General features: G+C 71.6%; 166 protein-coding genes, 1 pseudogene and 2 riboswitches (1 of these 169 only partly in view). Of the genes and pseudogenes, 53 read left to right on the top strand and 114 right to left on the bottom strand.

Annotated elements, in window-relative coordinates:
• Positions 1 to 567 (bottom strand): methylmalonyl-CoA mutase family protein (locus ADK65_RS32935; RefSeq protein ID WP_234353026.1); only part of this gene is annotated, 567 nt, incomplete at its 3' end.
• Between the two features lie 140 nt (positions 568 to 707).
• Between ADK65_RS32935 and ADK65_RS32930 the strand changes: the two genes are divergently transcribed.
• Positions 708 to 1,553 (top strand): L,D-transpeptidase family protein, encoded by an 846-nt coding sequence (locus tag ADK65_RS32930; RefSeq protein ID WP_053674648.1) that lies wholly within the window; start codon positions 708 to 710, stop codon positions 1,551 to 1,553.
• A gap of 268 nt (positions 1,554 to 1,821) precedes the next feature.
• Here the strand turns inward: ADK65_RS32930 and ADK65_RS32925 are convergent, their stop codons facing one another.
• From ADK65_RS32925 to ADK65_RS32910, 4 genes are all read right to left on the bottom strand, one after another.
• Positions 1,822 to 2,799, bottom strand: coding sequence for a hypothetical protein (locus ADK65_RS32925; RefSeq protein WP_053674646.1), 978 nt, complete (start codon positions 2,797 to 2,799; stop codon positions 1,822 to 1,824).
• Complete coding sequence (locus ADK65_RS32920) at positions 2,799 to 3,473, bottom strand: RNA polymerase sigma factor (protein WP_053674644.1); 675 nt, start codon at positions 3,471 to 3,473, stop codon at positions 2,799 to 2,801. The genes ADK65_RS32925 and ADK65_RS32920 overlap by 1 nt, the downstream gene beginning before the upstream one ends.
• Before the next feature lie 382 nt (positions 3,474 to 3,855).
• Positions 3,856 to 4,659, bottom strand: a complete 804-nt coding sequence (locus ADK65_RS32915; protein WP_053674642.1) for a hypothetical protein — start codon at positions 4,657 to 4,659, stop codon at positions 3,856 to 3,858.
• Positions 4,660 to 4,794: 135 nt separating this feature from the next.
• Positions 4,795 to 5,412, bottom strand: coding sequence for an RNA polymerase sigma factor (locus ADK65_RS32910; protein ID WP_053674639.1), 618 nt, complete (start codon positions 5,410 to 5,412; stop codon positions 4,795 to 4,797).
• A 212-nt stretch (positions 5,413 to 5,624) separates the two neighbouring features.
• Between ADK65_RS32910 and ADK65_RS32905 the strand changes: the two genes are divergently transcribed.
• Entirely contained in the window at positions 5,625 to 6,863 is a 1,239-nt protein-coding gene (locus tag ADK65_RS32905) for a peptidoglycan recognition protein (protein WP_078956267.1), read from the top strand.
• Position 6,864: 1 nt separating this feature from the next.
• Here ADK65_RS32905 and ADK65_RS32900 read toward each other — a convergent pair whose 3' ends face one another.
• The 4 genes from ADK65_RS32900 to ADK65_RS32885 form a co-directional block, all read right to left on the bottom strand.
• Positions 6,865 to 7,260, bottom strand: coding sequence for a hypothetical protein (locus ADK65_RS32900; RefSeq protein ID WP_078956266.1), 396 nt, complete (start codon positions 7,258 to 7,260; stop codon positions 6,865 to 6,867).
• A gap of 153 nt (positions 7,261 to 7,413) precedes the next feature.
• Positions 7,414 to 7,968, bottom strand: coding sequence for a hypothetical protein (locus ADK65_RS32895; RefSeq protein WP_053674636.1), 555 nt, complete (start codon positions 7,966 to 7,968; stop codon positions 7,414 to 7,416).
• Positions 7,969 to 8,076: 108 nt separating this feature from the next.
• Positions 8,077 to 8,583, bottom strand: coding sequence for a hypothetical protein (locus ADK65_RS32890; RefSeq protein WP_053674634.1), 507 nt, complete (start codon positions 8,581 to 8,583; stop codon positions 8,077 to 8,079).
• A 94-nt stretch (positions 8,584 to 8,677) separates the two neighbouring features.
• Positions 8,678 to 10,339, bottom strand: coding sequence for a beta-N-acetylhexosaminidase (locus ADK65_RS32885; protein ID WP_199825744.1), 1,662 nt, complete (start codon positions 10,337 to 10,339; stop codon positions 8,678 to 8,680).
• A gap of 224 nt (positions 10,340 to 10,563) precedes the next feature.
• Between ADK65_RS32885 and ADK65_RS32880 the strand changes: the two genes are divergently transcribed.
• From ADK65_RS32880 to ADK65_RS32830, 12 genes and pseudogenes are all read left to right on the top strand, one after another.
• Positions 10,564 to 11,037 carry a 2-oxo-4-hydroxy-4-carboxy-5-ureidoimidazoline decarboxylase gene (locus tag ADK65_RS32880; protein ID WP_078956265.1) on the top strand — a complete coding sequence of 158 codons (474 nt, stop codon included), beginning with the start codon at positions 10,564 to 10,566 and terminating at the stop codon, positions 11,035 to 11,037.
• Between the two features lie 247 nt (positions 11,038 to 11,284).
• Positions 11,285 to 11,665, top strand: a complete 381-nt coding sequence (gene sdhC, locus ADK65_RS32875) for a succinate dehydrogenase, cytochrome b556 subunit (protein WP_010047075.1) — start codon at positions 11,285 to 11,287, stop codon at positions 11,663 to 11,665.
• Positions 11,666 to 11,670: 5 nt separating this feature from the next.
• A complete protein-coding gene (locus ADK65_RS32870; RefSeq protein WP_053674630.1) occupies positions 11,671 to 12,153 on the top strand; it encodes a succinate dehydrogenase hydrophobic membrane anchor subunit in 483 nt (160 codons plus the stop codon).
• A 19-nt stretch (positions 12,154 to 12,172) separates the two neighbouring features.
• Positions 12,173 to 13,927 carry a succinate dehydrogenase flavoprotein subunit gene (gene sdhA / locus ADK65_RS32865; RefSeq protein WP_053674629.1) on the top strand — a complete coding sequence of 585 codons (1,755 nt, stop codon included), beginning with the start codon at positions 12,173 to 12,175 and terminating at the stop codon, positions 13,925 to 13,927.
• Positions 13,927 to 14,706, top strand: coding sequence for a succinate dehydrogenase iron-sulfur subunit (locus ADK65_RS32860; protein WP_053674628.1), 780 nt, complete (start codon positions 13,927 to 13,929; stop codon positions 14,704 to 14,706). Before sdhA ends, ADK65_RS32860 begins: the two co-directional genes overlap by 1 nt.
• 154 nt (positions 14,707 to 14,860) lie before the next feature.
• Positions 14,861 to 15,481 (top strand): Uma2 family endonuclease, encoded by a 621-nt coding sequence (locus tag ADK65_RS32855; protein ID WP_053674627.1) that lies wholly within the window; start codon positions 14,861 to 14,863, stop codon positions 15,479 to 15,481.
• A 134-nt stretch (positions 15,482 to 15,615) separates the two neighbouring features.
• Positions 15,616 to 16,215, top strand: a complete 600-nt coding sequence (locus tag ADK65_RS32850; RefSeq protein WP_053674626.1) for a DUF6058 family natural product biosynthesis protein — start codon at positions 15,616 to 15,618, stop codon at positions 16,213 to 16,215.
• A 476-nt stretch (positions 16,216 to 16,691) separates the two neighbouring features.
• Positions 16,692 to 16,979, top strand: a complete 288-nt coding sequence (locus tag ADK65_RS32845) for a hypothetical protein (RefSeq protein WP_234353025.1) — start codon at positions 16,692 to 16,694, stop codon at positions 16,977 to 16,979.
• Entirely contained in the window at positions 16,976 to 17,329 is a 354-nt protein-coding gene (locus ADK65_RS32840; protein WP_053674625.1) for a hypothetical protein, read from the top strand. The genes ADK65_RS32845 and ADK65_RS32840 overlap by 4 nt, the downstream gene beginning before the upstream one ends.
• Positions 17,330 to 18,105: 776 nt before the next feature.
• Entirely contained in the window at positions 18,106 to 18,513 is a 408-nt protein-coding gene (locus ADK65_RS32835; RefSeq protein ID WP_053674624.1) for a hypothetical protein, read from the top strand.
• Positions 18,514 to 18,525: 12 nt separating this feature from the next.
• Positions 18,526 to 19,019: pseudogene (locus ADK65_RS37690) on the top strand (thiol-disulfide oxidoreductase DCC family protein).
• A gap of 32 nt (positions 19,020 to 19,051) precedes the next feature.
• A complete protein-coding gene (locus tag ADK65_RS32830; protein ID WP_053674623.1) occupies positions 19,052 to 19,798 on the top strand; it encodes a TetR/AcrR family transcriptional regulator in 747 nt (248 codons plus the stop codon).
• 15 nt (positions 19,799 to 19,813) lie between these two features.
• Here the strand turns inward: ADK65_RS32830 and ADK65_RS32825 are convergent, their stop codons facing one another.
• The 3 genes from ADK65_RS32825 to ADK65_RS32815 form a co-directional block, all read right to left on the bottom strand.
• The gene (locus ADK65_RS32825; RefSeq protein ID WP_053674622.1) at positions 19,814 to 21,367 is read right to left on the bottom strand and encodes an ABC transporter substrate-binding protein; all 1,554 of its coding nucleotides are present in this window, start codon (positions 21,365 to 21,367) and stop codon (positions 19,814 to 19,816) included.
• Positions 21,368 to 21,547: 180 nt separating this feature from the next.
• Positions 21,548 to 22,900: a metallophosphoesterase gene (locus tag ADK65_RS32820; RefSeq protein ID WP_053674621.1), complete on the bottom strand. Its 1,353-nt coding sequence runs from the start codon at positions 22,898 to 22,900 to the stop codon at positions 21,548 to 21,550.
• A 22-nt stretch (positions 22,901 to 22,922) separates the two neighbouring features.
• On the bottom strand, positions 22,923 to 23,162 hold the full coding sequence (locus tag ADK65_RS32815; RefSeq protein ID WP_003992504.1) for an SCO4848 family membrane protein: 240 nt from the start codon (positions 23,160 to 23,162) through the stop codon (positions 22,923 to 22,925).
• A 91-nt stretch (positions 23,163 to 23,253) separates the two neighbouring features.
• Here ADK65_RS32815 and ADK65_RS32810 point away from each other — a divergent pair, with 91 nt between their 5' ends.
• Positions 23,254 to 24,561 carry a D-alanyl-D-alanine carboxypeptidase family protein gene (locus tag ADK65_RS32810; RefSeq protein WP_053674620.1) on the top strand — a complete coding sequence of 436 codons (1,308 nt, stop codon included), beginning with the start codon at positions 23,254 to 23,256 and terminating at the stop codon, positions 24,559 to 24,561.
• On the opposite strand, the gene ADK65_RS32805 is transcribed toward ADK65_RS32810, so the two are convergent.
• Genes ADK65_RS32805 through ADK65_RS32790 form a run of 4 tightly spaced genes read right to left on the bottom strand, consistent with a single transcriptional unit; the run spans position 24,509 to position 27,321 of the window.
• On the bottom strand, positions 24,509 to 25,426 hold the full coding sequence (locus tag ADK65_RS32805) for a YihY/virulence factor BrkB family protein (RefSeq protein ID WP_053674619.1): 918 nt from the start codon (positions 25,424 to 25,426) through the stop codon (positions 24,509 to 24,511). The genes ADK65_RS32810 and ADK65_RS32805 overlap by 53 nt on opposite strands.
• The gene (locus ADK65_RS32800; RefSeq protein WP_053674618.1) at positions 25,414 to 25,866 is read right to left on the bottom strand and encodes a GtrA family protein; all 453 of its coding nucleotides are present in this window, start codon (positions 25,864 to 25,866) and stop codon (positions 25,414 to 25,416) included. The genes ADK65_RS32805 and ADK65_RS32800 overlap by 13 nt, the downstream gene beginning before the upstream one ends.
• The gene (locus ADK65_RS32795; RefSeq protein WP_053674617.1) at positions 25,863 to 26,807 is read right to left on the bottom strand and encodes a decaprenyl-phosphate phosphoribosyltransferase; all 945 of its coding nucleotides are present in this window, start codon (positions 26,805 to 26,807) and stop codon (positions 25,863 to 25,865) included. The genes ADK65_RS32800 and ADK65_RS32795 overlap by 4 nt, the downstream gene beginning before the upstream one ends.
• Positions 26,800 to 27,321, bottom strand: a complete 522-nt coding sequence (locus ADK65_RS32790; RefSeq protein WP_053674616.1) for a phosphatase PAP2 family protein — start codon at positions 27,319 to 27,321, stop codon at positions 26,800 to 26,802. Before ADK65_RS32790 ends, ADK65_RS32795 begins: the two co-directional genes overlap by 8 nt.
• A gap of 133 nt (positions 27,322 to 27,454) precedes the next feature.
• Here ADK65_RS32790 and ADK65_RS32785 point away from each other — a divergent pair, with 133 nt between their 5' ends.
• Both ADK65_RS32785 and ADK65_RS32780 read left to right on the top strand, forming a co-directional pair.
• Positions 27,455 to 28,837: an FAD-binding oxidoreductase gene (locus ADK65_RS32785; RefSeq protein WP_053674615.1), complete on the top strand. Its 1,383-nt coding sequence runs from the start codon at positions 27,455 to 27,457 to the stop codon at positions 28,835 to 28,837.
• Positions 28,838 to 28,859: 22 nt separating this feature from the next.
• Positions 28,860 to 29,615, top strand: a complete 756-nt coding sequence (locus tag ADK65_RS32780) for a decaprenylphospho-beta-D-erythro-pentofuranosid-2-ulose 2-reductase (protein ID WP_053674614.1) — start codon at positions 28,860 to 28,862, stop codon at positions 29,613 to 29,615.
• A 13-nt stretch (positions 29,616 to 29,628) separates the two neighbouring features.
• On the opposite strand, the gene ADK65_RS32775 is transcribed toward ADK65_RS32780, so the two are convergent.
• A complete protein-coding gene (locus ADK65_RS32775) occupies positions 29,629 to 30,207 on the bottom strand; it encodes a 2'-5' RNA ligase family protein (protein ID WP_053674613.1) in 579 nt (192 codons plus the stop codon).
• 139 nt (positions 30,208 to 30,346) lie between these two features.
• Positions 30,347 to 31,360: a tryptophan--tRNA ligase gene (trpS, locus tag ADK65_RS32770; protein ID WP_053674674.1), complete on the bottom strand. Its 1,014-nt coding sequence runs from the start codon at positions 31,358 to 31,360 to the stop codon at positions 30,347 to 30,349.
• 475 nt (positions 31,361 to 31,835) lie between these two features.
• On the opposite strand from trpS, the gene ADK65_RS32765 reads away from it, so the two are divergent.
• Positions 31,836 to 32,420 (top strand): hypothetical protein, encoded by a 585-nt coding sequence (locus ADK65_RS32765; protein WP_420709126.1) that lies wholly within the window; start codon positions 31,836 to 31,838, stop codon positions 32,418 to 32,420.
• A 13-nt stretch (positions 32,421 to 32,433) separates the two neighbouring features.
• Here ADK65_RS32765 and ADK65_RS32760 read toward each other — a convergent pair whose 3' ends face one another.
• The 3 genes from ADK65_RS32760 to ADK65_RS32750 form a co-directional block, all read right to left on the bottom strand.
• Positions 32,434 to 33,882 carry a glycine hydroxymethyltransferase gene (locus ADK65_RS32760; RefSeq protein ID WP_053674612.1) on the bottom strand — a complete coding sequence of 483 codons (1,449 nt, stop codon included), beginning with the start codon at positions 33,880 to 33,882 and terminating at the stop codon, positions 32,434 to 32,436.
• 33 nt (positions 33,883 to 33,915) lie between these two features.
• Positions 33,916 to 34,002, bottom strand: a riboswitch (ZMP/ZTP riboswitch).
• A gap of 97 nt (positions 34,003 to 34,099) precedes the next feature.
• Entirely contained in the window at positions 34,100 to 35,284 is a 1,185-nt protein-coding gene (locus tag ADK65_RS32755) for a glutathionylspermidine synthase family protein (protein WP_053674611.1), read from the bottom strand.
• A gap of 16 nt (positions 35,285 to 35,300) precedes the next feature.
• Complete coding sequence (locus ADK65_RS32750) at positions 35,301 to 35,654, bottom strand: hypothetical protein (RefSeq protein WP_053674610.1); 354 nt, start codon at positions 35,652 to 35,654, stop codon at positions 35,301 to 35,303.
• Positions 35,655 to 36,318: 664 nt separating this feature from the next.
• Between ADK65_RS32750 and ADK65_RS37685 the strand changes: the two genes are divergently transcribed.
• A complete protein-coding gene (locus tag ADK65_RS37685) occupies positions 36,319 to 38,733 on the top strand; it encodes a chorismate-binding protein (protein WP_078956261.1) in 2,415 nt (804 codons plus the stop codon).
• Positions 38,734 to 38,856: 123 nt separating this feature from the next.
• Here the strand turns inward: ADK65_RS37685 and ADK65_RS32735 are convergent, their stop codons facing one another.
• The gene (locus ADK65_RS32735; RefSeq protein ID WP_053674608.1) at positions 38,857 to 40,245 is read right to left on the bottom strand and encodes a PLP-dependent aminotransferase family protein; all 1,389 of its coding nucleotides are present in this window, start codon (positions 40,243 to 40,245) and stop codon (positions 38,857 to 38,859) included.
• 47 nt (positions 40,246 to 40,292) lie between these two features.
• Here ADK65_RS32735 and ADK65_RS32730 point away from each other — a divergent pair, with 47 nt between their 5' ends.
• Positions 40,293 to 40,811, top strand: coding sequence for a carboxymuconolactone decarboxylase family protein (locus ADK65_RS32730; protein WP_053674607.1), 519 nt, complete (start codon positions 40,293 to 40,295; stop codon positions 40,809 to 40,811).
• Positions 40,808 to 41,548: an isocitrate lyase/PEP mutase family protein gene (locus ADK65_RS32725; RefSeq protein WP_199825743.1), complete on the top strand. Its 741-nt coding sequence runs from the start codon at positions 40,808 to 40,810 to the stop codon at positions 41,546 to 41,548. The genes ADK65_RS32730 and ADK65_RS32725 overlap by 4 nt, the downstream gene beginning before the upstream one ends.
• 6 nt (positions 41,549 to 41,554) lie before the next feature.
• Here the strand turns inward: ADK65_RS32725 and ADK65_RS32720 are convergent, their stop codons facing one another.
• The 9 genes from ADK65_RS32720 to ADK65_RS32680 form a co-directional block, all read right to left on the bottom strand.
• Positions 41,555 to 42,511, bottom strand: coding sequence for an ABC transporter substrate-binding protein (locus ADK65_RS32720; protein WP_053674605.1), 957 nt, complete (start codon positions 42,509 to 42,511; stop codon positions 41,555 to 41,557).
• 1 nt (position 42,512) lies between these two features.
• Positions 42,513 to 44,462, bottom strand: coding sequence for an ABC transporter permease (locus tag ADK65_RS32715; RefSeq protein ID WP_053674604.1), 1,950 nt, complete (start codon positions 44,460 to 44,462; stop codon positions 42,513 to 42,515).
• Positions 44,462 to 45,532, bottom strand: a complete 1,071-nt coding sequence (locus ADK65_RS32710; protein WP_053674667.1) for a quaternary amine ABC transporter ATP-binding protein — start codon at positions 45,530 to 45,532, stop codon at positions 44,462 to 44,464. Before ADK65_RS32710 ends, ADK65_RS32715 begins: the two co-directional genes overlap by 1 nt.
• 32 nt (positions 45,533 to 45,564) lie before the next feature.
• Positions 45,565 to 47,097, bottom strand: a complete 1,533-nt coding sequence (locus ADK65_RS32705; protein WP_053674603.1) for a GMC family oxidoreductase — start codon at positions 47,095 to 47,097, stop codon at positions 45,565 to 45,567.
• 115 nt (positions 47,098 to 47,212) lie between these two features.
• Positions 47,213 to 48,733 carry an aldehyde dehydrogenase family protein gene (locus tag ADK65_RS32700; RefSeq protein WP_053674602.1) on the bottom strand — a complete coding sequence of 507 codons (1,521 nt, stop codon included), beginning with the start codon at positions 48,731 to 48,733 and terminating at the stop codon, positions 47,213 to 47,215.
• Between the two features lie 526 nt (positions 48,734 to 49,259).
• Positions 49,260 to 50,249: a malate dehydrogenase gene (locus ADK65_RS32695; protein ID WP_053674601.1), complete on the bottom strand. Its 990-nt coding sequence runs from the start codon at positions 50,247 to 50,249 to the stop codon at positions 49,260 to 49,262.
• A gap of 381 nt (positions 50,250 to 50,630) precedes the next feature.
• Positions 50,631 to 51,941, bottom strand: coding sequence for an XRE family transcriptional regulator (locus ADK65_RS32690; protein WP_053674600.1), 1,311 nt, complete (start codon positions 51,939 to 51,941; stop codon positions 50,631 to 50,633).
• Positions 51,942 to 52,308: 367 nt separating this feature from the next.
• Positions 52,309 to 52,977, bottom strand: a complete 669-nt coding sequence (locus tag ADK65_RS32685; protein WP_078956269.1) for a DUF3017 domain-containing protein — start codon at positions 52,975 to 52,977, stop codon at positions 52,309 to 52,311.
• Positions 52,978 to 53,092: 115 nt separating this feature from the next.
• On the bottom strand, positions 53,093 to 53,947 hold the full coding sequence (locus tag ADK65_RS32680; protein WP_053674599.1) for a bifunctional methylenetetrahydrofolate dehydrogenase/methenyltetrahydrofolate cyclohydrolase: 855 nt from the start codon (positions 53,945 to 53,947) through the stop codon (positions 53,093 to 53,095).
• A 274-nt stretch (positions 53,948 to 54,221) separates the two neighbouring features.
• Between ADK65_RS32680 and ADK65_RS32675 the strand changes: the two genes are divergently transcribed.
• Positions 54,222 to 54,800: a hypothetical protein gene (locus ADK65_RS32675; RefSeq protein WP_053674598.1), complete on the top strand. Its 579-nt coding sequence runs from the start codon at positions 54,222 to 54,224 to the stop codon at positions 54,798 to 54,800.
• Between the two features lie 515 nt (positions 54,801 to 55,315).
• On the top strand, positions 55,316 to 57,067 hold the full coding sequence (locus ADK65_RS32670; protein ID WP_078956260.1) for a serine/threonine-protein kinase: 1,752 nt from the start codon (positions 55,316 to 55,318) through the stop codon (positions 57,065 to 57,067).
• Positions 57,068 to 57,243: 176 nt separating this feature from the next.
• On the opposite strand, the gene purH is transcribed toward ADK65_RS32670, so the two are convergent.
• Together purH and purN are read right to left on the bottom strand one after the other, a co-directional pair.
• Positions 57,244 to 58,806 (bottom strand): bifunctional phosphoribosylaminoimidazolecarboxamide formyltransferase/IMP cyclohydrolase, encoded by a 1,563-nt coding sequence (gene purH, locus ADK65_RS32665; RefSeq protein WP_053674596.1) that lies wholly within the window; start codon positions 58,804 to 58,806, stop codon positions 57,244 to 57,246.
• A complete protein-coding gene (gene purN / locus ADK65_RS32660; RefSeq protein WP_053674666.1) occupies positions 58,803 to 59,441 on the bottom strand; it encodes a phosphoribosylglycinamide formyltransferase in 639 nt (212 codons plus the stop codon). Before purN ends, purH begins: the two co-directional genes overlap by 4 nt.
• Before the next feature lie 304 nt (positions 59,442 to 59,745).
• On the opposite strand from purN, the gene ADK65_RS32655 reads away from it, so the two are divergent.
• The gene (locus ADK65_RS32655) at positions 59,746 to 60,534 is read left to right on the top strand and encodes a hypothetical protein (RefSeq protein ID WP_053674595.1); all 789 of its coding nucleotides are present in this window, start codon (positions 59,746 to 59,748) and stop codon (positions 60,532 to 60,534) included.
• A 4-nt stretch (positions 60,535 to 60,538) separates the two neighbouring features.
• Here the strand turns inward: ADK65_RS32655 and ADK65_RS32650 are convergent, their stop codons facing one another.
• A complete protein-coding gene (locus ADK65_RS32650) occupies positions 60,539 to 62,290 on the bottom strand; it encodes a DUF6350 family protein (RefSeq protein ID WP_053674594.1) in 1,752 nt (583 codons plus the stop codon).
• A 96-nt stretch (positions 62,291 to 62,386) separates the two neighbouring features.
• On the opposite strand from ADK65_RS32650, the gene ADK65_RS32645 reads away from it, so the two are divergent.
• Positions 62,387 to 63,652 carry a helix-turn-helix domain-containing protein gene (locus tag ADK65_RS32645; RefSeq protein WP_053674593.1) on the top strand — a complete coding sequence of 422 codons (1,266 nt, stop codon included), beginning with the start codon at positions 62,387 to 62,389 and terminating at the stop codon, positions 63,650 to 63,652.
• 123 nt (positions 63,653 to 63,775) lie between these two features.
• Here the strand turns inward: ADK65_RS32645 and sucD are convergent, their stop codons facing one another.
• Entirely contained in the window at positions 63,776 to 64,660 is an 885-nt protein-coding gene (gene sucD, locus ADK65_RS32640) for a succinate--CoA ligase subunit alpha (RefSeq protein ID WP_053674592.1), read from the bottom strand.
• 21 nt (positions 64,661 to 64,681) lie between these two features.
• The gene (sucC, locus tag ADK65_RS32635; RefSeq protein WP_053674591.1) at positions 64,682 to 65,860 is read right to left on the bottom strand and encodes an ADP-forming succinate--CoA ligase subunit beta; all 1,179 of its coding nucleotides are present in this window, start codon (positions 65,858 to 65,860) and stop codon (positions 64,682 to 64,684) included.
• Between the two features lie 739 nt (positions 65,861 to 66,599).
• Here sucC and ADK65_RS38720 point away from each other — a divergent pair.
• Positions 66,600 to 66,749, top strand: a complete 150-nt coding sequence (locus tag ADK65_RS38720) for a hypothetical protein (RefSeq protein ID WP_159038854.1) — start codon at positions 66,600 to 66,602, stop codon at positions 66,747 to 66,749.
• A 940-nt stretch (positions 66,750 to 67,689) separates the two neighbouring features.
• Here the strand turns inward: ADK65_RS38720 and ADK65_RS32625 are convergent.
• The 3 genes from ADK65_RS32625 to ADK65_RS32615 form a co-directional block, all read right to left on the bottom strand.
• Positions 67,690 to 68,856 carry a VWA domain-containing protein gene (locus tag ADK65_RS32625; protein WP_053674589.1) on the bottom strand — a complete coding sequence of 389 codons (1,167 nt, stop codon included), beginning with the start codon at positions 68,854 to 68,856 and terminating at the stop codon, positions 67,690 to 67,692.
• 136 nt (positions 68,857 to 68,992) lie between these two features.
• Positions 68,993 to 71,383 (bottom strand): DUF5682 family protein, encoded by a 2,391-nt coding sequence (locus ADK65_RS32620; RefSeq protein WP_053674588.1) that lies wholly within the window; start codon positions 71,381 to 71,383, stop codon positions 68,993 to 68,995.
• A 248-nt stretch (positions 71,384 to 71,631) separates the two neighbouring features.
• Entirely contained in the window at positions 71,632 to 72,762 is a 1,131-nt protein-coding gene (locus tag ADK65_RS32615) for an ATP-binding protein (protein ID WP_053674587.1), read from the bottom strand.
• Between the two features lie 144 nt (positions 72,763 to 72,906).
• Between ADK65_RS32615 and ADK65_RS32610 the strand changes: the two genes are divergently transcribed.
• Together ADK65_RS32610 and ADK65_RS32605 are read left to right on the top strand one after the other, a co-directional pair.
• Entirely contained in the window at positions 72,907 to 74,262 is a 1,356-nt protein-coding gene (locus ADK65_RS32610) for an SWIM zinc finger family protein (protein WP_053674586.1), read from the top strand.
• Between the two features lie 192 nt (positions 74,263 to 74,454).
• The gene (locus ADK65_RS32605) at positions 74,455 to 76,296 is read left to right on the top strand and encodes a DUF5691 domain-containing protein (RefSeq protein ID WP_053674585.1); all 1,842 of its coding nucleotides are present in this window, start codon (positions 74,455 to 74,457) and stop codon (positions 76,294 to 76,296) included.
• A 185-nt stretch (positions 76,297 to 76,481) separates the two neighbouring features.
• Here the strand turns inward: ADK65_RS32605 and ADK65_RS32600 are convergent, their stop codons facing one another.
• Positions 76,482 to 76,898 carry a cobalamin B12-binding domain-containing protein gene (locus ADK65_RS32600; protein ID WP_053674584.1) on the bottom strand — a complete coding sequence of 139 codons (417 nt, stop codon included), beginning with the start codon at positions 76,896 to 76,898 and terminating at the stop codon, positions 76,482 to 76,484.
• Positions 76,899 to 77,419: 521 nt separating this feature from the next.
• Here ADK65_RS32600 and ADK65_RS32595 point away from each other — a divergent pair.
• Entirely contained in the window at positions 77,420 to 78,283 is an 864-nt protein-coding gene (locus tag ADK65_RS32595) for an esterase/lipase family protein (RefSeq protein ID WP_053674583.1), read from the top strand.
• 219 nt (positions 78,284 to 78,502) lie between these two features.
• Complete coding sequence (locus tag ADK65_RS32590; protein ID WP_078956259.1) at positions 78,503 to 80,035, top strand: M23 family metallopeptidase; 1,533 nt, start codon at positions 78,503 to 78,505, stop codon at positions 80,033 to 80,035.
• Between the two features lie 121 nt (positions 80,036 to 80,156).
• Here the strand turns inward: ADK65_RS32590 and pcrA are convergent, their stop codons facing one another.
• Complete coding sequence (pcrA, locus tag ADK65_RS32585; RefSeq protein ID WP_053674581.1) at positions 80,157 to 82,634, bottom strand: DNA helicase PcrA; 2,478 nt, start codon at positions 82,632 to 82,634, stop codon at positions 80,157 to 80,159.
• Positions 82,635 to 82,948: 314 nt separating this feature from the next.
• Positions 82,949 to 83,121: riboswitch (cyclic di-AMP (ydaO/yuaA leader) on the top strand.
• 8 nt (positions 83,122 to 83,129) lie between these two features.
• Here pcrA and ADK65_RS32580 point away from each other — a divergent pair.
• Together ADK65_RS32580 and ADK65_RS32575 are read left to right on the top strand one after the other, a co-directional pair.
• On the top strand, positions 83,130 to 84,317 hold the full coding sequence (locus ADK65_RS32580) for a C40 family peptidase (protein ID WP_053674580.1): 1,188 nt from the start codon (positions 83,130 to 83,132) through the stop codon (positions 84,315 to 84,317).
• Between the two features lie 94 nt (positions 84,318 to 84,411).
• Complete coding sequence (locus ADK65_RS32575) at positions 84,412 to 85,353, top strand: hypothetical protein (protein ID WP_053674579.1); 942 nt, start codon at positions 84,412 to 84,414, stop codon at positions 85,351 to 85,353.
• On the opposite strand, the gene ADK65_RS32570 is transcribed toward ADK65_RS32575, so the two are convergent.
• On the bottom strand, positions 85,331 to 85,684 hold the full coding sequence (locus tag ADK65_RS32570) for a hypothetical protein (protein WP_053674578.1): 354 nt from the start codon (positions 85,682 to 85,684) through the stop codon (positions 85,331 to 85,333). The genes ADK65_RS32575 and ADK65_RS32570 overlap by 23 nt on opposite strands.
• 421 nt (positions 85,685 to 86,105) lie before the next feature.
• Between ADK65_RS32570 and ADK65_RS32565 the strand changes: the two genes are divergently transcribed.
• A complete protein-coding gene (locus ADK65_RS32565) occupies positions 86,106 to 87,164 on the top strand; it encodes a C40 family peptidase (RefSeq protein WP_053674577.1) in 1,059 nt (352 codons plus the stop codon).
• Between the two features lie 53 nt (positions 87,165 to 87,217).
• Here the strand turns inward: ADK65_RS32565 and ADK65_RS32560 are convergent, their stop codons facing one another.
• A complete protein-coding gene (locus tag ADK65_RS32560) occupies positions 87,218 to 87,949 on the bottom strand; it encodes a LuxR C-terminal-related transcriptional regulator (RefSeq protein WP_053674576.1) in 732 nt (243 codons plus the stop codon).
• Complete coding sequence (locus ADK65_RS32555) at positions 87,946 to 89,238, bottom strand: ATP-binding protein (protein ID WP_053674664.1); 1,293 nt, start codon at positions 89,236 to 89,238, stop codon at positions 87,946 to 87,948. The genes ADK65_RS32560 and ADK65_RS32555 overlap by 4 nt, the downstream gene beginning before the upstream one ends.
• Positions 89,239 to 89,416: 178 nt before the next feature.
• Between ADK65_RS32555 and ADK65_RS32550 the strand changes: the two genes are divergently transcribed.
• Together ADK65_RS32550 and ADK65_RS32545 are read left to right on the top strand one after the other, a co-directional pair.
• Positions 89,417 to 90,877, top strand: coding sequence for a PspC domain-containing protein (locus ADK65_RS32550; protein ID WP_053674575.1), 1,461 nt, complete (start codon positions 89,417 to 89,419; stop codon positions 90,875 to 90,877).
• Positions 90,864 to 91,088 (top strand): hypothetical protein, encoded by a 225-nt coding sequence (locus ADK65_RS32545; protein WP_053674574.1) that lies wholly within the window; start codon positions 90,864 to 90,866, stop codon positions 91,086 to 91,088. The genes ADK65_RS32550 and ADK65_RS32545 overlap by 14 nt, the downstream gene beginning before the upstream one ends.
• A gap of 16 nt (positions 91,089 to 91,104) precedes the next feature.
• On the opposite strand, the gene ADK65_RS32540 is transcribed toward ADK65_RS32545, so the two are convergent.
• Entirely contained in the window at positions 91,105 to 91,635 is a 531-nt protein-coding gene (locus tag ADK65_RS32540) for a DoxX family membrane protein (RefSeq protein WP_053674573.1), read from the bottom strand.
• Between the two features lie 141 nt (positions 91,636 to 91,776).
• A complete protein-coding gene (locus ADK65_RS32535; protein WP_078956258.1) occupies positions 91,777 to 93,129 on the bottom strand; it encodes a hypothetical protein in 1,353 nt (450 codons plus the stop codon).
• Between the two features lie 287 nt (positions 93,130 to 93,416).
• Here ADK65_RS32535 and ADK65_RS32530 point away from each other — a divergent pair, with 287 nt between their 5' ends.
• Positions 93,417 to 94,166, top strand: coding sequence for a hypothetical protein (locus ADK65_RS32530; protein WP_053674571.1), 750 nt, complete (start codon positions 93,417 to 93,419; stop codon positions 94,164 to 94,166).
• Here ADK65_RS32530 and ADK65_RS32525 read toward each other — a convergent pair.
• Entirely contained in the window at positions 94,163 to 94,957 is a 795-nt protein-coding gene (locus ADK65_RS32525) for a class II aldolase/adducin family protein (protein ID WP_053674570.1), read from the bottom strand. The two genes, ADK65_RS32530 and ADK65_RS32525, sit on opposite strands and share 4 nt — an antisense overlap.
• A 189-nt stretch (positions 94,958 to 95,146) precedes the next feature.
• Here ADK65_RS32525 and ADK65_RS32520 point away from each other — a divergent pair, with 189 nt between their 5' ends.
• Positions 95,147 to 95,620, top strand: coding sequence for a pyridoxamine 5'-phosphate oxidase family protein (locus ADK65_RS32520; RefSeq protein WP_053674569.1), 474 nt, complete (start codon positions 95,147 to 95,149; stop codon positions 95,618 to 95,620).
• Between the two features lie 3 nt (positions 95,621 to 95,623).
• Here the strand turns inward: ADK65_RS32520 and guaA are convergent, their stop codons facing one another.
• A complete protein-coding gene (gene guaA, locus ADK65_RS32515; protein WP_053674568.1) occupies positions 95,624 to 97,204 on the bottom strand; it encodes a glutamine-hydrolyzing GMP synthase in 1,581 nt (526 codons plus the stop codon).
• Positions 97,205 to 97,532: 328 nt separating this feature from the next.
• Between guaA and ADK65_RS32510 the strand changes: the two genes are divergently transcribed.
• Positions 97,533 to 97,844, top strand: coding sequence for a chorismate mutase (locus ADK65_RS32510; protein WP_053674567.1), 312 nt, complete (start codon positions 97,533 to 97,535; stop codon positions 97,842 to 97,844).
• Positions 97,845 to 98,373: 529 nt separating this feature from the next.
• On the opposite strand, the gene ADK65_RS32505 is transcribed toward ADK65_RS32510, so the two are convergent.
• On the bottom strand, positions 98,374 to 99,504 hold the full coding sequence (locus tag ADK65_RS32505) for a hypothetical protein (RefSeq protein ID WP_053674566.1): 1,131 nt from the start codon (positions 99,502 to 99,504) through the stop codon (positions 98,374 to 98,376).
• A 214-nt stretch (positions 99,505 to 99,718) separates the two neighbouring features.
• Between ADK65_RS32505 and ADK65_RS32500 the strand changes: the two genes are divergently transcribed.
• Positions 99,719 to 100,705, top strand: coding sequence for an LAETG motif-containing sortase-dependent surface protein (locus ADK65_RS32500; RefSeq protein ID WP_053674565.1), 987 nt, complete (start codon positions 99,719 to 99,721; stop codon positions 100,703 to 100,705).
• A 90-nt stretch (positions 100,706 to 100,795) separates the two neighbouring features.
• On the opposite strand, the gene ADK65_RS32495 is transcribed toward ADK65_RS32500, so the two are convergent.
• From ADK65_RS32495 to ADK65_RS32465, 7 genes are all read right to left on the bottom strand, one after another.
• The gene (locus tag ADK65_RS32495) at positions 100,796 to 102,583 is read right to left on the bottom strand and encodes a GMC family oxidoreductase N-terminal domain-containing protein (protein ID WP_053674564.1); all 1,788 of its coding nucleotides are present in this window, start codon (positions 102,581 to 102,583) and stop codon (positions 100,796 to 100,798) included.
• 38 nt (positions 102,584 to 102,621) lie between these two features.
• Positions 102,622 to 104,259, bottom strand: a complete 1,638-nt coding sequence (locus ADK65_RS32490) for a succinic semialdehyde dehydrogenase (RefSeq protein ID WP_053674563.1) — start codon at positions 104,257 to 104,259, stop codon at positions 102,622 to 102,624.
• Between the two features lie 135 nt (positions 104,260 to 104,394).
• Positions 104,395 to 106,218, bottom strand: coding sequence for a serine/threonine-protein kinase (locus ADK65_RS32485; protein ID WP_053674562.1), 1,824 nt, complete (start codon positions 106,216 to 106,218; stop codon positions 104,395 to 104,397).
• Between the two features lie 183 nt (positions 106,219 to 106,401).
• Positions 106,402 to 107,574 (bottom strand): serine/threonine-protein kinase, encoded by a 1,173-nt coding sequence (locus ADK65_RS32480; RefSeq protein ID WP_053674561.1) that lies wholly within the window; start codon positions 107,572 to 107,574, stop codon positions 106,402 to 106,404.
• Between the two features lie 69 nt (positions 107,575 to 107,643).
• Positions 107,644 to 109,362 (bottom strand): serine/threonine-protein kinase, encoded by a 1,719-nt coding sequence (locus ADK65_RS32475; protein ID WP_053674560.1) that lies wholly within the window; start codon positions 109,360 to 109,362, stop codon positions 107,644 to 107,646.
• 167 nt (positions 109,363 to 109,529) lie between these two features.
• Positions 109,530 to 112,019, bottom strand: coding sequence for a protein kinase (locus ADK65_RS32470; protein WP_053674559.1), 2,490 nt, complete (start codon positions 112,017 to 112,019; stop codon positions 109,530 to 109,532).
• A gap of 154 nt (positions 112,020 to 112,173) precedes the next feature.
• Entirely contained in the window at positions 112,174 to 114,249 is a 2,076-nt protein-coding gene (locus ADK65_RS32465) for a serine/threonine-protein kinase (RefSeq protein WP_053674558.1), read from the bottom strand.
• A 171-nt stretch (positions 114,250 to 114,420) separates the two neighbouring features.
• Between ADK65_RS32465 and ADK65_RS32460 the strand changes: the two genes are divergently transcribed.
• The gene (locus tag ADK65_RS32460; protein WP_053674557.1) at positions 114,421 to 115,464 is read left to right on the top strand and encodes a serine hydrolase domain-containing protein; all 1,044 of its coding nucleotides are present in this window, start codon (positions 114,421 to 114,423) and stop codon (positions 115,462 to 115,464) included.
• Positions 115,465 to 115,671: 207 nt separating this feature from the next.
• Here the strand turns inward: ADK65_RS32460 and ADK65_RS32455 are convergent, their stop codons facing one another.
• Positions 115,672 to 117,378, bottom strand: coding sequence for a glycerol-3-phosphate dehydrogenase/oxidase (locus tag ADK65_RS32455; RefSeq protein WP_078956257.1), 1,707 nt, complete (start codon positions 117,376 to 117,378; stop codon positions 115,672 to 115,674).
• Positions 117,379 to 117,647: 269 nt separating this feature from the next.
• On the opposite strand from ADK65_RS32455, the gene ADK65_RS32450 reads away from it, so the two are divergent.
• A complete protein-coding gene (locus tag ADK65_RS32450; protein ID WP_053674555.1) occupies positions 117,648 to 118,856 on the top strand; it encodes a nucleotide sugar dehydrogenase in 1,209 nt (402 codons plus the stop codon).
• A 642-nt stretch (positions 118,857 to 119,498) separates the two neighbouring features.
• On the opposite strand, the gene ADK65_RS32445 is transcribed toward ADK65_RS32450, so the two are convergent.
• From ADK65_RS32445 to ADK65_RS32430, 4 genes are all read right to left on the bottom strand, one after another.
• Positions 119,499 to 120,623, bottom strand: coding sequence for a GuaB3 family IMP dehydrogenase-related protein (locus ADK65_RS32445; RefSeq protein ID WP_033311552.1), 1,125 nt, complete (start codon positions 120,621 to 120,623; stop codon positions 119,499 to 119,501).
• 105 nt (positions 120,624 to 120,728) lie between these two features.
• On the bottom strand, positions 120,729 to 122,234 hold the full coding sequence (gene guaB / locus ADK65_RS32440) for an IMP dehydrogenase (RefSeq protein ID WP_053674554.1): 1,506 nt from the start codon (positions 122,232 to 122,234) through the stop codon (positions 120,729 to 120,731).
• A gap of 153 nt (positions 122,235 to 122,387) precedes the next feature.
• Positions 122,388 to 122,975, bottom strand: coding sequence for a sigma-70 family RNA polymerase sigma factor (locus ADK65_RS32435; protein ID WP_030854669.1), 588 nt, complete (start codon positions 122,973 to 122,975; stop codon positions 122,388 to 122,390).
• Positions 122,976 to 123,444: 469 nt separating this feature from the next.
• The gene (locus ADK65_RS32430; protein WP_003948568.1) at positions 123,445 to 124,056 is read right to left on the bottom strand and encodes a response regulator transcription factor; all 612 of its coding nucleotides are present in this window, start codon (positions 124,054 to 124,056) and stop codon (positions 123,445 to 123,447) included.
• Positions 124,057 to 124,436: 380 nt separating this feature from the next.
• Between ADK65_RS32430 and ADK65_RS32425 the strand changes: the two genes are divergently transcribed.
• On the top strand, positions 124,437 to 124,766 hold the full coding sequence (locus ADK65_RS32425) for a WhiB family transcriptional regulator (protein WP_053674553.1): 330 nt from the start codon (positions 124,437 to 124,439) through the stop codon (positions 124,764 to 124,766).
• Between the two features lie 61 nt (positions 124,767 to 124,827).
• On the opposite strand, the gene ADK65_RS32420 is transcribed toward ADK65_RS32425, so the two are convergent.
• Entirely contained in the window at positions 124,828 to 125,727 is a 900-nt protein-coding gene (locus ADK65_RS32420) for a LysR family transcriptional regulator (RefSeq protein ID WP_053674552.1), read from the bottom strand.
• An 80-nt stretch (positions 125,728 to 125,807) separates the two neighbouring features.
• Between ADK65_RS32420 and ADK65_RS32415 the strand changes: the two genes are divergently transcribed.
• The 3 genes from ADK65_RS32415 to ADK65_RS32405 all read left to right on the top strand — a co-directional run bounded on the left by ADK65_RS32415 (position 125,808) and on the right by ADK65_RS32405 (position 128,137).
• Complete coding sequence (locus ADK65_RS32415) at positions 125,808 to 126,476, top strand: MOSC domain-containing protein (protein WP_053674662.1); 669 nt, start codon at positions 125,808 to 125,810, stop codon at positions 126,474 to 126,476.
• 94 nt (positions 126,477 to 126,570) lie between these two features.
• On the top strand, positions 126,571 to 127,344 hold the full coding sequence (locus tag ADK65_RS32410) for an SDR family NAD(P)-dependent oxidoreductase (protein WP_053674551.1): 774 nt from the start codon (positions 126,571 to 126,573) through the stop codon (positions 127,342 to 127,344).
• 85 nt (positions 127,345 to 127,429) lie between these two features.
• The gene (locus tag ADK65_RS32405; protein ID WP_053674550.1) at positions 127,430 to 128,137 is read left to right on the top strand and encodes an ester cyclase; all 708 of its coding nucleotides are present in this window, start codon (positions 127,430 to 127,432) and stop codon (positions 128,135 to 128,137) included.
• Positions 128,138 to 128,214: 77 nt separating this feature from the next.
• Here ADK65_RS32405 and ADK65_RS39025 read toward each other — a convergent pair whose 3' ends face one another.
• From ADK65_RS39025 to ADK65_RS32380, 5 genes are all read right to left on the bottom strand, one after another.
• Positions 128,215 to 129,264, bottom strand: a complete 1,050-nt coding sequence (locus ADK65_RS39025; RefSeq protein WP_053674549.1) for a hypothetical protein — start codon at positions 129,262 to 129,264, stop codon at positions 128,215 to 128,217.
• A 161-nt stretch (positions 129,265 to 129,425) separates the two neighbouring features.
• On the bottom strand, positions 129,426 to 131,051 hold the full coding sequence (gene groL / locus ADK65_RS32395; RefSeq protein ID WP_053674548.1) for a chaperonin GroEL: 1,626 nt from the start codon (positions 131,049 to 131,051) through the stop codon (positions 129,426 to 129,428).
• A 116-nt stretch (positions 131,052 to 131,167) separates the two neighbouring features.
• Complete coding sequence (gene groES / locus ADK65_RS32390; RefSeq protein ID WP_003974211.1) at positions 131,168 to 131,476, bottom strand: co-chaperone GroES; 309 nt, start codon at positions 131,474 to 131,476, stop codon at positions 131,168 to 131,170.
• A gap of 169 nt (positions 131,477 to 131,645) precedes the next feature.
• Complete coding sequence (locus tag ADK65_RS32385) at positions 131,646 to 132,431, bottom strand: polysaccharide deacetylase family protein (RefSeq protein WP_078956256.1); 786 nt, start codon at positions 132,429 to 132,431, stop codon at positions 131,646 to 131,648.
• The gene (locus tag ADK65_RS32380) at positions 132,428 to 133,363 is read right to left on the bottom strand and encodes a polysaccharide deacetylase family protein (protein ID WP_078956255.1); all 936 of its coding nucleotides are present in this window, start codon (positions 133,361 to 133,363) and stop codon (positions 132,428 to 132,430) included. Before ADK65_RS32380 ends, ADK65_RS32385 begins: the two co-directional genes overlap by 4 nt.
• 225 nt (positions 133,364 to 133,588) lie before the next feature.
• Between ADK65_RS32380 and ADK65_RS32375 the strand changes: the two genes are divergently transcribed.
• Positions 133,589 to 134,758: a THUMP-like domain-containing protein gene (locus tag ADK65_RS32375; RefSeq protein ID WP_053674660.1), complete on the top strand. Its 1,170-nt coding sequence runs from the start codon at positions 133,589 to 133,591 to the stop codon at positions 134,756 to 134,758.
• 74 nt (positions 134,759 to 134,832) lie between these two features.
• On the opposite strand, the gene ADK65_RS32370 is transcribed toward ADK65_RS32375, so the two are convergent.
• Complete coding sequence (locus tag ADK65_RS32370; protein ID WP_053674546.1) at positions 134,833 to 135,882, bottom strand: LCP family protein; 1,050 nt, start codon at positions 135,880 to 135,882, stop codon at positions 134,833 to 134,835.
• A gap of 152 nt (positions 135,883 to 136,034) precedes the next feature.
• Entirely contained in the window at positions 136,035 to 137,099 is a 1,065-nt protein-coding gene (locus tag ADK65_RS32365; protein WP_053674658.1) for a LacI family DNA-binding transcriptional regulator, read from the bottom strand.
• 137 nt (positions 137,100 to 137,236) lie between these two features.
• Here ADK65_RS32365 and ADK65_RS32360 point away from each other — a divergent pair, with 137 nt between their 5' ends.
• The gene (locus ADK65_RS32360; protein ID WP_053674545.1) at positions 137,237 to 139,567 is read left to right on the top strand and encodes a glycoside hydrolase family 3 N-terminal domain-containing protein; all 2,331 of its coding nucleotides are present in this window, start codon (positions 137,237 to 137,239) and stop codon (positions 139,565 to 139,567) included.
• Between the two features lie 9 nt (positions 139,568 to 139,576).
• Here the strand turns inward: ADK65_RS32360 and ADK65_RS32355 are convergent, their stop codons facing one another.
• From ADK65_RS32355 to tsaB, 4 genes are read right to left on the bottom strand one after another with little or no spacing between them, the layout of a single operon-like run.
• A complete protein-coding gene (locus ADK65_RS32355; protein WP_053674544.1) occupies positions 139,577 to 139,834 on the bottom strand; it encodes a hypothetical protein in 258 nt (85 codons plus the stop codon).
• Positions 139,831 to 140,919, bottom strand: coding sequence for a tRNA (adenosine(37)-N6)-threonylcarbamoyltransferase complex transferase subunit TsaD (tsaD, locus tag ADK65_RS32350; RefSeq protein ID WP_053674543.1), 1,089 nt, complete (start codon positions 140,917 to 140,919; stop codon positions 139,831 to 139,833). The genes ADK65_RS32355 and tsaD overlap by 4 nt, the downstream gene beginning before the upstream one ends.
• On the bottom strand, positions 140,912 to 141,418 hold the full coding sequence (rimI, locus tag ADK65_RS32345; protein WP_234353024.1) for a ribosomal protein S18-alanine N-acetyltransferase: 507 nt from the start codon (positions 141,416 to 141,418) through the stop codon (positions 140,912 to 140,914). The genes tsaD and rimI overlap by 8 nt, the downstream gene beginning before the upstream one ends.
• A complete protein-coding gene (tsaB, locus tag ADK65_RS32340) occupies positions 141,415 to 142,068 on the bottom strand; it encodes a tRNA (adenosine(37)-N6)-threonylcarbamoyltransferase complex dimerization subunit type 1 TsaB (protein WP_053674542.1) in 654 nt (217 codons plus the stop codon). Before tsaB ends, rimI begins: the two co-directional genes overlap by 4 nt.
• A gap of 113 nt (positions 142,069 to 142,181) precedes the next feature.
• On the opposite strand from tsaB, the gene ADK65_RS32335 reads away from it, so the two are divergent.
• Positions 142,182 to 142,748 carry a hypothetical protein gene (locus ADK65_RS32335; RefSeq protein ID WP_053674541.1) on the top strand — a complete coding sequence of 189 codons (567 nt, stop codon included), beginning with the start codon at positions 142,182 to 142,184 and terminating at the stop codon, positions 142,746 to 142,748.
• Between the two features lie 26 nt (positions 142,749 to 142,774).
• Here the strand turns inward: ADK65_RS32335 and ADK65_RS39020 are convergent, their stop codons facing one another.
• From ADK65_RS39020 to ADK65_RS32315, 5 genes are all read right to left on the bottom strand, one after another.
• Positions 142,775 to 142,942 carry a hypothetical protein gene (locus ADK65_RS39020; RefSeq protein ID WP_199825742.1) on the bottom strand — a complete coding sequence of 56 codons (168 nt, stop codon included), beginning with the start codon at positions 142,940 to 142,942 and terminating at the stop codon, positions 142,775 to 142,777.
• Positions 142,943 to 143,116: 174 nt separating this feature from the next.
• Complete coding sequence (gene tsaE / locus ADK65_RS32330; RefSeq protein ID WP_053674540.1) at positions 143,117 to 143,635, bottom strand: tRNA (adenosine(37)-N6)-threonylcarbamoyltransferase complex ATPase subunit type 1 TsaE; 519 nt, start codon at positions 143,633 to 143,635, stop codon at positions 143,117 to 143,119.
• Positions 143,604 to 144,863 (bottom strand): alpha/beta fold hydrolase, encoded by a 1,260-nt coding sequence (locus ADK65_RS32325; protein ID WP_053674539.1) that lies wholly within the window; start codon positions 144,861 to 144,863, stop codon positions 143,604 to 143,606. The genes tsaE and ADK65_RS32325 overlap by 32 nt, the downstream gene beginning before the upstream one ends.
• 108 nt (positions 144,864 to 144,971) lie before the next feature.
• Positions 144,972 to 146,138, bottom strand: a complete 1,167-nt coding sequence (gene alr / locus ADK65_RS32320) for an alanine racemase (RefSeq protein WP_053674538.1) — start codon at positions 146,136 to 146,138, stop codon at positions 144,972 to 144,974.
• 347 nt (positions 146,139 to 146,485) lie between these two features.
• Positions 146,486 to 147,916 carry a bifunctional ADP-dependent NAD(P)H-hydrate dehydratase/NAD(P)H-hydrate epimerase gene (locus tag ADK65_RS32315; RefSeq protein ID WP_053674654.1) on the bottom strand — a complete coding sequence of 477 codons (1,431 nt, stop codon included), beginning with the start codon at positions 147,914 to 147,916 and terminating at the stop codon, positions 146,486 to 146,488.
• 137 nt (positions 147,917 to 148,053) lie between these two features.
• On the opposite strand from ADK65_RS32315, the gene ADK65_RS32310 reads away from it, so the two are divergent.
• Entirely contained in the window at positions 148,054 to 148,326 is a 273-nt protein-coding gene (locus ADK65_RS32310) for a hypothetical protein (RefSeq protein ID WP_053674537.1), read from the top strand.
• A gap of 8 nt (positions 148,327 to 148,334) precedes the next feature.
• Here the strand turns inward: ADK65_RS32310 and ADK65_RS32305 are convergent, their stop codons facing one another.
• Positions 148,335 to 148,706 carry a holo-ACP synthase gene (locus ADK65_RS32305; RefSeq protein WP_053674652.1) on the bottom strand — a complete coding sequence of 124 codons (372 nt, stop codon included), beginning with the start codon at positions 148,704 to 148,706 and terminating at the stop codon, positions 148,335 to 148,337.
• Positions 148,707 to 148,861: 155 nt separating this feature from the next.
• Between ADK65_RS32305 and ADK65_RS32300 the strand changes: the two genes are divergently transcribed.
• The gene (locus tag ADK65_RS32300; protein ID WP_053674536.1) at positions 148,862 to 149,221 is read left to right on the top strand and encodes a hypothetical protein; all 360 of its coding nucleotides are present in this window, start codon (positions 148,862 to 148,864) and stop codon (positions 149,219 to 149,221) included.
• Between the two features lie 86 nt (positions 149,222 to 149,307).
• On the opposite strand, the gene glmS is transcribed toward ADK65_RS32300, so the two are convergent.
• Positions 149,308 to 151,155 carry a glutamine--fructose-6-phosphate transaminase (isomerizing) gene (gene glmS / locus ADK65_RS32295; RefSeq protein WP_053674535.1) on the bottom strand — a complete coding sequence of 616 codons (1,848 nt, stop codon included), beginning with the start codon at positions 151,153 to 151,155 and terminating at the stop codon, positions 149,308 to 149,310.
• Positions 151,156 to 151,365: 210 nt separating this feature from the next.
• Here glmS and coaA point away from each other — a divergent pair, with 210 nt between their 5' ends.
• Together coaA and ADK65_RS32285 are read left to right on the top strand one after the other, a co-directional pair.
• Positions 151,366 to 152,334, top strand: coding sequence for a type I pantothenate kinase (gene coaA, locus ADK65_RS32290; RefSeq protein ID WP_053674534.1), 969 nt, complete (start codon positions 151,366 to 151,368; stop codon positions 152,332 to 152,334).
• Positions 152,335 to 152,366: 32 nt separating this feature from the next.
• The gene (locus tag ADK65_RS32285; protein ID WP_053674650.1) at positions 152,367 to 153,305 is read left to right on the top strand and encodes a DUF389 domain-containing protein; all 939 of its coding nucleotides are present in this window, start codon (positions 152,367 to 152,369) and stop codon (positions 153,303 to 153,305) included.
• A gap of 77 nt (positions 153,306 to 153,382) precedes the next feature.
• On the opposite strand, the gene glmM is transcribed toward ADK65_RS32285, so the two are convergent.
• The 4 genes from glmM to ADK65_RS32265 form a co-directional block, all read right to left on the bottom strand.
• A complete protein-coding gene (glmM, locus tag ADK65_RS32280) occupies positions 153,383 to 154,741 on the bottom strand; it encodes a phosphoglucosamine mutase (RefSeq protein ID WP_053674533.1) in 1,359 nt (452 codons plus the stop codon).
• A 166-nt stretch (positions 154,742 to 154,907) separates the two neighbouring features.
• Complete coding sequence (gene rpsI, locus ADK65_RS32275; RefSeq protein ID WP_053674532.1) at positions 154,908 to 155,420, bottom strand: 30S ribosomal protein S9; 513 nt, start codon at positions 155,418 to 155,420, stop codon at positions 154,908 to 154,910.
• 42 nt (positions 155,421 to 155,462) lie between these two features.
• The gene (gene rplM, locus ADK65_RS32270; protein WP_033308956.1) at positions 155,463 to 155,906 is read right to left on the bottom strand and encodes a 50S ribosomal protein L13; all 444 of its coding nucleotides are present in this window, start codon (positions 155,904 to 155,906) and stop codon (positions 155,463 to 155,465) included.
• 217 nt (positions 155,907 to 156,123) lie between these two features.
• Positions 156,124 to 156,435 (bottom strand): hypothetical protein, encoded by a 312-nt coding sequence (locus tag ADK65_RS32265; protein WP_053674531.1) that lies wholly within the window; start codon positions 156,433 to 156,435, stop codon positions 156,124 to 156,126.
• 74 nt (positions 156,436 to 156,509) lie between these two features.
• On the opposite strand from ADK65_RS32265, the gene ADK65_RS32260 reads away from it, so the two are divergent.
• Complete coding sequence (locus tag ADK65_RS32260; protein ID WP_053674530.1) at positions 156,510 to 157,379, top strand: hypothetical protein; 870 nt, start codon at positions 156,510 to 156,512, stop codon at positions 157,377 to 157,379.
• A gap of 7 nt (positions 157,380 to 157,386) precedes the next feature.
• Here the strand turns inward: ADK65_RS32260 and truA are convergent, their stop codons facing one another.
• From truA to rplC, 30 genes are all read right to left on the bottom strand, one after another.
• On the bottom strand, positions 157,387 to 158,241 hold the full coding sequence (gene truA / locus ADK65_RS32255) for a tRNA pseudouridine(38-40) synthase TruA (RefSeq protein ID WP_053674529.1): 855 nt from the start codon (positions 158,239 to 158,241) through the stop codon (positions 157,387 to 157,389).
• A gap of 144 nt (positions 158,242 to 158,385) precedes the next feature.
• Positions 158,386 to 158,880 carry a 50S ribosomal protein L17 gene (gene rplQ / locus ADK65_RS32250; RefSeq protein ID WP_053674528.1) on the bottom strand — a complete coding sequence of 165 codons (495 nt, stop codon included), beginning with the start codon at positions 158,878 to 158,880 and terminating at the stop codon, positions 158,386 to 158,388.
• Between the two features lie 181 nt (positions 158,881 to 159,061).
• Positions 159,062 to 160,084, bottom strand: a complete 1,023-nt coding sequence (locus tag ADK65_RS32245; protein ID WP_003966937.1) for a DNA-directed RNA polymerase subunit alpha — start codon at positions 160,082 to 160,084, stop codon at positions 159,062 to 159,064.
• Between the two features lie 154 nt (positions 160,085 to 160,238).
• Positions 160,239 to 160,643: a 30S ribosomal protein S11 gene (rpsK, locus tag ADK65_RS32240; protein WP_003956432.1), complete on the bottom strand. Its 405-nt coding sequence runs from the start codon at positions 160,641 to 160,643 to the stop codon at positions 160,239 to 160,241.
• 64 nt (positions 160,644 to 160,707) lie between these two features.
• Entirely contained in the window at positions 160,708 to 161,088 is a 381-nt protein-coding gene (rpsM, locus tag ADK65_RS32235; RefSeq protein WP_004984507.1) for a 30S ribosomal protein S13, read from the bottom strand.
• A 194-nt stretch (positions 161,089 to 161,282) separates the two neighbouring features.
• Positions 161,283 to 161,396, bottom strand: coding sequence for a 50S ribosomal protein L36 (gene rpmJ / locus ADK65_RS32230; protein WP_003974245.1), 114 nt, complete (start codon positions 161,394 to 161,396; stop codon positions 161,283 to 161,285).
• Between the two features lie 60 nt (positions 161,397 to 161,456).
• Positions 161,457 to 161,678 carry a translation initiation factor IF-1 gene (gene infA, locus ADK65_RS32225; RefSeq protein WP_003948620.1) on the bottom strand — a complete coding sequence of 74 codons (222 nt, stop codon included), beginning with the start codon at positions 161,676 to 161,678 and terminating at the stop codon, positions 161,457 to 161,459.
• 236 nt (positions 161,679 to 161,914) lie between these two features.
• Positions 161,915 to 162,751, bottom strand: a complete 837-nt coding sequence (gene map / locus ADK65_RS32220) for a type I methionyl aminopeptidase (protein WP_053674527.1) — start codon at positions 162,749 to 162,751, stop codon at positions 161,915 to 161,917.
• 132 nt (positions 162,752 to 162,883) lie between these two features.
• Positions 162,884 to 163,546, bottom strand: coding sequence for an adenylate kinase (locus tag ADK65_RS32215; protein WP_053674526.1), 663 nt, complete (start codon positions 163,544 to 163,546; stop codon positions 162,884 to 162,886).
• On the bottom strand, positions 163,546 to 164,859 hold the full coding sequence (secY, locus tag ADK65_RS32210; RefSeq protein ID WP_053674525.1) for a preprotein translocase subunit SecY: 1,314 nt from the start codon (positions 164,857 to 164,859) through the stop codon (positions 163,546 to 163,548). Before secY ends, ADK65_RS32215 begins: the two co-directional genes overlap by 1 nt.
• A gap of 244 nt (positions 164,860 to 165,103) precedes the next feature.
• On the bottom strand, positions 165,104 to 165,559 hold the full coding sequence (gene rplO, locus ADK65_RS32205; RefSeq protein WP_030839644.1) for a 50S ribosomal protein L15: 456 nt from the start codon (positions 165,557 to 165,559) through the stop codon (positions 165,104 to 165,106).
• A 2-nt stretch (positions 165,560 to 165,561) separates the two neighbouring features.
• Entirely contained in the window at positions 165,562 to 165,744 is a 183-nt protein-coding gene (gene rpmD, locus ADK65_RS32200) for a 50S ribosomal protein L30 (protein ID WP_003974250.1), read from the bottom strand.
• Between the two features lie 2 nt (positions 165,745 to 165,746).
• The gene (gene rpsE / locus ADK65_RS32195; RefSeq protein WP_009190144.1) at positions 165,747 to 166,352 is read right to left on the bottom strand and encodes a 30S ribosomal protein S5; all 606 of its coding nucleotides are present in this window, start codon (positions 166,350 to 166,352) and stop codon (positions 165,747 to 165,749) included.
• A 41-nt stretch (positions 166,353 to 166,393) separates the two neighbouring features.
• The gene (gene rplR, locus ADK65_RS32190; protein ID WP_007494754.1) at positions 166,394 to 166,777 is read right to left on the bottom strand and encodes a 50S ribosomal protein L18; all 384 of its coding nucleotides are present in this window, start codon (positions 166,775 to 166,777) and stop codon (positions 166,394 to 166,396) included.
• Between the two features lie 3 nt (positions 166,778 to 166,780).
• Entirely contained in the window at positions 166,781 to 167,320 is a 540-nt protein-coding gene (gene rplF, locus ADK65_RS32185; RefSeq protein ID WP_053674524.1) for a 50S ribosomal protein L6, read from the bottom strand.
• Between the two features lie 24 nt (positions 167,321 to 167,344).
• Positions 167,345 to 167,743 (bottom strand): 30S ribosomal protein S8, encoded by a 399-nt coding sequence (rpsH, locus tag ADK65_RS32180; RefSeq protein WP_030839654.1) that lies wholly within the window; start codon positions 167,741 to 167,743, stop codon positions 167,345 to 167,347.
• A 239-nt stretch (positions 167,744 to 167,982) separates the two neighbouring features.
• A complete protein-coding gene (locus tag ADK65_RS32175; RefSeq protein ID WP_003948630.1) occupies positions 167,983 to 168,168 on the bottom strand; it encodes a type Z 30S ribosomal protein S14 in 186 nt (61 codons plus the stop codon).
• 5 nt (positions 168,169 to 168,173) lie between these two features.
• The gene (gene rplE, locus ADK65_RS32170) at positions 168,174 to 168,731 is read right to left on the bottom strand and encodes a 50S ribosomal protein L5 (protein WP_003992366.1); all 558 of its coding nucleotides are present in this window, start codon (positions 168,729 to 168,731) and stop codon (positions 168,174 to 168,176) included.
• Positions 168,731 to 169,054 carry a 50S ribosomal protein L24 gene (rplX, locus tag ADK65_RS32165; RefSeq protein WP_053674523.1) on the bottom strand — a complete coding sequence of 108 codons (324 nt, stop codon included), beginning with the start codon at positions 169,052 to 169,054 and terminating at the stop codon, positions 168,731 to 168,733. Before rplX ends, rplE begins: the two co-directional genes overlap by 1 nt.
• A gap of 2 nt (positions 169,055 to 169,056) precedes the next feature.
• Entirely contained in the window at positions 169,057 to 169,425 is a 369-nt protein-coding gene (gene rplN, locus ADK65_RS32160; protein WP_003998823.1) for a 50S ribosomal protein L14, read from the bottom strand.
• Positions 169,426 to 169,556: 131 nt separating this feature from the next.
• A complete protein-coding gene (gene rpsQ / locus ADK65_RS32155) occupies positions 169,557 to 169,844 on the bottom strand; it encodes a 30S ribosomal protein S17 (protein ID WP_030839660.1) in 288 nt (95 codons plus the stop codon).
• A complete protein-coding gene (rpmC, locus tag ADK65_RS32150; protein WP_003974259.1) occupies positions 169,844 to 170,068 on the bottom strand; it encodes a 50S ribosomal protein L29 in 225 nt (74 codons plus the stop codon). Before rpmC ends, rpsQ begins: the two co-directional genes overlap by 1 nt.
• Entirely contained in the window at positions 170,068 to 170,487 is a 420-nt protein-coding gene (gene rplP, locus ADK65_RS32145) for a 50S ribosomal protein L16 (protein WP_003992362.1), read from the bottom strand. The genes rpmC and rplP overlap by 1 nt, the downstream gene beginning before the upstream one ends.
• 5 nt (positions 170,488 to 170,492) lie before the next feature.
• Complete coding sequence (rpsC, locus tag ADK65_RS32140; RefSeq protein WP_053674522.1) at positions 170,493 to 171,320, bottom strand: 30S ribosomal protein S3; 828 nt, start codon at positions 171,318 to 171,320, stop codon at positions 170,493 to 170,495.
• Positions 171,320 to 171,667: a 50S ribosomal protein L22 gene (gene rplV, locus ADK65_RS32135; RefSeq protein WP_053674521.1), complete on the bottom strand. Its 348-nt coding sequence runs from the start codon at positions 171,665 to 171,667 to the stop codon at positions 171,320 to 171,322. Before rplV ends, rpsC begins: the two co-directional genes overlap by 1 nt.
• Positions 171,668 to 171,709: 42 nt before the next feature.
• The gene (gene rpsS / locus ADK65_RS32130) at positions 171,710 to 171,991 is read right to left on the bottom strand and encodes a 30S ribosomal protein S19 (RefSeq protein ID WP_003992359.1); all 282 of its coding nucleotides are present in this window, start codon (positions 171,989 to 171,991) and stop codon (positions 171,710 to 171,712) included.
• A gap of 12 nt (positions 171,992 to 172,003) precedes the next feature.
• A complete protein-coding gene (gene rplB, locus ADK65_RS32125) occupies positions 172,004 to 172,840 on the bottom strand; it encodes a 50S ribosomal protein L2 (RefSeq protein WP_053674520.1) in 837 nt (278 codons plus the stop codon).
• Positions 172,841 to 172,880: 40 nt separating this feature from the next.
• A complete protein-coding gene (gene rplW, locus ADK65_RS32120; RefSeq protein ID WP_030839674.1) occupies positions 172,881 to 173,300 on the bottom strand; it encodes a 50S ribosomal protein L23 in 420 nt (139 codons plus the stop codon).
• A complete protein-coding gene (gene rplD / locus ADK65_RS32115; RefSeq protein WP_053674519.1) occupies positions 173,300 to 173,956 on the bottom strand; it encodes a 50S ribosomal protein L4 in 657 nt (218 codons plus the stop codon). The genes rplW and rplD overlap by 1 nt, the downstream gene beginning before the upstream one ends.
• Positions 173,957 to 173,964: 8 nt before the next feature.
• On the bottom strand, positions 173,965 to 174,318 hold the 3' portion of the coding sequence (rplC, locus tag ADK65_RS32110; protein WP_033308969.1) for a 50S ribosomal protein L3. It continues 291 nt past the right edge of the window; 354 of the gene's 645 nt are visible here — the last part of the coding sequence; its start codon lies off the right edge, out of view; its stop codon occupies positions 173,965 to 173,967.

The raw sequence follows: 174,318 nt of genomic DNA, 5'->3' as shown, positions 1-174,318 counted from the left end.
CGCGGTCAGCCGCAGCGACGGCTTGGGCGGGAAGATGTACGTGCCCCGGGCGATGTACTCCTTCAGCACGTCGTTCTGGATCGTGCCCGTCAACCGGTCCGCCGGGATCCCCTGCTCCTCGGCCACCAGCTGGTACAGAAGCAGCAGCAGGGCCGCCGGGGCGTTGATCGTCATCGACGTCGAGACCTGGTCGAGCGGGATCCCGCCGAACAGCACCCGCATGTCCTCGACCGAGTCGATGGCCACGCCCACCTTGCCGACCTCGCCGTGGGCGATCGGCGCGTCGGAGTCGTGGCCCATCTGGGTGGGCAGGTCGAAGGCGACCGACAGACCCGTCGTGCCGTGGGCGATGAGCCGGCGGTAGCGGGCGTTGGACTCCGCGGCCGTGCCGAAACCGGCGTACTGCCGCATCGTCCAGGGGCGGCCCGTGTACATCGACGGATACACACCGCGGGTGTACGGGTACGCCCCCGGCTCCCCCAGCTTCTCCGCCGGGTCCCAGCCCTGAAGGTGCTGCGGACCATAGAGCGGCTCGATGGGCAGTCCGGACTCCGACTCACGCGCCATGGTGGGTTGCCTCCCGCAGAGCAGTGACCTCGCTCACCACCATGCCCCCTGGTTCGCGACCGGTCACGCCCGGGGAACATCTCAGGTGACATCCGGGCGTGCCGGTGAGACGAGCGGGGGGCTGTGTGCGTAGTACGGGCATGGGGAGAGCGTTCGTGGCGGGACTCGCCGTACTGGCCGCGCTGACCGGCTGCACGGTGCAGACGCCCGACGGCGAGGGCGAGCGCCGCTCGCCGGTGCACATCGAGCTGCCGAGCAGCACCCCGTCCCCGGGCCGCACGCCGTCCGGCGGCGGCACACCCCGTTCCGCACCGCCGTCGGACGACGACAAGCCCCGTGCTGCTCCCACCCCGCCCCGCGTGCTGTGGTCACGCGGCGACACCGGCCGCGACGTCCGCGAGCTGCAGGCCCGGCTGCGCCAGGTCGCCTGGCTCTTCGAGGGGCCGACCGGGACGTACGACGAGCCGACGCAGCGGGCGGTCAGCGGCTTTCAGGGCAAGCGCGGGCTGCCGCGCACCGGGAAGGCCGACGCCGTCACCTGGCGGCGGCTGCTGGCCATGACGCGTGAGCCGGGCCGCTGGGACCTGTACCTGATGGGCGGCCAGCCGGCCGACCCGCCGGACCCCCGCTGCCGGTCCGGCCGGGTGCTGTGCATCGACAAGACCAGCCGGACGCTGCGCTGGATGGTCGACGGGCGGACGGTGTCGACGACGGCGGTCCGCTTCGGCTCGCAGGGCACGCCGACCCGGGAGGGTGTCTTCTCCGTCTACTGGAAGTCACGCGATCACGTCTCGACGCTCTACGACTCGCCCATGCCGTACGCGATGTTCTTCAGCGGCGGCCAGGCCGTGCACTTCTCGGCGGACTTCGCCGCCCGGGGTTACGCGGGTGCCTCGCACGGCTGCGTCAACGTACGGGACGAGGCGGCGATCGCACGGCTGTACGCGCAGGTCCGCAACGGCGACAAGGTCGTCGTGTCCTGGTGACGGCGGGGAGAGAAAGTAGGGGCGCGGGCGGGACCGGGGGAACGTGTCCCGCCCGCGCTCGGTGCACGAGCCGTAGGTACGGGGGGAACCCCGGCTCTGTGCGACGGCCGATGACCAGTCGGCTCACTCATTACTGCGCCGGGGCGGCCGAAAACGTCACACCCTCGGCCGGCTCCTTTACAAAGAACACGAAACCGCAGGTCACAGCGGTGTGAGAGGTGTCCCGGCCGTCCGGCGCCGACTCACGGTCCGCGCCGTCAGCGGCGTCTCAATCCCTTCCGGCCCGCTTCTCGGACTTCGGGTCGGCCTTCCGCTCGTCCCCGTCCTGCCTCCGGTCGTCCCGCTTCCGGTCCTGCTTCCGGTGCGGCTCGTGGTGCTCCCGGTCCGGCTGCCGGCGCCGCTCCTCGCCCTTGCCCTGGCGGTGTCCCTGGTCCGCGCGGTCGTCGCTCCGGCGCTCCTTCGAGCGGGGGCCGGCCGAGGACAGGACGCCCTCGCAGTACGTCCGCACCCGCCGGTCGCCCGCCGCGTCCCGCAGGGCACGCCGGCGGTCGGGGTCCGGCCGCTTTCCGTCGCGCAGGTCGCGGCAGGCCGCGGTGATCTCGCCACCGTGTCCCACGGAGCGGTCCTTGTGCTCGTCCGGCGCCGGGGCGCCCTCGTCGCGCGGCTCGCCCCGGCCCTGGGAAGGGGCGTCGTCCGGGGCGGAACCGCCCTGAACGGCGTCGCTGGGCGACGCTGACACCAGCGGGCGTTCCGGATGAGTGACGGACGCCGAGACGGAGGCGCCGGGCCGTGGCTCGTCGCCGCCGAACGGCGCCCTCAGGACTCCGGTTCCGGCCGCGAGGGCGACCCCGCCGGCCATGCCGACGGCCAGCGCGGCGGTCAGGGCCAGGCGTGCGGGGCGGGCCCAGCGGGACCGCCGGACCGTGGCGGTGCCCCTGTCACCGGCGGTCCCGATCCGGACCAGCCCTGCGTCGGCGATCCGGTCGGCGGCCCGTCCCGCGGTGTCCGCACGGGCTGCGGCCGCGTCGGCGCGTTCCGCGCGGGCCTTGCGGAACGCGGCCACCGCGGCGGCTTCGCCGGGGAGTTCATCGCTGGTCAGAGGGGGTGTGACGGACAGCGCGCCGAGGGTCCTGGCAAGGCGTTCGGCCTGCTCCCGGCCGACGCCTTCGACAGCTCCGGGTGGCTCTCCGCTCAGCAAACGCTCCGCCGTTTCGCGGTCCAGCCACCTGTACTGCTCGTCGGCCATCACACATCCTTCTGCGTCCGCGCGACGCTGTGCGTCACACCTGCGGACGTCACCGCACCGCCGCGCGGTTCTCTCTGGGGCGGCAGGGCGTCGAGCACCCCGGCCGATTCCGGATCGGCCTGCGGGTCGTCGCCGAGCAGTTCGGCGAGCCGCTTCAGGCCCCGGTGCGCCGCCGTACGGACCGCTCCCGGGCGCTTCCCGAGCGTCTCGGCCGCGGTCTTCGCGTCGAGCCCCACCACCACGCGCAGCACGACCGCTTCGGCCTGGTCCTGCGGCAGCCGGGATATCAGGGAGAACGCGCCGTCCGTGGCGAGTGCCTCGATGGCCTCGCCGGCGGTGTCCGACTCGGCGGCCCGGCCGGTCAGCTCGGTCTCGTCGCCGCCGATCGCGGGCCGGCGCCCGCGCATGCGTATGTGGTCCAGGGCGCGGTTGCGGGCGATCCGGGCGGCCCAGCCGCGGAAGCGGTCCGCGTCGCCGGTGAACCGCTCCAGATCGCGGGCTATCTGGAGCCACGCCTCGGACGTCACGTCCTCGGCGTCGGGGTCGCCGACCAGTGTCCGTACGTACCCGAGCAGCCGCGGGTGCACGGTGCGGTACACAGTCCGGAACGCGTTCTCGTCTCCGTCCTGTGCCGCGCGCACCGCGGCGGTCAGCTCCGCGTCGTCCCCCAGCACCGCGCGCCCTTCTGCGCCTAAGCCGGCGCCGCTCTCGCGGACCGGATCCTCGCCGTCGTGGTTGCTCAATTGGTGGTTGCGGTGCCTGGACCGCAGGTGGTTGCGGTGGTCGTACCGCCTCCGCGTTGGCGCGAATGGCACGTTACGACCTGAAACCGCTCCCCGTCCATGTCCGTCCAGGATGCAACTAAGCCGTGACGCGCGGGGGTGTGACACAAAACGCACACCGGGCGCTGTAGGGAGTACGGGCCGCCGCGCGGCCCGTGCCGCGCGACGGCCGGGGCCTCTCCTGTGGGGGGTGGCGGCCTCGGCCGTTGCCATGGCGGGGAGCCGGAAGGAGCGCAGCATCGCTCGGCCGTGACGGCCCGCCCCCGCGAATCCCTTACCGGTGACGGTTGTTGGCCCGGGAGCGCTGGTCCTCGCTCCGGCTCTTGCCCGCGCCGCTGTCCGCGCTCTTGTCCGACTGGTTGCCCGACTCGTTGCCCCCGCCGTTGTCGGCGGGTGGTGTGGCGTCGACCTCGGGAGCGTTGCCGTTGGCGGAGCCACCGCCCTCGTTCCGCGGCTCGCCCAGGCGTTCGGAGCAGTACGCCGTGACCTTGCTCTCACCGCCGGCGGCGGCCACGAGACGCCGCCAAGCGGTCGCCTCCATCGCCTTGCCCCGCTGCCGGACGTCCTCGTAGGCGCGGCAGTGCGCCTCGGTGTCCTGGGCGGGGGCCGGCCGCCCGGGGTGGGCCGGGGCCGAACCGGGGCCGGTTCCCGGGCCGCGGCTGTGACGGCGGTCGGCGCCGGGAGGCTGTCCCGCCGGGTCGTGCGGGGTGCTGCTCGGGGCGGGCCGGCGCTCAGGGGCGTCCTTCGTGCCCTCCCGCTGCGATCCCGCCACTCCGATCGCCGCCACGGCGACCCCGCCCAGCGTGAGGCCGGCGAGCAGTACGGAGAGCGTCGTCTTCAGGGACCTCCCCGGGTGACGCCGCTCACCGGCACGCCAGTCGTCCCGGCGGCGGGTACGCGCGCCCAGGGCCCGGGCGTCGCGGGCGGCCCGGAAGGCGGCCACGGCCCGCCGCTCGCCCTCGGCGTCGACACCGTCCCGGACGAGGGAGGCGACGATCAGCGCCTCCACGCCGGAGTCGAGGAGGGCATGGCGGGAACCACGGCCGGAAAGCCCGCCGTCGCTCGGCCGTTCACCCATGTCCGTTTCCGTCCCTGCTCGATCGATCCCGCTGCCACTCCGGCGCCGGGCCCCAGTACGTCCCGTCGGCCCGCCCTGTTCAGGGCGCCGGGTCCGCGCGACCCGGCCGGGCCGTCAGCGAAACCACCGATTCCGCTACGTCGACTCACCCAGCGTCCGGGGAGCCTCATCCGTCACACTCTCCGCGCCCAGCTGCCCGGCGAGGCGTTTCAGACCCCGGTGGGCGGCCGTGCGTACGGCACCCGGCCGCTTGCCCAGGACCCGCGCGGCGGCGGGGCCGTCGAGACCGACCACGACCCGCAGCAGCACGGCCTCGGCCTGGTCCCGCGGCAACCCCCGGACCAGCTCCAGGGCGTGCGCGGTGGAGATGGCCTCCAGCGCCTGGTCGTGCGTGCTCTGCGGGCCGGGCAGGTCCAGGACGTCCTGCTCCAGCTCGGACGACCGCGGCCGTACCCGCTGCCGGCGCAGGTGGTCCAGCGCCCGGTGCCGGGCGATGGTCGCCGTCCAGCCGCGGAAGCCGGCGCCGTCGCCCCGGAACCGCCCGAGGTCCCGGGCGATCTGCAGCCAGGCGTCGGACGCCACGTCCTCCGCGTCGTCCCCGACCAGACCGCGCAGATAGCCGAGCAGTCCGGGCTGCACCAACCGGTAGGCGGCCGCGAAGGCCGCTTCGTCACCCTGCTGGGCCCGCAGCACGGCCTCGCCCAGCTCCCCGTCGTGCGCCTGCCCGCGCCGGGGTTCCGCTCCCTGACCCAAGTACCGTCCTCGTCCGTGCCGAGTGCGCCCTCCCACGGTGATCAGCGCCGGTCGGCGCGGAAGTGTCACATCCCGTCAGGCGCCGGGCCGGCGCCCGTTCGGGTCAACCCGGCCCGCCGTCCTCGGGAGCCTCGCCCCGCGGAGGTTTCGGCCAAGTGACGCACCGGGGACCTCTGCTCGCGATGCCACCGCCCACGAAAGGCGAGCGCCGTATGACATCCCGCCTCCTGCGCACCGCCGTCGCCACCACCCTGGCCCTCGGCGCCCTCGGCCTGGCCCAGCCCGCCCGGGCCACCCCCTCGGACGGTGTGCACACCGTCCGGGTGCCGGACGGCGACCCGCACGACCGGTCCCTCGCCCCGCGCACCACCGAGCCGTTCAGCCTGATCGGCATCACCTGGGACGACCCGGACGAGGCCCTCGACGGCGACGTCCAGGTGCGCACCCGCTCCCGGGAGAGCGGCGCGTGGACCGCGTGGCGCCCCCTGGACACCGAAGGCCGTACGCCCGAGACCGGCCCCGACCGCGAACGGACCGGCGTGCGCGGCAGCACCCAGCCGCTGTGGACCGGGCCCTCGGACGGGGTCCAGGTGCGGGTGACGGGCTCGCGCCTGCCGGAGGGTCTGCGGGTCGAACTGGTCGACCCCGAGGCCGGGTCGGACGCCGTGCACACCGCGGACATCGGGCCGGACGCGGCCGGGCCGGCCGCCGGACCGCTCTCGGCCCCGCGTCCCACCGTGACGTCGCGCTCCGCCTGGGGCGCCGACGAGTCCCTGGTGAAGGACCCGCCCACCCTGACGGGCAACACGAAGGCGATGTTCGTCCACCACACGGCGGGCACCAACGACTACAGCTGCTCCCAGTCGGCGTCGATCGTGCGCGGCGTGTTCCTCTACCACGTACAGAGCAACGGCTGGAACGACATCGGCTATCACTTCCTCGTCGACAAGTGCGGCACCGTCTTCGAGGGGCGTGCGGGCGGCATCGACAAACCCGTCCTCGGCGCACACACCTATGGGTTCAACACCGCGACCAGCAGCGTCTCGGTGCTCGGCGACTACTCCACGGCGGCCACGAACGCGGCGGTGCGCGAGTCGGTCGCGAAGGTCGCGGCGTGGAAGCTCGGCCTCTACGGCATCGACCCGACCGGGACGGTCGTACTGACCTCCGGTGCCGACAACGGCAAGTACAAGCTGGGCCAGAAGGCCACGTTCCACCGTATCTCCGGCCACCGCGACGGCTACCCGACCGAGTGCCCCGGGCAGAACCTCTACGACGACCTCCCCGGGATCCGCACCCTGGCCGCGAACGCCACGAACGCCACGAACGCCACGGACGCCGCGACGGCGGGTGCGCCCGTCGCCGAACCGCCGGGTGGCCCCGCGGGCGTGAACGAGGACGTGAACGAGGACGTGATCGAGGGTGTGATCGAGGGCGGCCGCGCCCGCTGACCTAACGCCGGGGCGCGGTGCTCATCGCGTCCCGGCACAGCAGCCGCAGCGATCCATGGCCGCCGTAGCACCGGCGGGCCTCGTCGATGGGGTCCCACAGGCGTCCGTCGGGGGTGCGGATCCAGTGGTCCCCGCCGGTCGCCCACCACTCCGCACCGGTCTGACGCGCCATCACCTCACCCGCGTACGCGCCGAAGCCGCGCAGCACCTGCTGGACCGCCGCGTCGGGCGCTCCCTCCTGCCGTATCCCCTCGATCATCCGGTCGATGCTCCACAGGCTCTGCGCCGAGTAGTCGAGGCGCAGCCGTGCTCCCTCGCGCATCGTCGCCACTGTGTCCGCCGCCCATCGCAGCGGCTTCGCAGCCGCCGATGGCCTGGTCTCCGCTTGAGTCGTCACATCCCGGAAAGCGCTGCGGCGAAGCGTTTCGTCACCCGGAATCGGCGGCTTCCCCGAAGTGGCGCAGGACCGACCCACCTCACCCAAGGGACGGTCACAGGACTTTCCCAGGAAGGGGGTTTAGGCCGGTGGGGCCGTCGGCGGCGCCGCCCGTCAGCCGCGCTGCCGGCTCCGGCGGGACACCACCGCACGCAGGACCCGCCGCCCCTCGACCGACAGCTCCAGCGCCCGGCGCAGACCGGCCGGGCCATGTCCGGCCAGCACCTCCAGGACGGTGATCTGGCGGCGCAGTTCGGCGGCGACGAGCGGCGACATGCCCTCCGTACGGCCCTCGCGCCGGGAGTCGACGGACGAGGCCTCGTCCTCGGCGGTGTCCAGGAGCCGGTGGATCTGCAGGGAGGCGACGGAGCAGCCGTCGGCCCACACCCGGACGGCGGCGGCGGACCGCTCGGCGGGAGCGGCCTCGAGCATCCGGTGGGCGAGCACCACCGCCTCGTCCCCGGCGCCGGCCGCGTCCAGCTTGCCGCGCGCCTGCTCCAGCCGTTCGCCCCACTCCTCGGCACCGGCACCGTCGCTGAGACTCGCCCAGACCGGCCTGAGGACCTCGTCGTCGCCGCCCAGCAGGGGCACGCACCGGTCCAAACAAGCCAGCCCGCTCGCGGCCAGCCCACGCTCGTCGGCCTGTGCGATCAACTCCACCAGGCTCATCCACGCCTCCCTCCGCGGGCCGTCTCCGGGGCCCTATCAGGCCGCTGCCAGCCCTCACCCCTCACGGAACCCGCACTTCCCCTTACTGCGTGCAACGGGCCCGGAGTGTCACAGGGGTACCACGCCCAACCTGTCGAGAAAGCGGAACAGCAGGTTTTCGGCCAGGGGGTCAGGGTCTGAAGTGAGTACGTCCATCAGCGCGTCGGCGTTCACATCGCATCCGGCCTCTGCGGCCCAGCGCACGGCGTGCTCGGCGGCGTCGCCCGGGTCCAGGAAGTAGTCCTCCAGCATGAGGCCCTCCCGGTCCGCCCCCAGGTACCCGGCCATCGCGGAGCGCCCCAGGCAGGTCGTCCACGCCCCGCTCTCCGGAGCCGCGGCCTCCAGCACGACGCACTCGCTGTTCATGACGTACCCGAAGAGCGCCGGCGCCCCGGTCTCCCGGGCGAGGGTGTTCATGTTCCCGATGTCGCCGTCGCTGCTCGGGTACTCCCACACCTGCCACCCGCCCGGTGTCGAGGCGCGCCGCGTCGGACCCTCCCCGGCGCCCGCCAGCGCGTCCAGCTCCGGCAGCGGCCGCTCCCCCCGGCCCACGACGAAATATCCCCAGTAGCCCATGTCCCGGTTCCCCCCGGCATGTTCGATCACGGTCGTCAGAAGACCACCACAGCCGTACGGGAGTTCGCAGCCGTATGAGCCAATTCGTGCCGGGTCAGCCGAGCCTGTCCGCCAGCGCCCGGAACTCCGCCCAGGACAGCTCCGGCTCGCCCGGGTCCCAGAGCTTCTGGACGGTCGCCCGCAACGGCATCCGGATCCCGGCCGCGACCTGGTCCTGGGTCTGGGAGTTCGCGAGGTCGCACCACACCGCGAAGGACCCGCCGAGGATCTGCCCGTCGTAACGCGCCGGCACGGCCGCGGTGCCGCGCAGCACCCGGGGCGTCCACTGCTCGTAGATCCGCTCCCCCGTCGGGTAGACGAAGGTCTGCGGTTCGCCGAGCACGTAGTACAGGAACTCGTCGTTGTAGTTGATCACCTTGCGGCCCGCCTGGAGGTACTCCAGGGGCGCCCGGGCGCCGATCTCCTTGCCGGTCCAGTAGGCGACCTGGATGTCCTTGGCGGCCTGGACGGAGGTGCCGCGGAAGAAGCCGTCGTTCCAGGCCCGCGGGACGCGCTGGTGCTTGCGGACGGTGTCGGCCCGGTGGTTCAGCCATCCGGTGGTGAGGTCGGCGACCGTCGCGCCGGAGCCGTACTTCTCCCGGGCGGCGGCGGCCAGCTGCGGGAACGACGCCTCCGGGTTCGACCGGGTCAGCGCCTGGTACTCGTCACCGCCGAGGTGCCACGGCCCGCCGGGGAAGAGGTCCGCGTACTCGTTCAGCAGGTCGTCGACGATCTCGGCGCTCTCGGCCTTGGAGATGTCGATGGCGCCCTGCACCGCCGAGCCCTGCGCGGAGCGCAGCTGCAGGTCGGGGTGGGCGTCGAGGACCGCGCCGAGGTGCCCGGGGGAGTCGATCTCGGGGACGATCGTGATGTGCCGGCTCTGCGCGAGGGCGATGATCTCGCGCACCTGCGCCTTGGTCAGATGCTGCTGCGACACGATCTCCGGATGCGAGGAGGACTCGATCCGGAACCCCTGGTCGTCGGAGAAGTGCAGCCCCAGCCGGTTGAACTTCAGATCGCCCAGCTCGCGGATCCGGTCCTCGATCCAGCCGGCCGTGAAGTTCTTGCGCGCGATGTCCAGCATGAACCCGCGCTGCGGCTTCGCCGGCTCGTCCTTCACGACCCCCTCGGGGGCCGTGCCGCCGTCGTGCGTCTCCTGCTTCAGGGTGCGGGTGCCGTAGAAGACGCCGGTGTCGGTGGGCCCGTCGATCTCCACCCGCCCGTCGCGCACGGTCATCACGTACGACTCCGGGTTCGCCCCCTTGTCGCGGTTCAGCGCCAGCCGCAGGTCCCCGGCCCGCTTGTCGCTCTTCTCGCCGGCGTACGTCATGCCCAGCTCGCCGGCGACCAGCCGCCCCTCGTCGGCCAGCGCCCCATCGTCCACGACCACCCGGTTGCCCTTCCCGGGCTTCCAGCCCGGGCCGCGCGCCGGCTCGTGGTCGCGCACGGCGGGGATGGTGCGCGGAGCCTCGGAGAGGGGGTAGGAGCGGGTCGGGCTGGGGGTCGCCTCCGGTGCTCTGTCCGGGGGCGCCGCCGCGGAGGCTCCCCTCGAGGAGCCGGCCTCCGAGGCCGTGGACCCGCCGTCGCCGCCCGAGGCCGCCCAGAGCCCGAGACTCACCCCGGCCGCGACCACGACCAGGGCTACAGCCACGGCCACGACCAGCACCTGCCGCTTGTTCTCCTGCTTCGCCGAAGTCCGGCGCCTGTGCTGACTCACCCAGCCAACCTAAAACCCGGGGCCGCCCGGCGCGCGTCCACCACGCGTGCCGTAACTCTCCCTCCCGGGTGAAATTCGTGCATCCTTCGGACACGTCACGGTCGCACTCGGTAGCGTGAGGTCACATCTCTCACACCTTGCCCTGCCGACACACGTGACGCCCACGAGGACCCACGCTGCCCGCGCACCCTGTCCCAGATCTCCCCGGCCGACTCGCCATACCGGTGGAGCACTTCAACGCCGCCTCCGAGGAGGACCTGCAGCAGGCCCTCCTCTCCTGCCTGCGCAGCCTCCGCTGGGCCCGGCGCGTCGCGGACCACCGCCCCTACCCGGACGTGGACTCCCTGCTGGCCGCGGCGGACGAGGCGGCCTACGACCTGGCCTGGCCCGACCTCACCGAGGCACTGGCCGCCGAGCCCCTGCCGACGCTCCCGCCGGACACCTACTCCGCGGCCCACACCGCCCTCAGCGCGGCCCACGCCGCCTACGAAGCCCGCTTCGGGCACGTGTTCGTCATCTGCCTGGACGGCCTGTCCCCGTCGGAGACCCTGGACCGCCTCCTCGCGGCCATCCGGTCACGATTGACCAACGATCCCGAGGAGGAGCGGGCTGTCGTGGCGGACGAGCTCCGGCGGCTCGCGAGGGGACGTCTGCTGCATGCCCTCAGGGGCGCGGGGCTGCAGTCGACCTGCGGCTAGCGCCGTGTGGGCGCGAGCGACCACTGACGACTCGCACCCGGCGTCCCGGAAACACCCCCTGCCCCCTGAGCCGCACTAGCCCACCGGTACCTCTTTGCGTGCCAGTTTGATCACACCCAGGGACCCCGGCTCAGCCCAGCGTCCGCGCCTCGCTACGATGCTGGGGGCCGGTGGACCGTACCCGGCCGGGCCCGACCGACACACCAAGCCGGCGCGGCCCCAATCCCCGCTCCCGGAGGAAACTTCCGTGCCGGCTGGAACGCTGTACCGCGGCCGGGAAGGAATGTGGTCCTGGGTGGCTCACCGAGTCACCGGCGTCCTCATCTTCTTCTTCCTGTTCGTTCACGTGCTGGACACCGCCCTCGTCCGCGTGTCCCCTGAGGCCTACGACAACGTCGTGGCCACGTACAAGACGCCGATCGTCGCGCTGCTGGAGTACGGCCTCGTCGCCGCCATCCTCTTCCACGCGCTCAACGGCCTGCGTGTCATCGCCGTCGACTTCTGGATCAAGGGCGCCCGGTACCAGAAGCAGATGCTCTGGACCGTCGTCGCCCTGTGGGTCGTGCTGATGCTCGGGGCGATCTACCCCGTCCTCGGCCACGCCGCTCGTGAACTGTTCGGGAGCTGACGCCAATGTCCACGACTGACAAGACCGCCGCCGGCGTCGGCCCCGTCGAGGGCGGCGCCGTCTACACCGTCGACAACCCGGCGCCCTTCATCGAGGCCCCGCGTCAGCGCACCAAGAAGACCCCGAAGAGCACGCGGGGCAACTTCGAGATGGCGGCCTGGCTGTTCATGCGCCTGTCCGGCGTCGTGCTGGTCGTCCTCGTCCTCGGCCACCTGCTGATCCAGCTCGTGCTGGACGGCGGCGTCTCCAAGATCGGGTTCGCCTTCGTGGCGGGCCGCTGGGCGTCCCCGTTCTGGCAGGTCTGGGACCTGCTGATGCTGTGGCTCGCCATGCTGCACGGCGCCAACGGCCTGCGCACGGTCATCAACGACTACGCGGAGCGCGCGAACACCCGGCTGTGGCTCAAGGGCCTGCTCTACACCGCCACGGTGTTCACCATCCTGCTGGGCACGCTGGTGATCTTCACCTTCGACCCGAACATCCGCTAGGCACGGGGTTGCGAGAATCATGAAGATCCACAAGTACGACACCGTCATCGTCGGCGCCGGTGGCGCGGGCATGCGCGCGGCCATCGAGTCCACGAAGCGCAGCCGCACCGCCGTGCTGACCAAGCTCTACCCCACCCGCTCCCACACGGGCGCCGCGCAGGGCGGCATGGCCGCCGCGCTGGCCAACGTGGAGGAGGACAACTGGGAGTGGCACACCTTCGACACGGTCAAGGGCGGTGACTACCTGGTCGACCAGGACGCCGCCGAGATCCTGGCGAAGGAGGCCATCGACTCGGTCCTCGACCTCGAGAAGATGGGCCTGCCGTTCAACCGCACCCCGAACGGCACGATCGACCAGCGCCGCTTCGGCGGTCACAGCCGCAACCACGGCGAGGCCCCGGTCCGCCGCTCCTGCTACGCGGCCGACCGCACCGGCCACATGATCCTCCAGACGCTGTACCAGAACTGCGTCAAGGAGGGCGTGGAGTTCTTCAACGAGTTCTACGTCCTGGACCAGCTGATCACCGAGGTCGACGGCGTCAAGAAGTCGGCCGGTGTGGTCGCCTACGAGCTGGCGACCGGCGAGATCCACGTCTTCCAGGCGAAGTCCGTGGTCTACGCGTCCGGCGGCTGCGGCAAGTTCTTCAAGGTGACGTCGAACGCCCACACGCTGACCGGTGACGGCCAGGCCGCGGTCTACCGCCGCGGGCTGCCGCTGGAGGACATGGAGTTCTTCCAGTTCCACCCGACCGGCATCTGGCGCATGGGCATCCTGCTGACGGAGGGCGCCCGCGGTGAGGGCGGCATCCTCCGCAACAAGGACGGCGAGCGCTTCATGGAGAAGTACGCGCCGGTCATGAAGGACCTCGCGTCCCGTGACGTCGTCTCGCGCTCCATCTACACGGAGATCCGTGAGGGCCGCGGCTGCGGTCCCGAGGGCGACCACGTCTACCTCGACCTCACCCACCTCCCGCCGGAGCAGCTGGACGCCAAGCTCCCGGACATCACCGAGTTCGCGCGCACCTACCTCGGCATCGAGCCCTACACGGACCCGATCCCGATCCAGCCCACCGCGCACTACGCCATGGGCGGCATCCCGACCAACGTCGAGGGTGAGGTCCTGGCGGACAACACCACCGTCGTCCCGGGCCTGTACGCGGCCGGCGAGGTCGCCTGCGTCTCCGTGCACGGCGCCAACCGCCTCGGCACGAACTCCCTGCTGGACATCAACGTCTTCGGCAAGCGCGCGGGCATCGCCGCCGCCGAGTACGCGCAGAAGGCCGAGTTCGTCGAGCTGCCGGAGAACCCGGCGGAGCTCGTGATCGAGCAGGTGGAGAAGCTGCGCGACTCCACCGGCACCGAGCGCGTGACGGTGCTGCGGCGTGAGCTGCAGGAGACCATGGACGCCAACGTCATGGTGTTCCGCACCGAGCAGACGATCAAGACGGCGGTCGAGAAGATCGCGGAGCTGCGCGAGCGGTACCGGAACGTCTCGATCCAGGACAAGGGCAAGCGGTTCAACACGGACCTGCTGGAGGCCATCGAGCTGGGCAACCTGCTCGACCTCGCCGAGGTCATGGCGGTCTCCGCGCTCGCCCGCAAGGAGTCCCGCGGCGGTCACTACCGCGAGGACTACCCGAACCGCGACGACGTCAACTTCATGCGGCACACCATGGCGTACCGCGAGGTCGGCGCCGACGGCTCCGAAACCGTCCGTCTCGACTACAAGCCGGTCGTCCAGACCCGCTACCAGCCGATGGAGCGTAAGTACTGATGGCTACCCCCGTTCTGGACAAGGAAGACGCGGCCGGCAAGCCCGAGCCCGGTTTCGCCGACTCCCCCTACATCACGGTCACCTTCCGCATCCGCCGGTTCAACCCGGAGGTCGCGGCCGAGGCGGTCTGGGAAGACTTCCAGCTGGAGATCGACCCCAAGGAGCGTGTCCTCGACGGTCTCCACAAGATCAAGTGGGACCTCGACGGCACCCTCACCTTCCGCCGCTCCTGCGCGCACGGCATCTGCGGCTCGGACGCGATGCGGATCAACGGCAAGAACCGTCTTGCCTGCAAGACGCTGATCAAGGACATCAACCCCGAGAAGCCGATCACGGTGGAGCCCATCAAGGGCCTCACGGTCCTGAAGGACCTCGTGGTCGACATGGAGCCGTTCTTCCAGGCGTACCGCGACGTCATGCCCTTCCTCATCACGAAGGACACGAACGAGCCGACGCGTGAGCGGTTCCAGACGGCCGAGGACCGCGAGCGCTTCGACGACACGACGAAGTGCATCCTCTGCGCGGCCTGCACCTCCTCGTGCCCGGTCTTCTGGAACGACGGCCAGTACTTCGGCCCGGCCGCCATCGTCAACGCGCACCGCTTCATCTTCGACTCGCGTGACGAGGCGGGCGAGCAGCGCCTGGAGATCCTGAACGACCGCGACGGCGTGTGGCGCTGCCGCACGACGTTCAACTGCACGGACGCGTGCCCGCGCGGCATCGAGGTCACGAAGGCGATCGCGGAGGTGAAGCGGGCGCTGATCACGCGCCGCTTCTGAGCGTTCTGCCGCATGCTCAAGAGGGCCCTGTCTCCGCTGGAGACGGGGCCCTCTGGCATATGCCACACCATCGGGTGAAGACGCTCGGAACGGCCCTGTAGGCCGGGCCCGGCCTACGATGATGCTCTCGACACCAGTTCCCAGGAGGCACCTGATGTCCGCAGCTTCCGTCGAGCAGCCCTTCCGCGGAGAAGAGCCGGTCACCCTGACGACCATCGCCGACGAGATCATGGAGCGCCATCCGGGCTACCGCGTCGAGATCATCGGAGGCCATCTCCTCGTGACCCCGTCCCCGGATGCACCTCATGCCCGAGCCCTCACCGGCCTCATGATCCCGTTCATCGCCGCCGGCCTGCACGGTGGAGAGACCGAGACCCTCCAGAACGTCGGACTGTGGCTTCCCACGGGCGCCGAGGACTACGCGATCCCCGACCTCGTGGTGGTGGACGCCGACATCGACGATCACCTCGTCGAGAACAACGCGTACGACCCGGCCTGTTTCCGTCTCGTCCTCGAGGTCACCTCCGGCAACTGGAAGGACGACCTCAAGACAAAGGTCGCTGCCTACGCCGAGGCCAAGGTGCCCGTCTACGTCGTCGTGGACCGCAAGCACCAGCGCCTCCACGTCCTGACCGACCCGGTGGGAAGCGGCTACGAGAAGCACCGCCCGCACGCCCCCGGCGAGCTTGTCACCCTCCCCGACTCCATCGGCGCGAAGGTGACCCTCGATGTGGCCGAGATCCTCATGGCGGGTCAGGCTCGGACGAGCGACTGAGCCGCAGGGAAACGACGAGGTGCCCTCGTTCTTCGCCGTTCCATCGATCGTTCGGTGAGTGCCGAACCGTCCGGCCCGTAGCGTGCGGAGTCCTGTGCGGGAGATGCCCGCACTGATGACGCCGGAGGCCCCCTGTGCCGGAGACGGACCTGAAGCAGCAGCTCGTCGAGCGGTTCCAGGAGATCAACGGCGACCATCCGATGACCGACGCGGATGACGTATATGTCAGCGCGCAGTTCGTTGCCCTGGAGGAACTGTGCGCAGTCCATGGCCGCGAAGCCGATGCGGTCCGCCGGCTGATGCTGGGGCAGCGTCTGCCGCTTCCGGGATATCTGCGCTCCGACGGTGCCGAGATGGTGCCGGCCGACCTGTTCGCCCTCGCCGACGAGGCCGGCGGCGTGGACCTGCTCGAAGCGTGGTTCATCGCTCACTGGGCCGACCCGATCACCGGGAAGGCGGAGTGGAATGCGTATCTCAGCGGACAGTACGTGTGTCTGCACTCCGTGAACCCGGCCACCATTCAGCGTAAGGATTACCTGACGACCGCGATCGGTGCCGCAGCGATCGAGCCGGATGCCGGTTCAGCGCAATGGTCTGAGCGGCTGCACGCTCTGGTCGACGAACTCGACACCCTGGAGCCGGCGTTCACGGCCTATGACCGCCTTCGGTTCGGCGGACCCACGTCCCGCAACACCTGCATCGACGCCACGCGGGCCCGCTTCCCGCGCCCGTGACCGGGAGCCGTGGGTGGCGTTCCGTGGGTCGGTTGCAGTCAAGGAGAATCGCATTAGTCCGACTCCGCCTCCAGCGAGACGCCATCGACACCCTCAGCACCGCTCTTGATCGTCCCGTCAACGACGAGTCGACCCGCGACAAGGGCGGCGACCCGCCGCTGTGCGGAGCCACCGTCGGGTGCGGGTTCGGCCGGGTTGTTCGTGGTTGTTGCCGTCACAACTGCCGTCAAGGATCTTGACCCCTCAGGCAGGGTTGGAGCCCCGCGGCAGCTCGGCCGTCCGCCGGTTCGGCAGTGCGGGCCGGGGCGGGGCGGGTGCGCCGCTCGGAGGGGCAGGCTTCGCTCCCCGTCAGAGGCGACGCGCCGACAGCCCGTTTCTGGTCACCTGTAGAGCAGCGTGGCCATGGCCACGCTGCGCCCGGACCGCTACCCGCTACCCGCTACCCGAGCCAGGACATCCGAGCTGCTGTGGATGTCATGACGACGGCCTACGAGGACGTACCCTTCAGCGAGCTGCTCCACCACCCCGCTGCCACCGCCCGGCGCCTGGACGCGGTCCGCGCACTACGCCTGCGCCGACGCGACGCGGGCGATTTGGCGCTCATTCGCGCCGACCAGCTGGCGCAGGACTCCACCGTGGTCAACTTCACCGCCCGCCTGCTCGCCGGGCTGGTCCGCACCGAGAACACCGCCGCACTGCGACAGGCCCTGCCTGATGCCCTGCCCTGGTCTGTCCCCGTACCCGAAGGCGGGACCGCGGAGTGAGCCCCAAGCGCGGTGACCGCGCGGCCCCACCCCCGATCGGCGACGAATTCGACCTGCGCTTCGCCAACACCGAAGCGGCCAACGGCTGGGACCACCTCTACCGCCACGCCGCAGGCAACCTCCGCCGCGCCTTCGACAAGATCCGCTCCGCCCCGCGGGCCGCCGACGACCCCGCGCGCCACCACCGCCTCAAGGGCAAACTCGGCTCCACAGTCTGGAAGGGGCAGACGCTGGAGCGCTGGCAGTACGAGGTCACCGGCGGCGGCCACATCTGGTACCTCGTCGACGACGCCAACCGCACCGCCTGGATCACCTACGCAGGCACCGGACACCCCAAAGCAACCGACTGATCGCCCTTCACCTCCTGTCCACTTGCCGCAGCCACGATCCGCGCGTGTTGGCGCGGCCTTGGGCCGGTGGCCTGCCCGATCCAGGGCCCCACCCCGGGCAAGTGGGCGATCCGGGGGCTTTCGGCAGCTCGGCGCTCGACTTCCGGGGAGGCCCTCGGTCGGCGTGCGGCGGGGCTGGTGCGTCGGTCAGTCCGGCAGCGCGGGGGTCGTGACGGAAGGCGGTCCGGCTGACGGCGAGTGGCCGGGAGCTTCACGCTCCCCTGCCAGAGGCACGTCGGCCACCGCCCTCGGTGAGCCTGGCGATGTACGCGAAGAGTCGGCCCCCTGGTCGGCCCTGTGCCTGCGATCCGGCCGTAGGACGGTCGTGGGTGACAACTTGCTCCGCCAGGAGCCCGACTACCGGTCAGCCAGCTGAGCTACTCCGTTGCCGCTTCCATAGCCCTGGATCAAGCCCCGGCTGCGGGCCGCTCGCCGCCTGCCGCGCGGCTGACCGCCCGGAGTAGAGGCGGGCTTGTCGGTGACGGCGGCCAGCCCTGGCGGGCGGGGCCCGCCTTGAACCTCGTACAGAAAATCTGGACGCAGGCCCAGGTCTACTCGAAACGTGGTCAGCGGCCGGGCTCGACGTTGCCCGCCCGGATGGGCGGGCCCAGGGACAGCGGAAGGCCGTTCCGCTCGCGGATCAGGTGATCCATGCCGACCATGTGTTGAACATGTTCAAAAGTAGGTCTACAGTCTTCCTCGACAGCGTTTTGAACGTGTTCAAGAAGGGTGGGGCAATGGACCGCACGGTCGTCGCCTACGTCATCTACCTGCTGGTCAGCATCGGTCTGACGGTCTGGGTGGCCCGCACGCTCAGCCGGAACGGCAAGGTCTTCCTCGCCGACGTGCTGCACGGCAACGAGAAGCTCGCCGACGCCGTCAACCACCTCCTGGTGGTCGGCTTCTACCTCGTCAACCTCGGGTTCGTCGCGCTGTATCTGAGCGGCGACGGGACCATCACCGACGCACGCGGCGTCTTCGAGGCCCTGTCGACCAAGCTCGGCGTGGTGCTGCTCGTGCTCGGCGTGATGCACCTGGGCAACGTCTACGTGCTCAACCGGATCCGGCGCCGGGGTGCCATGGAGCGGGAGCAGGTGCCGCCGGTCCCGCCGCAGGGCTGGGTCGCCCCGCAGGCCCGGGCCTGAGCGGAGAGCCTCGTGAACGCCACCGCCCCGGTCCGCCGGCTCACCGTCCTGTACGACGCCGAGTGCTCCCTGTGCGCGTTCCTGCGCGACTGGCTCCTGCGGCAGCCGAAGCTCGTGCCGCTGGAGCTGGTCCCGGCCGCCTCCGGGGAGGCTGGGCGGCGCTTCCCCGGCCTCGACCACGGCGCCACCCTCGACGAGATCACCGTCGTCGGCGACGCCGGGCAGGTCTACCGGGGCCCGGCCGCGTGGGTGGTCACCCTGTGGGCGCTGCGCGAGCACCGGCCGCTGGCCCACCGGCTGAGCACCCCGTCCGGTGCCCGGCTCGCCAAGGGCGCGGTACTCGCCGCCGCCAAGTGGCGCGGGGCGCAGTGGCACCGGGGCAGCGCGGCGGGGCCCCGTGGGGCGGGCAGGTGTACCGGCGCGCGGACGGCTGGTCGTACGACCCCGGCAGCGGCTGGAGCCACACCGCGCCGGGCTGCGCCGACGGCACCTGCGCCCCCCGGTAGCGGGCCCGGCGCTGACGTTAGGCTCTCTTCCCGTGTCCGCGAAGAACGACGGCCCCGACGACGGCGCCCTCCCCACCAAGTCCGAGCAGACCCGCGCCCTGATCCTGGAGACGGCCATGCGGCTGTTCCAGGAGCGCGGCTACGACAAGACGACGATGCGGGCCATCGCCAAGGAGGCCGGGGTCTCCGTCGGCAACGCGTACTACTACTTCGCAGGCAAGGAGCACCTGATCCAGGGCTTCTACGACCGGATCGCCGCCGAGCACCAGGTGGCGGTCCGGGAGATCCTGGACCGGGAGCGCGACCTGGAGGCCCGGCTCGCGGGGGTGCTGCGGGCCTGGCTCGACATCGCCGCGCCCTACCACGAGTTCGCGGTGCAGTTCTTCAAGAACGCCGCCGACCCGGACAGCCCGCTCAGCCCCTTCTCGCCCGAGTCGGAGCACGCGCGCGAGGAGGCCATCAGCGTGCACCGGGAGGTGCTCGCCGGGGCCACGAAGACCAAGGTGCCCGAGGAACTGCGGGACATCCTGCCCGAGTTGATGTGGCTGTCCCAGATGGGACTCGTCCTGTACTGGATCTTCGACCGCACCGAGGGACGCGAGCGCAGCTACCGGCTGGCCGAGCGCGGCGCCCGGCTCACCGCGCGGGGCGTGGCCCTGGCCCGCTTCCGGGTGCTGCGGCCGCTCGTGCGTGAGGTGCACGAGCTGTTCACGGAGTTCCTGCCGGGGATGACCAACGCCATCCCCGATCCGGCGGCACGGCGGCGCACCGACTCCTGACGGCGGGGCGGGCCGTCAGAGCGCGGTGAGCTTCCACAGGCGGAACACGCCCGTGCCGTCCGACAGGTACTGGCCGCCGCCGACGTCCTCGCTCGTCACGACGTACTCCTTGGCCTGCCACAGCGGCAGCACCGGGACGTCCTCGGCGACGGTGTCCTGCACCGAGCGGAAGTCCCGCTCGGTCTCGGTCCGTTCGGCGAAGCGCCGGCTGTCCTTGATGAGCCGGTCGACGGTCTTGCTGCTGTAGCCGGTGTTCATGGCGCTGCCGGTGCCGACGAGCGCGGCGCCGAAGGTGTCCGGGTCGGGGAAGTCGGCGACCCAGCCGACGGCGTACGCGTCGAGCTTGCCGGTCGCCCACTGCTTCTGGAAGGCGGTCCACTCGTAGCCCTTGAGGGTGACCTGGAACAGGCCGCTCGCCTCCAGCTCCTTCTTGATCTCGGCCGCCTCCTGCTCACCGGCGCCGCGCCCCTTGGCGTAGCCGTAGGTGAAGTGCACCGGCAGGCTGACGCCGGCCTTGGTGAGGAGCTGCCGGGCCTTGTCCGGGTCGGGCTTCGGGTAGTCGTCGAAGAACGAGGCGGTGTGCCCGGTCAGGCCTGCCGGGATCAGGGAGTACAGCGGGTCGACGGTGCCGTCGTAGACGGTGGCGGCCAGTTGCTCGCGGTCGATCAGCCAGGCCATGGCCTGCCGGACCTGCGGGTCGTGCAGCGGCTTGCCCTTGCGGGTGTCGAAGTACAGGTTCCGGGTCTCCGAGCCGTCCGCCTCGTAGACGTGCTGGCCGGGGTCGCTCGGGTTGAGTCCGGCGAGGACGGCGGGCGGCAGCTGGTCGGTCGCGACGTCGACCTGCCTGTCCTTCCAGGCGGTGTCCAGGGCCTGGGGGGTGGCGTAGTAGCGCAGGTCGACGGGCCGGCCGGTGCCGTCGGCGGCACCCCGGTAGTGCGGGTTGGGCGCGAGGACCGCCTCGTGGTCCTTCGCGTACGAGGTGAGGGTGTACGGGCCCGTCCCGTCGACACCGGCGTCGGTGCGGAGCTTGCCGGCCGGGTACGCGGTGTGGTCGACGATCGCGCCGGCGCCGGTGGCCACCTTGAAGGGGAAGGTCGCGTCCGGCGAGGTCAGGTGGAAGGTGACGGTCATGTCGGCGGCGTCCACGGACCCGAGCGTGCCGAGCAGGGACGCCGGGCCGACGGGGGCCTTGATTCTCAGGACCCGGTCGAAGGAGTACTTCACGTCCTCGGCGTCCATCGTCCGGCCGTCGGGGAAGGTGAGGCCGTCGCGCAGCTCGCAGCGGTAAGTGGTGAGGTCGCCGCGCACGAACGCGCAGCTCTTCGCCGCGTCCGGCACGGGGGCGGTGCCGCCCGGCGCGAAGGTCAGCAGTGACTGGAAGACGTTGCTGAACAGGGCCCAGGAGCCCGCGTCGTAGGCACCGGCGGGGTCGAGTGAGGTGACGCCGTCCGTCGTGCCGACCGTGATGGTCTTCCCGTCGCCCTTCGACGGCAGGAACTGCCAGGCGCCCACGCCCGCGGCGGCCAGGACCAGCAGCCCCGCGAGTATCCGTATGCGAACCGATCGCATCGGCTTTGCCCTCCCCAGACCCTCTTGGGGCCCTTGTGCGTATGCCACACCCCTTTGTGGCGGGCTCACCCAATCACAGGATTTCGAGCAGGGGGAAGGAAGATCTTATGAGTTGGGAAAGAACTTACCGATGCGCCTTTCGGTCCGGTTTCACAGCGTGTGCACAGGCGGTGTGCGCCGTCAGGCCCGCTTCGACGCGAGCTCGATCACGGTGATGTCCGAGGGTGCGCCCACGCGGGTGGGCGGGCCCCAGGCTCCGGCGCCGCGTGAGACGTAGAGCTGGGTGTCGCCGTAGCGGTCCAGGCCCGCGAGGGTGGGATTGGCGCCGGCGGCGATGAGGTTGCCCGGCCAGAGCTGGCCGCCGTGGGTGTGGCCCGAGAGCTGGAGGTCGACGCCGTGCTCGACGGCGTCGTGGATCTGGACGGGCTGGTGGGCGAGCAGGACGCACGCGCGTGCGGTGTCCCGGTCGCCGAGCGCCTTCGCGAAGTCGGGGCCCCGGCCCTCGTCCTCGCCCGCGATGTCGTTGACTCCGGCCAGGTCGAAGTAGGGCATCTCCCGGCGGGCGTTCTCCAGGGGGGTGATGCCCAGGCGGCGGACCTCCTCGACCCACTGCTCGGCGCCGGAGAAGTACTCGTGGTTGCCGGTGACGAAGTAGGACCCGTGACGGGCCCTCAGTCCGGCGAGCGGGGCCGCCGCGGGACCGAGGTCCTTCACACTGCCGTCGACCAGGTCGCCGACGACCGCGATCAGGTCGGGCTGGGTCCCGTTGATCGTGTCGACGACCTTCTGCGCGAAACCGCGTCTCAGGACCGGGCCGAGGTGCACGTCGCTGACCACCGCGATCCGGTACCCGTGTGCGGCGCGCGGCAGCTTGGCCAGGGGCACGGTGACCCGCTTGACCTTCGGCCCGCGCAGCACACCGTACGTTCCGTACCCCACGGTCCCGACGGCCGCGGCCGCGGCGGTCCCGGCGACGACCCGGGAGACGAACAGACGGCGGGAGGGGCCGACGGGGGCGGGGCGGTCCGCGGTGGCGAGCCGCTGGGGTGTGCCATCGGTGCCGGGTGCCGGGTCGGTCGGCGGGTGCGGGGGCGTCGCAGCGGCGCCGTGACCGGGCCGGGGCGCGGCTGCCGGTGCCGTCGCGGGCTCGGGCGTCGCGGCAGTGGGCGCGCCGGTGCCGGTCCCCTGTGGGCCCCGGGCCGTCCGTCTCGCCCGGTGCTCCAGGAAGCGGTGCAGGAGCGGGCGGACGATTTCGCCGGCCACCACCGCCAGCAGCAGGTATATCGACAGCGCCAGCCACAGGAAGCCCGGCCAGGCGAGCGTCTGCTGGAGCCGGAAGGGGGCGCCGGAGCGTTCGGCGATCAGGGCGGTGATCGCGAGGATCCAGCCGCCCGCGACGAGGACCGCACCCGCCCGGCGGACGAGACCCGGACCGCTGGTCGTGTCGCGGAACAGACGGCGCCACACGTACCAGTTGGCCGTCACGACGACGGCCAGGACCAGCACTGCGACGAGTACGAGAACGATGACCACGGTGCCGTGTCTCCCGATCGCCCTATGACGTCCGGCGCAGTGCGCGCAGACCACGCAACCCGATGGCCCCGATGACCGTCCCCAATACGAAGGAAACGACGGCGAGCAGCAGGTGCACCCAGAAGTAGGCCGTGGGACGGCCGTCGTCGAAGGCGAGCCCGCTGCCGTCCTTGACCAGGTTCTTGACGAAAGTGATCCAGATGACCCAGCTCCACACCCCGAAGGCGAGCAGGAACCAGGAGACGGGGCGGCTGAGCTTCATGCACCCAGTATCGCCAGACCGTGTCCGGTTCCGTTCGCGGGGTGGGGCCGGAGACGGGACTTCACCCCGTACGGCATGTACGTTTCCGACCGTGCCCGCTCCGAAGCAGACCACCAGGCGATCCCTGCTGGTCACCTCCGCCATCCTGTCGTCCCTGGCCCTGGCCGCACCCGCCGCCGTCGCCGCCCCGAAGCCCTCGGACAGCCCGTCGGCGAGCGCGAGCCCCTCGGCCACTCCCCCGGCCTCGATGTCGAGCGTGGGCGGCGCCCGGCTCGGCAGGCCGGGCACGCAGGTGAACCTGGCGAGCGGCGTGCCGGTGCTGCCCAAGGACCTGAGCGCCCGCTCCTGGATCGTCGCCGACGCCGAGTCCGGGCAGGTGCTGGCCGCGCACAACGCGCACTGGCGCCTCGCCCCGGCGAGCACGCTGAAGATGCTGTTCGCGGACACGCTGCTGCCGAAGTTCCCGAGGGACACCAAGCACAAGATCGTGCCCGCGGACCTGGCGGGCATCGGAGCGGGCTCCAGCATGGTCGGGATAAAGGAGGAGGAGACGTACACGGTCCACGACCTGTGGCTGGGCGTCTTCCTGCGCTCGGGGAACGACGCCGTGCACGTGCTGTCCGCCATGAACGGGGGCGTCGAGAACACCGTCAAGGAGATGAACGAGCACGCCGAGGAGCTCCAGGCTCTCGACACGCACGTCGTCAGCCCGGACGGCTACGACGCCGAGGGGCAGGTCTCCTCCGCGTACGACCTGACGCTGTTCGCCCGCTCCGGGATGCAGAAGAAGGACTTCCGCGAGTACGCCTCGACGGTCCGCGCCAAGTTCCCCGGGCAGACCAGGAAGGGCAAGAAGGGCAAGAAGGTCCGCGAGTCCTTCGAGATCCAGAACACCAACCGGCTGCTGTCGGGCGACTCCGACGTGCCCGTCTACGAGGGCATCGCGGGCGTCAAGAACGGCAACACCACCAACGCCGGCGCCACCTTCACCGGTGTCGCCGAGCGCGGCGGCAAGGTGCTGCTGGTGACGGTGATGAACCCGGAGAAGCCCGAGCACAACGAGGTCTACAAGGAGACGGCCCGGCTGTTCGACTGGGGCTTCAAGGCGGCCGGGAAGGTGCAGCCGGTGGGTGAACTGGTGCCGCCCAAGGGTGCCGAGCAGGCCCAGCCCGGCGCGAACCCCTCGGGCGAGGCGGGGGGTTCCGGGGACGGCGGCAGCGGCACGGCCGGGACCGGCTCGAAGCCGGTGGCCGGCGCCTCGGCCGCGGACGGCTCCAGCGGCATCGGGACCGCGCTGGGCATCACGGGTGGGGTGCTGGTGCTGCTCGCGGGCGCCGCGTTCCTCGTCAACCGCCGGTGGCCGCTGCCGGATCTGGTACGCCGCCGGACCCGGCCGTGAGGTCCGGGACCTCGTCCTCCTTGCTCTGCGTCGCCGTCCAGGCGGCGCAGAACAGCACCAGTTTCGAGGTGAAGTTGATCCACAGCAGCAGGGCGACGGGCACCCCGAACGCGCCGTACATGCTCTTCGCCGCCACACCCTGCAGATAGCCGCTGAGCAGCAGCTTCAGCAGTTCGAAACCGATCGCGCCGGTCAGTGCCGCCACGAACAGGCGGTGGCGGGTCGGCTCGACGCCGGGCAGCAGGGTCAGGACGTAGAGCAGGAGCAGGAAGTTCGCGAGGACGGCGATCAGGAACGCGGCGATGTGCAGCAGGACCCCGCCCCAGCCGCCCTCGTCGATGCCGGCTTCCCCGGTGATCCAGCCGACCATCGCGGAGGCGACGGCGGAGGCGGCGATGGTGACCAGGAGCGCGCCGCCGAGGCCGATCAGGACGCCCGCGTCCTTGCCGTAGCGCAGGACGGGGTTCTCCTCCTCGTCGGACAGCTCCCACACGGCCCGCAGGCACTCACGCATGGAGCCGGCCCAGCTGACGCCGGTGAAGAACAGCAGGGCGCCCGCGATGAGCCCGATGGTGCCGGCGTTGTCGACCAGACCGGCGATGTCGAGCTGGTCGGAGATGCCGGGGACCTGCTCGGCGAGTTTGTCCTGAAGCTGGTGTTCCTGCGCCGTGCTGAGGGTGGCGGCGGCGATGGTGGCGGACACCGTCAGCAGCGGGAACAGCGCGACGAAACTGGTGAAGGTCATCGCGGCGGCCAGCCGCGTCCACTTCACGCGGTCGAGCCGCTCGTACGACCGCCACGCGTGGGTGATCATCAGCCGTTCCGCCCACGGCCCGACCACCGGGATTCTTTTCAGCCAGTCCATGATCCGACTCTGCCCTCCGCCCGGAACACCCATGTACGGGTACCCCAGAACCGCAGGACTGTGGCCAGCGCCATACCGACGCCCGCGCCGGAGACGGTGTCCGCGCGCTGCGAGGTGAGCCCGAGGCCGTAGTGGCTGACGGCCAGGCAGAGCAGCTGGACGGCTGCTCCGGCGAGGTTCACCGCGAAGAACACGGCGTACGCCCGCAGACCCGGTGTACCTGCGGCGCGGTAGGTGCCGAGGGCGTTGCCCGCGTAGGCGACCGTACAGGCGGCCAGGAAGGACAGGGACTTGGCGGTGATCGGGTCGCATCCGGCGGGGCCGCGCAGGGCGGTGAACAGGGCGAGGTCGACGGCGTAGGCGAGGAGGCCGGTGGTGGCGAAGCCGAGCAGTTCGCGGCGGTCCGGGAGCGCGGGGCCGCGCCACGTGCGCGGGGTCACCAGTTCGCCACGGCCAGGCCGTACATCGCCGCCCAGGCGATGCCGATGAGCGCGAGGGCGCGGTCGCCCAGGACGACGTCCTCGGGTTCGCCGGCCGTGCCGCGGTCGGCGAAGACGGCGTAGCGGAGGATCGCCAGGATGAAGGCGACCATGGACAGTTGGCGCCACGGCAGCACGCTGGTGTGCGGGACACCGCCCTCCTCCATGGCCCACAGGCAGTAGCCGAGGACGGCGACGCCGGCCGCGAGCTGCCAGACGAAGCGGAGGTAGCCGGTGGTGTACTCGGTGAGCAGCGCGCGGGTGGCGCCCGCCTTCCCGGCCATCTGGACGGCTTCCGAGTAGCGCTTGGCCGACACCATGAACAGCGCGCCGAAACCGGTGGTGATCAGGAACCAGCGCGAGAGCGGGATGCCGAGGGCGAGTCCGCCGACCGCGGCCCGCATCAGGAAGCCGGTGGTGACGACGGCGAGGTCGACGACCAGGACGTGCTTGAGGCTGACGCAGTAGGCCAGTTGCATGGCGAGGTAGGCCGTCAGGAGGGTGGCGACGGCGGGGCCGCACAGCCAGGCCGCGGCGGCGGGCGCGAGGACGCCCAGGCAGCCGCCGACGGCGTAGGCGACGGGGACCGGGACCTGCCCGGCGGCGACCGGGCGGTGCCGTTTGACGGGGTGGGCGCGGTCGGCGTCGGCGTCGCGGGCGTCGTTCACGAGGTAGACGGCGGCGGCGCAGGCGGTGAAGAGGCCGAGGACGAGGGCGAGTTGCGGCAGGGCGTGCCGGGAGAAGAGCTCACCGGCGGCGGCCGGGGCGGCGACCACGAGGACGTTCTTGACCCATTGCTTGGGGCGCGCGGTCCTGAGGAGACCGGCCAGGAGACCGCCCTTGCGGGGTCCTGCGGGCCGCTCCTGGTGGGTGCGCTGGCGCAGGACGGCCGTCTCAGTCATGGCGGGCGCCTTCCCGCATCCAGCGGGCGCCGAGCCGGGCCGTGAGGGCGCCGAGGGCCGCGCCGGCGGCGATGTCCGTGGGGAAGTGGACTCCGGCGACCAGGCGTGAGACGCACACGAGCCCGGCGAGCGGTGGGACGGCGTGGGCGCCCAGGGCGCCGAAGGCGACGGCGGCGGCCGCCGCGGAGGCGGCGTGCGAGCTGGGGAAGGAGTGCCGGCCGGCGGTGCGCACCAGGGGAGGGACGTGCGCGGGGCGCGGCCTGCGCACGACCCGTTTCACCCCCATGCTGACCAGGTGCGCCCCCGCGGTCAGTGCGGTGCCGCGCAGCCAGGCGCCGCGTCGCCCGCCGTCGACGGCGGCTCCGGCGAGCCCCGCCGCGAGCCACACCGCCGCGTGCTCCCCCGCCCAGGACAGGGCACGTGCGGCGCCGGCGATGTGCGGGTCGGTGCCGCACTCCCTGAGCGCCGAAACGATCCGGTGGTCCATGTCGTGCAGGTCGTCGAGGTCGTCCATGTGGACTCACTGTTCACGCCCCTCAGGCCTGAACTCCGGCAATATTGGGCGACATCCCATTAATCACCCATTTCGGGGAGGGATGCCATGTTCGCTAACTATTCGCTCACAGTAGGGCGATACGGTCACGGACATGTCTGCCGACACCGATTCCGACCCGGACGTCATGGGCTTGGACCACACCACCGTCTCGGGCTGGGGCCGCACCGCCCCCACCGCCGCCTGGCTGATCCGGCCGCGGACGTACGAGGAGGCCGCGGCGGCCGTCCGGGACTGCGGGGCGCGCGGCGGGATCCCGCGGGGCCTGGGGCGGGCGTACGGGGACGCGGCGCAGAACGCGGGCGGGTCCGTGCTCGACATGACGGGCCTGGACCGGGTGCACGCGATCGACGCCGACGGCGGGACCGTGCTGTGCGACGCGGGCGTCTCCCTGCACCGGCTGATGGAGGTGCTGCTGCCGCTCGGCTGGTTCGTACCGGTCACCCCCGGCACCCGCTACGTCACCGTGGGCGGGGCGATCGGCGCCGACATCCACGGCAAGAACCACCACGTCTCGGGCTCCTTCGCACGGCACGTGCTCGCGCTCGAACTCCTCACCGCCGACGGCGAGATCCGCACGGTGGTCCCCGGCACGCCGCTGTTCGACGCGACGGCCGGCGGCATGGGCCTGACCGGCGTGATCCTCACCGCGACGATCCGGCTCCAGCCTGTCGAGACGTCGCTGATGTCGGTCGACACCGAGCGGGCGTCGGACCTGGACGACCTGATGGCACGGCTCGCGGCCACCGATCACCGTTACCGCTACTCGGTCGCCTGGATCGACCTGCTGGCCCGGGGCGCCGCCACCGGGCGCGCGGTCCTCACCCGCGGCGACCACGCCCCGCTGGACGCGCTCCCCGCCCGCCTGCGCCGGGACCCGCTCGCCTTCCGCACCCCCCGCCTGCCGGCGGCCCCCGCGCTCCTCCCCGAGGGTCTGCTCAGCCGGACGACGGTGGGCCTGTTCAACGAGCTCTGGTACCGCAAGGCCCCCCGCGCCCGCATCGGCCGCCTCCAGCGGATCTCCGGCTTCTTCCACCCCCTGGACGGCGTGCCCCACTGGAACCGCGTCTACGGCCGCGGGGGCTTCGTGCAGTACCAGTTCGTCGTCGGCCACGGCCGGGAGGACGCGCTGCGCCGGATCGTGCGCCGCATCTCCGAACACCGCTGCCCGTCCTTCCTGGCCGTCCTCAAACGCTTCGGGGAGGCCGACCCGGGCTGGCTGTCCTTCCCGGTGCCGGGCTGGACGCTGGCGCTGGACATCCCGGCGGGCCTGCCCGGCCTCGGCGCGTTCCTCGACGAACTGGACGAGGAGGTCGCCGCCGCGGGCGGTCGCGTCTACCTCGCCAAGGACGCGCGGCTGCGCCCGGACCTGCTCGCGGCGATGTACCCGCGTCTCGACGACTTCCGCGAGCTGCGCGCCCGGATGGATCCGCGCGGGGTGTTCGTGTCCGACCTGGCCCGCCGCCTCAGTCTCTGAGCAACCTCTAGGAGCTGCTGTCATGAAGGACGCCTTCGGCCTCCCCCAGTCCCTGCTCGTCCTCGGCGGTACGTCGGAGATCGCGCTGGCCACCGCACGCCGCCTGATCGCCCGCCGCACCCGTACGGTGTGGCTGGCCGGCCGCCCCTCCTCCGCCCTGGAGGAGGCCGCCGGGCAGTTGCGCGGGCTCGGGGCCGATGTGCACACCGTCGCCTTCGACGCCCTCGACCCGGGCTCCCACGAGGCCGTGCTCGGCAAGGTCTTCGCCGAGGGCGACGTCGACATGGTGCTGCTCGCCTTCGGGCTGCTCGGGGACCAGGCCCGCGACGAACGGGATCCGGAGGCGGCGGTGCGGGTCACGCAGACCAACTACACCGGCGCGGTCTCGGCGGGTCTGGTGTGCGCCCGCTCGCTCCAGTCCCAGGGACACGGCTCGCTGGTCGTGATGTCCTCCGTCGCGGGCGAGCGGGCCCGCCGCGCGAACTTCATCTACGGCTCCAGCAAGGCCGGGCTCGACGCCTTCGCGCAGGGACTGGGCGACGCGCTGCACGGCACGGGCGTGCACGTCATGGTCGTACGCCCCGGCTTCGTGCGGACGCGGATGACCGCCGGGCTGCCGGAGGCGCCGCTGGCGACCACGCCGGAGGCGGTCGCGACGGCCGTGGAGCTGGGACTGCGGCGCCGCACGGAGACGGTGTGGGTGCCGGGGACGCTGCGGGTGGTGATGGCGGCGCTGCGGCACCTGCCGCGCGGGGTGTTCCGGCGGCTGCCGGTCTGACGCGCGGGCCGCTTCAGCGGGTGGGGACCGAACCGCGCTCCACCCGCCCGGCCTGCGGGGGGACCACCGAGCCGCCGAAGGGGAAGTCGCGCAGCTTGCGCCAGACGCCGTCGGCGCCCTGCTCGTAGAGGGCGAAGCCGGTGCAGGGCCACTCGGCCTCGTAACCGGCCAGTTCCTCGAAGGCGCGGTCCATGGCCGCCTCGTCGATGCCGTGCGCCACGGTGACGTGCGGGTGGTACGGGAACTGCAGTTCACGTGCGGCCGGTCCCGCGGGGTCGCGGACCTGCTGCTGGAGCAGGGTGCAGGCCTCGGCGCCCGCGGCGACCCGGACGTACACCACCGGCGACAGCGGGCGGAAGGTGCCGGTGCCGGACAGCCGCATGGGGAACGCGCGGCCCGCCGCGGCGACCTCGGCCAGATGCGCCTCGACGGCCGGCAGGGCACTCTCGTCGACCTCTGTCGGCGGCAGCAGGGTGACGTGCGTGGGGATGCCGTGAGCAGAGGCGTCGCCGAAGCCCGCGCGCAGCTGCTGGAGCTCGCTGCCGTGAGGCTCCGGGACCGCGATCGAAACACCGATCGTTACGGTCCCCACGTCGTCTCCTGTCGTGTCAGTGTGGCCGCTGATACGACCACCCGGTTATCGACTGTACGGCCACGACCGGGTTACGGGCAGGCGCAACCGGAGTGATGTACAGCGCTGTTCGGCGGTACGGCTGTGTGCGGGGGCCGGTTCAGTGCTTGGCGGGCAGGAAGCCGACCCTGTCGTAGGCCTGGGCGAGGGTCTCCGCGGCGACCGCGCGGGCCTTCTCGGCGCCCTTGGCCAGGATCGAGTCGAGCGTCTCGGGGTCGTCCAGGTACTGCTGGGTGCGCTCCCGGAACGGCGTGACGAACTCGACCATCACCTCGGCGAGGTCGGTCTTGAGCGCGCCGTACATCTTGCCGGTGTACTTCTCCTCCAGCTCGGCGATGCTCTCGCCGGTGAGGGTCGAGTAGATCGTCAGGAGGTTGCTGACGCCCGGCTTGTTCTCGGCGTCGTAGCGGATCACGGTGTCCGTGTCGGTGACGGCGCTCTTGACCTTCTTGGCCGTGGCCTTCGGCTCGTCGAGGAGGTTGATGAGGCCCTTCGGCGTGGAGGCCGACTTGCTCATCTTGACCGTCGGGTCCTGCAGGTCGTAGATCTTCGCCGTCTCCTTGAGGATGTACGGCTTCGGCAGGGTGAAGGTCTCGCCGAAGCGGCCGTTGAAGCGCGTGGCGAGGTCGCGGGTGAGCTCGATGTGCTGGCGCTGGTCCTCGCCGACCGGAACCTCGTGGGCCTGGTAGAGCAGGATGTCCGCGACCTGGAGGATCGGGTACGTGAACAGCCCGACCGAGGCGCGCTCGGCGCCCTGCTTGGCGGACTTGTCCTTGAACTGGGTCATCCGGCCGGCCTCGCCGAAGCCCGTGAGGCAGTTCATGATCCAGGCGAGCTGGGCGTGCTCGGGGACGTGGCTCTGCACGAAGAGCGTGCAGCGGTCCGGGTCGAGCCCCGCCGCGAGGAGCTGGGCCGCGGCCAGGCGCGTGTTCGCGCGCAGGTCCTTCGGGTCCTGCGGGATGGTGATCGCGTGCAGGTCGACGACCATGTAGAACGCGTCGTGGGTCTCCTGCAGGGCCACCCACTGGCGGACGGCGCCGAGGTAGTTGCCGAGGTGGAACGAGCCGGCGGTGGGCTGGATCCCGGAGAGCACGCGAGGTCGGTCAGAGGCCATGCTCACCATTCTCTCAGGTCCCGGGGCCCGATCCGGAACCGGCCGGAAACAGACGGGATCCCGGTCGGCCCCGGCGGTGTGACAAGGGTGCGGGGACACGCGGCGGGTACGGAGGGGCCGGCACGGGGAGGCTGTCCCGGGGCGGTGCGGGGCCGGAGGCGGAGGCGGAGGGGGACTGATGCGGTCAGCGGGCGGGACGGGGAGAGTACGGGGCCGATGCCGGGACCGGGCACTGATCCGTGACGGCGTGGAGGTGCCGCACGGCGGTGCGACGGCAGCGACGGGGCCGGGCGGAGTGGCCGGTCCGCCGAGTCGTGCGGGTGGAGTGCTGGGCCGTCGTGCGGCCCGAGGGCTGTGTGGTCGGGTGGGGTGGTGTGTGCTGGCTGTCACGGTGGCCGGTGTTCTGGCCGAGGGCGTGGCGGTGTCGTCCGCCGTGGCCCTTCCGGTGCGGCCGCGGGACGTGCCGGACGTGGCGATGGTCGTCGAGGGCGGCACGGGGCGGACGACGGCGGTGCGCTCGGGACAGCCGTCCTTCGCCCGGCTGTGGCAGCTGCTCGAACCCATGTACGGGGGGACGGAGCGGGTTCCGGAGGAGTGGGCGGAGGGGGACTTTCCGCGGGTGCGCCTGACCGTGGTCTGGGGGCTGTCCGGGGTCGGCGGCTGGCCCACCACCAACCGGCCGCCGGGCGGCGACGTGGCCGTCGAGCGGCAGGACCAGCTGGTGGTGGCCGAGGACGGCACGCCCTGGGTGCGGTCGGATCCGACGCCCGCCGTGGAGGACGACGACATCCGCTGGCACCGGGCGCCGCGGTCGCTCTTCGACCGGCTGGACAGGGCCCGGCTGCTCGGGGATCCCAAGGGCGGGACCGCCGGGAGCGCGGCCGCCGCCGGCCTGCCCGGGCCGGTGCGGGGCGAGGTCCGCTGGGCGGTGGCGGCCGGGGCGCTGGGGCTCGCGGCCGGTGCCGGCGGCACGCTGCTGATACGCCGCGCGGCGGCCCGGCGGGAAGCCGGACCGCCGCGGGAGGAACCGCGTCAGGTGCTGATCGACCTGGACGAATGACAGACCGCGGGCGTCAGCCCAGGTCGATCTCCGGGTAGAGCGGGAAACCGGCCACGAGGTCGGTGGCGCGGCGGGAGATCTCGTCGGCGATCTTCGCGTCGAGGACGTGGGACGCCTTGGACGGGGCGCCCGACTTGGTCGTGCCCGGCTCCGTGGTGGTGAGGACACGGTCGATCAGGCCGGCGACCTCGTCCATCTCGGCGGTGCCGAGGCCCCGCGTGGTCAGGGCGGGGGTGCCGATGCGGATGCCGGAGGTGTACCAGGCGCCGTTCGGGTCGGCGGGGATGGCGTTGCGGTTGGTGACGATGCCCGAGTCGAGCAGCGCGGCCTCGGCCTGGCGGCCGGTGAGGCCGTAGGAGGAGGCGACGTCGATCAGGTTCAGGTGGTTGTCCGTGCCGCCGGTCACCAGGGTCGCGCCGCGGCGCATCAGGCCGTCGGCGAGGGCGCGGGAGTTGTCGACGATGCGCTGGGCGTAGTCGCGGAAGGACTCCTGGCGGGCCTCCGCGAGGGCGACGGCCTTGGCGGCCATGACGTGCGGGAGCGGGCCGCCGAGGACCATCGGGCAGCCGCGGTCGACCTGGTCCTTGAGGGAGTCGTCGCACAGGACCATGCCGCCGCGGGGGCCGCGCAGCGACTTGTGGGTGGTCGTCGTGACGATCTGGGCGTGCGGGACCGGGTCGAAGTCGCCGGTGAGGACCTTGCCCGCGACCAGGCCGGCGAAGTGCGCCATGTCGACCATGAGCGTCGCGCCGACCTCGTCGGCGATCTCCCGCATGATCCGGAAGTTCACCAGGCGGGGGTAGGCCGAGTAGCCCGCGACGATGATCAGCGGCTTGAACTCGCGGGCGGAGGTGCGCAGCGCCTCGTAGTCGATGAGGCCCGTGGCCGGGTCCGTGCCGTAGGAGCGCTGGTCGAACATCTTGCCGGAGATGTTCGGGCGGAAGCCGTGAGTGAGGTGGCCGCCTGCGTCCAGGGACATGCCGAGCATGCGCTGGTTGCCGAAGGCCTGGCGCAGCTCGGCCCAGTCGGCTTCGGTCAGGTCGTTGACCTGGCGGGCGCCGGCCTTCTCCAGGAACGGCACCTCGACACGGGCGCCGAGGACGGCCCAGAAGGCGACGAGGTTGGCGTCGATGCCGGAGTGCGGCTGGACGTAGGCGTGGCGGGCGCCGAAGAGTTCCTTGGCGTGCTCGGCGGCGAGGGACTCGACGGTGTCGACGTTGCGGCAGCCGGCGTAGAAGCGGCGGCCGATGGTGCCCTCGGCGTACTTGTCGCTGAACCAGTTGCCCATGGTCAGGAGCGTGGCCGGGGAGGCGTAGTTCTCGGAGGCGATCAGCTTGAGCATCTCGCGCTGGTCGGCGACCTCCTGGCCGATGGCGTCCGCCACGCGGGGTTCGACGGCGCGGATCACGTCGAGGGCGGCGCGGTAGGCGGTGGAAGCGGTGGAGAGGGGCTCGGCTGACATGTGTGGACCTCCGGACGTTGCGTTCAGCGTTCACGGTACGGCCCAGGCGCACGGCTCTCTCTGCTCGGGCCGCTCCCCGATGGTTCATCCCATCCCAGCGCGCCAGTCACGGCCCTCGGTCAGCCTACCGGGTTGCTCTTCATTGCCGAGTGCGGGTGGTACGTGGCTTGTCGCGCAGTTCCCCGCGCCCCTGAAAGGCGATCCCCCTCATGCCCCTTCAAAGGATCACGTGGGGAAGGAAACGGGCGTACTCATCCGTGATCAAGCCTGAGCTCTCCCGGATGCCCAGGCCCGCCGATTCGTTCTCCACCACCCAGGCGCCCAGGACCACCCGGTTGCCGTCGAAGTCGGGCAGGGGGGCCAGCCGCTGGTAGCAGCAGGGCTCGTCGCGGACGGTCGGGGTGGATCCGGGGTCGTGGATCGTGACGCCCGCGCCCTCGCGGCCCAGGAGGGGCTTCGCCACCCAGCCGTCGGAAGCGGGCAGGTCCCGGGGGCCGTCCAGATAGGCCGGCAGGAGGTTCGGGTGGTCCGGGTACAGCTCCCAGAGGATCGCGAGCAGCGCCTTGTTGCTGAGGAGCATCTTCCAGGCCGGTTCTATCCACAGGGTGGAGCCCGTGCCGCCGCCGTTGTCGAGGGTGTCCAGGACGTGGTCCGCGAAGCGGTCGGTGGTGAGCCACTCCCACGGGTAGAGCTTGAAGAGGCTGCGGATGAAGCGGAGGCGGTTGTCGACGAAGCGGCCGGAGAGGCGGTCCCAGCCGATCTCCTCCATGGCGATCCAGTCGGTGGCCAGGCCCGCCTGCTCGGCGGTCTCCTTGAGGTAGGCGACCGTCATCATGTCCTCGCCGAGTTCGTCGGCGGAGGAGTACGCGAAGTACAGGGGGCTGCCGGGCGGGAGGAGGGCGGCCTGTTTCCGCCACGCGTCGATGAGGCGTTCGTGGAGGGAGTTCCACTGGTCGGCGCCGGGGAAGCGGTCCTCCATCCAGAACCACTGGGGGGACGCGGCCTCGACCAGGGAGGTGGGGGTGTCGGCGTTGTACTCCAGGAGCTTGGCCGGGCCGGTGCCGTCGTAGCGGAGGTCGAAGCGGCCGTAGACCGAGGGGAGTTCGGCTCGGCGCTGCCAGGCCTCGGCGACCGCGCGGGCCACGCGGGGGTCGGTGATGCCGAGGTCGGCGAAGCGGTTCTCGGTGACGATGTGGTCCGCTGCCCTCAGGCACATCCGGTGCAGATCCTCGACGACCCCTTCGAGAGCCTCGATCTCCTCCAGCGAGAAGACGTAGTACGCGCTCTCGTCCCAGTAGGGACGCAGGGAGTCGTCCGGGTAGCGGGTCAGGGGGTAGATGAGGCCCTGTTCCTCGACGGTCTGCTGCCAGCCGGGGCGGGGTTCGAGGGTTCTGCGTTCCATCTGACGTGTCCGCCCGTCAGCCGCCGCCGCTGCCGGAGCCCGAGCAGCCGAAGCCGCCCCGGTCGACGGCCTCGCTGCGGCTGAAGGTGCCGTGGTCGGCACGGCTGCCGCTGATGTCGGCGTCGTAGTACCAGTCGGCGTCGGTGACGCCGGACTTGCCGGTCTTCTTGCGGCCCGTGCCGTAGGAGGACGTGCCGGACGAGCAGTTCCTGTCGGCGACGATCTTGTAGCCGTTGATGTAGTCGTAGCTGTCCCGGTCCACACAGCGGCGGTCCGGGTCGGAGCCGCAGGCGGACAGGGCCGCCGCGAGGACACCCATGCCGCCCAGCACCACCGTGCTGGAGCGCAGCCGTCGCCGTGTCTCGGTCATGTGCGTGTCTCCCCGTGTCTCCCCGTAGTGCACTGACAGACGGTCAGCCTAGAGACCGGTGGGAACGGGCGCGCACGGCCCCCCGTTCGCGACCGCTCCCCTACTGTCGATTTGTGATCTTTGGAATGGTGTGCGCCCTTGGTGCGGCGGTCTGCTCCGGTCGCGGCGCGGCTGCTCCGGGTGCGGCTGAGCCGCATCGAGTGGGCGGCGGTGGCTGTGGTGTGTGCGGGGCTCGCGCCGCTGGGGCCGGCCTCCGGGGCGGAGGGTGACGAGGAGGGGGCGGCCTGGCTGCGGTGGGCGGCGGGGAGGCGGAGGAGCACGCGTCGCACCGCGGTGAAGGACGACGCTTTCCGGCTGCCGAAAGTCCGCACCTTCGGGGGTGATCTCGCGAACCGCCGGAAAATGTTTGTTGCATCTTGAACACGGAGTGAGCGCTTTCCGTATGGGACGGCGTGACCGGTCATTTCACAACGGATTCGGCCCTGGCCCGGGAAAAATCAGAAACCGTGGTGCGTGAATATGAGCGCGGTTTTCCCGCCGTTGCTCCTGTTCGATCCGGCGGTTCTCCCGTATCTGTGTCACCTGGATTCGCATACCCCGGTTCCGGCACTTCTTCAGGAAATGGCTGTGCCCGGCCCGCGAACGAACAGAGGGAGGTGGGCGGGTGAAGACACTGCTCATCGACAATGACGGCTCGTACACGTACAACCTCTTCCAGCTGATCGCCGAGGTGAACGGCGAGGAGCCGGTGGTGGTCCGGAACGACGCGCCCGCCGAAGCCCTCCCCGACCTCGGGGCGTTCGACAACCTGGTGGTCTCCCCCGGACCCGGGCACCCGGGGGAGGCCCGTGACGTCGGCATCGGGAGCAGGCTGCTCGCGACCTCCCCGCTTCCGGTGCTCGGGGTGTGTCTGGGGCATCAGGGCATCGCGCTCGGGGAGGCCGGTCTGGTGGGGCCCGCCCCGGAGCCTCGGCACGGGCACCTGTCCACGGTCCGGCACGACGGACGGGACCTGTTCCACGGGCTGCCGCAGCACTTCACCGCCGTCCGCTCCCACTCCCTGGCCGTGCGCGAGCCGCTGCCTCGGACGCTGGAGGCGACCGCCTGGGCGGAGGACGGTGTCCTGATGGGGCTCCGGCACCGCAGCCGGCCGCTGTGGGGGGTGCAGTTCCATCCCGAGTCGGTCCTCACGGAGTACGGGCACCGCATGCTCGTGAACTTCCGCAACCTCACCGCCCGGCGCTCCGGGAAGCTGCGCACGAAGAACACGGCCGTGCCCTCGCACGAGGAGGTCCGGCGGCGCCCTGGCCTCGCGGAGTACGACACGGGGGTGTGGTGGGCGAGGGCGGCCCCCTCGGACACCGGGCGCCCGCGCAAGCCCGCTGCGGCGGCCGTCTTCCAGGTCGCCGCGGTCTCCCGGGCGACTGCCGTGCCCCTCGGCGCGGCGAAAGCCTCGGGCGGGGTCGTTCCGGCGCCCGGGGACGTCCCGGCCGCAGCGCAGGGCACGCCCGTCGGCGTCGGTGGGTCCGCCGACGCGCCCGCCCCCTCCGCCGGCTTCCCCCGGCCCCGGCGTCCCGAGCGGGCCGGGTACCGGCTGCACACCCGGCGGATCAACGGTGCCGTCGATGCGGAGGCGGTCTTCGGGCGGATGTTCGCGGGGTCGCCGCGGTCCTTCTGGCTGGACAGCTCGCTGGTCGAGCCTGGGCGGTCGAGGTTCTCGTTCCTCGGGGACGACCAGGGGCCGCTCGCCGAGTTCGTACGGTACGACGTCGCCGCCGGGCAGTGTGAGATCGAGCGGGCGGGCCGGCCGGTGCGGCGGGTCAAGGCGAGCGTCTTCGACTACCTCAAGCGGCAGTTGACCACACGACGGGTGGACGCGACGGGGTTGCCGTTCGACTTCACCGGCGGCTATGTCGGCTATTTCGGCTTCGAGATGAAGGCCGACTGCGGGTCGCCCAACCGGCACCGCTCCCCCGCCCCGGACGCCGCCTGGCTGTTCGCCGACCGGGTGATCGCGGTGGACCACGAGGAGGGCTCCACCTACGCCGTGTGCCTGGCGGAGGACACCCCGCAGGCCGCGCGGGAGGCCGCCGACTGGCTGGACGGTGCGCTGGCCGGCCTCTCCTGCGTGGCGACGGAGCACCCCCCGCTGCCCGAGCCTGCGGCCCCGGCCGGATCCGGCGCGGCCGAGCCGTGGCTGGTGCGCGACCGGGCGACGTACCTCGCGGACATCGAGGCCTGCCGGCAGGCGCTGCGGGCGGGCACCAGCTACGAGGTCTGCCTGACGAACGCCGCCCGGCTGCCCGCTCCGCCCGACGCGCTGGAGTTCTACCGGACGCTGCGCCGCGACGACCCGGCCCCCTACGCGGCGTTCCTCGGGTTCGGGGAGCTGGAGGTGGCCGGTTCCTCCCCCGAACGGTTCCTGCGCATCGGCCGGGACGGCACCGCCGAGGCCCGGCCCGTCAAGGGCACCGCGCCCCGGGGCGACGGACCGGAGGAGGACGCCCGGCGGCGGGACGCGCTCGCGGCGGACGCCAAGACCCGGGCCGAGAACCTGATGATCGTCGACCTGCTGCGCGACGACCTGGGGCGGGTCTGCCGCACCGGGACCGTACGGGTCTCCCGGCTGATGGAAACGGAGACGTACGCCACCGTGCACCAGCTGGTGTCGACCGTGGAGGGCAGGCTGCGGCCCGGCACGGACGCGGTGGACTGCGTGCGGGCCTGCTTCCCGGGCGGGTCGACGACCGGCGCACCGAAGCCGCGCACGTTGGAGATCATCGACTCGCTGGAGACCGAGGCCCGCGGCGTCCACTCCGGCGCCCTGGGTTACTTCGGGTGCGGCGGCGGAGCCGACCTCGCCATCGTGATCCGGACCGCCGTCTTCACCGCGGGCCGGATGCGTCTGGGGGCGGGCGGCGCGATCGGGCTCGGCTCCGATCCGGAGGCCGAGTACGAGGGGATGCTGCTGGAGACGGCGGCCGCGATGCGGGCCCTGCACCGGCAGACCGCCGACCGAACGCGTCGGCAGCCCCCGCCGGGGCAGAAGGCCGGGGCGGCCGGGGAAGCCCGGCGGTGACCGGTCCGCACGTCACCCGGAGCCCGGCCGCCACCGAAGCGCCCGGGGATCTCGCGGGGCGGCCGCTCGTGGCGGACTCCTGGCCGCTGGGCGGGGGCGGTAGCCCGCAGGGGGATGGGGCGATCAGCCGGGCAGTACCGCGCACAGCGCGTCGAGCGCCCCCGACCAGGCGTGGTCCGGCGGTGTGCCGTATCCGACGACCAGGGCGTCGACGGGCTCGGCCCGCGCGGCGAGGTGGGTGTAGCGGGCGAGTCCGTGGAGCGCGAGACCCCGCCAGTGCGCCGCCTGGACCACCGACTGCTCGGTGCCGGGCGGCAGCCGCAGCAGGACGTGCAGACCGGCCGCGATACCGCTGACGCGGGCTTCCGGGGCACGGGCCGCGACGGCGGCGACCAGGGCGTCGCGGCGGCGCCGGTAGCGCAGCCGGGCCGCCCGGACGTGCCGGTCGTAGGCGCCGGAGGTGAGGAACCCGGCCAGGGTCAGCTGGTCCAGCACCCCGCACGTGTCGACGCCGCCCTTGGCCGCCGCGACCTCCTCCGCGAGACCCGGCGGCAGCACCATCCAGGCCAGCCGCAGCCCTGGCGCGAGGGACTTGCTCGCGGTGCCCAGGTACACCACCCGGTCGGGGTCCAGGCCCTGGAGCGCGCCGACGGGCTGCCGGTCGTAGCGGAACTCGCCGTCGTAGTCGTCCTCCAGCACCAGCCCGCCGGTGCGCCGCGCCCAGTCCACGACGGCCGTGCGGCGGTCGCGGTGCAGCGGCACGCCCATGGGGAACTGGTGGGCTGGGGTGAGGAGGACCGCGTCGGCTCCGGACAGCCCGGCCGGGTCCGTGCCGAGCCGGTCGAACGGCAGCGCGGCGGTGTCCAGGCCGCAGCCGGTCAGGATCCGGGCGTGCGCGTCGAGGCCGTACGACTCGACCGCGACGGCCCGTGCCCCGCGTGCCCGCAGGACCGTGCCGAGCAGCTTCAGGCCGTGCGCGAACCCGGCGCACACCACGATCCGTTCGGGGTCGGCGCGCACGCCCCGCGCCCGGGAGAGGTACCCGGCGAGCGCGGCCCGCAGCTCGGGCCGGCCCCGCGGGTCGCCGTAGTCGAGGGCGTGGTGAGGGGCGGCGGTCAGGGCGCGGCGGGCCGCCTTGAGCCACTCCGCGCGCGGAAAGGACGTCAGATCCGGGCTGCCGGGGCGCAGATCGTAGGCCGGGCGGGCCGGAAGGCGCGGGTGGGGCGCGGTGCCGGTGGGCGGGACGACCCTCCGCCCGGCGACCCGGGTGCCCGAGCCCTGCCGGGCGGTGAGCCAGCCCTCGGCGACCAGGTCGGCGTAGGCGTCGGCGACGGTGTTGCGGGCGATCCCCAGGTCGGCGGCGAGGGCGCGGGAGGACGGCAGCCGGGTGCCGGGGGCCAGCCGCCCGGAGCGCACGGCCTCGCGCAGGGCGTCGGTCAGCCCCCGGCGCAGGCCCGGCCCCGTGGGCTCCACGTGCAGGTCGAGCCCCAGAGTGGCCCATGATTCCGCCATGGAAATGGACCATACTCCTGGGCTGCTTCCTCCCTAGGGTCGAGGGCATGACGACGCACACCGACGAAACGACGGCCCCGGACAGCATGGAGTACGCCCCCGAACAGCCCGCCCGTCTGGAGTGGGCCAAGCACGTGCCCGAGGTCTACAAGGCCATGGTCCGGCTCGACGTGGCGGCCCGGCAGGGCCTGGACCCCAAGCTGCTGGAGCTGGTGAAGATCCGCGCCTCGCAGATCAACGGCTGCGCGTTCTGCCTCGACATGCACAGCAAGGACGCCCTGGCCGCCGGGGAGAGCGTCGAGCGGATCATCCAGCTCGGGGCGTGGGAGGAGTCGCGGCACTTCTACACCGCGAAGGAGCTCGCGGCGCTGGAGCTGACGGAGGCGGTGACGGTCCTGACGCACGGTTTCGTTCCGGACGAGGTCTACGACAACGCCGCGAAGCACTTCGAGGAGGCCGAGCTGGCGCAGGTGATCGCCGCGATCACGGTGATCAACGCGTGGAACCGGTTCGGGGTGACGTGCCGCATGGCGCCGGGGCACTACGAGCCGGGGCAGCACAAGTGACGGCCGGGGCAGGGCGTACGACGGACAGGGCCGGGGTGTTCCGCGCCCTGCACCACCACCGGGCGCCCGGCGACCCGCTCGTGCTGCCCGGGCCGTGGGACGCGGCCAGTGCGCGGGTGTTCGCCGAGGCCGGGTTCCCCGCGCTCGCCACGCCCAGTGCGGGGGTCGCCGCCTCCCTCGGGTACGAGGACGGCCAGGTCCCGGCCGACGAGATGTTCGCGGCGGTCGCCCGGATCGTCCGGGCCGTGGACGTGCCGGTGTCGGCGGACGTCGAGGGCGGCTACGGGCTCGCCCCGAAGGACCTCGTGGAACGGCTGCTGGAGGTCGGGGCGGTCGGGTGCAACCTGGAGGACTCCGTGGACGGGGTGCTCAAGGAGCCGCGGGCGCACGCCGGTTGGCTGGCCGAGGTGCGGGAGGCGGCCGGTGACCGGCTGTTCGTCAACGCCCGCATCGACACCTTCATCCGCGGGGTGGCCGATCCCGGTACGGCGATCGAGCGGGCGGCGCTGTACGTCGCCGCGGGCGCCGACTGCGTGTACCCGATCGGGGCCCCGCCGGCGGTGCTGCCGCTGCTGCGGGCCGGGATCCAGGGGCCGGTCAACGCCGGGGCTTCTGCCGACGGTGGCCCCTCACCCGCCGAACTCGGCGCGCGAGGGGCCACCCGGATCACCTTCGGGCCGGGACTCCAGCGGCGGGCCGCCCGGGCCCTGCGGGAGATCGCCGACCTGCTGGCGTGAGGGACGTCAGGGCAGCCACTTCTTCCACGTGGACTTGTGGCTGTCCACCCACTTCTTCGCCGCGTCCTCCGGCGTCATCTTCTGGTCGGCGATCATCAGGGAGACCTCGTTCTGGTCCTCGGTCGTCCACTTGAACTTCTTCAGGAAGGCCGCCGCCTTGCCGCCCTTCTTCGCGAAGTCCGCGTTGAGGTACTTCTGCAGCGGGGTGTGCGGATAGGCGCAGGCGACCTTGTCCGGGTCGGCGTCACAGCCCTCCTTGTACGGCGGCAGCTTCACCTCGGTCATCGGGACCTTCTTGAAGAGCCACTGCGGGGAGTACCAGTAGGTGAGGAAGGGCTTCTTCTCCTTGGCGAACTGCCTCATCTGCGTGATCTGCGCCGCCTCGGACCCGGCGAACACCACCTGGTAGTCCAGCTTCAGGTTCTTCACCAGCGCCTTGTCGTTGGTGACGTAGGACGGCGAACCGTCCATCAGCTGGCCCTTGTCGCCGCTCTCCGGGGTGCGGAAGAGGTCGGCGTACTTGTTGAGGTTCTTCCAGTTCGTGATGTCCGGGTGCTGCTTGGCGAGGTACGTCGGGACGAACCAGCCGATGTGGCCGGTGACGCCGAGTCCGCCGCCGGGCGCGATGGTCTTCTTGTCCTTGACGTACCGCTGTTCCTGCTCGGGATGGCCCCAGTCCTCCAGGAGCGCGTCGACGCGGCCCTGGCTGAGGGCGTCCCAGGCGGGCACCTCGTCGACCTGGACGGTGTCGACGCGGTAGCCCAGCTCGTGCTCCAGGAGGTACTGGGCGACGGCCACGTTGGACTGGGCGCCCACCCAGGACTGCACGGACAGGGTCACGGTCTTGGCGCCCTGCGCGTTGGCGAAGGGCGAGGCCTGCTTGGTCATGTCGGCCGCGCCGCAGCCGGTGAGCAGCGCCAGGGAGCTCGCCGCGGCGATCACGGCAGTCTTGCGGACTCGCATGTCACGCTCCCTTCTTCGCACGGCGTTCGGTGGGCTGCGTCACCCGGTCGAGCATCAGGCCGAGGCAGACGATCGCGCCGCCCGCCACCAGACCGGTCGCCAGGTCGCCCTGGGCGAGGCCGAAGACGACGTCGTAGCCGAGTGCGCCACCGCCGACCAGGCCGCCGATGACGACGACGGCGAGGACCAGGACCAGGCCCTGGTTGACGGCGAGGAGCAGCGCCGGGCGGGCCAGCGGGAGCTGGACCTGCCGCAGCTGCTGCCAGCTGGTCGCGCCGAGCGAGCTGGAGGACTCCAGCGCGGCCGGGTCGACTTGGCGCAGGCCCTGGGTGGTGATCCGGACGACGGCCGGCAGGGCGTAGACGATCGCGGCGGCGACGGCAGGGGCGCGGCCGACGCCGAACAGGGCGACGACCGGGATCAGGTACACGAACTGTGGCATCGTCTGGAACACGTCCAGGACCGGGCGCAGGGCCCGCTCCAGGCGGTCGCTGCGGGCCGCGGCGATACCGACGGCGAAGCCGACGACCAGGGTGACGGCGACGGCGGCCAGAACCTGGGAGAGGGTGTCCAGGGACGGCTTCCAGACGCCGAGGACGCCGATCGCGGCCATGGCGAGGACGGCGGTCAGCGCGGTGCGCCAGGTGCCGATGACCCAGGCCAGGGCGGCGACGATCAGCAGGACGCCCCACCAGGGCAGCGCCTGCAGACCGCTGCGCATCGGGTCGAGGACCCAGGTGGTGAAGTGGCCCGCCCAGTCGGCGGTGCCGCCGACGACGGGGACGCCCGAGTACAGGTGCGCGGTCATCCAGTCGACGGCGCGGTTGACGGGCTCGGCGATGCCGACGACCCAGGAGTCGGGCCAGTCGAGGCGGCCCGCGAGCCGCCCGGCGACCGCCACGACGACGACGCCGGCCAGGGCGAACAGCCACCCGCGGCCGCTGTGCGGCTCGGGTTCGGCGCCGAGCTTCTCCCCCGCCGCGCCGGTGACGCGGTCCAGGACGACGGCCAGCAGCACGATCGGGATGCCGGCGGCGAGCGCGGCGCCGACGTCGACCGAGGCCAGGGCCTGGTAGACGCGGTCACCGAGACCGCCCGCGCCGATGACGGCCGCGATGACGGCCATGGACAGCGCCATCATGATCGTCTGGTTGACGCCGAGGAGGAGTTCCTTGCGGGCCAGCGGGATCCGGGCGGTCAGCAGGCGCTGGCGCGCGGTGGAGCCGAGCGACTCGACGGCCTCCAGCACTCCCTTGTCTGCGCCGCGCAGCCCGAGCGAGGTCAGGCGGGCCATGGGCGGGGCGGCGTAGATGACGGTGGCCAGGACGGCCGCCGGGACGCCGATGCCGAAGATCAGCACGACCGGCAGCAGGTAGGCGAAGGCCGGCAGCACCTGCATGGTGTCCAGGACCGGGCGCAGGACGCGGTCCATCCGGTCGGACAGACCGGCTGCGAGACCGAGCAGCACACCCACGACGACCGACGCGAGGACCGCGACGACCATCAGGGCGAGGGTCTGCATGGTCGGCACCCACATGCCGAGCAGTCCGCAGGTGAGGAACGCGGCGGCCGTGCCGAGCGCCAGTTTCACGCCCGCCACGCGCCAGGCGACCAGCGCGCCGATGGCCGTGACGCCCGCCCAGCCGACGGCCAGGAGGGTGAGGTAGACGGCCCGTACGGCGATGACGACGACGTTGCTGACGTGGCCGAAGAAGTAGAGGAACAGCGGGTGGCTGTCGCGGTTGTCGATGATCCAGTCGCTGGCCTTGGCGAGCGGCTGGGAGAAGTCGACGGTCAGGGCGGCCGGCCAGCTGCCGCTCGCCCAGCGGGCGTTGGCCAGGGGGACCAGGATCGCGGCGGCCACGGCGAGCAGCAGCAGCTTGTGCACGGCCCGGTGCTTGAGGAAGGCGGGCAGGCCGACGCGCGGCGGGGACGCGGTGATGGTCGCCATCACACCGCCTCCTTGGGCTGCCGCGTCCCGGGCGGAGCGGGCTGCTCCGTCCCGGCGACGACACCGAGGAGCGTGTCGGAGTCGACCACGCCCACGCAGCGGCCCTGGTCCACGACCCGGGCCGGAGCGCCGGCGCGGGCGACCGCCTCGATCGCCTCGGACACCGTCGCGTCGGGGCGCACGGCCGGTCCGCTGCCGTCCTGGTCCGCCGCGGGGCGGCGCATGGCCGTGCGGACGGTGAGGACCTGCTCGCGCGGGACGTCCCGGACGAACTCGCGGACGTAGTCGTCGGCGGGCGCGCCGACGATCTCCTCGGGCGTGCCGCACTGGACGACCCGGCCGTCGCGCATCAGGGCGATGCGGTCGCCCAGCTTCAGGGCCTCCTGGAGGTCGTGCGTGATGAAGACCATCGTGCGGCCCTCCTCGTGGTGCAGCCGGATGACCTCCTCCTGCATGTCCCGCCGGATCAGCGGGTCGAGCGCGCTGAACGGCTCGTCGAAGAGCAGGACCTCGGGGTCGGCGGCGAGCGCGCGGGCGAGGCCCACACGCTGCTGCTGGCCGCCGGAGAGCTGGCCGGGGCGGCGGTGCTCCATGCCTTCCAGACCGACCTTGGCGACGACCTCGGCGGCCCGCTCGCGCCGCTCGGCCTTGCCCATGCCCTGGATCTCCAGGCCGTAGGCGACGTTGTCGAGGACCGAGCGGTGCGGCAGCAGGCCGAAGTGCTGGAAGACCATCGCGGCGCGGTGGCGGCGCAGTTCGCGCAGCCGGGAGCGGTCCATGGCGCGGACGTCCTCGCCGTCGATGGCGATGGTGCCGGCCGTGGGCTCGATCAGCCGGGTCAGACAGCGCACCAGCGTGGACTTGCCGGAGCCGGACAGGCCCATGACGACGAAGACCTCGCCCTTGCGCACGTCGAAGCTGACGTCCCGGACGGCGGCGGTGCAGCCGGTGCGCGAGCGCAGCTCGGCGGGGTCGAGCGCGGTGAGCTCGGGGTCGCCGGGAACGCGGTCGGCCTTGGGGCCGAACACCTTCCACAGTCCCTCCACCGAGAAGACGGGTGCGGTGTCCATGGTCTGCTCCGTGGGGGGTTCGAGGGTGGCGGTCACTTGGAACCACCACCGATCAGCTCGGCGGCCTTCTCACCGACCATGAGGACTCCGATCATCGGGTTGACGGTGGTCATCGTGGGGAACACGGAAGCGTCGGCGATGCGGATGCCCTCCAGGCCGCGGATGCGCAGCTCCGGGTCGACGACGGCCGACGGGTCGTCGGCGGCGCCCATCCTGCAGGTGCCGGCGGGGTGGTAGACGGTGTGTGCGACCTTGCGGGCGTACTCGCTGAGCTCCTCGTCACCGGTGACGTCCGGGCCGGGGGCCACCTCGCGCTTGAGCCAGCCGGCCAGGGGCTCGGTCCTGGCGATCTCGCGGGCGATCCGGATGCCGTCGACGAGGGTCCTGCCGTCGTAGTCGTCCTCGTCGGTGAAGTAGCGGAAGTCCAGCGCGGGCTTGACCTCGGGATCGGCGCTGGTCAGGTAGAGCCGGCCGCGGCTCTTCGGCTTGGGGATGTTCGGGGTCATGGAGACGCCGAACTCCGGCCGCTGGTAGCCCAGTCGCTCCGGGTTGTCCGTGAAGGGGATCTGGTAGAAGTGGAACATCAGGTCGGGGTGCGCCAGTTCGGGGTCGCGCCGCACGAACAGGCCCGCGTCGGAGTCCATCGCGGAGTTCTCCGGGAGGGGGCCGTTGGTCTCCCACACGATGACCGACTCGGGGTGGTCGAGCAGGTTCTCGCCGACGCCCGGCAGGTCGTGGGAGACGGGGATGCCGAGCTGCTCCAGATCGGCCTTGGGGCCGATGCCGGAGTGCATCAGCAGCCGGGGCGAGTCCACGGCACCGGCACACAGCAGCACCTCGTTGCGCGCCTTGACGAGGATCTCCTCGCCGTCCTTGGTGCGCACGTGCACGCCCTCGGCGCGGTCGCCGTCCAGTTGGAGCTTGTACGCCCAGGTCTCCAGCAGGATCGTCAGGTTGGGCCGCTCGTCCATCACCGGGTGGAGGTAGGCCACCGACGCCGAGGACCGCTTGTTGTTCTCGGGGTGGTAGGCGAGGTCGAAGAAGCCGACGCCCTCGGTGAAGGGCTTCTTGTTGAAGCCCTCCACGCGCGGCACGCCGAGCGCCTCCTGGGCCGCGTCGACGAAGTCGCGGGCGATGGCGTTCCGGTCCTTCTCGTCGACCGGGACGATGTTGTTGAGCAGCCGGGCGAAGTACGCCTCCATCTGCACCGCGCCCCAGCCCTTGGCGCCGGCCTCCTCCCACTCGTCCCAGTCGGCGGGCAGCGGCTTGAAGGCGATCAGGGTGTTGTGCGAGGAGCAGCCGCCCAGCACGCGGGCCCGGCTGTGCCGGATATGTGAGTTTCCGCGTGGCTGTTCGGTGGTCGGGTAGTCGTAGTCGAGCTCGCCGCCGAGCAGGCCCATCCAGCGGCGCAGGGTCAGCACGTCATCGCGCCCGACGTCGCTGGGGCCGCCCTCGATGACGGCGACGGTGACGTCCGGGTTCTCGGTCAGGCGGGAGGCGATCACGGAACCTGCGGTTCCGCCGCCTATCACGACATAGTCGTACTCGTGACTGGTGTGGGACATGGCGTACTTGCTCCAGTGGGGATGAAGTGAACGGGCTCGGGGGACGGGGACGTTCAGCCCGGGGTGTGGGGGTCAACCCGGGATGGGATGTCGGCGGCCCGGCGGGGGACGGGGGTCAGCCCGCGAACCAGCGCACCGGCTTGGGAGCGAGGTTCTGGTAGACGTGCTTGGTCTCTCGGTACTCGGCGAGTCCGGCGGGGCCCAGCTCGCGGCCCACTCCGCTCTTGCCGAAGCCACCCCACTCCGCCTGCGGCAGGTAGGGGTGGAAGTCGTTGATCCAGATGGTGCCGTGGCGCAGCCGGCCGGCCACGCGGCGGGCGCGGCCCGGGTCGGAGGTCCAGACGCCGCCCGCGAGTCCGTACTCGGTGTCGTTGGCGAGGGCGACGGCCTCGTCCTCGGTGCGGAAGGTCTCGACGGTGAGGACCGGCCCGAAGACCTCCTCCCGCACGACGCGCATCTCGCGGTGGCAGTGGTCGAGGACGGTCGGCTCGTAGAAGTAGCCGTTCTCCGGGCGCTGCGGGGAGGGCTCGGGGCGCTTGCCGCCGGAGCGCAGCACCGCCCCCTCCTGGAGGGCGGACTCGACGTACATCTCGACCTTGGCGCGCTGCTGCTCGGAGACGAGCGGGCCGCACTCGACGCCGTCCTCGGTGCCGCGGCCGAGGCGGATCTTCTCGGCGCGCCGGGCGAGTTCGGTGACGAAGCGGTCCCGGATCGACTCCTCGATGATGAGGCGGGCACCGGCCGAGCAGACCTGGCCGCTGTGGATGAAGGCGGCGTTGAGGGCCTGGTCGACGGCGGTGTCGAAGCCCTCCTCGGTGGCGCAGGCGTCGGCGAAGACGACGTTGGGGTTCTTGCCGCCGAGTTCGAGGGCGACCTTCTTGACGCTCGGGGCCGCGGCCTGGGCGACCTTGGTGCCGCTGACGAGGCCGCCGGTGAAGGAGACCAGGTCGACATCCGGGTGCTCGGACAGGCGCGCGCCGACCGAATGCCCCGGGCCGGTGACGATGTTGGCGACGCCTTCGGGGAGTCCGGCCTCGACGAGCAGCTCGATGAGCGCGATCGTCGTCATCGGCGTGATCTCGCTGGGCTTGATGACGAAGGTGTTGCCGGCGGCGAGGGCGGGGGCGACCTTCCAGCTGGCCTGCAGCAGCGGGTAGTTCCAGGGCGTGATCATCGCGCAGACGCCGATCGGCTCGTGCACGACGACGCTGTGGATGTCGGTCGAGCCGGCGTCCACGACCCGGCCGGGGGCCTCACCGGCGACCAGGTCGGCGAAGTAGCGGAAGGCGTCGGCGACGCAGTCGATGTCGACGCGGCCCTCCTCGACGGTCTTGCCCGCGTCCTGGGCCTCCAGCCGGCCGAGCTTCTCGCGGTCACGCACGAGCAGGTCGGCGACGCGCCTCAGCAGTGCGGCCCGCTCGGTGACGGGCGTGTGCGGCCACGGGCCCTCGTCGAAGGCACGCCGGGCGGCGGCGATCGCCAGATCGGTGTCCTTCTCGTCGCCCTCCGCGATCACGGCGAAGGGCAGCGCGTCCGCGGGGTCGAGGATCTCGCGGGTGGCCCCGGAGGTGGCCGCCCGCCACTCTCCTCCCGCATGGATGGTTTCACGCGCCTGAAGTTCGGTACTTTCCGCCATGATCGCTCTTCGCCTTCCGTTCCTGATCAGCGCCCCTGTGTCACATTCGTGTCACTAAGAGACCGAGTTCGCCTGCCCTACTCCCACCGATGCATGCGCACCCATGGCTGAAAGTGCGCTGTGTCACTGGAGATGCGGGCAAACAGGAACAAAAGGGACGGAAATCCGACTGCCGGTGACGGGTTCACCAAGGCAGGAACTCATCGGGCGGGTCCTCCCCCACCGGCCGCCGACCGACTCACCCAGCAGGTCGGCGTGCCCGACGTGCCGGGCCTGCTCCTCGACGAGGCCGCCGGCCTGCGCAGGGCATGCGACGGGCGTCCGTCACGTTCGGTGAACGCGGCGATCCGGCCGACGTCCGGTCTTCCGGGCGGATGCCGGCGTCGGCGTTCCAGGGGGCCGAGGAGTGGCCGGATCCGATGAGGCGGGTGCCGGTGCGCCCGGCCGCGACGGACCCCCGAAAGCCCGCGGGCCCCGCACCGGAGAGCCGGTGCGGGGCCCGCGCGGAAGCGCGCAGAGGCTCCGGTCAGATGAGGCCGAGGCCGCGGACCGCCTCGCGCTCCTCCTCGAGCTCCTTGACGGAGGCGTCGATCCGGGCGCGGGAGAACTCGTTGATGTCCAGGCCCTGGACGATCTCGTACGTGCCGCCCTTGGTGGTGACGGGGAAGGAGGAGATCAGGCCCTCCGGGACGCCGTAGGAGCCGTCCGACGGGATACCCATGGAGGTCCAGTCGCCCTCGGCGGTGCCGTTGACCCAGGTGTGGACGTGGTCGATGGCGGCGTTGGCGGCCGACGCGGCGGAGGACGCGCCGCGGGCCTCGATGATCGCCGCACCGCGCTTGGCGACGGTCGGGATGAAGTCCTCGGCCAGCCACTTCTCGTCGTTGACGACCTCGGCGGCGTTCTTGCCGGCGACCGTGGCGTGGAAGATGTCCGGGTACTGGGTGGCGGAGTGGTTGCCCCAGATGGTCAGGCGCTTGATGTCGGCGACCGTCGAGCCCGTCTTCTTCGCGAGCTGGGTCAGCGCGCGGTTGTGGTCCAGGCGGGTCATCGCGGTGAACCGCTCGGCCGGTACGTCCGGCGCGGCGGCCTGGGCGATGAGGGCGTTGGTGTTGGCCGGGTTGCCGACGACCAGGACCTTGATGTCGTCCGCGGCGTGGTCGTTGATGGCCTTGCCCTGCGGCTTGAAGATGCCGCCGTTGGCCTCCAGCAGGTCACCGCGCTCCATGCCCTTGGTGCGCGGGCGGGCGCCGACGAGCAGACCGACGTTGGTGCCGTCGAAGGCGACGTTCGGGTCGTCGGTGATGTCGATGCCCTGCAGGAGCGGGAACGCACAGTCGTCCAGCTCCATGGCCGTGCCCTCGGCCGCCTTCAGGGCCGGCGTGATCTCCAGCAGGCGCAGCTTCACCGGCACGTCCGCGCCGAGCAGCTGACCGGAGGCGATGCGGAAGAGCAGGGCGTAACCGATCTGGCCGGCCGCGCCGGTGACGGTGACGTTCACGGGAGTGCGGGTCATGGCGTTCTCCGTATGACAGCTGGCGGTGGGGCGGGGTCCCTGCCCCGGACGTTTGATCGATCTCTTGGCGTCAAGAGATCCATCCAGCCGTCAGGCTATCGCGCATCCGGCATCCCGGACGTCCGGGTCGGTGTGGCCCAGCCCACAGCATCGACGTGGTCCAGCCCACGACGCGTCCGGCCCGAACGCACGTGCCCGTCCTCAACGCGAGAGGCGGCCGCCCGTCCGGGAGAGGAGGACGGAGGCGGCCGCCTGGGGGGGTACCGACCGTGCCGGACTCCCGTGGGGGTACGGTTCACGTGCCCCGGATCCCGGCGGGCATTCCACCTTTTCGGAATTTCTCCGCCCGACCCGGTCGGCAGGTGCGGCCCGGTCGCCCCCTCAGTCGGTGCAGCCCCGCTGCCCGGCCGCCAGCGTCGCGCAGGCCTTGGCGTCGGCGGCGCTCTTCACGGCCACCATCGGGGTGTAGGCGATGCTGTCCCCGGTCGCGGTGATGCTGCCGGTCTGCTTCGCCTTGCCCGAGCTGATCTGGACCTCGTCGCCCTGGGCGGCCTGCGTGATACGTCCCCAGGCGGCCTTGCAGGTCTTGCTGTAGCGGACCTCGACCGTGGCCGTGCCGACGGTCGCCGTCTGCGCGGTGGTCACCAGGTCACCGCTGCACCCCATGGCCTCCGCGTCCTTGCCCGTGCAGTCCGCGCCGCTGCACTTCACGCCGGGCGGCAGTTCCGGGTCGCTGCTGACGGTCGGCGAGGGCGACGGGGCGCCGCCCTTGGCCTCGTCGTCGCCACCACCGCCGGTGAGGTAGAACGCGCCGGCGATCACCACGAGCACGCCCACGACACCCGCGACGAAGGTCACCGTCCGCTTCCTGCCCGCGGTGGAGGCAGAGTCCGTGCGGCGATCACCCCGTGCGCCGGCGTTCGACGGGACGGCGTCCTGCGGTTCGCCGTACGCGCCCGCCCCGGCACCGGGAGTCCGGCCGGGGCCGCCGGGCGACCCGGCGGAGGTGCCGGGGCCCGAGCCGGGCCGGGACGCCCTGCCCGCGCCGGAACCGCCCGAGCGCCCGCTCGCCGGCGACGGGCCCTGGTATCCGGCCAGTCCCCACGAGTTGACCTCGGGCTCGGCGGACCGGCCGCTCTCCCGCAGATCCGAGCCGGTGGAGTCCTGGACCTCCGGGGCCGTCGGCTGGGACGGCACGGTCGGGGCCACACCGGCCGGTCCCGCGATACCCGGCGTGACGGCGGTGCCGCCACTTCTGCGGGCGGGCTTGCCGCCGCCCGCGGAGGCCGCCCTGCCGTCACCCGCCGAGGCCGCCTTGCCACCGGCCGAGGGGTCGCTGAAGTCCTGCCCGCCGAACTCCCCGAGCGCCGCGCGCGCCTGGGAGATGCGGATGGCCTCCATCGTCATGTCGTGCCGCATCTCCGAGCGGCTCCAGGCACGCTCGGCGAGCTCCCACATGGTGGTGAGGTGCACGGGGTTGGTGCCGGTGACCTCGGCCAGGGCCACGATCGCGCCCTTCGGGGCGAGCAGCCGGCCGTTCAGGTAACGCTCCCAGGACGTCTTGCTGTAGCCCGTGCGGTCCGCGACCGACGCGATGCTCAGTCCACCGCGGTCCACGAGCCTGCGCAGCTGACTGGTGAACTCCCTGATCTGTGGATCGAGCTCATCCGGCAAGGCCTTCCAACGAGGCATTGCTCCCCCTCTTCCCCCCGAAACGTGCTGATATTTCTCGCGCTGTTCGCCCCGCGCGTGGCGGCCTCGGCCGAGTCCCCGTTCTGGATACCCACAGGGATGCGCCCAGTCAGGATCTCAGTTCCCTGACGAGGGGCGCACAGGAGCGTGATGAAGGCGCGCGATACACCCTGGACCGTCCCGATTGTCCATGCCAACCCCGCTGTCGCACCACTTTGTGTGGTATCGGAAGCGAGACGTACCGGAACTGTCACTTCCGTGCCACAGCGTACTGACAGCCGTTGAACGGGCCGTTCGCGGTGCAGGAGGGTGGGTCCTGGACGGCGGTCCGTCCTTCCTCGGGGGAGAGGACGGGCCGCCGTCCACGTCATTCGCTGGTGACCGTGAAGTGCAGGGTGTCCTTCAGGAACGGGATCTGCAGCCACGGTTTCGGCTGCGCCATCAGCGCCAGCATGACGATCACCAGGCCCATCAGGCCGTAGGTGACGATGTCCGTGAAGCGGGAGCGGACGGCGAGCATGCCGACGTCCGGCAGCAGCCAGCGCATCGCGCCGCCGCCCAGCAGGGCGACGCCGATCAGCAGCGTCCCGAGCCGGAACTGGCCGAACGCCGTCACGAGCAGCCCGACCCCGGCCAGCCCCAGCACGGCGAGCACGGGCCACTGCCGCGCCGGCGCGGGAGCGTCCCCGGGCGCGGCCCGGCCGCCGCCCTCGGGCCGCGCGGTGTCCCTCGTGAACAGCGGGAACCGCCGGGTGACCCGCCGCGGCCGCCCCTCGGCGTCGGGCGCGCTGACGGGGTCCCGGACGGTGAGCTCCTCGGAGGCGTCGTGCCCGCCCGGGGCGTCGTGCCCGCTCGCGGTTTCGTGCGGGTCCTCCGGGACTGCGCGGCCGCCCGCTTCGTGTCCGCTCGGGGTTTCGTGCGAGCTCTCCGGGGCTGCGCGACCGCCCGCTTCGTGCCCGCTCGGGGTTTCGTGTCGGTCCGGGACTGCGCGGCCGTCGGCTTCGTGCCCGCTCGTCGGCTGGTGTCCGCCCGGCACCGTGGACGCGCCGGGGCTCGTGCGTCCACCCGGGGCCTCGTCCCCGCCCTGGGTCTTGTGCCCGCTCGTGGCCTCGTGCCCGCTCGTGGCCTCGTGCCCGCCCGGGGCCTTGTGCTCAGCCGGCACTGCGCTCCGCCGCCTCGACCACGTTGACGAGCAGCTGGGCACGGGTCATCGGGCCGACTCCGCCGGGGTTCGGGGAGATCCAGCCGGCGACCTCGGCGACGTCCGGGTGGACGTCGCCCACGATCTTGCCCTCGGCGCTGCGCGAGACGCCGACGTCGAGGACGGCCGCGCCGGGCTTCACGTCCTCGGCACGGATCAGATGGGCGGAGCCGGCCGCGGCGACGATGATGTCCGCGTGCTTGAGGTGCGCCGACAGGTCACGGGTGCCCGTGTGGCACTGCGTCACGGTGGCGTTCTCGCTGCGGCGGGTGAGCAGCAGCGGCATCGGCCGGCCGATGGTCACCCCGCGTCCGACGACCACGACCTCGGCGCCCTTGATCTCCACGCCGTAGCGGCGCAGCAGCGTCAGCACGCCGTTCGGGGTGCAGGGCAGCGGGGCGGGCTCGTTGAGGACGAGACGCCCCAGGTTCATCGGGTGCAGCCCGTCCGCGTCCTTGTCCGGATCCATCAGTTCGAGGATGCGGTTCTCGTCGATGCCCTTGGGCAGGGGCAGTTGCACGATGTACCCGGTGCAGGCCGGGTCCTCGTTCAGCTCGCGGACGGCCGCCTCGATCTCCTCCTGGGTGGCCGTGGCGGGCAGTTCGCGCTGGATGGAGGCGATGCCGACCTGTGCGCAGTCGCGGTGCTTGCCGGCGACGTACTTCTGGCTGCCGGGGTCGTCCCCGACCAGGATCGTGCCGAGGCCGGGCGTGACGCCCTTCTCCTTCAGCGCCGCCACGCGGGCGGTCAGATCGGACTTGATCGCGGCTGCGGTGGCCTTGCCATCGAGAATCTGGGCGGTCATGGCCCCATCCTCGCGGATGACCCCGCCACGGTTCCAATCCGACCGCAATCCGGGCACCGCGGGGCCCCTCGCCCCGTATCCGCCCATGATCAGCGATGTTGCACTTGCACAACACATCGGGAATGCGGCTGGACAAGCCGGTCAGTGGTGCAGAACGATGAGCCGACAAGTGCCGCGGGCAGCTCAACGGGGGGACGGTCGCAATACTGAAGATTTCCTCCGTGCGGATGTCACGCGTCGTCCCCGCACCAGGACCAACGGAGGAAAGTCCCCCATGAGCTACGGCGACCCGAACAACCCCTACGGCGCTCCCCAGGGGCAGCAGCCGCAGCAGCCGGGCTACGGTTACCCGCAGGACCAGGGGCAGGCTCCCGGATACGGCTACCCGCAGGCCCCTCCGGTGTCCCCCTACGGCGGCCCCGCCGCGCCGACCACGATGCCCGGCTCGGTGAGCGCGGCGCGCGTGATGATGTGGGTCATCGTCGGTCTCCAGGTCGTCGGCATCGCCGTCTTCGCGTTCGCCGCCGCGGCCCTGAACGCCGCGAAGGACGAGGAGTCCCTCAAGGACGACACCGCCTTCCAGGACCTGGTCGGCAACTCGACCGGCGTGATCTGGGGCTACGTGGTCTTCGGCCTGGCCTGGCTGGTGTTCGCGGCCGTCCTGGCGACGAAGTTCAAGAACGGCGGCAACGGCGCCCGGGTCACGATCCTGGTCTTCGCCATCATCACGGCGGTCCTCGGCATCTACCCCTTCATCCTCGTCGGCCTGGTGCACACCGTCCTGGCCGTCCTGGTCGCGGTGTTCGTCGGCAACGCCAACGGCAAGGCCTGGTTCAACCGCCCCCGCTACTGAGCGGGCCGGCCGGCAGGACCGGTCAACGCCGAACACTTCCAAGGGCCGTGTCCCACCCGTACGTGGGGGGCACGGCCCTGGTGCGTCGCCCCAGTCTGACGGTGGTAGCTGTTCAGGCCCGGGGAGAGCACCTTGCACAGCAGGACGCCTGCCCCGTCTGCGCCCCGCCCGTCGCCCGCCTGCGCCGCCGGTCCGTCGCGGCCGTCCTGGCCGGGGCGTTGAGGGCCCTGGCCGCCCTCGTCCACGGCAGCAGCGTCTGGGCCGGTGGCGGGAACAGCGGTGGGAGCGGCTCGGGCCCCGGCAATGGGCCGCTACCTGCGCTGGATCGCACCCCGGCCGCACGAGGACCTGCCGGGCGACCGGCCGGTCGGTTCACGGCTGACTGCGCATGTACCCCACCACACAAGTGATCTGAGGCCCATCGGACCCCCGGCGGACCGTTCGTGTGGACGGTAGCCTTCGGTCAAACTGCCGTGCGATTGCTCGTTGCTTGACCGCAGCACATCGGGGGACCCATGTCAGACCAACAGCCGATGCCACCGCACTCCCCGGCGTCCGGGAACGCCACGTTGGAGCAGGCCGGCGCGAGCCCTTTACGTTCCAGAGACCCGGAGCGGATCGGGCCCTACTTACCCCTCGGGCTGCTCGGCAGCGGCGGCATGGGCCGCGTCTACCTCGCCCGCCCCGCCGACAACACCCCCACTCTCGCCGCGGTCAAGGTCATCCGCCCCGAGTACGCCGAAGATTCCCGGTTCCGGCGTCGTTTCGAGCGGGAGGCCTCTCTGCACACGCGGCTGCGTACGCCGCACGCGCCTCACCTGCTCGGCAGCGGGTTCGAGGACGAGTTGTTGTGGATGGCGGCGCAGTACCTGCCCGGCCTCAGCGTCGCCGACGCCGTCCGCACGTGCGGCGCCCTCGAGCCGGCCGGGGTGTGGCGGCTGGTGGCAGAGCTGGGGCGGTCGCTGTCGGCGCTGGACGCCGCCGGGGTCGTGCACCGGGATCTCAAGCCGTCCAACGTGATCCTGTCGCCGCAGGGCGCGCACGTCATCGACTTCGGCATCGCGCGGGCCGTCGACAGCAGTTCGATCACCACGTCCGGCAACCGGGTCGGCACGCCTGCCTACATGGCGCCCGAGTATCTGCGCGAAGGCCGCTGCGACACCGCCTCCGACGTCTTCTCCCTCGCCTGCACGATCGTCTACGCCGCGACCGGGCGCGCCCCGTTCGGCGACGGCACGGGCGTGGACGTCATGCACCGGGTCGCCTTCGAAGAGCCCAGACGAGAGGTCATGGCCGGACTGACGGCCGCCGACCCCGCGCTGGCCGCGCTGCTGTCCGCCTGCCTCGCCAAGGACCCGTCCGGGCGGCCCACCCCCCAGCAGTTGATCGACACGGCCGCGGCGCGTGGCGACGGCGCCCCTCCTTCCTGGCAGGAACCGCTGGCCACCCGGTTGCTCACCCGGCAGCAGGCCTGTGAACTGCTGGAACGTTCCGCCGCCGAGGGGACCAGCCGCTTCCGTGCACCGACGCCGCCGGGACGGCAGGGCCGCCCTGCGACACGGCCCGCTCAGCACACGCCCTCCGCCCCGGCCGTGTCCCCCACCGGCGATCACGCCGACCGCCGTGAGCGAAAGGCGACCTGGCTCGCTGTCGCGGCCGTCCTGGCCACGGCGGCGGTGGCCGCGGGCGCCTTCTTCCTCCTTCGCCCGGAGCGCGACCACAGCGCGATCGCCTCGCCGAGGGCCTCCGGCGACGTCACCCGCCTCGACGGACCGGCATCGGTCCCGCCCAGCTCCTCCACCTCGCCCTCGGCCCTCGAAGAGAAGCAGTCAGGCACGCGGGCGGGGGCACGGGAGGAGGCCGACAGCGGTGCCTCCGGGTCGGCGGGCGGTGCCGGCGGAGCAGGGACCGCCCCCGACGGTGGCGCCACCGCGACCTCCGGCAACGGCGATACCGACAGCGACGGCGGCACACCGGCCCCCACGTCCACCAGTACCGCGACGCAGTCCGCCACCCCGCCCTGGCTCTCCGAGTGCACCTCCTACTCCGGCACCGAACTCACCCGTCGCGGCGACAGCGGCCCGCGTGTCGTGCAGGTGCAGTGCATGCTGACCCGACGCGGCTACGACCTGGGCGGCGGGGACGGGGACGGTCGGTTCGGCAAGGACACCGACGCGGCGGTGCGGGCGTTCCAGCGGGCCGGGGAACTGAACCCGAACGGCAAGGTCGGACCCGAGACGTGGGCCGCACTGCGCAGTGCGAAGTGAGCTGTGGCCGCCGCCCCCGGCAGCGGCACAGACCGAAGCCCGCCGGCCCTGGTAGTGCTTCGTCAGGTTCTGGATAGGAACCTTCGCTGGAGATCGGGCGGTACCAGGGTCGACGGCTGAGTCCCACGCGGTAGGGAGCGGGCCGGCTCCGACGCCGGCCCGCTCCGCCGCCGGGCTCAGTGGAAGAAGTGCCGCGTCCCCGTGAAGTACATGGTGACGCCGGCCTTCTGCGCGGCCTCGACGACCAGTTCGTCTCGGACGGAACCGCCGGGCTGCACCACGGCCTTCACTCCGGCCTCGGTGAGGATCTCCAGGCCGTCCGGGAAGGGGAAGAACGCGTCGGACGCGGCGTACGCACCCGCGGCCCGCTCGGCACCGGCCCGCTCCACGGCCAGCTTCGCGGAGTCCACGCGGTTGACCTGCCCCATGCCGACGCCCACCGAGGCACCGTCCTTGGCGAGCAGGATCGCGTTGGACTTCACCGCGCGGCAGGCCTTCCAGGCGAACGCCAGCTCGGCCAGCTCGTCGGCGTTCAGCGCCTCGCCGGTCGCCAGCGTCCAGTTGGCCGGGTCGTCGCCGTCGGCCTGGAGGCGGTCGGTGACCTGCAGCAGCGCACCGCCGTCGATGGGCTTGACCTCGACGGGCGCGGCGGGCGCGTCGGCGCAGCGCAGCACGCGGATGTTCTTCTTCTTGGTGAGGGCCTCCAGGGCCCCGTCCTCGTAGCCGGGCGCGACGATGACCTCGGTGAAGATCTCCGCGACCTGCTCCGCCATCTCCTTGCTGACCGGGCGGTTGACCGCGATCACGCCGCCGAACGCCGACAGCGGGTCGCACGCGTGCGCCTTGCGGTGCGCCTCGGCGACGTCCGCGCCGATCGCGATGCCGCACGGGTTGGCGTGCTTGATGATCGCGACAGCGGGCTCGGTGTGGTCGTACGCGGCACGGCGGGCGGCGTCCGTGTCCGTGTAGTTGTTGTACGACATCTCCTTGCCGTGCAGCTGCTCGGCCTGGGCGAGGCCGCCCGTCCCGGAGACGTAGAGAGCCGCGGGCTGGTGCGGGTTCTCGCCGTAGCGCAGGGTGTGTTCGCGCTCCCAGGTGGCGCCGAGGAAGTCGGGGAACTGCGACTCGTCGACCGGGGCGTAGGAGGAGGCGAACCAGGAGGCGACGGCGACGTCGTAGGCGGCCGTGTGCTGGAAGGCCTCGGCGGCCAGCCGCTTGCGGGTGGTGAGGTCGAAGCCGCCGCCCTGGACGGCCTTGAGCACGTCGGCGTAGCGGGCCGGGCTGGTGACGACCGCGACCGAGGGGTGGTTCTTGGCGGCGGCGCGGACCATCGAGGGGCCGCCGATGTCGATCTGCTCGACGCACTCGTCGGGCGTGGCACCGGAGGCGACGGTCTCGCGGAACGGGTAGAGGTTGACGACGACGAGGTCGAACGGCTCGACACCCAGCTCGGCGAGCTGCTCGCGGTGGCTGTCCAGGCGCAGGTCGGCGAGGATGCCGGCGTGCACGCGCGGATGCAGCGTCTTCACGCGGCCGTCCAGGCACTCGGGGAAGCCGGTGAGCTCCTCGACCTTGGTGACGGGGACGCCGGCAGCGGCGATCTTCGCGGCGGTGGAGCCGGTGGAGACGAGCTCGACCCCGGCCTCGTGGAGCCCGCGCGCGAGGTCCTCGAGCCCGGTCTTGTCGTAGACGCTGACGAGCGCCCGGCGAAGGGGCCGCTTGTTGCTCTCGGCGGTCACTGGATAACTACCTTTCGTCCCTCAATGCGATAGCCGTTGCGGGCGAGGCGCCCCACGACCTCGACGAGCAGCCTTCGCTCGACTTCCTTGATGCGCTCGTGCAGAGCGCCTTCGTCGTCCTCGTCCCGGATCTCCACCACGCCCTGCGCGATGATCGGCCCGGTGTCGACGCCGTCGTCGACGAAGTGGACGGTGCAGCCGGTGACCTTGGCGCCGTACGCGAGCGCGTCCCGCACACCGTGGGCTCCCGGGAAACTGGGCAGCAGGGCGGGGTGGGTGTTGACGAACCGCCCCCCGAACCGCGCGAGGAACTCCTTGCCGACGATCTTCATGAACCCGGCGGAGACGACGAGGTCCGGCTCGTGCGCGGCGACGGCCTCGGCGAGGGCGGCGTCCCACTCCTCGCGGCTGCCGTGGTCCTTGACCTTGCACACGAAGGTCGGCAGTCCCGCGCGCTCGGCACGCGCCAGTCCCTCGATGCCCTCGCGGTCCGCGCCGACGGCCACGACCTCGGCCCCGTAGGCCTGCGCGCCGACGGCGGCGATCTCGTCGAGCAGCGCCTGCAGGTTGGTGCCGGATCCGGAGACCAGCACGACGAGGCGCTTGGCGCGCGGGGCCACGGGATTGGCGGCCACGGTGAGGCCTTTCTCGGGGGAGCGTCTGTCCAGGGTGGACGGCACGCAGCGCTTTGTGCATTCATACGAATGCTTTGCCTCCCCGGATACGGGGAAGCCTACGAACCGGCCGACCGTCAGCAACGATACCGGCACACCGGACGGCCCCCACGGGACGGGGGCAGGGCCGGAAGGTAGCGTCTGGACGGAGCCGGGCCGGGAACGACGTCCGGGCGTGGTGCGTTCAGGAGGTGACGGACCCGGGTCCGACGCCGTTCCGTTCTGTCCACTCATTCCTCCTCACCAACGGGAAGACGCTCACTTGATGCCGGACCGCAGCCTGCGACTCCTCACGTTCCCCCAGCCGTCGCCGCAGGGAGGGGAGCGCGGCGCCGTACTGCTGCGGGAGCGCCCCAGCTCGCCGCCCGACGCGCCTTCGGGCGACGGCGAGGACCGCAAGGGCCGCGGGTCCCAGGAGGACAATCCCTTCGCCCCGCCGCCCGAGGGCACGCCGGACCGGCCCTGGCAGCCGCGACGCCCGTCGGGAGAGGACTCGTCGAACGGGGAGGACGGCGGCCGTTCCCCGTGGGGCAGCCGGTGGAGCGACCAGCAGCCCGGCCGCTCCCACGGCGGTTTCGGTGAGCGTCCCCACGGCGGTCCCGAGGGCCAGGGCGGCGGCCCCAAGGGCGGCGGCCCGAACCCGCGCTGGGACCCGACGGATCCCGCGCAGCGCCGGGCGCGCTATGCCCTGCTGTCGGGCATGTGGGCTTTCTTCTTCGCCCTCTTCAGCTGGCCCTACGTCGCGCTGCTGCTCGGCGCGCTCGCGCTCTACTGGGCCATCAGCTCCCTGCGCGCGGGGCCCCGCAAGCCCGCCGACCCGGACTCCCCCGCCCCCGAGCAGCAGGGCGGCGGCCGCCCGCAGACGACGGCCGCGGTGAGCGGCCTGGTCACGGCGTCCCTGGCGATCGCCCTGGTCGCCGCGTCCTTCACGGCGCAGCTGGTCTACCGCGACTACTACACCTGCACCAACGACGCCCTCACCAACGAGGCGAAGCAGTCCTGTTCCAGGCTTCTACCGGAGGAGCTCCGCGGGGTGCTGGGGACGAACGACTGACGCTTCAGGGGATCTCCGGCGGGAAGGACCGGTCGGGCGGGGAGGGGTTTTCGTACGGGGCCGGACTGTCGTACGGGGCGGGGCTTCCGTACCGGCCCGGGCCCGGATCGGGCGTCAGGAAGTCGTAGAGCGCGAAGTCCCCGTCATGGTCCTGCAGGGCGTCGTACTCCCAGGATGTGTAGGGGGCGCAGGGAGCGTAGCGGGTGTCCGGGGCGGGACCGCCTCCGCCACCGGGCGCATCGCCTCCCCGAGCACCCTCAGCGGCTTCCGTGCCCCCGGCCACCCCCGCGTTCCCCGCTGCTCCGGTGGGTGTGAACGTGCCGCGGCCGCCGCCCTTCCGGGTCCGCCCTGCGGCCGCCTTCTCGCGCTGTCCGCCGGCCATCGGCTCGTCCGGCCCGGGCGTCCGGCACCGCCAGGCCCGGCCTCCCACCGCCGTGGGGATCGCCAGCAGGCCCAGCCAGGCCAGCGTCGCGGCGGCGACCTGCCACCACACGGGGCCGAAGCGGGACAGCACGCCAGAACCGAGCGGGCCGCCCGACAGCGCGGCCAGGCCCGCGAGCACGGCCGCGCACAGGACAGACGCCAGTGCGGCGGCCCGGACGGTGCGGCCGGCCGACCACGGCACGGCCCGCGGACCACCCGGCCGCGTCCCGCCGCGCTCCCCGGACGCCGCCCCCTTCGCCACCGTCCAGCCCACCACCAGCCCGGCGGCCAGCGGTACCGCCCCGGCCGCCCAGTGCACCGGCGTCCCCTGCCCGGCCTCCGGCACCGCCGCCAGCAGCGGAAACGGCGGCAGGAGCGGAGCAGGCGCCGAGGCCAGCGGGCCGACCGCATGGCCCGCGCCGAGGGTGAAACCGGGGCCGAGGGCGTAGGCGGCGCCCCACACCGCCGCGTTCGGGACGAGGGCCGCGCACAGCAGCAGCACGGCGAACCGCCCCGACCACCCCTCGGTCAGCCGGAGCAGCCCCGCCTGGGTCGTCGCACCGTGCCAGACCAGCGACACCACCACCAGCAGCGCGCCGCCTCCGAGCAGCACCGCCGCCCCGGCCGCCGCGGCCCGGACGGCGAGGCCCGGGCGCCTGCCCGGGCCGAGCACCAGCGGGCGTACTCCCGGCGGCAGCACGCCCAGCAGGTGCCGCAGCGGCCGGCCGGGACGGCCGTACGCCGACCACACGCCCGCCCCCGCCGCCACGACGGCGACCAGCGGAACGCACACCCCCACCCACACCCACGACGGCCGCAGCACACCGCCCGCGGCGTAGAGGGCGGCGGGCGTGGCGACGGCGAGGTAGCCGAGGACCACGCCCGCCCACGCCGTGCGGGCGGAGACCAGGGACGGAACAGTGCCCTCCTCGGCGTCCCACCCGAGGTCGTCGCCCTCGCCCCCGCCCCCACCGTCCGTGGCGTCCCGAGCCGCCCGGTGCAGCAGCCACACCGGCAGTGCGAGCAGCAGCAGGGGTGACAGGCCGAGGGGGGCGGGGACGCCGGAGAGCGTGTCGGTGCGGACCAACTCGGCGCCGTGGGCCAGCAGCCAGAGCGCCGCCGCCACGTGCATGGCGCCACCGGGCCCGCTGTCCGGGTACGGCGAGCTGATCCACAACAGCGTCACGAGCACGGCGAACGACGCGAGCCCGAGGCCCGCGGCGAGCGCGCCCCCCATGAAGCCGTCGCCCAGTCCGGGGGAACGGTGGCGCATCCGGGTGAGCAGGGGTGACGGCGAACGTCGGCGAGCGGTCATCTCGTTCACGACCGCCATGCTCCCAACGACACGCGCTTTACCGGCGTAACAGGCGAACCCTCGCTGTGTCGCTAAAAATACGGTTATGTACTTGTCCGGACGGAGGCGAGCCCGGTGACGCAGAGCCCTGCCCTGCCGCTCCCGCCGCCCAAGGAACGCCGACGCCTGCGCGAGGCCGCCTCGCTGACGCGGGCTCAGCTGGCCTCCCGGGTGGGCGTGACCAGCGAGACGGTGCGCGGGTGGGAGACCGGCCGCTCCACGCCACGCGGCCGCACCGGGGAGAAGTACACGAAGCTGCTCCATGCACTGGGCGGCGAGGCGGAGGTGACGCCCCGTCGGCCGGGGGCCGCCGACTCCGAGACCCCGGATCCCTCACCCGGGGCCGCGTCGGCGCACCGCTCCCCACGGGCCCGGCGCAAGGCCGCGGCCACCGGCCGGAAACGGCCCGCCGCCAAGGACCGGGGCCGGGGCCCCGTCACCGTCCCCGACCGCAGCCACACCCCCGTCCCGCACGGACACCGCGTCCTCCCCGCCGAGCGCCCGCGCACCACGCCGCCGCGCCGGCCGGGCGACGCCGTCACCGCTCTGACACCCGATCAGGCCTTCGACGCGCTGTACACCTTCTGCGCCCCCGCGCTCGTACGGCAGACCTATCTGCTGACCGGCCGTCGCGGACCGGCCCGGGAATCGGTGGAGCGGGCCTTCCGGATCGCATGGCAGCGCTGGCCCGAGGTGGCCCGCGACCGCGACCCGGCGGGCTGGGTGCGCGCGATGGCGTACGAGTGCGCGCTCTCCCCGTGGAACCGGCTCCGGCGGCGCTTCCGGCTCCCGGAACCACCACCGTCCGACCCGTTCGACCGGGCCCTTATGGACGCCCTGCTGACGCTTCCGCCCTGCTACCGCCGCACGCTGGTGCTCTACGACGGGGTCGGACTCGGCCTGCCGGAGACGGCTGCGGAGTCGGAGGCCAGCACCCGTGCGGCCGCGAACCGGCTGGTCCACGCGCGCGAGGCACTGGCCGGGCGGCTGCCGGAGCTCGCGGACCCGGAGACGCTGCACTGGCGACTGGTCGAGCTGGCCTCCGCCGAGGGGCTGCGGGCCGCCAAACCGCCGGTCGTGCGCAGGGGCGGCGAACGCCGGGCACGCTTGTGGACCAGGGCCGCCATCGCCTTCACGGTCGCCCTGATCGGCACCACCGCCCTCACCGTCCGCACGGCCCCCACCCACTACGAGCCGCCGGTACCGCCGGGAGAGACGGTCCAGGGCGTACCACCGCCCGTCGCGCCCGGACCCCTGTCCGAGAAGGAGCAGAAACTGCGCGCCAAGCTGCGCGAGGCGCAGCAGAGAGGGCCGGACAGGCTGCTACCGCTGCCGCGGTGAGGCGACAGTGCGGTGAGGCGGCGCTGCGCTGACGCGGTGGGCACGAAACGGCGGTGGGCCCGCTCCCCGTAGGGAGCGGGCCCACCAGTGCGCTATGGCGTCGTTCAGCCCGCGGGGCGGTCCTCAGTTGCCGAGGATGGCGCGCGCCAGCTTGGCCGTCTCGGTCGGCGTCTTGCCGACCTTGACGCCGGCGGCCTCGAGGGCCTCCTTCTTCGCGGCGGCCGTGCCGGAGGAGCCGGAGACGATGGCGCCGGCGTGGCCCATGGTCTTGCCCTCGGGCGCGGTGAAGCCCGCGACGTAGCCGACGACCGGCTTCTTCACGTTCTCCTTGATGAAGGCCGCGGCCCGCTCCTCGGCGTCGCCGCCGATCTCACCGATCATGACGATCAGGTCGGTGTCGGGGTCGGCCTCGAACGCGGCGAGCGCGTCGATGTGCGTGGTGCCGATGACCGGGTCGCCACCGATGCCGACGGCCGACGAGAAGCCGATGTCCCGCAGCTCGTACATCATCTGGTACGTCAGCGTGCCCGACTTCGAGACCAGACCGATGCGGCCCGGCTTGGTGATGTCGCCCGGGATGATGCCGGCGTTGGACTGGCCCGGCGTGATGAGGCCGGGGCAGTTCGGGCCGATGATCCGGGTCTTGTTGCCCTTGGACACGGCGTACGCGTAGAACGCGGCCGAGTCGTGGACGGCGATGCCCTCGGTGATGACGACCGCGAGCGGGATCTCGGCGTCGATGGCCTCGACGACGGCGGCCTTGGCGAAGGCCGGCGGCACGAAGAGGACGGAGACGTTGGCGCCCGTCTTCTCGATCGCCTCGGCGACCGTGCCGAAGACCGGGATGTCGTTGCCGTCGATGTCGACGGACGTGCCCGCCTTGCGGGGGTTCACGCCACCGACGATGTTCGTGCCGTCGGCCAGCATGAGCTTGGTGTGCTTCATGCCCGTGGCACCGGTCATGCCCTGGACGATGACCTTGCTGTCCTTGTTGAGGAAGATAGCCATGGCTGTTTAGTCCCTCGTCCCTTACTTCGCAGCCGCGAGCTCGGCGGCCTTGTCGGCCGCGCCGTCCATGGTGTCCACACGCTGGACCAGCGGGTGGTTGGCGTCGGAGAGGATCTTGCGACCCAGCTCGGCGTTGTTGCCGTCCAGACGGACGACGAGGGGCTTGGTGACTTCCTCGCCCTTGTCGGCGAGCAGCTGCAGCGCCTGGACGATGCCGTTGGCGACCTCGTCACAGGCGGTGATGCCACCGAAGACGTTGACGAAGACGGACTTCACGTCCGGGTCGCCGAGGATGATCTCCAGGCCGTTCGCCATGACGGCGGCGGAGGCGCCACCACCGATGTCGAGGAAGTTGGCCGGCTTCACGCCGCCGTGCGCCTCACCGGCGTACGCGACGACGTCCAGGGTGCTCATGACGAGACCCGCGCCGTTGCCGATGATGCCGACCTCACCGTCGAGCTTGACGTAGTTGAGGTTCTTCTCCTTGGCGGCGGCCTCGAGCGGGTTGGCCGCGGCCTTGTCCTGGAGGGCCTCGTGCTCCGGCTGACGGAACTCGGCGTTCTCGTCCAGGGAGACCTTGCCGTCCAGGGCGATGACCTCACCGGAGGCGACCTTGGCCAGCGGGTTGACCTCGACCAGGAGGGCATCCTCCTTGATGAAGGTGTCCCACAGCTTGACCAGGACGTTCACGACCTTGTCGGCGACCTCGGCCGGGAACTTGGCGGCCGCGACGATCTCGCGGGCCTTCTCCTCGGTGACACCCTCGTTGGCGTCGATCGGCGTCTTGGCGACGGCCTCGGGGCGAGTGGCCGCCACCTCCTCGATCTCCATGCCGCCCTCGACGGAGGCGATGGAGAGGAAGGTGCGGTTGGCACGGTCCAGGAGGAAGGAGACGTAGTACTCCTCCACGATCTCCGGGGCCGTCTCGGCGATCATCACCTTGTGGACCGTGTGGCCCTTGATGTCCATGCCGAGAATGTTGGTCGCGTGCTCGACCGCCTCGTCGGCGGTGGCGGCGAGCTTCACGCCGCCGGCCTTGCCACGGCCGCCGACCTTCACCTGGGCCTTGACGACGGACTTGCCACCGAGGCGCTCGGTGGCTGCGCGGGCCGCCTCAGGCGTGTCGATGACTTCACCGGCCAGCACCGGTACATCGTGCTTGGCGAAGAGGTCCCTCGCCTGGTACTCGAACAGGTCCACGCGCTTCCGTCCCTATCAGTGATCTCGCGGTTCGTTGTCTGCGTGGGCGTGCCGCGAGGGCAACGTGACGTCCGCTGTCTGTCACAAGGGAGGCGCACACGGTGTCCGAGCGCGCGGCATGTCCGTCTCGCAGGTTATCGCTGCTTGCGGGAGGCCTCTAAATCGAGGGTCACACCTGAGCGGTGATACCTGTCACATGATGCCGCGCTCTCTGGCACGGCGTGCCGGAGGTGAGGGGCCTCACCGGGCTGGGGTTGGCCCGGTGAGGCCCGCCTGACGCCCCCGGAGCAGTACGAAAGCCCTGTTCAGGGCCTACTCTCGGGGCCGCGGGTCGGCTGGTCCCCACCCCTATGGGAACCACCCGACCATCCACGAGGTTTCGGCCTCGGACCGCCGACGGCTTTCGGCCGTCCGGACGTGACGCCTCGTGAAGCATGAGGGAGGGAGGAGGGGACCAGCGGCGCCTCGGCGCTCTGCCCCTCCCGGCACGGGCAGAGCCGCGCTAACCGGGGAAGAGGGGGATGTCCCGATGGGTGCGCCGGGTGCCCGCCGTGTCCCTGCGGGCCACGCCACCGGGCACGAGCCTGGGCGCCGTCCAGGGGCTCGGGGTCACGGCCTGCGCGTCGCCATGACGGGACGAGCCGCTGTCGGCCACGGACCGGTTCCCGAGGACGCCGTCGGGTCGCCCGCCGGGCACGTCGTCGGCCCGGCCCGGTCCGGCGTGCGAGGAGGGTCTCGGATGGCCTGGGTGGACGGGGTGGGTGACGGGGCTGCTCGTACGGGCGGCGTGGCGGGCGAGTCCGAGGTGGCCCGCATCTCGGGTCCTGTGACTCAGGTGACCGGTGTGGTCGACGTGTCCGCCGGGGTGAACGGCGATGGCAGGGGGTGACGGGCTCGCGGGCGGGGTCTGCGGCTCGGTGCCGTGGACCGGGGTGTACGACACCGGCGCCGTCGTCCCGGCCGGCTGCGGGTCGGCCGTGACCGGTGACGGGAGGGGGTAATTGGGCGGTGTCGGATGACCCGCGAGCTCGGGGAGGGGGAGAGCAGGCGTTTCCGGGAGCCCGGCATCACCGCGAACGTTGGGCAGATCTGGCAGGTCTGGGAGGTCCGGCAGGCGCTGGGGGCCCGGCAGACCCTGCGAGCCCGGGGAGCCCGGCAGGCCCTGCCGGGCCGGCAGCACGGGCGGCTTCCTGTGCGACAGCCGATGGGACGGTTCCGGCAGCTCCGGCACTGCCGCCGGCTTCAGCCGCCCCGGCCGCTCCCGGTGAGACGGCCGCTCCCGGTGAGACGGCCGCTCGGGCGATTGCGGGTGTGACGGCGTGCGTGGGGACGGCGACGGCACCTTCGCCCGGGTCCGAACCGGCCCGTCACCCGCCCGCTCCGCCGAGTCACCCCCGGACCGGACGAGCCGGTCCCCCACATCCCCGGGGGCGGGAACCCCGCTGACGACCTGCCCGGCCCGGCCCTCCGGCAACGCTCCTGCGCCGCTCTCCGCATGCGCCCGCTCCCCCCACAGCAGCCCGAGGATCAGCAACCCGCCCACCAACAGCGCCAGTTGCAGCGCACGCCACCCGGCCGCGGTGCGCGGCACGCGCGACGCGGCATCAGGCAGTGCTGCTGAGCAGGCCAAGAGGGGAAGCTTCCTCCCGTGCGACGGAAGCGGTACCGCCCGCCGGCACACGCGCCGTCAGGCAGGCGCCGATCCTCGCACGGGAGTGCGCACGTCGCGCAAGCCCTTACTGCCGATGGACCGTCATGTCCGTTTTGGTGCGGCGCGTCGGACGACGAGACATCGACAAGTCGTCATCTGTCCCCGCGTGCCGGGCTCTTCATCCCGCATCCGGTACCGGGAGCGGCCTCTTCTCGATCGCTGCCGCCATGACCTCCGGAAACAGGTCGGGCGTGCACGCGAACGCCGGTGCCCCCAACGCCGCGAGCGCGGCCGCGTGCTCCCGGTCGTACGCGGGCGCCCCCTCGTCCGAGAGCGCCAGCAGCGTCACGAACTGCACGCCCGACGCCTTCATCGCCGAGACCCGCTTGAGCATCTCGTCGCGGATGCCGCCTTCGTAGAGGTCGCTGATCAGCACGACCACCGTCTCCGCGGGCCGCGTGATCTGCGCCTGGCAGTACGCGAGCGCCCGGTTGATGTCCGTGCCCCCGCCGAGCTGCGTGCCGAACAGCACGTCGACCGGGTCGTCCAGCTGGTCCGTCAGGTCGACGACCGCCGTGTCGAAGACGACGAGTCGCGTGGAGATCGTCCGCATCGAGGCGAGCACCGCCCCGAACACCGATGCGTACACAACGGATGCCGCCATGGATCCCGACTGGTCGATACAGAGGATGACCTCCTTCTTCGTGGACCGGCTCGCCCGGCCGAATCCGATGAGCCGCTCCGGCACGATCGTGCGGTGCTCGGGCAGGTAGTGCTTGAGGTTGGCCGCGATGGTGCGGTTCCAGTCGATGTCGTGGTGGCGGGGCCGGCTGATCCGGGCGCTGCGGTCGAGGGCGCCGGTGAGGGTGGCCCGGGTGCGGGCGGCCAGCCGCCTCTCCAGGTCCTCGACGACCTTGCGCACCACGGCCCGGGCCGTCTCCTTCGTCGTCTCCGGCATCGCCTTGTTCAGGGACAGCAGGGTGCCGACGAGGTGGACGTCGGCCTCCACCGCCTCCAGCATCTCCGGCTCCAGCAGCAGCGTGGCGAGGCCGAGCCGGTCGATGGCGTCGCGCTGCATCACCTGCACGACGGAGGAGGGGAAGTACGTCCGGATGTCCCCGAGCCAGCGCGCCACGGACGGCGCGGACGCCCCGAGCCCCGCCGAACGGTCCCGGCCCCCCTGCGACCTGCCGTCCTTCTTGCCGTACAGCGCGGTGAGCGCCCCGTCCATCGCGGCGTCGCGCCCCGACAGCGCGCAGCCCGTACCGTCCGCCGCGTCGCCCCCGAGGACGAGCCGCCAGCGCCGCAGCCGCTCCTGCGCCGGGTCCGTCGATGCGGACGTCATCCCCGTCCTCCCTGGTGAGGCCGTTCCCACAGCGGGATCACCGGCACGGTCGTCGTGGGCCGCCCGTCCGTCCGGAGCCCTCCCGTCCCGGTGCTGTTCTCCCGCGCGGTCGTCCGCTCCCGCAGTGCCTCGGTCGTCATCCCGTCACCCCCGCCATGTGGTTGCCGGTGTTCTCATCCGCTTCGTCCAGTCCGAGCAGTAGCCGCACCACCGGCAGTACGGCCTCCGCACGCGCTGTGTCGAGGCCGGCCGCGAACCCGGTCGCGCCGGAGCCGGCGGCTGTCCCGCCGCGCCCGGCTCCCGGTCCGCGCCGGACCAGTTCTCCGAGGGTCCGGCGCACTCCGGGCTCGTACGCCGAGAACGTCCGCCGCAGCAGCGGCAGTACGTCCGTGAAGGCCCCGGCCGGTACGCCGGTCAGCCACGCGTCGACGAGGCCGAGCAGCCGCTCGTCATGGACCAGGAGCATCCCGCCTCCCGAACCCCCTCCGACGAATCCCTCGACCCACGCGGCCGCGTCCGCCGGCGGTGTGCCCGGTGACAGGGCGAGCCCCATCAGCGGTGCCGCCTCGTCCTGGGTCAGCTCCCCGTCGTCGAGCAGGAGCCGCACGGCCCGCCCCCGGATGACCCCGGGCACGGAGTCCCGCCCGGACAGCACGCGCAGCACCGACCGCCAGCGGTTCCTCAGGCTGCCGTCTCCCGCGGCGGGGGTGTCACCGAGGAGACCGACAGCCGTATGCACCGCGTCCACATGACGCCTCATCTCCTCGGCGGCGGCCGCGTCGAGCGCGGCGCAGCCCGGGGGGAGGCCGACGAAGACCCGCTCGGCCAGTCCCGCGGCGACTTCCGCCAGAGCAGCGGTGCCGGTGCCGCGCACGTCGCCGTAGCGCAGGGAGCGGACCAGGGCCGGGAGCGCCTGGGCGAGATGGCCGACGTCGGTGTCGAGGGCCGCCCGGTCGGCGAGGACCCGCATGACCGTCGGCAGGGCGGCGGGCAGGTCGGCCAGCAGGCAGTGCTCGGCGAGGGCGGTGACGTCGGCCAGGCCCTGGGCGGTGACGGCGTCCGCTTCGGCTTTGGCGGTCGCGGCGGACAGGACGGTCGTCCCCCACACCCCGGCCTCGGCGATCCGCACGGACAGCTCGGGTTCCCAGCGCAGCCGCCATGTCTCCCGGAACGTGCCGGTGCTGCCGCGAGAGGCGGCCGGTTCACCCCACCCGATGCCGAGCAGCCGCAGCCGGTGCAGCAGCCTGCTGCGGGCGGCGTCGTTGTCCTTGCGCAGGTCGAGCTCCGTCTCCCGCTCCAGCGCCTCCGGCTTGAGCCGCAGCCGGCGTTGCAGCCGGGTGAGATCTCGCTGCAACGGCACCGCCGGCGCCGACGAGGGCACCTCGCCCAGCACGTCCCCCACGACCAGCCGGTCCCGCACCAGTTCCAGCGGCACGTCCGAGCCCTCGCACATCACCGCCCGCACCGCGTCGGTCGTCTCGCTCAGGCCGGGCAGCGGGCGGCCCCGCATCGCGGCGAGCGTTTCGGCCAGCCGCACCGCCTCGATGACGTGCGCGGAGGACACGATCCGGTCCTCGGCACGCAGCAGCCCCGCCACTTTGGTCAGCCACCGCTCCACCGGCCGGTCCGGGGCGCTGAACAAGTGCCCGTACCAGCCCGGGGAGTCGATGCCGGCCCCGTACCCGCTCGTCCGGGACAGCCGGCGGTGGGTCCACGGCACCCAGGTCATGTCCGCCTTGACCTTGGGCAGTCCCTTCAGCAGCGCCTTGTCGGCGGCGACGGTGGTCTTCTGCCGCAGTGCGGGCACGTGCCAGGCCCCGCAGACCACGGCGACGGAGTTCTCGAACTCCCGCTGCGCGGCGCGCGTCTGGAGCCGCATGTACGCCTCGCGCACCGGGTCGCGCTCGTGTCCCCCACTGCCGTAGGTGTCGCGCAGCGCGCTCATGGCCTCCTCGAGCGCGGTGAACGGCGCGAGGGCGTCGCCCTCTCCCGCGCCCCGGTGTTCCACGACGTCCTCCCACCACCGCTCCGGGTCGTCGTAGCCGGCGGTCTCGGCGAGCACTCCGAGCGGGTCGATCCGCGGGTCCGCGGGGCCGGAAGCGGTGTCTCCGCCGGCAGCCGTCTCCGCGTCCGGAGCGCGCTCCGCTCCCGCCTCGTCCTCCTGCCTGCCCCAGGCCAGGGTGTGCGTGGCGGGCAGGTCGATGAAGCGGGCCGGGACGTCGTGTTCAAGGGCCCAGCGGAGGGCGACCCACTCCGGGGAGAACCCGGCCAGGGGCCAGAACGCCGAGCGGCCGGGCTCGTCCACGGCGTGGGCGAGCAGAGCGACCGGCGGCCGCATCTCCTCGTCGGCGGCGAGCGGGATCAGCGCGTCGGCCTCGGGCGGGCCCTCGATCAGCACGATCCGCGGCCGGATCTGCTCCAGAGCCGCCCGCACCGCCCGCGCGGACCCCGGCCCGTGGTGCCGCACCCCCAGCAGCACCGGGCTCGCTCCGGCCCCGTGGCCGGCGGCCCTTTCCACACCGGTCATCTCATCCCCCTTCCGTCCCGCATGCCCCGGCAGCGCGTCCGGTCCCGCCAGTCCGGTCCCGCACGCCTTGTTCTCGTACGTCCTGTTGTGCGCGTCCTGTTGTGCGCGTCCTGTTGCGGACCGCTCGACGTCGGCCTCCCGCTCACCGGCGCCCCGGTGGCGGCGGTCGAGGCCGCTGCGACGGTGCCCTCGCCGACGGCGCGGGCCGGGCGGCCCGAGTGCCGACGCACCTGATCCGCCCGCGTCGCTCACACGCTCACCTCGCGGCAGGCCCGGTAGAAGTCCTTCCAGCCGTCGCGCTCGCGGACCACCGTCTCCAGGTACTCCTGCCAGATGACGCGGTCCGCCGCAGGGTCGCGGACCACCGCGCCGAGGATGCCCGCGGCGACGTCGCCCGGCCGCAGCACACCGTCGCCGAAGTGGGCGGCGAGAGCGAGGCCGTTGGTGACGACGGAGATCGCCTCGGCCGTGGACAGCGTGCCGCTGGGCGACTTCAGTTTCGTCCGGCCGTCGGCCGTGACTCCGTCGCGCAGCTCGCGGAAGACCGTGACCACCCGGCGGATCTCGGCGAGCCCGTCGGGCGCGGCCGGCAGGTCGAGGGAGCGGCCGATCTGGCCGACGCGCCGCGAGACGATGTCGACCTCGGCCTCGGGGCTCTCCGGCAGCGGCAGCACCACCGTGTTGAAGCGGCGGCGCAGGGCGCTGGACAGCTCGTTGACCCCGCGGTCGCGGTCGTTGGCCGTGGCGATCAGGTTGAAGCCGCGGACCGCCTGCACCTCTTGGCCCAGTTCCGGTATCGGCAGCGTCTTCTCCGAAAGGATCGTGATGAGCGTGTCCTGCACGTCGGCCGGGATACGCGTCAGCTCCTCGACACGGGCCGTCATGCCCTCCGCCATGGCCCGCATGACGGGGCTGGGCACGAGGGCGTTCCGGCTCGGGCCGTGGGCGAGCAGCTGCGCGTAGTTCCAGCCGTAGCGGATGGCCTCCTCCGGGGTGCCGGCGGTGCCCTGCACGAGCAGCGTGGAGTCGCCGCTGACCGCCGCGGCCAGGTGTTCGGAGACCCAGGTCTTCGCGGTGCCCGGCACGCCGAGCAGGAGCAGGGCGCGGTCGGTGGCGAGCGTGGTGACGGCGACCTCGACGATCCGGCGCGGGCCGACGTACTTGGGGCTGATCACCGTGCCGTCCGGCAGCGTCCCGCCGAGCAGGTATGTGGCGACGGCCCAGGGCGACAGCTTCCAGCGGACCGGGCGCGGACGGTCGTCCTGGGCGGCCAGCGCGGCGAGTTCCGCGGCGAAGGCGTCCTCGGCGTGCGGTCGCAACGCCTGGGTCGCTTCCGTCTCCCCCGCTTCGACGGACGTCGGCTCCACGGACACAGTCATGGCAAAGTCCCCCTCCGGCTCGGCCGTTCGGATCTGGCACCAACGTTGCACCACACCACTGACAATGCGTCCCGACCTGCGAAAACGCCCCGCTGGAGGCGCTCGCGGACCCGATTGTCAGTGGCGGGATCTAACGTCGTCGGCATGACTCAGCAGGGGGTGCGCTGGACCGCGGACCAGGTGCTGGCACTGGCACCTGACGCGGCATCACGCAAAGCGGGAAGCAAACTCGGCGCGGCGGGACCGTGGTCGGAGGCGGGGTGTTCCGACGAGGGGACGGTGTGGGGGCTGTGCAAGGGCAGCGGGAGCAAGCCGTATCAGACGATCGTCGACATCGCGGACGCCGCGGGGCCCGCGTACACGTGCACGTGTCCGAGCCGCAAGTTCCCGTGCAAGCACGCGCTCGGGCTGCTGTTGCTCTGGGCTGCCGACGACGCGGTGGTACCACCCGGGCAGGCGCCGGAGTGGGCCGGGCAGTGGACGGCGGGGCGGCGCAGGCGGGCGGAGGAGAAGAAGGCCGCGGACGGCTCCGGAGCGTCGGCCGGGTCCGCTGATCCGGAGGCGGCGCGGCGCCGGGCGGAGCGCCGGGCCGAGCGGGTCACGGCGGGCGCGGTGGAGCTGGAGCAGCGTCTGGCCGACCTGCTGCGCGGCGGCCTGGCGAGCGCGGAGCAGTCGGGATACGGCCTGTGGGAGGAGACGGCGGCCCGCATGGTCGACGCCCAGGCCCAGGGGCTGGCGAGCAGGGTGCGGGAGTTGGGGTCGATTCCGGCCACGGGTCCGGGCTGGCCGGTGCGGCTGCTGGAGGAGTGCGCGCTGCTGCATCTCCTCGGTCAGGGCTGGCTGCGCCGCGAGCGGCTCCCGGACGGCCTCGCCGCCACGGTCCGCTCCCGCGTGGGCCTCCCGGCCGCCGCCGACGGCCCGCCGCTGCGCGACCGCTGGCTGGTCCTGGCCCAGTACGACACGACCGACCCGCGCCTGACGACCCGCCGGATCTGGCTGCACGGCACCGACTCGCTCCGTACCGTCCTCCTCCTCTCTTATGGCGCCGCGGGCCGCGCCCCCGAGCAGGCGCTGCCCGTGGGACTGGCCCTGGACGCCGAGGTGTCCGCCTACCCGGGCGCCGGGCAGCCGCGGGTGGCCCTGGGCGAGCAGTTCGCCCCGGCCGCGCCCTCGGCGCTACGTCCGCCGGGGACGACGACGTCACAGGCGGTGGCACGGTACGGCGACGCCCTGCGCGACGACCCGTGGCTGGAGTCCGTCCCGGTGACGCTGGACCGAGTCGTTCCGGTCCCGGACGGCGACTCCTGGCAACTGGCGGACGCCGACGGGGAGGCGGCGTTGCCGCTCACTCCGGCAGCGCGTTCCCGGCCGGGCCTGTGGCGGCTGGTCGCCTTGTCGGGCGGGGCCCCGGTCAGGGTCTTCGGCGAATGCGGCCACCTGGGCTTCACCCCGCTGACGGCCTGGCCGGAGGGCCCGGGGGACGCGGTCGCGCTCTGCTGAGCCCGCCACAGCGGCCTGGAACCCGCCGCACCTTCCCTCCACCTTGCTCCAGCCCGAGGACTCATCCGCCCTGCGGACTCACCCGCCCCGCGGACTCACCGACCCCAAGACTCACGCATCTTTCAGGCATCACGGGACAACCGGTAAGTGCGAGCCTTCAACTACCGGGCCTCCCGCGGGGAAAGGAAGCTCATGACCAGGACCTCCGCTCCTGTGGACGCGCCCGGCGCGAACGCCTGGGAGGGGCTCGTCACCACCGCGCTGCTCGGCACGGACCGCCGCACGCCGCCCGGCACGGCGCCCGGCCCGGCCGCATCCACGGCCCTGCTGGACGCGGCGGCCGCGGAAACCGTGCGACGACGGGCCGGTCTGCGCCCGGCGCGGGCGGCCGAGCGGCCACAGCCGGCTCCGCCGGACACCCGTCCGCCACTGCCGCCGGCAGCCGCCCGCAGGCTCGCGTTGCTGCTGGCCGACCGCCCCGGCCCGTCCGGCGGTGGCCGCCGGGGCACCGCACCCGACCTGACGGAACTGCTGCCGCAGTGGCTCGCGGTGGCGAACGCCCGTGGTTTTGCACCGCCCCCGCAGCTGCTTCCGGCGTTGCTGGACGCGGCCCGGGGGCGTACCGACCTGCGCCCGGCGGCACTGGAGTTCGCGGGGCCCCGGGCCCTGTGGCTGGCACGGCTCAACCCGGACTGGCGGTTCGCCCTGCGCTCGACCCCGGGCGGCGGCACAGCCCTTCCGCACCCCGAGGACGGCGACAGGGTGCGGCAACTCTGGCAGGAGGGGTTGTTCGCCGAACGCGTCGCCCTCTTGTCCGCCCTGCGCTCACGCGAACCGGCCGCCGCCCGTGACCTGCTCGCGACGACATGGGCGACGGAACGGGCCGAGGACCGGCTGATGTTCCTCGATTCGCTGCGCGCGGGCCTGGGCCCGGACGACGAGCCCTTCCTGGAGCAGGCTCTGGCCGACCGCAGCCGCAACGTCCGGGCGACGGCGGCGGAACTGCTGTCGGCCCTGCCGGGTTCGGCGCTCGCCGGCCGGATGGCGGTCAGGGCACATGCATGTGTGGCCATCGACCACGTGCGGACACCGCGGCCCCTGCGGACCATCACCGAGAACGAAGGGCACGGGGGAACGGCGCCGGCCTCGGCGTCCACCGGAGCCAGACCCACCGGACACCCTGGGCCGCCCACGGGAACCACCGAACTCACCGGACTCACGGAACTCACCGAACTCACCGGACTCACCGGACTCACCGGCCCCATGGGAGCCGTTGGGGCCACGGAAGCCAGGGAAGCAATGGAGGCCGCTCCGGCGATCGCCGTCGAAGCGCCGCACGAGTGCGATCCGGGCATGGAACGCGACGGCGTCGTGGCGAAGGCCCCCGCAGGACGGGGTGAACGGTCCTGGTGGTTCGGTCAGTTGGTGGAGGCGGCACCGCTCTCGACCTGGTCGCGGCGGCTCGGCGGCCGCACGCCCCGGGAGATCGTGGCGCTGCCGGTGGCGGACGACTGGCAGGGCGAACTGCATGCGGCGTGGTGCCGGGCGGCGGTACGCCAGCGGGACGCCGAGTGGTCACGCGCGTTGCTCGGCGATCCGTCGGCGCCGGAAGCGGGCGGCCCGGGGGCCGTGTCCCTGGCCGAACGCGCCCGGCTGCTCGGCACGCTGAACGCCGCCGAACGGACCGAATGGGTCGCCGGCTTCATCGGCACGCACGGCCTGTCCGAAGCCTTCCAGTTGCTCGGGGTGTGCGCGGTGCCCTGGGGGGCGCCGCTCGGCCGGGCCGTGGTGGACGCGCTGAACATCGCTCGGGACGCGGGGAGTTATCCATGGAGTTTCAGCGGAGTGATGGGACTGGCCGAACGCTGCCTGGACCCGTCCGAGGCCTCCCGGCTCGACGCCCTGCTGGCCGTACCCGACGAGCCGGAGAACGCCTCACCGGGAGCGGGCGGCTACTGGGCGGAGGCCTTCCAGCGCCTGGTCACGACCCTGCGTCTGCGCGCGGCGATGGCCGAGGAACTGGGAGCGGCCTGACGTCGCCGCTCGCCGACGGGCACCCCGCGGCACCCGGCGACGGTTACCCTCCCGCGACAACTCACCGCCGGGCATGCCCACGACCGGGACGGTCACCGGGGGTAACCGGTGCCGGGCTCCCGCCGAACCCGCCGCCGGGGGCGCCTCAGGCCGGGCGCGGACGTCCGGGCCGGGCCGCAGGGGGTCTACGCCTGCGCAGTCTGGTGCGCGTTCGTCCGGACCCACTCCACGATCGACGCCGTCGTCGCGCCGGGCGTGAAGATCTCCGCGACGCCCTTCTCCTTGAGCAGAGGGATGTCCGCCTCGGGGATGATCCCGCCACCGAAGACCAGGATGTCCTCCGCGTCCCGCTCCCGGAGCAGGTCGATCACCGCCGCGAAGAGCGTGTTGTGCGCTCCGGAGAGGATGGACAGACCGATCGCGTCGGCGTCCTCCTGGATCGCCGTGTCGACGATCTGCTCCGGAGTCTGGTGGAGGCCGGTGTAGATGACCTCCATACCGGCGTCGCGCAGGGCCCGCGCGATCACCTTGGCCCCGCGATCGTGGCCGTCGAGCCCCGGCTTGGCCACCACCACGCGGATCGGACCGGCTGCCACACCCATCACTGCCTCCATGAAGCGACTACATCCATCGGTACAGACAAGTACCGCACACATCGAGCAAGCCGTACACGCCGCACCGCGCGGACACCCCGCCCCGAACCGTCCGGGCAAGTGAACGAACGTTATCTCCAGGATCCCGCAACCGGCAGTTTCGCGGTGGATACCGAGGGGGAAATCACACGATGGGACAAGCGCAAGGGGAGCCGCATCGAGGCCGCCGTCCCGCCGCGTCATCCACGCACCGCGGCGGCAGGGCACCTCGGCGAGGGCAGGCAGGGCACGCACCGCACACACAGCACGCAAGGCAGACACGGCACACCGGCGGGGAGCCTCGTCACCCCGCCGATCGGGGACCCCCGTCGCACCACCGGCGTCACACACGCCACACGCCGTGTTCCGCCCCCGCAGCTCACGCGGCTCACGCCGCTCTCGCGGTCATGGCCGGCCGTCTTCGCAGCTGCTTTCCACGAGGGCACACGGGGGGCAAAGCCGTCCTGCCGCGTGCCGACAGGAGGTCGGCCATGAAGGTCACCAGGGCTGCTCTGCCCTTTCTTCCGCTCTGCGAGCGCCTGTTGCCGGGCCGGCTGGCGGGACTCTCCATGGCTCTCCTGAAGGCCACGGCCCTGGAGATCGCGATCCTGGCCGGGCACCTCCTTCTCTATCCGTCCGGGATCACCCAGGAGCGGCGCGTCCCCGTCCCGGCGCTGCCGGCGGACGGTGCCGCCCAACTGCCCACGCAGGCCAAGCCACCGGTTCTCCTGCTGCACGGCTTCATCGACAACCGCTCGGTCTTCGTCCTGTTGCGCCGCAGCCTCGCCCAGCACGGCAGGCAGCAGATCGAGTGCCTCAACTACTCGCCGCTGACCTGCGACATACGCGCCGCCGCCGAACTGCTCGGCCGACGCGTCGAGGAGCTCTGCGAGCGTACGGGCGCCCGGCAGATCGACATCGTCGGGCACAGCCTGGGCGGCCTGATAGCGCGTTACTACGTACAGCGCCTCGGCGGCGACAGGCATGTGCGGACCCTTGTCACGCTCGGCACGCCGCACTCGGGAACCCGAGTGGTGCCCTTCGCCGACGCGCACCCCATCGTGCGCCAGATGCGCCCCGGCTCACCGGTGCTCGAGGAGCTCACCGCGCCCGCCCCTGACTGCCGTACGCACTTCGTCGGTTTCTGGAGCGATATGGACCATGTGATGGACCCGCCGGAGACGGCCTGCATCGACCATCCCGATCTGATGGCGCAGAACGTGCGCGTGACGGGCATCGGCCATCTCGCTTTGCCCGTGCACCCCGCCGTCGCCGACGGCGTACGGCAGGTGCTCGACACGGCTCTCCCGGGTGAACCGTCCGCCGAACACACCGACGATCTGACAGTCGCCTGAGACTCGTCATACAGCGGTCACTCGACGCGACAGCATCGATCAACCTCGAACAAACTTCGAACACAGGGCCAAGTCCGTGCCCGTCGTCCGCCAAAACACGGCCGAATGCCCGTTTCCTGCGCGCGCGAAACCTGCCGAAGATTGTCGTGCCCGCGTACCGCCGGGTACAGTCGCCGCACTGCTCTGGCAGCCCCTGTTGTCGAGGCGAAAGAGAAGTTGGTGAACGACCGTCACCCGTCGGGGACCATGACCCCGGCTCCGGCTTCCGACGCCGCCTCCGCGCACTACGCGTCGTACCACACCCAGGAAGCCCAGTACGGCGACTTCACCACGTACGACGAGTACCCCGCCACCGGATTCGACGCCCCCGGGCACGCCACCGCGAGCTTCGCGACCGACCCCCTCTTCGGCGACATGCCGGGCAGTGGACACGACTCGGGCACCTACGACACCGGCCACTGGCCCACCGGCACGCACGAGAACGTGCACTACGACGCGTACGCGGCCCAGCACCACGCCGCCTACGACACCGGCGTCTACGACACGACCTCCTGGACGGCCGAGCAGCAGCCGATGCCGGTCATCCCGTCCCAGGCCCCGTCTCCCGACGCCACCGGACAGTGGGAGACCGGCGCCTGGCTCCAGCCCGACCAGTCCGGCAACCCGGCCGACCACACCCAGCAGTGGGACTGGGGCACGCAGGCCTTCGACACGGGCGCCTACGACGCCACGCAGTGGAACTCCGACGGCACCGCCGCACCGGCTCCCGACGCCTTCGAGCACCCTGCCGAAACCTTCGGCCGGCACGAGACCGCTGCCTTCGACCAGCACGAGACGGCCGCCTTCGACCAGGTCACGTACGACGAATCCGCCGAAGCCGGCCATCACGCCCCCGACACGGACGACGGCGAGCCGGCCACCACCGGTGAACTGCCCGTCGTCACCCCGCTCCTGGAGGGCCAGGAGGACGTCACCCCGGCCCCGTCCTCGCGGGCTGCCTCACGCGCCGGCTCCCGCTCCCGCCGCCGCACGCCCCCCAAGCGCTCGGCGCTGATGACCATCGCGGTGCCCTCGGCGTGCGTGATGGGTGTCGCCGGGATCGCCGCCGCCTCCGTCGGCACCTTCTCCGACGACAGTGCCGCAGAGGCGCAGACGACCGCGGCGGACGCGCAGCCGGTCAAGCCGGCAGCGGCCAACAACAAGCTGGACACGCAGCTGCAGAGCCTCTCCGCCGGCGCCGACGACTTCGCCGACCGGGCCAGTCGCACGCAGGAGCGCATCGACCTCAAGGCCCAGCAGGTCGCAGAGAAGAAGCGGGCGGCGGAGGAGGCGGCCCGCAAGGAGCGGCTGCGTCCCAAGTTCGCCCTGCCGGTCGCACGCCACGGACTCAGCGCCACCTACGGCCAGTCCGGCATCAACTGGATGTCCCTGCACACCGGCATCGACTTCCCCGTCTCGTACGGCACGACCGTGATGGCCGCCACCGACGGCACCGTGCGCACCCAGTGGAACAGCGCGTACGGCAACATGCTGATCCTCACCGCGAAGGACGGCACGGAGACGTGGTACTGCCACCTCTCCACGTACACGGTCCCCTCGGGTACGACCGTGAAGGCCGGCGATCCGATCGCACGCTCCGGCAACTCCGGCAACTCCACCGGTCCGCACCTGCACTTCGAGGTGCGCCCGGGCGGCGGCTCGGCGATCGACCCGCTTCCGTGGCTGCGCAGCCACGGCATCGACCCGACGTAACGTCCGGGCAGCCTCCGTCGGCGCCGGGTGACGCGCCCGCACCCTCATCCGCATCGGGTAACGCCCCGGCAGCCCCCGCCCGCGTCGATCGCGCGGGGGCGCGCCGGTTCACCTCACGGCGCTACAGCTTCTCCACCGGCGCGTACCGCAGCAGCAACCGCTTGGGCTTGGTGTCGCCGAAGTCGATCGTCGCCTCGGCGTTGCCGCCGGTGCCCTTGACCGCGACGACGGTCCCGAGTCCGAACTGGTCGTGCGTGACGCGGTCCCCGACCGCCAGGGACACCACCGGCTTCTCGGACGTGCGGCGGGTGGCGAAACCCGAGGCGCCCGACGCCGAAGAGCGCGAGCGGGACGACGACAGCGAGGCCGCCACCGTCGAGACCGGCCCGGAGGACGCGGGCGTGGTCGCACCCGTCCGCTTCCACTCCACGTGCGTCGGCGGGATCTCCTCCAGGAAGCGGGAGGGCGGGTTGTACGACGGCTGGCCCCAGGCGCTGCGCAGCGTGGACCGCGTCAGATACAGCCGCTCCCGCGCGCGCGTGATGCCGACGTAGGCCAGGCGCCGCTCCTCCTCCAGCTCCTTGGTCTGGCCGAGGGCGCGCATGTGCGGGAAGACGCCGTCCTCCATGCCGGTCAGGAAGACGACCGGGAACTCCAGGCCCTTGGCGGTGTGCAGGGTCATCAGGGTGATGACGCCGTCGCCGTCCTCCTCGTCGGGGATCTGGTCGGAGTCGGCGACCAGGGCGACCTGTTCGAGGAAGTCGGACAGGGAGGCCTGCTCGTCCTCGCCGCGCTCCTGCTCGAACTCCATGGCGACGGCGGCGAGTTCCTGGAGGTTCTCGATGCGGGTCTCGTCCTGCGGGTCGGTGGAGGCCTGGAGCTCGGCGAGGTATCCGGTGCGCTCCAGGACGGCTTCCAGCACCGTGGCCGGTCCGGCGCCGGACTCGACGATGGTGCGCAGGTCCTCCATCAGCGTGTTGAACCGCTTGACGGCGTTCGTGGAGCGCGCGGCCATGCCGTACGCCTCGTCGACGCGCTTCAGGGCCTGGGGGAAGCTGATCTTCTCCCGCTGGGACAGGGCGTCGATCATCGCCTCGGCGCGGTCGCCGATGCCCCGCTTGGGGACGTTGAGGATGCGGCGCAGCGGCACCGAGTCCTCGGGGTTGGCCAGCACGCGCAGGTAGGCCAGGACGTCCCGGACCTCCTTGCGCTCGTAGAAGCGGACGCCGCCGACGACCTTGTAGGGCAGGCCGACGCGGATGAAGATCTCTTCGAAGACACGCGACTGGGCGTTGGTGCGGTAGAAGACGGCGACGTCGCCGGCCTTGGCCTCGCCGGCGTCCGTGAGGCGGTCTATCTCCTCGGCGACGAACTGCGCTTCGTCGTGTTCGGTGTCGGCGACATAGCCGGTGATCCGGGCGCCGGTGCCCGCGTTGGTCCACAGGTTCTTGGGGCGGCGGGACTCGTTGCGCTCGATGACGGCGTTGGCGGCGCTGAGGATCGTCTGCGTGGAGCGGTAGTTCTGCTCGAGCAGGATCGTCGTGGCGTCCGGGTAGTCCTCCTCGAACTGGAGGATGTTGCGGATCGTCGCGCCGCGGAACGCGTAGATCGACTGGTCGGCGTCGCCCACCACGCACAGCTCGGCGGGCGGGATCTCGGCCTCGGGCGGCACGTCGACGGGGTGCTCCGAGGTGCCGACCAGTTCGCGGACCAGGGCGTACTGCGCGTGGTTGGTGTCCTGGTACTCGTCCACCAGGACGTGCCGGAAGCGGCGGCGGTAGTGCTCGGCGACGTCCGGGAAGGCGCGCAGGAGATTGACCGTCGTCATGATCAGGTCGTCGAAGTCGAGGGCGTTCGCCTCGCGCAGCCGCGACTGGTACATGGCGTAGGCCTGGGCGAGGGTCTTCTCGAAACCGTCGGTGGCCTGGGCGGCGAAGTCCTCCTCGTCGATCAGCTCGTTCTTCAGGTTGCTGATCTTGGCGCTGAAGGACTTGGGCGGGAACCGCTTCGGGTCGAGGTCCAGGTCGCGGCAGACCAGGGCCATCAGGCGCTTGGAGTCGGCCGCGTCGTAGATCGAGAAGGACGAGGTGAAGCCGAGCTTCTTGCTCTCCCGGCGCAGGATGCGCACGCACGCGCTGTGGAAGGTCATGACCCACATGGCGTTCGCGCGCGGGCCGACGAGCTGCTCGACGCGCTCCTTCATCTCGCCGGCGGCCTTGTTGGTGAAGGTGATCGCGAGGATCTGGCCCGGGTGCACGTCCCGCTCGGCGAGCAGGTGGGCGATGCGGTGCGTGAGCACGCGGGTCTTGCCGGAGCCGGCACCGGCCACGATGAGCAGCGGGGAGCCGGAGTGGACGACGGCGGCGCGCTGGTTGTCGTTCAGCCCCTTCAGGAGGGCGGCGGTGTCCACCACCGGGCGGGGGGCTCCGTCCCGGTAATAGGCGTCCCGGTCCGGCGGCACGTCGAACTTCCCGCCGAACAGATCGTCCGGGATCGGCTCCGGAACGTGATCGTCCTCGGGCGGCGGCGGGGGCTCGTCCGCGGGGCCCCGCTGGGCCTGGAGGTTCGCCAGGAAGCTGTCGTCAAAGAGGCTGCTCATCGCTCTCCGAGTCTAGGGCGCCCCACTGACAGCCCGCCGCCGCCCCGAGAACATCGCCGCGCGCCCGGGGTCCGGCCCACCGCCGGATGGCGCGTTGTCGCCCTCCATGACGGCGCGATCACGCCCTGCTACACGCCCGGCAAATGGGGATTTTTCCCATCCAATCCCCCTTGATCGTTCACTCTCGGCAACGCTCAGGAATAAGGTCACGAAAATGTATCGGGCATATCACCCATCAACCTTCACAGGGGCCACACGAGTTGGCTACGGTGCGACCAGGCCGCATGACCCCCACCGGCGAACGTCGCCGGGCCGCGCGGCCTCCGCCGAGTCCGGTGTGCCGCAGCGGCAGCCGGAGCCGGGGACCCAACCGTGAACCTGGGGTGAATCGGCCCGACTCCCTGTACGGAGAAGGCCGTAGGGCAAACCTTCCGAACCACCCGCCCGAACCCGACAGCTAACCCGGTAGGCGGAACATGGAAGGAGTCGCCTCCCTTGGCGTCGCACCGCAAGTCGCGTCCTACGGGTACGCGCATGGCAGGCATACGGACCCCCGCCCTCGCAACGGCGGCCCTCACCTCCGTGGCCCTGCTGTCCCAGTCGGCCAACGCCGCCCCCGAGGCCGACGACAAGCCCAGCCTCGAGGAAGTCGAGAAGAAGGTCGACGACCTGTACCGCCAGGCCGAGTCGGCGACCGACAAGTACAACGCGGCCAAGGAGAAGACCGCGAAGCAGCGCAAGCGCGTCGACACCCTCCTCGACGACGTCGCCCAGCGCACCCAGAAGCTCAACGAGGCGCGCGAGGAACTGGGTTCCTTCGCCTCCGCCCAGTACCGCACCGGTGCCGCCGCCCCGGACACGGCGACGTTCCTGCTCGCGGACACCCCGCAGGACTACTTCGACCAGACCCAGCTGATGGACCGGATGACCGGCCGCCAGAAGGTCGCGGTCGACGACTACGTCACGCAGCAGTCCGAGACGATGAAGAAGCGCCAGGAGGCCACCGAGAGCCTCGAGACGCTCACCGAGTCGCAGGGCGATCTGAAGACGGCCAAGGCCACCGTCCAGCGCAAGCTCGCCGACGCGCGCGAGCTGATGACGAAGCTGACCGCCGAGGAGAAGGCCCGGCTCGCGGCGATCGAGAAGGAGAAGCGGGCGGAGGCCGCCCGCAAGGCCGACGAGCTGGCCCGGCAGCAGGCAGCGCAGCAGAAGGCACAGCAGGAGGCCGCCCGGCAGCAGGACGGCGGGTCCTCCACGTCCGGGTCGACGGGGTCGTCGGGCTCCGGCTCGTCCGCCTCGACGGCGCCGGCCGACTCCTCGTACGCCACCAAGGCCGACAAGGCGCTCGCCTTCGCCCGTGCCCAGATCGGCAAGCCGTACGTGTGGGGCGCCGTCGGGCCCGGCTCGTACGACTGCTCGGGCCTCACCCAGGCCGCCTGGAAGGCCGCGGGCGTCACCCTGCCGCGCACGACCTACGACCAGGTCGACGCCGGCACCACGGTCCCGCTCTCCCAGGCGCAACCCGGTGACCTGGTCTTCTTCTACGACGATGTCACCCACGTCGGGATCTACATCGGCAACGGCATGATGATCCACGCGCCGAAGCCCGGCACGTACGTGCGCGAGGAGTCGATCTACTACGACGGCGAGTCGGCGATCCACAGCGTGGTGCGCCCGGCCTGAGCAGCCTGGGGGCCGGCGGATCGCGACGCGATTTCGAGGGGCACGTGCGCGTGCCCCTCTCCCCCCGCGCACGCCGCTCTCTAGCATCGGCGGTATGCCCGGTCCCTCCCTTTTTGCCACCTGGTGGGCGACGTATGCGCTGGCGACCGGCATCGTGTCGGCCGGTCTCGACTCGGCGGGGTACGCCGTCCTCTCCCGCATCACCCTGGCACTGGCCTGCGCGGCCTGGCTGGCGGCGGCCGCGGGACTCGTCCGGCGGACGCACGGCGAGGGCCGGGTGGAGACACCGGCCGCGCTCACCACGGTGGCGGCGACCGCGGTCCTGGGCACCGGCTTCTCCGCGGCCGGGCAGCAGCCCCTGGCCGAGGCGCTGCTGGCGCTCGCCATGGTGCTCTGGGCGGTGCTGCTCACCGTGGAGGCCCAAGGGCGGCGCGGAACGGTGTTCCTGCGCTGCGTGGCCACGGAGGCGGTCGCCGTCCTCGGCGCCACCCTGGCCGCGGCCGACAGGGCGGCCTGGCTCGCCCACGCGGCCCTGGTGCTGTTCTGGCTGGGGCTCGCGCTCTACTGCTTCGCCCTGTTCCGCTTCCAGCCCCGGCAGGTGGAGGAGGGGCGCGGGGACCACTGGTTCGCGGCCGGCGCCCTCGCCGTCTCCGCGCTGGCCGGGGCGGCACTCCTCGATGCCGACAGCTCGCGCCTGTACCTGTGGAACGAGGAGAACGCCGACACCCTGCGCACGACGACGGTCACGCTGCTGGTGCTCGCGCTGATCGCCTGCGTGGCCCTGCTCCTGGCCGAGCTCTTCTGGCCCCGGCACCACTACGACGTGCGGCGCTGGGCGACCGTGTTCGCCGCGGTCGTGACGGCGACGGCCACCCTCGCGGTCGCCGCCGCCCTCGACGTTCCCTGGCTCGACGTCGCCGGGGAGGTGCTGCTGTGGATCGCGGTGGCCGCCTGGCTCGGGTGCACCGCCTGGGCTCTCGCCTCCGCCCGGGCCGCCGGGGAGCGCCCCCGGGTCAGGTCCAGAGCACGGCGATGAAGATGTTCGCCGTGGTCAGCAGGCCGACCAGACCGAAGAGGCCCTTGTCCACCTTCTCGTCGTCCCGCTTCACATAGACCAGACCGAGGATCACGATCAGCAGGGCCAGCTTCACGCCGATCTTGATGTTGTTCACGGTCTGGTCGTCGGCCTGGTTGAGGCCGACCAGGATCACACCGGTGACGAGCATCGTGAGCGCGCCGTGCAGCATCGCGGGGGTGAAGCGGGCGGTACCCTCGCCCATCGCCTTCATCTGGGTCAGGAAGCCGCCCAGGAGCGAGGCGATGCCGATGATGTGGAGGCCGACGAAGAGGTGGATGAGTACGTCCATGAGGCCGGAGCCTAATCAGGGGCTCCGAAGCCACCCGACACCGGCCCGGGGGTACATCAATGCACCCCATAGCACCCGATCACGGTCACTCGCTCACGATTCGGTCCATCGGTCATCACGCTGAGTGAAGTAGGCGACGCCTGGGCGGGTTCACGGTCGCATACGGTCACCGCCGGTCCTCTCGCGACACTTCCGCACACCCGCCCCCGGCCCCCCACGGAGACGCTTAGCGTCCTCCCCCAGGTGCCCGGCTCCCCACCGCCGCCCGGGCCAGGGGCGGCAGTCGGACACCACCGCCGAAAGATCCGGCGGCGGTCCGCTCCCCCTGTGCGGGCCGTCGCCGGACGCGCAAGGCCGCACGTCCGCTCCCCCGGCGGCCGCACGCACCCCTCGGCGGCCGAGGAAAGGACGTGGCCTCCAGGTGGCAGCGCACCGCAAGCCCCGACAGCGCGCAATGGGTGGCGGCAAGGCCCGTACGGCCGCCACGATCGCACTCGCGGGCGCGGCGACGGCGACGGGCTTCGACGGGACCGGACACGCCGAACCCCAGCTCACGCCCGGCCAGGTCGAGGCCAAGGTGGACCGGCTGTACCGCGAGGCGGAGGTCGCCACCGAGAAGTACAACGGCACGAAGGAGAAGGCCGACGCGGCCCGGCAGCGGCTGAAGGGGCTGCAGGACCAGGCCGCCCGCAAGGAGGAGCGGCTCAACTCCGCCCGTGACGCCCTGGGGTCGGTCGCCGCCGCGCAGTATCGTGCCGGCGGTCTCGACCCGGCGGTGCAGCTCGCCCTGTCCGACGATCCCGACCGCTACCTCGAGAACGCCGAGTTCGTCGAGCGCGCCGGAAACCGGCAGAACGCCGCCGTCGCGGGCGTGCGCAAGCAGCTCCGGGAGATCGAGCAGCTGCGCGGCGCCGCCCACATCGAGCTGACCTCCCTGAGGTCACGTCAGACGGAGCTGAAGCGGCACAAGAAGACGATCACCGGCAAGCTGGGCTCGGCACGACGGCTGCTGTCCCGGCTCGACGCGCAGGAACGTTCCCGGCCGGGCGTATCGCAGGGCCGTGCCTCGCGCGCGGCGGACGTCCGGGACCCTCTCGCGGCCCCCGGCTCCGCCCCGTCCCAGACGCCCGGCTCCCGGGCGGCAGCCGCCGTCTCCTACGCCCACCAAAAGCTCGGCAGCCCCTACGTCTGGGGCGCCACCGGCCCGAACGCCTTCGACTGCTCGGGCCTCGTCCAGGCCGCGTACCGCGCTGCCGGCGTCGCCCTGCCCCGCACGACGTACTCCCAGATCGCCGCCGGCCGCCGCGTCTCCCGCTCCGAACTCCTCCCCGGCGACCTGGTCTTCTTCTACGCGGGCATCAGCCATGTCGGCATCTACGTGGGCAACGGCCGGATGATCCACGCCCCCAACCCGTCCGCGCCGGTCCGCATCGCGCCCTTGGACGAGATGCCGTTCGCGGGGGCGACGCGCGTGGTGTGAGCGGGCGCGTCAGCGAGGTGGGCGGAGGGCCGGGCGCGGACCCGGCCCCGGCGTCAGACCAGCCGCCGCGCCGTCGCCCAGCGGGTCAGCTCGTGCCGGTTGGAGAGCTGGAGCTTGCGCAGCACCGCCGAGACGTGCGACTCGACCGTCTTGACGGAGATGTACAACTGCTTGGCGATCTCCTTGTACGCGTAGCCCCGGGCGATGAGGCGCAGCACCTCGCGCTCGCGCTGGGTCAGGCGGTCCAGGTCCTCGTCGACCGGCGGCGCGTCCGTGGAGGCGAAGGCGTCCAGGACGAACCCGGCCAGCCGGGGCGAGAAGACCGCGTCGCCCTCCTGGACCCGGAAGATGGAGTCCACGAGGTCCGTGCCGGTGATCGTCTTGGTGACGTAGCCGCGGGCCCCGCCGCGGATCACGCCGATCACGTCCTCCGCCGCGTCCGACACGGACAGCGCGAGGAAGCGGACCGGCTGCTCGGTGTCGCCCATCAACGGGGCGCAGCGGCGCAGCACTTCGACGCCTCCCCCGCCCGGCAGGTGCACGTCGAGGAGGACCACCTCGGGGCGGGTCGCGGTGATGACCGTGACGGCCTGGTCGACGTCCGCGGCCTCACCGACGACCTCGACACCGGTCTGCGCGGTCTGTCCGATCTCGGCCTGGACCCCGGTACGGAACATGCGGTGGTCGTCCACGAGGACCACACGGACATGACGCCCCGGGCCGCCGCCCTCCTGCGCGGGCCCCGCCGCCTCCGCCGTGCCGTTCGCCTCGGTCGGGTCGCTCATGACGTCTTCTCCGCCCTCTCCATCTCCAGCTCGACCTCCGTGCCGCCGTCCGGCACCGCGCGCAGCCGCGCCGTCCCGCCGTTGCGCTCCATGCGGCCGATGATCGATTCTCTGACACCCATCCGGTCGGCGGGTATCGAATCGAGGTCGAAGCCGGGGCCCCGGTCCCGGACGGACACGAAGACCGTCTTCCCCTCCACCTCGGCGAATACCTGCACGGCGCCGCCCTCGCCACCGTACTTGGCGGCGTTGACCATTGCTTCCCGCGCGGCCTGCATCTGCGCGGCGATCCCCTCGTCGAGGGGGCAGTCGCCCACGACCACGACCTCGATGGGCACGCCGTGCTTGTCCTCCACCTCGGCCGCGTTGCGCCGGACGGCGTCGGCGAGGGTGGTGGGCTCGTCGGCCTCCTCCTTGCCGGTGCCTTCGGGCTTGTAGAGCCAGGTGCGAAGGTCGCGTTCCTGGGCGCGGGCCAGGCGGCGGACCTCCCCGGCGTTCTCCGCGTTGCGCTGTATCAGGGTCAGGGTGTGCAGCACCGAGTCGTGCACATGGGCGGCGACCTCCGCGCGCTCCTGCGCACGGATGCGCATCAGGCGTTCCTCGGAGAGGTCCTGGGTCATGCGCACCAGATACGGCCCGGCGAGCAGCGTTATCCCGACGAGGACCGCGAGGGCCGCCTGCAGGACGGAACCGAGGTGTGCCGCGGAGCCCTGCAGGACGAAGATGCCGGAGACGCCGGCCGTCACCAGCAGTACCCCGCCCACCGAGCGCAGGAGCGTGACCGTGCGCCGGCGGCGGCCGACCTCGGCCCAGCGGGCCCGGCGGGCGTTGTCCGCCTGCCGCCAGACCAGGGCGACGCCCGCGCCGACGAGCACGGTCGGCCAGAGGTAGGCCCTGGCCCCACCGCTGAGGTTCACGTTGCCCACGAAGACCATGGCCACCACGACCATGAGGAGCAGGGCCACGATCTGGCCCTTGTCGGGCCGGCGCGCCACGCGTCTGCGGCGGCCGTCGGGCGAGGTCTCCGCGGTCACCGCCGACGGCGGCTTCTGCTCCTCCACCCCGCCGACACCGAGCGGGACGAAGAACCAGAAAGCGGCGTACAGCAGCGCGCCGAGGCCGTCGGCCATGAACAGGCCGACGAAGACGAGCCGTACCCAGATCACGGGCAGCCCGAGATGCCCGGCGAGGCCCCGCGCCACGCCCCCGAGCCAGCGTCCGTCACTGCTGCGGTAGAGCTTGCGCGGCGGCCGCGGTTCGGCGAGTGGCGCTGCTGCGGCTTCCGACATGCCATTGATGGTCACACGTGCGGGAGACCGGAGCATCAGGGTCGGCCCCTGAGGCTCCCCTGATCTCCCCGGGGCGGCCCCTCGAACGCTTCCCGAGCCTCCCTTCAGGGCCGATATCAGGGTCCGGCCAGGGTCGTTCCGGCTCCCGCCGGGACGCCGCGCCCGTCACCATGGACCCATGACCGATCACGAGCACGCCGCGACGGGTCCGGGACCCGGCCCCGGCCCGCACCCCGCTCCGGGGGCAGGGCCGCAGGATGCCGCGCCCGCCGCGGGCTCCGCACCCGGGCGCGCGGGCGCGGCAGGACAGGAAGGAGCACCCGGTACGGCCGCCCCCGCCGAGGAAGCCGTCCCGGCCGGGCCGCCCCACGCGTTCCGCCGCGACCGCCGCCACAAGATCCTGGCCGGAGTCTGCGCCGGGCTCGGGCGGCAGTGCGACATGGACCCGGTGATCTTCCGCATCACCCTCGCCGTGCTCTCCGCGACGGGCGGCCTCGGTCTCGTCTTCTACGGCTTCGCCTGGCTCTTCGTCCCTTACGACGACGAGGAGAACGAGGAGAACGAGGTCCGCAAGCTGCTCACCGGCCGCGTCGACGGCCAAGCCCTGGCGGCCGTGCTGTTCGCGCTGGTCGGCTGCGGGGTGTTCCTGACCATGCTGAACAACGGCAGTGTGCTGACCTTCGCCGTCGTCCTCTCCCTCGTCCTCGCGGGCGCCGGCTACTGGTCGCGCCGGCGCGGCACCCCCAGCCCCGATCCTCTGGCAGCCCAAGCCGTCGCCGACGCCCCGCCGGAGCCCCAGGCACCGCCCGTTCTCCTCACCACCCCCTCCTGGTGGCGTGACCCGATCGTCAAGGACGGCACCCACATAGGCGGCACGGGTTACCTGTGGGGCCCGCGCGACACCCGCGACCTGGATGCCGCGGCGGCCGTCAACATCGGCCTTGGCGTCCGGCCTCGTACCCGTGAGGAGATACCCGCCGAGCACCCCCGGCCGCCCCGTCCGCGCGGCCCGCGCTGGATCGGCGGCTGGATCTTCCTGCTGGCGCTGCTCGCCGGAGCTCTGGGCACGAGCCTGACCTGGGACGGGCATCCGCTCGGCACCAGCCTGCAGACGGGCCTGTCCTGTGCGCTCGCCGTTCTCGGCCTGGGCATAGCCGTCAGCGCCTTCCTGGGCCGCACCGGCGCGGGGTCGGTCTTCCTGGCGATCATCACGGCCGGGCTGCTGGCCGGGGCGGCGGCCCTGCCCGAGAGCGTCGACACGCACTGGGTGCGCACCACCTGGCAGCCCGCCGCCGTGGCGGACGTACGCCAGCGTTACGAGCTGGGCACCGGCGTCGGCACCCTGGATCTCAGCCGGCTGGACGTGTCCGGGAAGCAGACGGTCACGACGCGGGCGGAGGTCGGCTTGGGCAAGGTCAGGTTGCTGGTGCCCGACGACGTGACCGTGCGGCTGAACGTGGAGGTGGGCATCGGTGACCTGCAACTGCCGGGCGACGACCCGAAGGACGTGGACGTGCAGCCGGGCCGGCACAAGGAGATCACCCTCTCCCCCGCCGGGGGCTCCGGGAAGTCCGGCACCATCGATGTGGACCTCCGCGTCGGTGCCGGACAGGCGGAGGTGACCCGTGCTGCGTCATGAGCTCCAGCCCGGGAAGCTGGTCGCCGGCACCGTCCTCGTGGTGGCGGGCGTCCTCTACGCCGGTGACGCGGGCGGCGCCTGGCAGACCCCGTGGTTCGTGGCGATTCCCCTCGTGACGGGCGGGTTGTGCCTGGCGGGTGCGGTGGCGCTGCTGACGGGCCTGGTACGCCGGCGCCGCCGGGGAGGCCGCACGGGCGCGGGCCCGGCCTGACGGCGGGGGGCGGCCCCTACCGGTAGTCGCCGTCGCGGTGCCGTCGTCGCGACCGCAGCGCGGCGTCGAGCGACAGCAGGGGCGCACCCGCCAGGATGAGCGGCGTCCAGGCCATGAGGTAGGCGAGGTCGTTGCCGTAGTAGTACGGGTCGGAGGACCAGCTCACGGTCAGCCACAGGCTGAGGGAGATCAGCGCACCGCCGAGTGCGGCCAGACGGGCGAGCAGGCCGAGGAGGGTGCCGATACCGACGGCGAGTTCTCCGAAGGCGATGGCGTAACCGAAACCGACCGGGCTTTTGAGGGAGAGGTCGACCAGAGCGGGGATGGCGGAGGAGTCGCGTACGGCACGCATCATGTCGCCGATCGATCCGGCACCGGAGTCCCGCATGAAGGCGCTGTCGGTAAGTTTGTCCAGGCCGGCATAGATGAAGGTGACGCCGAGGAAGAGGCGCAGGGGCAGCAGGGCGTAACGGGTGGCGTTGTCCCGCCAGCCTCCGCCGTTACCGAAGTGGGGGGTGTGCGTGTCCGTTCGCATACCGTGAGTCATCGCTGCTAGCCGCCTCTCGCCCGCCGGTGCCGAGCCCCCTCGACAGACGATACGTACGGCCGACGGACCGCGCTCAATCATGCGCGAACTGCTCGGATCGCCCTGCCGCGACGCGGGGAGCCTGAGTGCGGTGCCGGCCCCTCACTCCGTCACGTCGACCGCGTACCGATTGGTCTCCACCCCCGCCGCGGTGACCACCTGCACCTCCACCCGTCCCGGTTCCACGTCCGCCGGCACCGGGACGGTCAGCAGCGTGTCCGTGGGGTTGCGGAACCCGCCGGGCACCGGCACCAGCGGCACGTGGACGTGCACCGCACCCACGCGCACCACCATTCGGGCCAGCCGGTCGGCCCTGTGGGCCCCCGGCGGCACGAACCCCGCGCCGCGGATCTCGATGTCGTCCCCGGTGCGGATCGGCCCGTCCAGGTCACCGGCCTCCCGGGACCGGACGACGGAGAGGATGACCGGCCGGCCGCCCTCCGCGTACTTGCCCGCCAGGTACGTCCCGCCCGAGACCAGCACCGCCACCGCCGGCCCCCACGGCAGATCCGGCAACTGCTCCGGGTGCCTGGCCAGCCGTACCGCCGCGAAGACGAGGGCGACCGCGCTGATCGCGACGTACTGGATGTCGGCGAAGGTGCCCCGTCCCGCGTCGTCGGTGAGCAGGTCGGCGGCCCGGGGCCGGTCGGCACGCACTTTCTGCAGCCGCCCGCCCAGCACCCGCAGTCCGACCACCCGCCGCACGAGCACGGCGATCCCGCACACCGCGGCGAGCACGGTCACGACCCCGGCCCCGCGGGCGAGTTCCAGACCGGAGAGCAGCGCGTCCCGCTCCCGGTGCCGGGAGGCGGCGGCCAGCCGTCCCGCGAGGACGAGCACCGAGTAGGCCACGAAGAGCACCCACGCCGCGGCGACGGTACGGGACGTGGACAGCCGGTTGTCCTCACCGATCAGCGGCGCCAGCACGCCACCCTTCGCCCGGTGGAACCAGGATGCCGCGGTCAGCGACGAGGCCGTCACCAGCGCGGCGGCCAGTCCGGCCGTTCGCGCCGCCGTCCAGCCCGCACCGACCGCGGTGAGGGCCTGCCCGAGCAGCAACAACACCACGGCGGCCGCCACCGCACCCGTCGTGCGCCGCCACAGACCGGTCAGCCAGGCCCGTCCCTCGGCCCGCCCCCGCTCCGCGACCTGTTCGGCGGACTGGGCCAGTTCCTCCGAGATCCACTGGCGGGAGGCCGAGGCGGAGTGGGCCACCGCGGCCGGCAGTCCGCGCCCGGCGGCGAACTCGTCCCGTCGGCGCAGGAACGCGGCCACGGCGCGCCGGTGTCCCTCCCGCGCCCCGTGCGGGCAGTCACCGCAGGTACAGGCGCCCTGGTGCCCGTCCCCGGACCCGACCGGGCGACCAGCCGGGTAGCCCCTGTCGCGGCCGCCCGAGCAACCCTCGCCGCGGGCACCCGCGTCCGCGCCGCCCTGCCTCGCCTCCCGCACCGCCACGCCCGACGCCCGCCTTCCCGCGACCCGGCACCACCGGCCTTCCGGATGCCGGAAACACCGCTGTGCAACTCCCCTGCGACGACAGCGAATTGTCCCCTACACCAGCCGGTTCACGTCGGCTCGACCTGGTCAACACGGGTGAAGTCCGGCGCGCCTTGTTGACGCCGCCGGGAGCGTTCCGCCAGGGCCGAGATCATCCGGCGGACGGCATCCGACTGCCAGAGAGCGGGTCTGCGTGGTGAAGTGTGGGCCTCTGACAACTCCGCCGACAGGGAGCGTTTCTTCCGATGACCGCACAGCCCGCACCTCCTGAGCGCACCGGTCCCCGGACCACCTCGGTCATGAACGTCTCGCCGTTCAAGCCTTCCCTCGTGAAAGCGGTGTTCAGGGACGTGACCCCGATGCACGTCTCTCGGTCGGCCGCATTCGCCGCCGCGGCGGTGACGCGGACCGTGCTGACGGAGATCATCGGCGGTGCGAGGGCAGCGGCTGCGGACCAGGACCGGAAGAAGCTGGTTCCCGCAGACCTTCTCTCGGCGATCGGCCGGAACGTCGAGGTCGAGGTGGGGAACGAGTGGTACGGCCACAGCCCGACGTTCGACGGCAAGCGCAGCAGGTCACGCAAACCGAGTGCTGTGCTCGGCGCCCACAGGTTCGAGGCCGGCGTGAAGAAGTTGCTGCGGAGCCAGGGGGCGACGGCCGTCCCGGCGATGGTCCGCGACCTGGACGGAATCGCGAGCGCGTTCCTCACGGACCTCGCCCGTGACGCGGCCATGGTCGTCCGCGAGGGCGGGGTCAAACGATTCGGCACGGTCATCCTGGAGATACCGGGCGAACCGGCCTCACCCCCGCCCCTCGAGGATTCCCTCCTGGCCCTGTCCGTCCGCAGGGGGGACAGGCGGACCATCGGCAGGGACGACATCCTGGCCGCCACCACGATTCAGTTGTTCGGCGGCATCAGGCAGCGAGCCCTCACCGAAGCACACGAGGCGACACACGTGTCGCCTGCCACCAACCTCCCGGGACAGCACACTTAGGCCAGCAGGCCCGGCTCGCTGCGGCTGACGTCCTCCCACATCGGCTGGTAGTTGATCCACGCCACCAGATCGCCGCCCAGTTGCTCCCGCGTCGCCACCGCCATCCGGTGATCGATGCGGACCGGCCGCCCCGCCGCGTGCGCCGTCAGCTGCACCTGGCAGGAGCGCTCCATCGACACGAACCACCAGGCAGCCGCGTCCACCGAGTCGCCGACGGTCAGCAGACCGTGGTTGCGCAGCACGAGCGCCTTGCGGGAGCCGAGCACCTCGGCGATGCGCCGCCCCTCCTCGGCGTCGACGGAGACGCCGGTGTACGTGTCGTAGAGGGCGTGATCCTCGTAGAAGGCGCAGCTCTCCTGGGTGATCGGCTCCAGCAGTTCGCCGAGGGCCGCGAGCGCCCTGCCGTGCACCGAGTGGCAGTGGGCGACGGCGACCACGTCCGGCCGGGCGGCGTGGACCTGCGCGTGCACGGTGAAGGCCGCCTGGTTGATGTGGTAGCCGCCCTCGACGACCTGGCCGTCCTGGTTGGCGAGCACGAGGTCGCTCACGGTGACGTGCCGGAAGGGCATCCCGAACGGGTTCACCCAGAAGCAGTCGGTGAATTCGGGGTCTCGGGCGGTGATGTGCCCGGAGACGCCGTCCTCGTAGCCGAGCCGCCCGAAGATCCTCAGGGCGCCCGCGAGCCGTTCCTTGCGGTGCCTGCGCTCGTCCTCGACCGACTCGTGCATCGGCGGCATGGCGAACCGCAGCCGGTCGGTGGGCAGGGGCAGGGGCGGCGTGGGCCCGTGCATAGATCCTCCAGCAGTGGTTCTGCGTACGGGCGGAAATTACCGTCCGTGAGGCCGGGAAGAACAGAAGCGTTTCGTGAAGATGCCACGAGCGCCCGTGTGAGCACCTCGTGCCCATGCGTGTGCCCCCTGGCTCCCGCACCCCACGAATAGCCGACAGAGGATGTCGGATTTCGGCGCGACACTCTTCCCATGACAGCGAACTGGGCGGCTTTCGCCGCGGCCGAGCCGGGTCTGGCCGACACCGTCGAGAAGCGCTTCGGCGCCTTCACACACCACATCCTCGCCACCCTCCGTAAGGACGGTTCGCCCCGCACCAGCGGTCTTGAGGTGCGGTTCCTGAACGGCGAGCTGTGGCTCGGCATGATGGAGGGCTCTCTCAAGGCCCTCGACCTGCGCCGCGACCCGCGCTTCGCGCTCCAGGCGAACCCCGGGGAGGGCACGGGCATGGGCGGCGGTGACGTCCGGATCAGCGGCCGGGCGATCGAGGTCGACGACGTGGAGACCAAGGCCGGATACGTCGAAGAGGTGGAACCGCCGGAGCCGTTCCACCTCTTCCGCACCGAGCTGACGGAGGTCGTACGGACCTACGTCGAGGACGACACGTACCTCGTCGTCCAGGTCTGGACGCCCGGCGCGCCCCTGCGCACGATCAAGCGCACCTAGGGGTCACTCCCACTCGATCGTCCCCGGCGGCTTGGAGGTCACGTCGAGGACGACACGGTTGACGTCGCGCACCTCGTTGGTGATCCGGGTCGAGATCTTCGCCAGGACGTCGTACGGCAGGCGCGACCAGTCGGCCGTCATGGCGTCCTCGGACGAGACGGGGCGCAGCACGATGGGGTGGCCGTAGGTGCGGCCGTCGCCCTGGACGCCGACGCTGCGGACGTCGGCGAGCAGGACCACCGGGCACTGCCAGATGTCGCGGTCCAGGCCGGCCGCCGTGAGTTCCTCGCGGGCGATGGCGTCGGCCTCGCGCAGCAGGTCCAGGCGCTCCTTGGTGACCTCGCCGACGATGCGGATGCCGAGGCCGGGGCCGGGGAAGGGCTGGCGCTGGACGATCTCGTCGGGCAGGCCGAGCTCCTGGCCGACCATGCGGACCTCGTCCTTGAAGAGCTTGCGCAGCGGCTCGATCAGCTTGAACTCGAGGTCCTCGGGCAGGCCGCCCACGTTGTGGTGGGACTTGATGTTGGCGGTGCCGGTGCCGCCGCCGGACTCGACGACGTCCGGGTAGAGCGTGCCCTGCACGAGGAACTCCACGGCCGGGCCCTGGTCGGCGATGATCTCGGCCTGGGCCTGCTCGAAGACGCGGATGAACTCGCGGCCGATGATCTTCCGCTTCTCCTCGGGGTCGGAGACCCCGGCGAGTGCCTTGAGGAACCTCTCCTCGGCGTCCACGACCTTCAGCTGGACGCCGGTCGCGGCCACGAAGTCCTTCTCGACCTGCTCGGTCTCGCCCTTGCGCATCAGGCCGTGGTCGACGTACACGCAGGTCAGCTGGGATCCGATGGCCTTCTGGACGAGGGCCGCGGCGACCGCGGAGTCCACGCCGCCGGACAGGCCGCAGATGGCGCGACGGTCGCCGACCTGCTCGCGGATCGCGGCGACCTGCTCCTCGATGACGTTGCCGGTCGTCCAGTTCGGCGTGAGCCCCGCGCCGCGGTACAGGAAGTGCTCCAGCACCTGCTGGCCGTGCGTGGAGTGCATCACCTCGGGGTGGTACTGGACGCCGTAGAGCTTCTTCTCGTCGTTCTCGAAGGCGGCGACCGGCACGACGTCGGTGGAGGCCGTGACGGAGAAGCCCTCGGGGGCGGCGGAGCAGGCGTCGCCGTGCGACATCCAGACGGGCTGCTCGGCGGGGGTGCCCTCGAAGAGGGTGGAGGACACCTTGGAGACGTGCAGGTCGGTGCGGCCGTACTCGCGGGCGCCGGTGTTGTCGACGGTGCCGCCGAGGGCGCTCGCCATCAGCTGGAAGCCGTAGCACATGCCGAAGACGGGGACGCCGGCCTCGAAGATCTCGCGGTCCAGGCTGGGCGCGCCCTCCGCGTAGACCGACGAGGGGCCGCCGGAGAGGATGATCGCCGCGGGGTTCTTGGCGAGCATCTCGGCAACCGGCATGGTGCTCGGCACGATCTCGCTGTAGACCCGCGCCTCGCGGACGCGACGGGCGATGAGCTGGGCGTACTGCGCGCCGAAGTCGACGACCAGGACGGTGTCGGCGGCGTTGGCAGCGGGAGTCGCTGATGACACGGGGTGCCTTCCGGCGGTGGGGCGGGGGTCTTGTGCCACCCGATTCTACCGGGGGGCCGCAGGGCTCCTTCCGTGTACCGGACGACCACCCCGTCTCAGGATGCGAACCGGCTTGGACGGCCCTCGACGGCGGTGCATACTGGCCCCATGTTCAAGCACCAGACGTTCGTCTTTACCTATGGCATCCGGCCCGCCGGACGCCATGGTCGTGCTGCTTGAGCAACTGACAAGCGACTTCCCAGGCGCCCCGGGCCGACAAGGCCCGGGGCGCCTGTCGTCGTCCGGGCCGTGCCGCCCCGGGGCAGCCCCCGACGACGAGGAGCCCCCCATGACCGCCATCGACACGACCGCCATCGGCACGACCGCCACCGACGTGACCGGCGCACGCACCCCCGAGGCCGCCGACGTGATCACCGGCGCGCGCGAGCGGATCGACGCGCTCGACGACCGGATCATCGGCCTGATCCAGGAACGGGTGGCCGTCTCCGCCGTCATCCAGGAGGCACGGATCGCCTCCGGTGGCCGGCGGGTGAACCTCTCCCGCGAGATGGACGTCCTCGGCCACTACAGGGATGCGCTGGGCAAGCCGGGCACCGCGCTCGCGATGACCCTGCTGGAACTGTGCCGCGGCAAGATCTGAAGCCCCTGAGGACCGGGCCCCTGTTCCCGGGACGGACGTACGCCTCCCTCTCACCCGTACGGCGCGTGACCGCCCCCGCACCGCGTCGTTGGTCCCGGTGTCCGTGCCAGCCAGGGGCGGGCGCGAAAGAACCACGCGTGGCTCACTGGGGCGATGAGACGCACGGATCGTGCGTCGTGGGACCTCGCTCCAGGGAAGTGACCGGACGGCAGGGGACAGCAGCCCGGTCACCCATGAGAACGGTCGGCTCCGGGGACGCCCGGGGCCGACCGGCGGACCTTGCATAAATGCACAAGTCCGGGTCGAACGGTTGCGGGCGCCGCGTTCATCCAGCACGATGCGTACACAGTCCAAGTCCCCCCGCGGACACCCGCATTGCACCACTGCCAGAGGTACGGACCAGCGGCGCAACCCCCCGGCGCCGCTTCCAGGCACCGGCGCTGCCCTGACGCCGGTGCTGACGAGAAGAAGGGCCCCGCGGCTCCACCCCGCGGGGCCCTTCGCCCTGCTTGCGCCTTCGGCACTCCGCTCAGGAGCGGGTCAGCGTCCCGCAGTGGCCACCGTCGCCCTGCTCGATGTCCTTGCTCCGGTCGTACGGGTCCACCGTCGGGCCGCTCGGGTCCGGGCCCTCGGACCGGCTCGACGGGAACCCCGGGTGCAGGTAGCCGTCGTAGACGTCGCAGGAGGAATTGCCTATCTCCTGGTCGTACTTCACGAGCAGCAGCCTGCCCGGCGTGACCCGGTACCGGGACGGGTCGGCGAGTTCGACGTCGAGGACCCTGCGCACGATGGTGCGGGCGACCTCGGGAGGGCCGTCGGCCCGCACGAGGGGGTAGACGAAGGTGTAGTCGGCGCGCACGGCCACGCCTCCCTGCGAGCCCTTCTCGAACGTCATGCGCCCGCGGACCTTGATCACGTCACCGGCCGGCCGGACCTCGTCGGGGTCGAAGCGGCTGAACACCGTCACCGGGTCGTGTTCCCTGCTCGGGGAGCGCAGCATGCTGTTCAGTTCGCCGAAGAGCTCGGGCTGCTTGGGGTCGAGCAGGGAGAACACGGCCGCGGGACGCGCCCCGCGCACCGTCTTCGGGTCGAGGTTGGTCGCCACCAGCAGTTGTTTCGTCAGCTTCAGCGCCTGTTGCACCCGGTCCTCGGACACCGGGCCGACGGCTTTCGCCTCGGGCAGGACGATGCCGGCTGCGCCGTCGGCCCAGCGCAGAGCCGGGGAACCGGCGAACGGCCGGTCCAGGGTGGGTTTTTCCGGATCCGACGCACCGGGCGCGGCGGTCGGCGCCGCCGTCTCCGCGGGCAGCGGCGAGGCCCCGGCGGCCTCGGACTCCGCGGTGCCTAACGGATCACCCGGCAGCAACGACGGCTTCAGCGCCACCAGCGCCACGGCGGCCGCGACGGTCACTCCGAGCACGGTCCACAGCTTGCGGCGCGGGGCCGCTCGGTCGCTCGTCGGGCCGGTACGCCATCCGGGAGGCGACTCACCCCGGGCGTCCTGTTCACGCAGCCGCTCGGTCACCATGCGGGCCCGCGCGGACGGTTCCTTCGGCGCGGAGGAGCGGATGTCCCGTTCGGTGTCGCGGGTGAACCGCTCCCAGACGTCATCGGGGATCTCAGAGGCCGACGGCTGGTCGTCGGACGGCTTTTCAGACATGAAGTGAAGATCTAAGCGTGCGGGAGGCGCCTTCACAAGAAGGTCGCGGATGTGACTCAGCCCACATAAAAATCCTGTGAATGCCAGCACAACCATTCACAGGTTTCACGGATCAAACCTGCCGAACCAAGGGCCACTCCCGCGCCCCACACGCGGAGGCCTCCCCCAACGTTCGTACCGCATCGCGCGGTACGCCGGACTCTCCGAGGTCTTCATGAAGCTTCGCCGCGCCATGGCAGCAGCGGCCGCTACGGCGGTCATAGCCCCGGTGGCACTGCTCGCGGCACCGGCCGCGTACGCGACCGACGACACCACGCCTACGCCGAGCGCGTCCGTGAGCGAGTCCGCTCCCGAGACCTCGGCCTCGCCTTCCGCTTCCGAGTCCACGCCCGCCGAGAGCACCACGCCGGCTCCGAGCGCGTCCGCGAGCGAGTCCGCTCCCGAGACGTCCAGCTCGCCGAGCGCCTCCGCGAGCGAGTCCTCCCCCGCCCCCAGCGCCTCCGAGCCGGAGGAGTCGGAGTCCCCCGACCCCGAGCCCTCCGTGTGTGAGGACACCAAGGTCGACGTCGGCATCTCCGGCCTGCCCGGCAAGATCGCGGCGGGCAGCGGCTGGCACAAGTTCTCGCTGAACGTGCTCAACAACTCCGACTCCACCCTGAACGACCTCGACTTCTTCGCCGGGGCCTCCCCCGACAAGAACGGCGAGGAGCTGTTCACCAGCAAGCAGGTCAGGCTCCAGGCCTATGACCCCGACAGCAAGACCTGGGCCGACCTCGACGAGGGCGGCTACGCGGTCGGTTACGTCGGCTACACCGACGAGCTGAAGCCCGGCTACGAGGTCGACATCCCGCTGCGCCTCAACGTCAGCAAGTCCGCCCCGGTGGGCGCCGGCTTCTCGCTCGGCGCGACGATCTACGGCGACAACGACGCCGAGTGCACCGGCTTCGGCGACGTGTCGTACAAGTTCCAGATCGTCTCCGCCGGTACGGACACCGACGGCACCAAGCCGCAGGAAGGCGGCAAGGCGCCCGTCACCGACGAGAAGCCGAGCGGCAACACGCCGGAGGTCACCGGCAGCCTCGCCGAGACCGGCTCCAGCTCCGCCCTGCCGATGATCAGCCTCGTCGGCGGTGCCGCGGTCGTCGCCGGTGCCGGCACGATCTTCGTGGTCCGTCGCCGCAAGGCCGGCGCCGAGGCGTAAGCCACGGCGGCCGACAGGCCGCGGCACCAAGCAGAAGAGGGACCTGCGCTCGGAGGGGGGTGCAGGTCCCTCTTCTGTTGTCCGAGGGCCTCAGCTCTTCGGCGGGACCGTCGGCATGCCGAGGAACGGCAGCCGCAGCGCGCCGAACGCCTCCGCCGGGACCGCCGGGGACTTCGGCTCGACCGGCTGGAGCCGCTCGTAGGCCGTGCCCTGCTTCGGGCGCGGGTCGGGCTCGCCCTTGTTGGGCCAGTACGACATCGCCCGCTCGGCCTGGGCGGTGATGGTGAGGGACGGGTTGACGCCCAGGTTGGCGGAGACCGCCGCCCCGTCGACGACCGAGATGCCGGGGTGGCCGTAGAGGCGGTGGTACGGGTCGATCACGCCGGTCTCGCGGGAGTCCCCGATGGGGCAGCCGCCCAGGAAGTGGGCGGTGAGCGGGGTGCCCATCAGCTCACCGACATTGGAACCCGCGAAGCCGTTGATCTCGGCGGCCAGTGCCGACGCGCCCTCCGTCGCGGCCTTTATCTGCTTGGGGTTGGGGGCGCCGTGGCCCTGGCGGGCGGTGAGCAGACCGCGGCCGATTCCCGACTGCTTCACGTACGTCGTCAGGGAGTTGTCCAGCGACTGCATCACCAGGCCGATGATGGTCCGCTCCGACCAGCGGCGGTTGGACAGGGAGCGCAGCACCAGCAAGGGGTGTTTCGCCGCGTGGGCGAGGAAGCCCAGCACCCGTGACGGGCCCGAGTCCGTCCCGGCGTAGGGGACCTGCAGGATGGACAGTCCGCCCATCGAGTTGGAGCCCTTGCCGTAGCGGACCGGCTCGATGTGGGTGTCGGCGTCGGGGTGGATCGAGGACGTGATGGCCACGCCCCGCGTGAAGTCGGCCTTCGGCGCGCCGTGCGCCTTGCGGTAGCGCCGGTCGTCGGTCTGGGCGCCGACCAGCGCCTCGGAGTTGGTGCGGGTCAGCTCGCCAAGCCGGGGCGAGAGGTACGGCAGTTGGCCGCCCTCCTTCATGCGGTGCAGCAGGGTCTGGGTGCCGTAGGTGCCGGCGGCGAGGACGACACGGCGGGCCGTGAAGGTGCGGCCCTTCTTCCTGCCCCGGTCGTCGGTGGGCAGGGTGGCGACGGCGTAGCCGCCGCGCGAGTCGTCGGTGACCGAGACGACCGTCGTCATGGGGTGGACGACCGCGCCGGCCTTCTCCGCGAGGTGCAGGTAGTTCTCGTTGAGGGTGTTCTTCGCCCCGTGACGGCAGCCGGTCATGCACTCGCCGCACTCCGCGCAGGCCTTGCGGGACGGTCCCGCCCCTCCGAAGTACGGGTCGGGCACCTCCTGGCCCGGCTTGGCCTTCGCCGAGCCGTCGGCGTCCTCGCCGTCGCCGAAGAAGACACCGACCGGGGCCATGTGGAAGGAGTCACCGCATCCCATCCGCTCCGCCGCCGCCTTGAGATGGACGTCCGACGGGGTCATGGTCGGGTTGAGCCGTACGCCGAGCATGCGCCGGGCTTGGTCGTAGTACGGCGCCAGCTCGTCCTGCCAGTCGGTGATGTCACGCCACTGGGGGTCCTCGAAGAACGGCTTCGGCGGGACGTACAGGGTGTTGGCGTAGTTGAGGGAGCCACCGCCGACACCCGCGCCCGCCAGGACCATGACGTTGCCCAGCAGATGGATGCGCTGGATTCCGTACATGCCGAGTTTCGGCGCCCAGAGGTAGTTCTTGAGGTCCCAGGAGTTCTTCGGCAGGGTTTCGCGGGTGAAGCGGCGGCCTGCCTCCAGGACGCCGACGCGGTAGCCCTTCTCGGTGAGGCGCAGGGCGGTCACCGACCCGCCGAAGCCGGAGCCGACGACGATGACGTCGTAGTCGTAAGCGTCCTGAGGCACGTGCCGTCTCCCCTTCGAGTGGCTGATGCGAGGGTCGTCTACCGGAACCGGAACGCCTTCATCAGGCGGAGGCTCCTGCTCATGAACTGGGCGTACTTCTCGTCGTCCATCCCCAGGGAGGGGGCCATCGGGAGGACTCGCTGGTGGGCGACCGTCTGGGCCTCGGTGTACTTCAGGATGCCCTCGGAGCCGTGACGGCGGCCGAGGCCCGAGTCCTTCATCCCGCCCATGGGCGACTGGACGCTGCCGTACGCGGGTGCGTAGCCCTCGTTGATGTTGACCGTGCCGGTACGCAGACGGCCGGCGACCTCCAGGCCGCGGCGGCCGTTCTTCGTCCAGACCGAGGCGTTCAGACCGTAGGCGGTCGCGTTGGCGCGCTCGATCACCTCGTCCTCGTCGGTGAAGCGGTAGACCGAGACGACCGGGCCGAAGGTCTCCTCGCCGCAGACGGACATGTCCGTGACGACGCCGTCGAGGATCGTCGGCTCGAAGAAGTAGGGTCCGATGTCGGGGCGGGCCACTCCACCGGCGACGACCTTCGCGCCCTTGGCGACCGCCTCCTCCACGTGCCGCGTGACCGTCTCGAGCTGGCGCTCGCCGACCAGGGAGCCCATGTCGGCGCCGTACGCCAGGGAGGTGCCGAGGCGCATCGCCTTCGTCCGGGCGGCGAAGCGCTCCAGGAAGGCGTCCGCGATCGACTCGTGGACGTAGAGCCGCTCGATGGAGATGCAGAGCTGGCCGGCGGAGGAGAAGCAGGCACGCACGGCGCCGGCCGCGGCCTTCTCGATGTCGGCGTCCTCCAGGACCAGCATGGGGTTCTTCCCGCCGAGTTCGAGCGAGACGCCGATCAGCCGGGCGGCGGCGCCCTGGGCGACCTCGCGGCCGGTACGGGTGGAGCCGGTGAAGGAGACGTAGTCGGCGTGCCGGACGACCTCGGGGCCGACGACCGGGCCGTCGCCCAGGACGACCTGGAAGACGTCGGCGGGCAGACCGGCCTCGACGAGCAGGTCACGGGCCCACAGGGCGGTGAGGCAGGTCTCCGTGTCCGGCTTCATGACGACCGCGTTGCCCGCGGCGAAGGCCGGGAGGGCGTCGCCCACCGACAGTTCCAGCGGGTAGTTCCAGGGGGCGATCTGGCCCACGACACCGCGCGGATGGCGCAGTTCGGTGACCTTGGTGAGGGTCGGCATGGCACCGGCGTGCCGCTTGGGACGGAGGTACGCGGGGGCCTTGCGGCCGTAGTGCCGGGCGGCGACCGCGACGGCCTGCACCTCCTCGTGGGCGTGCAGGCGGGCCTTGCCGGTCTCCAGCTGGATCAGGTCGAGCACCTCGGCCTGGCGCTCCAGCACCAGGTCGTGGAAGCGGAGCAGGACGGCGGCGCGCTGCCGGACGGAGGTCTGCGCCCACACGGCCTGGGCGGCACGGGCGAGTTCGAAGGCCGTCGCCACGTCCTCGGGCGTCGACTCCGGAAGGTCGGCCAGCTTCTCGCCGGTGAGCGGCGTGTGGTTGGCGGTCCGGCCGGAGCCGACCACCCCCTTGGTGAGCTGGGCGACCAGCTCGGGCGTGACCACGTCCGCGGCGGTGCGGGCGCCCTCCGGTGCGGGGGCGAGGGGGTTCGTACCGGTCTGTGCCGTGCCGGTCTCTGCCGTCTTCTCGGTGGCCTGCGCGTCCGTCATGAGCCGCAGGGTATGCGGCGGCGGGGGCTTTGGGTACCCGTCGGTAATACGGCTTCACCGAGTACACACACGACGCCAGTGACTGCTGGCAACAAACGCGCTGATCAGGACGTTGTGCGGTGACGCCGGGATGTTTCAGCCTTTTACGATCCCGAGCCGTTCCCGGGCCCCCTCGAACACCGAAGTGCCCTCCTTCTCCTGCGGTGTGCCTTTGGGCATGTCGACGCGCAGTTCGTACATGCGGTCGTCGCCGGTGCGGACGACCATCCGCATGACCCGCCTGGAGGTCTCGCCCCGACGGTACGTGGTGTCGGCGAGGGCGGCCTCGTGGCCTTGGACGCTGGTGCGTGCGTACCGGGTCTCGCCGCCGGAGTCGTGCGTTCCGGCCTGCTCCATCGGTGCGGCCGGGGCCCTGTCCCAGGCGAGCAGGCGGACCTGGATCGTGCCGGTCCGCGTGTCGCCGTAGAGGGCCGTGCGGGGCTGGCCGGCCGCGCCGCCGGTCCGGCCGAGGAGGCGATAGTGGCCGGGGAGGTGGAGGACGGCCGCCATGTCCGGCTCGGCGTGCGGGGTCCAGGCGTCGGTCACGTCGGCGGCCTGTCCGGCAGTCTCCGCGCTGGATGTGTCGGCGAGTTGGGTGACGGCTCCCGCGCCACCGGCGAGCAACGCGGAGAGCAGGGCGAGGGGACCGGGGCGCAGGAGGCTCTGGCGCTTGGGGGGCAGGGGGTCTTGCCGCACCGCCGGGTGGGGAAGTTGCTGCGCGGGGGGTATGGAGTCGTACTGCTGCGCGGCGTCCGGCCCGGTGCCCGCGGCCGCGTCCGCCCCCGGTCCCACACCCGCGGGCACCGGAGCGGATTCTGCGGCCTGCACCGGGGTGAGCGGGCCGGAGCCTGCGGCGGGCACCGGGATGCGGGGGGCGGCACGCCCCGGCGCGGGCCGTCGTGCGGCCCGGTCGGCGGGGTGGCCCGTGTGCTCGGCCGCCCGGGGTGCCTCGGCCCCTGCCGGTCCGGCCACCGCCTCCAGAGCCTTCGCTACCTCCTCCGTGTCCGGCCGCCGGTCGGGGTCCGGCACCAGCAGTCGGGCGATCAGCGGCCCGAGGGGCCCGGCCCGGGTCGGTTCGGGCGCTTCGGCGGCGAGGACCGCGGCGAGCGTGGCCTCCGGCGTGGTCCGCAGGAAGGGGGACGAGCCCTCGACGGCCGCGTACAGCAGAGCTCCCAGGGACCACAGGTCGGAGGCGGGCCCGGCCATACGGCCCGACATCCGCTCGGGCGCGACGAACTCCGGCGAGCCGGCGAACTCCCCGCTCCCGGTGCGGGGAGCCCCACTCCCCGTGGGGGAATCCCCGCTCCCCGTGGCCTCGCTCCCCGTGCGGGAATCCTCGCTCTGCCCGTGTCCGATGCCGAAGTCGGTGACGACGACGCGCCGGTCCGAACCGAGCAGCACGTTGGCGGGCTTCACGTCCCGGTGCACGATGCCGACGGAGTGCGCGGCGCGCAGCGCACCGAGGACGGCGAGGCCGATCCGGGCGGCTTCGGGCGCGTCGACCGGGCCGCGTCGGAGCCTCTCGCGCAGGGACTCACCGTCGACCAGCTCCATGACGATCCACGGCAGTCCGTCGAGCGCCTCGGCCGCGTCGAGCTCGTCGGGGCCGACGGGGCCCGGGCGTTCGTCCCGCCGCTCCGGCTCGACGACCACGTCGTGGATGGTGACGGCGGCGGGATGGTCGACGCGGGCGGCGGCCCGGGCCTCGCGGTGGAGCCGGTGGGCTGCCCGCCGGTGGCTCTCGTCCTCCGGGCCGCCCGGCAACCGGGGCTGTCTGACGGCCACTTCACGCTGCGCCCGTTCGTCGAGGGCCCGCCAGACGGTGCCCGTGGCGCCGGATCCGATGCGCTCGATCAGCCGGTACCGCCCGCCGACCGTCCGGCCCCGGGCGTCGTCCGTCGCGCCCCCGTCGTTGCTCATGCCCCATCAGTACCCCGCGGAACGCCGATCTGTCGACGCGGGCCGTTTCCGGGGGTGTTGGGCCGACGGGATCAGGTCGCGCCGACGACCGGGTTCGCGATCGCCGCGCTCGCCACCGCACGTCTTCGGCCGGTCGTCGGGGTGGGCTTTTCTCTGCCGGTGAGGCGGTACGGGCTGCGGCGGTCAGGGCGTGGGAGCGGACGTGCTCGGGGAGGCCTGCCGCGTCGCCGGGGTCTTCGGCGTGGCCGGTGCGGTACGCGTCGGCGTGGGGCCGAGGTCCCCGTCGCTCCCGTCCCTGAGCAGCGCCGCCGCGGACACCCCGGCTCCCGCCATCGCCGCGACCAGCAGCGCCGCGATGAGGGCGCGTCGCGCGGGCTGCCGGAGGAAGGGTTCCTCCGGCAGGTGCGCCCCCCGCGGGTCCACCGGCGGCACGGGCGGTTGCCGGACGGCGGGATCCTGCGGTCGGCTCCGCGGTGCGGCCGCCACCGTCGGCGCGTACCCGGGCGGCGGCATCGGCGGCATGCGGCCGGTGTCACGGAAGGCCCGGAGCATGCGCTCCGCCCGGCCCGCGTCCAGCCGCCGGTCCGGATCGCGCTCCAGCAGACCGCGCACGACGGGCAGGAGTGGTCCGGCCTGGGCGGGCGGCTGGATGTCACCCACGACGACGGCGTGCAGGATGCCGCCCAGCGAGTCGCGGTGGAACGGCGATTCACCGCTGAGGGCCGCGCACAGCAGCGCGCCAAGCGACCACAGATCGGACTCGGGCCCGGTCCTGACCCCCGACATCCGCTCCGGCGCGGTGTACTCGGGCGAGCCGACGAAGGCCCCGTTCTCGGTGAGCGTGGGGACGCCCGCGACCTGGGCGATACCGAAGTCGGTGAGGACGACGCGGTCGGTGCCGGTCTCCAGCAGCACGTTGTCCGGCTTGAGGTCGCGGTGCAGCACCCCGGCCGCGTGCGCGGCGCCGAGTGCGCCGAGCAGGGCGATGCCGATGCGGGCCGCTTCGGCGGCGTCGACGGGGCCCTGGTGGTCGAGCCGGTCGGCGAGCGAGCCGCCCTCGATCAGCTCCATGACGATGTAGGGACGTTCGCCGTCCTCGACGACGTCGTGGACGACGACGATGTGCGGGTGGCTCAACTGGGCGACGGCCCGGGCCTCGCGCAGGGTACGGTCCCGCTGCCGGCGCGCCTGGGCCGCGGAGAGCGTGTCGTCGTAGGGGAGTTCCTTGACGGCCACGCTCCGGCCGAGGAGCTGGTCGGTGGCCCGCCAGACCACTGCCATACCGCCGCGACCGAGCCTTGCCTCCAGGCGATAACGCCCCGCGACCACACGGAAGTCGGCTCCCTCGGTCCCCATGCGCCCCATCATGCCGCAGACGGCGACGAGGCCCGCGAAATCCGGTCGCCGCCCGGCACGGCGGTGTGCCTACCGGGGTTGCTGCCACCCCTGCAGTACCCACTTGAACTGCCGGCTCGTCTTCACCCAGTCCTCTTCCGGCGAGGACATGTAGATCGCGTACTCGACGCCGTCCCGCGAGAAGTACGTCTCCTCGATGGCGTGACGCGGGCCGGCGACGTAGGGCGGATCCTTGGCCAGCGCCGTCCAGGTGTACTCCCACAGCGAGCCCTTGCGGTCCCGGTAGGTGTTGTCCTCCATCGTCACCCGTTTGTAGTCGACCAGCCTCTGGACCTGCTGTTCGAGGTCCTCCTGGTGGGCCCTGGCGTCGGCGAAGTCCGGTGACGTGTCGATGGCGACGCGGACGAAGTGGCGGCCGCCGTCCGGCGAGTAGTCGATCTGCCTGAGCTCGCCCTGCGGGCCGAAGGGCTTGCGCTTCCAGCCCTTGGGCAGGGAAAGGCTGAACCCCACGGGATCGTCGTAGCGGATCCAGCTGTCCGGAACCGATCCGCCGGCCGCCTGCGTGCTCGTGGACGTCGTCGAGCCGGACCCGTCGCCCTGGGACGTGCCGTTCCACTGCTGGAGCACCACGGCCGTGCCCCCGCCGATGATGGCCGCGAGCGCGACCACCAGGGCGAGGGTGCGCAGCCGGCGGCGCCTGCCCGAGCCGGTCGGCTGCGGGCCCGCGGCCGTCGTGCCGACCACGGTCGGGCCGTAGGGCGGAGCACCGGTCGTGGACGTTCCGGTGGCCGGACTGCCCGCCAGGGGCGGGAGCGGTGTTCCGGTGTGCGACCCCGAGCCGGTGCCGATGGGGACGGTGCCGGAGGTGCCGGTGGCCGTACCGCCGCTGGTCGTGCCCGTTCCGCTGTGGTGGTCCCGGTACGGCGTCGTCCCCGCGTACTGCGTCGGCACGTACGCCTGCGCTCCGTTCGGCCGCCGGCCCTCCGCCGCCTCGGCGAGCATGTGCTCGGCCTCGGACACGTCGGGCCGGGTGGCCGGGTCCTTGCGCAGCAGGGCGGTGATGACGGGGGCGAGCGGACCGGCGTGCCGCAGTTCGGCGGCCTCCTCCTCGACCACGGCCTGCATGGTGGTCAGCGGGGTGGTGCGGCGGAAGGGCGACCGGCCCTCCACGGCCGTGTAGAGCGTCGCGCCGAGTGCCCAGAGGTCGGAGGAGGGGCCGGGGTCGTGGCCGCGCACCCGCTCGGGCGCGAGGTAGTCGACCGAGCCGACGACCTCTCCGGTGCGTGTGATGGTCGTGTCGCCCTCGATCTGGGCGATGCCGAAGTCCGTGAGCAGCACGCGACGGTCGTTGCCGAGCAGGACGTTGCCCGGCTTGATGTCACGGTGCAGGACGCCCGCGGTGTGCGCGGCGCGCAGGGCCCGCAGCACCCACAGGCCGATGCGTGCCGCCTCGCGCGGCTCGACGCGCCCCTCCTCCTTGACCGCGTCGGCCAGGGAACGGCCCTCGACCAGCTCCATCACAATCCAGGGGCGGCCGTCGTGCTCCAGCACGTCGTGCACCGTGACGACCGCGGAGTGGTTGATCCGCGCGGCTGCCCTGGCCTCCGCCCGGGTGCGCGCCAGCAGGATCGCCTGCTCGCTCTCGGAGACGTAGAGGGCGGCGGTCAGCTCCTTGATGGCGACCGACCGGTGCAGCACCTCGTCATGCGCACGCCAGACCCGGCCCATGCCGCCACTGCCGATGGATTCGGCCAGCCGGTAGCGGCCCGCGACGAGCAGGCCCTGCATCTGATTCACGTTGCCCCGCAATGGTCTTGACAGGGTCAGCGTAAGGACCCGCCCTCACCCAGGGAACAAGCGGGGTACCACGGTGACCGCACTGTGACGGTTGTCGCCTGCCGGGACGTGAGGCAACCGGAGTGTGAACTGCGGCGTACAGGCGGCGCGCCGGGCGTTCACTTCGTCGCCTTGTACGTCGCCGCCGCCTGCTCGTAGAGCCGGGTCACCTCGTCCCGTTCGGCCTCCGGGCCGCGCACCTGGACCACGTGGTAGCGCCCCTGGACCAGCATCGCGAGGTTGCGGACGTACAGCTCGCCCCCGTCGCCGCCGGTCCAGGTGAACTGTCCCTCGGCCATGGTCCGTCCACCCACCTCGATCGTCTTCAGTCCGGTGGAGGTGGCCCAGCTGGAGTCGCGGTACGGCTGCAACTCCGGCTCCCTCTCGCGCTGGTAGGCCATCGGATCCCGGCCATGCTCCGACGCGCTGTCCCGGCCCGGTACGACGATGAGCTCGAAATCGCCCTTGGAGTAGACGACCTGGCCGCTGCCGCCCCGCGCGGCACGGTCCCAGCCCTTGGCGACGGCGACCTGGAAACCGGCCGGGTCCTTGCGCAGGGTGAAGCCGTCGCCGACGCCGGGTCCGGTGGTCTGCGTCTCGGTGGTGCCGGCCGACGACGAGGGGCTCTTGTCCGGCTCGGGCGAGGTCTGCTCGGGCCGCGGCTCGCTGCTGGCGTCCGGCTCGGGCACCCGGCTCACCTCACCGGCGGCACCGGTACGGTCCGTGCCTCCCGCGCCCTCGCTGTCCGACTTGGGCATGAACAGCATGGCGTAGGCGATCGCCGCGGCCATCGCGAGCAGGACCAGCAGGAGCAGGGTGCGACCGAGTCGATGCGGGGAACCGGACTCCTCCCTGGCCCGTTTGTGCCGTCCGTGGTGCGTGGGCAGCCCCGCCTTCCGCCGCCGCACCAACTCGCCACGGCGCCGTACGACGGGCAGCCGGCCGGCGTCCACGGGCGGCGCCGCGACGACGTGCACCCCGGCCTCCGGCTCGGGAGCCGAACGCACCAGCGAGCGCAGCCAGCCCCGCACCTCCTCGAAGTCGAGGCGTTCGGTGGGGTCCTGGCGCAGCAGCGACTCCACGACCGGCCGCAGCGGCCCGCACTCCTCGGCGTAGGCGGGCGGTTCCGCGCACACCATCTGCACCAGTTCGGCCGTCGACTCCTCCGGGTAGGGCGCATGCCCCTGTACGGCCCTGAAGAGCAGCGCGCCGAGCGCCCACAGGTCGGTCGCGGGACCGATCGGCGCCGCCAACTGCCAGTTCTCGTGCACGGGTCCGGCCTGTTCCGGCGCCCAGCGCTCGGTCACCGGCCCGACCACGGCCATCCGCGCCTGCCGCGCCCGTTCGGCCGCCAGCGCCGTGGCGGGACCGCGCCGGGGGGCGGAGGTGTCGGCGACCAGGTCGTCCCACCGGGCGGACCCGCCCGGGGCGGCGGTCTCCGTGGCCTGCGGGAGCGCCGCCTGCTCCGCGCTCTTCGGCGCCGGTGCGTCACCGGTCGTGCCACGGGGCGTCGCACCGTGCCACGCGGTCGTCCGCGGACCGCCGCTCACACCGTAGGGGTCGGCGATCCGCCCCGGCGGTACATCCCCGGGGGAAGTGCCCTGCCCGGGGATGTAGGGCGACAGTGACGATCCGTCGCCGTGGGGCCCGGCGTCGCCGTCCGGGGCGGTCCGGGCTCCGGGCAGTGCCGTCCGCCCGCCCTGCTGAACCTCGTGCACCCGTGCGGCGGCCCGGGCTCCCGCCCGGTAGGCCGCGATCGCCCCTGCACGAGCCGCCCGCGGGTCCCCGCTGCCCGCCACCGGCCCACGCGCGGGCACCGCCCGGCCACCGCCCGCGGTGTCACCCCCCGCCGGGGGCAGTCCTCTGGCTTCCCTGGCCTCTATGGCAGCACGTCGCGCGGCCTCGGGGTCACTCGTGCCACCGGCAGCGCCCTGGACGGGCCGGGCGCCGCCGCCCTGCTCCGCCGCCCCCCGCCCAGCCTCCTCGAAGGCCGGTTCCGGCACCGGGTCGTACCCGCACAGGGCCTCCTCCGCAGCGCCCACCGCCAGCCCGGTCAGCATCACACGGCCGTCGTCGCAGACGAGCACCGTCCGCGCGGTGATGTTCCGGTGCACCCAGCCGTGCGCATGCAGCACCCGAAGGGCCATCAGCACATCGGAGGCCACCTCGGCGGCCCGGTACGGCGTCAGCGGCTTCTCGGCGAGCAGCGCCGCCAGCGGGCGGGCGGCCACCAGTTCACTGACGATCCACAGCGAGCCGCCCTCGGCGAACACGTCGAAGACCTGGTCGAGCCGGGGATGGTCGGGAATGGCCGCGGCCGCCTGTGCCGCCTCCACCGCGCGCCGCACCACCGGGTCGGTGGGCCGCCGGGTGCCGCCCCGCGCGCCGGACCGCCACGCGCCGCCGTCCCTGGCGGTGAAACCGTCGGGCAGCCCCTCCGCGTCGAGCACCTCGGCCTCGACCACTTCGGGCAACGGGACCTGCCGGACCAGGACTTCCTGTCCGCTGTAGGTGTCGAAGGCGCGGGTCTCGGTGAGTTCGTACTCGTCGGAGGGCGGCAGCGGCAGGCGGTAGCGGTCGGCCAGCACCCGACCCGCGTAGTCGTCCACGTTGCCTCCCCCGGCAGCCCGGTCGGTCACATCCGTTCGCCCCACGGTCCGCTCCGACTGCGCACGGTCCGCAAACATTTACGATACGTGCCGCAGGCAACCCGCATTGCGCGGATGCCCAGATCTCACTCCCCAAAGGCCCGGGGCCTCATGCTCAGGACTTGGGTTCGAAGGTTTTCGTCAGGGTCCGCCACGTCTCCTTGCGCAGCGCGCCGTCCCAGTCGGACGCCTTCGCCGTGTACATCAGCGCGTACCCCTGCCGGTCGTCGACCACGAAACCCCGGTCGATCGTCCGGTACCCGGTGCCGCCCTCGGCGTAGGTGAACTCCCAGTCGGCCGTGTTCCAGCCGCGGTAGTCCACCTTCTCTATGCGGATCTTCTTGTACTGCGCGCGCACCATGTAGCGTTCCTGGTTCTTCCAGTCCGCCACCGGGTCGCCCTTGGGCGTGGAGGTCCAGGCGATGAGCAGCTTCTGCCCGTCGGGCCCGGTGAAGCGGTCGCCCGCCGCACCCGACGACCGGTACTTCCAGCCCTTCGGCAGACCGATCGAGTACCCCTGCTTGCCCTGGTGAGTCGACTTCGCCGCGGTGCCCTTCCCGCCGGAGCCGCCCTCGTCCGACGAGCCGCTCGCCCGGCCGTCCGGCTTGCTGTCCGAGGCGGCCGCGGACGGCACCTCCTCGTCCTCCGTGCCGTCCGTGCCCGTGCCGTCGCTCTCGTCGCCCTTGGTGTCCGCGCTGTTCGACGCCGCCGTGGCGGCGGTCTTCCCGCCGCCCTCGCCGGAGGCACCCTTCGAGCCCTTGTCGTCCCCGGTGAACACGATGGTGAGCACGGTGCCGATCACGGCGAGCACCACGACCACCGCGATGATCAACAGGGTCCGCCGCGGCACCACGTCGGTGATCGGCGCACGGGGCACCGGCCTCGGCGGCAGGTCCGGCGGCGGAACCACGGGCCATCCCGAACTCCGCCCCCCGGAGGCCGTCTTCGACTCCGGCGCGTTCCGCTCAGCGGCACCCGCGGTCCCGGCCCGCCCCGCGCCGCCGCCCGACGCGGAGGAGGCCGTACCCGTCGCCTTCGCGGCGGCGGCTTCGTCGGCACGGGACTCGGCTGAAGCCGACTTGGCGGTCACCGGCTCGGCGGAAGCCGACTGGGCGGAAGCCGACTTGGCGGAAGCCGCCGCCGATCCCGCGGCCGCTGATCCCGCGGCCTTGCGCACGGAACGCAGTGCACCGCGCAGCCGCTCCCCGGCCTCCTCACCGCGCTTGCCCGCCGCCCCCTTCGAACTCCCCTTGCGCGAGGACCTGTCCGGCTGCGCGGGCAGCGGCACGACCTTCGTCGCGTCCATCGGCTCCGGCTCGGCCGTCGCCGGCGCGTGCAGGACCGCGTTCAGCATCGCCCGGGCGCCCGCGTCGTCGAGCCGCTGCGCGGGGTCCTTGGTGAGCAGCCCGTGGATGACGTCCTTCAGCGGACCGGCGTTCTTCGGTTCCTCCAGCGGCTCGGTCATCACGGCCGTGAGAGTCGCTATGGCCGACCCCTTGTCGTACGGCGGCGCGCCCTCCACCGCCGCGTACAGCAGCCCGCCGAGCGACCAGAGGTCGGCCGCCGGACCCGGCTTGTGCCCGCGCGCCCGCTCCGGGGAGATGTAGGAGGGCGCGCCGACGAGCATGCCGGTCGAGGTGATGGACGGGTCGCCCTCGACCTGGGCGATGCCGAAGTCGGTGAGCACGACCCGGCCGTCCTCGGCGATCAGCACGTTCGACGGCTTCACGTCGCGGTGCAGGATGCCCTCGCGGTGGGCGGAGCGCAGCACGTCGAGGACGGCGAGCCCGACCTCCGCGGCACGCTTCGGCTCGAGGAGACCGTCCTCCCGGATGACCTCGGCGAGCGACTTGCCCTCGACGAGTTCCATGACGATCCAGGGCCGGTCGTCCTCCTGGACCACGTCGAAGACCGTCACGGCGCTGTTGTTGCGGATCCGCGCGATCGCCTTGGCCTCGCGCAGCGTCCGCGTGATCAGCCGCCGCTTCTCCTCCTCGTCGATGTTCGACGGGAACCGCAGCTCCTTGACGGCGACCGTCCGCCCGAGGGTCTCGTCCTGGGCCCGCCACACCGTGCCCATGCCGCCGCGGCCGAGCACTTTGCCCAGCCGGTAACGCCCCGCGAGGAGACGCTCCCTGTTGTCCTGACGAGTGTCCTGACGAGATGTGCCCGCCCGCTCCGCCTCCGACATGCGTCCCCTCATACAACCCGCCCTGACAGAGCCTCCATTGTCTCTCACCCGACAAGTGCCCGGTGCCCAGGGGGCCCCTGGCGGGCGCCGGCGGCCCCACCCCCCGGGAACCCGGGTGCGGCAGGCGCCGCGCCGCCTTGCATGATGGGCTCCGACCAGGGAGGAGCCCGTATGCCGCCGATCCGGACATTGCTGGCCCTGCCGGTGGCCGCCGCCCTGTTCGGTCTGCCCCCGGCCGACTCGTCGGCCCTGTCGATGCCGCCCACGGACGCGGTCCTGCCCCAGCTGGTGACCCGGGGCAGGGCCCCGGCCGCGGCCCTGCTGGCCCAGGAGGGCACCACCGTCCGCTACGCCGCCGCCGGTCGGGGAATCGCCCGGCCGGACCACTTCCGCGCCGGAAGCATCACGAAGACGTTCATCGCGACGGTCGTGCTGCAACTGGCCGCCGAGCGCCGGCTGTCCATGTCCGACACGGTGGAGCAGCACCTGCCCGGTCTGGTGCGGGGAGCCGGCAACGACGGCCGCGCGCTGACCCTGCGCTCCCTGCTCACCCACACCAGCGGCCTGCGTGACTTCACCCAGGACACCGGCGGGACCGCACCCGTCACACCCCGTCAGGCCCTGAACCTCGCCCTCACCCACCCTCCGGCCGAACGCGGCCGCTTCTCCTACTCGAACACCAACTACGTCCTGCTCGGTCTGGTCATCCAGCAGGTCACCGGCCACTCGTACGCCACCGAGGCCGAGCGCCGCATCCTCACTCCGCTGCGTCTGACGGGCACCTCCTTCCCCGGATCCCGCTCTTCGCTGCCCTCACCGCACGGCCGTGCCTACGCCGTCGACGGAACCGACGTCACCGAACTCGACCCCCGGGTGGCCGGAGCCGCGGGCGAGTTGGTGACCACACTCGCCGACCTCGACCGCTTCTACGGCGCCCTGCTCGGCGGTCGGCTGCTCCCGTCGGACCGGGTGCGCGAGATGCTCGACACCCGTGCCGCACACGGCGCGTACGGCATGGGGCTCTTCCCCGAGAAGCTTCCGTGCGGCACGACGGTGTGGGGACACAACGGGCACATATCCGGCAGCTACGTGCGCACCGCAGCCACCGTCGACGGCCGGCGTGTCCTCACCTTCCGCGTGAACACCGACGCGATAGCCGATCCCGGTCTCGAACCCACGCTGCTCGCGGCCGAGTTCTGCCCCCGCACCTCGTAGAACGACGGGGTTCCGAGCGAAGATCCCACTTCCCGACACTCGTTCGAGTGATGTCCGGCAGGCCCGACAGACCGCGGACCGGCCTCGCCCGGCGCAGACCGGCCTCACCCGGCGGCCGACCGCACCCTGCACCGGCCCGACCACACCCGGAACGGCTGGGCGCGCTCCGGCCCGCGCACCGGGCACGGCCCGGCCGCACCCGCGGCATCACAACGGAACGATGTCCGGCGCCCCCAGCCGCGCCGCGTCCGCCGTCAGGTCGTCCGGCTGCCGCTGCGATTCCCGCTCGGCCTCCACCCGCTTCTGGTAGTGCTCGACCTCGCGCTCGATCTGACCCTCGTCCCAGCCGAGCACGGGCGCCATCAGCTCGGCGGCGTCACGTGCGCTGTGGGCGCCCCGGTCGAAGGTCTCGATCGAGATGCGCGTGCGCCGGGTCAGTACGTCGTCCAGGTGCCGCGCCCCCTCGTGGGAGGCCGCGTACACGATCTCGGCGCGCAGATAGTCGTCGGCGGCGGCCAGGGGCTCCCCCAGCGACGGGTCCTCGGCGATGAGCTGGAGGAGCTCCTCGGTCATCGTCCCGTAGCGGTTCAGCAGGTGCTCGACCCGCACCACGTGCAGTCCGGTCCGGGCGGCTGTCCGGGCCCGCGCGTTCCACAGCGCCCGGTAGCCCTCCGCGCCCAGCAGCGGCACGTCCTCCGTGACGCACTCGGCGACGCGCATGTCGAGCCCGTGCACCGCCGCGTCCACCGCGTCCTTGGCCATCACCCGGTACGTCGTGTACTTGCCGCCCGCCACGACGACCAGCCCCGGCACCGGATGCGCCACCGTGTGCTCGCGCGACAGCTTGCTGGTGGCGTCCGACTCCCCCGCGAGCAGTGGCCGCAGGCCCGCGTACACGCCCTGGACGTCGTCCCTGGTGAGCGGCACCGCCAGCACCGAGTTCACATGTTCCAGCAGGTAGTCGATGTCCGCGCTGGACGCGGCCGGGTGGGCCTTGTCGAGGTCCCAGTCGGTGTCCGTGGTGCCGACGATCCAGTGCCGGCCCCAGGGGATCACGAACAGCACGGACTTCTCCGTGCGCAGGATCAGCCCGGTCGTGGAGTGGATCCGGTCGCGCGGCACGACCAGGTGGATGCCCTTGGACGCCCGGACGTGGAACTGGCCCCGCTCCCCCACCATGGCCTGGGTGTCGTCCGTCCACACACCGGTGGCGTTGACGACCTGCTTGGCGCGGATCTCGTACTCGCCGCCCCCTTCGACGTCCTGCACCCTCGCACCGACGACCCGCTCGCCCTCGCGCAGGAAGCCCGTCACCCGCGCGCGGTTGGCGGCCTTCGCACCGTAAGCCACGGCCGTGCGCACCAGATTCGTCACGTACCGGGCGTCGTCCATCTGGGCGTCGTAGTACTGCAGCGCTCCGACCAGTGCGTCCTTCTTCAAGCAGGGGGCCACGCGCAGGGCGTGAGAGCGCGTCAGGTGGCGGTGCATCGGGAGTCCCCGGCCGTGCCCCTTGGCCATGGACATCGCGTCGTACATGGCGACGCCCGAACCTGCGTACAGCCGCTCCCAGCCCTTGTGCTGCAACGGGTACAGGAACGGCACGGGTTTCACCAGGTGCGGGGCGAGCCGCTCCAGCAGAAGTCCGCGTTCCTTCAGCGCCTCGCGGACGAGGGCGAAGTCGAGCATCTCCAGATAGCGCAGGCCGCCGTGGATGAGTTTGCTGGACCTGCTGGAGGTGCCGGACGCCCAGTCACGCGCCTCGACCAGACCCGTGGAAAGACCCCGAGTCACCGCGTCGAGCGCGGTGCCCGCACCCACCACACCCGCGCCCACCACCAGCACGTCCAGCTCGCGCTCGGCCATGGATGCGAGTGACTCGGCGCGCTGCGCCGGTCCGAGTGTCGCTGTCCTCACCGCTGCCTCCCGCTCGTCGGTCGCGCCGGCCGCACCCGTCGGGCGTGGCCCCGTCCGTATCCCCCTGCCCAAGATTCTGACCGGGTTGCCCGACTTCAGCCACCACGGGCCCGGAGCCTGTGGACAACGCTCACGGAACACTCACCGAAACTCGGCCGGACAATCCCGCATATCGGTCATATTTACTCCTAGTCTGACATTGCGCTCGCCCATCCTGTCCACAGGGCTTGCGCACCTGTCCCACTTCGGCTATCGGGAAGGACGGCCGCATGCCCGCAGACCTCGCCGTCATCGGACTCGGACCGTACGGCCTGCCCCTGGCCCAGGCCGCCGTCGCCGCCGGCATCCCCACCCTCGGCTACCGGACCGGACCCGAGACGGGCTCGCTCAGCCCCGCCGAGCTGCGCCGGATGCTCTCGGGGGGCTTCCGGCCGGCCACGGACCCGGCCGAGCTCGGCCGGGTGCGCACCGCGGTCATCTGCGCGCCGACCCCGCCCGGTGCGGACGGCGGGCCGGATCTGAGCCAGCTGGAAGCGGCCGCCCGCACTCTGGCCGGCCACCTGCGCCCGCACACCACGGTGATCCTTGAGTCACCGGTGCACCCGGGGACGACGGAGACCTTCCTGCGGCCGCTTCTCGAAGAGGGCTCCGGTCTGCGCGCGGGCCGCGACTTCCACCTCGCGTACTCCCCCAGCCGCGTCGACCCCGGCAACCGCGACGCCACGCCCGCAACGACACCCAAGGTCATCGGCGGCCTCACCCCGGCCTGCACCGAGTCGGCCGCCGCCTTCTACGGACGGCTGACCGACAAGGTGGTACGCGCGCGTGGACTGCGCGAGGCGGAGACCGTGTACCTGCTGGAGACCAACTACCGGCACGTGAACATCGCCCTCGTGAACGAGATGGCCGTCCTCTGCAACGACCTGGGCGTCGACCTCTGGGACGTCGTGCGCTGCGCGGAGACCAAGCCGTTCGGCTTCCAGGCCTTCCGCCCGGGCCCCGGCGTCGGCGGCCACTCCGTCCCCCAGGACATGACCGCTCCCGGCGGCCGCGGACTGCGCATGGTGGAACTGGCCCGGCAGGTCAACGACCGCATGCCCGGCTACGTCGTCCAGCGCGCCGCCACGCTCCTCAACGAGCACGGCAAGTCGGCCCGGGGCGCGCGCGTGCTCCTGCTCGGCGTCACGTACAAGCCCGACCTCGCCGACCTCCAGGGCACCCCGGCACGGGAGATCGCCCTGCGCCTGAGGGAGCTGGGCGCGGCAGTCAGCTACCACGACCCCTACGTCCCGGCCTGGAGCGTCCTCGACCACCCGGTCCCCCGCGCCGACTCCCTCTACGAGGCAGCGGCCGACGCGGACCTGACCATCCTCCTCCAGCAGCACCGCACGTACGACCTCCAGGGCCTGTCGGTGAAGGCCCAGCTGCTGCTCGACACGCGCGGGGCGGCGCCCACGGGGGCGGCGCATCGGTTGTGAAAGGGGGCGCACGGGGTGCGTGAGCCCAGGCGGCTGGTGGCATGAGGCACGCGGCGCGGGTACCTTACGGACACAGGTGGGGCCCACCGCAGGGGGTACTGCGGCAGGCTCCTGGATGGATCACGGAGTGTCCGCCCCTAGGCTTCTTGGGGGCCGCTCACCATCCGAAACAAGGTGGAGCCCACCGCAGTGGCCACTGCGGCAGGCTCCTGGATGGATCACGGAGTGTCCGCCCCTAGTCTTCGTGGGGGCGGCCGCTCACCATCCGAAAATCCGCAAGATCCACCTCCTCCGGCACTGCACCATCCGAAGACGGAGTCGGTCCCAGCGGGTGGGCTTGCGGTGGCGTCCCATGGGCGCCCCCTTCCACGACACCGCCCATTGACCCGGTAGACGGCACGTCGGAATCGGGCCGGGCCCCGAGGGCGGGGTCCGGACCATGTCCTTGGAAGGGGGCACCCAGAAGAACCCTGGGCGCCGATCAAGGACACTAGCGCCTCGAAACCACCCTCAACGGGGCCGAACGGCCGAAAGCAACCGTGCGCCCTCCAACGGCAACACGCGCCCCTTCACGCCCACTTGGGCATGCGAAAGGGCCCAGCCACTCCCCCGAGTGACCAGGCCCTTCTCAAGCTGAGCGGACTACCGCCGGTGCTGCGAGTCCGCCACCGTCACCTCTACGCGCTGGAACTCCTTGAGCTCGCTGTAACCGGTCGTGGACATGGCGCGGCGCAGGGCTCCGAAGAGGTTCATCGAGCCGTCGGGGGTGTGGGACGGGCCCGTGAGGATCTCCTCCAGGGTGCCGACCGTGCCGAGGGCGACCTTCTTTCCGCGCGGCAGCTCCTCGTTCACCGCCTCCATGCCCCAGTGGTGGCCCTTGCCCGGGCCGTCGGTCGCACGGGCCAGCGGGGAGCCCATCATCACCGAGTCCGCGCCACAGGCGATCGCCTTGGGCAGGTCGCCGGACCAGCCGACACCACCGTCGGCGATCACGTGCACGTACCGGCCGCCCGACTCGTCCATGTAGTCACGGCGCGCCGCGGCCACGTCGGCGACCGCCGTCGCCATGGGGACCTGGATGCCGAGCACGTTGCGCGTGGTGTGCGCCGCGCCGCCACCGAAGCCGACCAGGACACCGGCCGCGCCGGTGCGCATCAGGTGCAGGGCCGCCGTGTACGTGGCGCAGCCGCCGACGATCACCGGGACGTCCAGCTCGTAGATGAACTGCTTCAGGTTCAGCGGCTCGTGCGCGCCGGAGACGTGCTCCGCGGAGACCGTCGTACCGCGGATGACGAAGATGTCCACGCCCGCGTCCACGACGGCCTTGGAGAACTGGGCGGTGCGCTGCGGGGAGAGCGCGGCGGCGGTGACGACGCCGGAGTCGCGCACCTCCTTGATGCGCTGCCCGATCAGCTCCTCCTTGATGGGGGCCGCGTAGATCTCCTGCAGACGGCGGGTCGCGGTCTCCGCGTCGAGACCGGTGATCTCGTCGAGCAGCGGCTGCGGGTCCTCGTAGCGCGTCCACAGGCCTTCGAGGTTCAGCACGCCGAGGCCGCCGAGCTCGCCGATGCGGATGGCGGTGGCCGGGGAGACGACCGAGTCCATGGGGGCGGCCAGGAAGGGCAGCTCGAAGCGGTAGGCGTCGATCTGCCAGGCGATCGAGACCTCCTTCGGGTCCCGCGTACGGCGGCTGGGGACGACGGCGATGTCGTCGAAGGCGTACGCCCGGCGGCCGCGCTTGCCGCGCCCGATCTCGATCTCAGTCACGTCTGTGGCCTTTCCCTGATGCGTTGCAGCGTCTTCCAGTATCGCCGACGGGCACGACGAGGGCGGCCCCGGATGCCCCGGGGCCGCCCTCGGAAAGCCGGGCCGCTACTTGCTGCGGCTGTAGTTCGGTGCCTCGACCGTCATCTGGATGTCGTGCGGGTGGCTCTCCTTGAGGCCCGCGGAGGTGATCCGGACGAAGCGGCCCTTGGTCTCCATCTCCTCGATGGAGGCGGCGCCCACGTAGCCCATGGTCTGGCGCAGGCCGCCGACGAGCTGGTGCAGCACGTTGGCCAGCGGGCCGCGGTAGGGCACCTGGCCCTCGATGCCCTCGGGCACGAGCTTGTCGTCGGAGCCGACCTCGGCCTGGAAGTAACGGTCCTTGGAGTACGACCTGGCCTGGCCGCGGGACTGCATCGCGCCGAGCGAGCCCATGCCGCGGTACGACTTGAACTGCTTGCCGTTGATGAACTGCAGCTCACCCGGGGACTCCTCACAGCCGGCGAGGAGGCTGCCCAGCATGACGGTGTCGGCGCCGGCGGCCAGGGCCTTGCCGATGTCGCCGGAGTACTGCAGGCCGCCGTCGCCGATCAGCGGGATGCCCGCGGGACGGGCGGCGAGGGACGCCTCGTAGATGGCGGTGACCTGCGGGACGCCGATGCCGGCGACCACGCGGGTGGTGCAGATGGAGCCGGGGCCCACGCCCACCTTGATGCCGTCGACACCGGCGTCGATCAGCGCCTGGGCGCCGTCACGCGTGGCGACGTTGCCGCCGATCACGTCGACGCCGACACTCGACTTGATCTTCGCCATCCAGCTGAGGGCGTTGCTGTTGTGGCCGTGCGAGGTGTCGACGACCAGGAAGTCCACACCGGCACCGGCGAGCGCCTGGGCCCGCTCCAGGGCCTCGGGGCTGGCGCCCACGGCCGCGCCGACGAGCAGCCGGCCCTCGGAGTCCTTCGCCGCGTTGGGGTACTGCTCGGCCTTGACGAAGTCCTTGACCGTGATCAGGCCCTTGAGGACACCCGCGTCGTCGACCAGCGGCAGCTTCTCGATCTTGTGGCGGCGCAGCAGCTCCATGGCGTCCGCGCCGGAGATGCCGACCTTGCCGGTGACCAGCGGCATCGGGGTCATGACCTCGCGCACCTGACGCGTACGGTCCGACTCGAAGGCCATGTCGCGGTTGGTGACGATGCCGAGCAGCTTCTTGTTGCCGTCGGTGACCGGGACGCCGCTGATGCGGAACTTGGCGCACAGGGCGTCGGCCTCGGCGAGCGTGGCGTCGGGGTGCACCGTGATCGGGTCGGTGACCATGCCGGACTCGGACCGCTTGACCAGGTCGACCTGGTTGACCTGGTCCTCGACGGAGAGGTTGCGGTGCAGCACGCCGACGCCGCCCTGGCGGGCCATCGCGATCGCCATGCGCGACTCGGTCACCTTGTCCATCGCCGCGGAGAGCAGCGGGATGTTGACCCGGACGTTGCGGGAGATGCGGGACGAGGTGTCGACCGCGTTGGGGAGCACCTCGGATGCACCCGGCAGCAGCAGCACGTCGTCGTAGGTCAGCCCGAGTGTCGCGAATTTTCCGGGCACTCCGTCGACGTTGGCAGTCATGACACCTTCCCCAAATGGCCTTGATCGGTGCGGATGTCCATGCTAACGGGAAGCGCGGCTGTCTCATTCCACGGTTCCGCCCCGCTCCGGGCTTCGTATGTTCGTACGGAAGCGGCGCACCGCCTGTTCAACTGAGGGGCTCTCCAAGCCGGACTACTGCTCGGCCAGCGCCCGCAGCCGGCTCAGCGCCCTGTGCTGGGCAACCCGGACCGCACCGGGTGACATTCCCAACATCTGGCCGGTCTCCTCGGCCGTGAGACCCACCGCGATGCGCAGCAGCAGCAGCTCGCGCTGGTTCTCGGGGAGGTTGGCCAGCAGCTTCTTGGCCCATTCCGCGTCGCTGCTGAGCAGGGCGCGCTCCTCCGGGCCGAGGGAGTCGTCCGGGCGCTCGGGCATCTCGTCGGAGGGGACGGCCGTCGAGCCGGGGTGGCGCATCGCAGCGCGCTGCAGGTCGGCGACCTTGTGGGCGGCGATGGCGAAGACGAACGCCTCGAAGGGTCGGCCGGTGTCCCGGTAGCGGGGCAGCGCGAGGAGCACCGCCACGCAGACCTCCTGCGCGAGGTCCTCCACGAAGTGCCGGGCGTCGCCCGGGAGCCGGGACAGACGGGTGCGGCAGTAGCGCAGGGCCAAAGGGTGGACATGGGCGAGCAGGTCGTGCGTGGCCTGCTCGTCCCCGTCGACGGCGCGGTGGACGAGCGCACCGATCGCGCCCTGGGCAGGGGCCGCCTCGTCGTCGCGCATCGGTCCATGGTGCCTTGCGGCCGCCGGGTCCGCGGCACCGCGCCCGTTGTTGTGCACCGAAGCGTTATGAGCAGGTGCGCCGGCACTCATCCCCTGCGCCCTCCCCTTCCGCTCGACCGACTCGTCCCCGAGGAACTCCACACCCTCAAGGATGCGGCATCCGCGGCGAAACGAGCAGCGGGCACCCTGTGGGCCCCCGGCCCACCCGCGCCCACCTGGCGTTCCGTGCTCTCACCACGACCGCTGGGGCCTGCCGTTCGGATCATCGCGGGGACGCGGGCCCTCGCCTGCGCCCTGCCGGGTTCCCGACCTCGCCCGGGCAGGGGAACATCCCCGCCGGCGCTGCCATCGGCCGCCGGCTCCGGTCCGTGCGTGCGCGGCTCGCGCGGGGGCATCCACATGCCCCCGCTCCCCGGCCCCGGCCGGAGGCCGCGCGGCGTCGAAGCCGGCCCGATCCGAAGGACAGGCCCTAGCGCACCAGACCCCACCGGAAGCCGAGCGCCACGGCGTGGGCACGGTCCGAGGCGCCGAGCTTCTTGAACAGGCGTCGGGCGTGCGTCTTGACGGTGTCCTCGGAGAGGAACAGCTCGCGCCCGATCTCGGCGTTCGAGCGGCCGTGGCTCATGCCTTCGAGGACCTGGATCTCACGCGCGGTGAGCGTGGGCGCGGCGCCCATCTCGGCCGAGCGCAGCCGGCGCGGGGCGAGCCGCCAGGTCGGGTCGGCCAGGGCCTGGGTCACCGTCGCGCGCAGTTCGGCGCGGGAGGCGTCCTTGTGCAGGTAGCCGCGGGCACCGGCGGCGACCGCGAGGGCCACGCCGTCCAGGTCCTCGGCGACGGTGAGCATGATGATGCGCGCACCGGGGTCGGCGGACAGCAGCCGCCGGACCGTCTCGACGCCGCCCAGTCCGGGCATGCGTACGTCCATCAGAATCAAGTCCGAGCGGTCGGCCCCCCAGCGGCGGAGGACCTCCTCGCCGTTGGCCGCCGTCGTCACGCGCTCTACGCCGGGCACGGTCGCCACCGCACGACGAAGCGCCTCTCGGGCAAGCGGGGAGTCGTCGCAGACGAGGACGGAAGTCATGACCGCCCTCCGCAGCTGATGCACGTCACCTTGAGCCTCCAGGCTGGTACGAAATCGTCACCTGTGCGGTCGACCGTCTCGGACGCACGCCCGAGCACTTGTTCCTTCAACCGCCTCGCACTCTCAACGACGGTCACCCGAAAGAGTTACGGGGGCGGCTGCCCTCTTCGGCACTCTACGTGAGGGGGCGGACACGGTGCCGGTACGCACAGCAGACCCTCGAACTTTCATCACAAGCTATGCCCCATTCAGACCCATTTCTTCCGCTTTGCCAGTGTCTGGAGATAGATTCGCAATGAGTCATATTTTCATCTCCTTAGATCGTAGTTGTACGGTCGTAGACACCGGATCCGCCCAAAACGGCTACAAGGGGTCACGTAATGGCAGATTTCTCCCGCCTTCCCGGACCGAACGCGGACCTGTGGGACTGGCAGCTGCTGGCTGCCTGTCGCGGGGTGGACAGCTCGCTCTTCTTCCATCCGGAGGGCGAGCGCGGTGCGGCGAGGAGCGCTCGTGAGAACTCGGCCAAAGAGGTCTGCATGAGGTGCCCGGTACGCGCGGAGTGCGCCGCTCACGCCCTGGCGGTGCGTGAGCCGTACGGCGTGTGGGGCGGGCTGACCGAGGACGAGCGCGAAGAGCTGATGGGGCGGGCGCGCAACCGGCTGGTGTCGGCGTCGGCACCGGGCGGGCACTCCGCCTCGAACAACTGAAGGAACGTTTCTGCATGAGGCACGCGCACGCGTGCCGTTGGTTTTTGACGCGAGTGGGCCGTTACTGGCGGCGGGCGGCCCGGGCCAGCTGGTCGAGTGTCGCCGCCACGGCCGGGACCTGCGCGAGGTCGGGCAGGGTGAGCGCGACGATCTCCCGCCGCACCTCCGGTTCCAGCCGCACGGCGCGCACTCCCCGGGGCCGGACCGACTCGACGGCCAGCTGGGGAAGGACGGCCACACCCAGTCCGGCCCCCACCAGTCCGGCGACCGCCGGGTAGTCGTCGGTCGCGAAGTCGATGCGCGGGGTGAAGCCGGCCGCCGCGCACACCTCCACCAGCTGTCCGCGGCAGCGCGGGCAGCCCGCGATCCACGGCTCCTCGGCGAGTTCACCGATCGCGACGGACCGCGCGCCCGCGAGGCGGTGGCGCTCCGGCACGAGCGCGACGAGCCGGTCGGACAGCAGCGGTCGTACGACGAGGTCGTCCCACTCCTCGGAGCCGGCCGCCCCCTCGTAGCGGAAGGCGAGCGCCACGTCGCAGTCGCCCTCGCGCAGCAGGCCGACGGACGCGGGCGGCTCGGCCTCCTCCAGGAAGACGCGGGTGCCGGGGTGCGCCTCGCGCAGTGCGGCGAGGGCCGTGGGGACGAGGGTGGAGCTGCCGCTGGGGAAGGAGACGAGCCGGACCCGCCCCGCGCGCAGCCCGGCGATGGCGGCGACCTCCTCCTCCGCCGCAGTGAGCCCGGAGAGGATCCCGGCGGCGTGCCGCACCAGGGCCTCTCCGGCCTGGGTCAGGCGCATCTCGCGTCCGGTGCGGATCAGCAGCGGCGTGCCCACGGATGTCTCCAGGGCCTTCATCTGCTGGCTGACGGCGGGCTGGGTGCAGCCCAGCTCGCGGCCCGCGGCGGAGAAGGAGCCGGTGGTCGCGACGGCGCGCAGGACGCGGAGATGACGTGCTTCGATCACCCTTCGAGGATAAGTCACCCTTTGGCGCCGATACCGATAATGCGTCGACGCTTTGGGTGGCGGTCGCCTACCGTTCGGCCATGAAGCTTCTGTCAGTGAATCTGGGACGGGCCGTGGCCGTGCCGTACACGGACAATCCTCAGGGCGTGACCGGGATCGACAAGCGGCCGGTGGACGGACCGGTGCGGGTGTCCGCGCCCGGGCCCAAGGGCGTCGGCGGGAGCGGGCTGGCCGGGGACGCGGTCTGCAAGCTGGAGCACCACGGCGGTGACGACCAGGCGGTGTACGCCATGGCCCGCGAGGACATGGACGCTTGGGAGCGCGAGCTGGGCCGGACCCTGCCCCACGGCGCGTTCGGCGAGAACCTCACGACCCGCGGCCTGGACGTGTCCGGTGCCCTGATCGGCGAGCGCTGGCGCATCGGCCCCGACGTGGTCCTGGAAGTCACCTCCGGGCGGATCCCGTGCCGTACGTTCCAGGGCCATCTGGACGAGAAGGGCTGGGTCAAGCGGTTCACGCAGCGGGGGGCGCCGGGGGCGTATCTGCGGGTGATCGAGCCCGGGGAGATCCACGCGGGCGATGCCGTCGAGATCGTGCACCGGCCCGGTCACGACGTGACGGTGGCCCTGCAGTTCCGGGCGGTGACGACCGAGCGGGAGCTGCTGCCGCGGCTGCCGGCCGCGGGCGAGGCCCTGCACCCGGAGGTGCTGAGGACGGCCCGTGAACATCTGGAGAAGTACGGGGCCTGACGGCGGCTCACCACGCCTGTCTCCACCGACCCTTCACCACGGACGGCCCCGAGGGGAAGCGGATGCACTCAGTCCGGGTCACTAACCTTCTGCCATGACAACGGCTCTGATTACGGGATCGACGGCAGGCATCGGGGCCGCGTTCGCGCGGCGACTGGCGGCGGACGGGCACAACCTGGTGCTGGTGGCCCGGGACACCAAGCGGCTTCGGGAACAGGCGACCGAGCTGCACGACCGGCACGGCATCGAGGCGGAGGTGCTGACGGCCGACCTGGCCGAGGACAAGGGCATCGAGGCGGTGGCAGCGCGCCTCGGCGACCGCAGGAACCCCGTCGACCTGCTGATCAACAATGCCGGTTTCGGCAACAAGGGCCGCTATCTCGATGTCTCCATGACCGACGAGCTGCGGATGCTGAAGGTGCACTGCGAGGCGGTGCTGCGGTTGACGTCGGCGGCGACCGCGGCGATGCGCGAGCGCGGCCGCGGCGGCGTGGTCAACGTCGCGTCGGTGGCCGCCTTCGTTCCCCGGGGCACCTACGGCGCCTCCAAGGCCTGGGTCGTGCAGTTCACGCAGGGCGCGGCACGCGACCTGGCCGGCAGCGGCGTGCGGCTGATGGCGCTCTGCCCGGGGTTCGTGCGCACCGAGTTCCACGAGCGGGCCGGGATGGGCACCGACAACATCCCGGGCTGGATGTGGCTCGACGCGGACAAGCTGGTGGCGACGGCGCTGCACGATCTGGCCCGCGGCAGGACGCTGTCCATTCCGGACCCGCGCTACAAGGCGCTGATGGGCGCGGCGAAGCTGGTGCCGCGGGGGATGCTGGGGGCCGTTTCCTCCAGGACGGGGCGGAAGTACGGGCCGCAGTAGAAGCCTTGGGCCGAGAGGCGACGGGCAGCTCCTGTTGGGACAATGGAGCTGTTCAGCCGGACCCAGGGGGGCCGGAGGCGAGGCCATGACCTTCGTACAGCTCATCGAATGCAGGACCAGTCGGCTCGACGAGATGAACCGGCTGATGGACCGGTGGGTCGAGCAGACCAAGGGGAAGCGGACCGCGTCCCACAGTGTGGTGGCGAAGGACCGGGCCGACGCCTCGCACATCGTGGAGATCGTGGAGTTCCCGTCGTACGAGGAGGCGATGCGCAACTCCGGGCTGCCGGAGACCGACCGGATCTTCCAGGACATGGTGGCGCTCTGCGAGGAGACGCCGACCTTCACGGACCTGGACGTGGTGCGCGACGAGCAGCTGTACGCGGCCACCGCGCGCAGGTTCTTCGAGCTCGCGCCGGGCCAGGGGGACGCGCCGCCGTTCAACGACGTGTTCATCGAGGACTACCACGACCATGATCCCGGCAATGTGCAGGACGTCATCGGGCTGGACGCGTTCCGGCGCGAGGTGGAGGTGTGGCGGGGCGGGTTCGACTTCTCGTTCACCCTCGAGGACCAGATGGCGCAGGGCGACCGGGTGTGCACCCGGTGGTCCTGGACGGGACACCACAAGGGCGACTTCCTAGGGATTCCGCCGACGGGGAAGGACGTCACCATGACCGGGACGACCATCCACCGCTGCACTCCGGACGGCAAGATCGCCGAGGGCTGGTGGCAGTACGACCGGCTGGGGCTGATGCAGCAGCTCGGGGTGCTGGATCCCGCGGAGCTCTGACACCACGGGCCCTCAGGCCGGCCGGCCCGCGCATCGACGGCGCCAAGCGCCGCGCTGTGCGCTGTGAGCAGTGACTGCTAGTCGCCGCCACCACCGCCGCCGTCGCCACCACCCCCGTCACCACCGCCCCCTCCCCCGTCGCCGCCGTCCCCGCCGTCGCTGCCCCAGCCGTCGCCACCGCCGGGTTCGTTGTCGTCGCGGTCCCGGCCGAGGTTGCTGAACCAGGGGCGCTCCCAGAGTTCGCCGTCCGTCTCCCGGCGGGGCCTCACGGCACGGAACCGGGCCAGGCCCGTCGTGTCGCCCAGGCCGAAGGAGACGGCGACCGCGTGGGCCATGACGGCGTCCAGGGGGTCGGGGCTCTCGTGGTGCACGTCGGCCAGCGGCAGCAGCACCGTGCCGGGCGGAGGGCCGGGCCACCGTGAGGGGCGGGTCAGCAGCGCGACACGCCGGTCGTCGCGCAGCAGCCACGAGCTCTCGGCGTTCTCGCGGCGCAGTGTCCACCGCCGGTCGGGCAGGTGGATCTCCACGCTGCTCTTGGACTTGCGCATCCTCTTGCGCAAGTCGAGCCGTGCCGTGGTGTCACCGACGGTCATGACCAGGCCGCCCGCCCGGTCGGTGGTGTCGGGACGATAACCCCATGGTGCGCGGAGCCGTACGGCCGGAGCGTACGGCCCCCAGACGTCCACGCGGACCAGGCGCCGGTCCACGGCGACGGCGACCGTCCCGGCGGGACCCGGCGCGTAACGGCGGGCGATCCACAGGGGCACGCCCTCCGCCCCGGCCCGCTCGGCGAGTGCGGCCACCTGGTCCGGACCACCGCACCTGCGCACGGCCAGTTCACCCAGCGCGTGGGCGAAGTCGGCGGTGCGGCGCACTTTCAGGGGCGCGGTCGTGCCGGTCACACGGGTGACCGGGACGATGCCCGGGCCCTGCGTCAGCGACTCCAGGGGGCGTTCGGTTCCGCCGCCGCCGAGCCAGCGTCCCCGCAGATACGCCTCGGCCATGGCGGCGAGGTTCAGCTCTTCCAGCGGTGTGGTCCGGCCGCCCCTGCGCAGCCGGTCCTCGGTGAGTTCCGCGGTACGCGCCAGCGGATTCCGGGACCGTTCCTCGTAGAGCGCCTGGCTCATCGCTTCCCCCTTCGGCTCCGGTGTGTAGGAGGCCGGCGACGGTCTCGCCGGTTCCCCGACCGGGGGCCGGAACGGCGAAGGCCCGGCGCCCCGTTTCCGGGGTGCCGGGCCTTCGCTCGGGCTCGGGCGGGCCGACGTCGTCAGCCCTCAGCCGTCATGCCTCAGTGGGCGTGGCCGTGGCCGTGGCCCGCGGCGGCCGGCTCCTCCTCTTCCTTCTTCTCGACGACCAGGGTCTCGGTCGTGAGGAGGAGGGAGGCGATGGAGGCGGCGTTCTCCAGGGCGGAGCGGGTGACCTTGACCGGGTCGATGACGCCGGCCTTGACCAGGTCGCCGTACTCGCCGGTGGCGGCGTTGAAGCCCTGGCCCTTCTCGAGCTCGGCGACCTTGGAGGTGATGACGTAGCCCTCCAGGCCGGCGTTCTCGGCGATCCAGCGCAGCGGCTCGACGGCGGCGCGGCGGACGACCGCGACACCCGTGGCCTCGTCGCCGGTCTTGCCGAGGTTGTCCTCGAGGACCTTCACGGCGTGGACGAGCGCGGAGCCACCACCGGAGACGATGCCCTCCTCGACCGCGGCGCGGGTCGCGGAGATGGCGTCCTCCAGACGGTGCTTGCGCTCCTTGAGCTCGACCTCGGTGGCGGCACCCACGCGGATGACGCACACGCCGCCGGCCAGCTTCGCGAGGCGCTCCTGGAGCTTCTCGCGGTCCCAGTCGGAGTCGGTGGACTCGATCTCGGCCTTGATCTGGGCGACGCGGCCCTGCACGTCGTCCTTGTTGCCGGCGCCGTCGACGACCGTGGTGTCGTCCTTGGTGACGGTGACGCGGCGGGCGGAGCCGAGGACGTCGAGACCGACCTGGTCGAGCTTGAGGCCGACCTCCTCGGAGACGACCGTGGCGCCGGTGAGGACGGCCAGGTCCTGCAGCATCGCCTTGCGGCGGTCGCCGAAGCCGGGGGCCTTGACGGCGACGGCGTTGAACGTGCCGCGGATCTTGTTCACGACGAGGGTGGAGAGGGCCTCGCCCTCGACGTCCTCGGCGATGATCAGCAGCGGCTTGGAGGCGTTGGACTGGATGACCTTCTCCAGCAGCGGCAGGAGGTCCGCGATGGCGGAGATCTTGCCCTGCGTGATGAGGATGTACGGGTCGTCCAGGACGGCTTCCATGCGCTCCTGGTCCGTCACGAAGTACGGCGACAGGTAGCCCTTGTCGAAGGCCATGCCCTCGGTGAAGTCCAGCTCCAGACCGAAGGTGTTGGACTCCTCGACGGTGATGACACCGTCCTTGCCGACCTTGTCCATCGCCTCGGCGATGAGCTCGCCGACCTGCTGGTCCTGGGCGGACAGCGCGGCGACGGCGGCGATGTCGGACTTCTCGTCGATCGGGCGGGCCGTCGCGAGCAGGTCCTCGGAAACGGCGGCGACGGCGGCGTCGATGCCCTTCTTCAGGGCGGCCGGGGAGGCACCGGCGGCGACGTTCTTCAGGCCCTCGCGCACGAGCGCCTGGGCGAGCACGGTCGCGGTGGTCGTACCGTCACCCGCGATGTCGTTGGTCTTGGTCGCCACCTCCTTGACCAGCTGGGCACCGAGGTTCTCGTACGGGTCCTCGACCTCGACCTCACGGGCGATGGTCACACCGTCGTTGGTGATGGTGGGAGCGCCGAACTTCTTGTCGATGACGACGTTGCGGCCCTTGGGGCCGATCGTCACCTTGACCGTGTCGGCAAGCTTGTTGACGCCGCGCTCGAGGGCGCGACGGGCGTCCTCGTCGAACTTCAGGATCTTCGCCATGGGAGCGTGAGCCCTCTTCCGGAATCTGGGATATACGGCACTGCGCCCCGGGCGCCCGGCTTCTTATCGATCGCGGGGGCCAGGGGCGCAGTTCAAAGCAATGTGCTTGGGGTGAATTACTTCTCGACGATCGCGAGCACGTCGCGGGCCGAGAGGACGAGGTACTCCTCGCCGTTGTACTTCACCTCGGTGCCGCCGTACTTGCTGTAGAGCACGACGTCGCCGACGGAGACGTCGAGCGGAAGACGGTTGCCGTCCTCGAAGCGGCCCGGGCCCACGGCCAGGACGACGCCCTCCTGGGGCTTCTCCTTGGCGGTGTCCGGGATGACCAGGCCAGAGGCGGTGGTCTGCTCGGCGTCGAGCGGCTGGACCACGATGCGGTCCTCGAGCGGCTTGATGGCAACCTTGGAGCTGGTGGTCGTCACGATCCGACCTCCCCCTTCGGAGATCTCACGGGGTTAACTGTCTGAGGTGGCGACCAGGTGGATCCGTCGTCGCGGGTGCCGGACCTGCCCGTCGCTGTGTTGGCACTCTCCTAGGGGGAGTGCCAGAGCCGAGACTATGACTGCGATTAGCACTCGGTCAAGCGGACTGCTAATTGCCTGTGGCGCGTCGGGCGGCTGCACCCTCCGGATGGTCCTCCGAGCGACTTTCCAGGCGGCCCCCCGCATGGTCCTCCAGCCGCCCCACTCCCAGCCCCCTGGCCTCGATCTCGCGCAGCAGCCGCACCGTCCGTGCGGTCAGGGCCCGCGGCTCCGTCCCGTCCGACGGCACCGAGACGATGTCGCCGGCCCGCAGGCCGTGCTCGCCACGGGTGTACGTCAGTTCGCCGTCGGCGCTCAGGGACGCGCGCCACAGGACGACCGCGGTGATGCCGCAGTCGGCGGCGGCGCGCAGGGTCGTGGCGTCGTAGGTGCCGTAGGGCGGACGGAAGAGGCGGGGAACGACGCCGAAGCGGGAGCGGAGCTTTCGCTGCTGGCCGCAGATCTCGGCGCGCTGGCCGGCATAGGGCAGGCCGCGCAGGGCGGGGTGGTCGAGGGTGTGGTTCTGGAGGGACGCGCCGACCGCGCGCAGCCGGGCGAAGTGGCCGTAGCCGGGCCCCGTGACGCTGTCCGTGAGGAACAGGCTGACCGGGAGCCGCCGTTCGCGGACGAGGGCGGGGAAGCGGGGGTCGCGTGCGGCACCGTCGTCGTAGGTGAGGAAGACGACGGGTTCGCGGGTGGCGACATGGTCCAGCACGGGCGGCAGCCGCCTCGTGTCGTTCACCTCGCGCGCCGGGGCCCGGGCCCGGCCGTCGGCGATGCCCGGCCGCTCCCCCGCCGCCCCGGAGCAGCCGGACAGCAGGACCGCGCACAGCAGTACGGCCGCCCGGCACCTCACAGGTAGTCCTCCAGCCGCCCGACCGCGTACCCCTGGGCCGTGACCTTGTTCAGGAAGCGGCGGATCATGTCGGCCATGGTGCCCTTCCACTGGTCACGGCCCCGGAAGTGCGTGAGGACGATGTCACCCGGATGCAGCTTCCGGCCCCCGTCGCGGTACTCCCAGTGGTCGGCGAAGACCTCCTCGTTCCACAGGGGCACGTAGGTGATGCCGCAGGTCCTGGCGGCCCGCAGGGTGGCCCGGTCGTAGCTGCCGTAGGGCGGGCGGAAGAGCGTGGGGCGTTTGCCGAACCGCCTCTCCATGTAGCGCTGCATGCCGCAGATCTCGCGCTTCTGCTTCCGGTAGGACATGCCCCGCAGGTTGGGGTGGTTGAGGGTGTGGTTGTGCAGGACCACACCCCGGGACTGCATCTTCCGGAAGTAGGGGGTGTCGTTCCTGATCAGGTAGCCGCTGAGGAAGGCGCTGTAGGGGACGTCCAGCTCGCCCATCATCCGCAGGAACGCCGGGTCCTTCTCGGCGCCGTCGTCGATGGTGAGGAAGACGACCTTGTCCCGGGTGGGGATCCTGGTGAAGACGGGTGGGAGGTCCAGCTCCCGGTGGCCGTCCACCTCGAAGCCCTTGCGGGTCCTGACTCTCGGCTTCCTCGCGGGGGCGGGCGGGGCGGCCGCCGGGGCCTTGCGCAGACCCCAGCGATGCGCGGCGGCGACCCGGGCGGCGTGCGCGGCGCGCAACTTGGTGGCGTAGGAGTCGAGCGCGCGGGCCGGGGGTGCGTCGAGGGGCTGCTGGCCGCCGGCCGGGGTGACCTGGTCGCCGCCGTCCTGCGCGCAGCCGGAGGCGATGGCGGCGAGGACGAGCACGACGAGGACGATCCGTACGCCGGCGGACGCCCGTCCCCTCGCCCGACTTTTGTCATTTTGTACGACTGCTCGCATGATGCCGGATCCTCGCAGCCACCCTGCGGCCGGCCCGGTCCGACACCTCGGCCGGCGTCCCGTCATCCACCGACTGGCCCACACACCGGCCGCACGCCACGAGCAGCCCCCGGCGGCATCATCGTCGCCTTGGCCGACGAGACCGGCGGCTGCGGCTCGGCCGTCGCTCGCACCGGACCGGCCACCGCCGGTCCGGCCCCTGCCCCGGTGGCCGACAATGATCCGGTGAACGACCTCGCCCTCCTCCTCACCCCCGAAGGCCGCGCTCTCCTCGACGAGGTGCGGGACACCGATCCGGCGCAGGAGCTGGCCGTCGCGACCCGGCTGCGCCGTGAGCACCCCGCCGAGCTGGTGTCGGCGGCGCTGGGCCAGGCGCGGCTGCGGCAGCGGGCGGTGGTGAAGTTCGGGGCCGAGGACGCGGGCCGGATGTTCTTCACACCCAACGGCGTCGAGCAGTCGACCCGGGCGAGCGTGGCGGCCTACCGGGCGCGGCGGTTCGCGGACCTGGGCGTGACCTCGGTCGCCGACCTGTGCTGCGGCATCGGCGGGGACGCGATCGCGCTGGCCCGCGCCGGGATCCGGGTCCTGGCCGTGGACCGGGACCCGCAGACCGCCGCCGCGGCCCGGGCCAACGCCGACGCGCTGGGCCTGGCCGGTCTCGTCGAGGTGCGCGAGGCCGACGTGACGGAGGTGGACACGGCCGGTTTCGACGCTGTCTTCGTGGACCCCGCCCGGCGCGGCGGACGCGGGCGGATCTTCGACCCCGAGGCCTACTCGCCGCCCCTGTCCTGGGCGGTCTCCGCCGCCCGCCGGGCCCCGCGCGCCGCCGCTCTGAAGATCGCCCCCGGCATCCCGCACGAGGCGGTCCCCGAGGACGCCGAGGCCGAGTGGATCTCCGACGGCGGGGACGTCAAGGAGGCGGTGCTGTGGTTCGGCACCGAGCCGGGGGCGGTCCGGGCGACCCTCCTGCCGGGCCCGCGCACCCTGCTCTCCCGCGGTCTGCCCGACCCCGATGTCCGCCCGCCCGGCCGCTACCTGTACGAGCCCGACGGCGCCGTCATCCGGGCCCACCTGGTCGCCGAGGTGGCCGACCGGGTCGACGGCGGCCTGCTCGACGCGACCATCGCCTACGTCACGGCCGACACCCTGCGTCCGACCCCGTACGCCACGGCCTACGAGATCACCGACCACCTGCCCTTCAACGTCAAGAAGCTGAAGGCCCTCCTGCGGGAGCGGCAGGTCGGCACGCTGACGGTGAAGAAGCGGGGCTCGGCGGTCGAGCCGGAGGAACTCCGCAGGAAGGTCAAGCCGCAGGGCCCGCACGCGGCGACGGTGTTCCTGACCCGGATCGCGGGGGCACCGGCGATGCTCATCGGGCACCCCGCACGGGCGTAGCCGTCGAGGCTGCCCGATGCTCATGGGAGGCCCCCGGCCCGGGCACGGCCGTCAGGGCAGCTCCGCAGCGGAGGTCAGCGCAGCGACTCCCACAGCTTCCGGGCCCGGGGTTCCTCGGCCACCACCCGGTTGGGATCCGACGGCGCCTGCACCACGGGCATCATGACCGTCCGTACGCCGCTCGCCGAGAGGCCCTGGAGGCTCTGTCCGAGGCGGGTCAGTTCGGCGAGGGAGTCCAGACCGGTGTCGGTGGTGAGGCCGGCGGTGACCGTGTCGGCGACGCGGTACAGCTTGGCCGGGTCGGTGAGCAGGTCCTGCGAGGCGATCTGCTCCAGCAGGGCCTTCACCAGCTTCTGCTGAAGGCCGATGCGGCCCAGGTCGCTGCCGTCGCCGATGCCGTGCCGGGTGCGGGCGAGCGCGAGGGCCTGGGTGCCGTCCAGGTGATGGGTGCCCGCCTTCAGCCGCAGATGGCTGTCCTCGTCGGCGATGTCCTCCTGCGTGGTGACGGTGACGCCGCCGAGCGCGTCGACCAGCCGGGCGAAGCCGGAGAAGTCGATTTCGAGGTAGTGGTCCATGCGGACGTGTGTCATCGCCTCGACCGTCTTCACCGCGCAGACCGGACCGCCCACCTCGTAGGCGCTGTTGAACATGGACCGGTGGGCGACCTCCGTCGAACCCCCGGAGGAGCGTGGACAGGGCGGGCGGGTGACCAGGGTGTCGCGGGGGATGCTCACGATCGTCGCGCTGGTCCGCCCGGCGTCGAGGTGGACGACCATCGCCGTATCGGAGCGGGCGCCCGAGCTGTCACCGCCGCCGAGCCTGCGGTTCTCCTTGCCGCTGCGCGAGTCCGAGCCGAGGACCAGGATGTTGAGGGCCTCGCTCGGCGCGGCGGGGGCCGCGGGCGACGGTGTGGTCACCGGCTTGGGCGGCCGGTTGTCTCCCAGCGCGTTGTCGATGTCGACGCCGGTGATGTTGTCGCTGAGGTGCCAGTAGGCCCATCCGGCCGCTCCGGCGCCCAGCAGCAGTGTCCCCGCCAAGGTGAGGCCGGCGATCCTCAGCGCTCTCGACCGCCGGTCCGCTGCCGCGTCCTGATCCCCCTGATGTCCCGTCACGAGCAGGAACATAAGTCCGAATTATTACGGCCAGGGAGTTCAGCACGGCCTTTCTTCGGAAATTCTCAGATTTCAGGACGCAGGACCGCCGAAACTTTCGGCGGCACCGCCGATTGACTTCGGCTCGGGCGGAGGTGTCCGAAACCCGTCCCCCGATACGGCGCCTACCGCTCCCCCGGCTCCGCCGTACTGCTGCGCACCACCAGGCTCGTCGCCAGCTCGACGCGGGTCGCCGCCAGAGTCCCCTCGTCCCGCCCGAGATCGAGGAGCAGCTTCGCCGCCGCCTCGGCCATCTCGGTCAAGGGCTGCCGTACGGTCGTCAGCGGGGGCCCGACCCAGGGCGCCACGGGCAGATCGTCGAACCCGACCACGCTCAGGTCCTCGGGGATGCGCAGCCCCAGCTCGCGTGCGGCCTCGTACAGTCCGAGCGCCTGCAGGTCGTTCCCGGCGAAGACCGCGGTCGGCCGGTCCGGGCGGCGCAGCAGCTCCAGCCCGAGCCGGTAGCCGGCCTCGTGGTGGAAGTCGCCGCCGGCGATCAGCGCGGGATCCACCGGCAGCCCGGCCGTCTCCAGCGCGGCCCGGTAGCCGTCGATCCGTGCCCGGCTGCACATCATCTGCGAGGGCCCGCTGATCGCGCCGATCCTGCGGTGCCCCAGCTCGACCAGATGCCGGGTGGCCGCGAGACCGCCCTGCCAGTTGGTCGCGCCGATCGAGGGCACGTCGGCGCCCGGGTCGCCGGCCGGATCCATCACCACGAACGGGATCGACCGGCTGGTCAGCAGCGCCCGCTGCGACTCGTCGAGCCCGGACAGGACCAGGATCACGCCGTGCGGCCGGCGCGCGGCGACCTGGTCGGCCCAGGTCCGCCCGGGCGTGAGCCGCCCCGCGCTCTCGGACAGCACCACACTGAGGCCGGCGTCCCGGGCCACGTTCTCCACGCCCCGGATGACCTCCATCGCCCAGGCGCTCTCCAGCTCGTGGAAGACCAGGTCGATCAGGGGCGAACGCGTCGCCTCGGCACGGCGTCGCCGGTAGCCGTGGACGCGCAGCAGGTCCTCGACGCGGGCCCGGGTGGCCGGGGCGACGTCGGCGCGGCCGTTCAGGACCTTCGAAACAGTCGGCGCCGACACACCGGCCTCACGGGCGATCTCGGCGAGCGTCGCGGTCTGCGCGGTGCGCCCCTGCGTCCGGTTCTGCGTCCGGCTTTCAACGGGCTCCGGGGATGTCATGGCGGCGATCGTAACCCTGCGGGCCCCCTTGACGAAGTCCTCGGACCGCCATAGGTTCCCGGAACATTCGAAGTTCATAACGAAACATTCGTGAAACCGTTCGTGAGAGGGCCGTCCGTTCCCCCGACAGGAGCTTCATGACCACCGCGCCCTGGCGTGACCCCGCGCTGCCCGCCGCCGCCCGCGTCGACGACCTGCTCTCCCGGATGACCCTGGAGGAGAAGACCGCCCAGTTGTACGGCGTGTGGGTGGGCGCCTCGACGGACGGCGACGGGGTCGCTCCGCACCAGCACGACATGACCGTCGAGTACGACTGGGCCGAGCTGATCAGCCACGGGCTGGGCCAGCTCACGCGCTCCTTCGGCACCGCCCCCGTCGACCCGGCGCTGGGCGCGCAGGCCCTGGCCCGCGCCCAGCGCCGTATCACCGAGGCCGGGCGCTTCGGCATCCCGGCGATCGCGCACGAGGAGTGCCTGGCCGGCTTCACCGCCTGGCAGGCCACCGCCTACCCGGTCCCGCTGGCCTGGGGCGCGACCTGGGACCCCCCGCTCGTCGAGGAGATGGCCCGGCGTATCGGCGACGACCTGCGCTCGGCCGGCGTGCACCAAGGCCTGGCGCCCGTGCTGGACGTCGTGCGCGACCCGCGCTGGGGCCGTGTGGAGGAGACCATCGGCGAGGATCCGTACCTGGTCGGCACGGTCGGCGCGGCCTATGTGCGGGGCCTGGAAGCGGCGGGGGTCGTCGCCACGCTCAAGCACTTCGCCGGGTACGCCTCCTCGGCCGGTGCCCGCAATCTCGCCCCGGTACGGGCCGGCGTCCGCGAGTTCGCCGACGTGACCCTGCCCCCGTTCGAGATGGCCCTGCGCGAGGGCGGCGCCCGCTCGGTGATGGCCGCCTACACCGAGACGGACGGGGTCCCGGCCTCCGCGGACCCGGGGCTGCTGACCCATCTCCTGCGCGAGGAGTGGGGCTTCACCGGCACGGTCGTCGCCGACTACTTCGGCATCGGCTTCCTGCAGACCCTGCACCGCGTCGCCGCGACCCCGGCCGGGGCGGCCCACACGGCGCTCGCCGCCGGCATCGACGTCGAGCTGCCGACCGTCAAGTGCTACGGCCGGCCGCTGCTGGCCGCGGTCCGTTCGGGCGAAGTGCCCGAGGAACTCGTGGACCGGGCGGCCCGTCGCGTCCTGCTCCAGAAGTGCGACCTGGGCCTGCTGGACGAGGACTGGACCCCGGAGCCCGCCACCGCGATCAACCTCGACTCGACGGGCAACCGCATCCTGGCCCGCCACCTGGCGGAGGAGTCGGTGGTCCTGCTCGACAACCCCGACGGCCTGCTCCCGCTGGCCCCCGACACCCGCATCGCGGTGGTCGGCCCCCGGGCGGCCGACGCCCTGGCCATGCTGGGCTGCTACTCCTTCCCGTCCCACGTCCTCACCCACCACCCCGAGGTGCCGGCCGGCATCGAGATCCCGACCCTCCTGGACGCCCTGCGCAGCGAACTCCCCGACGCCAAGGTGACCTTCGCGCAGGGCTGCGACGTGACGGACCCGGACACCGCCGGCTTCGAGGAGGCCATCGCCCGCACCGCCGAGGCGGACGTGTGCGTGGCGGTCCTCGGTGACCGGGCGGGCCTGTTCGGCCGCGGCACCTCCGGCGAGGGCTGCGACGCCACGGACCTCGGCCTGCCGGGCGCCCAGGGCGCACTGCTGGACGCGCTGGTCGCCACCGGCGTGCCTGTGGTGCTCGTGCTGCTGACCGGCCGCCCCTACGCCCTGGGCCGCTGGCACGGCCGCCTCGGGGCGGCCGTCCAGGCGTTCTTCCCTGGGGAGGAGGGCGGCCCGGCGGTCGCGGGTGTCCTGTCGGGCCGTGTGAACCCCTCGGGCCGCCTGCCCGTCAGCGTCCCGCAGGTGGCGGGCGGGCAGCCCTGGACCTACCTCCAGCCGCCGCTGGGGCTCGCGGGCGAGGTCAGCAACCTCGACCCGACCCCGCTGTACGCCTTCGGCCACGGCCGCTCGTACACGGCGTTCGCCTGGGAGGACTGCTCCGCGGCGGAACAACCTGCCGAGGTGGGCACGGACGGCTCCCACGACGTGTCGGTGACCGTCCGGAACACCGGCGGACGCGAGGGCGCCGAGGTCGTGCAGCTGTACCTGCACGATCCGGTGGCCTCGGTGACCCGCCCCGACGTCCGGCTGATCGGCTACCGGCGGGTGGAGCTGGCCCCGGGCGAGGCGGCCCGGGTCACGTTCCGCTTCCACGCGGACCTGTCGGCGTTCACCGACCGCTCGGGCCGCCGGGTCGTCGAACCGGGCGCCCTGGAACTGCGGCTGGCCGCCTCCAGCGCGGACGTACGGCACACCGCGCGCCTCACCCTCACGGGCCCGGTGCGGGCGCTCGGCCCGGAGCGGCGGCTGCGCTGCGAGACGGAGGTGTCCCCGGTCACCGGCGCGAACGACCGGTCGTGACCGGCCCGGTCAGTCGACCGCCACCGACTCGAACCGCCAGCGGTGCACCGCACGGGTGACCAACTCGGCCTCCGGTTCGGGCAGCTCGGGCAGCTCGGCGTCGAAGGGGGCGTCCCACCAGGTGAGGACGAGGACCCGGTCCTGGGGCGCCCGGAAGGTCTCCCGGCGCAGGGGCTCACGGGGGAGCTCCTGGGCCCGCGCCCAGGCCAGCAGGTCCTCACCCCGCCCCTCGGCCGCCCGGGCCTCCCACATCAACGCGACCGTCACGAGTACAGGTTCTCCTCGCCGACCTCGTGCACATGGCCGTGATCGCCCGGGACATGAGGCTCCGTCACCGGCAGCGAGGAGTCGGCCGACAGGTCCCAGCTCGACGCCGCCCGGCCCCGGGCGACCATCTCGGCGCCGAGGGCGGCGACCATCGCGCCGTTGTCCGTGCACAGCTTGGGCCGCGGCACGCGCAGCCGGATCCCGGCCGCCTCGCAGCGTTCCTGGGCGAGGACGCGCAGCCGGGAGTTGGCGGCCACACCGCCACCGATCATCAGGTGGTCGACGCCCTCGTCCTTGCAGGCCCGGACGGCCTTGCGGGTCAGCACGTCCACGACCGCCTCCTGGAAGGAGGCCGCCACGTCCCGCACCGGCACCTCCTCACCGGCCGCACGCTTGGCCTCGATCCAGCGGGCCACGGCGGTCTTCAGCCCCGAGAAGGAGAAGTCGTAGGCCGGGTCGCGCGGGCCGGTCAGACCCCGGGGGAAGGTGATCGCGTTCGGGTCGCCCTCCTTCGCGTACCGGTCGATGACCGGGCCGCCGGGGAAGCCCAGGTTCAGCACGCGGGCGATCTTGTCGAAGGCCTCGCCGGCCGCGTCGTCGATGGTGGCGCCCATCGGGCGGACGTCGGAGGTGATGTCCGAGGACAGCAGCAGCGAGGAGTGGCCGCCGGAGACCAGCAGGGCCATGGTCGGCTCGGGCAGCGCGCCGTGCTCCAGCTGGTCCACGCAGATGTGCGAGGCGAGGTGGTTGACGCCGTAGAGGGGCTTGCCGAGGGCGTAGGCGTAGGCCTTCGCCGCGGAGACGCCGACCAGCAGGGCACCGGCGAGCCCGGGTCCGGCGGTGACGGCGACGCCGTCGAGGTCGCGGGCGGTGACGCCCGCCTCCTTCAGCGCGCGGTCGATGGTGGGGACCATCGCCTCCAGGTGGGCGCGGCTCGCGACCTCCGGGACGACGCCGCCGAAGCGGGCGTGCTCGTCGACGCTGGAGGCGACGGCGTCGGCCAGCAGGGTGGTGCCCCGGACGATGCCGACGCCGGTCTCGTCGCAGGAGGTCTCGATTCCCAGTACGAGGGGTTCGTCAGCCATTGATCTCGGTTCCTTGTACGGAGTTCTCGGGGGCGGTCAGGCGCATCACCAGGGCGTCCACGTTCCCCGGCTGGTAGTAGCCGCGCCGGACACCGATGGGCTCGAAGCCGAAGCGCTCGTAGAGCTTCTGTGCGCGGACGTTGTCGACCCGGCACTCCAGCATCACCTCGGCGCACTCGAAGGTGGTGGCCGCTCGCAGCAGTTCGGCCAGCAGCCGTGCGCCGAGGCCGGTGCCCCACAGGTCGCGGGAGACGGCGATGGTCTGGACGTCGCCCTGTTCGCCGGTGGCGACCAGACCGGCGTACCCCACGATCCCGGAGCCGGACTCGGCGACCACGTACCGCCGGTTGGCCTCGGGCCCGCGCGCGTGGGCGAGCTCGGACCAGAACATGCCCCGGGACCAGGCGTCCTCGGGGAACAGGTCCCGTTCGAGTTCCAGCACGGGATCGATGTCCCACCAGCGCATCTCGCGCAGCGTGCACGTCACGGGTTCGGTCACTTGGGGGTGACCACCTTGTAGTTCTTGGGGACCTGCGCGTCGGGGCGGCGCAGGTACAGCGGCCTCGGCGCCGGGAGTTCCTCACCGGCCGCCAGCCTCTCGGCGGCCAGCCGGGCGAGGGCGGCGGCGGAGACGTGCTCCGGCTCGTGCGCCTTGGGGAAGGTCTCCGGGTACAGCAGCGCCCCGGCACCGACCGCGGGCAGCCCCGCGACCTGCTCGGCGATGTCGGCGGGCCGGTCCACGGCCGGGTCGGTCGCCCGGGTACGGAAGTCGGTGTAGCGGGCCCAGTACACCTCCTTGCGGCGGGCGTCGGTGGCGACGACGAAGGGGCCCTGCAGGTCGGAGGCGTAGGCGAGGCCGTCCAGCGTGCACACACCGTGCACGGGGACGCCGAGCGCGAGCCCGAAGGTGTCGGCGGTCATCAGGCCGACGCGCAGCCCGGTGTACGGTCCCGGACCGGTCCCGGCGACGATCCCGGTGACGGCGTCGAGCCGCAGTCCGGCCTCGGCGAACACCCGGTCGATCGCCGGCAGCAGCAGTTCCCCGTGCCGCCGCGCGTCCACCTGACTCGACGAGGCGATGACATCGCGTCCGTCGTGCAGTGCGACGGTGACAGCGGGCGTGGCGGTATCCAGAGCGAGCAAGAGCACGCAAACAGCCTACGGCTCCCCGGGGCCCGGCACGGCCGCGCCTGTCGGGTCGTCACCTGCTGCTACCGTCACCTGACGTCACGACAAGCATGCAGGACGTGAGGTGGACACCGGTGGCAGCCAGCAGCTCGGTAATCGTGGCCGGGCTCACCGCCGCGGCCCTCGCGACGGTCGGCCATCTCGCCCACCAGGCCGCCGAGAGCGTCCCGGCCGGGCTGGGCAGGGCGGCGAAGGCGGGCGCCGCCCCGGCGGCCGGTACGTCGAAGGCACCCCGGGCCGAGAAGGACCCCACCGCACTGCCCGACGGCTCCGGGAAGGGCGCCCGGGTGGTGTACTCGCTGCGCGGGGACCGGGTGTGGCTGGTCGCGGGGGACGAGGCGATCAGCCGGACGTTCAAGGTCGACCCGAGCGATGTGGACCCGGCTCCGGGCAGCTACGCGGTGACGTCCCGCTCCAACTCGGTCACCGGCTCCGACGGCGTCCCGGTCGAGCACGTGGTGCGCTTCGCCAGTGTGGACGGCGTGGTCATCGGCTTCAGTGCGGCCGTGAACGAGTCGGCCGCCCCGGCTCTGGCCCCCGGCCACACGGTCCGCACGGGCGGCATCCGCGAGTCCCGGGCGGACGGCGACGCGATGTGGACGTTCGCGACGATCGGCCGCACGGTCGTGGTCGTCCGCTAGGCGCTCTCGTGGGGATCAATGGATCCCTAGGCCGCTTCGCGGTGCCCGGGGTCGCGCCGGGAGAGTTCCGGCTCGGGTGCGCGCGGGGGCGTGGAGAGCAGCGCCGCCGCCTCACCGGCCGCCAGCAGGTCGCGCATGGACACCCCGGCGACCGCGCACCGCTGCGGCTGCCCCTTGCTCTCTGTAGCCGACATGGATGCCTCCCGAAGGGCCGGGGCAACGTGGTTAGGTAGACCTAACCACTGACTGGATACCATGTGACCACGCACAAGACGCCGGATGCAACATCTTGCCGACGTCTTGTCGGAACGTCCATCGAATGCCCGCACACCCGGACTCATGCGGACTCCGGGCGTACTCAGGCGTACTCAGGCGGCGAGCACGCTCAGATCGGCCGCGGCCCAGCGTTCCCCCACACCGGTGACCGTCATCTGCCGGACCTCGTCGGTCGTGTCGCCCACCGCCCGGTGGATCACGACCTGGAGCCGGTCCTCCGTCAACTCCTCGACCTTGCCCTCGCCCCACTCCACGACGATCACGGAGTCGGGCAGCGAGACGTCGAGGTCGAGGTCCTCCATCTCGTCGAGACCGCCGGAGAGCCGGTAGGCGTCGACGTGGACCAGCGGCGGCCCGTCGCCCAGTGCGGGGTGCACCCGGGCGATCACGAACGTCGGCGAGGTGACGGCCCCGCGCACGCCGAGCCCCTCGCCCAGCCCACGGGTCAGCGTCGTCTTGCCCGCGCCGAGCTCCCCGCTGAGCATCACCAGGTCACCCGCGCGCAGCAGTTTCGCGAGCCGGCGGCCCAGCTCCCGCATCTGCTCGGGGGACGTGACGACGATCTGGACGGAGCCGGGCTCAGCCGGGCTGTGCGGTGCTGGTGCTTCCATAACCCTTCACGGTAGCCCCTGCGGGCACGGCACCCGTGCGGGTGAGCAGGTCGGCGAGGCGGTCGGTGACCACTTCCGGGTGTTCCAGCATCACCAGGTGCCCCGCGTCCGGCACCAGCACCAGCTCGGCGTCCGGCAGCAGATCGGCGATGGCCTCACTGTGCTCACTCGGCGTGACCAGGTCCTGCACCCCGGCCAGCACGAGGACCGGCTGGTCCGCGAAGTGGGCGAGCGCCTCGGTCTTGTCGTGGTCGTTGAACGCCGGGTAGTACTCGGCGACCACGTCGATCGGCGTGCTCTCGATCATCCGCTCGGCGAACCGGGCGACGGCCGGGTCGACGTCCCGGGAGGCGAAGGAGTACCGCTTGATGATCCCGGCGAACAGGTCCGCCGTCGCCCGGCGTCCCTTCTCCACCAGCTCGGCCCGCTGCCCCAGCGCCTTCAGCACCCCGGGCAGCACCCGCCGTACCGCGTTGACCCCGGCGACGGGCAGGCCGTAATTGACCTCGCCGAGCCGCCCCGACGACGTGCCCACGAACGCGACCCCGGCGACCCGCTCGCGGATCAGCTCCGGGTACTGGTCGGCCAGGGCCATCACGGTCATGCCGCCCATGGAGTGCCCGACGAGCACCAGCGGCCCCTCGGGCGCCGCCGCGTCTATGACGGCCTTCAGGTCCCGGCCCAGCTGCTCGATGGTGACCGGTTCGCCGTCCCGGGTCTGGGCCACGCCCCGCCCGGACCGGCCGTGACTGCGCTGATCCCAGTGCACGGTCCGCACGACGCCCCGCAGGGCCGCCCGCTGGAAGTGCCAGGAGTCCTGGCTGAGGCAGTAGCCGTGGCTGAAGACGACGGTGACGGGGGCGGGTGACTTGCGGCCGAACAGCCTCCGGCGGCGCGGGCCGATGGCGGCGGGGGCGGCTTCCTCGTCGACGTCGTCGACCTCGTAGTACAGCTCCGTGCCGTCGTGGGCGAACGCCTTGCCGGGCATTCCCCGCAGGGAGCCGTACGGTCCCGCGGAGTCCAGTGCGAGCCGGGCCTTCTGGCGCATGCCGCGGCCGACCGTCATCCGCTCCAGGGCGACACCGGCGGCCGCGCCCGCGGCCACCACGCCTATCGCCACGCCGGCGATACCGGTCGCCCGGCGCCAGCCTCCCGCCGCCCCCGCGGCGGAGGCCGCGACGGCCGCGGAGGCGACGTCCGCGACGACCTCCGCGCTGCTCTCGCTCACGTACCGCTCCTCTTCACCGGGGTGCCGATCGGGTGACTCGCCGGGTCGGGTGGTGCTGATGTTGCCTTCGTGACTGCCGTTTCTCGCGTGACCGGTTCTCTGTGCGAGTTACCCGTCCTGTTCCTCATTCACATAGACGCGAGGAACACGTGTTCCGATCCGGGTCACGATCTCGTAGGCGATGGTTCCGGCCGCCTGGGCCCAGTCCTCGGCGGTGGGCTCGCCGCGGTCCCCCGGTCCGAAGAGGAGGGCCTGGGCCCCCGCCTCCGGCTCGTCGCCCCCCAGGTCGACCACGAACTGGTCCATGGCGACCCGTCCGGCGATCGTGCGCCACTTGCCCTCGACGAGCACCGGGCCGGCCGAGGAGGCGTGCCGCGGGATGCCGTCCGCGTAGCCCAGCGGAACGAGGCCGAGGGTCGTCGGGCCGGGTGTCACGTACCGGTGGCCGTAGCTGACGCCGTGCCCGCCCGGTACGTGCTTGACCAGGGCCAGCGAGGCGGACAGGGTCATCACCGGGCGCAGCCCGAAGTCGGCCGGCGTGCCGAGCTCGGGGCTGGGCGAGATGCCGTAGGTGGCGATGCCGGTGCGGACCAGGTCGAAGTGGCTCTCGGGGAGCGTGAGGGTGGCCGGGGAGTTGGCGATGTGCCGGACCTCGGGCCGGACGCCCCGTCCCTCGGCGTGGGCGACCATGTCCCGGAACACCGCGAGCTGGGCGGCGATGGAGGGGTGCCCGGGCTCGTCGGCGCAGGCGAGGTGCGACCACAGCCCCGTGACGCGCAGCAGCCCCTCGGCCTCGGCCCGCAGCGCCGCGTCGACGAGCGCGGCCCAGTCGTCCCCGGGCTGACAGCCGTTGCGTCCGAGGCCGGTGTCGGCCTTCAGCTGCACCCGAGCGGGCCGGCCGGCTCCCCTGGCCGCCTCGACGACCTCCTCCAGGGCCCACATCCCGCTGACCGACACGTCCAGCTCGGCGTCGATCGCCTCGCGCCACGGCCCTCCGGGCGTCCACAGCCAGCACATGATGCGCCCCGGCAGCCCGGCGGCCCGCAGGGCGAGGGCCTCCTCGGGCGTTGCCGTGCCCAGCCAGCTCGCACCGGCGGCGAGCGCCGCGCGGGCGCACGGCACAGCCCCGTGGCCGTACGCCTGGGACTTCACCACGGCCATCACGGCCGCGCCCCGGGCATGGGCGCGCAGGGCCCGCACATTGGCCCGCAGGGCCGCCAGGTCGATCTCGGCGCGGGCCCGCAGGGGCGCGGTCGGGGCTGTTCTCTCGCTCATCGCGCCCAGTGTCTCAGAGGGCTCCGAGGCCGGGTCGCCTACGGGCCTCTGTGCGTCGCCGAGGACGCCTTCGACGCGGCCCGGCGAGCCGACCCCGGTACGGAGGGCGGTACCGGGAGGACGGCAGGGGCGTGTCGTACAGCGCGGCCGTTGGTTCCGTGCCGCCATTGGAGTGGTCGCCCTCCTGCTCGGTCCCCTCCAACCGGCCCGGCCCTTCGATCCCCGGCGCCCGCTCACCCCAGGGCATGCCACCGAGCTCCGGAACCACCCCCGGCCAGATCACACGCCCCGCCGGCGCCCCGCCCGCCACCAGCCGACCCGCCCACCCGAGCCGACACACCAAACCGTCACCCCAGCACATTCCGCCACGCCTCCGGGACGGCCTGCGCCACGTCATGCGCCCCCACCGGCGCCCCGTCCGCCGCCAGCCGGCCGGCCAGGCCGTGCAGGTATGCCCCGGCACTCCCCGCGTCCACCGCGGACAGCCCGGCCGCCAGCAGCGAGCCGCCGAGCCCCGACAGCACGTCGCCGCTCCCGGCGGTGGCCAGCCAGCCCGTCCCCGTCGGGTTCACCCGCACCGCGCCGCCTGCCGAGTCGGCCACCAGCGTCGTGGATCCCTTCAGCAGCACGGTCGCCCCGTACCGCCGGGCCAGCTCCCGGACCGCCGTCAGCCGGCCGCCCTCGACCTCCGCCCGGTCCACGCCCAGCAGGGCCGCCGCCTCCCCCGCGTGGGGTGTCATCAGCGTCGGCGCCCGTCGCCCCCGCACGACCTCGGCGTCCGCGAGCCGCAGTCCGTCCGCGTCGATCAGCACCGGCACGTCCGCCGCCAGCACCTCCGCAACCGTCCCGGCGTCGTCCCCGGCCCCCGGGCCGACGACCCACGCCTGCACCCGCCCGGCATGCTTCGGCCCCTGGTCCGACACGAGCGTCTCGGGGAACCGCGCGATGACCGCGTCCCCGGCCGGACCGACGTAGCGCACGGCCCCGGCGCCGCCCCGCAGCGCCCCGGAGACGGCGAGCACGGCGGCCCCCGGGTACCGCGCCGACCCGGCGGCGATCCCGACCACACCCCGCCGGTACTTGTCGCTCTCCGCCCGCGGCACCGGCAGCAGCCCGGCCACGTCCAGGTGCTGCAACGCCTCCAGCTCCGGCTCGGGGGGCAGCTCCAGCCCGATGTCGACCAGCCGCACCGACCCCGCGTACTCCCGTGCGGGGTCGATCATGAGGCCCGGTTTGTGCGTCCCGAACGTGACGGTCAGATCGGCCCGCACGGCGACCCCGTGCACCTCCCCGGTGTCGGCGTCGACACCGCTCGGCAGATCGACGGCGACCACGGCTCCCCGCGACCGTGCGGCGGCCGCGGCCAACGGCACCGCGTCCGGCCGCAGCCCGCCCTTCCCCCCGATCCCGACGATCCCGTCGAGAACGAGGTCCGCGCCCTCGACGAGCGCCTCACCCCGGCCGGCCGCCGCGACCCGCCCCCCGGCCCGCCGCAACGCCGCGAGCCCCGGCGCATGCGCCCGCTCCGGCGCGAGCAGCACCGCGGTGACCCCGGCCCCCCGGCGGGCCAGCCGGGCTCCGGCGTACAGGGCGTCACCGCCGTTGTCGCCGCTGCCGACCAGCAGCACGACCCTGCTCCCGTACACCCGCCCCAGCAGGTCGGCGCAGGCCGCGGCGAGCCCGGCGGCGGCGCGTTGCATCAGCGCCCCCTCCGGCAGCCGCGCCATCAGCTCCCGTTCGGCGTTCCGGACCGTCTCCACGCTGTACGCAGTACGCATGCGGTCGAGTTTCCCGCAGTACCGCCAGGCCACTCCCCCTCAACGCGCCTCCCCTCTCCCCTGTTTCGCCGGATGCCTTGCCGGGCGTATAGTCGAGCCGTGTTTTGAACTCGTTCAAAAAGGGGGATCGACGAGACATGACCAACTCGACCGCATCCGCGACATCGGACAGCCCCGCCACCGCCCTCGGCCCCACGGCCCTGGTCCTCGGCATCTTCTCGGCCGCGGGGACCTGGGCGTTCCTGTTTCCCTGGACGGTCCTGGCCGGAGCGCTCGCGATGACGTTCGGCGCCATGGGCCTCCACTACGCCCGCAAGGGCATGGGCCGGGCGTGGCCGGCGGCGGCCGGTGCGGCCCTGGGCGCGATCGGTTTCGTCGGCACGGCCACGCTGCTCTGGGCCCTGTCCTAGAGCTGTTCTCACCCCTCGGCGATGACCACCGCGGAGGCGATGCCCGCATCGTGACTCAGCGACACGTGCCAGCTGCGCACGCCGAGCTCGGCGGCCCGGGCCGCGACCGTCCCGGTCACCCGCAGCCAGGGCCGCCCCGTGTTCTCGACACACACCTCGGCGTCGGTCCACAGCAGCCCCGGCGGAGCACCCAGCGCTTTGGCCAACGCCTCCTTGGCCGCGAACCGCGCGGCGAGGGAGGCAGGCCCCCGCCGCTCCCCGCTGGGCAGCAGCAACTCCCGCTCCACGAAAAGCCGTTCGGCCAACGCGGGCGTACGCTCCAGTGAAGCCGCGAACCGCTCGATCTCGGCAACGTCGATGCCGACCCCGATGATGCTCATGGGCAGCACCCTACGGTGACGGGCCGGATCCGGCGCGAACGGCTCCCGCACACCGCCCGGTCGACCCCGCGATCTTCAACTCTCCCTGCTCGCTATAGAGTTCGCGCTGACTGCGATGTGCAAACGGCATCGCACCAAACGGGAGGACACCGTCCATGAAGTTCAAGTCGCTGGGGACCGCGGCCAGTGCCATCGCTCTCGTCGCCACGGCCCTCACCGGCACCGTCGCCACGGCCGGCACCGCCGCCGCGGCGACGCAGCCCGACTGCAGCAGCGCGCTGACCAACGTGAAGCCCAAGGCGACCGTCAACCTCCGCAGCCAGCCCAAGACGAGCTCCACCGCCCTCGGCACCTGGAACAAGGGCCAGAACGGCGGCATCTGCTTCGGCGGCAGCAAGCCCGTCACGGGCGGCAGCTACACGGCCTGCGGCAAGTCGAGCAACAAGTGGTACTTCGGCGGCCCCAACAGCACCAGCGTGGAAGGCTGGGTTCCGGCGACCTGCCTGCCCGTCTGAGCCGGGCACCCGACGGCCTGACCGGCTGAGCCAAGGGGCTAAGGGCATCCGGCCCTTCGCCTCTTGGGCTCACCCCGGCTTCCCACTCACTCCACCGTCACCGACTTCGCCAGGTTCCGCGGCTGGTCCACCTCGTTGCCACGGGCCGTCGCCAGCTCACAGGCGAACACCTGCAACGGCACCGTCGCCACGAGCGGCTGCAGCAGGGTCGGCGTGGCGGGGATCCGGACCAGGTGGTCCGCGTACGGCGCGACCGCCTCGTCGCCCTCCTCCGCGATCACGATCGTGCGCGCGCCGCGCGCCCGGATCTCCTGGATGTTGGACACGATCTTGTCGTGCAGCACCGACCGGCCGCGCGGCGAGGGCACCACCACGACCACCGGCAGGTCCTCCTCGATCAGGGCGATCGGCCCGTGCTTCAGCTCCCCGGCCGCGAACCCCTCCGCGTGCATGTAGGCGAGTTCCTTGAGCTTCAGCGCCCCTTCGAGCGCCACCGGGTACCCCACGTGCCGGCCGAGGAACAGCACCGTCTTCTTCGAGGCCAGGGTGCGGGCCAGCTCCCGCACCGGCTCCATCGTGCCCAGCACCCGATCCACCGCACCGGCGATCGAGGACAGGTCGCGGATCACCGCCCGGATCTCATCCCCCCACTTCGTTCCGCGCACCTGGCCCAGGTACAGGGCGACCAGGTAGCACGCCACGAGCTGCGTCAGGAACGCCTTGGTCGAGGCGACGGCCACCTCCGGCCCGGCGTGCGTGTACAGCACCGCGTCCGACTCGCGCGGGATCGTCGAACCATTGGTGTTGCAGATCGCCAGCACCCTGGAGCCCTGCTCACGGGCGTGCCGCAGCGCCATCAATGTGTCCATGGTCTCGCCCGACTGGGAGATGGCGATCACGAGCGTCTGCGCGTCGAGGATCGGGTCCCGGTAGCGGAACTCGCTCGCCAGCTCCACCTCGCAGGGCAGCCGCGTCCAGTGCTCGATCGCGTACTTGGCGATCATCCCGGCGTGGAAGGCCGTACCGCAGGCGACGATGACGACCTTGTCGATCTCCCGCAGCACGCTCTGCGGGATCCGTACCTCGTCCAGCGTCAGCGACCCGGAACCGTCGATCCGGCCCAGGAGCGTGTCGGCGACCGCCTTGGGCTGCTCGGCGATCTCCTTGAGCATGAAGTAGTCGTAGCCGCCCTTCTCCGCGGCCGACGCGTCCCAGTCGACGTGGTACGACCGCACGTCGGCCGGGCGGCCGTCGAAGCCCGTCACCGTCACGCCGTCCCGGCGCAGCTCCACGACCTGGTCCTGCCCGAGCTCGATCGCCGAACGCGTGTGGGCGATGAACGCGGCGACGTCCGACGCGAGGAATGCCTCACCCTCCCCGACGCCGACCACCAGCGGCGAGTTGCGCCGCGCGCCCACGACCACGTCCGGCTCGTCGGCATGCACAGCGACCAGCGTGAACGCCCCCTCCAGCCGCCGGCACACCAGCCGCATCGCCTCGGCGAGATCCGCGCAGGAGGAGAACTCCTCGGCGAGCAGATGCGCCACGACCTCGGTGTCCGTCTCGGAGGACAGCTCGTGGCCGCGCTCCGCCAGCTCGGCCCGCAGCAGCGCGAAGTTCTCGATGATGCCGTTGTGCACCACCGCGACACGGCCCGCGTTGTCGATGTGCGGGTGGGCGTTGCGGTCCGTGGGCCCGCCGTGCGTGGCCCAGCGGGTGTGCCCGATGCCCGTCGTGCCGGTCGGCAGCGGTCTGCCGTCCAGCTCCTTCTCCAGGTTGAGCAGCTTGCCGGCCTTCTTCGCCGTCGCCAGCCCCCCGTCGGCCAGGACGGCGACACCCGCCGAGTCGTACCCCCGGTACTCCAGCCGCTTCAGCCCGGCCATCACGACCTCGAGCGCGGACTGCGGCCCCACGTATCCCACGATTCCACACATGGGCGGCAGCTTAGGGTCGAATCCTGCGCCGAACCGGCCGAAGCGTGCCCGAAATCGGAAATTCCCACCGGGGTACGAAACCCAAGGCGCCGAAGCACCCGGCCGGATTCCTCCCGAAAGGAGGTGAGTCGTGAGCCCGCGTGACGGATCCCACCTCACCACCCGTTCGTACGCCCGTAACAATGGACTGTGATCTCTCCGGTCTCCCCGATGCCCCGGAGCGCCCACCGGCCCCGCCCGGAGGCGACTCCCTACGTCGACCTCACCCGAGCCGAGTGGAGTGCGCTGCGTGACAAGACGCCGCTTCCGCTGACGGCCGAGGAGGTCGAGAAGCTGCGCGGTCTCGGCGACGTGATCGACCTCGACGAGGTGCGGGACATCTACCTCCCGCTGTCCAGACTTCTCAACCTCTACGTCGGTGCCACCGACGGCCTCAGAGGCGCCCTGAACACATTCCTGGGCGAGCAGGGCTCCCAGTCGGGCACCCCGTTCGTCATAGGGGTCGCCGGTTCGGTCGCCGTGGGCAAGTCGACGGTCGCCCGTCTCCTGCAGGCCCTGCTCTCGCGCTGGCCCGAGCACCCGCGCGTCGAGCTGGTCACCACCGACGGTTTCCTGCTGCCCACCAAGGACCTCCAGGCCCGCGGCCTGATGTCCCGCAAGGGCTTCCCGGAGTCCTACGACCGCCGGGCCCTGACCCGTTTCGTCGCCGACATCAAGGCCGGCAAGAACGAGGTCACCGCGCCCGTCTACTCCCACCTGATCTACGACATCGTCCCCGACAAGAGGCTCACGGTCCGCCGCCCCGACATCCTGATCGTCGAGGGCCTGAACGTCCTCCAGCCGGCCCTGCCCGGCAAGGACGGCCGCACCCGCGTCGGTCTCGCCGACTACTTCGACTTCAGCGTGTACGTCGACGCCCGCGTCGAGGACATCGAGACCTGGTACCTCAACCGCTTCCGCAAGCTGCGCGCGACCGCCTTCCAGAACCCGTCGTCGTACTTCCGCAAGTACACCCAGGTCTCGGAGGAGGAGGCCCTGGACTACGCCCGGACGATGTGGCGCACGATCAACCGGCCCAACCTGGTGGAGAACATCGCGCCCACCCGCGGCCGCGCCACCCTCGTGCTGCGCAAGGGCCCGGACCACAAGGTGCAGCGGCTGAGCCTGCGCAAGCTGTGACGGCCGGGGGAAGGACCGGTTAGATGGGCGCCATGCTGCATCTGCGTCTGATCACACCGGCCGACAGGACGGACGAGGTGGTCCTGCTGATCGAGAAGACGGTCGGCACCACCCACCTCGTCGTGATGCCCGGCGTCTCCCGCGACCCCGCCGGGGACGTGGTGATGTGCGACGTGGCCCGCGAGGCGGGCGACGAACTCCTCACCGGGCTGCGGGAACTGGGCATCGACACCACCGGTTCCATCGCCGTCGAGTCCATCGACCTGTCCCTGTCGGAGCGGGCCGACAAGGCGGAGGCCGACGCCCCGGGCGAGGGCGCGGACGCGGTCCTGTGGGAGCAGCTGACCGAGGCGACGCACGAGGAGTCGACCCTCTCCGTCACCTACCTCGCGTTCATCACGCTCGCCACCATGATCGCCGCCTGCGGTGTGGTCCTGGACAACGCGATCCTGATCGTGGGCGCCATGGCGGTGGGCCCCGAGTTCGGTCCCCTCACCGGCATCTGCACCGCGATCGTCCGGCGCCGGCCGCGGCTGGCCCTTCGCTCGCTGATCGCGCTGCTGGTGGGCTTCGCGGTGGCGATGGCGGTGACGGTCGGCTTCAGCCTCCTCATGGACGCGGCCGGCCAGTTCACGGAGAGCCGCCTGGAAGCCGACCGCCCCAACACCGGCTTCATCTACGCCCCCGACAAGTTCTCCTTCATCGTGGCGGTCCTGGCCGGCATCGCCGGCACCCTCTCCCTGACCTCGGCCAAGTCGGGCGCCCTGGTCGGCGTGGCCATCTCGGTCACCACGATCCCGGCCGCCGCGAACGCGGCAGTCGCCCTCAGCTACGGCGACACGAAGCAGACGTGGGGTTCCACTGAGCAGCTCCTGCTGAACCTCTTGGGCATCATCGTCGCGGGCACAGCAACCCTGCTGATCCAGAAGTGGCTCTGGTCGAGACAACGCCAGGGGATCGGCAAGCTCTAGGGGCGCGGGGAACTGCGCGACAAGCCACGACGGACGGTCAGCCCGCAGCCAACCGCAGCCCCCCCTGCCCGTTCTCACTACCCGAGCGCGGACTTCACCACATCAGCCAAGCGCCCGGCAACAGACCGGGCCTGCTCGATATCAGCGGCCTCCACCATCACCCGGACCAACGGCTCCGTCCCGGAGGGCCGCAGCAGCACCCGCCCGGTCTCCCCGAGCTCCCGCTCCGCGTCCGAGACCGCCGCGGACAGCTCCGCCGAGGTCTTCACCCGCGTCCTGTCGACGTCCGGCACATTGATCAGCACCTGCGGAAGCCGCTGCATGACACCGGCGAGGTCCGCCAGCGTGCGCCCGCTCTGCGCCACCCGGGCCGCCAGCAGCAGCCCGGTCAGCGTGCCGTCCCCGGTCGTCGCGTGGTCGAGGATGATGACGTGCCCGGACTGCTCGCCGCCGAGGGCGAACCCGTGCTCCTTCATCTCCTCCAGCACGTACCGGTCACCGACGGCGGTCTGCACCAGCCGGATGCCCTCGCGCTCCATGGCGAGCTTGAACCCGAGGTTCGACATCACCGTGGCGACGACCGTGTCGGACCGCAGCTCGGAGCGCTCCCGCATCGCCAGCGCGAGCACGGCGAGGATCTGGTCCCCGTCCACCTCGGCGCCGGTGTGGTCGACGGCGAGGCACCGGTCGGCGTCACCGTCGTGCGCGATCCCGAGATCGGCCCCGTGCTCGACGACGGCGGCCTTGATCTTGTCCAGGTGCGTCGAACCGCACCCGTCGTTGATGTTGAGCCCGTCGGGCTCGGCCCCGATCGTGACGACCTCGGCGCCGGCCTGCTGGAACGCCTCCGGCGAGACCCGGGCGGCGGCGCCGTGCGCCTCGTCCAGGACGACCTTCAGCCCGTCGAGCCGGTTCGGCAGGACACTCAGCAGATGCGCGACGTACCGGTCGGCGCCCTCTTCGTAGTCGCGCACACGGCCCACGCCGGACCCGGTCGGCCGGTCCCACGGGGCACCGGTGCGGTGCTCCTCGTAGACGGACTCGATGCGGTCCTCCAGCTCGTCGGCGAGCTTGTGCCCGCCGCGGGCGAAGAACTTGATGCCGTTGTCCGGCATGGCGTTGTGGCTGGCGGAGAGCATCACGCCGAGGTCGGCGCCGAGCTCCCCGGTCAGGTACGCCACGGCGGGCGTCGGCAGCACGCCGACCCGCAGGACGTCCACGCCGGCGCTGGCGAGGCCCGCGACCACCGCGGCTTCCAGGAACTCCCCGGACGCACGGGGGTCACGCCCGACCACGGCCCTCGGCCGGTGTCCCTCGAACGTGCCCGCCTCGGCCAGTACGTGTGCCGCGGCCACGGAGAGGCCCAGGGCCATTTCCGCGGTCAGGTCCGCGTTGGCGACACCGCGCACGCCGTCCGTGCCGAAGAGTCGTCCCACAGTGGTGTCCTCCGAATTGCTGAGGGGAATGCGGCTCACATCCCGATGTGCACCCCCTGAGACTGTCCGGGGGCTGTAGGGGTTGTGTAAACGAACCGCCCCGGCAGCACAACCGTGCCGCCGGGGCGATCGTAGCGAGGCCGGTCGCGAGGACAGGCGACGCGATTTAGCGCTTGCTGTACTGCGGAGCCTTGCGGGCCTTCTTCAGACCGGCCTTCTTGCGCTCGACCGCACGGTCGTCGCGCTTGAGGAAGCCGGCCTTCTTCAGCGGGCCGCGGTTGTTGTCGACGTCCGCCTCGTTCAGCGCACGGGCGACACCGAGACGGAGCGCACCGGCCTGGCCGGAGACACCGCCACCGGCGATGCGGGCGACGACGTCGTAACGGCCCTCGAGCTCGAGAACCTTGAACGGCTCGTTGACTTCCTGCTGGTGCACCTTGTTCGGGAAGTAGTCCTCGAGGGTGCGACCGTTGATCTTCCACTTGCCGGTGCCCGGGACGATCCGGACGCGGGCGATGGCGTTCTTGCGACGGCCCAGGCCGGCGGCCGGCTGGGGCTCGCCGAAGCGGGACGCCATGGACTCCGAGGTGTACTCACCCTCGACGGGGACCTCGGACTCGGTGGTGTAGCTGTCGATGTCGATCTCTTCGAGCGGCTGCTCGGCAGTGGTCTCGGCCACGATGCTCCTCAGATTCTCTTCAGTCTTAGGGGGTGGCCGGACTTACTGCGCGACCTGGGTGATCTCGAACGGCTGCGGCTGCTGCGCGCCGTGCGGGTGCTGGTCACCCTTGTAGACCTTCAGCTTCGAGAGCATCTGACGGCCCAGCGTGTTCTTGGGGAGCATGCCCTTGACGGCCTTCTCGATGGCCTTCTCGGGGTTCTTGTCGAGCAGCTCGTCGTAACGGACGGAGCGCAGACCACCCGGGTAGCCGGAGTGGCGGTACGCCATCTTCTGGGTCCGCTTGTTGCCGGACAGGTGCACCTTGTCGGCGTTGATGATGATGACGAAGTCACCAGCGTCGACGTGGGGCGCGTAGATCGGCTTGTGCTTGCCCCGGAGGAGCGTCGCGGCAGTGGTGGCGAGACGACCCAGGACAACGTCCTGAGCGTCGATGACGTGCCACTGGCGCGTCACATCGCCGGGCTTGGGGCTGTACGTACGCACGGTTCGTAGCCTTCGCTTCGAGTGAATGGTCCATAACTGGTCACCGAAACGATCACGACAGCCTGGACCGCACTGCGGCGACGCATACCGCGTACGTGGGGTCGCTGGTCATCGGCCCGGTGGACCGGTGTAAGGGCCCGTCCCGTGAGAATGAGCAAGCCAATACACAACGAACAAGCAGAATACCGGGGCGCAGCACAAGGGTCAAAACGCGGTATCACCGCAGCCGCTCGGTCACCGAGACGCACAGGGCGGCACAGAGGGTGACGACCCTGCGCAGCGTCCGCCGCCGCGGCGGCCTCACATACGGAAACACCGACGAGACCAGCACGTCCACCGCCACCGCGGCACACCATCGCAGCACGGACCGGCCACCGCGCGGGCGGCGGACCGCCCCCAGCGCCCCCACCACGACCGACGGCCACACCCCGGCCGCCAGGACCGGCCAGGACAGCAGACACCCCAGCAGCACCAGGGTCGGCAGCAGTCGCCCCAACCACCCGCAGATGTCGCCTTTGCCCGTGCGCATGGGAGGAACGCTAGGGGCTCGGGGGCCCAACCGGGCGGACCAGCACGCCCCTTGTCCCGTCTAAGATGCGCCCCATGAGCTATGGGCAGGGGGGACCTCAGTCCCAGTGGGATCCCTGGAAACCGCAGTCGCAGCAGCCCTGGAACAGCGGCGGGGGCGGCCAGTCTCCGGACTGGGCTGCGCTCGCTGAGGCCTCCGAGGCCCGCAACAAGCGACGACGGGTCCTGCTGATCGGCGGCGGCGCGTTCGCCACGGCCGCGATCGGCACCGCCGTCGCGGTGGCCGTCGTCTCGGCGGGCGGCGACAACAAGGGAAACCCGACCTCGCTGCCTTCGTCCGACATCCCGAGCCAGTCCGCCTCGGCCCCGTCCTTCGCCCCGACCAGCGCCCCGCCGCCGCTGGACCCGAAGGATTTCATCGCCAGCGCGAAGAAGGACAAGGCCCCGCTCAGCCCGGACACGCTCTTCCCCGGCACCCAGCTCACCGTGGGCGAGACCGTCTACAAGAAGGGCCCCACGGCGGACACGAGGGACTGCGCCTCGGCGGCCGGCGGTACCCTCCCCAAGATCCTCACCGGGAACGACTGCACCCGTCTGATACGGGTGACCTACGTCAAGGACGGCATCGCGGTGACGGTCGGCGTGGCCGTCTTCGACACCGAGGCCCAGGCCGCCAAGGCAAGGGGCCAGAGCACCAAGAAGAGCTACATCAAGTCGCTCTCCGGCGGCGGTGTGAAGGCCTTCTGCGAGTCCGGTTTCTGCCGCACCACCAGCAACTCCTACGGCCGCTACGCCTACTTCAGCAACGCCGGCTTCACCAGCGGCAAGAACGTGACGCCCAAGGACACCGCGGTCTACAGGACCGGGGACGACCTGGCCCAGTTCACGTTCAACCAGATCCGCCGCCGCGGCGAGGCCCAGGCCTCGGCCGCGGCGAACGAGTGACCGGACCTCAGCAGCAGCCGGCCGACGGCAGCGACCGCTTGTTGCGCGCCTCCCTGCTGCGCGCGGCGAGCAGTTCGTCGGCCGGGTAGCCGACCTCCTCCAGCGTCAGCCCGTGCGGCCGTACGACGTGCACGGCCGAGTCCCGCACCCCGGCCGCCAGCACCTTGCCCGGCCAGTCGGCCGGCCGGTGCCCGTCCCCGACGAACAGCAGCGCCCCGATGAGCGAGCGCACCATGTTGTGGCAGAAGGCGTCGGCCCGCACGGTGGCGGTGATGATCCCGTCGTCACCGCGCACCAGGCTCAGCTCCTGCAGCGTACGGATGGTGGTCGCCCCCTCCCGTTTCTTGCAGTAGGCCGCGAAGTCGTGCTCGCCCAGCAGCCCCCGGGCGGCCTCGTTCATGGCCTCGACGTCGAGGGGCCAGTCGTGCCACAGCACATGGCCGCGCAGCAGTGGGTCGACGCCGCCGGGGTTGTCGGTGACCCGGTAGGCGTACCGCCTCCAGACCGCCGAGAAACGGGCGTTGAAGCCGCTGGGCGCCTCCCGGAGGGCCCAGACCCGTACGTCCCGGGGCAGCCGGCCGGCCAGTCGCTTCAGCAGCTTCTGGTGGTGCTCGGCCCACACCTCACGCGGCAGATCGACGTGCGCGACCTGCCCCCGAGCGTGCACACCGGCATCGGTACGCCCCGCGACGGTCAGCTCGTACGTCTCCCCCGACCGCGTCACCGTCCGCAGGGCGTCCTCGATCTCCCCCTGCACGGTGCGCCGCCCCCCGGCCTGCTTGGCCCACCCGGAGAACTCACTCCCGTCGTACGACAGATCCAGCCGGACCCGGACGTGCCCGGCCTCTACTTCGTCACTCACCCCAGGATCCTCTCAGCAACACAAAGGCGGGCCCGCCCCCTGCAAAGGGAACGGACCCGCCAACAACGCCCTCAGGGGCGCGGGGAACTGCGCGAACAGCCACGTCGAACCGCAAGCCGCCTGCGGACAGCCCCCGGCAGACGCTTACGCGTCCTTGGACTCCTCGGCGTCCTTGGACTCCTCGGCCTTGGTCGTGTCGACCTGAGCCTCGGCAGCCTCGGCGTCCTTCGCGGCGCGCTTGGTCGCGGCCTCGGCCTCGCCCGTCGCCTCCTGCGCCACCGTCAGCGCCTCGACCAGCTCGATGACGGCCATGGGCGCGTTGTCGCCACGGCGGTTACCGATCTTGGTGATGCGGGTGTAGCCACCCGGACGGTTCTCGTAGCGCGGGCCGATCTCGGTGAAGAGCGTGTGCACGATGCTCTTGTCCGTGATGACCTGGAGCACCTGACGGCGGTTGTGAAGGTCGCCCTTCTTCGCCTTGGTGACCAGACGCTCGGCGTACGGACGCAGCTTGCGCGCCTTCGCCTCGGTGGTGGTGATGCGGCCGTGCTCGAACAGCGCCTTCGCGAGGTTCGCGAGGAGGAGCTTCTCGTGCGCGGCGCTGCCGCCCATACGGGCACCCTTGGTGGGCTTCGGCATGGTGTTTCTCCTAGGTGTCTGCCCCGGCCGTATCAGGTACCGGGGTCAGTATCTGAGCAGACGGTTGCCTGTCAGAGATCCGGGAGCCGCCCCGCAGGGGCGCTCCCGGAAGGGGCGCGGGGAACTGCGCGACAAGCCACAGCGCACCCGCGCCCGAGAACGGACCGGACGGCCCGAGCTCTTAGTACTGCTCGGTCTCCACGAAGCCCGCGTCCGCGTCGTCGTCCGCGCCGAACGCGTCCGCCGCAGCGGTCGGGTCGAACCCGGGAGGCGAGTCCTTGAGCGCCAGGCCCATACCCGCCAGCTTCGCCTTGACCTCGTCGATCGACTTCGCACCGAAGTTGCGGATGTCGAGCAGGTCGGCCTCGGAACGCGCCACGAGCTCACCCACGGAGTGGATGCCCTCGCGCTTGAGGCAGTTGTACGACCGAACGGTGAGCTCCAGCTCCTCGATCGGCAGCGCCAGGTCGGCGGCCAGGGCGGCGTCCGTGGGGGACGGGCCCATGTCGATGCCCTCGGCGTCGATGTTGAGCTCGCGGGCCAGACCGAACAGCTCGACCAGGGTCTTGCCGGCCGACGCCATGGCGTCACGCGGACGCATGGCCTGCTTGGTCTCGACGTCGACGATCAGCTTGTCGAAGTCGGTCCGCTGCTCGACACGCGTGGCCTCGACCTTGTACGTGACCTTGAGGACCGGCGAGTAGATGGAGTCGACCGGGATCCGGCCGATCTCCTGGCCGACCTGCTTGTTCTGCACGGCGGAGACGTAACCGCGGCCGCGCTCGACCGTCAGCTCCATCTCCAGCTTGCCCTTGCCGTTGAGCGTGGCGAGGACCAGGTCGGGGTTGTGCACCTCGACACCGGCCGGGGGCGCGATGTCGGCGGCGGTGACCAGACCCGGGCCCTGCTTGCGCAGGTACATCACGACCGGCTCGTCGTGCTCCGAGGAGACGACCAGCTGCTTGATGTTGAGGATCAGGTCGGTGACGTCCTCCTTGACGCCCGGCACGGTGGTGAACTCGTGCAGGACGCCGTCGATGCGGATGCTGGTGACAGCGGCACCGGGGATCGACGACAGGAGGGTGCGGCGCAGGGAGTTGCCGAGGGTGTAACCGAAGCCCGGCTCCAGCGGCTCGATCACGAACCGGGAGCGGAACTCGTCGACGACCTCTTCGGTCAACGAGGGACGCTGAGCGATCAGCATGTGTGGATCAGATCCTTCTTTCGTGGGCGCCCGCTATTTGACGCCCGACGGAAACCGCACCGGGAAAGTGCGGGTACTGCAAGGGTACGGGCGATACGGCCCTTTTACGGAGCCGTACCGCCCGGAACCACGGTCTGCGCGAAGCAGCCTCGCGTCAGACGCGGCGGCGCTTCGGCGGACGGCAGCCGTTGTGCGGGGTCGGGGTGACGTCCTGGATGGAGCCGACCTCGAGGCCCGTGGCCTGCAGGGAGCGGATCGCGGTCTCACGACCGGAACCCGGGCCCTTCACGAACACGTCGACCTTGCGCATGCCGTGCTCCTGGGCGCGGCGGGCAGCCGACTCGGCGGCCATCTGCGCGGCGAACGGCGTGGACTTCCGGGAGCCCTTGAAGCCGACGTGGCCGGCGGAGGCCCAGGAGATCACGTTGCCGGACGGGTCCGTGATCGAGACGATCGTGTTGTTGAACGTGCTCTTGATGTGCGCGTGGCCGTGAGCGACGTTCTTCTTTTCCTTGCGGCGCACCTTCTTGGCAGCGCCCTGACGACCCTTGGGGGGCATCTATAACTCCTACGGGAGGTGGTCGGTCCTACAGCGAAGACCGTGGACAGGCGTCCGCTGTGGACTACTTCTTGCCCGGCTTCTTCTTGCCGGCGATGGCGCGACGCGGACCCTTGCGGGTACGAGCGTTGGTGCTGGTGCGCTGACCGCGGACGGGCAGACCACGACGGTGACGGAGACCCTGGTAGGTACCGATCTCGACCTTGCGGCGGATGTCGGCCTGGATCTCGCGACGGAGGTCACCCTCGGTCTTGATGTTGTTGTCGACGTACTCGCGGATCGCGACCAGCTGCTCCTCGGAGAGGTCCCGAACACGGGTGTTCGGGTCCACGCCGGTGGCGGCCAGCGTCTGCTGGGAGAGGGTCCGGCCGATGCCGAACACGTAGGTGAGGGCGATCTCCACGCGCTTTTCGCGCGGGATGTCAACACCGGAAACGCGTGCCATTCAATGGCTCCAGTTACTTGTCGGAGGTCTTCCACAGAACCGACGCCCAGCCGCCGTACCAGGTACGAACTGGGTCCCCAGCCTCCGAACCGGGGGTGTCAGGCGGACGCTCGTTCGCCTGGGTCCTGCGTATGAACATATTCAGCTCGCGTCGCGCGAATCTCTGCGAAGGGTGCAGAGGGATCGGTCGTGCGTCAGCCCTGGCGCTGCTTGTGGCGCGGGTTGTCGCAGATGACCATGACCCGGCCGTGACGGCGGATCACCCTGCACTTGTCGCAGATCTTCTTGACGCTCGGCTTGACCTTCATTAGGTGAGGTTCTCCGGGTCAGTGCCACCACCCCGCCCGGAAGCGGGATGCGGGCAAGATCTACTTGTAGCGGTAGACGATCCGGCCACGGGTCAGGTCGTACGGAGACAGCTCCACCACGACCCGGTCGTCAGGGAGGATGCGGATGTAGTGCATGCGCATCTTGCCGCTGATGTGTGCCAGGACCTGGTGGCCGTTCTGGAGCTCGACCTTGAACATGGCGTTCGGCAGAGACTCGACGACAGTGCCCTCGATCTCGATGGCACCTTGCTTCTTGGCCACGCTTCGCCCTTCGAATCGACTACCTTGATCGACTCTGCGCGGGCCGCATGCAGGCATGCGGGTACACAAGAGCCGACGAGTCAGTCTACGACAGGGCCCTCAGAAACACGAATCGAGAGAGTCTGCCCCGGCACGCAGGGCTTTAAGCGCGCGCCCAAGGGGCGCGGGGAACTGCGCGACCAGGCCCCACGCACCCGCAGCCGCCGTCGGGCAGGCCCACCCGCCCCGGAAGGCGATCAGGCCAGCGGATCCGGCGCAGCAACGACGCCCAGCTCGGCGAGCTTCGCCTTCCCCCCGTCGGGAGACGTCAGCACGAGCGGCCCCTCCTCCGTCAGAGCGACCGAGTGCTCCCAGTGCGAGGACCACGTACCGTCCGTCGTGATGACGGTCCAGTCGTCCTCGAGGACCTCCGTCTTCGCCGTCCCCAGGGACACCATCGGCTCGATGGCCAGGCAGAAGCCGGGCACCAGCTTCGGGCCCTTGCCGCGCCGCCGGTCGACGTAGTTCAGCAGGTGCGGGTCCATGTGCATCTCGGTGCCGATGCCGTGGCCGCCGTAGTCCTCGATGATCCCGTACTTGCCGCCGCCGGGCTTGGGCTGGCGGCGGATGTACGTCTCGATGGCCCGGGACACGTCGACCAGGCGGTTGCCCTGCTTCATGGCGGCGATGCCGGCCCACATCGACTCCTCGGTCACCCGGGAGAGCTCGACGAGCTCCGGAGCGTGACCGGAGCCCACGAAGGCCGTGAAGGCCGCGTCGCCGTGCCAGCCGTCGATGATCGCGCCGCAGTCGATGGAGATGACGTCCCCGTCCTTGAGGACGACGTCGTCGGACGGGATGCCGTGGACGACGACCTCGTTCACCGAGGTGCAGATCGTCGCGGGGAAGCCGCCGTAGCCCAGGAAGTTCGGCTTGGCGTTGTGCTCGGCGAGCACCTTGCGCGCGACCTGGTCCAGATCCTTCGTCGTGGCCCCGGGGACGGCGGCCTCACGGGTCGCCGCGTGGATGGCGGCGACGACCAGCCCCGCCTCACGCATCTTGGCGATCTGCTCGGGGCTCTTGATCTGCACCATGGGAGCTACGGCCTTTCTGGACCTTCGGCGACGACGAACGCCTTCAACGATACGGGGCCGCGAGAGAGGCCCCCTCCACACAGCAGCCGCGGTACCCCGAGGGGAACCGCGGCCGTAGCTGCGTACGGACGGCTACCGGCCGTCCTCGCCACGCTTCAGCGCCTCCATGGCGCGGGTCGTGACGTCCTCCACCTTGCCGAGCGCGGAGATCGTGACCACCAGGCCCTGGGCCTTGTAGTAGTCGATGATCGGCTCGGTCTGGGTGTGGTAGACCTCCAGGCGCGTGCGCACCGTCTCCTCGGAGTCGTCGTCGCGCTGGTACAGCTCGCCGCCGCAGACGTCGCAGACGCCGTCCTTGGCCGGCTGCTTGTACGTCACGTGGAAGACGTGCGAGGAGTCGTTGCGGCAGATGCGCCGGCCGGCGATCCGCTTGACGACCTCGTCCTCGGGGACCTCCAGGTCCAGCACCGCGTCGAGCTGCATGTTCTCGGTCTCGAGCAGCTCGTCGAGCGCCTCGGCCTGCGAGACGTTGCGCGGGAAGCCGTCCAGCAGGAAGCCGTTCTCGGCGTCCGGCTGCTCCATGCGGTCCTTCGCCATCGCGATGGTGACCTCGTCGGGGACGAGATTGCCCGCGTCCATGTAGGACTTCGCCAGCTTGCCGAGCTCCGTCTGCCGGCTGATGTTGGCGCGGAACAGGTCGCCCGTGGAGATGTGCGGGATCGACAGGTTCTTGGCCAGGAACGCGGCCTGCGTTCCCTTGCCGGCACCCGGCGGCCCGACGAGGACGATTCGCATCAGCGGAGGAACCCTTCGTAATTGCGCTGCTGGAGCTGGCTCTCGATCTGCTTCACGGTCTCGAGACCGACACCCACGATGATCAGGATGCTGGTCCCGCCGAACGGGAAGTTCTGGTTTGCCCCGAAACCAGCCAACGCCATCGTCGGCACGAGAGCGATCAGTCCCAAGTACAGCGAACCCGGCCAGGTGATCCGGTTGAGTACGTAGCTCAGGTACTCAGCGGTCGGTCGGCCAGCCCGGATGCCCGGGATGAAGCCACCATACTTCTTCATGTTGTCGGCGACTTCCTCGGGGTTGAACGAGATCGCGACGTAGAAGAAGGCGAAGAAGACGATCAGCAGGAAGTACGTAGCGATGTAGTACGGGTGATCGCCCTTGACGAAGTGTTGCTCGATCCAGGTCTTCCAGCCCGAAGTACCTCCCGCGAACTGAGCGATCAGCGCCGGGATGTAGAGCAGCGACGAGGCGAAGATGACGGGGATCACACCCGCCTGGTTCACCTTGAGAGGGATGTAGGTGGACGTACCGCCGTAGGAACGACGGCCGATCATCCGCTTGGCGTACTGGACCGGGATGCGGCGCTGGGCCTGCTCGACGAAGACAACCAGGCCGACCATGGCGAAGCCGACCAGGATGACCGTGCCGAACTCGATCCAGCCGCCGGCCAGGGAGCCCTCCTGCTTGATGGCCCACAGGGCGGACGGGAAGGTGGCGGCGATCGAGATGAACATCAGGATCGACATGCCGTTGCCGATGCCGCGGTCGGTGATGAGCTCACCGAGCCACATCACGGCGGCCGTACCGGCGGTCATCGTGATGACCATGGTGATGGTGACGAAGATCGACTGGTCGGGGACGATCTGGCTGGCCACCGGGCAGCCCGAGAAGAGAGCGCCGCTGCGGGCGGTGGCGACGAGGCCGGTGCCCTGGAGGATGGCGAGGGCGATCGTCAGGTAGCGGGTGTACTGCGTGATCTTCGCCGTGCCGGCCTGGCCCTCCTTCTTCAGGGCTTCCAGGCGCGGGATCACCACGGTCAGCAGCTGCAGAATGATGCTCGCCGTGATGTACGGCATGATGCCCAGCGCGAAGATCGTGATCTGCAGCAGCGCGCCGCCGCTGAACATGTTGACCAGGCCGAAGATGCCCTGGTTGGCCTGGGCGTTGTCGATACAGGTCTGGACGTTCCGGTAGTCGACGCCGGGGATCGGGATGTGCGTACCGACCCGGTAGACCACGATGATGCCGAGCGTGAAGAGCAGCTTCTTGCGCAGGTCGGGCGTCCTGAACGCCCGGGCGAACGCGGTGAGCACGGTGCCTCCTGCGACCCCCGCGCAACTGCGTCAAGGGTGACGTCTTGAGAGTCCAATAGAACAACGACATGGGTAACGGTCAACTGCCGCTCAGAGTGCCCGAAGTGAAGCACCCTGTGAAAAGAGGGCAGTGCAGGCCACCTTACCGGCGAGACTGCCGCCCTAGGAACGACCGACCGGGGATACCCCTTATGTGGAGTATCCCCGGTCGGGATCGTTCAGGTCATCGAGACGCCTGTGGTGTTCAGACGAGCTCGGTGACGGAACCGCCGGCGGCGGTGATCTTCTCCTTGGCAGAGCCGGAGACGGCGTCGACCGTCACCTGCAGCGCCACGGAGATCTCGCCCTGGCCGAGGACCTTGACGAGGCTGTTCTTGCGAACGGCCCCCTTGGCCACCAGACCCTCGACGGTGACCTCGCCACCCTCGGGGTAGAGCGCGGCCAGCTTGTCGAGGTTCACGACCTGGAACTCGGTCTTGAACGGGTTCTTGAAGCCCTTCAGCTTCGGGAGACGCATGTGGAGGGGCATCTGGCCACCCTCGAAGCGCTCCGGAACCTGGTAACGGGCCTTCGTGCCCTTGGTACCACGACCGGCCGTCTTACCCTTCGACGCCTCACCACGACCGACACGGGTCTTGGCGGTCTTGGCGCCCGGGGCAGGACGGAGGTTGTGGATCTTGAGCGGGTTCTGCTCCGCCATGATCAGTCGACCTCCTCGACCGTCACGAGGTGGCGGACGGTGTGCACCATGCCGCGGAACTCGGGGCGGTCCTCCTTGACGACCTGCGTGTTGATGCCCTTGAGACCAAGGGAACGCAGGGTGTCACGGTGGTTCTGCTTGCTGCCGATGTAGGACTTGACCTGCGTAATCTTGAGCTGCGCCATGATTACGCACCCGCCCCGGCACGCGCACGGAGAAGAGCCGCGGGGGCGACGTCCTCGAGGGGCAGACCACGGCGGGCCGCGATCTCCTCGGGACGCTGCAGACCCTTCAGGGCCTCCACGGTCGCGTGCACGATGTTGATCGCGTTGTCGGAGCCGAGCGACTTCGACAGCACGTCGTGGATACCGGCGCACTCGAGCACGGCACGCACCGGACCACCGGCGATAACACCGGTACCGGGCGACGCGGGCTTCAGGAGCACGACGCCGGCAGCCTTCTCACCCTGGATCGGGTGCGGGATGGTGCCCTGGATACGGGGGACCTTGAAGAAGTGCTTCTTGGCCTCCTCAACACCCTTGGCGATGGCGGCCGGCACCTCCTTGGCCTTGCCGTAACCGACACCCACGGTGCCGTCACCGTCGCCCACCACGACCAGCGCGGTGAAGCTGAAGCGACGACCACCCTTCACAACCTTGGCGACGCGGTTGATCGCGACGACGCGCTCAACGTACGCGGTCTTCTCGGCGGCAGCAGCGCCGCCGTCACGGCCCTTCCGGTCCCGCCGCTCGCCGCCACCGGCACCGCCACCGCGGCGCTGGGGTCCAGCCATTGGAATTACCTCTCTCTGTTTCCGCTAGCTACGGAACCGACTCAGAACTTGAGTCCGGCCTCGCGGGCGGCGTCCGCCAGGGCGGCGATGCGCCCCGCGTACTGGTTACCACCACGGTCGAACACGACGGCCTCGACACCGGCGGCCTTGGCGCGCTCGGCGACCAGGGCGCCGACCTGCTTGGCCTGCGCGGACTTGTCGCCCTCGCCACCGCGGATCGAGGTGTCCAGGGTGGACGCCGACGCCAGGGTGTGCCCCTTGATGTCGTCGATCACCTGGGCCACGATGTGGCGGTTCGAGCGGGTGACGACCAGGCGCGGACGCTCCGCCGTACCGTTGATGTGCTTACGGATACGGATGTGGCGGCGCTTGATCGCGGCGCGCTTGTAGGCGTCGCCCTTAAGGATCTTCTGCCCGTATGCCATGGCTTACTTACCCGCCTTTCCGACCTTGCGGCGGATGACTTCGCCCTCGTACTTGACGCCCTTGGCCTTGTACGGGTCGGGCTTGCGCAGCTTGCGGATGTTGGCCGCAACCTCGCCGACCTTCTGCTTGTCGATGCCCTCGACCGAGAAGCGGGTCGGGGACTCCACCTTGAAGGTGATGCCCTCGGGGGCCTCGACCAGGATCGGGTGGCTGTAGCCCAGGGAGAACTCCAGGTTGGAGCCCTTGGCCAGGACACGGTAGCCGACACCGCTGATTTCGAGCTTCTTGACGTATCCCGTGGTCACACCGGTGATCATGTTCGCCACCAGCGTGCGGGACAGGCCGTGCAGGGCCTTGCTCTGCCGCTCGTCGTTCGGCCGCAGCACCTGAAGGGTGCCGTCCTCGGCCTTCGCGATGTCGATCGGCGCGATGACGGTGTGGGTCAGTTCGCCCTTGGGGCCCTTGACCGAGACCGTACGGCCGTCGATGGTGACGTCCACGCCGGCGGGAACCGGGATGGGGAGCTTGCCGATACGCGACATTGCTGTCTCTCCTCCGTTCCCGAATTACCAGACGTAGGCGAGGACTTCCCCACCCACGCCCTTCTTCTGCGCCTGCTTGTCGGTCAGGAGACCGTGGGACGTGGAGATGATGGCCACGCCCAGGCCGCCGAGAACCTTCGGCAGGTTGGTGGACTTCGCGTACACCCGGAGACCGGGCTTGGAGATCCGCTTGATGCCCGCGATGGAGCGCTCACGGTTGGGGCCGAACTTCAGCTCCAGGACGAGGTTCTTGCCGACCTCGGCGTCCTCGACCTTCCAGCCCGTGATGAAGCCCTCCTGCTGGAGGATCTCCGCGATGTGCGACTTGATCTTGGACGCCGGCATCGTCACAGAGTCGTGGTATGCCGAGTTCGCGTTCCGCAGACGCGTCAGCATGTCTGCGATCGGATCAGTCATGGTCATGAATTGGCCTTCGGCCTCTCTCGCCGGGGTTTCCTGGTGCGCCATCCCTCTCCCCGATCCGAGACGGGACGGGTGCGGCGCGGTGGACCTACGGCGTAGTAAGCATTCAATGAGCGGACAGGTGTCCGCGGTACGGGCGGCGGCAGACGCCCAACCCCACAAGCCTAAGCCATGCGGGCCGGGCGTCCTGCCACCCCTACGTGCTTACCGAGAGCCCTGCGAATCCCTTATAAGGGGGATTACCAGGAGCTCTTGGTCACGCCCGGCAGCTCGCCACGGTGAGCCATCTCACGAAGGCACACGCGGCAGAGGCCGAACTTGCGGTACACGGAGTGCGGGCGGCCGCAGCGCTGGCAACGGGTGTAGCCACGCACACCGAACTTGGGCTTGCGAGCAGCCTTAGCGATCAGAGCCTTCTTCGCCATCTCGCTCACGCCTCCTTGAAGGGGAAGCCGAGGTGACGAAGGAGCGCGCGGCCCTCAGCGTCGTTGGTCGCCGTGGTCACCACGGTGATGTCCATACCCCGGGTGCGGTCGATCTTGTCCTGGTCGATCTCGTGGAACATGACCTGCTCCGTGAGACCGAAGGTGTAGTTGCCACGGCCGTCGAACTGCTTGGGGGACAGGCCGCGGAAGTCGCGGATGCGCGGCAGCGCGAGCGACAGGGTGCGGTCCAGGAACTCCCACATGCGGTCGCCACGAAGCGTGACGTGGGCACCGATCGGCTGGCCCTCACGCAGCTTGAACTGCGCGATGGACTTGCGGGCCTTGGTGACGGCCGGCTTCTGACCGGTGATCGTGGTGAGGTCCTTGATGGCACCCTCGATCAGCTTGGAGTCGCGGGCGGCGTCGCCCACACCCATGTTGACCACGATCTTGACGAGACCGGGGATCTGCATGACGTTCTCGTACTTGAACTCGTCACGCAGCTTGCCCGTGATCTCCTCACGGTACTTCTGCTTCAGACGCGGGCTGGTGGTGGTCGTCATCAGATGTCCTCACCCGTCCGCTTGGCAACGCGGATCTTGTTGCCTTCGTCGTCGAAGCGGTAACCGACGCGGGTCACGACCTTGTTGCCGTCCTTCTCCACGACCAGCTGGACGTTGGAGACGTGGATCGGCGCCTCGGTGGTGACGATGCCGCCGGCCTGCGAACCGCGAGCCGTCGGACCGGCCTTGGTGTGCTTCTTGACCCGGTTGACACCCTCGACCAGGACGCGCTCGTCGCGCGGGTAAGCGGCAATGACCTTGCCCTGCTTGCCCTTGTCCTTACCGGTGATGACCTGGACCAGGTCGCCCTTCTTGATCTTCATGCTTACAGCACCTCCGGCGCGAGCGAGATGATCTTCATGAACTTCTTCTCGCGCAGCTCACGGCCGACCGGGCCGAAGATACGGGTGCCGCGAGGGTCGCCGTCGTTCTTCAGAATGACGGCGGCGTTCTCGTCGAAGCGGATGTACGAGCCGTCCGGACGGCGGCGCTCCTTGACGGTGCGAACGATGACCGCCTTGACGACGTCACCCTTCTTCACGTTGCCACCGGGGATCGCGTCCTTGACGGTGGCGACGATGACGTCACCGATACCCGCGTAGCGGCGACCGGAGCCACCGAGCACACGGATGCAAAGGATCTCCTTCGCACCAGTGTTGTCGGCGACACGCAGTCGCGACTCCTGCTGGATCACGTCTATCTCCTGATTGTCTGCCGGTTCCCGGGGCGGAGCGCATGACGCTCCCCGCCCCGAGCCTGGCGGAACGATTCCTAGGGAGTCCCCCTAGGAGGGATGTGCTTGCCTTCGGAATTCCCTCGCGGGAATTACTTGGCCTTCTCGAGGATCTCGACGACGCGCCAGCGCTTCGTCGCGGACAGCGGCCGGGTCTCCATGAGGAGGACGCGGTCGCCGACACCCGCGGCGTTCTGCTCGTCGTGGGCCTTGAGCTTGCTCGTACGGCGGATGACCTTGCCGTACAGCGCGTGCTTGACGCGGTCCTCGACGGCGACGACGACGGTCTTGTCCATCTTGTCGCTGACGACCAGACCCTCACGGGTCTTGCGGAAACCGCGGTCCGTCTTGGTCTCTTCAGTCACGTTGCTCTCGCTCATCAGGCGCTCTCCACCGTCTCGATGCCCAGCTCGCGCTCACGCATCAGGGTGTAGATCCGCGCGATGTCCTTACGGACGGCCTTGAGCCGGCCGTGGTTCTCGAGCTGACCAGTCGCCGCCTGGAAGCGGAGGTTGAACAGCTCTTCCTTGGCCTCGCGAAGCTTCGCGAGAAGCTCCTCGTTGCCCAGCTCGCGCAGCTCAGACGCCTTGGTACCGGCCGACATCACGCTTCACCTGCCTCGCGCTTAACGATCTTGCACTTCATCGGCAGCTTGTGAGCCGCACGGGTCAGAGCCTCGCGCGCGATCTTCTCGTTGGGGTACGACAGCTCGAACATCACACGTCCGGGCTTGACGTTGGCGATCCACCACTCAGGAGAACCCTTACCGGAACCCATGCGGGTCTCGGCGGGCTTCTTGGTGAGGGGGCGGTCCGGGTAGATGTTGATCCAGACCTTGCCGCCACGCTTGATGTGGCGGGTCATCGCGATACGAGCCGCCTCGATCTGGCGGTTCGTCACGTAGGCCGGGGTCAGCGCCTGGATGCCGTACTCGCCGAACGCAACCTGCGTGCCACCCTTGGACATGCCGTTGCGCTTGGGGTGGTGCTGCTTGCGGTGCTTGACCCTACGGGGGATCAGCATGACGGTCAGGCCTCCGTTCCGGTGCTCTCAGCCGGAGCGGCGGCGGGAGCCTCAGCCTTGGGGGCCTCGGTGCCTGCAGCCTGCTGCGGCTTACGACCGCGCCCGCCACGCTCGCCACCGCGGCCACCACGGGCCGGGCGGTCGGCGCCACCGCGGGCCGGGCGGTTACCCGCACGGGCAGCGGCGTTCTCGGCGCGGACCTCGGCGATGTTCTTGACGTCGCCCTTGTAGATCCAGACCTTCACGCCGATGCGGCCGAAGGTCGTCTTGGCCTCGAAGAAGCCGTAGTCCACGTTCGCGCGGAGCGTGTGCAGGGGCACACGGCCCTCGCGGTAGAACTCCGAGCGGGACATCTCGGCGCCACCGAGGCGGCCACCGCACTGGATCTTGATGCCCTTGGCGCCGGCCTTCATCGCCGACTGCATGCTCTTACGCATGGCGCGGCGGAAGGAGACGCGGGAGGAGAGCTGCTCGGCGACGGCCTGGGCAACCAGCTGAGCGTCGGTCTCGGGGTTCTTGACCTCGAGGATGTTCAGCTGGACCTGCTTGCCCGTGAGCTTCTCGAGGTCACCGCGGATGCGGTCGGCCTCGGCGCCACGGCGGCCGATGACGATGCCCGGACGAGCGGTGTGGATGTCCACACGCACGCGGTCACGGGTGCGCTCGATCTCGACCTTGGAGATGCCGGCGCGCTCCATGCCGGACGTCATCATCCGACGGATGGCGACGTCTTCCTTGACGTAGTCCTTGTACAGCTTGTCGGCGTACCAACGCGACTTGAAGTCGGTCGTGACACCGAGCCGGAACCCGTGCGGGTTTACCTTCTGGCCCATTACCGGGTTCCTTCCTTGCTGCTGACGACCACGGTGATGTGGCTGGTCCGCTTGCGGATCCGGTAGGCACGGCCCTGGGCGCGCGGCCGGAACCGCTTCAGGGTCGGGCCCTCGTCGACGTAGGCCTCGGAGACGAAGAGGCTGTCGACATCGGTGTGGTCGTAGTTGTGCGCGGCGTTGGCGATGGCGCTGTCCAGCACCTTGCCGACCGGCTGGCTCGCGGCCTGCGGGGCGAAACGCAGGACCGCCTGAGCCTCCGTGGCGTCGAGGCCACGGATGAGGTCCACCACGCGGCGGGCCTTCATGGGCGTGACGCGGATGTACCGCGCCTGGGCCCTGGCTTCCATGGTTGTCCTTCCAGTGTCTGTCATGGTCATTCCACCCCGCGCTTAGCGGCGCTTCGACTTCCGGTCGTCCTTGACGTGACCCCGGAAGGTGCGCGTCGGCGAGAACTCGCCGAGCTTGTGGCCGACCATCGACTCGGTGACGAACACCGGAATGTGGGTCTTGCCGTTGTGCACCGCGAGCGTGTGGCCGAGCATGGCCGGCACGATCATGGAGCGACGGGACCAGGTCTTGATGACGTTCTTGGTGCCGGCTTCGTTCTGGGCGTCCACCTTCTTGATCAGGTGGTCGTCGACGAAGGGCCCCTTCTTCAAGCTACGAGGCATCTCAACCCGTCCTTAGCGCTTCTTGTTCGTCTTGCGGCGGCGGACGATGTACTTGTTCGACGCCTTCTTGGGCGAACGAGTACGGCCTTCCTTCTTGCCCCAGGGGGACACCGGGTGGCGACCACCCGAGGTACGGCCTTCGCCACCACCGTGCGGGTGGTCCACGGGGTTCATGACCACACCACGCACGGTCGGGCGAACGCCCAGCCAGCGCTTACGGCCCGCCTTACCCCAGTTGATGTTGCTCTGCTCGGCGTTGCCGACCTCGCCGACCGTGGCGCGGCAGCGCTGGTCGACCAGGCGGATCTCACCGGACGGCATGCGGAGGTGGGCCATCGAGCCCTCCTTCGCGAGCAGCTGCACCGAGGCGCCGGCGGAGCGGGCGAACTTCGCGCCGCCGCCCGGACGCAGCTCGATGGCGTGCAGCGTGGTACCGACCGGGATGTTACGCAGGGCAAGGTTGTTGCCCGGCTTGATGTCGGCCCCGGGACCGTTCTCGACGCGGTCGCCCTGGTTCAGGCCACGCGGCGCGAGGATGTAGCGCTTCTCGCCGTCCGCGTAGTGCAGGAGCGCGATGCGCGCGGTGCGGTTGGGGTCGTACTCGATGTGCGCGACCTTCGCCGGCACGCCGTCCTTGTCGTGACGACGGAAGTCGATCACGCGGTAGGCGCGCTTGTGGCCACCGCCCTGGTGGCGGACGGTCACACGACCGGAGTTGTTACGGCCACCCTTGCTGTGCAGGGGGCGGACCAACGACTTCTCCGGCGTGGACCGCGTGACCTCGACGAAGTCGGCGACGCTGGAGCCACGACGGCCCGGCGTAGTCGGCTTGTACTTGCGGATTCCCATTTCTCAGTCCTCGTCCGATATCGGACGATCCGGACCGCCCTTAGGCGGTCGGACCGCCGAAGATGTCGATACGGTCGCCCTCAGCGAGGGTCACGATCGCGCGCTTGGTGGACGCGCGCTGGCCGAAGCCGGTGCGGGTCCGCTTGCGCTTGCCCTGGCGGTTGATCGTGTTGACCCCGGTGACCTTGACCGAGAAGACCGCCTGGACGGCCTGCTTGATCTGGGTCTTGTTGGCGCTCGGGTCCACGACGAACGTGTACTTGCCCTCGTCGAGGAGCGCGTAGCTCTTCTCGGAGACGACCGGCTTGAGCAGCACGTCACGGGGGTCCGTGAAGGACTTGCTCAGCGGGGTCTCGACGGTGTTCTTGCCCTCCGTCGCGTGGCGACGGGCCTTGGCGACGCGAGCGGCCTTGGCCTTCTTCGCCGCCTTGGAGGCGATAGCGGGGTGACGGATAGCCATCAGGCCTCGCTCCCTTCGGTGTCATTGGCCTTCGGGCCGGACACGAAGGACTCGAAGGCGGCCTGGGTGAAGACCACGTCGTCCGAGACGAGAACGTCGTACGTGTTCAGCTGGCCCGGCTCCAGGATGTGGATCTGGGGCAGGTTGCGGGCGGACAGCCACGCGGCCTCGTCGGCGCGGTCGACGACCAGGAGCAGGTTCTTGCGCTCCGAGATCTTGCCGAACAGCGTCCTGGCGGCCTTCGTCGACGGGTTGTCACCCTCGACGACGCCGGAGACGACGTGGATGCGGTTGTGGCGGGCCCGGTCGGTGAGGGCGTGACGCAGCGCGGCAGCCTTCATCTTCTTCGGGGTCCGCTGCGAGTAGTCACGCGGCACGGGACCGTGCACGACGCCACCACCGGCGAACTGCGGCGCGCGGGTCGAACCCTGACGGGCGCGACCGGTGCCCTTCTGGCGGTACGGCTTCTTGCCACCGCCGCGGACCTCGCCACGGGTCTTGGTCTTGTGCGTGCCCTGACGGGCCGCGGCCAGCTGCGCGACGACGACCTGGTGGATCAGCGGGATGCTGACCTTCTCGACGTCGAAGATCTCCGCGGGGAGCTCGACGGAACCGGCCTTGTCGCCCGCCGGCGAAAGGATGTCAACAGTGCTCATCGGTTACCTCAGGCCCCCTTGGCCGCGGTGCGGACCAGGACGAGGCCGCCGTTCGGACCGGGGACAGCGCCCTTGATGAGCAGCAGACCCTTCTCCGCGTCAACGGCGTGGACGGTCAGGTTCTGGGTGGTGACCCGCTCGTTGCCCATGCGACCCGCCATGCGGAGGCCCTTGAACACACGGCCCGGGGTGGCGCAGCCACCGATGGAACCGGGCGAGCGGTGCTTGCGCTGGGTGCCGTGTCCGGCGCCGAGGCCCTTGAAGTTGTGACGCTTCATGACACCGGCGAAGCCCTTGCCCTTGCTCTTGCCGGTCACGTCGACCTTGATGCCGGCCTCGAACACCTCGGCGGTGATCTCCTG

It is taken from the genome of Streptomyces sp. NRRL B-1140 (assembly GCF_001280065.1).
Lineage (GTDB): Bacteria > Actinomycetota > Actinomycetes > Streptomycetales > Streptomycetaceae > Streptomyces.
Note: the sequence above shows the minus strand (reverse complement) of the source record. Positions and strands in the feature narration are given on the sequence as shown.

Excerpts from the sequence above, each read along its gene's own strand:
- ADK65_RS32930 (WP_053674648.1), top strand. The coding sequence starts at position 708 with ATGGGGAGAGCGTTCGTGGCGGGACTCGCCGTACTGGCCGCGCTGACC.
- ADK65_RS32925 (WP_053674646.1), bottom strand. The coding sequence starts at position 2,799 with ATGGCCGACGAGCAGTACAGGTGGCTGGACCGCGAAACGGCGGAGCGT.
- ADK65_RS32915 (WP_053674642.1), bottom strand. The coding sequence starts at position 4,659 with ATGGGTGAACGGCCGAGCGACGGCGGGCTTTCCGGCCGTGGTTCCCGC.
- ADK65_RS32905 (WP_078956267.1), top strand. The coding sequence starts at position 5,625 with ATGACATCCCGCCTCCTGCGCACCGCCGTCGCCACCACCCTGGCCCTC.
- ADK65_RS32895 (WP_053674636.1), bottom strand. The coding sequence starts at position 7,968 with ATGAGCCTGGTGGAGTTGATCGCACAGGCCGACGAGCGTGGGCTGGCC.
- ADK65_RS32890 (WP_053674634.1), bottom strand. The coding sequence starts at position 8,583 with ATGGGCTACTGGGGATATTTCGTCGTGGGCCGGGGGGAGCGGCCGCTG.
- ADK65_RS32870 (WP_053674630.1), top strand. The coding sequence starts at position 11,671 with ATGTCCACGACTGACAAGACCGCCGCCGGCGTCGGCCCCGTCGAGGGC.
- sdhA (WP_053674629.1), top strand. The coding sequence starts at position 12,173 with ATGAAGATCCACAAGTACGACACCGTCATCGTCGGCGCCGGTGGCGCG.
- ADK65_RS32860 (WP_053674628.1), top strand. The coding sequence starts at position 13,927 with ATGGCTACCCCCGTTCTGGACAAGGAAGACGCGGCCGGCAAGCCCGAG.
- ADK65_RS32855 (WP_053674627.1), top strand. The coding sequence starts at position 14,861 with ATGTCCGCAGCTTCCGTCGAGCAGCCCTTCCGCGGAGAAGAGCCGGTC.
- ADK65_RS32845 (WP_234353025.1), top strand. The coding sequence starts at position 16,692 with ATGACGACGGCCTACGAGGACGTACCCTTCAGCGAGCTGCTCCACCAC.
- ADK65_RS32835 (WP_053674624.1), top strand. The coding sequence starts at position 18,106 with ATGGACCGCACGGTCGTCGCCTACGTCATCTACCTGCTGGTCAGCATC.
- ADK65_RS32825 (WP_053674622.1), bottom strand. The coding sequence starts at position 21,367 with ATGCGATCGGTTCGCATACGGATACTCGCGGGGCTGCTGGTCCTGGCC.
- ADK65_RS32815 (WP_003992504.1), bottom strand. The coding sequence starts at position 23,162 with ATGAAGCTCAGCCGCCCCGTCTCCTGGTTCCTGCTCGCCTTCGGGGTG.
- ADK65_RS32805 (WP_053674619.1), bottom strand. The coding sequence starts at position 25,426 with ATGGACTGGCTGAAAAGAATCCCGGTGGTCGGGCCGTGGGCGGAACGG.
- ADK65_RS32795 (WP_053674617.1), bottom strand. The coding sequence starts at position 26,807 with ATGACTGAGACGGCCGTCCTGCGCCAGCGCACCCACCAGGAGCGGCCC.
- ADK65_RS32790 (WP_053674616.1), bottom strand. The coding sequence starts at position 27,321 with ATGGACGACCTCGACGACCTGCACGACATGGACCACCGGATCGTTTCG.
- ADK65_RS32785 (WP_053674615.1), top strand. The coding sequence starts at position 27,455 with ATGTCTGCCGACACCGATTCCGACCCGGACGTCATGGGCTTGGACCAC.
- ADK65_RS32780 (WP_053674614.1), top strand. The coding sequence starts at position 28,860 with ATGAAGGACGCCTTCGGCCTCCCCCAGTCCCTGCTCGTCCTCGGCGGT.
- trpS (WP_053674674.1), bottom strand. The coding sequence starts at position 31,360 with ATGGCCTCTGACCGACCTCGCGTGCTCTCCGGGATCCAGCCCACCGCC.
- ADK65_RS32765 (WP_420709126.1), top strand. The coding sequence starts at position 31,836 with ATGGTCGTCGAGGGCGGCACGGGGCGGACGACGGCGGTGCGCTCGGGA.
- ADK65_RS32760 (WP_053674612.1), bottom strand. The coding sequence starts at position 33,882 with ATGTCAGCCGAGCCCCTCTCCACCGCTTCCACCGCCTACCGCGCCGCC.
- ADK65_RS32755 (WP_053674611.1), bottom strand. The coding sequence starts at position 35,284 with ATGGAACGCAGAACCCTCGAACCCCGCCCCGGCTGGCAGCAGACCGTC.
- ADK65_RS32750 (WP_053674610.1), bottom strand. The coding sequence starts at position 35,654 with ATGACCGAGACACGGCGACGGCTGCGCTCCAGCACGGTGGTGCTGGGC.
- ADK65_RS32735 (WP_053674608.1), bottom strand. The coding sequence starts at position 40,245 with ATGGCGGAATCATGGGCCACTCTGGGGCTCGACCTGCACGTGGAGCCC.
- ADK65_RS32730 (WP_053674607.1), top strand. The coding sequence starts at position 40,293 with ATGACGACGCACACCGACGAAACGACGGCCCCGGACAGCATGGAGTAC.
- ADK65_RS32720 (WP_053674605.1), bottom strand. The coding sequence starts at position 42,511 with ATGCGAGTCCGCAAGACTGCCGTGATCGCCGCGGCGAGCTCCCTGGCG.
- ADK65_RS32715 (WP_053674604.1), bottom strand. The coding sequence starts at position 44,462 with ATGGCGACCATCACCGCGTCCCCGCCGCGCGTCGGCCTGCCCGCCTTC.
- ADK65_RS32710 (WP_053674667.1), bottom strand. The coding sequence starts at position 45,532 with ATGGACACCGCACCCGTCTTCTCGGTGGAGGGACTGTGGAAGGTGTTC.
- ADK65_RS32705 (WP_053674603.1), bottom strand. The coding sequence starts at position 47,097 with ATGTCCCACACCAGTCACGAGTACGACTATGTCGTGATAGGCGGCGGA.
- ADK65_RS32700 (WP_053674602.1), bottom strand. The coding sequence starts at position 48,733 with ATGGCGGAAAGTACCGAACTTCAGGCGCGTGAAACCATCCATGCGGGA.
- ADK65_RS32695 (WP_053674601.1), bottom strand. The coding sequence starts at position 50,249 with ATGACCCGCACTCCCGTGAACGTCACCGTCACCGGCGCGGCCGGCCAG.
- ADK65_RS32690 (WP_053674600.1), bottom strand. The coding sequence starts at position 51,941 with ATGCCTCGTTGGAAGGCCTTGCCGGATGAGCTCGATCCACAGATCAGG.
- ADK65_RS32680 (WP_053674599.1), bottom strand. The coding sequence starts at position 53,947 with ATGACCGCCCAGATTCTCGATGGCAAGGCCACCGCAGCCGCGATCAAG.
- ADK65_RS32675 (WP_053674598.1), top strand. The coding sequence starts at position 54,222 with ATGAGCTACGGCGACCCGAACAACCCCTACGGCGCTCCCCAGGGGCAG.
- ADK65_RS32670 (WP_078956260.1), top strand. The coding sequence starts at position 55,316 with ATGTCAGACCAACAGCCGATGCCACCGCACTCCCCGGCGTCCGGGAAC.
- ADK65_RS32655 (WP_053674595.1), top strand. The coding sequence starts at position 59,746 with ATGCCGGACCGCAGCCTGCGACTCCTCACGTTCCCCCAGCCGTCGCCG.
- ADK65_RS32650 (WP_053674594.1), bottom strand. The coding sequence starts at position 62,290 with ATGGCGGTCGTGAACGAGATGACCGCTCGCCGACGTTCGCCGTCACCC.
- sucD (WP_053674592.1), bottom strand. The coding sequence starts at position 64,660 with ATGGCTATCTTCCTCAACAAGGACAGCAAGGTCATCGTCCAGGGCATG.
- ADK65_RS38720 (WP_159038854.1), top strand. The coding sequence starts at position 66,600 with ATGGCCTGGGTGGACGGGGTGGGTGACGGGGCTGCTCGTACGGGCGGC.
- ADK65_RS32625 (WP_053674589.1), bottom strand. The coding sequence starts at position 68,856 with ATGACGTCCGCATCGACGGACCCGGCGCAGGAGCGGCTGCGGCGCTGG.
- ADK65_RS32620 (WP_053674588.1), bottom strand. The coding sequence starts at position 71,383 with ATGACCGGTGTGGAAAGGGCCGCCGGCCACGGGGCCGGAGCGAGCCCG.
- ADK65_RS32615 (WP_053674587.1), bottom strand. The coding sequence starts at position 72,762 with ATGACTGTGTCCGTGGAGCCGACGTCCGTCGAAGCGGGGGAGACGGAA.
- ADK65_RS32610 (WP_053674586.1), top strand. The coding sequence starts at position 72,907 with ATGACTCAGCAGGGGGTGCGCTGGACCGCGGACCAGGTGCTGGCACTG.
- ADK65_RS32605 (WP_053674585.1), top strand. The coding sequence starts at position 74,455 with ATGACCAGGACCTCCGCTCCTGTGGACGCGCCCGGCGCGAACGCCTGG.
- ADK65_RS32600 (WP_053674584.1), bottom strand. The coding sequence starts at position 76,898 with ATGGGTGTGGCAGCCGGTCCGATCCGCGTGGTGGTGGCCAAGCCGGGG.
- ADK65_RS32595 (WP_053674583.1), top strand. The coding sequence starts at position 77,420 with ATGAAGGTCACCAGGGCTGCTCTGCCCTTTCTTCCGCTCTGCGAGCGC.
- pcrA (WP_053674581.1), bottom strand. The coding sequence starts at position 82,634 with ATGAGCAGCCTCTTTGACGACAGCTTCCTGGCGAACCTCCAGGCCCAG.
- ADK65_RS32575 (WP_053674579.1), top strand. The coding sequence starts at position 84,412 with ATGCCCGGTCCCTCCCTTTTTGCCACCTGGTGGGCGACGTATGCGCTG.
- ADK65_RS32570 (WP_053674578.1), bottom strand. The coding sequence starts at position 85,684 with ATGGACGTACTCATCCACCTCTTCGTCGGCCTCCACATCATCGGCATC.
- ADK65_RS32560 (WP_053674576.1), bottom strand. The coding sequence starts at position 87,949 with ATGAGCGACCCGACCGAGGCGAACGGCACGGCGGAGGCGGCGGGGCCC.
- ADK65_RS32555 (WP_053674664.1), bottom strand. The coding sequence starts at position 89,238 with ATGTCGGAAGCCGCAGCAGCGCCACTCGCCGAACCGCGGCCGCCGCGC.
- ADK65_RS32550 (WP_053674575.1), top strand. The coding sequence starts at position 89,417 with ATGACCGATCACGAGCACGCCGCGACGGGTCCGGGACCCGGCCCCGGC.
- ADK65_RS32540 (WP_053674573.1), bottom strand. The coding sequence starts at position 91,635 with ATGACTCACGGTATGCGAACGGACACGCACACCCCCCACTTCGGTAAC.
- ADK65_RS32530 (WP_053674571.1), top strand. The coding sequence starts at position 93,417 with ATGACCGCACAGCCCGCACCTCCTGAGCGCACCGGTCCCCGGACCACC.
- ADK65_RS32525 (WP_053674570.1), bottom strand. The coding sequence starts at position 94,957 with ATGCACGGGCCCACGCCGCCCCTGCCCCTGCCCACCGACCGGCTGCGG.
- ADK65_RS32520 (WP_053674569.1), top strand. The coding sequence starts at position 95,147 with ATGACAGCGAACTGGGCGGCTTTCGCCGCGGCCGAGCCGGGTCTGGCC.
- ADK65_RS32510 (WP_053674567.1), top strand. The coding sequence starts at position 97,533 with ATGACCGCCATCGACACGACCGCCATCGGCACGACCGCCACCGACGTG.
- ADK65_RS32505 (WP_053674566.1), bottom strand. The coding sequence starts at position 99,504 with ATGTCTGAAAAGCCGTCCGACGACCAGCCGTCGGCCTCTGAGATCCCC.
- ADK65_RS32500 (WP_053674565.1), top strand. The coding sequence starts at position 99,719 with ATGAAGCTTCGCCGCGCCATGGCAGCAGCGGCCGCTACGGCGGTCATA.
- ADK65_RS32490 (WP_053674563.1), bottom strand. The coding sequence starts at position 104,259 with ATGACGGACGCGCAGGCCACCGAGAAGACGGCAGAGACCGGCACGGCA.
- ADK65_RS32485 (WP_053674562.1), bottom strand. The coding sequence starts at position 106,218 with ATGAGCAACGACGGGGGCGCGACGGACGACGCCCGGGGCCGGACGGTC.
- ADK65_RS32480 (WP_053674561.1), bottom strand. The coding sequence starts at position 107,574 with ATGGGGACCGAGGGAGCCGACTTCCGTGTGGTCGCGGGGCGTTATCGC.
- ADK65_RS32475 (WP_053674560.1), bottom strand. The coding sequence starts at position 109,362 with ATGCAGGGCCTGCTCGTCGCGGGCCGCTACCGGCTGGCCGAATCCATC.
- ADK65_RS32465 (WP_053674558.1), bottom strand. The coding sequence starts at position 114,249 with ATGTCGGAGGCGGAGCGGGCGGGCACATCTCGTCAGGACACTCGTCAG.
- ADK65_RS32460 (WP_053674557.1), top strand. The coding sequence starts at position 114,421 with ATGCCGCCGATCCGGACATTGCTGGCCCTGCCGGTGGCCGCCGCCCTG.
- ADK65_RS32450 (WP_053674555.1), top strand. The coding sequence starts at position 117,648 with ATGCCCGCAGACCTCGCCGTCATCGGACTCGGACCGTACGGCCTGCCC.
- guaB (WP_053674554.1), bottom strand. The coding sequence starts at position 122,234 with ATGACTGCCAACGTCGACGGAGTGCCCGGAAAATTCGCGACACTCGGG.
- ADK65_RS32435 (WP_030854669.1), bottom strand. The coding sequence starts at position 122,975 with ATGCGCGACGACGAGGCGGCCCCTGCCCAGGGCGCGATCGGTGCGCTC.
- ADK65_RS32430 (WP_003948568.1), bottom strand. The coding sequence starts at position 124,056 with ATGACTTCCGTCCTCGTCTGCGACGACTCCCCGCTTGCCCGAGAGGCG.
- ADK65_RS32425 (WP_053674553.1), top strand. The coding sequence starts at position 124,437 with ATGGCAGATTTCTCCCGCCTTCCCGGACCGAACGCGGACCTGTGGGAC.
- ADK65_RS32415 (WP_053674662.1), top strand. The coding sequence starts at position 125,808 with ATGAAGCTTCTGTCAGTGAATCTGGGACGGGCCGTGGCCGTGCCGTAC.
- ADK65_RS32410 (WP_053674551.1), top strand. The coding sequence starts at position 126,571 with ATGACAACGGCTCTGATTACGGGATCGACGGCAGGCATCGGGGCCGCG.
- ADK65_RS32405 (WP_053674550.1), top strand. The coding sequence starts at position 127,430 with ATGACCTTCGTACAGCTCATCGAATGCAGGACCAGTCGGCTCGACGAG.
- ADK65_RS39025 (WP_053674549.1), bottom strand. The coding sequence starts at position 129,264 with ATGAGCCAGGCGCTCTACGAGGAACGGTCCCGGAATCCGCTGGCGCGT.
- groL (WP_053674548.1), bottom strand. The coding sequence starts at position 131,051 with ATGGCGAAGATCCTGAAGTTCGACGAGGACGCCCGTCGCGCCCTCGAG.
- ADK65_RS32380 (WP_078956255.1), bottom strand. The coding sequence starts at position 133,363 with ATGCGAGCAGTCGTACAAAATGACAAAAGTCGGGCGAGGGGACGGGCG.
- ADK65_RS32370 (WP_053674546.1), bottom strand. The coding sequence starts at position 135,882 with ATGTTCCTGCTCGTGACGGGACATCAGGGGGATCAGGACGCGGCAGCG.
- ADK65_RS32365 (WP_053674658.1), bottom strand. The coding sequence starts at position 137,099 with ATGACATCCCCGGAGCCCGTTGAAAGCCGGACGCAGAACCGGACGCAG.
- ADK65_RS32360 (WP_053674545.1), top strand. The coding sequence starts at position 137,237 with ATGACCACCGCGCCCTGGCGTGACCCCGCGCTGCCCGCCGCCGCCCGC.
- tsaD (WP_053674543.1), bottom strand. The coding sequence starts at position 140,919 with ATGGCTGACGAACCCCTCGTACTGGGAATCGAGACCTCCTGCGACGAG.
- ADK65_RS39020 (WP_199825742.1), bottom strand. The coding sequence starts at position 142,942 with ATGTCGGCTACAGAGAGCAAGGGGCAGCCGCAGCGGTGCGCGGTCGCC.
- tsaE (WP_053674540.1), bottom strand. The coding sequence starts at position 143,635 with ATGGAAGCACCAGCACCGCACAGCCCGGCTGAGCCCGGCTCCGTCCAG.
- alr (WP_053674538.1), bottom strand. The coding sequence starts at position 146,138 with ATGAGCGAGAGAACAGCCCCGACCGCGCCCCTGCGGGCCCGCGCCGAG.
- ADK65_RS32315 (WP_053674654.1), bottom strand. The coding sequence starts at position 147,916 with ATGCGTACTGCGTACAGCGTGGAGACGGTCCGGAACGCCGAACGGGAG.
- ADK65_RS32310 (WP_053674537.1), top strand. The coding sequence starts at position 148,054 with ATGACCAACTCGACCGCATCCGCGACATCGGACAGCCCCGCCACCGCC.
- ADK65_RS32305 (WP_053674652.1), bottom strand. The coding sequence starts at position 148,706 with ATGAGCATCATCGGGGTCGGCATCGACGTTGCCGAGATCGAGCGGTTC.
- ADK65_RS32300 (WP_053674536.1), top strand. The coding sequence starts at position 148,862 with ATGAAGTTCAAGTCGCTGGGGACCGCGGCCAGTGCCATCGCTCTCGTC.
- glmS (WP_053674535.1), bottom strand. The coding sequence starts at position 151,155 with ATGTGTGGAATCGTGGGATACGTGGGGCCGCAGTCCGCGCTCGAGGTC.
- coaA (WP_053674534.1), top strand. The coding sequence starts at position 151,366 with ATGCCCCGGAGCGCCCACCGGCCCCGCCCGGAGGCGACTCCCTACGTC.
- ADK65_RS32285 (WP_053674650.1), top strand. The coding sequence starts at position 152,367 with ATGCTGCATCTGCGTCTGATCACACCGGCCGACAGGACGGACGAGGTG.
- ADK65_RS32265 (WP_053674531.1), bottom strand. The coding sequence starts at position 156,435 with ATGCGCACGGGCAAAGGCGACATCTGCGGGTGGTTGGGGCGACTGCTG.
- ADK65_RS32260 (WP_053674530.1), top strand. The coding sequence starts at position 156,510 with ATGAGCTATGGGCAGGGGGGACCTCAGTCCCAGTGGGATCCCTGGAAA.
- rplQ (WP_053674528.1), bottom strand. The coding sequence starts at position 158,880 with ATGCCGAAGCCCACCAAGGGTGCCCGTATGGGCGGCAGCGCCGCGCAC.
- ADK65_RS32245 (WP_003966937.1), bottom strand. The coding sequence starts at position 160,084 with ATGCTGATCGCTCAGCGTCCCTCGTTGACCGAAGAGGTCGTCGACGAG.
- rpsK (WP_003956432.1), bottom strand. The coding sequence starts at position 160,643 with ATGCCCCCCAAGGGTCGTCAGGGCGCTGCCAAGAAGGTGCGCCGCAAG.
- rpsM (WP_004984507.1), bottom strand. The coding sequence starts at position 161,088 with ATGGCACGCGTTTCCGGTGTTGACATCCCGCGCGAAAAGCGCGTGGAG.
- rpmJ (WP_003974245.1), bottom strand. The coding sequence starts at position 161,396 with ATGAAGGTCAAGCCGAGCGTCAAGAAGATCTGCGACAAGTGCAGGGTG.
- map (WP_053674527.1), bottom strand. The coding sequence starts at position 162,751 with ATGGTGCAGATCAAGAGCCCCGAGCAGATCGCCAAGATGCGTGAGGCG.
- ADK65_RS32215 (WP_053674526.1), bottom strand. The coding sequence starts at position 163,546 with ATGCGAATCGTCCTCGTCGGGCCGCCGGGTGCCGGCAAGGGAACGCAG.
- rplO (WP_030839644.1), bottom strand. The coding sequence starts at position 165,559 with ATGGCGGAGCAGAACCCGCTCAAGATCCACAACCTCCGTCCTGCCCCG.
- rpmD (WP_003974250.1), bottom strand. The coding sequence starts at position 165,744 with ATGGCGCAGCTCAAGATTACGCAGGTCAAGTCCTACATCGGCAGCAAG.
- rpsE (WP_009190144.1), bottom strand. The coding sequence starts at position 166,352 with ATGGCTGGACCCCAGCGCCGCGGTGGCGGTGCCGGTGGCGGCGAGCGG.
- rplR (WP_007494754.1), bottom strand. The coding sequence starts at position 166,777 with ATGGCATACGGGCAGAAGATCCTTAAGGGCGACGCCTACAAGCGCGCC.
- rplF (WP_053674524.1), bottom strand. The coding sequence starts at position 167,320 with ATGTCGCGTATCGGCAAGCTCCCCATCCCGGTTCCCGCCGGCGTGGAC.
- rpsH (WP_030839654.1), bottom strand. The coding sequence starts at position 167,743 with ATGACCATGACTGATCCGATCGCAGACATGCTGACGCGTCTGCGGAAC.
- ADK65_RS32175 (WP_003948630.1), bottom strand. The coding sequence starts at position 168,168 with ATGGCGAAGAAGGCTCTGATCGCTAAGGCTGCTCGCAAGCCCAAGTTC.
- rplE (WP_003992366.1), bottom strand. The coding sequence starts at position 168,731 with ATGACGACCACCACCAGCCCGCGTCTGAAGCAGAAGTACCGTGAGGAG.
- rplX (WP_053674523.1), bottom strand. The coding sequence starts at position 169,054 with ATGAAGATCAAGAAGGGCGACCTGGTCCAGGTCATCACCGGTAAGGAC.
- rpsQ (WP_030839660.1), bottom strand. The coding sequence starts at position 169,844 with ATGAGCGAGAGCAACGTGACTGAAGAGACCAAGACGGACCGCGGTTTC.
- rpmC (WP_003974259.1), bottom strand. The coding sequence starts at position 170,068 with ATGTCGGCCGGTACCAAGGCGTCTGAGCTGCGCGAGCTGGGCAACGAG.
- rplP (WP_003992362.1), bottom strand. The coding sequence starts at position 170,487 with ATGCTGATCCCCCGTAGGGTCAAGCACCGCAAGCAGCACCACCCCAAG.
- rpsC (WP_053674522.1), bottom strand. The coding sequence starts at position 171,320 with ATGGGCCAGAAGGTAAACCCGCACGGGTTCCGGCTCGGTGTCACGACC.
- rplV (WP_053674521.1), bottom strand. The coding sequence starts at position 171,667 with ATGGAAGCCAGGGCCCAGGCGCGGTACATCCGCGTCACGCCCATGAAG.
- rpsS (WP_003992359.1), bottom strand. The coding sequence starts at position 171,991 with ATGCCTCGTAGCTTGAAGAAGGGGCCCTTCGTCGACGACCACCTGATC.
- rplB (WP_053674520.1), bottom strand. The coding sequence starts at position 172,840 with ATGGGAATCCGCAAGTACAAGCCGACTACGCCGGGCCGTCGTGGCTCC.
- rplW (WP_030839674.1), bottom strand. The coding sequence starts at position 173,300 with ATGGCTATCCGTCACCCCGCTATCGCCTCCAAGGCGGCGAAGAAGGCC.
- rplD (WP_053674519.1), bottom strand. The coding sequence starts at position 173,956 with ATGAGCACTGTTGACATCCTTTCGCCGGCGGGCGACAAGGCCGGTTCC.